The 221045-nt window shown below is 61.0% G+C and carries 188 protein-coding genes, 1 tRNA gene, 1 pseudogene and 1 riboswitch (1 of these 191 cut by a window edge); of the genes and pseudogenes, 101 read left to right on the top strand and 89 right to left on the bottom strand.

Annotation, left to right across the window (positions count from 1 at the left end):
* Positions 1–226 precede the first annotated feature (226 nt).
* Entirely contained in the window at positions 227–1426 is a 1200-nt protein-coding gene (tyrS, locus tag GQX66_RS14885) for a tyrosine--tRNA ligase (RefSeq protein WP_011336180.1), read from the bottom strand.
* 210 nt (positions 1427–1636) lie between these two features.
* Between tyrS and GQX66_RS14880 the strand changes: the two genes are divergently transcribed.
* Both GQX66_RS14880 and GQX66_RS14875 read left to right on the top strand, forming a co-directional pair.
* Positions 1637–3061, top strand: coding sequence for a peptidoglycan DD-metalloendopeptidase family protein (locus GQX66_RS14880; RefSeq protein ID WP_240869843.1), 1425 nt, complete (start codon positions 1637–1639; stop codon positions 3059–3061).
* A 3-nt stretch (positions 3062–3064) separates the two neighbouring features.
* Complete coding sequence (locus tag GQX66_RS14875) at positions 3065–4156, top strand: anhydro-N-acetylmuramic acid kinase (RefSeq protein WP_134022021.1); 1092 nt, start codon at positions 3065–3067, stop codon at positions 4154–4156.
* Positions 4157–4228: 72 nt separating this feature from the next.
* Here GQX66_RS14875 and erpA read toward each other — a convergent pair whose 3' ends face one another.
* Both erpA and argC read right to left on the bottom strand, forming a co-directional pair.
* Positions 4229–4579, bottom strand: a complete 351-nt coding sequence (erpA, locus tag GQX66_RS14870) for an iron-sulfur cluster insertion protein ErpA (RefSeq protein WP_003228776.1) — start codon at positions 4577–4579, stop codon at positions 4229–4231.
* Positions 4580–4747: 168 nt separating this feature from the next.
* Entirely contained in the window at positions 4748–5782 is a 1035-nt protein-coding gene (argC, locus tag GQX66_RS14865; RefSeq protein WP_011336183.1) for an N-acetyl-gamma-glutamyl-phosphate reductase, read from the bottom strand.
* Positions 5783–5917: 135 nt separating this feature from the next.
* On the opposite strand from argC, the gene hemJ reads away from it, so the two are divergent.
* The 6 genes from hemJ to coq7 all read left to right on the top strand — a co-directional run bounded on the left by hemJ (position 5918) and on the right by coq7 (position 10393).
* Positions 5918–6346, top strand: a complete 429-nt coding sequence (gene hemJ, locus GQX66_RS14860; protein ID WP_007956328.1) for a protoporphyrinogen oxidase HemJ — start codon at positions 5918–5920, stop codon at positions 6344–6346.
* A 33-nt stretch (positions 6347–6379) separates the two neighbouring features.
* Entirely contained in the window at positions 6380–7348 is a 969-nt protein-coding gene (locus GQX66_RS14855; protein ID WP_085646872.1) for a nitronate monooxygenase family protein, read from the top strand.
* A gap of 70 nt (positions 7349–7418) precedes the next feature.
* Entirely contained in the window at positions 7419–8369 is a 951-nt protein-coding gene (locus GQX66_RS14850) for a DUF805 domain-containing protein (protein WP_085746575.1), read from the top strand.
* Positions 8370–8430: 61 nt separating this feature from the next.
* A complete protein-coding gene (locus tag GQX66_RS14845; RefSeq protein ID WP_007956321.1) occupies positions 8431–9219 on the top strand; it encodes an SDR family oxidoreductase in 789 nt (262 codons plus the stop codon).
* An 80-nt stretch (positions 9220–9299) separates the two neighbouring features.
* A complete protein-coding gene (locus GQX66_RS14840; protein WP_007956318.1) occupies positions 9300–9638 on the top strand; it encodes a histidine triad nucleotide-binding protein in 339 nt (112 codons plus the stop codon).
* Between the two features lie 107 nt (positions 9639–9745).
* On the top strand, positions 9746–10393 hold the full coding sequence (gene coq7 / locus GQX66_RS14835; protein ID WP_007956317.1) for a 2-polyprenyl-3-methyl-6-methoxy-1,4-benzoquinone monooxygenase: 648 nt from the start codon (positions 9746–9748) through the stop codon (positions 10391–10393).
* Positions 10394–10455: 62 nt separating this feature from the next.
* Here the strand turns inward: coq7 and speD are convergent, their stop codons facing one another.
* Both speD and GQX66_RS14825 read right to left on the bottom strand, forming a co-directional pair.
* Entirely contained in the window at positions 10456–11250 is a 795-nt protein-coding gene (gene speD, locus GQX66_RS14830) for an adenosylmethionine decarboxylase (protein WP_007956315.1), read from the bottom strand.
* Between the two features lie 237 nt (positions 11251–11487).
* The gene (locus GQX66_RS14825; protein WP_003228794.1) at positions 11488–11910 is read right to left on the bottom strand and encodes an OsmC family protein; all 423 of its coding nucleotides are present in this window, start codon (positions 11908–11910) and stop codon (positions 11488–11490) included.
* A gap of 236 nt (positions 11911–12146) precedes the next feature.
* Between GQX66_RS14825 and crp the strand changes: the two genes are divergently transcribed.
* Positions 12147–12791, top strand: coding sequence for a cAMP-activated global transcriptional regulator CRP (gene crp / locus GQX66_RS14820; RefSeq protein ID WP_007956313.1), 645 nt, complete (start codon positions 12147–12149; stop codon positions 12789–12791).
* Positions 12792–12801: 10 nt separating this feature from the next.
* Here the strand turns inward: crp and GQX66_RS14815 are convergent, their stop codons facing one another.
* From GQX66_RS14815 to GQX66_RS14800, 4 genes are all read right to left on the bottom strand, one after another.
* Positions 12802–13500: a lipoate--protein ligase family protein gene (locus GQX66_RS14815; RefSeq protein WP_085746576.1), complete on the bottom strand. Its 699-nt coding sequence runs from the start codon at positions 13498–13500 to the stop codon at positions 12802–12804.
* A gap of 96 nt (positions 13501–13596) precedes the next feature.
* Complete coding sequence (trpC, locus tag GQX66_RS14810; protein WP_007956311.1) at positions 13597–14433, bottom strand: indole-3-glycerol phosphate synthase TrpC; 837 nt, start codon at positions 14431–14433, stop codon at positions 13597–13599.
* The gene (gene trpD / locus GQX66_RS14805) at positions 14430–15479 is read right to left on the bottom strand and encodes an anthranilate phosphoribosyltransferase (RefSeq protein ID WP_039768098.1); all 1050 of its coding nucleotides are present in this window, start codon (positions 15477–15479) and stop codon (positions 14430–14432) included. The genes trpC and trpD overlap by 4 nt, the downstream gene beginning before the upstream one ends.
* Positions 15480–15488: 9 nt before the next feature.
* Positions 15489–16082 carry an aminodeoxychorismate/anthranilate synthase component II gene (locus tag GQX66_RS14800; RefSeq protein ID WP_007956309.1) on the bottom strand — a complete coding sequence of 198 codons (594 nt, stop codon included), beginning with the start codon at positions 16080–16082 and terminating at the stop codon, positions 15489–15491.
* Between the two features lie 403 nt (positions 16083–16485).
* On the opposite strand from GQX66_RS14800, the gene estP reads away from it, so the two are divergent.
* Complete coding sequence (gene estP, locus GQX66_RS14795; protein ID WP_129972170.1) at positions 16486–18396, top strand: esterase EstP; 1911 nt, start codon at positions 16486–16488, stop codon at positions 18394–18396.
* A gap of 70 nt (positions 18397–18466) precedes the next feature.
* On the opposite strand, the gene trpE is transcribed toward estP, so the two are convergent.
* The 10 genes from trpE to GQX66_RS14745 form a co-directional block, all read right to left on the bottom strand.
* Positions 18467–19945, bottom strand: coding sequence for an anthranilate synthase component I (trpE, locus tag GQX66_RS14790; RefSeq protein WP_039768096.1), 1479 nt, complete (start codon positions 19943–19945; stop codon positions 18467–18469).
* A gap of 71 nt (positions 19946–20016) precedes the next feature.
* Positions 20017–20835, bottom strand: coding sequence for a phosphoglycolate phosphatase (locus tag GQX66_RS14785; protein ID WP_129972171.1), 819 nt, complete (start codon positions 20833–20835; stop codon positions 20017–20019).
* On the bottom strand, positions 20832–21506 hold the full coding sequence (gene rpe, locus GQX66_RS14780) for a ribulose-phosphate 3-epimerase (protein WP_007918813.1): 675 nt from the start codon (positions 21504–21506) through the stop codon (positions 20832–20834). Before rpe ends, GQX66_RS14785 begins: the two co-directional genes overlap by 4 nt.
* 114 nt (positions 21507–21620) lie before the next feature.
* Positions 21621–22769: an iron-containing alcohol dehydrogenase gene (locus GQX66_RS14775; protein WP_085746580.1), complete on the bottom strand. Its 1149-nt coding sequence runs from the start codon at positions 22767–22769 to the stop codon at positions 21621–21623.
* Between the two features lie 281 nt (positions 22770–23050).
* Positions 23051–23875, bottom strand: coding sequence for an ABC transporter permease (locus GQX66_RS14770; RefSeq protein ID WP_103385421.1), 825 nt, complete (start codon positions 23873–23875; stop codon positions 23051–23053).
* 12 nt (positions 23876–23887) lie between these two features.
* The gene (locus GQX66_RS14765) at positions 23888–25135 is read right to left on the bottom strand and encodes an ABC transporter permease (RefSeq protein ID WP_007959935.1); all 1248 of its coding nucleotides are present in this window, start codon (positions 25133–25135) and stop codon (positions 23888–23890) included.
* Between the two features lie 141 nt (positions 25136–25276).
* Positions 25277–26320, bottom strand: coding sequence for an ABC transporter substrate-binding protein (locus GQX66_RS14760; RefSeq protein WP_007959933.1), 1044 nt, complete (start codon positions 26318–26320; stop codon positions 25277–25279).
* A 48-nt stretch (positions 26321–26368) separates the two neighbouring features.
* The gene (locus GQX66_RS14755) at positions 26369–27493 is read right to left on the bottom strand and encodes an ABC transporter ATP-binding protein (protein ID WP_007959931.1); all 1125 of its coding nucleotides are present in this window, start codon (positions 27491–27493) and stop codon (positions 26369–26371) included.
* A 218-nt stretch (positions 27494–27711) separates the two neighbouring features.
* Positions 27712–28341, bottom strand: coding sequence for a response regulator transcription factor (locus GQX66_RS14750; protein ID WP_011336200.1), 630 nt, complete (start codon positions 28339–28341; stop codon positions 27712–27714).
* Positions 28342–30741, bottom strand: a complete 2400-nt coding sequence (locus GQX66_RS14745) for a transporter substrate-binding domain-containing protein (protein ID WP_240869842.1) — start codon at positions 30739–30741, stop codon at positions 28342–28344.
* A gap of 73 nt (positions 30742–30814) precedes the next feature.
* Here GQX66_RS14745 and GQX66_RS14740 point away from each other — a divergent pair, with 73 nt between their 5' ends.
* On the top strand, positions 30815–31804 hold the full coding sequence (locus GQX66_RS14740) for an alpha/beta hydrolase family protein (protein ID WP_085746583.1): 990 nt from the start codon (positions 30815–30817) through the stop codon (positions 31802–31804).
* A 62-nt stretch (positions 31805–31866) separates the two neighbouring features.
* Here GQX66_RS14740 and GQX66_RS14735 read toward each other — a convergent pair whose 3' ends face one another.
* From GQX66_RS14735 to GQX66_RS14725, 3 genes are read right to left on the bottom strand one after another with little or no spacing between them, the layout of a single operon-like run.
* On the bottom strand, positions 31867–32634 hold the full coding sequence (locus tag GQX66_RS14735) for a TerB family tellurite resistance protein (protein WP_134022025.1): 768 nt from the start codon (positions 32632–32634) through the stop codon (positions 31867–31869).
* A 1-nt stretch (position 32635) separates the two neighbouring features.
* Positions 32636–33307 (bottom strand): N-acetylmuramate alpha-1-phosphate uridylyltransferase MurU, encoded by a 672-nt coding sequence (gene murU / locus GQX66_RS14730; protein WP_240869841.1) that lies wholly within the window; start codon positions 33305–33307, stop codon positions 32636–32638.
* Positions 33304–34323, bottom strand: a complete 1020-nt coding sequence (locus GQX66_RS14725) for a phosphotransferase (RefSeq protein ID WP_085746586.1) — start codon at positions 34321–34323, stop codon at positions 33304–33306. Before GQX66_RS14725 ends, murU begins: the two co-directional genes overlap by 4 nt.
* A 130-nt stretch (positions 34324–34453) precedes the next feature.
* Here GQX66_RS14725 and GQX66_RS14720 point away from each other — a divergent pair, with 130 nt between their 5' ends.
* From GQX66_RS14720 to GQX66_RS14670, 11 genes are all read left to right on the top strand, one after another.
* Positions 34454–37252 carry an LPS-assembly protein LptD gene (locus tag GQX66_RS14720; protein WP_236188424.1) on the top strand — a complete coding sequence of 933 codons (2799 nt, stop codon included), beginning with the start codon at positions 34454–34456 and terminating at the stop codon, positions 37250–37252.
* Positions 37233–38549, top strand: a complete 1317-nt coding sequence (gene surA, locus GQX66_RS14715; protein ID WP_139832903.1) for a peptidylprolyl isomerase SurA — start codon at positions 37233–37235, stop codon at positions 38547–38549. Before GQX66_RS14720 ends, surA begins: the two co-directional genes overlap by 20 nt.
* Positions 38546–39535 carry a 4-hydroxythreonine-4-phosphate dehydrogenase PdxA gene (gene pdxA / locus GQX66_RS14710; protein ID WP_102718000.1) on the top strand — a complete coding sequence of 330 codons (990 nt, stop codon included), beginning with the start codon at positions 38546–38548 and terminating at the stop codon, positions 39533–39535. Before surA ends, pdxA begins: the two co-directional genes overlap by 4 nt.
* Positions 39532–40350, top strand: coding sequence for a 16S rRNA (adenine(1518)-N(6)/adenine(1519)-N(6))-dimethyltransferase RsmA (gene rsmA / locus GQX66_RS14705; RefSeq protein ID WP_085746589.1), 819 nt, complete (start codon positions 39532–39534; stop codon positions 40348–40350). The genes pdxA and rsmA overlap by 4 nt, the downstream gene beginning before the upstream one ends.
* Before the next feature lie 116 nt (positions 40351–40466).
* Positions 40467–40847, top strand: a complete 381-nt coding sequence (gene apaG, locus GQX66_RS14700; RefSeq protein WP_064380341.1) for a Co2+/Mg2+ efflux protein ApaG — start codon at positions 40467–40469, stop codon at positions 40845–40847.
* Positions 40847–41728 (top strand): symmetrical bis(5'-nucleosyl)-tetraphosphatase, encoded by an 882-nt coding sequence (locus GQX66_RS14695; RefSeq protein ID WP_102718001.1) that lies wholly within the window; start codon positions 40847–40849, stop codon positions 41726–41728. Before apaG ends, GQX66_RS14695 begins: the two co-directional genes overlap by 1 nt.
* A gap of 33 nt (positions 41729–41761) precedes the next feature.
* Positions 41762–42091: a thiosulfate sulfurtransferase GlpE gene (glpE, locus tag GQX66_RS14690; protein ID WP_240869840.1), complete on the top strand. Its 330-nt coding sequence runs from the start codon at positions 41762–41764 to the stop codon at positions 42089–42091.
* A 297-nt stretch (positions 42092–42388) separates the two neighbouring features.
* Positions 42389–44311 (top strand): PrkA family serine protein kinase, encoded by a 1923-nt coding sequence (locus GQX66_RS14685; protein ID WP_007959909.1) that lies wholly within the window; start codon positions 42389–42391, stop codon positions 44309–44311.
* Positions 44312–44516: 205 nt separating this feature from the next.
* The gene (locus GQX66_RS14680; protein WP_007959907.1) at positions 44517–45788 is read left to right on the top strand and encodes a YeaH/YhbH family protein; all 1272 of its coding nucleotides are present in this window, start codon (positions 44517–44519) and stop codon (positions 45786–45788) included.
* The gene (locus GQX66_RS14675) at positions 45785–47356 is read left to right on the top strand and encodes a SpoVR family protein (protein WP_011336213.1); all 1572 of its coding nucleotides are present in this window, start codon (positions 45785–45787) and stop codon (positions 47354–47356) included. The genes GQX66_RS14680 and GQX66_RS14675 overlap by 4 nt, the downstream gene beginning before the upstream one ends.
* A 63-nt stretch (positions 47357–47419) precedes the next feature.
* Positions 47420–48649: a multifunctional CCA addition/repair protein gene (locus tag GQX66_RS14670; protein WP_129972178.1), complete on the top strand. Its 1230-nt coding sequence runs from the start codon at positions 47420–47422 to the stop codon at positions 48647–48649.
* A gap of 38 nt (positions 48650–48687) precedes the next feature.
* Here GQX66_RS14670 and folK read toward each other — a convergent pair whose 3' ends face one another.
* Together folK and folB are read right to left on the bottom strand one after the other, a co-directional pair.
* A complete protein-coding gene (folK, locus tag GQX66_RS14665) occupies positions 48688–49206 on the bottom strand; it encodes a 2-amino-4-hydroxy-6-hydroxymethyldihydropteridine diphosphokinase (protein WP_240869839.1) in 519 nt (172 codons plus the stop codon).
* Entirely contained in the window at positions 49197–49553 is a 357-nt protein-coding gene (folB, locus tag GQX66_RS14660; RefSeq protein ID WP_011336216.1) for a dihydroneopterin aldolase, read from the bottom strand. The genes folK and folB overlap by 10 nt, the downstream gene beginning before the upstream one ends.
* A gap of 74 nt (positions 49554–49627) precedes the next feature.
* Between folB and plsY the strand changes: the two genes are divergently transcribed.
* On the top strand, positions 49628–50197 hold the full coding sequence (gene plsY / locus GQX66_RS14655; protein WP_007959895.1) for a glycerol-3-phosphate 1-O-acyltransferase PlsY: 570 nt from the start codon (positions 49628–49630) through the stop codon (positions 50195–50197).
* Between the two features lie 23 nt (positions 50198–50220).
* On the opposite strand, the gene tsaD is transcribed toward plsY, so the two are convergent.
* Positions 50221–51246, bottom strand: coding sequence for a tRNA (adenosine(37)-N6)-threonylcarbamoyltransferase complex transferase subunit TsaD (gene tsaD / locus GQX66_RS14650; RefSeq protein WP_085746594.1), 1026 nt, complete (start codon positions 51244–51246; stop codon positions 50221–50223).
* Positions 51247–51445: 199 nt separating this feature from the next.
* On the opposite strand from tsaD, the gene rpsU reads away from it, so the two are divergent.
* From rpsU to GQX66_RS14570, 16 genes are all read left to right on the top strand, one after another.
* Positions 51446–51661: a 30S ribosomal protein S21 gene (gene rpsU, locus GQX66_RS14645; protein WP_002551877.1), complete on the top strand. Its 216-nt coding sequence runs from the start codon at positions 51446–51448 to the stop codon at positions 51659–51661.
* A gap of 480 nt (positions 51662–52141) precedes the next feature.
* Positions 52142–54109: a DNA primase gene (gene dnaG / locus GQX66_RS14640; protein WP_085746595.1), complete on the top strand. Its 1968-nt coding sequence runs from the start codon at positions 52142–52144 to the stop codon at positions 54107–54109.
* 67 nt (positions 54110–54176) lie between these two features.
* The gene (rpoD, locus tag GQX66_RS14635; RefSeq protein WP_085746596.1) at positions 54177–56024 is read left to right on the top strand and encodes an RNA polymerase sigma factor RpoD; all 1848 of its coding nucleotides are present in this window, start codon (positions 54177–54179) and stop codon (positions 56022–56024) included.
* 126 nt (positions 56025–56150) lie between these two features.
* On the top strand, positions 56151–59897 hold the full coding sequence (locus GQX66_RS14630) for a bifunctional diguanylate cyclase/phosphodiesterase (protein ID WP_085746597.1): 3747 nt from the start codon (positions 56151–56153) through the stop codon (positions 59895–59897).
* Between the two features lie 15 nt (positions 59898–59912).
* Positions 59913–59989, top strand: a tRNA-Ile gene (locus GQX66_RS14625).
* 214 nt (positions 59990–60203) lie between these two features.
* Entirely contained in the window at positions 60204–61292 is a 1089-nt protein-coding gene (locus GQX66_RS14620) for a pyridoxal phosphate-dependent aminotransferase (protein WP_085746598.1), read from the top strand.
* A gap of 107 nt (positions 61293–61399) precedes the next feature.
* Positions 61400–61861 (top strand): Lrp/AsnC family transcriptional regulator, encoded by a 462-nt coding sequence (locus GQX66_RS14615; RefSeq protein ID WP_064599860.1) that lies wholly within the window; start codon positions 61400–61402, stop codon positions 61859–61861.
* Positions 61862–62007: 146 nt separating this feature from the next.
* On the top strand, positions 62008–63690 hold the full coding sequence (locus GQX66_RS14610) for an NAD(P)/FAD-dependent oxidoreductase (RefSeq protein WP_085746599.1): 1683 nt from the start codon (positions 62008–62010) through the stop codon (positions 63688–63690).
* A 12-nt stretch (positions 63691–63702) separates the two neighbouring features.
* Positions 63703–64497 (top strand): carbon-nitrogen hydrolase family protein, encoded by a 795-nt coding sequence (locus GQX66_RS14605; protein WP_240869837.1) that lies wholly within the window; start codon positions 63703–63705, stop codon positions 64495–64497.
* 38 nt (positions 64498–64535) lie between these two features.
* The gene (gene pqqF, locus GQX66_RS14600) at positions 64536–66962 is read left to right on the top strand and encodes a pyrroloquinoline quinone biosynthesis protein PqqF (RefSeq protein WP_240869835.1); all 2427 of its coding nucleotides are present in this window, start codon (positions 64536–64538) and stop codon (positions 66960–66962) included.
* A gap of 159 nt (positions 66963–67121) precedes the next feature.
* Positions 67122–67196, top strand: a complete 75-nt coding sequence (gene pqqA / locus GQX66_RS14595; protein ID WP_003444522.1) for a pyrroloquinoline quinone precursor peptide PqqA — start codon at positions 67122–67124, stop codon at positions 67194–67196.
* 84 nt (positions 67197–67280) lie between these two features.
* A complete protein-coding gene (gene pqqB / locus GQX66_RS14590; RefSeq protein ID WP_240869833.1) occupies positions 67281–68192 on the top strand; it encodes a pyrroloquinoline quinone biosynthesis protein PqqB in 912 nt (303 codons plus the stop codon).
* A 21-nt stretch (positions 68193–68213) separates the two neighbouring features.
* Positions 68214–68966: a pyrroloquinoline-quinone synthase PqqC gene (pqqC, locus tag GQX66_RS14585; protein WP_011336228.1), complete on the top strand. Its 753-nt coding sequence runs from the start codon at positions 68214–68216 to the stop codon at positions 68964–68966.
* Positions 68963–69238 carry a pyrroloquinoline quinone biosynthesis peptide chaperone PqqD gene (gene pqqD, locus GQX66_RS14580; RefSeq protein WP_064380313.1) on the top strand — a complete coding sequence of 92 codons (276 nt, stop codon included), beginning with the start codon at positions 68963–68965 and terminating at the stop codon, positions 69236–69238. The genes pqqC and pqqD overlap by 4 nt, the downstream gene beginning before the upstream one ends.
* Complete coding sequence (gene pqqE / locus GQX66_RS14575) at positions 69210–70370, top strand: pyrroloquinoline quinone biosynthesis protein PqqE (protein WP_240869831.1); 1161 nt, start codon at positions 69210–69212, stop codon at positions 70368–70370. The genes pqqD and pqqE overlap by 29 nt, the downstream gene beginning before the upstream one ends.
* A complete protein-coding gene (locus GQX66_RS14570; RefSeq protein WP_240869830.1) occupies positions 70336–72144 on the top strand; it encodes a S9 family peptidase in 1809 nt (602 codons plus the stop codon). Before pqqE ends, GQX66_RS14570 begins: the two co-directional genes overlap by 35 nt.
* Positions 72145–72147: 3 nt before the next feature.
* Here the strand turns inward: GQX66_RS14570 and GQX66_RS14565 are convergent, their stop codons facing one another.
* Positions 72148–72306 carry a YqaE/Pmp3 family membrane protein gene (locus GQX66_RS14565; RefSeq protein WP_003228885.1) on the bottom strand — a complete coding sequence of 53 codons (159 nt, stop codon included), beginning with the start codon at positions 72304–72306 and terminating at the stop codon, positions 72148–72150.
* Positions 72307–72508: 202 nt separating this feature from the next.
* A complete protein-coding gene (locus GQX66_RS14560; RefSeq protein ID WP_240869828.1) occupies positions 72509–73792 on the bottom strand; it encodes an aminotransferase class III-fold pyridoxal phosphate-dependent enzyme in 1284 nt (427 codons plus the stop codon).
* Between the two features lie 169 nt (positions 73793–73961).
* Between GQX66_RS14560 and GQX66_RS14555 the strand changes: the two genes are divergently transcribed.
* Positions 73962–74891, top strand: a complete 930-nt coding sequence (locus GQX66_RS14555; protein WP_129972185.1) for a LysR family transcriptional regulator — start codon at positions 73962–73964, stop codon at positions 74889–74891.
* Between the two features lie 227 nt (positions 74892–75118).
* Here the strand turns inward: GQX66_RS14555 and GQX66_RS14550 are convergent, their stop codons facing one another.
* The 11 genes from GQX66_RS14550 to bioB all read right to left on the bottom strand — a co-directional run bounded on the left by GQX66_RS14550 (position 75119) and on the right by bioB (position 89933).
* Positions 75119–76897 (bottom strand): acyl-CoA dehydrogenase C-terminal domain-containing protein, encoded by a 1779-nt coding sequence (locus GQX66_RS14550; RefSeq protein WP_240869826.1) that lies wholly within the window; start codon positions 76895–76897, stop codon positions 75119–75121.
* A 184-nt stretch (positions 76898–77081) separates the two neighbouring features.
* Positions 77082–78878, bottom strand: coding sequence for an acyl-CoA dehydrogenase C-terminal domain-containing protein (locus tag GQX66_RS14545; RefSeq protein ID WP_240869824.1), 1797 nt, complete (start codon positions 78876–78878; stop codon positions 77082–77084).
* 90 nt (positions 78879–78968) lie between these two features.
* The gene (locus GQX66_RS14540; protein WP_007959861.1) at positions 78969–80258 is read right to left on the bottom strand and encodes a GGDEF domain-containing protein; all 1290 of its coding nucleotides are present in this window, start codon (positions 80256–80258) and stop codon (positions 78969–78971) included.
* A gap of 210 nt (positions 80259–80468) precedes the next feature.
* Positions 80469–82583 (bottom strand): cytochrome c peroxidase, encoded by a 2115-nt coding sequence (locus GQX66_RS14535; RefSeq protein WP_240869821.1) that lies wholly within the window; start codon positions 82581–82583, stop codon positions 80469–80471.
* A gap of 260 nt (positions 82584–82843) precedes the next feature.
* Complete coding sequence (locus GQX66_RS14530; protein ID WP_102685701.1) at positions 82844–84649, bottom strand: phenylacyl-CoA dehydrogenase; 1806 nt, start codon at positions 84647–84649, stop codon at positions 82844–82846.
* 275 nt (positions 84650–84924) lie between these two features.
* Entirely contained in the window at positions 84925–85221 is a 297-nt protein-coding gene (locus GQX66_RS14525) for a hypothetical protein (RefSeq protein ID WP_007959856.1), read from the bottom strand.
* A 106-nt stretch (positions 85222–85327) separates the two neighbouring features.
* A complete protein-coding gene (gene bioD, locus GQX66_RS14520) occupies positions 85328–86008 on the bottom strand; it encodes a dethiobiotin synthase (protein ID WP_085697738.1) in 681 nt (226 codons plus the stop codon).
* A complete protein-coding gene (gene bioC / locus GQX66_RS14515) occupies positions 86005–86811 on the bottom strand; it encodes a malonyl-ACP O-methyltransferase BioC (protein ID WP_240869820.1) in 807 nt (268 codons plus the stop codon). The genes bioD and bioC overlap by 4 nt, the downstream gene beginning before the upstream one ends.
* Positions 86804–87535 carry an alpha/beta fold hydrolase gene (locus GQX66_RS14510; RefSeq protein WP_240869814.1) on the bottom strand — a complete coding sequence of 244 codons (732 nt, stop codon included), beginning with the start codon at positions 87533–87535 and terminating at the stop codon, positions 86804–86806. Before GQX66_RS14510 ends, bioC begins: the two co-directional genes overlap by 8 nt.
* On the bottom strand, positions 87528–88706 hold the full coding sequence (bioF, locus tag GQX66_RS14505; protein ID WP_240869812.1) for an 8-amino-7-oxononanoate synthase: 1179 nt from the start codon (positions 88704–88706) through the stop codon (positions 87528–87530). Before bioF ends, GQX66_RS14510 begins: the two co-directional genes overlap by 8 nt.
* Positions 88707–88877: 171 nt before the next feature.
* Positions 88878–89933, bottom strand: coding sequence for a biotin synthase BioB (gene bioB / locus GQX66_RS14500; RefSeq protein WP_011336244.1), 1056 nt, complete (start codon positions 89931–89933; stop codon positions 88878–88880).
* 91 nt (positions 89934–90024) lie between these two features.
* Here bioB and GQX66_RS14495 point away from each other — a divergent pair, with 91 nt between their 5' ends.
* From GQX66_RS14495 to rarD, 5 genes are all read left to right on the top strand, one after another.
* Positions 90025–90765 carry a ComF family protein gene (locus tag GQX66_RS14495; protein WP_240869810.1) on the top strand — a complete coding sequence of 247 codons (741 nt, stop codon included), beginning with the start codon at positions 90025–90027 and terminating at the stop codon, positions 90763–90765.
* 58 nt (positions 90766–90823) lie between these two features.
* Entirely contained in the window at positions 90824–91588 is a 765-nt protein-coding gene (locus GQX66_RS14490) for a TOBE domain-containing protein (protein ID WP_240869807.1), read from the top strand.
* Between the two features lie 69 nt (positions 91589–91657).
* Positions 91658–93559, top strand: coding sequence for a PhoX family phosphatase (locus GQX66_RS14485; RefSeq protein ID WP_240869805.1), 1902 nt, complete (start codon positions 91658–91660; stop codon positions 93557–93559).
* 116 nt (positions 93560–93675) lie between these two features.
* Complete coding sequence (locus GQX66_RS14480; protein ID WP_240869803.1) at positions 93676–94650, top strand: serine/threonine protein kinase; 975 nt, start codon at positions 93676–93678, stop codon at positions 94648–94650.
* A 66-nt stretch (positions 94651–94716) separates the two neighbouring features.
* On the top strand, positions 94717–95604 hold the full coding sequence (gene rarD, locus GQX66_RS14475) for an EamA family transporter RarD (RefSeq protein ID WP_007959831.1): 888 nt from the start codon (positions 94717–94719) through the stop codon (positions 95602–95604).
* Between the two features lie 223 nt (positions 95605–95827).
* On the opposite strand, the gene GQX66_RS14470 is transcribed toward rarD, so the two are convergent.
* Positions 95828–96346 (bottom strand): glycine cleavage system protein R, encoded by a 519-nt coding sequence (locus GQX66_RS14470; RefSeq protein ID WP_011336250.1) that lies wholly within the window; start codon positions 96344–96346, stop codon positions 95828–95830.
* A gap of 454 nt (positions 96347–96800) precedes the next feature.
* Here GQX66_RS14470 and GQX66_RS14465 point away from each other — a divergent pair, with 454 nt between their 5' ends.
* Positions 96801–98978 carry a malate synthase G gene (locus GQX66_RS14465; protein WP_240869801.1) on the top strand — a complete coding sequence of 726 codons (2178 nt, stop codon included), beginning with the start codon at positions 96801–96803 and terminating at the stop codon, positions 98976–98978.
* Between the two features lie 70 nt (positions 98979–99048).
* On the opposite strand, the gene GQX66_RS14460 is transcribed toward GQX66_RS14465, so the two are convergent.
* Positions 99049–99495 (bottom strand): response regulator, encoded by a 447-nt coding sequence (locus GQX66_RS14460; RefSeq protein ID WP_085654016.1) that lies wholly within the window; start codon positions 99493–99495, stop codon positions 99049–99051.
* A 254-nt stretch (positions 99496–99749) separates the two neighbouring features.
* On the opposite strand from GQX66_RS14460, the gene GQX66_RS14455 reads away from it, so the two are divergent.
* The 8 genes from GQX66_RS14455 to GQX66_RS14420 all read left to right on the top strand — a co-directional run bounded on the left by GQX66_RS14455 (position 99750) and on the right by GQX66_RS14420 (position 108705).
* Positions 99750–101690 carry a putative nucleotidyltransferase substrate binding domain-containing protein gene (locus GQX66_RS14455; protein WP_240869799.1) on the top strand — a complete coding sequence of 647 codons (1941 nt, stop codon included), beginning with the start codon at positions 99750–99752 and terminating at the stop codon, positions 101688–101690.
* Entirely contained in the window at positions 101687–102394 is a 708-nt protein-coding gene (locus GQX66_RS14450; protein ID WP_085746619.1) for a 3'-5' exonuclease, read from the top strand. Before GQX66_RS14455 ends, GQX66_RS14450 begins: the two co-directional genes overlap by 4 nt.
* A gap of 110 nt (positions 102395–102504) precedes the next feature.
* On the top strand, positions 102505–103023 hold the full coding sequence (locus tag GQX66_RS14445) for an RNA polymerase sigma factor (RefSeq protein WP_039768032.1): 519 nt from the start codon (positions 102505–102507) through the stop codon (positions 103021–103023).
* Complete coding sequence (locus tag GQX66_RS14440; RefSeq protein ID WP_240869796.1) at positions 103020–103991, top strand: FecR family protein; 972 nt, start codon at positions 103020–103022, stop codon at positions 103989–103991. The genes GQX66_RS14445 and GQX66_RS14440 overlap by 4 nt, the downstream gene beginning before the upstream one ends.
* 200 nt (positions 103992–104191) lie before the next feature.
* A complete protein-coding gene (locus tag GQX66_RS14435; RefSeq protein ID WP_240869795.1) occupies positions 104192–106630 on the top strand; it encodes a TonB-dependent siderophore receptor in 2439 nt (812 codons plus the stop codon).
* A 74-nt stretch (positions 106631–106704) separates the two neighbouring features.
* A complete protein-coding gene (locus tag GQX66_RS14430; RefSeq protein ID WP_129972194.1) occupies positions 106705–107835 on the top strand; it encodes a PepSY domain-containing protein in 1131 nt (376 codons plus the stop codon).
* A complete protein-coding gene (locus tag GQX66_RS14425) occupies positions 107832–108011 on the top strand; it encodes a hypothetical protein (protein ID WP_085697754.1) in 180 nt (59 codons plus the stop codon). Before GQX66_RS14430 ends, GQX66_RS14425 begins: the two co-directional genes overlap by 4 nt.
* 64 nt (positions 108012–108075) lie before the next feature.
* Positions 108076–108705, top strand: a complete 630-nt coding sequence (locus GQX66_RS14420) for a glutathione S-transferase (protein ID WP_085746824.1) — start codon at positions 108076–108078, stop codon at positions 108703–108705.
* Between the two features lie 87 nt (positions 108706–108792).
* Here the strand turns inward: GQX66_RS14420 and creD are convergent, their stop codons facing one another.
* From creD to GQX66_RS14400, 4 genes are all read right to left on the bottom strand, one after another.
* Positions 108793–110163: a cell envelope integrity protein CreD gene (gene creD, locus GQX66_RS14415; protein ID WP_240869794.1), complete on the bottom strand. Its 1371-nt coding sequence runs from the start codon at positions 110161–110163 to the stop codon at positions 108793–108795.
* 82 nt (positions 110164–110245) lie between these two features.
* On the bottom strand, positions 110246–111661 hold the full coding sequence (gene creC / locus GQX66_RS14410) for a two-component system sensor histidine kinase CreC (RefSeq protein ID WP_240869793.1): 1416 nt from the start codon (positions 111659–111661) through the stop codon (positions 110246–110248).
* Positions 111661–112341, bottom strand: a complete 681-nt coding sequence (creB, locus tag GQX66_RS14405) for a two-component system response regulator CreB (RefSeq protein WP_240869792.1) — start codon at positions 112339–112341, stop codon at positions 111661–111663. Before creB ends, creC begins: the two co-directional genes overlap by 1 nt.
* A 73-nt stretch (positions 112342–112414) precedes the next feature.
* Positions 112415–112918 carry an ATP-dependent zinc protease gene (locus tag GQX66_RS14400; RefSeq protein ID WP_064599935.1) on the bottom strand — a complete coding sequence of 168 codons (504 nt, stop codon included), beginning with the start codon at positions 112916–112918 and terminating at the stop codon, positions 112415–112417.
* 193 nt (positions 112919–113111) lie between these two features.
* Here GQX66_RS14400 and GQX66_RS14395 point away from each other — a divergent pair, with 193 nt between their 5' ends.
* Complete coding sequence (locus GQX66_RS14395) at positions 113112–113999, top strand: acyltransferase (RefSeq protein WP_102718892.1); 888 nt, start codon at positions 113112–113114, stop codon at positions 113997–113999.
* A gap of 1 nt (position 114000) precedes the next feature.
* Here GQX66_RS14395 and GQX66_RS14390 read toward each other — a convergent pair whose 3' ends face one another.
* From GQX66_RS14390 to GQX66_RS14350, 9 genes are all read right to left on the bottom strand, one after another.
* Entirely contained in the window at positions 114001–114558 is a 558-nt protein-coding gene (locus GQX66_RS14390; protein WP_007959813.1) for a DUF2780 domain-containing protein, read from the bottom strand.
* A 236-nt stretch (positions 114559–114794) separates the two neighbouring features.
* The gene (fdhA, locus tag GQX66_RS14385; RefSeq protein WP_240869790.1) at positions 114795–115994 is read right to left on the bottom strand and encodes a formaldehyde dehydrogenase, glutathione-independent; all 1200 of its coding nucleotides are present in this window, start codon (positions 115992–115994) and stop codon (positions 114795–114797) included.
* Positions 115995–116092: 98 nt separating this feature from the next.
* The gene (purU, locus tag GQX66_RS14380) at positions 116093–116950 is read right to left on the bottom strand and encodes a formyltetrahydrofolate deformylase (protein ID WP_085746629.1); all 858 of its coding nucleotides are present in this window, start codon (positions 116948–116950) and stop codon (positions 116093–116095) included.
* Between the two features lie 252 nt (positions 116951–117202).
* Positions 117203–117835 carry a sarcosine oxidase subunit gamma family protein gene (soxG, locus tag GQX66_RS14375; RefSeq protein ID WP_064599941.1) on the bottom strand — a complete coding sequence of 211 codons (633 nt, stop codon included), beginning with the start codon at positions 117833–117835 and terminating at the stop codon, positions 117203–117205.
* Between the two features lie 55 nt (positions 117836–117890).
* Positions 117891–120908, bottom strand: coding sequence for a sarcosine oxidase subunit alpha (locus GQX66_RS14370; protein ID WP_134022055.1), 3018 nt, complete (start codon positions 120906–120908; stop codon positions 117891–117893).
* Positions 120905–121234, bottom strand: coding sequence for a sarcosine oxidase subunit delta (locus GQX66_RS14365; RefSeq protein ID WP_011336273.1), 330 nt, complete (start codon positions 121232–121234; stop codon positions 120905–120907). Before GQX66_RS14365 ends, GQX66_RS14370 begins: the two co-directional genes overlap by 4 nt.
* Positions 121235–121248: 14 nt before the next feature.
* A complete protein-coding gene (locus tag GQX66_RS14360) occupies positions 121249–122499 on the bottom strand; it encodes a sarcosine oxidase subunit beta (protein WP_003206307.1) in 1251 nt (416 codons plus the stop codon).
* A gap of 20 nt (positions 122500–122519) precedes the next feature.
* On the bottom strand, positions 122520–123773 hold the full coding sequence (gene glyA, locus GQX66_RS14355) for a serine hydroxymethyltransferase (protein ID WP_102685725.1): 1254 nt from the start codon (positions 123771–123773) through the stop codon (positions 122520–122522).
* Positions 123774–123929: 156 nt separating this feature from the next.
* Positions 123930–124640, bottom strand: coding sequence for a TraX family protein (locus GQX66_RS14350; RefSeq protein WP_240869788.1), 711 nt, complete (start codon positions 124638–124640; stop codon positions 123930–123932).
* A gap of 128 nt (positions 124641–124768) precedes the next feature.
* Here GQX66_RS14350 and GQX66_RS14345 point away from each other — a divergent pair, with 128 nt between their 5' ends.
* The 6 genes from GQX66_RS14345 (at position 124769) to GQX66_RS14320 (ending at position 130140) form a co-directional block, all read left to right on the top strand.
* On the top strand, positions 124769–125809 hold the full coding sequence (locus GQX66_RS14345; protein WP_007959802.1) for a low specificity L-threonine aldolase: 1041 nt from the start codon (positions 124769–124771) through the stop codon (positions 125807–125809).
* Positions 125810–126142: 333 nt separating this feature from the next.
* Positions 126143–126676 carry a transposase gene (locus GQX66_RS14340; RefSeq protein ID WP_240869786.1) on the top strand — a complete coding sequence of 178 codons (534 nt, stop codon included), beginning with the start codon at positions 126143–126145 and terminating at the stop codon, positions 126674–126676.
* A gap of 235 nt (positions 126677–126911) precedes the next feature.
* The gene (locus tag GQX66_RS14335) at positions 126912–127736 is read left to right on the top strand and encodes an NAD(P)-dependent oxidoreductase (protein ID WP_240869784.1); all 825 of its coding nucleotides are present in this window, start codon (positions 126912–126914) and stop codon (positions 127734–127736) included.
* A gap of 90 nt (positions 127737–127826) precedes the next feature.
* Positions 127827–128312 (top strand): Hcp family type VI secretion system effector, encoded by a 486-nt coding sequence (locus tag GQX66_RS14330; RefSeq protein ID WP_011336278.1) that lies wholly within the window; start codon positions 127827–127829, stop codon positions 128310–128312.
* A gap of 47 nt (positions 128313–128359) precedes the next feature.
* Positions 128360–129757 (top strand): hypothetical protein, encoded by a 1398-nt coding sequence (locus GQX66_RS14325; protein WP_240869782.1) that lies wholly within the window; start codon positions 128360–128362, stop codon positions 129755–129757.
* Positions 129754–130140 carry a hypothetical protein gene (locus GQX66_RS14320; RefSeq protein ID WP_085746636.1) on the top strand — a complete coding sequence of 129 codons (387 nt, stop codon included), beginning with the start codon at positions 129754–129756 and terminating at the stop codon, positions 130138–130140. The genes GQX66_RS14325 and GQX66_RS14320 overlap by 4 nt, the downstream gene beginning before the upstream one ends.
* Positions 130141–130207: 67 nt before the next feature.
* On the opposite strand, the gene gbcB is transcribed toward GQX66_RS14320, so the two are convergent.
* Positions 130208–131308 (bottom strand): glycine-betaine demethylase subunit GbcB, encoded by a 1101-nt coding sequence (gene gbcB, locus GQX66_RS14315; protein ID WP_011336281.1) that lies wholly within the window; start codon positions 131306–131308, stop codon positions 130208–130210.
* A gap of 293 nt (positions 131309–131601) precedes the next feature.
* On the opposite strand from gbcB, the gene gbcA reads away from it, so the two are divergent.
* Positions 131602–132894 carry a glycine-betaine demethylase subunit GbcA gene (gene gbcA, locus GQX66_RS14310; protein ID WP_085746637.1) on the top strand — a complete coding sequence of 431 codons (1293 nt, stop codon included), beginning with the start codon at positions 131602–131604 and terminating at the stop codon, positions 132892–132894.
* Positions 132895–132960: 66 nt separating this feature from the next.
* On the opposite strand, the gene GQX66_RS14305 is transcribed toward gbcA, so the two are convergent.
* The 9 genes from GQX66_RS14305 to GQX66_RS14265 all read right to left on the bottom strand — a co-directional run bounded on the left by GQX66_RS14305 (position 132961) and on the right by GQX66_RS14265 (position 148634).
* The gene (locus GQX66_RS14305) at positions 132961–134205 is read right to left on the bottom strand and encodes a metallophosphoesterase (protein ID WP_240869781.1); all 1245 of its coding nucleotides are present in this window, start codon (positions 134203–134205) and stop codon (positions 132961–132963) included.
* A gap of 25 nt (positions 134206–134230) precedes the next feature.
* Positions 134231–136099 (bottom strand): hypothetical protein, encoded by a 1869-nt coding sequence (locus tag GQX66_RS14300; protein ID WP_240869780.1) that lies wholly within the window; start codon positions 136097–136099, stop codon positions 134231–134233.
* 147 nt (positions 136100–136246) lie between these two features.
* A complete protein-coding gene (locus tag GQX66_RS14295; protein ID WP_240869778.1) occupies positions 136247–139699 on the bottom strand; it encodes a GMC oxidoreductase in 3453 nt (1150 codons plus the stop codon).
* Positions 139700–140911: 1212 nt separating this feature from the next.
* The gene (locus tag GQX66_RS14290; RefSeq protein WP_240869777.1) at positions 140912–141682 is read right to left on the bottom strand and encodes an electron transfer flavoprotein subunit beta; all 771 of its coding nucleotides are present in this window, start codon (positions 141680–141682) and stop codon (positions 140912–140914) included.
* A 9-nt stretch (positions 141683–141691) separates the two neighbouring features.
* On the bottom strand, positions 141692–142912 hold the full coding sequence (locus GQX66_RS14285) for an electron transfer flavoprotein subunit alpha/FixB family protein (protein WP_007959785.1): 1221 nt from the start codon (positions 142910–142912) through the stop codon (positions 141692–141694).
* Positions 142912–144861 (bottom strand): dimethylglycine demethylation protein DgcB, encoded by a 1950-nt coding sequence (dgcB, locus tag GQX66_RS14280; protein WP_129972206.1) that lies wholly within the window; start codon positions 144859–144861, stop codon positions 142912–142914. The genes GQX66_RS14285 and dgcB overlap by 1 nt, the downstream gene beginning before the upstream one ends.
* Positions 144862–144972: 111 nt before the next feature.
* Positions 144973–147033: a dimethylglycine demethylation protein DgcA gene (gene dgcA / locus GQX66_RS14275; protein ID WP_011336289.1), complete on the bottom strand. Its 2061-nt coding sequence runs from the start codon at positions 147031–147033 to the stop codon at positions 144973–144975.
* A gap of 15 nt (positions 147034–147048) precedes the next feature.
* Positions 147049–147579: a DUF5943 domain-containing protein gene (locus GQX66_RS14270; RefSeq protein WP_007959778.1), complete on the bottom strand. Its 531-nt coding sequence runs from the start codon at positions 147577–147579 to the stop codon at positions 147049–147051.
* 77 nt (positions 147580–147656) lie between these two features.
* A complete protein-coding gene (locus GQX66_RS14265) occupies positions 147657–148634 on the bottom strand; it encodes a dipeptidase (RefSeq protein ID WP_039768004.1) in 978 nt (325 codons plus the stop codon).
* Positions 148635–148868: 234 nt separating this feature from the next.
* Between GQX66_RS14265 and GQX66_RS14260 the strand changes: the two genes are divergently transcribed.
* The 3 genes and pseudogenes from GQX66_RS14260 to GQX66_RS14250 all read left to right on the top strand — a co-directional run bounded on the left by GQX66_RS14260 (position 148869) and on the right by GQX66_RS14250 (position 149953).
* Entirely contained in the window at positions 148869–149270 is a 402-nt protein-coding gene (locus tag GQX66_RS14260; protein WP_039768003.1) for a lysozyme inhibitor LprI family protein, read from the top strand.
* 4 nt (positions 149271–149274) lie between these two features.
* A pseudogene (locus GQX66_RS14255) lies at positions 149275–149505 on the top strand (helix-turn-helix transcriptional regulator); the annotation flags it as partial.
* Between the two features lie 31 nt (positions 149506–149536).
* Entirely contained in the window at positions 149537–149953 is a 417-nt protein-coding gene (locus GQX66_RS14250; RefSeq protein WP_240869776.1) for a DUF3010 family protein, read from the top strand.
* Here GQX66_RS14250 and GQX66_RS14245 read toward each other — a convergent pair whose 3' ends face one another.
* Together GQX66_RS14245 and GQX66_RS14240 are read right to left on the bottom strand one after the other, a co-directional pair.
* Positions 149954–151126: a hypothetical protein gene (locus GQX66_RS14245; protein WP_011336293.1), complete on the bottom strand. Its 1173-nt coding sequence runs from the start codon at positions 151124–151126 to the stop codon at positions 149954–149956.
* Positions 151127–151194: 68 nt separating this feature from the next.
* Positions 151195–152139, bottom strand: a complete 945-nt coding sequence (locus GQX66_RS14240) for a GlxA family transcriptional regulator (RefSeq protein ID WP_011336294.1) — start codon at positions 152137–152139, stop codon at positions 151195–151197.
* Positions 152140–152331: 192 nt separating this feature from the next.
* Here GQX66_RS14240 and choX point away from each other — a divergent pair, with 192 nt between their 5' ends.
* From choX to GQX66_RS14210, 6 genes are all read left to right on the top strand, one after another.
* Positions 152332–153276: a choline ABC transporter substrate-binding protein gene (gene choX, locus GQX66_RS14235; protein WP_039768001.1), complete on the top strand. Its 945-nt coding sequence runs from the start codon at positions 152332–152334 to the stop codon at positions 153274–153276.
* A 75-nt stretch (positions 153277–153351) separates the two neighbouring features.
* Positions 153352–154239, top strand: coding sequence for a 3-keto-5-aminohexanoate cleavage protein (locus GQX66_RS14230; RefSeq protein ID WP_064380223.1), 888 nt, complete (start codon positions 153352–153354; stop codon positions 154237–154239).
* Between the two features lie 70 nt (positions 154240–154309).
* Positions 154310–155275 (top strand): L-carnitine dehydrogenase, encoded by a 966-nt coding sequence (locus GQX66_RS14225; protein WP_007959763.1) that lies wholly within the window; start codon positions 154310–154312, stop codon positions 155273–155275.
* 238 nt (positions 155276–155513) lie between these two features.
* Positions 155514–155990, top strand: a complete 477-nt coding sequence (locus GQX66_RS14220) for a thioesterase family protein (protein WP_064380221.1) — start codon at positions 155514–155516, stop codon at positions 155988–155990.
* A gap of 24 nt (positions 155991–156014) precedes the next feature.
* Positions 156015–157178 (top strand): gamma-butyrobetaine dioxygenase, encoded by a 1164-nt coding sequence (locus GQX66_RS14215; RefSeq protein WP_240869774.1) that lies wholly within the window; start codon positions 156015–156017, stop codon positions 157176–157178.
* A 273-nt stretch (positions 157179–157451) separates the two neighbouring features.
* Positions 157452–157712, top strand: a complete 261-nt coding sequence (locus GQX66_RS14210) for a hypothetical protein (protein WP_007959758.1) — start codon at positions 157452–157454, stop codon at positions 157710–157712.
* Positions 157713–157789: 77 nt separating this feature from the next.
* On the opposite strand, the gene GQX66_RS14205 is transcribed toward GQX66_RS14210, so the two are convergent.
* Complete coding sequence (locus GQX66_RS14205; RefSeq protein WP_011336300.1) at positions 157790–158893, bottom strand: GlxA family transcriptional regulator; 1104 nt, start codon at positions 158891–158893, stop codon at positions 157790–157792.
* A 445-nt stretch (positions 158894–159338) separates the two neighbouring features.
* Positions 159339–160715, bottom strand: coding sequence for an L-serine ammonia-lyase (locus tag GQX66_RS14200; RefSeq protein WP_007959754.1), 1377 nt, complete (start codon positions 160713–160715; stop codon positions 159339–159341).
* A gap of 434 nt (positions 160716–161149) precedes the next feature.
* Here GQX66_RS14200 and GQX66_RS14195 point away from each other — a divergent pair, with 434 nt between their 5' ends.
* From GQX66_RS14195 to choV, 3 genes are all read left to right on the top strand, one after another.
* Entirely contained in the window at positions 161150–162097 is a 948-nt protein-coding gene (locus GQX66_RS14195) for a choline ABC transporter substrate-binding protein (RefSeq protein ID WP_085746647.1), read from the top strand.
* 67 nt (positions 162098–162164) lie between these two features.
* Positions 162165–163010, top strand: a complete 846-nt coding sequence (choW, locus tag GQX66_RS14190; protein ID WP_240869770.1) for a choline ABC transporter permease subunit — start codon at positions 162165–162167, stop codon at positions 163008–163010.
* Positions 163007–164185 (top strand): choline ABC transporter ATP-binding protein, encoded by a 1179-nt coding sequence (choV, locus tag GQX66_RS14185; protein ID WP_085746648.1) that lies wholly within the window; start codon positions 163007–163009, stop codon positions 164183–164185. The genes choW and choV overlap by 4 nt, the downstream gene beginning before the upstream one ends.
* Before the next feature lie 248 nt (positions 164186–164433).
* Here choV and GQX66_RS14180 read toward each other — a convergent pair whose 3' ends face one another.
* Positions 164434–166374 (bottom strand): BCCT family transporter, encoded by a 1941-nt coding sequence (locus GQX66_RS14180; protein ID WP_223290698.1) that lies wholly within the window; start codon positions 166372–166374, stop codon positions 164434–164436.
* Positions 166375–166857: 483 nt separating this feature from the next.
* Between GQX66_RS14180 and betI the strand changes: the two genes are divergently transcribed.
* The 9 genes from betI to yccS all read left to right on the top strand — a co-directional run bounded on the left by betI (position 166858) and on the right by yccS (position 180661).
* Positions 166858–167451 (top strand): transcriptional regulator BetI, encoded by a 594-nt coding sequence (betI, locus tag GQX66_RS14175; protein WP_102716752.1) that lies wholly within the window; start codon positions 166858–166860, stop codon positions 167449–167451.
* Positions 167452–167559: 108 nt separating this feature from the next.
* The gene (betB, locus tag GQX66_RS14170) at positions 167560–169032 is read left to right on the top strand and encodes a betaine-aldehyde dehydrogenase (RefSeq protein ID WP_085746649.1); all 1473 of its coding nucleotides are present in this window, start codon (positions 167560–167562) and stop codon (positions 169030–169032) included.
* 107 nt (positions 169033–169139) lie between these two features.
* Complete coding sequence (betA, locus tag GQX66_RS14165) at positions 169140–170843, top strand: choline dehydrogenase (protein WP_240869768.1); 1704 nt, start codon at positions 169140–169142, stop codon at positions 170841–170843.
* A 283-nt stretch (positions 170844–171126) separates the two neighbouring features.
* Entirely contained in the window at positions 171127–172569 is a 1443-nt protein-coding gene (locus GQX66_RS14160) for a TldD/PmbA family protein (RefSeq protein WP_240869757.1), read from the top strand.
* Entirely contained in the window at positions 172569–173906 is a 1338-nt protein-coding gene (locus GQX66_RS14155) for a TldD/PmbA family protein (protein WP_240869755.1), read from the top strand. The genes GQX66_RS14160 and GQX66_RS14155 overlap by 1 nt, the downstream gene beginning before the upstream one ends.
* Before the next feature lie 108 nt (positions 173907–174014).
* Positions 174015–175442, top strand: a complete 1428-nt coding sequence (gene mdtD, locus GQX66_RS14150; RefSeq protein ID WP_240869753.1) for a multidrug transporter subunit MdtD — start codon at positions 174015–174017, stop codon at positions 175440–175442.
* Positions 175443–175499: 57 nt separating this feature from the next.
* Positions 175500–176885 (top strand): ATP-dependent RNA helicase DbpA, encoded by a 1386-nt coding sequence (gene dbpA / locus GQX66_RS14145; RefSeq protein WP_240869751.1) that lies wholly within the window; start codon positions 175500–175502, stop codon positions 176883–176885.
* Positions 176886–177033: 148 nt separating this feature from the next.
* A complete protein-coding gene (locus tag GQX66_RS14140; protein ID WP_085608896.1) occupies positions 177034–178212 on the top strand; it encodes an NAD(P)/FAD-dependent oxidoreductase in 1179 nt (392 codons plus the stop codon).
* A 265-nt stretch (positions 178213–178477) separates the two neighbouring features.
* Positions 178478–180661: a YccS family putative transporter gene (gene yccS, locus GQX66_RS14135; RefSeq protein WP_007959728.1), complete on the top strand. Its 2184-nt coding sequence runs from the start codon at positions 178478–178480 to the stop codon at positions 180659–180661.
* A gap of 6 nt (positions 180662–180667) precedes the next feature.
* Here yccS and GQX66_RS14130 read toward each other — a convergent pair whose 3' ends face one another.
* Positions 180668–181405 (bottom strand): transporter substrate-binding domain-containing protein, encoded by a 738-nt coding sequence (locus tag GQX66_RS14130; protein ID WP_085746655.1) that lies wholly within the window; start codon positions 181403–181405, stop codon positions 180668–180670.
* A 256-nt stretch (positions 181406–181661) separates the two neighbouring features.
* Between GQX66_RS14130 and GQX66_RS14125 the strand changes: the two genes are divergently transcribed.
* Complete coding sequence (locus tag GQX66_RS14125) at positions 181662–182114, top strand: GNAT family N-acetyltransferase (RefSeq protein WP_102716746.1); 453 nt, start codon at positions 181662–181664, stop codon at positions 182112–182114.
* 209 nt (positions 182115–182323) lie between these two features.
* Here GQX66_RS14125 and GQX66_RS14120 read toward each other — a convergent pair whose 3' ends face one another.
* The 3 genes from GQX66_RS14120 to GQX66_RS14110 are packed head-to-tail and all read right to left on the bottom strand — an operon-like array spanning position 182324 to position 185301.
* Positions 182324–182620, bottom strand: coding sequence for a winged helix-turn-helix domain-containing protein (locus GQX66_RS14120; RefSeq protein ID WP_007894945.1), 297 nt, complete (start codon positions 182618–182620; stop codon positions 182324–182326).
* 24 nt (positions 182621–182644) lie between these two features.
* Positions 182645–183136, bottom strand: coding sequence for a M48 family metallopeptidase (locus GQX66_RS14115; RefSeq protein ID WP_007959720.1), 492 nt, complete (start codon positions 183134–183136; stop codon positions 182645–182647).
* Between the two features lie 41 nt (positions 183137–183177).
* Positions 183178–185301, bottom strand: a complete 2124-nt coding sequence (locus tag GQX66_RS14110; RefSeq protein WP_240869749.1) for an EAL domain-containing protein — start codon at positions 185299–185301, stop codon at positions 183178–183180.
* Between the two features lie 351 nt (positions 185302–185652).
* Between GQX66_RS14110 and GQX66_RS14105 the strand changes: the two genes are divergently transcribed.
* The 3 genes from GQX66_RS14105 to GQX66_RS14095 all read left to right on the top strand — a co-directional run bounded on the left by GQX66_RS14105 (position 185653) and on the right by GQX66_RS14095 (position 188248).
* A complete protein-coding gene (locus tag GQX66_RS14105) occupies positions 185653–186321 on the top strand; it encodes a polysaccharide lyase family 7 protein (RefSeq protein WP_240869748.1) in 669 nt (222 codons plus the stop codon).
* Positions 186322–186735: 414 nt separating this feature from the next.
* Positions 186736–187098 carry a hypothetical protein gene (locus GQX66_RS14100; protein WP_240869746.1) on the top strand — a complete coding sequence of 121 codons (363 nt, stop codon included), beginning with the start codon at positions 186736–186738 and terminating at the stop codon, positions 187096–187098.
* Positions 187099–187381: 283 nt separating this feature from the next.
* Entirely contained in the window at positions 187382–188248 is an 867-nt protein-coding gene (locus tag GQX66_RS14095) for a hypothetical protein (RefSeq protein ID WP_085746660.1), read from the top strand.
* Between the two features lie 101 nt (positions 188249–188349).
* Here GQX66_RS14095 and GQX66_RS14090 read toward each other — a convergent pair whose 3' ends face one another.
* The 8 genes from GQX66_RS14090 to tkt form a co-directional block, all read right to left on the bottom strand.
* A complete protein-coding gene (locus GQX66_RS14090; RefSeq protein ID WP_240869744.1) occupies positions 188350–189621 on the bottom strand; it encodes a type II toxin-antitoxin system HipA family toxin in 1272 nt (423 codons plus the stop codon).
* Positions 189614–189865 (bottom strand): helix-turn-helix transcriptional regulator, encoded by a 252-nt coding sequence (locus GQX66_RS14085; RefSeq protein ID WP_085746662.1) that lies wholly within the window; start codon positions 189863–189865, stop codon positions 189614–189616. Before GQX66_RS14085 ends, GQX66_RS14090 begins: the two co-directional genes overlap by 8 nt.
* A 160-nt stretch (positions 189866–190025) precedes the next feature.
* Positions 190026–191090 carry a class II fructose-bisphosphate aldolase gene (gene fba, locus GQX66_RS14080; RefSeq protein WP_007959708.1) on the bottom strand — a complete coding sequence of 355 codons (1065 nt, stop codon included), beginning with the start codon at positions 191088–191090 and terminating at the stop codon, positions 190026–190028.
* Positions 191091–191215: 125 nt separating this feature from the next.
* Positions 191216–191548: an MliC family protein gene (locus GQX66_RS14075; RefSeq protein WP_039767975.1), complete on the bottom strand. Its 333-nt coding sequence runs from the start codon at positions 191546–191548 to the stop codon at positions 191216–191218.
* A gap of 56 nt (positions 191549–191604) precedes the next feature.
* Positions 191605–191826, bottom strand: a complete 222-nt coding sequence (locus GQX66_RS14070) for a hypothetical protein (protein WP_085697808.1) — start codon at positions 191824–191826, stop codon at positions 191605–191607.
* Positions 191827–191860: 34 nt separating this feature from the next.
* Positions 191861–193024 (bottom strand): phosphoglycerate kinase, encoded by a 1164-nt coding sequence (locus GQX66_RS14065; RefSeq protein ID WP_011336326.1) that lies wholly within the window; start codon positions 193022–193024, stop codon positions 191861–191863.
* A 12-nt stretch (positions 193025–193036) separates the two neighbouring features.
* Positions 193037–194089, bottom strand: coding sequence for an erythrose-4-phosphate dehydrogenase (gene epd / locus GQX66_RS14060; RefSeq protein ID WP_240869742.1), 1053 nt, complete (start codon positions 194087–194089; stop codon positions 193037–193039).
* Positions 194090–194240: 151 nt separating this feature from the next.
* Entirely contained in the window at positions 194241–196238 is a 1998-nt protein-coding gene (tkt, locus tag GQX66_RS14055) for a transketolase (RefSeq protein WP_085608891.1), read from the bottom strand.
* A gap of 271 nt (positions 196239–196509) precedes the next feature.
* Between tkt and GQX66_RS14050 the strand changes: the two genes are divergently transcribed.
* From GQX66_RS14050 to GQX66_RS14035, 4 genes are all read left to right on the top strand, one after another.
* A complete protein-coding gene (locus tag GQX66_RS14050; RefSeq protein WP_129972219.1) occupies positions 196510–197505 on the top strand; it encodes a metalloregulator ArsR/SmtB family transcription factor in 996 nt (331 codons plus the stop codon).
* Positions 197506–197523: 18 nt separating this feature from the next.
* Complete coding sequence (metK, locus tag GQX66_RS14045) at positions 197524–198714, top strand: methionine adenosyltransferase (RefSeq protein WP_027610621.1); 1191 nt, start codon at positions 197524–197526, stop codon at positions 198712–198714.
* Between the two features lie 143 nt (positions 198715–198857).
* The gene (ligB, locus tag GQX66_RS14040; protein WP_240869740.1) at positions 198858–200534 is read left to right on the top strand and encodes an NAD-dependent DNA ligase LigB; all 1677 of its coding nucleotides are present in this window, start codon (positions 198858–198860) and stop codon (positions 200532–200534) included.
* 98 nt (positions 200535–200632) lie between these two features.
* Positions 200633–201028, top strand: coding sequence for a DUF1090 domain-containing protein (locus GQX66_RS14035; RefSeq protein WP_007959697.1), 396 nt, complete (start codon positions 200633–200635; stop codon positions 201026–201028).
* Positions 201029–201070: 42 nt separating this feature from the next.
* On the opposite strand, the gene GQX66_RS14030 is transcribed toward GQX66_RS14035, so the two are convergent.
* A complete protein-coding gene (locus GQX66_RS14030; RefSeq protein ID WP_007959696.1) occupies positions 201071–201520 on the bottom strand; it encodes a cytochrome c in 450 nt (149 codons plus the stop codon).
* Positions 201521–201648: 128 nt separating this feature from the next.
* Between GQX66_RS14030 and GQX66_RS14025 the strand changes: the two genes are divergently transcribed.
* Positions 201649–202821 carry a murein transglycosylase A gene (locus GQX66_RS14025; RefSeq protein ID WP_085746664.1) on the top strand — a complete coding sequence of 391 codons (1173 nt, stop codon included), beginning with the start codon at positions 201649–201651 and terminating at the stop codon, positions 202819–202821.
* A 49-nt stretch (positions 202822–202870) separates the two neighbouring features.
* Here the strand turns inward: GQX66_RS14025 and GQX66_RS14020 are convergent, their stop codons facing one another.
* Positions 202871–203254, bottom strand: a complete 384-nt coding sequence (locus GQX66_RS14020) for an MAPEG family protein (protein ID WP_085746665.1) — start codon at positions 203252–203254, stop codon at positions 202871–202873.
* Positions 203255–203293: 39 nt separating this feature from the next.
* Positions 203294–204127, bottom strand: a complete 834-nt coding sequence (locus GQX66_RS14015) for an EamA family transporter (RefSeq protein ID WP_240869738.1) — start codon at positions 204125–204127, stop codon at positions 203294–203296.
* A 219-nt stretch (positions 204128–204346) separates the two neighbouring features.
* Here GQX66_RS14015 and GQX66_RS14010 point away from each other — a divergent pair, with 219 nt between their 5' ends.
* Together GQX66_RS14010 and GQX66_RS14005 are read left to right on the top strand one after the other, a co-directional pair.
* Positions 204347–205516: an MFS transporter gene (locus tag GQX66_RS14010; protein WP_007959692.1), complete on the top strand. Its 1170-nt coding sequence runs from the start codon at positions 204347–204349 to the stop codon at positions 205514–205516.
* Between the two features lie 106 nt (positions 205517–205622).
* Complete coding sequence (locus GQX66_RS14005) at positions 205623–206888, top strand: sodium:proton antiporter (RefSeq protein ID WP_085667394.1); 1266 nt, start codon at positions 205623–205625, stop codon at positions 206886–206888.
* Here the strand turns inward: GQX66_RS14005 and GQX66_RS14000 are convergent, their stop codons facing one another.
* Together GQX66_RS14000 and GQX66_RS13995 are read right to left on the bottom strand one after the other, a co-directional pair.
* Entirely contained in the window at positions 206889–207776 is an 888-nt protein-coding gene (locus GQX66_RS14000; RefSeq protein WP_102685756.1) for a formate/nitrite transporter family protein, read from the bottom strand.
* A 73-nt stretch (positions 207777–207849) separates the two neighbouring features.
* Positions 207850–208257, bottom strand: a complete 408-nt coding sequence (locus GQX66_RS13995; protein ID WP_011336338.1) for a hotdog domain-containing protein — start codon at positions 208255–208257, stop codon at positions 207850–207852.
* A gap of 197 nt (positions 208258–208454) precedes the next feature.
* Positions 208455–208553, top strand: a riboswitch (S-adenosyl-L-homocysteine riboswitch).
* 23 nt (positions 208554–208576) lie between these two features.
* Between GQX66_RS13995 and ahcY the strand changes: the two genes are divergently transcribed.
* The 5 genes from ahcY to GQX66_RS13970 all read left to right on the top strand — a co-directional run bounded on the left by ahcY (position 208577) and on the right by GQX66_RS13970 (position 215175).
* Complete coding sequence (ahcY, locus tag GQX66_RS13990) at positions 208577–209986, top strand: adenosylhomocysteinase (RefSeq protein ID WP_007961892.1); 1410 nt, start codon at positions 208577–208579, stop codon at positions 209984–209986.
* A 192-nt stretch (positions 209987–210178) separates the two neighbouring features.
* The gene (gene metF / locus GQX66_RS13985; RefSeq protein ID WP_065261847.1) at positions 210179–211024 is read left to right on the top strand and encodes a methylenetetrahydrofolate reductase [NAD(P)H]; all 846 of its coding nucleotides are present in this window, start codon (positions 210179–210181) and stop codon (positions 211022–211024) included.
* 77 nt (positions 211025–211101) lie between these two features.
* Positions 211102–212184: a hypothetical protein gene (locus tag GQX66_RS13980; RefSeq protein ID WP_085746669.1), complete on the top strand. Its 1083-nt coding sequence runs from the start codon at positions 211102–211104 to the stop codon at positions 212182–212184.
* Between the two features lie 87 nt (positions 212185–212271).
* Complete coding sequence (locus tag GQX66_RS13975) at positions 212272–213084, top strand: transporter substrate-binding domain-containing protein (protein WP_240869736.1); 813 nt, start codon at positions 212272–212274, stop codon at positions 213082–213084.
* Between the two features lie 222 nt (positions 213085–213306).
* Positions 213307–215175: a DEAD/DEAH box helicase gene (locus GQX66_RS13970; RefSeq protein ID WP_240869735.1), complete on the top strand. Its 1869-nt coding sequence runs from the start codon at positions 213307–213309 to the stop codon at positions 215173–215175.
* Positions 215176–215314: 139 nt separating this feature from the next.
* On the opposite strand, the gene GQX66_RS13965 is transcribed toward GQX66_RS13970, so the two are convergent.
* The 3 genes from GQX66_RS13965 to GQX66_RS13955 form a co-directional block, all read right to left on the bottom strand.
* On the bottom strand, positions 215315–215893 hold the full coding sequence (locus GQX66_RS13965) for a YceI family protein (protein WP_045121911.1): 579 nt from the start codon (positions 215891–215893) through the stop codon (positions 215315–215317).
* 32 nt (positions 215894–215925) lie between these two features.
* Positions 215926–216477: a cytochrome b gene (locus GQX66_RS13960; RefSeq protein WP_007959675.1), complete on the bottom strand. Its 552-nt coding sequence runs from the start codon at positions 216475–216477 to the stop codon at positions 215926–215928.
* Between the two features lie 215 nt (positions 216478–216692).
* A complete protein-coding gene (locus GQX66_RS13955; RefSeq protein ID WP_240869733.1) occupies positions 216693–218474 on the bottom strand; it encodes a flavin monoamine oxidase family protein in 1782 nt (593 codons plus the stop codon).
* 223 nt (positions 218475–218697) lie between these two features.
* Here GQX66_RS13955 and GQX66_RS13950 point away from each other — a divergent pair, with 223 nt between their 5' ends.
* On the top strand, positions 218698–220104 hold the full coding sequence (locus GQX66_RS13950; RefSeq protein ID WP_240869732.1) for an adenosylmethionine--8-amino-7-oxononanoate transaminase: 1407 nt from the start codon (positions 218698–218700) through the stop codon (positions 220102–220104).
* 161 nt (positions 220105–220265) lie between these two features.
* Positions 220266–220985: a 16S rRNA (uracil(1498)-N(3))-methyltransferase gene (locus GQX66_RS13945; protein ID WP_240869730.1), complete on the top strand. Its 720-nt coding sequence runs from the start codon at positions 220266–220268 to the stop codon at positions 220983–220985.
* Positions 220986–220989: 4 nt separating this feature from the next.
* On the opposite strand, the gene GQX66_RS13940 is transcribed toward GQX66_RS13945, so the two are convergent.
* Positions 220990–221045: the 3' end of a transporter substrate-binding domain-containing protein gene (locus GQX66_RS13940; RefSeq protein WP_102685762.1), read on the bottom strand. Its footprint extends 847 nt past the window's final position; 56 of the gene's 903 nt are visible here — the last part of the coding sequence; its start codon lies beyond the right edge, outside the window; its stop codon occupies positions 220990–220992.

Here is a 221045-nt window from a genome sequence, read left to right as displayed (position 1 = left end):
GCTGTCAACACCTCTTTTTCTCCGCTTTCGACCGAGAAGATCGAACCGTTGAAAGCACCAAAAGAACCGGCATTTCCAACTCCTTCCAGACTTCGATGAACTGAAGCGACCCGCTTTCGAAACCTACTTAACTCATTGAATCTCAAGGAGTTTTCCGTTTCGACTGCGCCGGAAGTGGGGCGAATTATAGACCTCTGGAATTCGCCGTCAACCCCTTATTTCAACTTTACTCAGATTTCAGCGTAATCCGTGCAAAAGCCTTCTTGCCGGCCTGGCAAACGTGAGTCGCGCCCAGTACGTATATAAAGGAGCGATCAACCACCTCACCATCTACGCGTACACCACCGGAAGCCAGCAGATCACGAGCAGCTGCCGAGTTCTTCACCAGACCTGCCTTATTAAGGACAGCAGCAATCGGCATATCCTCGGCAGCAGTCAGCTCGACCTCTGGCAGATCATCCGGCAACTCACCGTCCTTCATACGGTTACCCGCGCCACGGTGAGCATTGGCCGCAGCCTCTTCACCATGGAAGCGCGCGACAATCTCTTCGGCCAGCTTGATCTTGATATCGCGAGGATTAGCGCCCGCCTCTACATCAGCACGGAACGCATTGATCTCATCCATCGAACGGAAGCTGAGCAACTCGAAGTAGCGCCACATCAACGCATCGGGAATCGAAACCAGTTTGCTATACATGACACCTGGCGCTTCCTGAATACCGACGTAGTTGCCCAACGACTTGGACATTTTCTTCACGCCATCCAGACCTTCAAGCAGCGGCATCGTCAGGATGCACTGCGCCTCCTGACCATAACCACGCTGCAGCTCACGCCCCATCAGCAGGTTGAACTTCTGATCGGTACCACCCAGCTCCACATCAGCGCGCAAAGCAACCGAGTCATAACCCTGCACCAGCGGATAGAGGAACTCGTGAATGGCGATCGGCTGATTGGTGGTGTAGCGCTTGTCGAAGTCGTCACGCTCGAGCATACGGGCAACGGTGTATTGCGAAGTCAGACGAATAAAGTCCGCAGGCCCCATCTGATCCATCCAGGTGGAGTTGAACGCGACTTCGGTTTTCGCCGGATCAAGAATCTTGAACACCTGAGTCTTGTAGGTCTCGGCGTTTTCCAGAACCTGCTCACGGGTCAACGGAGGACGTGTGGCGCTCTTGCCGCTCGGATCACCGATCATTCCGGTGAAATCACCAATAAGGAAGATCACCTGATGCCCCAGTTCCTGGAACTGGCGCAGCTTATTAATAAGCACAGTGTGACCAAGGTGCAGATCCGGCGCAGTTGGATCGAAGCCGGCCTTGATTCGCAGCGGCTGGCCACGTTTGAGCTTTTCGATCAGCTCGGACTCGACCAACAGTTCTTCCGCACCACGTTTAATCAGCGCTAGCTGCTCTTCAACCGACTTCATAACAGACCCGCAAGGCTCAGATTCAAAGGGAACCAACCATACAAGATCGCGCACCAAATACAAGTTTTGCCCGGCGCACGGACGCCAATCCACAGACAGGGCGTCCGCAGACTTGCTTCAGGGATGATTTGGTTATATTTTATACAGTTATTTCATCTTCATCATGTCATTCATCTTTTCCAATTCATCTTTTTCAAAGTCAAATTACTTATGACCACTGAACCGTCTAAAGCGCCACCGCTTTACCCGAAGACCCACCTGCTCGCCGCGAGTGGGATCGCCGCCCTTCTCAGCCTGGCGCTCCTGGTGTTTCCATCCAGTGATGTTGAAGCCAAAAAGACAACGCTGAGCCTTGAACTGGAAAGTCCTGCTGAACAACTGACACAAGATCAAGACGCTGCCGACGCAGCTCAAGCCACAAATGAGTCCGTAGCTTCCCCTTTCGCACAGATCGAAAACAGCGCCGAAGAGACGCAGGAAACCGCTCAGGCCGCACCAGCGCCGACACCGGTAGCTGAAGAAAAGAAGGCCCCAAATCACAGGGAAGTGATCGTCTCCAAGGGCGATACGCTTTCAACACTGTTCGAGAAAGTCGGTCTCCCGGCCGCGGCCGTGCATGAAGTGCTGGCCAGCGACAAACAAGCCAAGCAGTTCAGCCAGCTCAAACATGGCCAGAAACTCGAATTCGAATTGAACCCACAAGGCCAGCTGACCAACCTGCACAGCAAGGTCAGCGACGTTGAAACCATCACTCTGACCAAGAACGATAAGGGTTATGTGTTCAACCGCGTTACCGCCAAACCGACTGTTCGCACCGCCTACGTGCACGGTGTGATCAACAGCTCGCTGTCGCAGTCCGCCGCCCGCGCAGGCCTGTCCCACAGCCTGACCATGGATATGGCCAGTGTGTTTGGCTACGACGTCGACTTCGCCCAGGATATCCGCCAAGGCGACGAGTTCGATGTGATCTATGAGCAGAAAGTGGTCAATGGCAAAGCCGTTGGCAACGGTCCGATCCTGTCCGCCCGCTTCACCAACCGCGGCAAGACTTACACCGCCGTGCGTTACACCAACAAGCAGGGCAACAGCAGCTACTACACCGCCGATGGCAACAGCATGCGCAAGGCATTCATCCGTACACCGGTGGACTTCGCCCGCATCAGCTCGAAATTCTCCATGGGCCGCAAACACCCGATCCTCAACAAGATCCGCGCCCACAAAGGCGTCGACTACGCCGCCCCACGCGGTACGCCGATCAAGGCTGCCGGCGACGGCAAAGTGCTGCTGGCCGGCCGTCGCGGCGGTTACGGCAACACCGTGATCATCCAGCACGGCAACACTTACCGTACGCTGTATGGCCACATGCAGGGCTTCGCCAAGGGCGTGAAGACCGGCGGCACCGTCAAACAGGGCCAAGTGATCGGTTACATCGGCACCACCGGCCTGTCCACCGGCCCGCACCTGCACTATGAGTTCCAGGTCAACGGTGTCCACGTCGATCCACTGGGCCAGAAGCTGCCGATGGCCGACCCGATCGCCAAATCCGAACGCGCCCGCTTCCAGGCACAGAGCCAGCCGTTGATGGCTCGCATGGACCAGGAAAAAGCCACCATGCTGGCTTCGAGCAAGCGTTAAGCCATGGCTCTTTATATCGGAGTGATGTCCGGCACCAGTCTCGACGGGCTGGACATCGCCCTGATCGAGCAATCCTCGGCGATCAACCTGATCGCCACGCACTACATCCCCATGCCTGAAACCCTGCGCGCCGAGCTGCTTGGCTTGTGCGCCAGCGGCCCTGACGAGATCGCCCGTTCGGCGATTGCCCAGCAGAACTGGGTGAAGCTCGCCGCGCAAGGGATCCATACCCTCCTCGAACGGCAACAGCTCAAGCCTGAAGCCATTCGCGCGATCGGCAGCCACGGCCAGACTATTCGCCACGAGCCGGCGCGTGGTTTCACCGTACAGATCGGCAACCCCGCCCTGCTCACTGAACTGACCGGTATCACCGTCGTCAGCGATTTCCGCAGTCGCGATGTGGCCGCTGGCGGCCAGGGCGCCCCTTTGGTTCCGGCCTTCCATGAAGCGTTATTCGAAGAGCGTACCGGCAACCGCGCGGTCTTGAATGTCGGCGGTTTCAGCAATCTCAGTCTGATTGAGCCGAACAAGCCTGTAGCCGGTTTCGACTGCGGGCCGGGGAATGTGCTGATGGACGCCTGGATTCATCAGCAACGGGGCGAGAACTTCGACCGAAACGGGCAGTGGGCAGCCAGCGGGAAGGTTGAGCCTACCCTGCTGAAAGCCCTGCTCAGCGATCCGTTTTTCGTGACCCAAGGCCCGAAGAGCACCGGCCGCGAAGTCTTCAACCTGCCCTGGCTGGAGCAGCAACTGTCGCGTCTGCCAGGTTTCGCACCCGAAAACGTACAGGCGACACTGCTCGAACTGACGGCGCTGACCATCGTCGAATCGCTGCAAGGCGCTCAATCGAATACCGAAGAGCTTCTGGTCTGCGGGGGCGGCGCCCACAACGCCACACTAATGAAACGCCTGGCCGGGCTGCTGCCGAATGCCAAAGTCGCCAGTACCGCGACCCACGGCGTCGATCCGGACTGGGTCGAGGCCATGGCCTTCGCCTGGCTGGCCCACTGCTGTCTGGAAGGCATCGCCGCCAATCGCCCGAGCGTCACCGGCGCCAAAGGCTTGCGCGTACTCGGCGCCATCTACCCCAACTGACAAATCGCAGATAACAAAACGCCGCAGAACCGTGAGGTTCTGCGGCGTTTTATTGTGTTCGGTGAAGCGCGTTCAGATCGAAAACGAGGAGCCGCAACCACAAGTGGTGGTGGCATTCGGGTTCTTGATCACGAAACGCGAACCTTCCAGACCTTCCTGATAATCCACCTCGGCACCCGCCAGATACTGGAAGCTCATCGGATCGACCACCAGACTGACGCCTTCGCGCTCGACGATGGTGTCGTCCTCGGCCACATCTTCATCGAAGGTGAAGCCGTACTGAAACCCTGAACAACCGCCGCCCGTAACGAATACGCGCAGCTTCAAGCGATCATTCCCCTCTTCATCGACCAGGCTCTTCACCTTGTGCGCGGCACCTTGAGTGAATTGCAAAGCCGTGGGGGTGAAGGATTCGACGCTCATGCTGACTATCTCCCGGCGTTACGCCGCCATAATGCGTGATGACGCGCATTATCCGCTTGTCCTAGAAAATCGGTCAACTATTGTTACGGTATATCAATAAAGCTGATCAACCGACCAGAATGCAAAAAGGCCCGTCAGACGGGCCTTTTTACCAAGCTAGATCAGTCGTTACGGCAGCATGCCCGCGTGGGACAGGCCCAAACGCTCATCCAGCCCGAACAGGATGTTCATGTTCTGCACCGCCTGACCCGACGCGCCCTTGACCAGGTTGTCGATCACCGAGAGCACTACCACCAGATCACCATCCTGCGGGCGGTGAACCGCGATGCGGCAGACGTTGGCGCCACGCACACTACGGGTTTCTGGATGGCTACCAGCCGGCATCACGTCGACGAACGGCTCATTGGCATAACGCTTCTCGAACAACGCCTGCAGATCCACCGAGCGATCCACCACGGTCGCGTAGAGCGTGGAGTGAATGCCACGGATCATCGGCGTCAGGTGCGGCACGAACGTCAGACCGACATCCTTGCCCGCCGCACGACGCAGCCCCTGACGAATTTCCGGCAGATGGCGGTGACCTTTCACCGCATAAGCCTTCATGCTTTCCGACGTCTCGGAGTACAGCGAGCCTACGGCAGCACCACGACCGGCACCGCTGACACCGGACTTGCAGTCGGCGATCAGGTGCGACGCGTCGGCAATACCCGCCTCAAGCAACGGCAGGAAACCCAGCTGCGTCGCGGTCGGGTAGCAACCCGGCACCGCGATCAGGCGTGCTTTCCTGATCTGCTCACGATTGACTTCCGGCAGACCGTAAACCGCCTCGTCCAGCAACTCCGGCGCGCCGTGCGGCTGGCCGTACCACTTGGCCCACTCATCGGCGTCCTGCAGACGGAAGTCTGCCGACAGGTCGATGACCTTGGTGCCGGCCGCCAGCAATTCGCCTGCCAGTGCGTGGGCAACGCCGTGCGGAGTGGCGAAGAACACCACGTCGCAAGCGCCCAGCGTCTTGATGTCCGGCACGCTGAATGCCAGACCGTCGTAGTGACCGCGCAGGTTCGGGTACATATCAGCCACGGCCAGACCGGCCTCGGATCGGGAAGTGATCACTACCACTTCTGCCTGCGGATGCTGTGCCAACAGACGCAGCAGTTCGACACCGGTGTAACCCGTGCCGCCGACGATACCGACCTTGACCATAAACCTGCCCTCAACGAACCCACTGGAAAGCCGTCGATAATAGGGGCCGCGCGCGCCTGCGACAACCGCCAAGGTGACGTGCGGACGCTCAAGCCTCTACTATCGGGCCTACCGTGAATCAGGGAATAACCCAAAATGCTCTATCTGTGGATCAAAGCGCTGCATATCGTCAGCATCGTGTGCTGGTTTGCCGGCCTCTTCTATCTTCCGCGACTGTTCGTTTATCACGCGCAAAGTGAAGACACGATCAGCAAGGAACGCTTCAGCATCATGGAGCGCAAGCTCTATCGCGGCATCATGGGCCCGGCGATGATCGCCGCGCTGATCTTCGGCGGCTGGCTGATCTACCTGAACCCGAGCATCTTCAGCAGCGGTGGCTGGATCCACGCCAAATTGACCCTGGTCGTGCTGTTGATCGGTTACCACCACATGTGCGGCGCGCAGGTAAAACGTTTCGCCCGTGGCGAGAACACCCGCAGCCATGTCTTTTATCGCTGGTTCAATGAAGTGCCGGTTCTGATATTGCTGGCTATCGTAATTCTGGTCGTGGTCAAGCCGTTCTAACTTCAACAAATACAACTTTCCGGGGTACTTCCGATGTCGCTGCCCGCTCTGCTCGAACAACGTCTGCGCCTGCCCGTAGTGGCGGCGCCGATGTTCCTTATCTCCAATCCTGAACTGGTGCTGGCGTGCTGTCGCAACGGCGTGGTTGGCAGCTTCCCGGCGCTGAACCAACGCGAAAGCAGCGGGTTCAAGGCCTGGCTGGAGCAGATCGAAGCGGGGCTGGCGACATTGGAGAACCCGGCGCCGTACGCGGTGAACCTGATCGTCCACCACAGCAACCCGCGCCTGCAGGCTGACCTGGACATCTGCGTCGAGCACAAAGTCCCCATCGTCATCACCAGTCTCGGTGCCGTGAAGGAACTGGTAGACGCCGTGCACAGTTACGGCGGCCTGGTCTTCCATGACGTAACGACCCGTCGCCATGCCGAGAAAGCCGCCGAGGCTGGTGTCGATGGCTTGATCGCCGTCGCAGCCGGTGCCGGTGGACACGCCGGCACCTGGAGTCCGTTTTCGCTGATCGCCGAAATCCGCGAGTTCTTCGACAAGACCCTGTTGCTTGCAGGATGTTTGAACCATGGGCATGAGATTCTCGCCGCACAACTGCTCGGCGCGGATCTGGCCTACTTCGGCACGCGATTTATCGGCACCACTGAAAGTCATGCGCCTGACGCTTACAAGGAGATGCTGCTGACTGCCAAAGCCGCCGACATCATTCATACTCCTGCCGTGTCCGGTGTACCGGCCAGTTTCATGCGCCAAAGCCTGGAGGCCGCCGGTTTCGACATGGCCGCCCTGCAAGGCAAGGGCGAAGTGAATTTCGGCGACAAGCTCAAGCCGATCAACGACGAAGCCAAGGCCTGGAAAACCGTGTGGTCGGCGGGTCAGGGCGTAGGCCAGATCGACGATCTGCCAAGCGTGGATCAACTGGTGGCGCGTCTCGATGCCGAATACCGCCAGGCCCTGGAGCACGCAGCACAATTGCCGAAACGCTGGCCACGTTGAATGAAACCCGTCCAGTCGCTGTCTGACTGGCCTTAGACTCAATTTATCTCGCGACAAGGATGCCTCGGCCATGAGCGAACCCCGTTACAAGATCGTTTTCGACGGCGCGCTCCAGCCCGGCGTCGATATCACCACGGCCAAGCTCAACCTGGCCGACCTGTTCAAAAGCGATGTCGCCGCCATCGAGCGCCTGTTCAATGGCCGCACCGTCGCGCTCAAGCGTGATCTGTCCCACAGCGATGCGCAGACCTACCTGCAAGCGCTGGGCAAGACCGGGATCGATGCCCGGATCGAAACGGAAACACCCATCGAACTGAACCTGTCGGATGTCCACGAACAAAGCGCCGCCGTTGCGGAGCCTGACTCGCCTTATGCGCCGCCTCGCGCCGTCGTCGGTGAAAACCTGCCGGCATTCGCACCTCTCAAACCGTTCAGCGTTGAAGGCCGGATCGGCCGCTTGCGTTACCTGGCATGGTCGATGGTGTTGAGCCTGGTAGCCCTGCCAATCGTCAGCGTGTTCGCGCTGATCGGTCTGGGCCTGGTGAGCGCCGACTCGACGACCGGCCTGATCATCGGCGGTCTCCTCGCCTTCTTCCTGTTTCTGGCCTTCGCGATCGTCGGGATCCTGTTCAGCATTCAGCGCCTGCACGATATCGGCTGGTCGGGTTGGCTCTGGCTGCTGACGCTGGTGCCGTTCGTGGGGAGCTTCTTCCCGCTGGTGATCATGGTCGTGCCGGGCAATACCGGCGCCAATCGCTATGGCCCACCGCCTCCGCCGAACAGCACGGCAGTCAAAGTGCTGTGCTCTTTGTGGATCGTGTTTATCGGGCTGTTTTTCATGGGCGGCATGCTGGGCGGGATTACCGCCATCCAGCAGGAATACGAAAGCAGTCTTGAAAGCAGCTACGAGAGCGGCTCGGTGACCACCGATGAAATCGATGTGGAAGTCGAGCCCACCGCGAATTCGGCAGACGATGCAGCCGAAGCCACCCTCGCCCCTGTAGACTCGGCGAAAGAATGAACAACGCTCCCCGCCGTGACACCTGCGTCCACGGCGCGGCGCTGTTGCGATGGAGATTTGCATGACCCGTTACGCTCTGATCACCGGCGCCTCCAGCGGCATTGGCCTGGCCATGGCCGAAGCCCTGGCGCGCCGTGGCCGCAGCCTGATTCTGGTGGCTCGCCAGCGTGATCAGCTGGAAAGCATTGCGATTGAACTGACCCAGCGCTTCGGCGTGGAAGTGCTGTTCCGCGCCTGTGATCTTGGCGAGCCGCTGCGCCTGTCCGGTTTTCTGCTGGAGCTTGAAGAAGGCGATCGCCAAATCGATCTGCTGGTCAATTGCGCCGGCATCGGTACTTGCGGCCCGTTCCTGGCCCAGGACTGGATGACCGAACAGGACCTGATCGAAGTGAACATCCTCGCCCTTACCCGCCTTTGCCATGCCATCGGCAACAGCATGGCGTTGCAGGGCGGCGGGCAGATTCTCAACGTCGCGTCGGTGGCAGCCTTCAACCCCGGGCCGTGGATGAGCACCTACTACGCCAGCAAGGCGTATGTACTGCATTTCTCGGAAGCACTGCGGGTGGAACTGAAGAAGTGTGCGGTCAAGGTGTCGGTGCTCTGCCCCGGCCCGACCCGCACCGCGTTCTTCAGAACCGCACAACTGAACAACGACAAACTCAACGCCAGCAAACTGCTGATGAGTCCCGAGGAGGTCGCGCTGTATACCGTGCGCGCCCTGGAGAAAAACCGCGCGATCATCATTCCCGGACGCCGAAACCGCTGGTTCGCCTTTCTGCCTCGGCTCGGTTCGCGCTGGCTCAACCGCACCATCGTCGGCATGGTCAACAAAGCTTACTGCCCTCGCTGAAGGGCCGACAGGCAAATGGCTGGGCGTGGTGATCCTCCGTGGGTACACTCAGCCCAGCTCACACAACGGAGAAAACAGCTGTGGATACTCTGTTCACCAAGATCATCAACCGGGAAATTCCGGCGAAGATCATCTACGAGGACGACCAGGTTCTGGCGTTCCACGACATCGCCCCACAGGCACCGGTGCATTTTCTGGTGATCCCGAAGAAACCGGTGCGTACCCTCAACGACCTGACCGAAGACGACAAGGCACTGGCCGGGCATATCCTGTTCACCGCCCAGCGTCTGGCGCTGGAACTGGGTTGCGAGGAAGGCTTCCGGGTGGTGATGAACTGCAATGAAATGGGCGGGCAGACGGTCTACCACATTCACATGCACGTACTCGGTCAACGCCAGATGAACTGGCCGCCGGGCTGATTGAACCCGCAGATCGGTGGGAGCGCCCTGCTCCCACATGACCCAGCGCAAACCTTCCCCGGCCGATTCGGTTAAACTGGCCGCCGAGATTCTTCCCGGAGGTCAGCATGACTACCCAACGTCACTACTCGCCCATTGATCGTCTTCTGCTGCAAGCCGATGCCGCGATGCGTACCTTGCTGCCCTTCAGCGGCCAGCCGTACCGTCCGTCGCCGGCAATCGTGCAGCCCGATGTGCAGATGAGCGATGAAGACACCCGCCACGTCGCCGGCCTGATGCGCATCAACCACACAGGTGAAGTCTGCGCCCAGGCGTTGTATCAAGGCCAGGCGCTGACCGCCAAGCTGCCGCAGGTGCGCGAGGCCATGGAGCATGCGGCCGAAGAAGAGATCGATCATCTGGTCTGGTGCGAACAGCGCATTCACCAGCTGGGCAGCCACACCAGCGTGCTCAACCCACTGTTCTACGGTATGTCGTTCGGCATCGGCGCAGTCGCCGGGCTGATCAGCGACAAGGTCAGCCTCGGATTTGTTGCCGCCACCGAGCATCAGGTGTGCAAGCATCTGAACGAGCATCTGGAGCAACTGCCGGCCGAGGACGAAAAATCCCGGGCGATTCTGGAGCAGATGCGTATCGATGAAGAACATCACGCGGAAAGCGCACTGGAGGCCGGCGGCTTCCGCTTCCCGGCGCCGGTGAAGTTCGGCATGAGCCTGTTGGCCAAAGTGATGACCAAGAGCACTTACCGGATCTGAAAAACGCCCACAAAAAAGGCGACTGCCGCAAAGCAGTCGCCTTTTTTTTGTGCCCGGATTTCTTAGCTCGGCATATTGCGCGCGTAGAAGATTTCCAGCATTTCGTGTTTCACACGCTCGGTCACCTGAGCACGTTGCTCGGAAGACAGATTGCTGGTGGCATCGCCGAACAGGTAGTTGTCCAGTTCGAAGTTCTTCAGCAGCATTTTGGTGTGGAACAGGTTTTCCTGATACACGTTCACGTCGGTCATCTGGTACGCGTCGCGGGTGTCTTCGGAGAGGTAGTTCTGGATCGAGTTGATCTCGTGATCGATGAAATGCTTGTTGCCTTCAACGTCACGGGTGAAGCCGCGCACACGGTAATCCACGGTCACGATGTCCGAATCGAACTGGTGAATGAGGAAGTTGAGCGCTTTGAGCGGTGAAATGACACCACAGGTCGACACATCGATGTCCACACGGAAAGTCGCAATACCGGCGTCCGGATGGATTTCCGGGTAGGTGTGCACCGTGATGTGGCTCTTGTCGAGGTGGGCCAGGATGATTTCGGGCAACGGGCCCGGGGATTCTTCGATCTGGCTTTCGGTCGGGGTCACCGGCTCTTCCGAGATCAGAATCGTGACGCTGGCACCCTGAGGCTCATAGTTCTGACTCGCAATGTTCAGAATGTTGGCACCAATGATTTCGACAACTTCCGTGAGGATCTGCGTCAGGCGTTCGGCGTTGTACTCTTGATTGATGTACTCGACGTAAGCCTGCTGGTCTTGCGGGGTTTCCGCGTAGCAGATGTCATAGATGTTGAAGCTCAAGGTCTTTGTCAGGTTATTGAACCCGTGGAGCTTGAGTTTGCTTTTCACCGTTAAAAACTCTCTATGTATGCGGCACGGCCGCGTGATCAAGCATGCCCGTCAAGTGCGAACAACGCACCTGCGTAGGACGGTTAACACCTCTTCGCGATGGCGATTTTGGTTATCTGTTCAGGCGGATGACCCGTCGGTTGACTGATCACGGCCCTGAAAAAAGTGGCGCATTATGCAGACGTCAGCGGGGGATCGCCAGAGTCTGCACTGCTTTTATGATAGTTGAATGTCGGCTCAGCCGAGTTCAACGATTTCGTAGTCGTGGGTGATCGCTACGCCAGCTGCGCCGAGCATGATCGAGGCCGAGCAATACTTCTCGGCAGACAGTTCGATGGCGCGTTTGACCTGGGCTTCTTTCAGACCACGACCCTTGACCACGAAGTGCATGTGGATCTTGGTGAACACTTTCGGATCTTCGGTCGCGCGCTCGGCTTCCAGAAAGGCTTCGCAGCTTTCAACGGCCTGACGGGACTTCTTCAAAATGCTGACCACGTCGAAGTTGCTGCAACCACCAACACCCAGCAGGAGCATTTCCATCGGGCGGACACCCAGGTTACGACCACCGGCGTCCGGCGGACCGTCCATGACCACGACATGACCGCTGCCGGATTCGCCGAGGAACATGGCTTCGCCAGCCCATTGGATGCGTGCCTTCATCGTCAAGACTCCACTGTAGAAAAAAGGGTCGCCAGCTTAGCACAGGGCCCTGCCCGGACAGCGAGCACGTTCCTGGGACGAATGCACCTTTGACGTAGGCGATTTCTCGAAATTTCGACGAAGTGTCTGGTAAGCTGGCGCCAATTCACTGGCGCCTTCGCCAGACTGTGTAGCGACCGCCTCAGCGCCTCATATAAAAACCAAATATAACCGTGCAGTCTTTTCGGGATACAACCATGGTTGGTATTACCCCCACACCCAAAATCAAGAACCTCGACAAGCTGCTGATGCATTGCCAGCGCCGCCGTCACGCGGCCAAGAGCAACATCATCTGCGCCGGGGATCGCTCCGACACGCTGTACTTCATCATCCGCGGCTCGGTCACGATCCTGATCGAGGACGACGACGGCCGCGAGATGATCATCGCCTACCTGAATGCCGGGGACTTCTTCGGCGAGTTGGGTCTTTTCGAAGAAGCCGGCCAGGAGCAACAGCGCAGCGCCTGGGTGCGGGCCAAGGTTGAATGCGAAGTCGCGGAAATCAGCTACACCAAGTTCCGCGAACTGTCGCAGCAGGATCCAGACATTCTTTACGTCCTCAGCGGACAAATCGCACAACGTCTGCGCAACACCACACGCAAGGTCGGCGACCTGGCGTTCTTCGACGTCACCGGCCGTGTCGCTCGCTGTTTGCTGGAGCTGTGCAAACAACCGGACGCGATGACTCACCCGGACGGCATGCAGATCAAGGTGACCCGTCAGGAAATCGGCCGGATTGTCGGTTGTTCACGAGAGATGGTCGGTCGCGTGCTCAAGGATCTTGAGGAACGCAACCTGGTGGATGTGAAAGGCAAGACCATGGTGGTCTTCGGCACCCGCTGAGTTCCAAAGCTCAACCGGCGTAGATCTGCGCCAGCATCAAACGAAAGAGTTCATCGAGACGCGCCAGTGCATGGGGCGCCGGGAATTTCTCATGCAGAGCGATGTGGCTGGCGGCACGTACCCGTTGCTCCAGGCCACACGCTTCATTAAATCGATTGACCGCCGCAACCATCGACTCACGTTCGTCTTCCACCAGCATCGCACCGTGCACCAACCCCACCGGTCGCTGACCACCCTGACTCTGGCGCCAGCGTTGGGCGGTGCCGACCATCTTGCGACCGTCGAGATTGACGTTGAAGCGACCGTCGCAGAACGCACCGTCGATTTCACCCAGCGACGAAGTGCCACCCAACTCATCCAGCAACTCACAGATCGGATCGCACAGCCGCCGGTAACCGGTTTCGATGCGGTTCAGATCGCCTTCGCTGCGAGGCGGTGCGTAGACAAGCGCAATATTGATGGTCGACGCCGATTGCGGAACAGGTTCGCCGCCGGTCTCACGCAGCAACACCGGCCAGCCGGCAGCAGCGGAGGTTTCGCAGGCGTGATCGAATCCGGGCAAGCGGTTCAAACGACGTGGCATGACCAAAGCGCGGTCGCTGGGCTGCCAGAACAGCAAGCCAAATTCGGCATCACCAGCGCAGACCGAGGCCAGCAGATGCTGTTCGGCTTGCAGGCCGGCTTCGATGGTCAGGGATGTGGGGATCATAAGGTTTCCATAGGACGTTGAGTCTGAGGTGAATCTTATGCCGCCTTCGCGGGCAAGCCCGCTCCCACAGGGGAACGGGCGCCTGCGAAGACTCGATCAGTCGAGGGTCGAACCGCTCACCGGAACGCCGCGCTCCGGGAAAAACAGACGCTGCAGTTCGATGCCCGGGCTTTCGGCGCGCATGAATGCTTCGCCGACCAGGAACGCGTAAACGTCGCTGATTTCCATCAGTTCGACATCGGCACGGTTGAGGATCCCGCTCTCGGTGATCACCAGACGATCGCGCGGAATGCGCGGCAGCAGGTCGAGGGTGGTTTCCAGGCTGACGTCAAAAGTGTGCAGATTGCGGTTGTTGACCCCGACCAGCGGCGTGTCGAGGGTTTTCAGCGCGCGCTCCAGCTCATCGCCGTCGTGCACTTCCACCAGCACATCGAGGCCGACGTCTTTGGCGACCGACGCCAGTTCGGCCATTTTCACGTCATCCAGTGCGGAGACGATCAACAACACACAATCGGCGCCCAGCGCACGGGCTTCGACGATCTGGTACGGATCGATCATGAAGTCCTTGCGGATCACCGGCAGCGAGCAGGCCGCGCGGGCCTGTTGCAGGTAGGCATCGGCGCCCTGGAAGTAGTCGATGTCGGTCAGCACCGACAGGCAGGTCGCCCCGCCCTTCTCGTAGCTTTTGGCGATGTCGGCAGGAACGAAGTTCTCGCGGATCACGCCCTTGCTCGGCGACGCTTTCTTGATTTCGGCGATCACTGCCGGTTGTTTCTTCTTGGCCTGCGCCAGCAATGCCTGGGCAAAACCACGGGGTGCATCGGCCGCCTTGGCCAGACTTTCCAGCTCGCTCAGGCTCACACGAGCGCTACGCTCGGCGACTTCCTGAACCTTGCGGGCCAGAATGTTTTCCAGAACCGTCGGTACACTCATCCCTCATTCTCCACTTTGAATACCGCGGTAAAGGCACCCAACTCCTCGAGTTTCTCCCGAGCAAGACCGGTGTGCAGAGCGTCGTGGGCCAGTGCCACGCCCTCTTTCAGACTTGTCGCCAGGTCGGCGGCGTACAGCGCCGCACCGGCATTGAGCACGATCATTTCGGCAGCCTTCTGACCGTTCTCGGTCTTGCGCTTGCCGAGTGCATCGCGGATCAGCGCCAGCGACGCTTCCGGGCCTTCGACCGACAGGCCGTGCAGGCTCTGGCTCTTCATGCCCAGATCTTCCGGCTCGACCCAATATTCGGTGATCTGATCGTCCTTCAGCTCGGCGACAAACGTCGGCGCCGCCAGACTGAATTCGTCCAGACCGTCCTTCGAATGCACCACCAGCACGTGCTTGCTGCCCAGACGCTGCAAGACTTCAGCCAACGGCCGGCACAGCGCCGGGGTGAACACGCCCACCACCTGATGTTTCACACCGGCCGGATTCGTAAGCGGGCCGAGCATGTTGAACAAGGTACGCAGGCCGAGATCGCGACGCGGGCCGGCGGCGTATTTCATGGCTTTGTGGTGAGTCTGGGCAAACATGAAGCCGATGCCGACGTTATCGATGCAGCGCGCCACCTGAACCGGGGTCAGGTTGAGGTAGATGCCGGCGGCTTCCAGCAAGTCGGCACTGCCGCTCTTGCCCGACACTGCACGGTTACCGTGTTTGGCCACGGTGCAGCCAGCTGCGGCGACCACAAAGGAAGACGCGGTCGACACGTTGAAAATGTTTGCCCCGTCACCGCCGGTGCCGACCACATCGACCACGCCGTCGAGGGTCTTGAGTTCGACCTTGTCCGCCAGCTCGCGCATCACCGACACGGCGCCGACGATCTCGTCGATGCTCTCGCTCTTCATGCGCATGGCCATCATGAACGCGCCGATCTGCGCGTCAGTGCATTGGCCGGTCATGATTTCGCGCATCACGTCGCGCATTTCATCGGTGCTGAGGTCGAGGTGATCGACGATACGGCTCAGGGCTGTCTTGATATTCATGGAAAGTCCTTAGCGCGTGCCGCCGGTTTGTTTGAGGAAGTTGGCAAACAGTTCATGGCCCTGTTCGGTGAGGATCGATTCCGGGTGGAACTGTACGCCCTCGATGTTCAGGGTCTTGTGACGCAGGCCCATGATTTCGTCGACCGAACCGTCATCGTGCTGGGTCCACGCCGTCAGCTCTAGGCAATCGGGCAACGTTTCGTGTTTGACGATCAGGGAATGATAGCGGGTGACGGTCAGCGGACGGTTCAGACCGGCAAACACGCCCTTGTCCTCGTGGAATACCGGGCTAGTCTTACCGTGCATCACTTGCCGGGCGCGGACGACATCGCCGCCAAAAGCCTGGCCGATGGACTGGTGACCGAGGCAGACGCCGAGGATCGGCAGTTTGCCGGCGAAGTGCTTGATGGCTTCGATGGAGATGCCGGCTTCGGTCGGTGTGCACGGGCCAGGGGATACGACGATCCGCTCAGGGTTGAGCGCTTCGATTTCGGCAATGGTCAGTTCGTCGTTGCGCACCACCTTGACCTCGGCACCCAGCTCGCCGAGGTATTGCACAACGTTGTAAGTAAAGGAGTCGTAGTTGTCGATCATCAGCAACATGGCGTTTCGAACCTCTTGAATTCTGACTTGAAGACAGCCTTCGGATGACTTGCCAGGGCGCTGCACACTGCCGGACGCGCAGGTCGCATCGGCACAGCGGCATTTCAAACGGGCAAGGAAGGCAAAGCGATACAGATCCGGCGGGGCCGGCAGAAAAGATTCAGGCGCGCCAACGCCAGCGGGCGTGTGCCTTGATGACTTGATCCAGAAGTTTGCTGGTGATCAACACGGGGAAGGTCTCGTTCATACGTTTCGGCACAGTAACTTAGCTGGGCGGAGCGTGCAATATGGCCGGGGCCGTGGGGGATAAAACAATGGGAGGGTTGACGACCGATGGCAAAACGCCGGAAGTTTTTGGTACTGTCGTTTCGTTCACTACAACAATAAATAAACGGACTTGCTCATGATCAAACAGACGTTGTTTGTACCGCTCGCCGGATGCCTGCTCGCGATGGCCTGCGCCCAGGCGAACGCCGCACCCAATCCTTATTCGAATTTCGTGGTTTTCGGCGACAGCCTGAGCGATGCCGGGACTTTCACTGACAGCGGCGGCCCGGCCGGCGCCACGCAGCGCTACACCAACCGCACCGGCCCGGTGTATCTGGACGGCAGCGGTGAACTCCGCTCGCTGAACTCGACGCAACTGCTCGGTGGCCGACTCGGTTTCACACCGGATCAAACCGCCTCCTCGTCCTCGGCAGTTCGTGCCGGCCAAGGCCAGCCGGACGGTAACAACTGGGCTGTCGGCGGCTACCGCACCGACCAGATTCTCGACTCGATCACCAGCCAGTCCGCCACCGGCGAACGCACCCGCGCCGGTTACCTGCCATCGAACGGCTTCCGCGCGGACCCGAATGCCCTGTATTACCTGACCGGGGGCGGTAACGATTTCCTACAGGGCCGCGTCACCAGTCTTCCGCAGGCTAATGCCGCCGCCGATCGACTGGTCGACAGCGTCCGCACGCTGCAAGGCGCCGGCGCCCGCTACATTATGGTCTGGCTGTTGCCGGACATCGGCCTGACTCCGGCCATCAACGGCTCGCCGCTACAAGCCTTCACCTCGCAACTCAGCGCCCAGTTCAACACCGAACTGGTCAGCCAGTTGCAGAGCGTCAATGCCAACGTCATCCCACTGAACGTCCCGGTTCTGCTCAAAGAGGCATTCGCCAATCCGGCGCAGTTCGGCCTGGCGACCGACCAGAATCTGGTCGGCACCTGCTTCAGCGGCAACAGCTGCACGGAAAACGCCCGGTATGGCATCAACAGCGCCACCCCGGATCCGACCAAGCTGATCTACAACGACGCCGTCCACCCGACCGAAGCCGGGCAGCGCCTGATTGCCGATTACGCCTACTCGCTGCTGGCCGCACCATGGGAAGCGACCCTGTTGCCGCAAATGGCTCAAGGCACCCTGCGCTCGCATCAGGATGAACTGCGCAACCAGTGGCTGGCGGATTGGGAAAACTGGCAGGCCGTTGGCCAATGGCGGGCGATTGTCGCCGGCGGCGGCCAGCAACAGGACTTCGACAGCCAGCGCAGCGGCGCCAGCGCCGACGGCAACGGTTACAACCTGAACATCGGCGGCAGCTATCGCCTCAACGATGCCTGGCGCGTGGGTGTGGCGGCCGGTTTCTACAATCAGAAACTCGAGGCCGGCGACAACGATTCGGACTACAAGCTGAACACTTATCTGGGCACCGCATTCGCCCAGTACCAGCAGAACCGCTGGTGGGGTGACGCCGCCGTAACCGCCGGGCATCTGGATTACGACAGCCTCAAACGCAAATTCCAGCTGGGAGTCAACGAACGCGGCGAGAAAGGCGATACCGACGGCTATGTTCTGGCCTTCAGCGGACGCGTGGGTTACGACATTGCGCCAGAAGCGAGCAGCCCATGGCACCTGTCGCCATTCGTCAGTGCTGACTTTGCCAAGGTTGAAGTCGATGGTTACTCGGAAAACGGCGCCGACTCCACCGCGCTGACGTTCGATGACCAGTCGCGCATCTCCCGCCGTCTCGGTCTCGGGATCCAGGGCAAGTACCAGATCACCTCGCAGACCCAGGTGTTCGGCGAACTGGCTCATGAGCGCGAGTACAATGACGACACCCAGAATGTGACGATGAACCTCAACAGCCTGCCGAACAACCGCTATACCCTGGCCGGCTACGCCCCTCAAACCAACCTGAACCGCCTGAACCTCGGCGTGAGCCACAACCTCACCAAGGATCTGGCATTGCGCGCGAGCTACGACATCCGCAAGGATGACGACTTCACCCAGCAAGGGATCAACGTCGGCGTAGCGCTCGACTTCTGATTCGCAGGCCATAAAAAACGCGGCGCCCTCACAGGCGCCGCGTTTTTTTTATAGCTGAAGCATCAATCACTCAGTCCGGGGTTTGCTCGGCGAGCGCAACAGCGCGGAACATCGCCCGGCGTTTGTTGATGGTTTCTTCCCATTCCAGCGCCGGCACCGAGTCGGCGACGATGCCGCCACCGGCCTGCACGTGCAGCTCGCCGTTCTTGATCACGGCGGTACGGATCGCAATCGCGGTGTCCATGTTGCCGTTCCAGGCGAAGTAACCGACCGCCCCGCCATACACGCCACGTTTGACCGGCTCCAGCTCGTCGATGATTTCCATCGCACGGATCTTCGGCGCGCCCGACAAAGTGCCCGCCGGCAGGATCGCCCGCAGTGCGTCCATCGCCGTCAGCCCGGCTTTCAACTGACCGGTGACGTTGGACACGATGTGCATCACGTTGGAATAACGCTCGATGACCATCTTCTCGGTAAGTTTCACCGAGCCGATTTCCGAAACGCGCCCGGTGTCGTTGCGACCGAGGTCGATCAGCATCAGGTGCTCGGCGATCTCCTTGTCGTCGGACAGCAGGTCCTCTTCCAGCGCCACGTCCGCCTCTTCGGTGGCCCCGCGAGGGCGGGTGCCGGCAATCGGGCGCACGGTGATCAGGTTGTCTTCGACCCGCACCAGCACTTCCGGCGAACTGCCGACAACATGGAAGTCGCCGAAGTTGAAAAAGTACATGTACGGCGTCGGGTTGAAGCAACGCAGTGCGCGGTACAGATCGATCGGCGCCGCCTTGAAGTCGATCGACATGCGCTGGGACGGCACGACCTGCATGCAGTCACCGGCGAGGATGTATTCCTTGATGGTGTCGACGGCTTTTTCGTAGTCATCCTGGGTGAAACTGGAGCGGAACACCGGCTCGGCCGCCTGCTGCTTGCTGAAATCCAGGCCACGGCGCGGGGTGATCGGCTGACGCAGTTTTTCCAGCAACTCCTGCAATTGCGCCTGGCCCTGCTCGTAGGCATCGGCCTGCGCCGGGTCGGCCAGCACGATTGCGTGCATCTTGCCGGCGAGGTTGTCGAACACCACCACCGCATCGGAAACCATCAGCAGAATGTCCGGCACGCCCAGCGGATCCGGGTTCGGGCATTTTCCGAGGCGCTTCTCTACATAGCGCACACAGTCGTAACCGAAGTAACCCACCAGACCGCCGTTGAAGCGCGGCAGACCGGCAATGGTCGGCACGTTGTAGCGGGCCTTGAAGGTTTCGACGAAGGCCAGCGGGTCTTCAACGTCATGGCTTTCAGTTTCGACACCATCGACGGTGATGCTCACGTGATGATCGTGAACTCGCAGCACGGTGCGGCACGGCAGGCCGATGATCGAGTAACGGCCCCATTTCTCGCCGCCCTGCACCGATTCGAGCAGGTAGGAGTTGGGCTGGTCGGCCAGTTTCAGGTAGATCGACAGCGGAGTGTCGAAGTCGGCCAGGGTTTCGCAGGCCAGCGGGATGCGGTTATAGCCGTCAGCGGCCAGACGCAGGAATTCTTCGCGGATCATAGGGTGCCTCGTGGTGTGAGGGGCAAATCAGTCAGGTGTGCAAACGCGCCGGCAGGCCGGCCAGGAACAAGTCAGGCGCGCCAACGCCAGCGGGCCAGGGCCTTGATGACTTTCATCCAGAGTTTGCGGGTGACCACCACGATGGCGTTTCCAGAAGGGGATTGAGAAGCGTCGGGCAACGTTATCTCAGCGGCCGTATCCAGGCAACCGGGAATTAGCTTGCGCAGATCGTCGATCACCAGCGCCGGGGATTCCTCGGCAATCGGCCGGCCATGGTTGTAGCCATAACTCAGCCCTACGCATTTGACCCCCGCCGCTTTCGCCGCCAGCACGTCGCTGCGCGAATCGCCGACGAACAGCGATTGCGAGGCCGGGATACCGGACATCTTCATGACGAAGAACAGCGCCGCCGGATCGGGCTTCTTCTGCGGCAGGGTGTCGCCGCCGATGATCCACTTGAAGTAGCGGCCGATCTTCATCTGATCCAGCAGCGGCGCAACGAAGCGCTCCGGCTTGTTGGTGATCAGCGCCATGGCCACGCCCTGCTTGTGCAGCCATTTGAGGGTGTCGCGCACGCCGGGATAGACCACGGTCAGCTCATGGCTGGCGCCGTAGGCCTCCATGAAAACTTCCAGCGCGTGCTCGGCTTCGACGTCATCCACGGAAGAATGATCGATGCCGCCGGCCAAGGCGCGGCGCACCAGCACCGGCGCACCGTTGCCGACCCACTCGCGAACCGACTCGATACCGGCAGGCTTGCGCCCGAGGGTGAGCAGCATGTTATCCACCGCCGCCGCCAGGTCGGGTACCGAATCGATCAGCGTGCCATCCAGATCGAACATCACCAACCGCGGCAGTTGCCCCGGGAACAGCTGCTCAAAACCGCTCATGGGCGAGCCAGCGCCAGTTCGGAACGCATCTTGTCGATGACTTCCTGATAGTTCGGCGCGTTGAAGATCGCCGAGCCGGCCACAAAGGTGTCGGCGCCGGCGGCAGCGATTTCACGGATGTTGTTGACGTTGACGCCGCCGTCGATTTCCAGGCGGATGTCACGGCCCGAAGCATCGATGATCGCCCGCGCTTCGCGCAGCTTGTCGAGGGTGCCGGGGATGAACTTCTGCCCGCCGAAGCCCGGGTTGACGCTCATCAGCAAGACCATGTCGACTTTGTCGATCACGTACTTGAGCACGTCCAGCGGGGTCGCCGGGTTGAACACCAGGCCGGATTTGCAGCCGCCTTCACGGATCAGTTGCAGCGAACGATCGACGTGCAGCGTGGCTTCCGGGTGGAAGGTGATGTAGGTGGCACCGGCCTCGATGAAGTCGCCGACAATGCGATCCACCGGGCTGACCATCAGGTGCGCGTCGATCGGCGCGGTCACGCCGTACTTGCGCAGTGCGGCGCAGACCATCGGGCCGATGGTCAGGTTCGGTACGTAGTGGTTGTCCATGACATCGAAGTGGACGAAGTCGGCACCGGCGGCCAGAACGTTGTCCACTTCCTCGCCCAGGCGGGCGAAGTCGGCGGAGAGAATCGACGGAGCAATAACGAAGGGCTGCATGACGCACCTTTTCTGAGCTAAATCACGATGGCGCGCATTGTATACCTCAAGTTTCCGCGCGCGCACCGTGACCGCGATGATTGGGTTGTGCCATGACCGGCGGCCGGCAGTTTCTCAGTAGGCCGCCCGGTAGATCTTCTCGATGTCGGCGGCGCTGAGCTTGCGCGGGTTGTTGCGCATCAGGCGCTCGATGCCTGCGGCCTCTACGGCCATGGCCGGGATCGCCTCTTCGGGCACCCCGAAACTGCGCAAGCCCAGCGGAATTTCCACCACTGCGCACAGTTCGGTCATCGCCGCGACGGCGCTATCGGCCGCTTCATTGAGACTCAGATGAGCGGTCTTCACCCCCATGGCTTCGGCAATATCCTGCATCCGTTCGACGCAGGCCATCTTGTTCCAGGTCATGACATACGGCAGCAGCAACGCATTACTGACGCCGTGAGCAATGTTGAAGCGCCCGCCCAGCGGATACGCCAGCGCATGCACCGCGCCGACCCCGGCATTGCCGAACGCCATGCCGGCCATCAGGCTGGCGGTGGCCATATCCTCCCGGGCTTGCAGGTTGGACGGATTGGCGTAGGCCTTGGGCAAGGATCGGGCGATCAACTTGATCGCGCCGATGGCCAGTGAATCGGTGATCGGCGAGGCATTCAGCGACAGGTAGGACTCGATGGCATGCACCAGCGCATCGACGCCACTGGCGGCGGTGACACTGCGCGGGCAGGTCAGGGTCATCTGCGGACTGACCAGCGCCACGTCCGGCAACAGGTAATCGCTGACGATGCCTTTCTTCAGTTGGGCGACCTTGTCCGAGAGGATGGCGACGTTGGTCACTTCGGAACCGGTGCCGGCCGTGGTCGGGATGGCGATCAGCGGCGGGCCTTTGCGCGGGACCTGATCGACGCCGAACAGATCCTCCAGTGCACCGTGATAACCGGCGTAAGCCGCGACGCTCTTGGCGATGTCGATGGCACTGCCGCCACCGAGGCCGATCAGCCCGTCATGCCCGCCTTCGCGGTAGACACGCATGCAATCCTCGACGATGGCGATTTCCGGATCGGGCAACACGCGGTCGAAGATTTCATATTCACGCTCGCCGATCTGCGCCAGCGCCAGCTCTACCGTGCCGGACTTGACCAGCGCGGCATCGGTAACGATCAGCGGGTTGTCGATATCCAGTCGGGTGAGCTCGGCCGCCAGTTGCTCGATGGCCCCGGCGCCGGTGATCAGTTTGTGAGCGATCTTGAACGAGGAAAGACTCATCGTGCGCAGCCTCTTATAGATGTGGGAGCTGAGCACAAGCGTAGCTGGGGAATTCGGGTTGTCTGGTATTCAGGGTGTGAATGACTGAAGCAGGAACAAGAGCGCCCTCACCCTAACCCTCTCCCGGAGGGAGAGGGGACTGACCGTGGTGAACTTTCGCCATCCATTGACCTGAATTACCGAGTTGAACTCAAATTTTGAAAAGCATAGAGATCGGCTCCCTTTCCCCCTCTCCCCTCTGGGGAGAGGGTTGGGGTGAGGGGTGGCTCTTGAGCCTGATACTAAACTTGGGCAGTACGCAGCTTCTCACTCCGCCCACGCAACCACTCCAGCGTCAGCAGCAGAATCACCGAGAAGGCAATCAGTAGCGTTGCAGCCGCCGCAATCGTCGGACTCAGGTTCTCGCGAATCCCGCTGAACATCTGCCGAGGCAACGTCGCCTGCTCGGGACCTGCAAGGAACAACGTCACCACCACTTCATCGAACGATGTCGCAAAGGCAAACAGCGCCCCGGAAATCACCCCCGGCGCAATCAACGGCAAGGTCACCCGACGGAACGTAGTCAGTGGCGAGGCGCCCAGGCTGGCCGCCGCCCGCACCAAGTTATGGTTGAATCCCTGCAACGTCGCCGACACCGTGATGATCACGAACGGTACACCCAACACCGCGTGCACCACGATCAGCGAAAAGAAACTGTTGCCCAGCCCCAGCGGCGCGAAGAACAGGTAACTGGCCACGCCGATGATCACCACCGGCACCACCATCGGTGAAATCACCAGCGCCATCACCAGCGGCTTGCCGGGGAAGTCGCCACGGGTCAGGCCGATGGCCGCCAGCGTGCCGAACACCATCGCCAGCACGGTCGCGGCCGGGGCGACGATGATGCTGTTCTTCAACGCGCGCATCCATTCCGCCGAGGCGAAGAAGTCCTGGTACCAGTGCAGCGAAAAGCCTTGCAGCGGGTACACCAGAAAACTGCCCGAGTTGAACGACAGCGGCACGATCACCAGCACCGGCAGGATCAGAAACAACAGGATCAAGCCGCAGAGGATCCGCAAGCTGTAGAACCACACCCGCTCGACGGGCGACATATAAGGACTCAGCATTTCAAATTCCCCTTAGCTCAGGCGCAGGCGACTGGCGCCCACCAGCCAGCTGTAGATCAGATAAAGCACCACGGTCGCCAGCAGCAACAAGCCGCCGAGTGCAGTGGCCATGCCCCAGTTGATGCTGGTGTTGGTGTAGAACGCGACGAAGTAGCTGACCATCTGATCGTTCGGGCTGCCCAGCAGTGCCGGGGTGATGTAGTAGCCGATGGCGAGGATGAACACCAACAGGCAACCGGCGCCGACACCGGCATAGGTCTGCGGGAAGTACACCCGCCAGAAACTGGCGAACGGATGGCAGCCGAGGGAAATCGCAGCGCGCATGTAGGTCGGCGAGATGCCTTTCATCACGCTGTAGATCGGCAGGATCATGAACGGCAGCAGGATGTGCACCATCGAGATGTAGACCCCGGTGCGGTTGAACACCAGCTCCAGCGGTTTATCGATGATGCCCATCGCCATCAGCGCGCTGTTGATCAAACCACCGGATTGCAGCAACACGATCCACGCGGCGACACGCACCAGAATCGACGTCCAGAACGGCAGCAGCACCAGAATCATCAGCAGGTTGCTCTGACGCGACGGCAGGTTGGCCAGCAGGTACGCCAGCGGATAGGCCAGCACCAGGCAGATCACGGTGATGATCAGGCCCATCCAGAAAGTCCGGGCGAAGATGTCGAGGTAGATCGCCTGATCCGGGGTGGCCGGGGCAATTTCGCCGAGGTCGTCGATGCGGTGATCCACCGCCGCCAACAGATAGAACGGGGTGATGCTGCTGGTGTTGCGCTTCACCGCTTGCCAGTAGGCCGGATCGCCCCAACGCTCGTCGAGGCCCTCCAGCGCTTCTTTATAAGAGGCCGGTTCGCTGGCGAATGGCAGCGAGCGGGCGGTTTTGGTCAGCAGGCTGCGATAGCCGGCCAACTCCATGTTCAGGCGTTTGGACAGATCGCCCAGGGTCTGGTTTTTGCGCGCTTCGGCGAGGTCTTCGCTGGCGGCTTTGTAGACCGGTTCTGCGGGCAGTCCTCGGCCGTCCCACGCAGCAATCGCGGTCACGGTGCGCGGCATGCCGCCGACCACTTCCGGGTTGCCGACACTTTTATAGAGCAGCGCCACGATCGGCACCAGGAACACCAGCAACAGAAACAGCACCAGCGGCGCGATCAGCGCCTGGGCCTTCCAGCGGTTGACCCGCTCGGCGTGCTTGAGCCGCTGCTTCAAGGTGGGGCTGTTGCCCTCGTTCAGGGGAACGGCGATGGCCATGACGTACTCCGCAAATCTTTGATCAATCGAGAATGTGGGAGCGAGCCTGCTCGCGATAGCGCCTTCGGATTCAACATTGATGCCGACTGACACACCGCAATCGCGGGCAGGCTCGCTCCCACAGGAGGGCGAGCCCTCTGGTTACTTCGCAGCCCAGGAATTGAAGCGCTGCTCCAGTTGCTCGCCGTTGTCAGCCCAGAAGCTGACGTCGATCTGCACCTGGTTGGCGATGTTTTCCGGGGTGGTCGGCATGTCTTTCAGGATTGCCTTGTCCAGCAATGGCACTGCCTGGGAGTTGGCCGGGCCGTAGGCGATGTTTTCCGAGTAGGTCTTCTGCTGTTGCGGCTGCACCGAGAACGCGATGAACTTCTTCGCCGCTTCCGCACGCTTGGCGTCCAGGCCTTTCGGAATGGCCCATGCGTCGAAGTCGTAGATGCCGCCGTTCCACACCACTTTCAGGTTGGATTCTTTCTGCACCGCAGCAATACGACCGTTGTAGGCCGAGCTCATGACCACGTCACCGGAAGCGAGGTATTGCGGCGGCTGGGCGCCGGCTTCCCACCATTGAATGTTCGGTTTCAGCTCGTCGAGTTTCTTGAACGCACGATCCTGACCGCCCTTGCTGGCCAGTTCCTTGTAGACGTCTTTCGGCGCAACGCCGTCGGCCATCAGTGCGAATTCGAGGGTGTACTTGGCGCCTTTGCGCAGGCCGCGCTTGCCCGGGAATTTCTTGGTGTCCCAGAAATCCGCCCAGCTGGTCGGTGCGGTTTTCAGCTTGTCGGCGTTGTAGGCCAGCACGGTCGACCACACGAAGAAGCCCACGCCGCACGGCTGGATCGCGCCTTTGACGTAGTCTTCGGACTTGCCGAACAGCGCAGGATCCAGTTGCTCGAACATGTCTTCGTCGCAGCCACGGGACAGCTCCGGCGATTCAACCTCTACCAGATCCCAGGACACGCTCTTGGTGTCGACCATGGCTTTGACCTTGGCCATCTCACCGTTGTACTCGCCGGCGACGATCTTGCCGTTGCCCGCCGCTTCCCACGGTGCGTAGAAGGCTTTGACTTGCGCCGCCTTGTTCGCCCCGCCAAACGACACCACGGTCAGATCCGGCCCAGCGGCCATTGCGCTTGCCGCACCCATCAGGCCCAGGGTCAGGGCTGTGAACTTCAGGGATCTCAACATTTATTGTTCTCTCCACGTGCAGGGTTGGTGTTGGTATTGCGGGGCGTTTCAGTGCGCCTCTAGAAGAGGATCGAGCGCGCGAACGTGCTCGACCTGCCAGCCAAGCGGAACCACGTCGCCGACTGCGAGCGCAGGATCGAGCTCGGCAATCGGTTGTTTCACGAAGAAGTCGGTCTTGCCGCAGACTTCCAGGCGCACCCGGACGTGGTCGCCCAGATAGATGAATTCGGCCACCCGCCCGGAGAAGCGGTTGACGCATTGGTCACTCGAACCGTTGAGGCTGACGCGCTCCGGACGGATCGACAGAGTGACCGGCTCGCCGGTCTGGCCGATGTTGACCGCCAGCGCCTCGACCTTTTCCCCACGCCCCAGCTCGACCACACAACGCTCGCCGTTCTGGCTGAGCAGGCGACCGTTGAGGCGGTTGTTTTCGCCGATGAAGTTGGCGACGAAGGTGTTTTTCGGTTCTTCGTAGAGGGTGCGTGGCGGGGCGATCTGCTGGATCTCGCCCTGGTGGAATACGGCAACGCGGTCGGACATGGTCAGGGCTTCGCCTTGGTCGTGGGTCACGTAGACCACGGTTACGCCAAGGCGCTGGTGCAGGTGTTTGATTTCCATCTGCATGTGTTCGCGCAATTGTTTGTCGAGAGCGCCGAGGGGTTCGTCCATCAGCACCAGTTGTGGTTCGAACACCAGCGCGCGAGCCAGTGCCACACGCTGTTGCTGACCGCCGGACAGTTGCGCCGGGTAACGCGATGCGAACGCGTCGAGCTGGACCATGCTCAGGACTTTCTTGACCTTGTCGCTGACATCGCTCTTGTTCAGGCCGCGCACGGTCAGCGGGAACGCGAGGTTTTCAGCGACAGTCATGTGCGGGAACAACGCGTAGTTCTGGAACACCATGCCGATGTCGCGCTTGTGCGGCGGCACGTTGTTGATCGCCCGCCCGGCCAGGAGGATTTCACCGGCGGTCGGCGTTTCGAAACCGGCGAGCATCATCAGGCTGGTGGTTTTGCCCGAGCCGGACGGCCCGAGCAAGGTGAGGAATTCGCCCTTGCGAATGTCCAGGTTGAGGTCTTTGACGATCAGGTTCTCGCCGTCGTAGCTCTTCTGCACTCCACGAAAGCTGACCAGCACATCGCTGGCCCCTGCGTTTGATTCGACCTGGCTCATACCCACACCTTTGTTATTGATGACTGCTGTGGGATTAAGCCTAGTGGCTGCTTGCAGTCACGCAAATCGGGGCGCAGGAGAGAATCGCCTCAGCCGGATGGAAGGCCGGGGGTAGGGATTGCCCTACAAGGATGGCGCGTTTTGGCAAACCCGACGCATGGGTCGGGGCTCAAGCCGTCAGAACCGGCAAAAGCGCTTGTCGCTATTGGATATGTCGCTCAGAGCAGCTTGTGTTCCATCGCGTACTTCACCAGCTCGGCGAGCGAAGTGATGTTGAGCTTCTGCATCAGCCGCGCCTTGTGGGTGCTGATGGTCTTGCTGCTCAGGGCCAGTTGCTGGGCGATATCGTTGACGTTGGCGCCCTGGGCCAGGCGTTCGAACACCGAGAACTCGCGCTCCGACAGCAGCGAGTGCAGTGGCCGCGCATCGGTCAGGCCGACTTCGAAGACCATGCGGTCGGCCAGCTCCGGATCGATGTAGCGCCCGCCGGCCGCGACCTTGCGGATCGCCGTCAGCAGCAGCGCCGGATCACTGTCCTTGGTCGCATACCCGGCGGCGCCGATCTTCAGCGCCCGGGCGGCCATCTGCGCTTCGTCGTGCATCGACAGCACCAGAATCGCCGGCGGATGGTTCAGCGCGCGGATCCTTGGAATCGCTTCGAGCCCGTTGACGCCGGGCATCGAGATATCCAGCAGCACCACTTCGCAGGGCACGTTGCGCAAGGTTTCGAGCAACTGCTCGCCATTGCTCGCCTCCCCCACCACTTGCAGATCCTTGGCCAGGCCGATCAATTGCTTGATGCCTTCGCGAACGATGGTGTGGTCTTCGGCTACCAGTACACGGATCACTTACTTCTCCTCATCCAGTGGCACCCGCACGCTCAGCGTGGTGCCCTCGCCCGGCTCGCTGTCGAGTGACAGCTGCCCGCCCATGATCAACACCCGCTCGCGCATGCCCACCAGTCCAAAGGATGTCGGCCTGCCGGCAGCGGCGACAAATCCTACGCCATCATCGCTGACCGTCAGACACAATTCGTCGCCTTCCTGCGCCAGCGTCAGTTCAACAGTATGCGCCTGGGCATGGCGCATGACGTTGGTCAGCGCCTCCTGAAGAATGCGGAACAGGCCGATGGCCTTGGCGTCGCTGAGCGGCGCAAGGTTGTCCGGCACCTGCACCAGACACGGAATTTGCGTGCGCGCCTCGAACCGCCGCGCCTGCCACTCGATCGCCGAGGCGATCCCGGCATCGAGAATCGGCGGGCGCAACGCCGTCGCCACATCGCGCACCAGCTGGAACAACTGGGCGATCAGGCGTTTCATGCTGTTGAGCCGTTCGTTCAGACCGGGGTCGAGTTGCGCGTAGGCCAGTTCGCACATCGATGTCTCCAGTTTCAGCACCGTCAGCATCTGCCCCAGCTCATCGTGAACCTCGCGGGCGATGCGCGCCTTTTCCTCTTCCCGCACGCTTTCCAGGTGCGCCGACAATTCGCGCAGTTGCTCGCGGGAGGCCGCCAGCTCCAGTTCGATGCGTTTGCTTTCGGTGATGTCCCAGACAATGCCGTCCCAGACATATGAACCGCCTTCCAGCTGACGGGTGATCGCCTTGATTTCGGCCCAGCGTTGCTCGCCCTGGCGCGTGAGGATCCGGCCCTGCCACGACCAGTCGCTGTCGGTGTCCAGCGCTTGATCCTGGGTCTGGTGATAAGCGGCCCGGTCATCCGGATGCACCAGGCTGCGCAGGCCCATGTCGCGATGGGCGATGGCGGCCGGCGCGTAGCCGACCAGACTTTCGCTGCCCTCGCTGATGTAGGCAAAGTCGATCTGCCCGGTGACCGGTGCGCGCTCGAGACGGAACACCAGCCCCGGCACATTGGCCGCGATGCCTTGCAGCCGCGCCTCGCTTTCCTGCAACGCAGCCAGGGCACGACGGCGCTCGGTGACATCGGTGAGATAAACCACCAGGTATTCGCCATCACGAAAACGCAGGAAACTCAGCGACACGTCCGCCGGCAGCACACTGCCATCGGCCCGCACACAGTTGGTTTCAAAACTAAGCGGCCCTTCTTCGCTGGCCCGGGCGCGTTTCCACAGGTTGAGCCAGCGGTCCATGTGCAGGCCCGGTTCGAAGTCGATCAACGGCCGATCAATGATGGCGCCCTGTGGATAACCGAGCATGTTTTCTGCCGCACGGTTGGCGTAGCGCACATGGCTGTCCCAGTTGACCCAGAGAATGCCGACGGTGCTCTGATCGATGGAAAACTGGGTCAGGCGCAGGGCTTCTTCGCTGGCGGCACGCAGGGCGATGTCTTCACGCGCGTCGAACAAACGTTGTTCAAGACTGCGTTGCTGGCGGCGTTGCCAGAACACGATGGCCACGCAGCTGAGCAGCAACACTGCGAACAACAGACTCAGGTTCTGCCAGAAGCCCGGCGACTCGGAAAGCCGTGGATACTTGGGTTGCAGCCATTGCGCATGCAGGCGTTCCAGATTCTTGGCCGGGATTGCGCGCAGGGCGCTTTCAACGATTCCGGCCAGTTCCGGCCAGTCGCGGCGGGTGCCGATGCGCAGCAGTTGCGGCAGACCGATATCACCGACCACCACCAGCCCGGCAAACTCCGGTTCCACCGACAACCGGCCGAGCTGCGCCTCATCGACCACCGCGTAGGACGCCTGCTGACTCAGCAACAGTTGCAGCGCCTGACGCTCCATCGGTACGCCTTGCAGATTCAGGTGGGGATAGTTGCCGCGCAGGTAATCGGCGGTGACGCCGGGCATGCGCACGGCGACGCGGGTCTGGCTGTCGAGTTTTTCCAGCTCCACGGTCGCACTGCTCTTCTGGTCGCTGACCACCAGTTGCGGCACGCGCATGTACGGGTCGGAAAACTGCCAAAGACGCAGCCCGCTCGGGGTCTGGGTCAGCCCTGGGGCGATGTCGATTTCGCCGTCCCGGGCAGCGGCCTCGAGTTGGGCCAGATCCTGAAAATTGCGCCAGCTCAGCTCGACATTCAGCGCCCTGGCCAATGCCTTCATCACTTCGACGTTGGCCCCTGACAGCCGCTGCAAGCGCCGGTCGTATTGCGCGTACGGCGCCTGCAACACCAGGCCCACGCGCAATTCATTGTGCTGCGCGAGCCACTGTTGTTCGCTCGCCGACAACCGCGCGAGGTGGCTCGGTGGCGCAGGCGCCGCCCAGCCCATCAAGGGAAACGCCAGACAGCCGATAACCCACAGGCAGCAAAAACGCATCATTGAAGTCTCATACACTGACAAATTCTGACCAACCCATTAGGCTGCCGGGATAACTTCTGGCCTGGAATAACCGATGCCCCCTGTCTATCGCCTGGCAATGCCAGCATTGTGCCTGTCGCTGATCCTGCCTTGTGCGTTTTCCGTCGAAGCCGCGGATCCGGCACCTGCCCCCGCCGCAGAAAAAGCCGCCGAAGAAAAACCGGTCGAACGCCAGCCACTGCTTGAGCGTAGTCAGGAAGAAGCCGCGGCACTCGAACGCAAGGTTCCGGCCCAGGAACAACAGCAACTGCAAGCCGGCAGCGACACCTTCCTCGCCCTGTGGAAACCGGCCAACACCGCCGAACCCAAGGGCGCGGTGATCCTCGTTCCCGGTGCCGGCGAAACCGCTGACTGGCCCCAGGCGATCGGCCCGTTGCGCCGCAAGTTGCCGGACGTCGAGTGGAGCAGCCTGAGTATCACCCTGCCCGATCTGCAAAGCGATGCCATCGCACCGCGCGTGGCTGAAGCCCCCGCCGCACCGAAAACCGCCGACCCGGGCAGCAAGGATTCGACCACCGCCGAGCCGATCGAACAAGCCGCCGGCGGCGAAGCCGATGTGGCCGACAAAGTCGTGGCTGAATCCACCGAAGAACAGTCCAAGGCCGACGCCGAGCGAATCTTCGCCCGCATCGACGCGGCACTGGCCTACGCCGAACAACAAAGCGCGCGCAGCATCGTCGTGCTCGGTCATGGTACCGGCGCCTACTGGGCGGCGCGTTACGTGAGCGAGCGACAGAGCTCGCAGGTCGAGAAGCTGCTGCTGGTGGCCGCGCAGACCCCGGCCAAGGCCAAACCGGAACTGGTGGAACTGACACCGACCCTGAAACTGCCGACAGCCGACATTTTCTACATGGATAAGGCGCCGGACCGCAACTCGGCACTGGAGCGCATGCAGGCGAGCAAGCGGCTGAAGACGTCCTCTTTCAGTCAGGTCGCACTCAAGGCCCTGCCGGACAACAAGGCCGAGCAGGAGCAATTGTTCCGCCGGGTGCGGGGCTGGTTGAATCCGCAGAGCCCGGACTAAAAATCCGGACTGTAAAAACGCAGACAAAAAAATCGCAGCCCAACGCTGCGATTTTTTTATGCCTAGCGAAAATCCCGCCGTTCGCGAATCAACGTGTAGGCATTGTGCAATTCGCGGGTCCTCTCGGTGGCCTCGCGCACCTGCGCCGGCGTGGCGCCCGTACCGGCCACCTTGTCCGGGTGATGTCGGCTGAGCAGACGCCGATAGGCACGCTTGATCTGCGCCGGTTCACTGGTGGCCGATACGCCGAGCAGGCGCATCGCCTCCTGATAGCTCACCGCCGCGCTGACGATCGGACGCTTGTGCGGCTCGTAGTCCGCCGCCAACGCCTGGATCTGGTGCGTCGTCCAGCCTAGCCACTTGCCCCACTGCGCCAGCAATTCCCGCTCGCTGACACCGGCCCGGCCATCGGCCCAGACCATTCGCCAACAGGCCCGCAACACACCTTCGGCCGCATGAGGCTGAGTACTCAACCGACGCAGATAACCGCGCAGATTGTCGTTGCCTGACTTGCCGCGATTGAACGCGGCAATCGCCCGGCGCTGCGCCGGCTCGCTCATTTCCAGCGCGCGCATCTCGTGACGCGCCTGCTGGATGTGACCGTCCGTGACCCGCCCGTCGCTCTTGGCCAGACGCCCGAGCAACACGAACAACAGCTCGTCGTTGCGCAGCATCGGCCGACCGCCGAGTTTTTCCCGCAAATGCCCCCAGCTCTGCAAATGCAGGCGCCGATCCAGCGCCTGCCCCAACAAAGCACCAAGCATGGCCCCCGGAATGCTGGCGATAGCAAAACCCGCTCCGGCTCCAATCAGAGTCCCTGGCCACAACATATCAGCGACTCGCTTCTATCAAGGCTTCAGCTTCGGCCAGACGCTCGTGCGTGCCGACATCGACCCAGTGACCTTTCAGTCGCTCGCCGGTCACCTGCCCGTCCGCCATGGCTTTACGCAGCAGCGGCGCCAGTTTGAAGGCACCGTCGCTGCAGCCATCGAACAACTGCGGGTGCAGCACGGCGATGCCGCTGTAGGTCAGGGTCGCCGCGTCGGCCTGGCCATCACGCACCTGGGCGTCGGTCAGGGTGAAGTCGCCTGTCGGGTGATGGGCCGGGTTGTCCGCCAGCACCAGATGCGCCAGCCCGGTGATCGGCTGATGCAGCACGCTGAAGTCGTAATCGGTCCAGATATCGCCGTTGACCACCAGAAACGCGTCGTCGCCCAACAGTGGCAAGGCGCGGAAAATGCCGCCGCCGGTTTCCAGTGGCTCGCCCTCCGGCGAGTACTGGATCGACACGCCGAACTGCGAACCATCGCCCAGATGATCTTCGATCTGCTGTCCGAGCCAGGCATGGTTGATCACGATCTCATTGAAACCGGCTGCGGCCAGGGCACGCAGGTGATATTCAATCAGCGGCACGCCACCGGCGCGCACCAGCGGTTTGGGGGTGGTCAGGGTCAGCGGGCGCATGCGCTCGCCTTTGCCGGCCGCCAGAATCATTGCCTTCATGCCGTCACTCCACCACGCAGGCTGGCGAGCAGTGCCTGCAGATCCGCCAGCTCGGGACGGCGAGCGATGACCGCTTCTATATAAGAGAAGAAACGCGGCACATCGCCGAGGTAACGCGGCTTGCCATCGCGATGGCAGATGCGGGCGAAGATGCCGATGACTTTCAGGTGGCGCTGCACGCCCATCAGGTCGCTGGCGCGCAGGAACTCTTCGAAGTCCGGCTGCACCGGGATGTTAAGCGCCGACGCCTGCTGCCAGTAGCTTTCCAGCCAGCCGCGCACACGCTCTTCAGGCCAGCTGAGGAAGGCGTCCTTGAACAGGCAAGTCACGTCGTAGGTCACCGGGCCGTACACGGCGTCCTGGAAATCCAGCACGCCGGGATTTGGCTCGCTGAGCATCAGGTTGCGTGGCATGTAGTCGCGGTGCACCAAGACCTTCGGTTGGGCCAGGGCACTGTCGATCAGCAGATCGCTGACCTTTTGCCACTGCTGCTGTTGGGTTGCATCGAACTCGACGCCCAGCTCGCGTTTCACGTACCACTCGGGAAACAGTTCCAGCTCGCGGCGCAACAACGCGACGTCATAGCTCGGCAGCGGCGCCACCATCGGCAGCTGCTGAAAAGCCAGCAGTGCTTGCAGGGCATCGCTGAATAACGCGTCGGCATTTTCGCTGTCGATCACGTCCAGATAGGTCTTGTTGCCCAGGTCATTGAGCAAAAGAAACCCGCGTTCGAGGTCTTCTGCATAAATTTTCGGCACGTTGATGCCGGATTTCGCGAGCAAAAAGGCGATATCCACGAACGGTTTGCAGTTTTCCTGAGGTGGCGGCGCGTCCATCACGACGAAGCTGCGACCCGCGCCTTCCCAACGGAAATACCGACGAAAACTCGCGTCGCTGCTGGCCGCGGTCAACGTGGCCGGGGGTACGGCTCCCCAGCCCTGATCTGCAAAAAGGGTTGCCAACTGTTCATCGAGCCAAACTTTCAGGTGTTGCAAGCGTACATCTTGATCAGGCATTGCAAGGGTCTCCGACGGCGCTAGCCGTCAAGCGGGTCATGCTTTATTATCCAGCATCTTTTTCAGACCATCGAGAGGCGTGCGGCCCACACCGCGGGCAGATGGCACGCAGGAAGCCCGGACTAATAAGATGGCATTGAAATCCCCCGCGTTTCGTAAAAAATTTCCGTTGTTGGTAACCGGCAGTCTGCTGGCTATGCAACCTCTGGCCAGTTCATTCGTTGTTGCCGCCGAGCAGTATGACTGCGCCGTCTCGGCAACGGGAGGCTGGGCCTGCTCGCCGAAGACGCCGGCCGCTGCCTTGCCGCCGCGTCCCGTGCACGACGGCAGTGCCGTCAGCGCCGCTGGCGAAGCCCCGGCCGAGAGCGGCTCCACTGCGGAGTCCGGGCCCAAGCCGGTACTGGTTACCGAGTCCAAGGGCCGTGGCCTGAAATCCCGTAGCGAAGACTACAGTCACCTCGACTGGGTTCCGCGCGAGAAGCTCACCGCCGCCCAGCTGGCCGAGACCGGTCCTTACTGCTCTGGTTCCTATATCGAACCGATTCGTCCTGGCATGAATGACAAGACGAATAAAAGTGACGCCCCGACCTTCATCGGTGCCAAAGCGTCGCGTTACCAGCAGGATTCGCAGGTCGCGAGTCTCGCCGGTGACGTGGTCATGCGTCAGGGCAGCATGCAGGTCGAAGCCGACGAGGCCAACCTGTATCAGGCCGAAAGCCGTGGCGAACTGGCGGGCAACGTGCGCATTCGCGACAACGGTGCACTGATCGTCGGCGACCACGCCGATGTGCAGCTGGACACCGGTGAAGCCAAGGTCGACAACGCCGAATACGTCATGCACAAGTCGCGCATCCGCGGTAACGCGCTGTACGCCAAGCGTGCCGAAAACGCGATCATCCGTCTGAAGGACGGCACATACACCACGTGCGAACCGAACAGCAACGCCTGGCAGCTCAAGGGCAACAACATCACCCTGAACCCTGCTACCGGCTTCGGTACCGCGACCAACGTGACGTTGCGGGTCAAGGACATTCCTGTCCTGTACACGCCGTACATCTACTTTCCGATCGACGACCGTCGTCAGTCGGGTTTCCTGCCGCCGACCATCGGCACCGGCAGCGACACCGGCTTCATGCTGGTGACCCCGTACTACTTCAACCTGGCACCGAACTACGATGCCACGTTGTATCCGCGCTATATGAGCAAGCGCGGCATGTTGATGGAAGGCGAATTCCGTTACCTGACCAAGTCGAGCGAAGGTCAGTTCGGCGCAGCGTATCTCAACGACGAGGACGACGAGCGCAAGGGCCAGACCGACTACGACAAGACTCGCTACATGTACAACTGGCAGCACAAGGGTGGTCTCGACTCCCGCGTGCTCACCCAGGTGGACTACACCAAGATCAGCGATCCTTATTACTTCCAGGATCTGCAGACCGACCAGATCGGCGTGAAAAGTGCCGACTACGTGAACCAGCAGGGCTCGGTCACCTATCGTGGCGACAGCTACACCGCCCGTTTGAATGCCCAGGCGTATCAGCTGGCAACCGTATCGAACATCACACCGTATGACCGCCTGCCGCAAATCACCTTCAATGGCCAGCTGCCGTATCATCCGGAAGGACTGGATTTCGATTACGAGACCGAGATCGTTCGTTTCGATCGCGATCTGAAAAATGGCGATTTCACGAACGAAGACGGCACAACCGAGCCTCGCCTCGACAACAACGTGTTCGGCCTCGCTCGCGCCAATGGCGACCGTCTGAATCTGAAACCAGGCGTCAGCCTGCCAATGAACTGGACCTATGGTTTCCTGAAACCATCGTTGAAGTACCAGTACACGCAGTATCAACTGGATCTGGACAGCAAAGGCAAGTCGGATATCGCCGCGTTGTCGCCGGAGAACCAGAAACTGTTCGGCAAGTTCGACAGCAACCAGAACCGCGGCGTACCTATCGCCAGCATTGACGGTGGCCTGTACTTCGACCGCAACACATCCTTCTTTGGCAAGAACTATCGTCAGACCCTGGAACCGCGCTTGTTCTACCTCTATGTACCCGAGGTGGACCAGGAAGACATTCCGGTATTCGACACCAGCGAGTACACCTTCAACTACGCGTCGCTGTTCCGTGACAACCGCTTCTCCGGCTCCGACCGTGTCGGCGACGAGAACAAGCTGTCGCTGGGCGTGACCAGTCGCTGGATCGAAGACGACGGCTTCGAACGTCAACGCATCAGTGTCGGCCAGGCGCTGTACTTCAAGGATCGCAAGGTTCAACTTCCGGGTATCGCGTTCAACGATCGCGACGACGCCAAGTCCAGTGTTTCGCCTTATGCACTGGAATACGAATACCGCTGGAACCGCGACTGGCGCACCACTGCCGACTACAACTGGGATCCGGACAGCCACAGCCCGCGTTCCGGCAGCGCGATGTTCCACTACCAGCCTGAAGACAACCCGAACAAGGTGGTCAACGTCGGCTATCGCTATCGCAACGACCAGGTTCGTTACGACCAGAACACCGGCAAGTGGTCGGTGGGCGGCGGTGACTACGGCACACCGGGTCAACCTGGCTACGTGAAGGACTACTACAAGATCCAGCAGCATGACTTCTCGGTCATCTGGCCAATCGTTCCACAATGGAGCGCCATCAGCCGCTGGCAGTACGACTACAACCGCAACCGTACACTGGAAGCCTTCGGTGGTTTCGAGTACGACAACTGCTGCTGGAAACTGCGCCTGATCAACCGTTACTGGGTTTCCTACGACGAATTCAGTCAGGAAGCTCCGCAAAACGAAAAAGGCGACCACGGCGTCTTCCTCCAAATTGTTCTGAAGGGACTCGGCGGCCTCACCGGCGCCAAGGTAGAGAGCTTCCTCGACAAAGGCATCCAAGGTTATCGTCAACGTGAAGACCAAGCTTTCTGATTGTCTGCGCCCGCTGATGCTGGGCGCGCTGTTCCTGGGTACCGCGGCCAACGCCGCGGTGCAGTCCATCGATAAAGTGGTGGCCATCGTCGACAACGACGTAGTCATGCAGAGCCAGCTGGATCAACGCGTCCACGAAGTTCAGCAAACCATCGCCAAGCGTGGCGGCGGTTTACCACCTCCGGGCGTGCTGGACCAACAGGTGCTCGAGCGCCTGATCGTCGAAAACCTGCAACTGCAGATCGGCGAGCGTTCCGGTATCCGCATCACCGATGAGGAACTGAACCAGGCTGTGGGCACCATTGCCCAGCGCAACAACATGACCCCGGAGCAGTTCCGCATTGCCCTGTCCCGTGACGGCCTCTCCTATGAAGACGCTCGCGAGCAGATCCGCCGCGAAATGATCATCAGCCGTGTACGCCAGCGCCGTGTGGCCGAACGCATCCAGGTCTCGGAACAGGAGGTGAAGAACTTCCTTGCCTCCGACCTGGGCAAGATGCAACTGTCCGAAGAGCTGCATCTGGCCAACATCCTGATCCCGACCCCGGAAAGCGCCAACTCCGAAGCGATTCAGAGTGCCGCTCGCAAGGCGATGGAGGTTTACCAGCAGCTCAAGCAAGGCGCCGACTTCGGCCAGATGGCCGTAGCCAACTCTGCCAGTGACAACGCGCTGGAAGGCGGCGATATGGGCTGGCGTAAAGCCGCTCAACTGCCACCGCCGTTCGACCGTGAACTGAGCCGCATGGCGACTGGCGAAATCACTCAACCGGCACGCACTCCGGGTGGTTTCATCATCCTGAAGCTGCTGGAAAAACGTGGTGGCGAAAGCCAGATGCGCGACGAAGTGCATGTGCGCCATATTCTGGTCAAGCCAAGTCCGGTTCGCGACGAAGCCAAGACCAAGGAGCTGGCCCAATCGCTCTACAACCGCATCGAAGCCGGTGAAGATTTCGCCGAACTGGCCAAGAAGTATTCGGAAGACCCGGGTTCTGCCCTCAACGGCGGCGACCTGAACTGGATCGACCCGAACGCACTGGTACCGGAATTCCGCGCCGTGATGGCCAAGTCCCCGCAGGGTCAGCTGTCCAAGCCGTTCCAGACCCAGTACGGCTGGCACGTTCTGGAAGTCCTTGGCCGTCGCGCCACCGATAGCACCGAACAGGCCCGTGAGCAGCAAGCGATGACCGTACTGCGTAACCGCAAATACGACGAAGAGCTGCAAACCTGGCTGCGTCAGATCCGTGACGAAGCGTACGTAGAGATCAAACTCCCTGGTGCAGACCAGGCAGCGCAGTGAAACCCAAGCGTTTCGCGCTGACACCCGGCGAACCGGCCGGCATCGGTCCCGACCTGTGCCTGCTGCTCGCCTCGCAAGCCCAGCCACATCCCCTGATTGCCATCACCAGCCGCGACCTGCTCCAAGAGCGGGCCGCGCAGCTGGGGCTGGCCGTCAGCTTGCTGGAAGTGGCGCCTGACCACTGGCCGGACGCACCGGCGCCCGCCAACAGCCTGTACGTCTGGGACACCCCGCTCAGCGCCCCCGTGGTCGCCGGGCAACTGGACAAGGCCAACGCCGCATTCGTCCTCGAAACCCTGACCCGCGCCGGCAACGGCTGCCTGAACGGCGACTTCGCCGGAATGATCACCGCCCCGGTGCACAAAGGCGTGATCAACGAATCGGGCATCGCGTTTTCCGGCCACACCGAATTTCTCGCCGACCTGACCCACACCGCCCAAGTGGTAATGATGCTCGCGACCCGCGGTTTGCGCGTGGCGCTGGTCACCACTCACCTGCCCTTGCGCGACATCGCCGATGCGATCACGCCCGAGCGGCTGGAGCGGGTCACGCGGATTCTGCACACCGATCTGCAACAAAAATTCGGCATCGCCCAACCGCGTATCCTGGTCTGCGGGCTCAACCCGCACGCCGGTGAAGGCGGACACCTGGGCCATGAAGAAATCGACATCATCGAACCCACATTGGAGCGCCTGCGCGGCGAGGGCATGGACCTTCGTGGCCCGCTGCCTGCCGACACTCTGTTTACCCCCAAATATCTGGAGCACTGCGATGCAGTGCTGGCGATGTACCACGACCAGGGCCTGCCCGTGCTGAAGTACAAAGGCTTCGGCGCTGCAGTCAACGTGACCCTGGGCCTGCCGATCATCCGCACGTCGGTCGACCATGGCACCGCCCTGGATCTGGCCGGCAGCGGCAAGATCGACACCGGCAGCCTGAAAGTCGCCCTGGAAACCGCCTACCAGATGGCCGAGACCCGTTTATGACCGAGCAATACCAACACAAGGCGCGCAAACGCTTTGGCCAGAACTTCCTGCACGATGCCGGCGTCATCGACCGCATCCTGCGCTCCATCAGCGCCAAGGCCGGCGACCGCATGCTGGAAATCGGCCCGGGCCAGGGCGCATTGACTGCCGGCATCCTCAACTCCGGCGCACAGCTGGACGTGGTGGAGCTGGACAAGGACCTGATCCCGATCCTCAACCAGCAGTTTGCCAACAAGAGCAATTTCAACCTGCATCAGGGCGATGCGCTGAAGTTCGACTTCAACAGCCTGAACGCTGCGCCGAACAGCCTGCGCGTGGTCGGCAACCTGCCGTACAACATCTCCACGCCGCTGATTTTCCACCTGCTGAACAACGCCGGCATCATCCGCGACATGCACTTCATGCTGCAGAAGGAAGTGGTCGAGCGTCTGGCCGCAGGTCCGGGTGGCGGTGACTGGGGCCGTCTGTCGATCATGGTTCAGTACCATTGCCGGGTCGAGCATCTGTTCAACGTCGGCCCGGGCGCATTCAATCCGCCGCCGAAAGTCGACTCGGCGATCGTCCGCCTGGTACCGCACGCCGTACTGCCGCATCCGGCCAAGGATCATCGCCTGCTCGAGCGGGTGGTGCGTGAAGCCTTCAACCAGCGTCGCAAGACCCTGCGCAACACCCTCAAGCAGTTGCTGAGCAACGCCGAAATCGAAGCCGCCGGCGTCGATGGCAGCCTGCGACCGGAGCAACTCGATCTGGCCGCGTTCGTGCGCCTGGCCGACAAGCTCGCCGAACAGCCGGCAAAGGCGCCTGAAGCCGACTGACCGGCAATGATCGCTATCGGGCGGGACGCCAACTCTGGTCTACTGCCCGATACTTGCCTAGACTGAATCCCAATCAGCTACGCCCCGCGTCCCGCTTCGTTTTTAAGGCCTTTTGCATGTCCGATCCTCGCTACCAGGTCGATGTCAGTGTCGTTACCCACTATCTGGCAGACCAATCGCAACCCGAGCACGAGCGCTTTGCCTTCGCCTACACCATCACCGTGCAGAACAATGGCGAGCAACCGGCCCGCCTGATGTCGCGCCACTGGGTGATCACCGATGGCGACGGGCATGTCGAAGAAGTGCGCGGCGCCGGCGTGGTCGGCCAGCAACCGTTGATCGGCGCCGGTAAAAGCCACACCTACAGCAGTGGCACGGTGATGACCACCAAGGTCGGTACCATGCAGGGCACTTACGAAATGGTCGCCGACGACGGCAAGCATTTCGATGCGATCATCAAGCCCTTCCGCCTCGCCGTTCCCGGAGCCCTGCACTGATGGCGACCTATGCCGTCGGCGACCTGCAAGGCTGCCTCGAACCGCTCAAATGCCTGCTCAAGCAGGTGGCGTTCGACCCGGCTCTGGATCGCCTGTGGCTGGTGGGTGATCTGGTCAACCGAGGCCCCCAATCGCTGGAAACCCTGCGCTTCCTTTATGGCATGCGCGACTCGCTGGTCTGCGTACTCGGTAATCACGACCTGCACTTGCTGGCAGCGGCGAAGAACATCGAGCGCATGAAGAAGTCCGACACGCTGCGTGAAATCCTTGAAGCGCCGGACTGCGCCGAACTGATGGAATGGTTGCGCCAGCAGAAACTCATGCACTACGACGAACAACGCGAAGTGGCCATGGTGCACGCGGGTATCCCGCCGCAATGGTCGCTGCGCAAGGCGCTCAAGTACGCTGAAGAAGTCGAGACCGCGCTGCGTGACGACAACCTGCTTCCACCCTTTCTCGACGGCATGTACGGTAACGAGCCGGCGAAATGGGACAGCGACCTCAAAGGCGTGACACGCCTGCGAGTCATCACCAATTACTTCACCCGCATGCGTTTCTGCACCGCCGAAGGCAAGCTCGACCTCAAGAGCAAGGAAGGCCTCGACACCGCGCCGCCGGGCTACAAGCCCTGGTTCCAGCACAAGGAACGCAAGACCCGTGGTCTGCGGATCATTTTCGGTCACTGGGCGGCACTGGAGGGCAACGTTCACGAGCCCGGCATCTCGGCCCTCGACACCGGTTGCGTATGGGGCGGCAGCCTGACCCTGATGAACGTCGACAGCGGCGAACGCCTGTCATGCAAATGCGACGAGCATGGGGCCGTACTGCCCAGCGTCGCGCCACTGATCACCGAATCTTCTCCCGTCAGCGCCCCGCGCTAGACTGCGTTTTCAGCCGAGCCACAGGAGCCCGCCATGAGCGAATTCAAACGTATCCCCCCGGAACAGGCCCAGGCCCTGCGCGAGCAAGGTGCTGTGGTCGTCGACGTCCGTGACCCGGCAACATTTGCCGCACTGCACATCAGCGGCTCGAAGCATCTGGATAATCATTCCCTCCATGCTTTCATCCAGGGCGCCGACCTCGATGCACCCACCGTCGTGGTCTGCTACCACGGCAACTCGAGCCAGGGTGCTGCGGCGTACCTCGTGAGCCAAGGCTTCTCCAACGTCTACAGCATGGACGGCGGCTTCGAACTGTGGAGTACGACTTTTCCTGCGGAAACCGCGCAAGGCACCTCCGAATAATTTTTTTGTAACGTGCAGGCCCCGGCTCCCGCGGGCTTGCGCGGTGGCAGACGAACGGTCTGCCACAACTAATTACGTATCTCGCCTTTACCTCCCGAATTCCCAACTATCCTTAAGCCCAGGCCATCCAAAACAGGGGAGAGCCGGTACACCGGCGCACGGGTCATCGGGAGTGACTTTCGCGATTGTCGATCGCGAAAGTGTTCTGGGGGGTAAACAACAGCTGCCATCGCAGCTGCTTGCCAGCATCGACTGAGTGATCCGGCGTCGGCTCCACGTATCGAGCGAGGTGACGTCATGAGTATCTTTAGCCACTTCCAACAACGCTTCGAGTCCACACGCCAGGAAGAATTCTCCCTGCAGGAGTACCTGGAACTGTGCAAAAAGGATCGCAGTGCCTACGTTTCCGCCGCCGAGCGTCTATTGCTGGCCATCGGCGAACCGGAACTGCTCGACACCTCGACCAACTCGAGACTGTCGCGCATCTTTTCCAACAAGGTGATCCGTCGCTATCCGGCCTTTGAAGACTTCCACGGGATGGAAGAATGCATCGACCAGATCGTGTCGTATTTCCGTCATGCCGCTCAGGGCCTGGAAGAGAAGAAACAGATCCTCTATCTGCTCGGCCCTGTCGGCGGCGGCAAGTCGTCCCTGGCCGAGAAGCTGAAACAGCTCATCGAAAAAGTGCCCTTCTATGCGATCAAGGGCTCGCCGGTATTCGAATCGCCACTGGGTCTGTTCAACGCCACCGAAGATGGCGCGATCCTCGAAGAAGACTTCGGCATTCCACGGCGCTACCTGAACACCATCATGTCGCCATGGGCCACCAAGCGCCTGGCCGAATTCGGCGGCGACATCAGCCAGTTCCGTGTGGTCAAACTGTACCCGTCGATCCTCAACCAGATCGCCGTGGCCAAGACCGAACCGGGTGACGAAAACAACCAGGACATCTCCGCGCTGGTGGGCAAGGTCGATATCCGCAAACTCGAAGAATTCCCGCAGAACGACGCCGACGCCTACAGCTACTCCGGTGCGCTGTGCCGGGCCAACCAGGGCCTGATGGAATTCGTCGAGATGTTCAAGGCACCGATCAAGGTGCTCCACCCATTGCTGACCGCCACTCAGGAAGGCAACTACAACAGTACCGAAGGCCTTGGCGCGATTCCGTTCACCGGGATCCTGCTCGCCCACTCCAACGAATCGGAGTGGCACACCTTCCGCAACAACAAGAACAACGAAGCCTTCATCGACCGGATCTACATCGTCAAGGTGCCGTACTGCCTGCGCGTCAGTGACGAGGTGAAGATCTACGACAAGCTGCTGTTCAACAGCTCCCTGGCCAAGGCGCATTGCGCGCCGGACACCCTGAAGATGCTGGCGCAGTTCACCGTGCTGTCCCGCCTGAAGGAGCCTGAAAACTCCAACATCTACTCCAAGATGCGGGTGTATGACGGCGAAAACCTCAAGGACACCGATCCGAAGGCCAAGTCGATCCAGGAATACCGCGATGCAGCGGGCGTCGACGAAGGCATGAACGGTCTGTCGACCCGGTTCGCGTTCAAGATCCTGTCCAAGGTCTTCAACTTCGATCCCCATGAAATCGCCGCCAACCCGGTACACCTGCTCTACGTGCTGGAACAGCAGATCGAACAGGAACAGTTCCAGGCCGAGACCCGGGAACGCTATCTGCGCTACCTGAAAGAGTACCTGGCACCGCGTTATATCGAATTCATCGGCAAGGAGATCCAGACCGCCTACCTCGAGTCTTACAGCGAGTACGGCCAGAACATCTTCGACCGCTACGTGCTGTATGCGGACTTCTGGATTCAGGATCAGGAATACCGCGATCCGGAAACCGGCGAGATCCTCAACCGCGTCGCCCTCAACGAGGAGCTGGAAAAAATCGAGAAACCGGCCGGCATCAGCAATCCGAAGGATTTCCGAAACGAAATCGTCAACTTCGTGCTGCGCGCCCGGGCCAACAACAACGGCAAGAACCCGACCTGGCTCAGCTACGAAAAACTGCGGGTGGTCATCGAGAAGAAAATGTTCTCGAACACCGAAGACCTGCTGCCAGTCATCAGCTTCAACGCCAAGGCCAGCAAAGAGGATCAACAGAAGCACAACGACTTCGTTACACGAATGGTCGAACGCGGCTACACCGACAAACAGGTACGACTGCTCTCCGAGTGGTACCTGCGGGTCAGAAAATCACAGTAAACCGCGGCCGGTCAGACCGGTTGTCGTCAGCCCGAGGCCTGTGCCTGCATTTTCTGCTACACAGGCCTCTGGAAGGTGTTCGAAAGGCGGTAGCGAGGTTCAGGCAGCACCCAAAGCGCTTGGGGGAGCGTGTACGTCCCTTGGCATTCGGTTCAATGCTGCATGACCGCTCGCCCCTTTGCAGGACAGCTTCTAAGGAGCAGTCATGAGCTATGTGATCGACCGACGTCTCAATGGCAAGAACAAGAGCACGGTGAACCGTCAGCGCTTCCTGCGGCGTTACCGTGACCACATCAAGAAGGCTGTCGAAGAGGCGGTCAGCCGGCGTTCCATCACCGATATGGAACACGGCGAGCAGATCAGCATTCCCGGTCGCGATATCGACGAACCGGTGCTTCACCATGGTCGCGGCGGCAAGCAGACCGTGGTTCACCCCGGCAACAAGGAATTCACCGCTGGCGAACACATCGCCCGTCCGCCGGGAGGCGGCGGAGGCCGAGGGCCGGGCAAGGCCGGCAACTCCGGCGAAGGCATGGACGAGTTCGTCTTCCAGATCACCCAGGAAGAATTCCTCGAATTCATGTTCGAGGACCTCGAACTGCCCAACCTGGTCAAGCGCAACCTGACCGGCACCGACACCTTCAAGACCGTACGTGCGGGGATCAGCAACGAGGGCAACCCGTCGCGGATCAACATCATCCGTACCCTGCGTTCGGCCCACGCCCGGCGCATTGCGCTCTCGGGCAGCAGCCGCGCCAAACTGCGCGAGGTCAAAGAGGAACTGGCGCGACTCAAACGCGAAGAACCCGACAACTTCGGCGACATTCAGGATCTCGAGGCGGAAATCGAGAAACTAAGTGCGCGTATACATCGGGTGCCGTTCCTCGATACTTTCGACCTCAAGTACAACCTGCTGATCAAGCAGCCAAACCCCAGCTCGAAGGCCGTGATGTTCTGCCTGATGGACGTCTCCGGCTCCATGACCCAGGCGACCAAGGACATCGCCAAGCGGTTTTTCATCCTGTTGTACCTGTTCCTCAAGCGGAACTACGACAAGATCGACGTGGTGTTCATCCGCCACCACACCAGCGCCCGTGAAGTGGACGAAGAGGAGTTTTTCTATTCCCGCGAAACCGGCGGCACCATCGTTTCCAGCGCCCTGAAACTGATGCAGGAGATCATGGCCGAGCGCTATCCGAGCAATGAATGGAACATCTACGCCGCGCAGGCTTCCGACGGCGACAACTGGAACGACGACTCGCCGATCTGCCGCGACATCCTGATCAACCAGATCATGCCTTTTGTGCAGTACTACACTTACGTGGAGATCACCCCGCGCGAACATCAGGCCTTGTGGTACGAGTACGAACGCATCGCCGAAGCCTTTTCCGACACTTTTGCCCAGCAGCAACTGGTCTCGGCCGGGGATATCTATCCGGTCTTCCGTGAACTCTTCCAGCGCAGGTTAGTGACATGACCGCCAAGACCGCCAAAGAGCAGAAGCGCCAACCCATTTCCACAGGCTCGGAATGGACTTTCGAGCTGATCCAGACGTACGACCGTGAAATCGCCCGTATCGCGGCCCGTTATGCTTTGGATACCTACCCCAACCAGATCGAAGTGATTACCGCCGAGCAGATGATGGACGCCTACGCTTCGGTTGGCATGCCGCTGGGCTATCACCATTGGTCCTACGGCAAGCACTTCCTCAGCACTGAGAAATCCTACAGCCGCGGGCAGATGGGGCTGGCGTACGAGATCGTGATCAACTCGGACCCGTGCATCGCGTACCTGATGGAAGAAAACACCATCTGCATGCAGGCACTGGTGGTTGCGCATGCCTGCTACGGCCACAACAGTTTCTTCAAGGGCAACTATCTGTTCCGCACCTGGACCGACGCCAGTTCGATCATCGATTACCTGGTGTTCGCCAAGCAGTACATCATGCAGTGCGAGGAGCGCCACGGGATTGATGCCGTAGAGGATCTGCTCGATTCCTGCCACGCCCTGATGAACTACGGTGTCGACCGCTACAAACGTCCGTACCCGATTTCCGCCGAGGAAGAGCGGCGTCGGCAGAAGGATCGCGAAGAACACCTGCAGAAGCAGATCAACGACCTGTGGCGCACCATTCCCAAAGGCGCAGACAAGTACAGCGACAAGGACAACGCACGCTTTCCGGCCGAGCCACAGGAAAACATCCTGTATTTCATCGAGAAGCACGCGCCATTGCTGGAGCCTTGGCAGCGCGAGATCGTGCGGATCGTGCGCAAGATCGCCCAGTATTTCTATCCACAGCGCCAGACCCAGGTGATGAACGAAGGCTGGGCGACGTTCTGGCACTACACGCTGATGAACGACCTGTACGACGAAGGCCTGGTGACCGACGGCTTCATGATGGAGTTCCTGACGTCCCACACCAGCGTGGTGTTCCAGCCGGGGTTCGACAGCCCTTATTACAACGGCATCAACCCATACGCACTGGGCTTTGCGATGTATCGCGACATCCGTCGCATGTGCGAAGAGCCTACGGAAGAAGACCGCCGCTGGTTCCCGGAAATCGCCGGCAGCGACTGGCTGTCGACCATCAAGTTCGCCATGAGCAGCTTCAAGGATGAGAGCTTCATCCTGCAGTACCTGTCACCCAAGGTGATCCGCGACCTGAAACTGTTCAGCATTCTCGATGACGACCAGAAGGACGATCTGCTGGTGCCTGCGATCCATGACGAGGGCGGCTACAGGATCATTCGCGAAACGCTCGCAGCGCAATACAACCTCGGCAATCGCGAACCGAACGTGCAGATCTACAGCATCGACCGCCGCGGCGACCGCTCGCTGACTCTTCGCCACCAGCAACACGACCGCAAACCGCTGGGCGATTCCACCGAGGAGGTCCTGAAACACCTGCACCGGTTGTGGGGCTTCGACATTCATTTGGAAACCCTGCAAGGCGACCAGATCATGAAGACCCATCACGTTCCGCCTCGTAGCGAACACAGCGAGGGGGATTACGGTCGACTCGACCTGGCCGTCATTCATCTTTGATCCCGTTCAGGCCTCCGAAAGTCCGGCACAAGAGTTATCCTGTCGGGCCAACGGAGGTTTTTTATGCAGATTTACAAGGTCGGCGGTGCGGTACGTGATCGCCTGCTGGGCAACCCGGTCACCGATATCGATTGGGTGGTGGTCGGCGCGACCACAGAAGAAATGCTCGCCAAGGGGTTTCGCCCGGTCGGCGCGGACTTCCCGGTTTTTCTTCACCCGAAAAGCGGCGAGGAGTACGCCCTCGCCCGCACCGAGCGCAAGAGCGGTCGCGGTTATGGTGGTTTCACCTTTCACGCCAGCCCCGAGGTCACACTTGAAGAAGACCTGATCCGCCGTGACCTTACGATCAACGCAATGGCTGAGGATGATCAGCAAAATCTGACCGACCCCTACCACGGCCAGCGCGATCTCGAAGAACGGATTCTGCGCCACGTTTCCCCCGCGTTTGCCGAAGATCCGCTCAGGGTTCTGCGCGTTGCGCGCTTTGCTGCCCGCTACGCGGAGCTTGGTTTCAAGGTGGCGCCCGAGACATTGGAGCTGATGCGTCAGCTCAGCGAATCGGGTGAGCTGGAAGCCCTTACGGCCGAACGCAGTTGGAAAGAGATTTCCCGCGCACTGATGGAAGATCAGCCCCAGGTTTTCATTCAGGTGCTGCGCGATTGCGGCGCCTTGAAGGTGCTGATGCCAGAGGTCGATGCCTTGTTCGGCGTGCCGCAACCGGAAGCCCATCACCCGGAAATCGACAGCGGCATCCACACCCTGAGCGTGCTTGAGCAGTCAGCCCTGCACAAGCAGCCGTTGACCGTGCGCTGGGCCTGCCTGCTGCACGACCTCGGCAAAGGCCTTACTCCAGAGGAGGAATGGCCACGACACATCGCCCATGAGCACAAAGGCCTGAAGTTGATCAAAGCGGTCAACGAGCGCTTCAAGGCACCGAAGGACTGTCAGGAACTGGCCTTGCTGGTCGGCCAATATCACACCCACGGGCATCGCGCCCTGGAGCTGAAGGCTTCGACCTTGCTCGAGTTGCTGCAAAGCTTTGACGTTTACCGTCGGCCACAGCGTTTCGAAGAGTTCATCGTCGCGTGCGAGATGGATGCCCGAGGCCGCAAAGGGCTCGAACAACGCAGTTATCCACAGGCGGATTACCTGCGCGGCGCGGCCAATGTGGCACGCGGCGTGGCGGTGCAGCCGTTGCTGGAAAAGGGATTCAAAGGCCCGGAACTGGGCGAGGCACTCAAGCGCGAACGGCTCAAGGCGTTGAAGGCTTACAAGGAATCGGCGGCGTCCTGAAACACCCGATCCGCCCTCACGAGGGCGGATCAAACCATTCAAGACAGATCTGAAGGCGTGAGCTGAATACCGCGCCATTCAAATCCGACCGGCGCCAGCACCTGATCGATCTGCGCCTCGGCCCACAATGCGGCAAAGCTTTTTCCTGCACCGGGATGCACCCGATCCGGCGCAATCAGCGACAGCGGCCACAGCACAAAAGCATTTTTCAGGATTTCCGCACGAGGCAGGATCAGCCCGTCGAAATTGCCGGCCAGATCGCCGTACAGCAACACGTCGATATCCAGCGGCAAGCCCTTGCGATCCGGCGCATAGCGACCGTTGTCCGCTTCAATGAACTTCAAACGGCGATCCAGCTCGATCAACGGCAGATCGGTGAACGCCGACACCACGAAGTTGAAGAACGGCCCGCTCTTGATTCCCACCGGCTGGCTTTCGAACACAGGCGAACAGCGCATATCCACCAGAAACGTGGACAAGGCATCCAGACCGGCCTGCAAATGGGTTTCGCGCTCGATATTGCTACCGAGCCCGAGATAGATCTGGGTCAGCGGCATCCGCGCTCGATCTCCACACCCACACCACCCTTGGCGGCCGGTACGGCACCTGGCTTGGTCAGCTTCAGGCGCACCCAGGTGATCTTGAATTCATTCATCAGCACTTCAACCAGACGTTCGGCGAAGGTCTCGACCAGTTGATACTGGGATTGCTCGGCAAAGGCCTGGATCCGTGTGGACACACTGGCGTAATCGAGCGCCAGGGTCAGGTCGTCACCGGCGGCGGCCGGGCGATTGTCCCAGGCGAAGCTCAAATCAAGACGCAGGCACTGTCGGATGCCGCGCTCCCAGTCGTAGGCACCGATCACGGTGTCGACTTCCAGGCCCTCGATAAACACTCTGTCCAAGCACTTTTCTCCGCTGCACGACAAGGGCGCAATGCGCCGTTAGAATCAGGGCGTCCTCGCCCGGAATAGTTAGCATGTTTTGGTTACTGGCGATCCTCGCCTACCTGCTCGGCTCTCTGTCCTTCGCCATTTTGCTCAGCCGCCTGACCGGGAATCCGGATCCGCGAATGAGTGGCTCGGGTAATGCCGGCGCCACCAACATGCTGCGCCTGGCCGGACGCAAACTCGCGATCCTGACCCTGCTGGGTGATCTGTGCAAAGGCCTGCTGCCGGTGCTGATCGCTTCGGCAATGGGCCTTTCGCTGCAGGATCAGGCGTGGATCGGCGTCTGCGCCGTGATCGGTCACCTGTTCCCGTTGTACTTCCGCTTTCGCGGTGGCAAGGGTGTTGCCACGGCGGCCGGCATGCTGCTGGGCCTGTATCCACCCGCCGCGCTGCTGGCCGTGTGCGCCTGGTTGCTGACGTTCTACCTGACCCGCACCAGCTCGCTGGCGGCGTTGATCGCTACACCCCTGACACTGCCGTTGCTGGCCTGGCAGGAACCGGCGGCGCTGTTGCCGATGAGCACGCTGACACTGCTGATCGTCTGGCGCCACCGGGGCAATCTACGCGACCTGTTCGCCGGGCGCGAACGGCATTTTTAAATACCGCATGTGAGCGCTGCTTATCACAGCGCTGACAATTGCTCCATCGGCCAGCGCGCCTGCACGCTGATCGCCAGGCTTTCCTGCTGGCCGGCCTGCAAACGCTGGCAGCCGGCAAACGCAATCATTGCGCCGTTATCGGTGCAAAACTCGGGACGGGCATAGAACACATCGCCCTTCATGTCGCCGAGCATCTTCTCCAGCGAAACACGCAGCGCCCTGTTGGCACTGACGCCTCCGGCGATCACCAGACGCTTCATGCCGGCCTGCTTCAGGGCACGCTTGCACTTGATGGTCAAAGTCTCCACCACGGCCTGCTGGAACGCCAGCGCGATGTCGCAACGGGCTTGCTCGCTGTCGTCCCCGGCGCTGACGCATTGCTGCCAGGTGTTGAGGGCGAAGGTCTTCAGGCCGCTGAAGCTGAAATCCAGACCCGGGCGATCACACATCGGACGCGGGAAGGTGAAACGTCCTGCGACACCCTTCTCTGCCAGCTTGGCGATTTCCGGTCCGCCCGGATAATTCAGGCCCATCATTTTTGCAGTCTTGTCGAAAGCTTCGCCCGCGGCATCGTCCAGCGTTTCACCGAGCAGGCTGTATTGGCCGATGCCATCGACCTGAACCAGCTGCGTATGACCACCAGAGACCAACAAAGCGACGAACGGGAATTCCGGCGGTTTTGGCTCCAGCATCGGCGCCAGCAAGTGGCCTTCCATGTGATGCACGCCGAGCGCCGGGATGCCCCAGGCAAACGCCAGCGCCTGGGCGCATGAGGCCCCCACCAGCAGCGCCCCGACCAGGCCGGGACCCGCGGTGTAGGCGATGGCGTCGATCTCGGTCGGCACGCAGCCGGCTTCGGCCAGCACCTGACGGATCAAAGGCAGCATGCGCTTGACGTGATCGCGCGAGGCCAGCTCCGGTACCACGCCGCCATAGACGCGGTGCAGGTCGATCTGACTGAACAACGCGTCGGCCAGCAGGCCGCGCTCACTGTCGTATAAAGCGACGCCGGTTTCGTCGCAGGAAGTTTCTAATCCCAGTACTAGCATGGGTTTGCGCCTTGTTTAGGCTGAATTCGAAGGCGCGCATAATAGTCGCCGCGTGATGCCCCGACCAGCGGTTTTCGATCAGAGGCTTTGCATTCCGAGCGATGAGGGGTTAACATCCGCAACCCTTAAAAACCGACGTCTTCAAGTGCTCTTTTGCCGCGAGGATGTTGACCCCGGTAATGAATGAAGGTAGCTCTGGATGCCAGCCGTCAAAGTTAAAGAGAACGAACCCTTCGACGTAGCTCTGCGTCGTTTCAAGCGCTCCTGCGAAAAAGCCGGTGTACTGGCTGAAGTTCGTAGCCGCGAATTTTACGAGAAGCCAACTTCTGAGCGTAAGCGCAAGGCAGCTGCTGCTGTTAAGCGTCACGCCAAGAAAGTTCAGCGCGAACAGCGCCGCGCCGTTCGTCTGTACTAATACACAGACGATCGTAGCAAGCTTCTGCCAAGCCCGGCCCTCAGCCGGGCTAATGGCATTTGCGTAAAACGCTTGATGCTTCACCGTCGAAGCCGCAGATGCGACCGAGACAAACCCGCTTCACCGCGTCAGGCCTGGCTCTTTTGCCAGCGGTGCACGTCTTTTCTGACGAGCCTTTCAAGGCTACTGACGAGCACACCCACTGATTCCTCTTACGACGATCAGCCCAAGGCACCTGCTTGCGTGCCCGCTTCATGAGCTATCCGAGGCCGATTACAGGCCGTCAGCGGATTCAGCGCAACATTTTCGAATAGTCGAAGACTGATGAGTACTAACGTCAGTGGATTTTCGGCAGATACACTTCCCGACAGCGATTACGCAAACGACACCGGTCGAGCCGCACCACGTGCGCGCATCACTCAATGACCCGCGTCCGGCGGACTTTCGCATCGGATCCATTACAGCGCAGACGAGAACGCCATGGCCGGGCTGATTCCCCAGAGCTTCATTGACGACCTTCTGAACCGCACCGACATCGTCGATGTGGTCAGCTCGCGCGTGCAACTGAAGAAGGCCGGTAAAAACTACACCGCCTGCTGCCCGTTCCATAAAGAGAAAACCCCGTCGTTCAGCGTCAGCCCCGACAAGCAGTTCTATTACTGCTTCGGCTGCGGCGCCGGCGGTAACGCCCTCGGCTTTCTCATGGATCACGACAACCTGGACTTTCCCCAGGCCGTCGAAGATCTGGCCAAGGCCGCCGGCATGGAAGTGCCGCGTGAAGAAGGCGGCCGGTCGAACAAACCGCGCCAGCCGACCGATTCACCGCTGTACCCGCTGCTCACCGCCGCTGCCGACTTTTACCGGCAGGCGCTCAAGAGCCACCCGGCACGCAAGGCAGCAGTGGATTACCTCAAGGGTCGTGGCCTGACCGGCGAAATCGCCCGGGACTTCGGTCTCGGATTCGCACCGCCGGGCTGGGACAACCTGTTCAAACACTTGAGCAGCGACACCTTGCAGCAGAAAGCCATGATCGACGCCGGCCTGCTGATCGAGAACGCCGAAACCGGTAAACGCTATGACCGCTTCCGCGATCGCGTGATGTTCCCGATCCGCGACACCCGTGGACGGATCATTGCTTTCGGCGGTCGAGTGCTCGGCGACGACAAGCCAAAGTACCTGAACTCGCCGGAAACCCCGGTCTTCCATAAAGGCCAGGAACTCTACGGCCTGTACGAAGCCCGCAAGAACAATCGCAACCTCGACGAAATCATCGTCGTCGAAGGCTATATGGATGTCATCGCTCTAGCCCAGCAAGGCCTGCGCAATGCCGTCGCGACACTCGGCACCGCCACCAGCGAAGAACACCTCAAGCGTCTGTTTCGCGTAGTGCCGAACGTACTGTTTTGCTTTGACGGCGACCAGGCTGGCCGCAATGCCGCCTGGCGCGCACTCGAAGCCACACTGCCCTGCCTGCAGGACGGGCGCCGTGCACGCTTTCTGTTTCTGCCTGAAGGCGAAGACCCGGATACGTTGATTCGCGCCGAAGGCACAGACGCCTTCCGCGCCCGGATCAATCAGCACGCACAGCCGCTGGCGGACTACTTCTTCCAGCAACTGACCGAAGAAGCCGACCCGCGTTCGCTGGAGGGCAAGGCCCACATGGCCACCCTCGCAGCACCATTGATCGACAAGGTCCCAGGCGCCAATCTGCGCATCCTGATGCGCCAGCGCCTGACCGAGATCACCGGTCTGAGCAGCGAAAGCGTCAGCCAGCTGGCCCAGAGCGCTCCTCAGGAAGCACCGCCGGCCTATGACCCGGGCATCGATTACGACGCCATGCCGGACTACAGCGACTACCATCAGCCGCAGGCACAGGACATGTATGTGCCGCAGCAGGAATGGACGCCGAAAAAAACCGGCGCCGGCGGCAAGAAATGGGACAAGAAACCGTGGGACAAAAATGGCAAGCGTGGCGGTGATCGCGATCAGCCGCGTGCCCCACGCGTGCCGGCCGCCGTCGAACCTCCGACCCTGGCCGCTCTGAGAACCTTGCTGCATCACCCGCAACTGGCGGAAAAGGTCGAGGACGCCGGGCACTTCGCGGACGAGAACCAGACCAACGCACAGCTGCTGGTGGCACTGCTCGAAGCCGTGCAGAAGAATCCCAAGCTAAACTCATTTCAGTTGATCGCGCGATGGCACGGAACCGAACAGGGTCGCCTGCTCAAGGCGCTGGCGGAAAAGGAATGGCTGATTGACGGAGACAACCTTGAACAACAGTTTTTCGACACCATTACTAGCTTGTCAGCCCGCCAACGCGAGCGAAACCTGGAACAACTGCTCAGGAAAGCGCGTCAAAGCGAACTGAGCGCCGAAGAGAAAAATCAACTGCGCGACCTTTTAAGTCGCAATGTTTCCGCATCAAACCCGACCTCAACTGGCGCGTGAGGTCATAGCTCAGGTATAATCCTCGGCTTGTTTTTTGCCCGCCAAGACCTTCAGTGGATAGGGTGTTATGTCCGGAAAAGCGCAACAGCAGTCTCGTATTATTGAGTTGATCAAACTGGGTCGTGAGCAGAAGTATCTGACTTACGCCGAGGTCAACGACCACCTGCCCGAGGATATTTCAGATCCGGAGCAGGTGGAAGACATCATCCGCATGATTAACGACATGGGGATCCCCGTACACGAGAGTGCTCCGGATGCGGACGCCCTTATGCTGGCCGACGCCGATACCGACGAGGCCGCTGCGGAAGAAGCAGCCGCTGCGTTGGCGGCGGTGGAGACCGATATCGGTCGCACCACTGACCCGGTGCGCATGTACATGCGTGAAATGGGTACGGTCGAGCTTCTGACTCGTGAAGGCGAAATCGAAATCGCCAAGCGTATCGAAGAAGGCATCCGTGAAGTGATGAGCGCCATCGCGCACTTCCCTGGCACGGTTGACCATATTCTCTCCGAGTACACTCGCGTCACCACCGAAGGTGGTCGCCTGTCCGACGTTCTGAGCGGTTACATCGACCCGGATGACGGCATTGCGCCGCCTGCCGCCGAAGTACCACCGCCGATCGACGCGAAAGCGGCGAAAGCGGATGACGACTCCGAGGACGATGACGCCGAAGCTTCCGATGACGAAGAAGAAGCCGAAAGCGGTCCGGATCCGGTCATTGCCGCACAGCGCTTCGGTGCTGTCTCCGACCAGATGGAAATCACCCGCAAGGCCCTGAAAAAGCACGGTCGTCACAACAAGGCGGCAATTGCCGAACTGTTGGCTCTGGCTGAGCTGTTCATGCCGATCAAACTGGTGCCGAAGCAATTCGAAGCACTGGTCGAGCGTGTTCGCAGTGCCCTGGATCGTCTGCGTCAGCAAGAGCGCGCGATCATGCAACTGTGCGTACGTGATGCACGTATGCCACGCGCCGATTTCCTGCGTCAGTTCCCGGGCAACGAAGTCGACGAAAGCTGGTCCGACGCCTTGGCCAAAGGCAAGAGCAAGTACGCCGAAGCCATTGCCCGCGTGCAACCGGACATCATCCGTTGCCAGCAGAAGCTGACCGCGCTGGAAACCGAGACCGGCCTGACCATCGCCGAGATCAAGGACATCAACCGTCGCATGTCGATCGGTGAGGCGAAAGCCCGCCGCGCGAAGAAAGAGATGGTTGAAGCGAACTTGCGTCTGGTGATCTCCATCGCCAAGAAGTACACCAACCGTGGCCTGCAATTCCTCGATCTGATCCAGGAAGGCAACATCGGTCTGATGAAAGCGGTGGACAAGTTCGAATACCGTCGTGGTTACAAGTTCTCGACTTATGCCACCTGGTGGATCCGTCAGGCGATCACTCGCTCGATCGCCGACCAGGCCCGCACCATCCGTATTCCGGTGCACATGATCGAGACGATCAACAAGCTCAACCGCATTTCCCGCCAGATGTTGCAGGAAATGGGTCGCGAACCGACCCCGGAAGAGCTGGGTGAACGCATGGAAATGCCTGAGGACAAGATCCGCAAGGTATTGAAGATCGCCAAAGAGCCGATCTCCATGGAAACCCCGATCGGTGATGACGAAGACTCCCATCTGGGTGACTTCATCGAAGACTCGACCATGCAGTCGCCAATCGATGTCGCCACTGTTGAGAGCCTGAAAGAAGCGACCCGCGAAGTGCTGTCCGGCCTTACTGCCCGTGAAGCCAAGGTACTGCGCATGCGTTTCGGTATCGACATGAACACCGACCATACGCTCGAAGAAGTCGGCAAACAGTTTGACGTGACCCGTGAGCGGATCCGTCAGATCGAAGCCAAGGCGCTGCGCAAGCTGCGCCACCCGACGCGAAGCGAGCATCTGCGCTCCTTCCTCGACGAGTGATACCAGAACCCCCGGCCCAGGCCGGGGGTTTTGTTTTTAGCGCAGATTAAATACCTCGCACCGCCCTCCCCCCGCGCACAGCCCGTCTACACTCGAAACATTCCCCCGAGCCATAACGAGACCGTTATGCCCAGACTGGCGTCCGTGCTTTTTTTGCTGTCACTGATGATCTGGACCGCAACGGCTGACGCGCTGACTCTGACCGATGAAGAACGTCGCTGGCTGGCGGCTCACCCGGACTTGCGCCTGGGTGTGGATGCGTCGTGGCCGCCCTTCGAGTTCCGCGACGACCAGAACCGCTATCAGGGTCTGGCAGCGGACTATATCGATGTGATTCGCCAGCGCCTGGCGATCAAACTCACCCCCATCGAGCCGGTGAGCTGGACCGTGGTGCTCGAACAGGCGAAAAACGGCACGATCGACCTGCTGCCGGGCATCATGTCCACCCCGGAACGCCAGAGTTACCTGTCATTCACCCGCCCTTATCTGGACTTTCCGATCGTCATCCTCGCCCACGTCGGCGGCCCGCAGCCGCGCAAGCTTGAGGATCTTTACGGCCTGAAAATCGCCGTGGTCGAAAACTACGCCCCCCACGAGCTGCTGCGCACCCATCACCCCGACCTGAATCTGGTGGCAATGCCCAACGTCAGCTCAGCATTGCAGGCACTGGCCACCGATGAAGTCGACGCAGTGGTCGGCGACCTGGCCTCCAGTGTCTGGAGCCTGCGGCAGCTCAAACTGGATGGTTTGTATGTCAGCGGCGAGACCCCTTATCGCTACCAGCTGGCGATGGGCGTCCCCCGGGACAACAAAATGCTGGTGGGGATTCTCGACAAGGTGCTGGCCGACATGTCCCCGGAGGAAATCAGCAGCATTCAGGAGCACTGGGTCGGCAACGTCCTCGATCACCGGACATTCTGGTCGGATCTGCTGGTTTACGGTTTACCGGGGCTATCGCTTCTGGTCATCGTCCTGGCAGTGGTGATCCGCATCAACCGGCGCCTGAGCTCGGAAATCGCCCGACGCATCGACCTTGAACAGGAACTGCGCAGCAGCGAATACCACTATCGCGGGCTGGTGGAGAGTCTCTCAGCCATCGCCTGGGAAGCGCGGATCAGCGATTTCACCTACAGCTATGTTTCGCCCCACGCCGAGGATCTGCTCGGCTATCCGCTGTCCCATTGGCTGATTCCAGGCTTTTGGCGCAACATCATTCACCCTGCCGATCTGACTCGTGCCCAGAGCTTCTGCGATCACGAAGTGCTGGCCGGGCGCGATCACAGTCTCGATTACCGCGTCATCACCGCAGACGGCCGTTGCTTGTGGGTACGCGACATCGTCAGCCTGATCGAACACGGCCACGAACCGGTGATGCGCGGCCTGATGATCGACATCAGCGAAACCAAACGCACCGAAGAGGCGTTGCGCCTGTCGGAACAGAAATTCGCTTCGGTATTCCAGCAATGCCCGGACATTCTGGTGATCGCCCGGCTATCCGACGGCTGCCTGCTGGAGGTCAACGAAGCCTTTGAAGAACAGATCGGGCTCAAGGCCGAAGAAGTGATTGGCCAGACCGCCACCGAACTCAACATCTGGGGCATTCCAGGGGTTGGCCCGGGCCTGCTTCAGCGCCTGCAAGCCGGCAGCATTCGCAACCTGGAGATGCCCTTTCGTCGCAACAATGGCCAGGTGTTTACCGGGCTGATTTCCGCCGAGCCCTTCGAGCTCGACACCACACCGGCGCTGGTCGTGGTGGTGCGCGACATTACCCAGCTCAAGGAAACCCAACAGCAACTGCAAACCTCAGAAGAAAAGTTCGCCAAGGCCTTCCACGCCTCGCCAGACGGCCTGCTGTTGTCGCGCCAGAGCGATGGCCTGCTGCTGGAGGTCAACGAAGGTTTCAGTCGTATCACCGGTTTCAACAGCGCGATGTCGGTGGATCGCTCGGCGCTGGACCTGGGAATCTGGGTCAACCTCAACGAACGCAAGCAAATGCTCGACCTGCTGCACCGCGACGGTTTTGTCCGCGATTTCAGCTGCCACATCCGCCGCAGCGACGGGCAGATCCGCCTCTGCGAAGTGTCCAGCCGTCCGCTGCCGATCGGCGACGAAGATTGCATGCTGACCATCGCCCGGGACATCACCGAACGCCACCTGATGCAGGAAAAACTGCAACAGGCTGCGACCGTGTTCGAGAGTACTGCCGAAGGCGTGCTGATCACCGACACCCAGCAACACATCAGCGCCGTGAACCGGGCGTTCACCGAAATCACCGGTTACAGCGAAAGCGAAGCACTGGGGCACACTCCGCGCCTGCTGGCGTCCGGCCTGCACGACAGCGCGTTTTACGCGGCGATGTGGCATCAATTGACTGACGAAGGCCATTGGCAGGGCGAAATCTCCAACCGGCGCAAAAATGGCGAGCTGTACCCGAGCTGGCTGACCATCAGTGCCGTGCGCAACCGCGACAAGTTCATCACTCACTTCGTAGCGGTGTTCGCCGATATCTCCAGCCTCAAGCACGCCCAGGCCAAGCTCGACTATCAGGCGCATCACGACCCGCTCACCGGCCTGCCAAACCGCACGCTGTTCGAAAGTCGCCTGCTGATGGCACTCAACAGTCAGCAGGAAAACGGCGGTCAGGGCGCAGTGCTGTTCCTCGACCTCGATCGTTTCAAGCACATCAACGACAGCCTCGGTCACCCGGTCGGCGATTTGCTGCTCAAGGGCATCGCCGTGCGCCTCAAGGAGCAACTGCGCGACATCGACACCGTCGCGCGTCTGGGTGGCGACGAATTCATCATTCTGCTGCCTGGCCTGCAGCAGCCCGGCGATGCAGACAACATCGCCACCAAACTGCTGAACTGCTTTGGCGCACCGTTCCAGGCTGGCGAGCACGAGTTTTTCATCAGCGCCAGCATCGGCACCAGCCTTTACCCGCGCGACGGCTGCGATGTCGCGACCCTGATCAAGAACGCGGACGCAGCGATGTACCGTTCCAAGGCCAAGGGCCGCAACCGGGTCGAAAGCTACACCCGCGATCTCACCGCGCAGGCCAGCGAGCGTGTGGCGCTGGAGCACGAACTTCGCCGGGCTATTGAGCGCGAGGAGCTGTACCTCTATTACCAACCGAAAATCAGCCTCGACGATCACAGCCTGGTCGGCGCCGAAGCCTTGATCCGCTGGCGCCACCCGAACTTCGGCGATGTGCCGCCGGAGCACTTCATCCCGCTGGCGGAAGAGAACGGGATGATTCTGCAAATCGGCGACTGGGTGCTGGAAACCGCCTGCCGGCAGATGTTCGAGTGGGGCCAGATCTATGAATCTCTCGGCCCGCTGTCGGTGAACCTCGCCGGCGCACAACTGCGCCAGCCGAACCTGCTGGGACGCATCGAGCAACTGCTCAAGGACAACCGCCTGCGGCCGGAATTACTGCAACTGGAAATTACCGAAAACTTCATCATGAGCCAGGCTGAAGAAGCGCTGGCGGTGCTGCATCAGCTCAAACACCTGGGTGTGCAACTGGCCATCGACGACTTCGGCACCGGTTATTCCTCGCTGAGTTACCTCAAGCGCCTGCCTCTGGACATCCTCAAGATCGACCAGTCTTTCGTTCGCGGACTGCCCGACGACCCGCACGACGCGGCGATCGTCCGCGCCATCATCGCCCTGGGCCGCAGCATGCAATTCACCGTGATCGCCGAAGGCGTGGAAACCCAGGCCCAGCAACAATTCCTCGCCGCCGAAGGCTGTGAACAGATTCAGGGCTACATCGTCAGCCTGCCGCTGCCACCAGAAGAATTTGCCGCGACGTTTCTTCGCATAGCCGTATCAGATTTTTCGGATAGCACAGCCGAGAAACCGTCGCTATAATCCGCGGCCTACTGAGGGCCTATAGCTCAGTTGGTTAGAGCAGAGGACTCATAATCCTTTGGTCCACGGTTCAAGTCCGTGTGGGCCCACCAAACATGAAAAAGCCGCGCTTATGTGCGGCTTTTTCGTTTCTGTCTTTCCCGCCACGAGGCCGTCGTCCCATCTCCCTTCAAAGCGTGCGACTTCTGAAAGCGTAAACAGGGCTTGCCCCATGCCCGTCTAAATCGACAACTAACCATTTCGTTACACCATATGTCCTGGCACCCAAAGCCGAGGCTCATCTGATGATTCGAAAAAGGAATTTTTATGGTTGATGTCACTCGCCGTTCGCTGATGGGAATCGCCGCAGCACTCCCCCTGCTCGCGCAGTCATCCTGGGGGCAGGCGCAACGTCAGGATGCACCGGCACCAGTACCCGGCGATGAGGTACTGATCAATTTCAACGAGAGCCCCTGGGGACCGGCGCTCGCCGCCCGACAGGCGATGCAGGAAGGTATTGCACTGTGCGGGCGTTATCCCTACAAGATCCAGTACCGACTCAACGCTCTGTTTGCCCGCCAACAAGGCATACCGGAGGAGTATGTTCAGACTTTCTGCGGCTCCAAACTGGCCTTGCAGCATGCGGTTCACGCCTTCACTCGACAGGGTAGCCTGGTCGTTGCGTCGCCCTCTTATGAAGACCCTGTCGAGGCGGCTCGCGGCAGACAGGTCGCGGTCCACGAAATAGCACTGAATCCTGATCATGCCCATGATCTTCCACACATGCTGGCGGCCGATCCGCAGGCGGGACTGATCTACGTCTGCAATCCGAATAATCCGACCGGTACTGTGACGCCACACGCAGATATCCTGCTCGCGTTGGCGAACAAGCCAAAAGGAACGATTCTGTTGGTGGACGAGGCCTATATCGACTTCTCGAATGCGCCGACCTGCATTCCGCTGGTCAAGGATCATCCCGAACTGATGGTGCTGCGAACTTTCTCGAAAATCTATGGCATGGCAGGCGCCCGTCTGGGTATCGCGATAGCCAACCCCGCCCTGCTGGAGCAACTGGAGGTGTTCGGCAATTACAACGTGCCGGCGGCCCCTTCGCTGTTGGGCGGCATAGCCAGTCTCGAGGACACGCAGTTGCTGCCACAGCGCAAGCACACCAACACGAGGCTGCGTGACGAGACAATCACCTGGCTGACCGCTCGCGGTTTTCGCTGCACGGTGTCGCAGGCCAACTGCTTCATGGTCGACGTGAAACGTTCTGCCAGGGAGGTGGTGCAGGCGTTGGCCGATCGCCGGGTCAAGGTGGGCCGGGTATGGAAAGAGTGGCCGACGTGGATTCGGGTCAGCGTTGGTACGGAAGACGACATGCGACGGTTTCGTGAGGCATTTGCCAGCGTCTGATATCAAGACAGTCCCTATGGAAAACCGCGCGAGTATCGCCCACAAGCTTACCGCCGGCCGAGCCTGTAACATGCGCAACCAAAGATCCGCGCCCATGGAGACGCCCCTTGTCCGACATCCGCCCACCCGTGCTTGATGAAATTGACCGACAGTTGATAGCGGCCCTGCAAATCAACGCCCGCGAGAGCGTGGCGATGCTGGCCCGGCAATTGGGGATCGCCCGCACGACCGTGACTTCGCGACTGGCGCGTCTGGAAAAGGCCAAGGTCATCACTGGCTACGGCGTGCGTCTGGGTCAGCGTGTCGTGGATGGCGGCTTGCAGGCTTACGTCGGAATCAAGGTGCAGCCACGCTCCGGCAAAGAGGTGTTGCGCCGGTTGAGCGCGATGGCTCAGGTGCAGCAATTGTGCGCTGTTAGTGGTGAATTCGATTATGTGGCGTGGCTGCGGACCGATTCGCCGGAGCAGCTCGATCAGCTTCTGGATCAGATCGGCAGCGTAGACGGTGTGGAGAAGACCACGACGTCGATCATCCTCAGCAGCAAGATCGATCGCGGGCATCCAGTTTGACCATCGCTTTCGTCATATCGCAGTACTAACGCTCAAAACGACGACATTTTGCGTCTTATTAACGTGTTCTACGCTCCCTAGAATGGCTGGCATCTTTTCCTATACTCAGACGCGCATCCAGCGTCGGGTCGCCAGCAAGGTCAGCCATGAACAAGAACAATCGCCATCCTGCAGACGGTAAGAAACCGATCACCATTTTCGGTCCGGACTTTCCTTTCGCCTTCGACGACTGGATCGAACACCCGGCCGGCCTGGGTAGCATTCCCGAGCACAACCACGGTGCCGAAGTGGCAATCGTGGGTGCTGGCATCGCCGGTCTGGTGGCGGCTTATGAGCTGATGAAACTCGGCCTGAAACCCGTAGTGTACGAGGCCTCGAAGCTTGGCGGTCGCCTGCGCTCCCAAGCGTTCAACGGCACTGACGGCATCGTCGCCGAGCTCGGCGGCATGCGCTTCCCGGTGTCGTCCACCGCGTTCTATCACTACGTCGACAAGCTCGGCCTCGAAACCAAGCCCTTCCCCAACCCGCTGACGCCGGCCTCCGGCAGCACCGTGATCGACCTGGAAGGCAAAACCCATTACGCACAGAGCCTGAAGGATCTTCCTGCACTGTTCCAGGAAGTGGCTGACGCCTGGGCCGACGCTCTGGAGGCCGGTTCGCAGTTCGCCGATATCCAGCAAGCGATTCGCGACCGTGACGTGCCACGCCTCAAGGAGCTGTGGAACACTCTGGTTCCGCTGTGGGACGACCGCACCTTCTACGACTTCGTTGCCACCTCGAAAGCCTTCGCCAAACTGTCGTTCCATCACCGCGAAGTGTTCGGCCAGGTCGGTTTCGGTACCGGTGGCTGGGACTCGGATTTCCCCAACTCGATGCTGGAAATCTTCCGCGTCGTGATGACCAACTGCGACGATCACCAGCATCTGGTGGTCGGCGGTGTGGAACAAGTGCCACAAGGTATCTGGCGTCATGCGCCGGAGCGCTGCGTGCACTGGCCGCAAGGCACCAGCCTGAAATCGCTGCACCACGGCGCACCGCGCTCCGGGGTGAAGAAAATCGCCCACGCACCTGACGGACGTTTCGCGGTCACCGACAACAACGGCGACACCCGCGAATACGCGGCCGTACTGACCACCTGCCAGAGCTGGCTGCTGACCACCCAGATCGAATGCGACGAAAGCCTGTTCTCGCAGAAGATGTGGATGGCGCTGGACCGCACTCGCTACATGCAATCGTCGAAGACCTTCGTGATGGTCGATCGCCCGTTCTGGAAGGACAAGGATCCGGAAACCGGTCGCGACCTGATGAGCATGACCCTCACCGATCGCCTGACACGCGGCACCTATCTGTTCGACAACGGCGACGACAAACCGGGCGTGATCTGCCTGTCGTACTCGTGGATGAGCGATGCGCTGAAGATGCTCCCGCACCCGGTGGAGAAACGCGTGAAACTGGCGCTGGATGCGCTGAAGAAGATCTACCCGAAAGTCGACATCGCCGCGCGGATCATCGGCGATCCGATCACCGTGTCGTGGGAAGCCGACCCGCACTTCCTCGGCGCGTTCAAAGGCGCCCTGCCCGGCCACTATCGCTACAACCAGCGCATGTATGCGCACTTCATGCAGGACGACATGCCGCCGGAGCAGCGCGGGATTTTCATCGCCGGCGACGACGTGTCGTGGACGCCGGCCTGGGTCGAAGGCGCGGTACAGACCTCGCTCAACGCGGTGTGGGGAATCATGAAGCACTTCGGCGGGTCCACACATAAAGAGAACCCCGGCCCGGGTGATGTGTTCAAAGACATCGGCCCGATCGCCCTGCCCGAGTAAGAGGAATCTTCGATGCGTGTAGCCCTTTACCAATGTCCGCCGCTGCCACTGGAACCTGCCGTTAACCTTCAGCGCCTGCATCAACTGGCGATGGAGGCCAAAGGTGCCGACCTGCTGGTGGTGCCGGAGATGTTCCTGACCGGCTACAACATCGGCAAGGAGGCGGTTGCGACATTGGCCGAGGTCTATAACGGCGAGTGGGCGCAACAGGTCGGACGAATCGCCAAGGCTGCCGGCCTGGCGATTCTCTACGGTTATCCTGAGCGCACCGCCGAAGGACAGATCTACAACGCTGTGCAGTTGATCGATTCGAACGGCGAGCGCCTGTGCAATTACCGCAAGACGCATCTGTTCGGCGATCTGGACCGTTCGATGTTCAGCCCCGGCGATGGCGAGTTTCCCATCGTCGAGCTCAACGGCTGGAAGCTCGGTTTCCTGATCTGCTACGACCTGGAGTTCCCGGAAAACGCCCGGCGCCTGGCCCTTGAAGGCGCCGAGCTGATTCTGGTGCCGACGGCGAACATGATTCCTTTTGATTTCATTGCCGATGTTTCCGTGCGCTCCCGCGCCTTCGAAAACCAGTGCTACGTGGCTTACGCCAACTACTGCAGCCACGAAGGCGACATTCATTACTGCGGGCAAAGCAGCATTGCCGCGCCGGATGGCAGCCGCATCGCCCAGGCCGGACTGGACGAAGCCTTGATCGTCGGTGAGCTGGATCGCCAGTTGATGGTCGACTCGCGCAACGCCAACCGCTACTTCAACGACCGCCGCCCCGAACTTTACGACGCGCTCAACAAGCGCTAATCCGCTAGCATTGGCACTTCACTGTTCTGGAAGTGCCCATGCCTGCGTCGACTCACCCCCGCCCCCACACCGAAACCCTGGCCAACGGCTTGCGCGTGACCCTGCGCCACATGCCCGGTCTGAAGCGCAGCGCCGCCGCGTTGCGGGTGGCTGCCGGCAGTCATGACGTGCCGTTGGCGTGGCCGGGGCTGGCGCATTTTCTTGAGCATTTGCTGTTTCTCGGCACCGAGCGTTTTCCTGCACAGCAAGGGCTGATGGCCTACGTGCAAGGTCACGGCGGTCAGATGAATGCCAGCACCCGCGAGCGCACCACCGATTTCTTCTTTGAGTTGCCGCCAACGTCCTTCAGCGGTGGACTGGAGCGTCTGTCGGACATGCTCGCTCATCCGCGTATGAATCCGGACGATCAGTTGCGGGAACGGGAAGTGCTGCAGGCGGAGTTTGTTGCGTGGTCGCAGGATGCTGCGGCTCAGCAGAAAGAGGCGCTGTTTGAGGGATTGTCGGCAGCACATCCTTTGCGCGGCTTTCATGCCGGAAACCGCGACAGCCTGCCGATAGAGCAAGCGGAGTTTCAGCAGGCGTTGAAAGACTTCCATCAGCAGTTTTACCGCACCGGGCAGATGATCCTGAGTCTGGTCGGGCCGCAGAACGTGGAAGAACTGCGAGCGCTGGCGGAGCAGTTTGCCGCCGCGCTGACGGCTGGGGATAAAACTTCACAGGCAGCCCCCGTTCGCTTGATGGACACTCCACAGAAAAGTTATCAACAGGTCGGCGAGCGGCACGGCAATCTGCTGTTTGCGTTGGAGGATTTGCCGGAGTCGTCGGCCGAGGCACTGGCGTTTTTCTGTCACTGGTTGAACAGCGCCAAACCCGGTGGGCTGCTCGCTCACTTGCAGCAGCAGGGATTCGCGGAAGACTTACAGGCCTATGTGCCTTATCAATTTGCTGGGCAGGCTTTTCTACATCTTCAGTTCACTGGGGCATCCGGGTCACTCGACGCCATCCGCGCACAGTTTCTCGACTGGTTGAGCTTCTTCGCAGCGCAGCAGGACTGGCCGGCACTACGCGAGGAATATTCGGCACAGCTTCAACGTCAGCAGCAGGTCAGCGGTGCGTTGCAACTGGCCCGACTCGACAGCGAACAACTCGAGAATGAAATCTCCGAAGAGGTTGTTGGGGCGCTCAAAGTGATTCTCGGCAAAATCGGCACTGTGGATAACTTCAGCAGTCACTGGCATCTGCCCGCTGCCAATCCGTTCCTGCGCGCAGCCGAACCGCTGGCCAACGCCGGCCTGATCCGCGGCCAAACCAGCGCCCACCGTGGGCTGCGCACGTTCGCTCAGGATCGCTCGCGCAGCCGACGCGAACGTTCGCCGATGCAATTCAGCCAGGCACTGTCGGATAACGGTGACGAAGGTGCGGTGTATGTTCGCTGGCAGACGGAAGCAGCGGCCACGGCCGAGCTGCAAGCGAAACTGCAACGCAGTCTGCGGGAGATTTCTGACGACGCGCGTCAGGCCGGGGTCGAGTTGTCCTTCAGCGCCTCAGCTGATCAGTGGCTGCTGAAACTCACTGGCCTGCAGGACACGCTGCCCGTTGTCCTGGAGCACGCACTGAAATCTCTGACACAAGTGGGCGTCGATTCCGCGAAAGGCGAGCCGCAACCTGCGCTGATACCGATCCGCCAGCTGCTCAAAGTACTGCCGGAAAAATGCCTGCCAGCGGTAGGCGAATCCGATGACGCCGCCCACCTGTGGACAACCTCCCGCTGGGACGGCCTGGCTTTGGGGCTAAACCAACAAACCCAGTCAGCCATGGGCCTGGCCCTGAGTCGCATCCCCGGCATCCCGGACAATCAAATTCCCGCACCGTCGGCAATCAACGCCGGATACCGGTGGAGTCAGATCGACAGCGCGTCCAGCGAACACGCCTTGCTGCTGTTCTGCCCGACCGCCAGCCACGAAATCGCCGACGAAGCCGCGTGGCGTCTGCTAGCGCATCTGTGCCAGACACCGTTCTACCAACGCCTGCGCGTCGAACTGCAACTGGGTTATGCGGTGTTCAGCGGGCTGCGTCAGCTCCACGGCCAGACCGGATTGCTGTTCGGTGTGCAATCGCCCACGGCCACCGCCGCGCAATTGCTCGGTCACATTCAGCAGTTTCTCGATAGCCTGCCAGCCCTTGTCGAACGACTCGATGACGCGAGCCTCGCCCGGCAACGCCAGACGCTTGTCGATCAGTTCGATGACAGCGTCCTGTCCGGCAAAGATGCGGCCGAACTCCTGTGGCAGGCCCGCCTCGCCGGCCACTCGTCGGATTATCTGGCCCATCTGCGCAGCGCCATCGCCCAACTGGATCGCCCGGCATTGCTGGCCGCCGCACAACGTCTGATCCGCGCCGAGGGCGGCTGGCACGGCCTCTCCAACGCCGCTTCGCCGGACGCGCCATGGCAAGCGGCAAAATGATCATTACCGGGGCTGCAAGGAGCTTTCTCAAAGATTCACGGGCCAACCCCCTGAAATTTTGAGTAACATAGCCACCTAACTATTTGGAACATCCCTGCGCTGCCGTGGACTATACCTATGGATAGCGCTATCTCACCCACCTGAAAAAGGAGTCACCCGATGGCTTGGACCAAACCTGCTTACACCGACCTGCGCATCGGCTTCGAAGTCACCATGTACTTCGCCAGCCGCTGAGTCCTGCCTCAAGCAGAACACTGCAGTGCAACGCCTCGGCTCGCCGGGGCGTTTTATTTTCAGCGTTGAAATGATGGAGCGTTCATGTTCGTCCAGATTCTGGGTTCGGCCGCCGGTGGCGGTTTTCCGCAGTGGAACTGCAACTGCGTCAATTGCGCCGGTTTTCGCGACGGCAGCCTGAATGCCCAGGCCCGTACCCAATCGTCCATCGCGATTTCCGATGACGGCGTGAACTGGGTGCTGTGCAACGCCTCGCCGGACATCCGCGCGCAGCTTCAGAGCTTCGCCCCGATGCAGCCGGGCCGTGCCCTGCGTGATACCGGCATCAGCGCGATCATCCTGATGGACAGCCAGATCGACCACACCACCGGTCTGCTCAGCCTGCGCGAAGGTTGCCCGCATCAGGTCTGGTGCACGGACATGGTCCACGAAGACCTGAGCACCGGTTTCCCGCTGTTCACCATGCTCAAGCACTGGAACGGCGGGCTGGACTGGAACCGCATCGAACTTGACCAGAGCTTCACCGTCGCCGCCTGCCCGAACCTGCGCTTCACCCCGCTGCCGTTGCGCAGCGCGGCACCGCCCTACTCGCCGCACCGCTTCGACCCGCACCCAGGCGACAACATCGGCCTGATCGTCGAAGACCTCAGCACGGGCGGCAAACTGTTCTACGCCCCGGGCCTGGGCAAGGTCGACGCGCCGCTGCTGGACATCATGTCCGGCAGCGACTGCGTGCTGGTAGACGGGACGATGTGGGACGACGATGAAATGCAGCGCCGTGGCGTCGGCACCCGCACCGGCCGCGAGATGGGCCACCTGGCCCAGAACGGCCCCGGCGGCATGCTCGAAGTGCTGGAACAGCTTCCCGAGCAACGCAAGGTGCTTATCCACATCAACAACACCAACCCGATTCTCGACGAAGACTCGCCGGAACGCGCGGAACTGGTTCGGCGCAATGTTGAAGTGGCGTATGACGGCATGAGCATCGTCCTGTAACGAATGGCCCGGAGAACCGCAATGACCGACACCCCGCTGTCCCCCGCCGAATTCGAAGCGGCCCTGCGCGCCAAGGGCGCCTATTACCACATTCATCACCCGTATCACGTGGCGATGTATGAAGGCCGGGCCACCCGCGAGCAGATCCAGGGCTGGGTCGCCAACCGCTTCTACTATCAGGTGAATATCCCCCTGAAAGACGCAGCGATCCTCGCCAACTGCCCGGATCGCGAGATCCGCCGCGAGTGGATTCAGCGCCTGCTCGACCACGACGGCGCGCCCGGTGAAGACGGCGGCATCGAAGCCTGGCTGCGCCTCGGCCAGGCCGTCGGTCTCGATCCGGATCAATTGCGCTCCCAGGAACTGGTGCTGCCCGGCGTGCGTTTCGCCGTCGACGCCTACGTCAACTTCGCCCGCCGCGCCAGTTGGCAGGAAGCCGCCAGCAGTTCGCTGACCGAGCTGTTCGCGCCGCAGATCCACCAGTCGCGTCTCGACAGCTGGCCACAGCATTACCCGTGGATCGACCCGGCCGGCTACGAATATTTCCGCACCCGTCTCGGCCAGGCCCGGCGCGATGTCGAGCATGGTCTGGCCATCACGCTGGAGCACTACAAGACTCGCGAAGGTCAGGAGCGCATGCTGGAAATTCTCCAGTTCAAACTGGACATTCTTTGGAGCATGCTCGATGCCATGAGCATGGCCTACGAACTGAACCGCCCGCCGTATCACAGCGTCACCGATCAACGGGTCTGGCATAAAGGAATCGCCTTATGAGTTTCGACCGCAGCAAGACCCCGACCTGGCGTCCCGGCTACCGTTTCCAGTACGAACCGGCGCAGAAAGGCCACGTGCTGCTGTACCCGGAAGGCATGATCAAACTCAATGAAAGTGCCGCGCTGATCGGCGGCCTGATCGACGGTGAACGGGATGTCGCGGCGATCATCGCCGAACTCGACAGACAGTTCCCCGGCGTGCCCGAGCTCGGTGACGACATCGAGCAATTCATGGAGGTTGCCCGTGCGCAGCACTGGATCACCCTTGACTGATCTGCCGCCCAAGCCTGAGGTCGGCCTGCCGCTGTGGCTGCTCGCCGAGCTGACTTACCGCTGCCCGCTGCAATGCCCGTACTGCTCCAATCCGCTGGATTTCGCCGAGCAGGGCAAAGAGCTGAGTACCGAGCAGTGGATCAGGGTATTCCGTGAGGCGCGGGAGATGGGCGCGGCGCAACTGGGCTTCTCCGGCGGCGAACCGCTGGTGCGCCAGGACCTCGCCGAGTTGATCCGTGAAGCGCGTCAGTTGGGTTTCTACACCAACCTGATCACCTCCGGCATCGGCCTGACCGAACAGAAGATCAGCGACTTCAAAAAGGCCGGGCTCGATCACATCCAGATCAGTTTCCAGGCCAGCGACGAGCAAGTGAACAACCTGCTGGCCGGCTCGAAAAAAGCCTTCGCGCAGAAACTGGAAATGGCCCGCGCCGTGAAGGCCCACGGCTATCCGATGGTGCTGAACTTCGTCACCCATCGGCACAACATCGACAAGATCGACCGCATCATCGAGCTGTGCATTGCGTTGGAGGCCGACTTCGTCGAACTCGCCACCTGCCAGTTCTACGGCTGGGCGCAGCTCAATCGTGTCGGCCTGTTGCCAACCAAAGAGCAACTGGTTCGCGCCGAACGCATCACCAACGAATACCGCGCCAAACTGGAAGCCGAAGGGCATCCGTGCAAGCTGATTTTCGTCACCCCGGACTATTACGAAGAGCGCCCGAAAGCCTGCATGAACGGCTGGGGCAGTCTGTTTCTGACGGTCACGCCGGACGGCACCGCCCTGCCCTGTCATGGGGCCCGACAGCTGCCGGTACAATTTCCCAATGTGCGCGACCACAGCATGCAGCACATCTGGTACGACTCGTTCGGCTTCAACCGCTTTCGCGGCTATGACTGGATGCCCGAGCCGTGCCGCTCCTGTGACGAAAAGGAACAGGACTTCGGCGGCTGCCGCTGCCAGGCCTTCATGCTCACCGGCGATGCGAGCAATGCCGACCCGGTGTGCAGCAAGTCCGAACATCACAGTGTGATTCTCAAGGCCCGCGAAGAAGCCGAGCACGCCACCCAGACCATCGAACAACTGGCCTTTCGCAATGAACGAAACTCGCGCCTCATCGCCAAAGGCTGAGCCCTTCAGCGCCACCGCTGCGGTTGCTGCCGGCGTGGATTTTGCCGAATTGCAGCTCGGTGCCCTTGGTTTGTTCTGGAATGAATATCGCCCCACAGACGCCGCCTGCCGGATCTGGCACTGGCGCGACGGTGTGGCGAAATGTCTGACGCCTACGGGTTTCAGCGTGCGTAGCCGGGTGTACGAATATGGCGGTGGGGCGTTTTGTCTGACGCCTGACGGGGTGGTTTTCGTCAACGAGGCGGACCAGCAGTTGTACCGACAGACGTTGGACGGCGAGCCCGTGGCATTGACCTCCGGAGATTGCCGATATGGTGATCTGCACTTTGCCAACGGGCAGGTGCTGGCCGTTGAAGAGAACGGTGATCGGCATCGGCTGGTGGCTATCGATCTGGCGAATGGCGACCGCCATAGGCTGATTGAAGGCGCGGATTTTTATGCATCGCCGATCATCAGCCCGGACGGCCAGCGCTTGGCGTGGATCGAGTGGAGCCGTCCGCATCAGCCGTGGACATCCACACGACTGATGCTCGCCGAGCGTTCTGATAGCGGATTTTCTACCCCACGTTGCGTGGCTGGTGAAACGCTTGAAGAGTCGATCCAGCAACCGCGTTTCGATGCCAATGGCCGACTGGGCTGTCTGACCGATCGTGGTGGGTATTGGCAACCGTGGGTCGAGTCGGCAAATGGTTTGCAACCGTTAGCCAGCGCCGAAGCCGATCACGCGCCAGCCCCATGGCAACTTGGCGGCTGCACCTGGCTGCCCGCCGGCGAAAGCTTTCTGGCGAGCTGGAGCGAAGGCGGTTTCGGTCGTCTGGCGCTCAACGGCGAAGACTTCACCGGTGATTACAGCCGCTTCCGTCATCTGGCTGTCGATGATCAATTTGTTTACTGCATTGCCGCCTCACCGGTCAGCCCTTCAGCGGTGATCGCCATTGATCGCGAATCGCGTGAAGTGAATGTCCTGGCCGGCGGTGTCGCACCGCTGCCCGCCGAGCGCATCAGCCGCCCGCAAACCCTGCGCTACCCAAGCGGTGCGGGTGAAGCACACGGCTTCTTTTACCCGGCCACGAATGGCGATGTGAAACCGCCGTTGGTGGTGTTCATCCACGGCGGCCCTACCTCCGCCTGCTACCCGATGCTTGACCCGCGCATTCAGTACTGGACGCAACGCGGCTTCGCCGTCGCCGATCTCAACTACCGAGGCAGCAGCGGTTATGGCCGGAAGTATCGACAGGCGTTGCATCTGAGTTGGGGCGCAGTGGATGTCGAGGATGCCTGTGCGGTGGTGGCCTACCTGAATGATCGCGACATGATCGACGGCGAGCGTGCGTTTATCCGTGGCGGCAGCGCCGGTGGCTACACCACGCTGTGCGCACTGGCATTCCATCAAGTGTTCCGCGCTGGCGCCAGTCTGTACGGCGTCAGTGACCCGGTAGCCCTGGCCCGCGGAACACACAAGTTCGAAGGCGATTACCTGGACTGGCTGATCGGCAATCCCGAGCAAGATGCCGAACGCTATGCCGCCCGAACGCCGTTGCTGCACGCAGGCAACATTCGCGTACCGGTGATTTTCTTTCAGGGCGAACTGGACGCCGTGGTCGTGCCGCAACAGACTCGCGACATGGTCGCGGCCCTGGAGCAAAACGGCATTGAGGTCGAAGCGCATTACTACGCCGATGAACGTCACGGCTTCCGCCGGGCCGCCAATCAGGCCCATGCGCTGGAGCAGGAATGGCGGTTCTACCGGCGAGTGATGGGTTTGACGGCCTGAGACTCAGCGCTTGGCGATGATGTACACCGCGTGCACGATCCCCGGGATATAACCGCACAACGTCAGCAGAATGTTCAGCCAGAACGCGCCGCCGAACCCGACCTGCAGAAACACACCCAGTGGCGGCAACAGAATGGCGATGATGATGCGGATAAAGTCCATGGGGCAGCTCCTGATTGGGGGTTGGCTCACCTGAGCCATACAAGCTAATCGACCTGTGCCGTTTGTCAGGGTTCAGTGCAAACCACAATCTCGCCATCTGATCACCATTACCCGGCCACAAAAAAAACGCCCCACGCCAAAAGAATCAGGCGTGGAGCGTGCGTTATACCGCGAGACGGTTCTTGAATTCGGGTGGGAAACTTCAGACGGCAATCCCTTTGCGGCATTGCAGCTGCGCGGTGCGTACCCGGGAGAAGGCGCGGGCCAGGCGCAGGAGCATTTCGTCGATGTTGGTCTTGCTGACGTTGAGCGCCGGGGTGAAGCGCAGGCAGTTGGCCTGTGGGGCGTTGAGCAGCAAGCCTTCATGCAGCGCGGCTTTGACGACGGCCTCGGCGGAGTCTTCCGACAGGGTCAGTCCCCAGAACAGTCCTTGCCCGCGCAACTCGCCGTGTTCATAACGATGGGCCAGACGGGCGAGCCCTTCGCGCAGATGCTGGCCGTTGTCCCGGATTTGTTCGAGGAATGCGCGGTCTTGCACGCTGTCGAGCACCACCAGCCCTGCGGCGGTCATCAGCGCGTTGCCGTGATGAGTGCCGCCCAACTCGCCGGAGTCGAAACAGCAGGCCTTGCCTCGCGCCAGCAGCGCCGCCAGTGGCACGCCACCACCGAGGCCCTTGCCGAGCACGACGATATCGGCGCGCACGCCGTAGGATTGTTCGGCGAGCAAAGTGCCGCAGCGACCGATGCCGGTCTGTACTTCATCGAGAATCAGCAGAATCCCCAACTCACGGCACAAGCGTTCGACACCCTTGAGATAATGCTCGGTCGTCGGGATTACTCCGGCATCGCTCTGGATCGGTTCGAGCATGATTGCCACGGTCTGCGCATCAACCGCCGCGTGCAGCGCCGGCAGATCATTGAACGGCACCAGATCGAAACCCGGCAGCAACGGCGCGAAGCGGTTGTGCAGGTTGCAACTGTCCGACGCCGAAATCGTCGCCAGACTACGTCCGTGGCAGCCTTGTCTGGCGACAATAATCCGCGAGGCGCCGCCGCGATGCAGTTGGCCCCATTTGCGCGCCAGTTTAATCGCCGCCTCACAGGCCTCACTGCCACTGTTGAGCAGATACGCCTGATCGCTGGAAGTACTGGCACACAGGCGCTCGGCGAGGCTGAGCATGCCGCGGTTGTGCAGATTGAAGCCAGGATTGATCAGAGCCTGGGCTTGATTGGCGATGGCCTTGACCAGCGTCGAAGGGCTGTGGCCGAGGCTGTTGGCGCCACCGGCCTGGGAAAAGTCCAGGTAGGCGCGATCATTGCTGTCCCACAGCCAGGAGCCCTGGCCGCGAACGAATACCTGCTGCGGGCGCTCGACGCTGGGCATGAGACGTTCGGCATTCAGGCCATCAGAAACGTCCGATTCCTGGGTTTCAAAAGCCAGGTCATCGAGGCTCGGCGTCTGGCGCCGCAAACTGAACAGATTCATTGAAAAAAACCTCGATCGAGGTTTTTTGAACTGCCTATGCAAACACTTTCAAAACAAACGCTGGTCATTGCGCTTTCCGGCCCTGTAAGCCTTGTGAATGCGGTTAGACTAGGCCTGTTCCTGTCTTCGAGCCATTTCGATTTCCCAGCATTTTCGATAAGAATTACTTATGGATTTCAAACAACTGCGTTATTTCGTCGCGGTCTACGAAGAAGGACATGTCGGGCGTGCCGCCGAGCGCCTGTCGATCTCTCAGCCCGCACTGTCACAGCAGATTCGCCAGCTGGAACAAAACCTCGACGTTACCCTGTTCGAACGCAGCAGCAAACGCCTGCTGCCGACCCTCGCCGCCCACACCTTGTACAACCACGCCTTGCCACTGCTCGACGGCCTGCAGCGGGCGCGTGAGGCGCTGGGCAACTTCAAGGGTCAGGCACTGCGCACATTGGCGATCGGCGTGCTGCAAACCGTGCACACCAGCCTGGTGCCGCAAATGCTGGAGAGAGTGCGCAAGGCCCAGCCGCATCTGGTGGTGCAGATTTATGAACTGACGGGGCTTGAGATCGAGCGGCGACTGCTCAACGGCTCGCTGGACATTGGCATCAGCTATCTGCCGCCACGCCAGCCGGGGCTGCACGGCGTGATGTTGTACGAAGATGAACTGACACTGGTCATCCCGGCGGATCATCCGCTGCGGGAATTCAAGAAAGTCTCGATGAGTCAGGCCGCTGAATTGCCGATGTTGTTGCTGGGTGAGGAATTTCAGATCCGCCAGATCTGGCAGGCGCAACTGGCCAGCCTCGGACGACGCCCGCAAGTGCAGGCCGAACTGAACAATATGGTGGGGATTCTCGACAGCCTGCCGCATACCCGTCTGGCGACGGTGCTGCCTGGTCGTTCGCAAAAGGAGTACGACGATCAGGACCTGCTGTGGAAACCGTTGAGTGAGCCGCGCGTGCCGTTGAAGGTCGGGCTGGTGTGTCGCGATGTGCAACGCCAGCAGGCGCCATTGGCCTTGCTGCGAACATTGCTGGAAGAGGTGATGCAGCGTGAGGACAAACCGCTGAAAGGTGCGCCGTCACTGGACGCGCTGAGCTGAAAAGTTTTCTGCGGGCATAAGAAAACCCCGCCGAAGCGGGGCTTTGCAGACTGTTTCCCTGACATCCATTTCACTCCGCCACCCTGGCAGAATCCTACGTGTCCGTGTTGTTGCTTTGCGCTTCCTGCGCGACGTCCATGGAAAGTAGATTAGCTCTGGATCCAATCTACGCCTATGGGAGAACAGCAGCACGTCATGTAAGAGATCGCTTACATGACGTTACATCATCAAAACTGCGCAGCGTCCAGCAGGAACAGCGACTCGCTGCCGGCCTTCACCGACGCGCTCAACGAGTGAATCCGCGGCAGCAGACGGGCGAAATAGAACCGCGCCGTGCCGAGTTTGCTCGCGTAGAAATCGTCCTGCGCTTCTTTGCCCAGCGATGCCTTGGCCATCAGTGCCCACATGTAGGCGTAAGCGGTGTAGCCGAACGCTTGCAGATACTCGACCGACGCCGCGCCGATTTCGTTCGGGTTGGTTTTCGCCCGGTCCAGCAGCCACGAGGTAAGCTCGTCGAGGGTGTCGACGGCGTCATTCAGTGGCTTGGTGAACTCGCCCAGATCGACACTGGCGGTTGCAGTGAAATGGCGGATCTCGTCGGCGAACAGCTTGTAGAACGCGCCGCCGCTGCCGACGATCTTGCGACCCACCAGGTCCAGCGCCTGAATGCCGTTGGTGCCTTCGTAGATCTGGGTGATGCGCACGTCACGCACCAGTTGCTCCTGGCCCCACTCGCGGATGTAGCCGTGGCCGCCGAAGATCTGCTGACCGTGGACGGTGGTTTCCAGACCCAGATCGGTCAGGAACGCCTTGGCCACTGGCGTCAGCAAGGCCACCAGATCTTCCGCACGTTTGCGGGTGGCGGCGTCTTCGCTGAACTTGGCGGTGTCGAGCTGCATTGCCACGTAAGTGGAGAACGCGCGGCCGCCTTCGTTCGAGGCTTTCATGGTCAGCAACATGCGACGCACGTCCGGGTGGACGATGATCGGGTCGGCAACCTTGTCCTTGTTCTGCGCGCCGGTCGGCGAACGGCTTTGCAGGCGGTCGCGGGCGTATTCGATGGCGTTCTGGTACGAGCGCTCGCCGGTGGCCAGGCCCTGAATGCCAACGCCCAGACGCTCGTAGTTCATCATGGTGAACATCGCGGCCAGGCCCTTGTTCGGCTCGCCGACCAGGTAACCCACGGCTTCGTCGAAGTTCATCACGCAAGTGGCGGACGCCTGGATGCCCATCTTGTGTTCGATAGAACCACAGTTCGCCGGGTTGCGCGCGCCCAGGCTGCCATCGGCATTGACCATGAACTTCGGCACCAGGAACAGCGAAATGCCCTTCGGCCCAGCCGGTGCGTCCGGCAGTTTGGCCAGCACCAGGTGGATGATGTTTTCGGTCAGGTCGTGCTCACCACCGGTGATGAAGATCTTGGTGCCGCTGACCTTGTAGGAGCCGTCGGCCTGAGGTTCGGCTTTGGTGCGGATGATGCCCAGGTCGGTGCCGGCATGCGGCTCGGTCAGGCACATGGAGCCGGCCCAGACACCGGCGTACATGTTCGGCAGGTAAGCGGCTTTCAGTTCTTCGCTGGCGTGGGCGTTGATCGACAGGCAGGCACCGGCGGTCAGCATCGGGTACAGACCGAAGGACAGGCTGGCGGAGTTGACCATTTCTTCAACTTGGGCGGAAACGGCTTTGGGCATACCCATGCCGCCGTAGGCCGGATCACCGCCAACACCGACCCAGCCGCCCTCGGCATAAGTCTGATAGGCCTGTGGGAAACCGGCCGGCGTGGTGACGGCACCGTCGGCCCAGTGGCAGCCTTCTTCGTCGGCCGCTCGGCTCAGGGGCGCGATGCTTTTGCTGGTGACCTTGCCGGCCTCTTCGAGAATGGCTTCAACGGTTTCCGCGTCCACGGTCTCGGCCAGGGCCGGCAGTTCGGCCCAGAGTTTGGCGACTTCGAACACTTCATTGAGGACGAAGCGCATATCGCGCAGCGGCGCTTTGTAGTCAGCCATGGCAAACCTCGCAAAGATCTAAACAGGTGATTCGTGGAAGGGTGTTTTCGTTGAGCTGGAGTGTAACCCAACAACTTTTGCGACACATAGGGTCAGTCGATGACTGATTTGTTATTTTTAGTCATCAGCAATCAACCATAAAGAAGCCCGCAATCAGCGGGCTCTTTTGTTTAACAGTGGCGTGTTACAGGGAGAACAACTGGGCCGGCAGTTTCATCAGGCAATCGCTGCCCGCCTCGATCGCCGAACGATGCGCCGCGGTGCGCGGCAACAGACGCTTGAAGTAAAACTCGCACGTCGCCAGTTTGCCCTGGCAGAAATCGCCGTCCCCCTCGCCCGACTCCAGCTGCGCCTGGGCAACCAGCGCCATGCGCAGCCACAGGTAGCCGAGAACGATGTAACCGCTGTACATCAGGTAATCCGACGACGCGGCGCCGACTTCATCCGGGTTCTTCATCGCGGCCATACCGACCTTCATGGTCAGGTCGCCCCACTGCTGGTTGAGGCCATCAAGCTGCGCGACAAATTCACCCAGTTGCGCATGCCCGGCGTTGGCGGCGCAAAACTTGTGGACGATTTTGGTGAAGTTGCGCAGCAGCTTGCCCTGACTGCCCAGCACTTTGCGCCCGAGCAGATCCAGCGCCTGAATGCCGTTTGTGCCCTCGTAGATCGGTGCGATGCGGCAATCACGAACCAGTTGTTCCATGCCCCACTCGCGGATAAATCCGTGGCCACCGAACACCTGCATGCCGTGGTTGGTCACTTCCAGCCCGGTGTCGGTCATGAACGCCTTGCAGATCGGGGTCAGGAACGCCAACAGGTCTTCGGCCTCCTGACGCGCCTCGGCGTCCGCGCTCAGGTGCGCGACATCGAGCATTTGCGCGGTGAAATAGGTCAGCGCGCGGTTGCCCTCGTTGAAAGCTTTCATCGTCAGCAGCATGCGCCGCACGTCCGGGTGGACGATGATCGGGTCAGCCGGTTTGTCCGGAGCTTTGGCACCAGTCAGGGCACGCATCTGCAGACGGTCGTTGGCGTATTTGATTGCGCCCTGGAAACTCGCCTCGCCCAGACACAGGCCCTGCATCCCGGTGCCGAGGCGCGCGTGGTTCATCATGGTGAACATGCAGTTCAGGCCCTTGTTCGGCTCGCCGATCAGGAAGCCTTTGGCGTCGTCGAAGTTCAACACACAGGTGGCCGAGGCCTTGATGCCCATCTTGTGTTCGATCGAGCCGCAGGAAACACCGTTGCGCTCGCCCGCCTCACCGGATGCGTCCGGGAGAAATTTCGGCACGATAAACAGCGAAATCCCCTTGGTCCCGGCCGGTGCGTCCGGCAGTTTGGCCAGCACCAGATGAATGATGTTGTCACTCATGTCGTGCTCGCCGGCGGAGATGAAAATCTTGCTGCCGGTCACCGCATAACTGCCGTCGGCCTGAGGCACGGCGCGGGTCTTGATGATGCCCAGGTCGGTGCCGCAATGGGCTTCGGTCAGGCACATGGTGCCGGTCCACTGGCCCGCCGTGAGTTTGCGCAGATAGGTGTTTTTCTGTTCTTCGGTGCCGTGGGCGTGGATCGCCGACATGGCGCCGTGGGTCAGGCCCGGGTACATGCCCCACGAGGTGTTGCTGGAGGCGACCATTTCGCTGATCACCAGCCCCAGCGAACTCGGCAGGCCCTGGCCGCCGTAAGCCGGATCTGCCGCCAGACCGTGCCAGCCGCCTTCCACGTATTGTGCGAAGGCTTGCTTGAAACCTGTAGGCGTTGTCACCACGCCGTTGTCGAAATGGCAGCCCTCTTCGTCGCCGCTGCGATTGAGCGGCGCCAGAACGTTCTCACAGAACTTCGCGCCTTCTTCGAGGATCGCGTTGATCATGTCCGGGCTGGCATCGTGGGCGCCGAGAGCCGCGTACTGAGTGTGGAAGTCAAAGACGTGGTCGATCAGAAAGCGCATGTCGCGCAGGGGAGCTTTGTACTCGGGCATGGTGGCTTCTCCTTCAGCAGATTGCTTCAACCTACTGCCGGCCACCCTGCCCCACAATCACTGTCCAGACGCTGAATGCGCCGTCATCACTCAACCTGCGGCGTTGTCCATGCGCACCGCGCCACGGCGGTTCTGACCGAACGCCATCACGCAGTTACGGCCTGCGCCCTTGGCGCTGTAGAGGGCCTGGTCGGCGGATTTCAGCACCTCTTCCGGGGTGCGCTGTTCCAGGCGTTCGGCCACGCCGATGCTGACGGTGACCGACACGCTGGACGCGCCCGACCCCGAGCGACGCTGACGGCCCTGCTGATCATCCTGCGGGCGGCTTTCCTGATTTCGCAGCTGAATGTTGTAGGACGCAATCGACTCACGGATGACTTCCAGGTGCGGCATGCACTCTTCAAGAGTCTTGCCCGCAAACACCAAGGCGAATTCCTCACCGCCATAGCGATAAGCCCTACCGCCGCCGCTGATTTTGGACAGCTTGCTGGCGACCAGTCGCAGGACCTGATCCCCCACGTCGTGGCCGTGGGTGTCGTTGAATTTCTTGAAGTGATCGACGTCGCTCATCGCCAGCACATAGTTGCGACCCAGACGCTGCATGCGCTCGTTGAGTGCGCGGCGGCCCGGCAAACCGGTAAGTTCGTCGCGGAAGGCCATTTGATAGGCCTCGTGCGCTACCGCTGCCGCAATCATCAGCATGACCTGGCTGCACATGATGTTCAGGGTGAACGGCAGGATGAAGGTTTTCGGCAGCATCCAGAACACCCCGAGCAACCCCACCAGTTGCGCCGCGTGCAATGGACGCGGGTTGCGCCAGTATTGCCAGGCCAGCAGCAGGAACGCCGAGATGAACACCGGATACGACAACTGGATCAGGCTCATCCATGCGCCATGCAGCGCCGGCCAGCGGATCTCGGAAAGCCACATCAGCAACGCCTGCGGATAACTTTGCTCAAGCCCCAGCGCCACGCTGCCAAATGCCAGCAGCACTGCGAAGCGCGCGACCATGTCCTGGAACAGGTGCGTGCGCTCCTGCCACGCGGCGAATAGTCCGAACAACAGCGGCAATAGCAGACAGACCAGGTGGAACACCACGGCCGCGTCTTCGCGAACCTTGCCGTTGTCGCGGTAATAGTCCGTCTGGGTGTCAAGCAGGAAGTAGGCGATGTACACCGTGACCATCAGAAACAGCTCGCGCTGGCGTCGGTAAACCGCACAGTACGAACCGCCCAACAGCAGCACCAAGGTCGGCAACACGTTAAACAGCGAGGTGAAGAACACGTTGAGGTCTTTGACGTACGCAGCCGCCAACCCCGCGAGCAACAACAGCAGTGAAGGTAGGAAATGACTGAAACGTACAGCGGAAGAACGCGGCAAGGGTAAAAGCTCCGACCCGTCATGGCAAAGAGATGGCATTGTGCCTGCAATGTGGTCAGTTAAGCACACACAATGTGATCCAGATCACAGGCTGTCTCTTTAACGGCCGAAATCTGCGGTTGCTGAGGGATTTAGTCAGGTTTTTTATGCAATGGTCGCTAGACGGCCACCATGGCCATCATCTTTGATGGCCATGGTGTGTTTTTCTGCTCAGAGATCGTTGTAGAACGGCTGCAATGGCCCCTCTGCCGCCGGCCGGCCTTCAGCACCGTAAGGCTTGAGATTGAGCGATGCGTCCATCGCCTGACGGGTCGTGACTTTCGGACTGGCCGGGCGCTGGGTCACAGCATTCTCGTCGCCGATATGGCCCTGCGGGATCACCAGCGATGGATGATCGAACGGTGCGCGTTCCCAGGCCACGCGCGGATCGGTCAGGCCGACTTCCATGAATTTCACCACGGCATCGATTTCGGCAGGCGTCAGGTTCAGCGCCGTCATGTCCGGATCGAGGTTGGAAGTGTTGTGCTGGTTCACCGCCGGATGCTCGAAGCCGCTGGTGTTGTTGGCGTCTTCGCCGCGCCGGTCACCGCCACGGTTGTAGAACTCCATCACCTGTTTAAGCGTCGAGCGGCTGCCGTTGTGGAAATACGGGCCGGTCAGGGCGATGTTGCGCAGGGTCGGCGTCTTGAACGCGCCATCGACCGAATCGCGGAAACCAGCATTTGGTTTGAGCGTGGCATCGCACGGAATCGCAGCGCTCAACGGCGCCTCGAACGTGCAGACATCGACGTCCAGCGGATCCACCGAACGGCCGCCCTGCAACACGGTGTTGTACTGACGGGTGAACGACCATGGATTGCCCCACGCATCCGCACCGCCGAGGGCCAGGTCTTCCGAAGTCGGACGCACACCGGTGTTGTAGAAGCCGTTGTCGTAAAGGGTGGTCAGGTTGTCGGCCATCACCATGCGTTCGATGCGTTCGCGCGGATGCATCAGCAGGCGGCTGGCGGCGTTGGTCAACTCCGGCCCGCCGTGGCAATTGACGCATTTGCCCTTGCCGAGAAACAGGTTCATGCCCTCGACCTGTTGCGCGTTCATCGCGGTGTGATCGCCCTGCAGGTAGGCATCGATCGGCGCCTGATCGGACACCAGCGTGGCCTCATACATCTGGATCGCCAGGCCGAAGAACAGCGGGAAGTTGGCCTCCATCTGGGTGTACGGCGCACCGCCCACCAGAACGTTTTGCGTGGCGTTCCACAGCCTAGGCTGGAAGGCGTTCTTGATCAGCTCGCGATAGGTCGGCCGCCGCGCGCCGGATACCGGAGCCAGCACCGAGTCGGTAGACGAAATTCGTTGCTGCTTGAGCATCAACGTGTCGAGCATCCTGCGACCGATGTCGGCAAAGGTACGGCCACCGCAGGACATTTCCACCGGGCTGCCGGGCGGGCCGACGGCTTGCGAGGCGGCTGACGCATCGTTGAGCGCCAGCCGCACTTTGGTGGCGACCGTGCTGCGTTCACTGGTCACGTAAATCCCGGCATCCGGGTCGCGATTGCCGAACGGCGAGAAGCCGTTGAACACGTTGTTGGCCCGACCGTCCCAGAAGTTGCGCACGTTGAACGCGGCATTGATTACCGACGGCGCGTTGCGCCCGGTGCTGCGACGCACGTTGATGCCACCGACCTGGAAAATACCGTCCGGCTGCTGAGTACATTTGTCGAAACGCGCCTGATTGGGTTTGACGAAGTTGGCGTCGAACACGCCTTGCGAGCCGACCACATCGTCCGTCGAGTACACGATGGGCGAGTTGCGCTCCAGCGGATTGCTCAGCACGTGGGTCGGGAAGTCGGTTTTCTTCAGCGTGTAGTTCGGACCGCCCTTGCCGCCGGACAACGTCGCGTAGGACGCCACATCACCGGGAATGTCCGAGGCTACAAACGGCTTGTTGAAGATCGACGCGACATTGGCGTTGGTATGGGCCTGGCCGGGGTTGAGCTGGTTGGTGATGCGGTGGTCGACGCCGGCGTGGTAGTGGCAGGAAGCGCATGCCGTGGAGCCGTCGCTGCCGATCTCCATGTCCCAGAACAGCGCTTTGCCCAGCAGGATCGCGGCCTGGCGATTGAGCACGTAGTCGGTCATCAGGTCGACCTTGCGCCCGCCTTCGGTTCCGGACGGATCAGGGGGCACCATCCCGCGCAGTGATTGCAGCGAAGGCACCTCCGGTACGGGAGGATCGACCACGGCGGGGTCGGCGGCCCATGCGCTTTGGACTGATAGCGCAACAGGTAACCAGAAGGTCAAACGAGCGAGTCGACTGATGTTCATAGGCTTCACCCTGACTGTTGTTGTTAAGTGCCGGGCGTCTTGCTTCTTTGAGCAGGCAGTTCTGGTTAGCACCGGTAAATCGGGCAGTGCAATTAATTGGCCACTCTTCTGGAAACATTTTGAATCAATAACCGCAAGGGGTCGGCTGAGCAGCCCCCTCATCAATTCTGGGGAATCAGCCCCGGGATTGGGGAAATCCGGGCACAAAAAAACCGCTGCCCCCGAAGGAGCAGCGGTTTTTTGAAGGACTGCGTTAAGGCTTAGTAGCCCAGTGCGAAGTCTTCTTCTTTCATGTCCATCAGGTTGTTGGCGCCCGACAGCATGGTGGCCACGTGCGTACGGGTACGCGGCAGGATGCGCTGGAAGTAGAAGCGCGCGGTTTGCAGCTTGGCGGTGTAGAACGCCTCGTCGGTGGTGCCGGCAGCCAGTTTTTCGGCAGCCAGACGCGCCATGTCAGCCCAGAAGTAGGCCAGGCAGGCGTAACCGGAGTACATCAGGTAGTCCACGGAGGCCGCGCCGACTTCTTCGCGATCTTTCATGGCGGCCATACCGACCTTCATGGTCAGTTCGCCCCACTCTTTGTTCAGTGCAGCCAACGGTGCGACGAATTCTTTGACGGCTTCGTTGCCTTCGTTGTTCTGGCAGAACTTGTGGACGATCTTGGTGAAGCCTTTCAGAGCCTCGCCTTGAGTCATCAGCACTTTACGGCCCAGCAGGTCGAGTGCCTGGATACCGGTGGTGCCTTCGTACAGCATCGAGATGCGGCTGTCGCGAACGTTCTGCTCCATGCCCCACTCGGCGATGAAGCCGTGGCCGCCGTAGATCTGTACGCCGTGGTTGGCGGATTCGAAACCGACTTCGGTCATGAACGCTTTGGCGATCGGAGTCATGAAGGCCAGCAGTGCGTCGGCTTTCTTCTTCTCTTCTTCGTCCACGCCGTATTTGACGATGTCGACCTGCTTGGCGGTGAAGTACACCATCGCACGGTTGCCTTCGGCGAATGCTTTCATGGTCAACAGCATGCGGCGTACGTCTGGGTGAACGATGATCGGGTCAGCGGCCTTGTCCGGCGCTTTCGGGCCAGTCAGGGAACGCATTTGCAGGCGATCGCGAGCGTACTTCAGGCCGCCCTGGAAGCCGATTTCGGCGTGGGCCAGACCTTGCAGCGCGGTACCCAGACGTGCGGTGTTCATGAAGGTGAACATGCAGTTCAGGCCTTTGTTCGCCGGGCCGATCAGGAAACCGGTCGCGCCGTCGAAGTTCATCACGCAGGTCGCGTTGCCGTGGATGCCCATCTTGTGTTCGATCGAACCGCAGGTCACGGCGTTGCGTGCACCAACAGTACCGTCAGCGTTTGGCATGAACTTCGGAACGATGAACAGGGAAATGCCTTTGGTGCCGGCCGGTGCGTCCGGCAGGCGGGCCAGCACGATGTGGACGATGTTGTCGGCCATGTCGTGTTCACCGGCCGAGATGAAGATCTTGGTGCCGGAAACTTTGTAGGAACCGTCGGCCTGAGGTTCGGCCTTGGTGCGCAGCATGCCCAGGTCGGTGCCGCAGTGCGGCTCGGTCAGGCACATGGTGCCGGTCCACTCACCGGAGACCAGTTTGGTCAGATAGGCTTCTTGTTGTTCTGGGGTGCCGTGCTCGGAGATGGTGTTCATCGCGCCGTGCGACAGGCCTGGGTACATGCCCCAGGACCAGTTGGCTTCGCCGACCATTTCGCTGACTGCCAGACCCAGCGACTCAGGCAGGCCCTGACCGCCGTGCTCGACGTCATGGGCCAGGCTTGGCCAGCCGCCTTCGACGAATTGCTTGTAGGCCTCTTTGAAGCCGGTCGGGGTTTTCACGCCGGACTCGCTCCAGGTGCAGCCTTCGGTGTCACCCACGCGGTTCAGCGGTGCCAGCACCTGCTCACAAAACTTGGCGCCCTCTTCGAGAATGGCGTCAACCATGTCCGGCGTTGCTTCTGCACACGCTGGAAGGCTCTGATAGTGCGCTTCGTAGCCGAGCAGTTCGTCACGAACGAAGCGAATATCACGCAAGGGGGCCTTGTAGTCAGGCATAGCGATAAACCTCTGCTGATGTAACCGGGAATGAACGACCGCGTTGATTTGTTGTGACGGTCAAACAGTTGTTTGAAACATACGTTTACGCCGAAATCTTGTCAAGCGTCGTTCTTTTGCCATTCGTCATCACATTTTCCGAACGCCGGACACAGCAACACGACATACGCCCGACCGAGCCATGTGCACTGAAAAAAGATTAGTTGAGGGAGAAGGACTTACAACGAAAAACGCCGCGAACAGTCGCGGCGTCTGGCAAAGCGCAGATCAAAAAATCAGGCGAAGGTATCGATGATCGTACCGAGCATTTCATCGGAAGCCTTGGCGACTTTCACGCCCAGTTCCGCCTGAAACTTGCCTTGAGCCATCTCGACCATGTTGCTTGCCAGATCCGATTGCTGGGCGCGATCCACGGAACGCAGACGATCGACCTGTACTTCCGAAGATTGGCTGGTGACCGAACGCTCGATGGTGCTGCTGGCAATCTGGCTGGCGGCCTGATCGACGCGGTTCTGCCCGGTCTGAATGGTGCTCAGACCTGCATAAAAAGCTGTGTTTCCGGAGATTTCCATGGGAGCTCTCATCCTTGGGAAGGATCAATGGGTGCCATTGAACCAGAGGCATCAGAAAAACACCCGTCAAAAACACTAATGGCACAGTGCCTTGTCATAGCCAAAATCAGTCGAGCAGATCCAGTTGCAAGTGATCGGCGACCGCTTCGGCGCTGACCGCCTTGAGTTTCGGCACCCGCCCCAGGCACGGCGCCGGAATCCGCTCGGCCAGTGTCGCGAGGTTTTCCTCCAGCCGCGACGTCTTCGGATCAATGATATTCGCCACCCATCCCGCCAGTTGCAGCCCGTCCCGGGCAATCGCCTCGGCCGTCAGCAACGCATGGCTGATGCAACCCAGACGCACGCCGACCACCAGAATCACAGGCAGCTTCAGCGCAATCGCCAGATCCGACAGATTGTCCTGATCCGCCAACGGCACCCGCCAGCCGCCCGCGCCTTCGATCAGCGTGAAGTCGGCATTCATGGCCAGAATCTCGCGCATCGGCGCCAGCAACGATTGCACGGTCAGCGCCACACCCGCCTCGCGCGCTGCCAGATGCGGCGCGATCGCCGGCTCGAACGCCACCGGGTTGACCTGTTGATACGTCAGCGGCAACGAGCATTCGGCCTGCAACGCCAGCGCATCGGAATTGCGCAAACCTTTGGGCGTCACCACACAACCGGACGCCACCGGTTTGCCCGCCGCCGTACTCAGCCCCGCCGACCGCGCAGCGTGCAGCAACCCGGCGGCGACGGTGGTCTTGCCAACGTCAGTGTCGGTTCCGGTGATGAAATAGGCTGCGCTCATAAGGTTTTCTCCAACACGGCGTAGACCACCTGATAAGTCGCCGGCAAGCCCTGCGGCTGACGGAACTGCTCATAGGCTTCGACCAGCCCCAGAATCCGCGCCCGACCGGTCAATCCGCCCGGCCGGCCGGGGTTCAGGTTATGCGCACCCAAGGCCTTGAGTTCATGGGTCAGGCTGCGCACATCCGGGTAATGCAGCACATGCGGCCGGTTCTCCAGACAAACACTGCGCAAACCACTGGCCGAGCACAATTGCTCGTAGCGGGCGAACTCGCGGAAACGGTTGACGTGCACCAGACCATCGACCTGACGCCAGCTGTCGCGCAATTCGTACAGCGTTCCTACACAAAGACTAGCAAACGCGAAAATCCCCCCCGGTTTCAGCACCCGAAACGCTTCGCCGAGCACCGCTTCGAAGTCCGCGCACCACTGCACGGCGAGGCTGGAGAAGATCAGATCACACGTCGAATCCTGCAACGGCAAACGTTCGGCATCGCCAGCAATGAAGTACGTGGCCCCGCCCAACGGCCGCGCGTGATTGAGCATGCCCTCCGCGATATCCAGCGCCAGCCCCTCACCAAATCGCTCGGCCAGTGCCCGAGTGAAATACCCGGTGCCGCAGCCCAGATCCAGCCAGCGTGCCGGCCGAAAATCCACCGGCAAGCGATTCATCAACTGCGCACCGACATCGCGCTGCAACTCGGCGACGCTGTCATAGCTCGCCGCTGCGCGAGAAAAAGAAGCCGCGACCTGGCGCTTGTCAGGCAAGCCGCCGGGCAACGCCGCAACAGACAAATCAGTCATCACCGCACTCACTTAAAAACGCCTGGATCGCACCGGCCACACCGTGGGGGTCTTCCAGAAGAAACGCATGGCTGGCCTGCTCGATCAGACCGACCTCGACATCTGCCAGCAACGCGAACAGCTCGCCCGCGGCCTCCGCCGGCACCAACCCGTCCAGCCCGCCAAACAGATGCAATTGCGGACCACGAAACGCCTGCAAGGCATCGCGCGTATCGATCTGGGCCAACAGTTCAAGTCCCGCCATCAACGCGGCCGGCGAGGTATTCGGCGCGCCGCCGAGCAACAGCCGCGACAAGCCGCGCGCGTCTTGCGCGCCCTGGGCGCACAGCAGAGAGAATCGCTTGAGGGTCGTGCGGGGATCGACGCTGCAGCCGGCCAGAAACGCATCGAAGATCTCGCCGGGCATCGCGCTCGGCCACTGTTCATGGGCGACAAACGAAGGATTGCTCGCCAGGGTCAGCAAGCCGCAGCAATGTTCGCCACGCCGCGCCGCCAGCTCGGACGCGAGCATGCCTCCCAGTGACCAGCCACCGAGCCAGGTATCTTCGGAGATGCGCTCATCGAGCTCGTCGAGCCAGTCTTGCAGATCGCTGGAGTCCAGCTCCGGCAACGGCTCGATGTCGACTTGCAGGTGTTCGTCGAGTCCGCGCAACGCAGCGGCCAGCGGCTCCAGCGGCGAAACGCCGAGGCCCCAGCCCGGTAGCAGAATCAGGCGATCACGCATGGCTTGGCTCCGACTTGAGTTGCGCAAAGCAATCGGCCAGTCCTTCTAACAATAGCTGCACCTGCGCCTCGCTGTGGGCGGCGGTCAGCGTCACCCGCAACCGCGCGCTGCCGGCAGGCACGGTCGGCGGACGGATCGCGGTGACCATCAGCCCACGCTCGCGCAGCATCTGCGACAGACGCACAGCGCGACCGGCATCGCCGATCAGGATCGGCTGGATCGGCGTGAAGCTGTCCATCAGCTCCAGACCGATCTGCTCAGCGCCGTGGCGGAACTGGCGGATCAGCGTCTGCAAATGCTCGCGACGCCAGTGCTCGCTGCGCAGCAGTTCGAGGCTCTTCAAGGTCGCACAGGCCAGCGCCGGCGGCTGGCTGGTGGTGTAGATGTACGGACGGGCGAACTGGATCAAACTTTCGATCAGCTCTTCACTGCCGGCGACGAACGCACCCGCCGTACCGAACGCTTTGCCGAGCGTGCCGACCAGCACCGGCACATCCTCCTGGCTCAAACCGAAATGTTCGACGATGCCGCCACCGTTCGCCCCCAGCGGGCCGAAACCGTGAGCGTCATCGACCATCAGCCAGGCGCCTTTGGCCTTGGCTTCCCGGGCCAGCGCCGGCAGATCGGCAAGGTCGCCGTCCATGCTGAATACGCCGTCAGTGACCACCAAAGTATTGCCGGTGGCCTTTTCCAGACGCTTGGCGAGGCTGTCGGCGTCGTTGTGCAAATAGCGATTGAATCGCGCGCCGGACAACAGGCCGGCATCCAGTAACGACGCATGATTGAGCCGGTCTTCCAGCACCGTATCGCCCTGCCCGACCAATGCGGTGACCGCGCCAAGGTTGGCCATGTAACCGGTGGTGAACAACAGCGCACGCGGCCGTCCGGTGAGATCCGCCAAAGCCTCTTCAAGCGCGTGATGCGGGCCGCTGTGGCCGATCACCAGATGCGAGGCACCGCCGCCGACGCCCCACTTCGACGCACCGGCGCGCCAGGCTTCGATCACTTGCGGATGATTGGCCAGGCCCAGGTAATCGTTGTTGCAGAACGCCAGCAACGGCTGACCGTCGACCACCACTTGCGGCCCTTGTGGGCTTTCAAGCAGCGGTCGCTGGCGATAGAGATTGTCGGCACGACGGGCAGCAAGGCGTGCGGCGAGATCGAAAGACATGCAAGCCTCGAACAGTCAAATCACATGAATCAGGATGGACACCGACCTTGTGGGAGCTGGCTTGCCAGCGATGGCGGCGCCACATTCAACATCAGTGTCGACTGTCAGTCCGCTATCGCTGGCAAGCCAGCTCCCACAGGGGAGTGTTCCTTCAGCAAATCGGGGCGAGTTTCAGACCGCCGCGTTGTAGAACTGCTCGCTGCTCTTCTGCTCCACCAGCGCCTGCTCGATGGCGGCCTGGTGGACTTCGTCGGCATGCTCTTCGCGGGCTTCCGGCTGAATGCCCAGGCGTGCGAACAGCTGCATGTCCTTGTCGGCCTGCGGGTTGGCGGTGGTCAGCAGCTTGTCGCCGTAGAAGATCGAGTTGGCACCGGCGAAGAATGCCAGGGCCTGCATCTGCTCGTTCATCGCTTCGCGACCGGCGGACAAGCGCACGTGGGATTGCGGCATCAGGATGCGCGCCACGGCGAGCATGCGGATGAAATCGAACGGATCGACGTCGTCGGCGTTTTCCAGCGGCGTGCCGGCCACTTTCACCAGCATGTTGATCGGCACCGACTCCGGATGCTCCGGCAGGTTGGCCAGCTGGATCAGCAGGTTGGCGCGGTCATCGAGGGACTCGCCCATGCCGAGAATGCCGCCGGAGCAGATTTTCATCCCCGCATCGCGCACATAGGCCAGGGTCTGCAGACGCTCGGCATAGGTGCGGGTGGTGATGATGCTGCCGTAGAACTCCGGCGAGGTGTCGAGGTTGTGGTTGTAGTAGTCGAGCCCGGCCTTGGCCAGGGCTTCGGTCTGGTCCTGATCGAGACGGCCGAGGGTCATGCAGGTTTCCAGGCCCATGGCCTTCACGCCTTCGACCATCTTCAGCACGTAAGGCATGTCCTTGGCCGACGGGTGCTTCCACGCCGCGCCCATGCAGAATCGGGTCGAACCGATGGCCTTGGCGCGGGCAGCCTCTTCGAGGACTTTCTGCACTTCCATGAGCTTTTCTTTTTCCAGCCCGGTGTTGTAGTGACCGGACTGCGGACAATATTTGCAATCTTCCGGACAGGCCCCGGTCTTGATCGACAACAGGGTGGAAACCTGAACGCGGTTGGCGTCGAAATGCGCGCGGTGCACCGTCTGCGCCTGGAACAGCAAGTCGTTGAATGGCTGAACGAAGAGTGCTTTGACTTCGGCCAAAGTCCAGTCGTGACGCAGGGTGGCAGTGGTGCTGGCGCTCATGGGCGTTTCCTTGGTTATGCTTGGCTGGCGCCTGGGGAAACGGAATACCCACAGGCACGACACGGATGTTCGGCATATTTAAGGAAGAGCCATGCGCTGTCAACCACACTACGAAAGGCCGGTTTACATCTGGTTAAAAAACAAACAGAACTGTTTATTGTGCGATGAACCGGCAGACGCGCAAATCCCGATCTGCACCGCCTGCGAAACCGATCTGCCGTGGCTGGGCGATCAATGCCTGACCTGCGCCCTGCCCTTGCCCACTGGCGGCCTGACCTGTGGGGGCTGCCTGAACGATCCACCGGCCTTTGAACAGGTGGCCGTGCCATGGACTTACAGCATTCCGGTGGACACGTTGATCACCCGTTTCAAGCACAACGCCAAATGGCCACTTGGCCACTTGCTCGCCGACGTTCTCGGCGAGTTCCTTCAACATCGCTTCGAAGAAGACCTGCCTCGTCCGGACGCATTGCTGCCAGTGCCGCTCGCACCAAAACGCCTGCGCCAGCGCGGCTTCAATCAAGCGGCGATGCTCGCGCAGTGGCTGGGCAAGTCACTCGACCTGCCTTGCGAGGAACACAGCCTTTTGCGCGTGCAGGATACCGACGCCCAGCAGGCCCTGAACGCCAAGGCGCGTAAACGCAATCTGCGTCACGCCTTCGCCTTGAGCCCCGATGCAAAGATGAAAGGCCGGCACCTGGCCCTGGTCGACGACGTGCTGACCACCGGCGCCACCGCCCAGGCGCTGGCCCGCTTGCTGATGGACGCCGGCGCCGCGCGGGTGGATGTGTATTGCCTGGCCCGCACGCCAAAACCCGGCGACGCGGCTTGACGGATACGTCCCGAGCCGCCAACGTCCTCCCTCAACCCTTCAGTACAAAGCGTCCGCCATGTCCCTGCCCACCCTGTTGTCCCAGCACATCGTCCGCCGTCCGCAGCGCATCGCCTTGCTGCAACACATCGCCGAACAGGGTTCGATCACCCGCGCCGCAAAAAGCGCCGGTCTGAGTTACAAGGCGGCGTGGGATGCCATCGATGAGCTGAACAACCTCGCGCAAAAGCCTCTGGTCGAGCGCGCGGTCGGCGGCAAGGGTGGCGGTGGCGCCAAACTGTCGAGCGAGGGCGAGCGGGTGCTGCGCCTCTATCAAAAGCTGCAAGCCTTGCAGGCCCAGGTGCTGGAAGCGGCCGAGGACGCCAGCGATCTGGACCTGCTCGGTCGGCTGATGCTCAGGACCAGCGCGCGCAATCAACTGCACGGCAAAGTCGTGCTGATCGAAGGTCAGGGCCGCAACGACCTGATCCGCCTCGAACTCGCCGAAGGTCTGTCGATCGACGCGCAGATCACCCACGACAGCACCGTGCATCTGGAGCTGCAACCGGGCACCGAAGTGGTGGCGCTGATCAAGGCCGGCTGGCTCGAATTGCTCGCGCCAGAGGCCACGCCTGCCGTCGGCCACAACCTTTTGAGCGGCCGGATCGAGGCGATTCTCGACGCCGAGGACGGCCCGAGCGAAGTGCGCATCGCCCTGCCCAATGGCCAGACCCTGTGTGCGCTGGCCGAACCGCTGGACTTGCGCACCCGTGGCCTGACGGTCGAGCAAGCGGTGCAGGTGCAGTTTTCCCCGTCCAATGTGCTGCTCGGAACACCGCTCTAAACAGCGCTGCAACGAAAGCGTCATCGACCCGCATTAAGGTGGCTGCCAAAACCATGCAGGGAGCCTGATGTGAGCCTATTAGAAGAAAACCAATCCACAGACCTGGAAAAAATGGTCGGCCTGAGCCGTCGCGGTTTCATCAGCGCCGGCGCGCTGTGCGGCGCGGCGATGTTCCTCGGCGGCAACCTGCTGAGCCGCAGCGTGCTGGCCGCCAGTGTCAGCGCCGGCAACAGCCGTTTGCTCGGCTTCGACAGCATTCCGGCCGCCACCGCCGACACCATCAGCCTGCCCAAGGGCTACAAGTCGTCGGTGCTGATCAGCTGGGGCCAGCCGCTGCAAAAGAACGGCCCGGCCTTCGACCCGAGCGGCAACGGCACAGCGGCTGCGCAGGAAGTGCAGTTTGGCGACAACAACGACGGGATGAGCCTGTTTGAATTCCCGGGCGAGAAAAACCGTGCGTTGATGGCGATCAACAACGAATACACCAACTACCGCTACCTCTATCCGCACGGCGGCATGCCGCAATCGGCCGAGGACGTGCGCAAGGCCCTGGCCTGCGAAGGCGTGTCGGTGATTGAGGTACAGCGCAAGAACGGCCAGTGGCAGTTCGTCCAGGGCTCGCGCTACAACCGGCGCATCCACGGCAACACGCCGATCCGCCTCAGCGGCCCGGCTGCCGGCCACGAGCTGATGAAAACCAGCGCCGACAAGCACGGCAAGAAAGTTCTCGGCACCTTCCAGAACTGCGCCAACGGCAAGACGCCGTGGGGCACCTATCTGACCTGCGAAGAGAACTTCACCGACTGCTTCGGCAGCAGCAACGCCCAGCAACAGTTCGACCCGGCGCAGAAACGCTACGGCGTGTCGGCCGCCAGCCGCGAGATCAACTGGCATCCGTTCGATCCGCGCTTCGACATGGCGAAGAACCCGAACGAACTCAACCGTCACGGCTGGGTCGTGGAAATCGATCCGTTCGACCCGCAATCAACCCCGGTCAAACGCACCGCGCTGGGCCGCTTCAAACATGAAAACGCCGCACTGGCCGAGACCGACGACGGTCGCGCCGTGGTGTACATGGGCGACGACGAACGCGGCGAGTTCATCTACAAATTCGTCAGCCGCGACAAGATCAACCACCGCAACGCCAAAGCCAACCGCGACATCCTCGATCACGGCACGCTGTACGTGGCCAAGTTCGATGCCGGCGACGGCAATCCGGATCATCCGAAAGGCCAGGGTCAGTGGATCGAACTGACCCACGGCAAGAACGGCATCGACGCCAGCAGCGGTTTCGCCGATCAGGCTGAAGTGCTGATTCACGCACGTCTCGCCGCCAGTGTGGTCGGCGCCACGCGCATGGACCGTCCGGAATGGATCGTGGTCAGCCCGAAAGACGGCCAGGTTTATTGCACCCTGACCAACAACGCCAAGCGCGGCGAAGACGGGCAACCGGTGGGCGGCCCGAACCCGCGCGAGAAGAACGTCTACGGGCAGATCCTGCGCTGGCGCACCGACCGCGACGATCACGCGGCGAAGACCTTCGCCTGGGATCTGTTCGTGGTCGCCGGCAACCCGGGCGTGCACGCCGGTACACCAAAAGGCGGTTCGTCGAATATCACGCCGCAGAACATGTTCAACAGCCCCGACGGCCTCGGCTTCGACAAGGCCGGACGGTTGTGGATTCTCACCGACGGCGACTCGAGCAACGCCGGTGATTTCGCCGGGATGGGTAACAACCAGATGCTCTGCGCCGATCCTGCGACCGGTGAGATTCGCCGGTTCATGGTCGGGCCGATCGGCTGTGAAGTCACCGGGATCAGTTTCTCGCCGGATCAGAAAACCCTGTTCGTCGGGATTCAGCACCCGGGCGAGAACGGCGGTTCGACCTTCCCCGAGCACCTGCCGAACGGCAAGCCGCGGTCATCGGTGATGGCGATTACCCGTGAGGATGGCGGGATCGTCGGCGCCTGATCGGGCGACGCTCTGATCGTTCCCGTGCGCTGCGCGGGAACGATCCCACTCAAGACAGCCCGTCTGCGCTACCATGCTGAGCCGGACGCGGCAGCCTGCTGCGCGCAGGAGTCAGCATGGCCCACCCGTTTGAAACCCTCACCCCAGACCTCGTGCTCGATGCCGTCGAAAGCATCGGCTTCCTGAGCGACGCGCGCATTCTGGCGCTCAACAGTTATGAAAACCGCGTTTATCAGGTCGGCATCGAAGACTCGGAACCGCTGATCGCCAAGTTCTATCGCCCGCAGCGCTGGACCAACGAAGCGATCCTGGAGGAGCACCAGTTCACCTTCGAACTGGCCGACGTCGAGATCCCGGTGGTGGCGCCATTGATCCACAACGGCGAAACCCTGCACGAACACGCCGGTTTTCGTTTCACCCTGTTTCCCCGTCGCGGTGGCCGGGCGCCGGAACCGGGCAATCTCGACCAGTTGTATCGCCTCGGCCAATTGCTCGGGCGCATGCACGCGGTCGGCGGCACCAAACCGTTCGATCACCGCGAAGCGTTGGCCGTGAAGAACTTCGGCCATGACTCGCTGACCACCCTGCTGGAAGGCAACTTCATTCCCAAGAGCCTGCTGCCGGCCTACGAGTCCGTCGCCCGCGACCTGCTCAAGCGTGTGGAAGACGTCTACGCCAACACGCCGCACCAGAACATCCGCATGCACGGCGACTGCCACCCCGGCAACATGATGTGCCGCGACGAGATGTTCCACATCGTCGACCTCGACGACTGCCGCATGGGGCCGGCGGTACAGGACATCTGGATGATGCTCGCCGGCGATCGTCAGGATTGTCTGGGACAGTTGTCGGAATTGATGGACGGCTACAACGAATTCCATGACTTCGACCCGCGTGAACTGGCGCTGATCGAACCGCTGCGCGCCCTGCGCCTGATGCATTACAGCGCGTGGCTGGCCCGACGCTGGGACGATCCGGCGTTCCCCCGCAGCTTTCCTTGGTTTGGCAGCGAGCGGTATTGGGGCGATCAGGTACTGGCGTTGCGTGAGCAACTGTCGGCGTTGAACGAAGAGCCGTTGAAGCTTTTCTGACACGACACGTCTATACAACTGCCCGTACAATCGCTGCTTTGTTAGCTGCCTAAGCAAGGATTCTGCATGCAAGCCGCCAACCCGCGTCGCGGGTACATTCTGGGCCTTAGCGCCTACATTATCTGGGGACTGTTCCCGCTCTACTTCAAAGCCATCGCCGAAGTGCCGGCGGTGGAAATCATCATCCACCGGGTGCTGTGGTCGGCGCTGTTCGGCGCGCTGCTGTTGATGGTGTGGAAGCATCCCGGCTGGTGGCAGGAACTGCGCGACAACCCGAAACGCCTGGCGATTCTTGCGCTCAGCGGCACCTTGATCGCGGCCAACTGGCTGACCTACGTCTGGTCGGTGAATAACGGCCGGATGCTGGAAGCGAGCCTCGGTTACTACATCAACCCGCTGGTGAACGTGCTGCTCGGCATGCTGATCCTCGGCGAACGCCTGCGGCGCATGCAGTGGCTGGCGGTCGGTCTGGCGGCGGTCGGCGTGGCGCAGCAGGTGTGGCAGGTCGGCAGCCTGCCGTGGGTGTCGCTGGTGCTGGCGCTGACCTTCGGTTTCTACGGGCTGATCCGCAAGCAGGCACCGGTCAAGGCGTTGCCGGGGCTGGTGGTGGAAACCTGGATGCTGGTGCCGATCGCCCTTGCGTGGCTGCTGTTCAATCCGACCGCGACCAGTGCCCAGGCCGAGTTCTGGACCACTTCCGAAGCTTGGTGGCTGGTGGCGGCCGGTCCGGTGACGCTGGTGCCGCTGGTCTGCTTCAACGCGGCGGCGCGGCATCTGCCCTACACCACCCTCGGTTTCCTGCAATACCTGGCGCCTACTTTGGTGCTGCTGCAGGCTGTGCTGCTGTTCGGCGAGCACTTGTCGTCCAGCACGCTGATCGCCTTCATGTTTATCTGGGCCGGTCTGGCGGTCTACAGCGTCGATGCGTGGCTGAGCCTGCGCCGGCGCAGCTGATCAAAAAACGCACAAACCTCCACAGGCCACGGTTCTCGTGGCCTGTATCGTTCCTTCCCAAGGTTATCCACAGCGTGATCCCCGCCGTTTGTGCGCAAGTCACTGAATGCTGGCGTTTTTTTGATCAATCTTCGCCAAGCCACGGCGGACGTGGCCTGGCGGTCAGTCTCTACAGGTTATCCACAGGCAGGTGCACGTTTAAACTGGATAACCCGATCCCTCTTCACAGGTCGGTGCGCAGCACCAATTCCACCATCAAGTCATCGGCCAGGGTTTCCAGGCGCGATTGCAGCACGTCCAGCGACAGGGTCAGCGGCACCGCCAGAATCGCCTCGGCGTGGAACAGCGGCTCGCTGCTCATCGGTGCCGGGCGCACCTCGGTCACCAGCCGCTCCAGGTTTACGCCCTGCTCGCTCAGCAACCGGGTGATGTCACGCACGATGCCCGGACGATCATTGCCCACCAGCTCCATGGCGATCGGCTTCCACGTGCAGGCCTGCTCGATACCGCTTTCGGCCACCAGCACGCGGATGCCCTGTGCCGACAAAGCTTGTAGGGCATCGACTAATTCGTCGTAAGCCTCCGCTGGCACGCCGACCCGCAGGATCCCGGCGAACTGCCCGGCCATGCGTGACATGCGGCTTTCCAGCCAGTTGCCGCCGTGTTCGGCGATACATTGGGCGATGCGCTCGACCTGCCCGGGCTTGTCCGGTGCGAAGACGGTGAGTACGAGGTGATCCATGGCGCAGCCCTCTTGTCATGACTTTTGTTATAGAAAAGCAAGTATAGGCAAGCGTTCGACAGACGCCTCAGACGCTCGCAATCACAAATCGTGTACAACTTTTTATATTTAACTGGAACAATCCATTGGTTTTTTGAGAACATCCTGTTCCGCACCGTGACCGCAATGCGTCATGGGGTCGCAGAACGACGTAATTAGTCTGATTTTCACAACCGCAACTCATCATGTAGTATGCCGCAGCGCGCACTACATAACGCTGGATCGATGTCTGCCCAAGGCACGTTCGCAACCCTGAAAGCCCCGTCAGCAAGGCCCCCAAGCCGTTGATTGGTCCCAGCCCAGCCGCCAGCGATGGCATGTACTGGTCGAGGGGTTTGTGGTTTAAATGGCCAGAGGCTTCATTGTTAAATTGAAGAGCTGAAAAGCGAAATAGCTGAGCAGAGTGAGGCAAGCAATGACTGAACACGTTCAAGTCGGTGGCCTGCAGGTCGCCAAAGTCCTGTTCGACTTCGTGAACAACGAAGCCATTCCCGGTACCGGCCTCACCGCCGACAAATTCTGGGAAGGTGCCGACAAGGTCATTCACGACCTGGCGCCAAAGAACAAAGCCCTACTCGCCAAACGCGATGACTTCCAGGCTCGTATCGATGGCTGGCACCAGAGCCGTGCCGGTCAGCCGCACGACGCCGTGGCCTATAAAGCCTTCCTGCAAGAGATCGGTTATCTGCTGCCAGAAGCGGCTGATTTCCAGGCAACGACGCAAAATGTCGATGACGAAATCGCCCGTACCGCCGGCCCGCAACTCGTGGTTCCGGTGATGAACGCCCGCTTCGCCCTCAACGCCTCGAACGCCCGCTGGGGTTCGCTGTACGACGCCCTGTACGGCACCGACGCCATCAGCGAAGCCGGCGGCGCGGAAAAAGGCAAAGGCTACAACAAGGTGCGTGGCGACAAAGTCATCGCCTTCGCCCGTGCGTTCCTCGACGAAGCCGCGCCACTGGCGACCGGCTCCCACGTCGATTCCACCGGCTACAAGATTGCTGACGGCAAACTGGTCGTCACCCTCAAGGGCGGCAGCACCAGCGGCCTGCGCAACGAAGCTCAGTTGATCGGCTTCCAGGGCGACGCCAATGCGCCGATCGCGATCCTGCTGAAAAACAACGGCCTGCATTTCGAAATCCAGATCGATGCCAGCACCCCGGTCGGCCAGACCGATGCCGCCGGCGTCAAAGACATCCTGATGGAAGCGGCGCTGACCACCATCATGGACTGCGAAGACTCCGTCGCTGCCGTCGATGCCGACGACAAGGTTGTGATCTACCGCAACTGGCTCGGCCTGATGAAGGGCGATCTGGCGGAATCCGTGTCCAAGGGCGGCCAGACCTTCACCCGCACCATGAACCCGGATCGCACCTACACCAAGGTCGACGGCAGCGAACTGACCCTGCACGGCCGTTCGCTGTTGTTCGTGCGTAACGTCGGTCACCTGATGACCATCGACGCGATCCTCGACAAGCACGGCAACGAAGTGCCGGAAGGCATCCTCGACGGCCTGGTGACTTGCCTGGCGGCGATGCACAACCTGAGCGGCAACACTTCGCGCAAGAACACCCGCACCGGTTCGGTCTACATCGTTAAACCGAAGATGCACGGCCCGGAAGAAGCGGCGTTCACCAACGAGTTGTTCGGTCGCATCGAAGACGTGCTGGGCCTCAAGCGCAACACCCTGAAAGTCGGGATCATGGACGAGGAACGCCGTACCACGGTCAACCTCAAGGCCTGCATCCAGGCGGCCAGCGAGCGCGTGGTGTTCATCAACACCGGTTTCCTCGACCGCACCGGCGACGAAATCCACACCTCCATGGAAGCCGGCCCGATGGTGCGCAAGGCGGACATGAAGGCCGAGAAATGGATCGGCGCCTACGAGAACTGGAACGTCGATATCGGTCTGAGCACCGGCCTGCAAGGTCGTGCGCAAATCGGTAAAGGCATGTGGGCGATGCCCGACCTGATGGCGGCGATGCTCGAACAGAAAATCGCTCACCCGTTGGCCGGCGCCAACACTGCCTGGGTTCCGTCGCCAACCGCCGCTGCGCTGCACGCGCTGCACTACCACAAGGTCGACGTGTTCGCCCGTCAGGCCGAGCTGGCCAAACGTGCCCGCGCTTCGGTCGATGACATCCTGACCATCCCGCTGGCGGTCAACCCGAACTGGACCCCGGAGCAGATCAAGAACGAACTGGACAACAACGCCCAGGGCATTCTCGGTTACGTGGTGCGCTGGATCGACCAGGGCGTGGGTTGCTCGAAGGTGCCGGACATCAACGACGTCGGCCTGATGGAAGACCGTGCGACGCTGCGTATCTCCAGCCAGCACATCGCCAACTGGTTGCGTCACGGCGTGGTGACCGAAGCGCAAGTGATGGAAAGCCTCAAGCGCATGGCGCCGGTGGTTGACCGTCAGAACGCCAACGACCCGCTGTACCGTCCGCTGGCCCCGAACTTCGACAGCAACATTGCCTTCCAGGCGGCGGTCGAACTGGTGATCGAGGGCACCAAACAGCCGAACGGCTACACCGAGCCGGTCCTGCACCGTCGTCGTCGCGAGTTCAAGACTGCCAACGGCCTGTAACCTGCGCTGATGCCGGACATGAAAAAGCCCTGATCTTTCGATCAGGGCTTTTTTGTTTGCGCCGGATTGGCTAGGGCTCGATGCCCAGCTCATGTCTGACGAGACCGAGCAATTTGGCGGTATCAATCGGCTTGAGCAAAAAATCCACCACGCTCAAATGCATCGCCGCAATCGCATCCTTCACGTCGGCATCGCCGGACACAATGATGATCGGCATCGCCGCCCTGACGGATTCGCGCACCTGGCGGATCAGCTCCAGGCCATCGACGTTGCCCATGCGCAGATCGGTGATCACCAACCCGATCGAAGGTTTTTCCGCGAGCATTTTCAGCGCGGTTTCGCCGCTGGCGGCGGTCATGCAACGGATACCGTCCAATCCCAGAATCTCCGACAACAGCTCCCGGGCGTCCTTGTCGTCATCGACGATCAATACACGCTGCGGTGGCAGATCGGGTTCGAGCATTACAGCGCTGAGCGCTTCCCGCTCGGCGTCGCTCAAAATATCGTGGTCGGACATGGCGTTCTCTACGTTTTCAAAATCGATCCCCTGGCACAGTGGTCAGACATCGCTGGGCAGAGCTTCAATGTGCACTTCGTCGGATTTTTTTCCAAGGGGCGAACCGAAGAATTTCCGACTGATTTTGTAGGGCATATCCGAAAACTACCCAACGGCATGCCCAACCTAGACTTACGTCCAATGGGCACCCCGCGCGATGGGGCCGACCATGGCTGCAACGATCCGACAACAACAATTCGAAAAAGACTGCGGTAATGGTTATGAGTAAAGCGGACGCCTTCACCCAGGCAGGGAAAACCGCGGTGTTGCAGAACATTCAGGGCACTTTGCAATTCCTCCAGCGCTTCCCCCCTTTCAATCAAATGGAACATGCCCACCTGGCCTATCTGGTGGAGCAATGCCAGCTGCGCTTCTATGGTCAGGGCGAAAGCATCATCAAACCCGCCGACGGGCCGGTCGAACACTTCTACATCGTCAAGCAGGGCCGGGTGGTCGGCGAGCGGCCGCACACGGCCAAGGGCGGCACCGAAACCACGTTTGAAATCACCACCGGCGAGTGTTTTCCCCTCGCCGCGCTGCTCGGCGAACGGGCGACCCGCACCGAGCATCTGGCCGGTGAAGACACCTTCTGCCTGCAACTGAACAAACTGGCGTTCATCAAGCTGTTCGCCCTCTCTAGCACCTTCCGCGATTTCGCCCTGCGCGGGGTCAGCAGCCTGCTCGATCAGGTCAATCAGCAAGTCCAGCAGAAAGCCGTGGAAACCCTCGGCACCCAGTATTCGCTGAACACCCGTCTCGGCGAATTGGCCATGCGCCATCCGGTGACCTGCAGCCCTTCCACCCCACTGCGCGAAGCGGTGAAGCTGATGCACGAACAACAGGTCGGCAGCATCGTCGCGGTGGACGAACACAAGGCGCCGCTGGGGATTTTCACCCTGCGCGACCTGCGCCATGTAGTGGCTGAAGGGGTTGGCGATTTCAGCGAGCCGATCGAACGGCACATGACGCACTCGCCGTTCCATCTGTCGCCGGATCACAGCGCCTTCGACGCCGCGATTGCCATGACCGAACGGCATATCGCCCACGTGTGTCTGGTCAAGGATCGACGCCTGTGCGGCGTGGTTTCCGAGCGCGATCTGTTCTCGCTGCAACGGGTCGATCTGGTGCACCTGGCGCGGACCATTCGCAGTGCCCAGCGGGTCGAACAACTGGTGACCCTGCGCGGCGAGATCGGCCAACTGGTGGAGCGCATGCTCGCTCACGGCGCATCGTCGACCCAGATCACCCACATCATCACCCTGCTCAACGATCACACCGTATGCCGGGTGATCGAACTGACCCTCGCCGAAAAAGGCGATCCCGGTGTGCCATTCAGCTGGCTGTGCTTCGGCAGCGAAGGCCGACGCGAGCAGACCCTGCACACCGATCAGGACAACGGCATTCTGTTCGACGCGCGGGATGCGGCCCACGCGGCGGAGATTCGCGGCAAGCTGCTGCCCATCGCCCAGCAGATCAATAACAGTCTGGCGCAATGCGGCTTCACCCTGTGCAAGGGCAACGTCATGGCCGGCAATCCGCAGCTGTGCCTGTCCCGCGCCGAATGGGCCCGACGCTTTGCCGCGTTCATTCGCGAGGCGACGCCGGAGAACCTGTTGGGCTCAAGCATTTATTTCGACCTGCGGGTGGTCTGGGGCGATGAACAGGGATGCGAGCAACTGCGCCGGGGAATTCTCGATCAGGTCGCTGATAACCGACTGTTCCAGCGAATGATGGCCGAGAACGCCTTGCGCAATCGCCCGCCAGTGGGGCGTTTCCGTGAGTTCGTGCTGACGAAAAAGAACGGCGAGAAAGCCACGCTGGACCTGAAAATTCAGGGCCTGACCCCGTTTGTCGACGGTGCCCGCCTGCTCGCGCTGGCCCATGGCGTCGATGCCAACAACACCCTCGAACGCTTCCGCCAGCTTGTGGATAAAGAAGTCATCGACCGCCTGGATGGCGCCGCGTACGAAGAGGCTTACCACTTCATTCAGCAGACGCGCATGCAGCAGCATCAACTGCAGACCCGGGAAAACCTGCCGTATTCGAACCGGGTCGATCCCGACAGCCTCAATCATCTGGACCGGCGCATCCTGCGTGAATCCCTGCGCCAGGCCCAGCGCCTGCAAAGCAGCCTGACCCTGCGGTATCAGCTATGAGCCTGTTCTCGTGGCTGCGTCCGGCCAGTCCCGTCGTGCCGGACGATCTGCAACAGCGCCTGGCGAAACTGCCGGCCATCGGTGAGCTGCGTGAATGCAGCCTCCGCGAACAGCGTTGGGTGGTACTGGATCTGGAAACCACCGGGCTGAACCTGAACAAGGATCGGGTGCTGTCGATTGGTGCGGTGGCGATTGAGGACGGTGCGATCGACTTTAGCCAGCAATTCGAACGCACCTTGCAATGCCGCGAGCTGAAACTCGGCCCGAGCGTGTTGATTCACGGTCTGGCACCGAGCGCGATTGCCGCCGGCAGCGAGCCCACCGAAGCCCTGGTCGAGCTGCTGGAGTTTATCGGCGACAGTCCGGTGCTGGCGTTTCATGCTTCGTTCGACCAGCACATGCTCGGGCGCGCCTTGAAGGAACATCTGGGGCACAAGTTGCAGACCGTGTTCCTCGACGTGGCGCAGATCGCCCCGCTGGTTTGCCCGCAGGCGCACATTCGCGAAGCGGGGCTGGACGAGTGGGTCGACTGGTTCAAGCTCGAAGTCTTTGAGCGTCACCATGCGAGCGCCGATGCTTTGGCCACGGCGGAACTGGCGCTGATCCTGTTCAGCCGGGCACGCCAGCAGCAGATCCAGAGCCCGCTGAATCTGCAGCAACGCTTGAGTCAGTGGAAACGCCGCCAGCAGACGCATTCGTTCTGAATCCGGGTTGTCGCCCGACAACCCGACCGGTGGCCAATTGCTAACCATTCCCACCTCTGCCACAATCGCGAACAATTCTCGTTAGTTAACACTTCCCAGTCGGTGTCGTCGTGTCTTCAGCCCAAAGCCCTCACAGTGAGCTCGTCGGTGCGTTGTATCGCGACCACCGCGGCTGGCTGCTGGCCTGGCTGCGCCGCAACGTGGCATGCCCGCAACGCGCCGAAGACCTGAGCCAGGACACCTTCGTCCGCCTGCTCGGCCGCGACGAACTGCTGACACCGCGCGAACCCCGGGCGTTTCTGGTGGCGATCGCCAAAGGCTTGTTGTTCGACTACTTCCGCAGGGCGGCGCTGGAACAGGCGTATCTGACCGAGCTGATGCTGATCCCCGAGGGCGAACAGCCCTCGGTCGAAGAGCAGCAACTGATCCTCGAAGACCTCAAGGCCATCGACCGCATGCTCGGCAAGCTGTCGACCAAGGCCCGCGCCGCTTTCCTCTATAACCGCCTCGACGGCCTGACCCACGCCGAGATCGCCGACAAACTCGGCGTGTCTGTCCCCCGCGTGCGCCAGTACCTGGCCCAGGGCATCCGCCAGTGCTACATCGCACTGTACGGTGAGCCCACATGAGCCCGGCCAGTTCCCGACCGGTCCCGGCCCATGTGCTGGACGCGGCGATTGCCTGGCAATTGACCCTCGATTCCAGCACGCCGCTGGAGCGCGAAGAGTTCGCCAAATGGCACGCGGCCAACGAAGAACACGCTCGCGCCTGGCGCCAGTTGGGCATGCTCGACCAGCGTTTCAGCGTGGCCAACGGCCCGGCACGCACCGCATTGCTGCAATCGCGCGAAGGCATCCGCCGCCGCGTGCGCAAGCTGGGCAGCGGGCTGGCCAGTGTCGTGGCGGTGGTCGGTCTGGCGCTGTTTGCCGGCGAACGTTATCTGCCGCTGGATTACTGGCTCGCCGATCAACGCACCGCCACCGGCGAACAGCGCACCGTGCGCCTGGCCGACGGCACCGTGCTCAACCTCAATACCCACAGCGCGGTGGATGTCCGCTTCGATGAGAAGCAGCGGCTGATCGTGTTGCAGGAAGGCGAAATCCTCGTCGAAACCGGTCACGGTGATGCGCGGCCGTTCATCGTCGAAACCGCCGAGGGCAGCATGCGCGCCCTGGGTACGCGGTTCCTGGTCAAGCGCGAAGACGCCGGCACGCGCCTTAGCGTGCTGCAATCAGCGGTGGCGGCGCATCCGCAATCCGATCCGCAGGAACAGATCCTGCGCGAAGGCCAGCAAGTGCTGATCCGCCACAACGGTCTGGATTCGGTGCTGGCGCTCACCCCCGGCGCCGATGCCTGGACCCGCGGCATGCTGGTGGTGGACAACGCGCGCCTGGAAGACCTGGTGCATGAACTCGGTCGTTATCGTCGCGGCCATCTGGGCATCGCGCCGGAAGTCGCCGACCTGCGCATCACCGGCAGCTTCCCGCTGCACGACACCGACAAGGCGCTGAACGCCCTGCTGCCGACTTTGCCGGTGCAGATCGAGCAGCACACGCCATGGTGGGTGACCGTGGCCAAGGCTGATCCGAAGCCCTGACATTCAGCGCTTCCTGAGCAATCGCTGTCGCGAGCAGGTCGCGACAGCCCCCCCATCACACCCCATGAAAACGGACTTTCTGCTGACTTGTGCAGCGTTGTCGTTCGTTAATCGAAATTATTTTCATCCAGCCCTATCACTTTTCGAATCTCGTCCGGCACACAGGCAATTGAGAAATATTTCCATTCAGGAGCCGCCGTATGTCCCGTTCGCTAGACACCTTGTTGCGCCCCAGTTTGCTGGCGGTCGCCATTGCCCTCTGCACCCCGCTGGCCAGCAGCCAACTGATCGCCGCTGAACAGGCGTCGAGCGTACGCGCCTACAACCTGCCGGCGGCTCCGTTGTCGACCACCCTGAACCAGATCGCCAGCCAGGGCGGCCTCACGCTGTCGCTGAACCCGTCGCTGGCGGCGGGCAAGACTTCGGCGCCGGTCAACGGCCAATATGACGCGGCCGGCGCCCTGCGCGCGGCCCTGCGTGGCACCGGTCTGCAACTGGAACAGAGCAGCGCCGGCACTTACACCCTGGTCGCCGTACCGGAAGGCGTGATGGCCCTGCCGGAAACTTCGGTGATCGGCGTGGAAAACTATGAAAGCGCCTGGGGCCCGGTCGAAGGCTACACCGCCACCCGCACCGCCGCCGGCACCAAGACCGACACCGCGCTGGTCGAAGCGCCGCGTTCGATTTCGGTCGCCACTCGCCAGCAAATGGAAGACCGTGGCGTGCACAGCCTCGATGATGCCGTGCGCTACATGCCGGGCATCACCGCCAGCAGCTACGGCAGCGACACCCGGATCGACTGGCTGCGCGTGCGCGGTTTCGAACCCACACAATTCCTCGACGGCCTGCCGCTGCCACGTGGCATCTACGCCAACCCGAAACCGGAAACCTGGAACCTCGATCGCCTCGCCCTGCTGCGCGGCCCGGCTTCTTCGGTGTACGGCCAGACCCCGCCCGGCGGTTTGCTGGACATGGTCAGCCGTCGTCCAAGCGATGTGCAAAGCAGCGAAATCCAGTTGCAGTACGGCAGCGACAACCACCGCCAGATCAACTTCGCCAGCACCGGCAAGATCGATGACGCCGGTCAGTTCCTGTATGGCATCAGTGGCGTGGTGCGTGACAGCGACACGCAGATCGACCACATCGAAAACAAGCGCTACAACATCGCGCCGAGCCTGACCTGGAACATCGACGAAGACACCAAGCTGACCTTGCTCTCGCAGTTCACCCGCGACGATACCGGTGTCACCAGCCAGTTCTACCCGATCCAGGGCACCAAGATCGACATGCCGTTCGGCAAGATTTCCCATCACAAGAACCTGGGCGATCCTGACTACGACTTCTACGACCGTACCTACTACGCGCTCGGCTATGCCTTCGAACATCGCATCAACGACGTATGGCAGTTCAAACAGAATCTGCGTTACACCAAGTCTGATCTGTCGTTCCAGACGGTGACCGTCAACAGCTACAACCCATCCTTCGCCGGCTTCACCGTCGATGATCAGGGTAATGTCGGCCGCGGCACCACCAACGTCGATGAGGACATCAGCCAGTTCGCCGTGGACAACAACTTTCAGGCGGACTTCGCCACCGGCGATATCCGTCACACCCTGTTGCTCGGTCTCGATCACCAGCGCAGCAACGACAACTACACCTCGATCTTCGGCTCCGCACCGGACATCAACGTCAATAACCCGGTCTACGGCCAGACGATCATTCGTCCACCGCGTTCCTCGGCGTTCTATGACTACAACCAGAAAACCTACCAGAGCGGCCTCTACGTGCAGGACCAGATGGCCCTGGACCAATGGCGTCTGACCCTGGGCGGTCGTGAAGACTGGGTGCACACCAGCACCAAGTTCTTCAACAAGGGCGACGCCACCAACACCCAGCGTGACAAGGCGTTCAGCGGTAACGCGGCGATCAGCTACGTGTTCGACTCGGGTTTCGTGCCGTACCTGTCGTACGCCGAATCCTTCCAGCCAACCAGCGGCGCCGATGCCACTGCCACCGACTCGTTCAAACCGACCGAGGGCAAGCAATGGGAACTGGGCATCAAGTACCAGCCACCGGGCAGCAAGACCCTGCTCAGCGCAGCGGTGTATGACCTGACCCAGAAGAACGTCTCGGTCAACTCCATCGTCAACAACGTGACCATCACCAGCCAGACCGGCGAAGTGAAAGTCAAAGGCCTGGAGCTGGAAGCCGTCTCCGACGTTACCGACAACCTGAAAGTCATCGCCGCCTACACCCTGGCCAAGTCCGAAGTGCAGAAAGGCGTCGACAAGGGCAACCGTCTGCAACTGATGCCGAACCAGCAAGCCTCGCTGTGGACCGATTACACCTGGCACAGCGGCGTGCTCGACGGCTTCGGCATCGGCGGCGGCGTGCGCTACACCGGCAACACCTACGGCGACAAGGCCAACACCTGGCTGGGCAAGGCGGACGCCTACACCGTGTTTGACGCCGCCGTGCATTACGACCTCGGCCGTCTGGACAACAGCCTCAAAGGGGCGTCGCTGGCACTCAACGCGACCAACCTGTTCGACAAGGACTACATTTCCACCTGCGACGGTTTCTACTGCTACTACGGCGACCAGCGCAGCGTCATCGCCAGCGCCACCTACAAGTGGTAAGCGCCTGAGCTGAAACAGGCCCTGCAACCAGGCCGTCCCTCGTGGACGGCTTTGGTGTTTTTGAAGGTCATGAAATGAAAAGTAAAACAATTCGCCGCTGGTCCTTCGTCCACACCTGGACCAGCCTGATCTGCACCGTGTTTTTGCTGCTGCTGGCCCTGACCGGCCTGCCGCTGATTTTCCATCACGAGATCGACCACCTGCTGGGCGATGCGCCCGAGTTGCGGGTGATGCCGGCGGATACGCCGCATCTGAACCTGGCGCAACTGGTCGAAGCGGCGGAGAAGCATCGGCCCGGTGAAGTCGTGCAGTACTTCGGCTTCGAAGACGACGAACCGAATGCCGTGCTGACGATCATGGCCAAGACCGCCGGCACCGAGCCCAACTCCTCGCACACCTTCATGCTCGATGCGCGCACCGGCGAAGCCCTGGAAATGCCTTCGGCCAACGGTGGGCTGATGCTGTTCATCCTGCGCCTGCACGTCGACATGTTCGCCGACCTGCCGGGCAAGTTGCTGCTGGCGTTCATGGGTTTGCTGTTCGTGGTCGCGATCGTGTCCGGCACGGTGTTGTACCTGCCGTTCATGCGCCGCTTGAAGTTCGGCACCGTGCGCCAGGACAAATCCACCCGCCTGCGCTGGCTCGACCTGCATAACCTGATCGGCGTGGTCACCCTGACCTGGGCACTGGTGGTCGGCGTTACGGGAGTGATCAGCGCCTGTGCCGACCTGATCATCGCCGCCTGGCGCAGCGATTCGCTCAACGCCATGATCGCGCCCTATCGCGATGCCCCGCCGCTGACGCAACTGGCCCCGGCCACCCGGGTGCTGGACATCGCCGGCAGCGTCACACCGGGGATGAAACCGGACTTCATCGCCTTCCCCGGCACCCGTTTCTCCAGCGAGCACCATTACTCGGTGTTCATGAAGGGCGGCACCCACCTGACCTCGCACCTGCTGACCCCGGTGCTGATCGACGCCAGCACCCTGCAGGTCACGGCGGTGGCAGAACGACCGTGGTACATGGACGCCATGGGCATGTCTCAGCCGCTGCACTTCGGTGACTACGGCGGCATGCCGATGAAAATCCTCTGGGCCACGCTGGACGTGCTGACCATCATCGTCCTCGCCAGCGGCGTGTACTTGTGGGTGGTAAGGCGCAAGGCCGCGAAACCGGTACTGGAACCGGCGGAGGCCGCAGCATGAAGCCGCGTCAGTCGAATTTCTGGAAGGTCTTCAGCACACCGCTGGTGATCGCGCTGCTGAGTGCGGCGGGCCTGTTCGCCGCGCTGCTGGGCGACGGGATCTGGGATGGCTTGAGCTGGATTGGTCTGGGCGTTCCGGCCGCCATTGCCCTGCGTGGACTGCTGCAACGTCGCTGAACGGCTTGAGCCTGACGGGCAACGCGCTATGCTGCCCGTCTTGCCCTTGACCGAGACCCTGCCAATGTCCGCTCCCAGCATGACCCTGTTTCACAACACCCTGTCCCCGTTCGTGCGCAAAGTCATGGTGCTGCTGCACGAGACCGGCCAGCAGGATCGCGTCGCGCTGCAGGACTGCGTACTCAGCCCTGTCAGCCCGGACGCCGCCCTCAACGAAGACAACCCGCTGGGCAAGATCCCGGCCCTGCGCCTGGCCGACGGCAATGTCATCCATGACAGCCGGGTGATCCTTGATTACCTCGACCACCAGCACGTCGGCAACCCGCTGATCCCTCGCGACGGCGCGGCCCGCTGGCGGCGCCTGACCCTGGCCTCGATGGCCGACGGGATCATGGACGCCTCGGTCATGGTGCGTTACGAGCAAGTGCTGCGTGCCCCGGAAAAGCACTGGGACGAATGGCTCGAGGCCCAGCGCGAGAAGATCCGCCGCGCCCTCGCCCTGCTGGAGCGCGACGCGATTGCCGAACTGACCTGCCACTTCGACGTCGCTTCGATCAGCGTGGCCTGTGCGCTGGGTTATCTGGATCTGCGCTTCCCGGATCTGGGCTGGCGTGACGCCAACCCGCAACTGGCCAACTGGTTCTTTGAAGTGAGCCAGCGGCCGTCGATGATTGCGACGATGCCGAAGGCTTGACGCACCGGGCGGGAGGCAACGACGCAAAGATCAGCGTCATCAACACTTCGGCCTCCCGCTGCTCCTCACGCAACCCCACAAACCGGCTCATTGCACCGCTCCGATATCGAACTCCAGCGGTTTGGCCGGTTTCTGCCCGATCCCGTACCAGTCCAGATTGCGGGTCAGCACCATGAACACACCCAGCAGACCGAACAGCAGCAGCGAGCCCATCAGCAGCGCGTAATCCTCGGCACTCAGCAAGCCGTAGAGCAAGCCGTACAACGCCGCCAGCCCCGCCGAAAAGCTCAAGCCGTGCCGCACGCTGCGCAGCACATGGCAGACGTAGAACCCGATCAACAGCACACAACCGCTGGCGGACAACAGATACGCCATGGCAAAACCGATGTGCTCCGACAACGACAGCAGCAACAGATAAAAGAACGCCAGCGCCACGCCCACCAACGCGTATTGCACCGGGTGCACTGCCAGGCTTTTCAGTACTTCGAACAGGAAGAAACCGGCGAACGTCAGGACGATGAACAACAACGCATATTTGATCGCCCGATCGCTCTTCAGGTACTGATCCACCGGATCGATGAAGCTCACGCCGAAACTGCGCCCGTTGACCGCCTCGCAATCATTGCCCGACACGCAACGGCTCATCGCTTCCTGCAAATTGGTGGAGAAAAACGAGGTCTGCCAGTCGGCGGTGAAACCCTGATCGGTGATCTCGCGTTTGGCCGGCAGGAAGTTACCGATGAAGCTTGGGTGCGGCCAGTTGGCAGCGAGGTTCACGCGGCTGGTCTTGCCCACCGGCAGCACCTGCAACGAGCCGGTGCCTTGCAGGCGCAGGTCGAAGCCGAAGGCCAGTTCCGTGGTCTTGCTGGTGTCCAGCGCCGGCAGCGTCACTCGCACACCCTCGCCCAGCCAGCCGACCTGAGTACCCGGAACGAAGTCCAGGCGTTGCGCGCCAAGCTCCAGCTTCAGCGCATTTTCGATACCGCGAATATCACTGATGCCGACCGCCAGGAACGGCGCATCGAAGGTGTAATCGACAAAGTCTTCCTTGATCCCCAACTGCGCCGGCACTGTGAATTGCCCGCTGATGCGGTTGTCGGCATGGAACAGCCGCGCCTCGTAAATGCCACGGGCGCGCAGTTCGGTCTGCACCTGGCCGTCGAGTTCAAAACGCTCCGGCAGAAAATACAGGCGCCCGCGCTCTTCGCCGATTTCCTGGTAGCGCTCGTCGCTCTTCTCCTTGGTTTTCCAGGTGCGCAACACTTTGCGATACGGCACAACCATCACCGGCCCGCTGAGTTGCTGGCTGTAGCTTGAGCTTCTGGCAATGTCTTCCAGCACACCGTCACGCAGTTGCTGGCGATCGTCGATGATGCCGTCGATCATCAGCAGCGGCACCAGCAATACCAAGATCAGCAGGGCAATGGCCCCGAGTTTTATCGTCAGACTTTTGTTCATGGGACTCTCCCTGTTTCGATGGGCAGAGTCTGCAAAGGGGATGTGGGGGTTTTATGGGAGGAATGTGGAGTTTGTGTGGAAACTACAACTGCAGAACGACTTCCACCCCACCTTCAACGTTGCCGATGCGCATTGATCCACCGTGCAACTTGACCACCTCCTCGACGAAGTTCAGCCCGAGTCCGGTGCTTTTACGTCCGCTGTCCGGGCGTGGCAAGGAGTAGAAACGCTCGCTCAAACGGGGCAAGGCATAGTCGGGAATCGGCGTGGTTTCGTTGAACAGGCGAAGCTCGACCTGCTCGCCGATTCTCTCGGCACCAAAGCGCAGCAGACCGTGTGACGGCGTGAAATCCAGTGCGTTCTCCAGCAGATTGCCCAGCGCCTGTCGCAGCAGAAATGGCTCGCCGATCAACGCCAGATCCGCCGCGATGGTTTGCTCGATACGCAGTTGCCGGCCTTCGATGCGTGCCATTTGAGCCTGTAACAGCTCATCCACCAGCGCCGCCAATGGCACTGCGACGCGTTCCTCAAGACCCTGCCGCTGTTCGACCTGCGCAAGGTTCAGCAGGCGCTCGATCAACTGTTGCATCCGGGCACTTTCACTGTCGATGTTGCCGACAAAGCGCAATCGCTGATCCGCCGGCATCTCGCCCTGCAACAACTCGGCGGCACCGCGAATCGCCGCCAGCGGGCTCTTCAATTCATGGGTCAGGGTGTGCACATAACGCTCGACGTAGGCCTTGCCTTCGAGCTGGGTGCGCATCTGTTCCACGGCAGTGGCCAACTGTTCCAGCTCGCCGCCGCGATAGTGCGGCACCGCCACCCGACGGCCCTCGCTCACCGCCTGGGCGTACACGGTCAAGCGGTGCAACGCGCGGCTCAGCCACCACGACAGCACGGCGCCGAGCAGCAGGCCGAGGCCGATCAATCCGGCGCCGTAACCGAGCAAACGGCGTTCGGTGCGATCGACGTAGGGTTGCAGTGAACTGTTGGGCTTGGCCACGGTGACCACGCCAATGATCGCGCCGTTGTCGCGGATCGGCGCGCCGACGTGCATCACTGAAGAATTCGGATCATTCGGGTCACTGCGGCTGGAACGTGCGCCGTATTCACCGCGCAGGGTCAGGTAGACGTCGTTCCAGCGCGAGTAGTCCTGACCGACGGCCAGACCACTGGAGTCCAGGACCACGATGCCCTTGGCGTCGGTGACGTAGATGCGGTGGTTGACCTGATTTTTCGCCAAGCCCCAGATCGTCGCCTTCGGCTGGCGTTCGCCATAAGCGCGGAGCAGTTCCGGCCAGCGATTCTGGTTGAGGGTGCCGGCCTTGAAATCGTCTCGCAGGATTTCCGCCATCAGGTTGGCGGTGTCGACCAGGGTTTCTTCGGTGGACTGGCGCACGCCGGGGCGGATTTCTTCCATCACCGTGTTGAGTACGAAGTAACCGGTGAGGCCGATGAACAGCACATACACCAGGAAAATCCGCAGCCCCAGCGACATCAGCTGTGCACCGGGCTGTAGCTGTAGCCAAGGCCGCGATGGGTCTGGATCGGCTCGGCCTCGGCGCGCACCAGACGCAATTTGGCGCGCACGCTTTTGATATGGCTGTCGATGCTGCGTTCGTAACCGGCATCCGCCGCCACGCCCAGCGCATCGAGCAGTTGCTCGCGGCTGAACACCCGCTCGGGTTGTTCGAGCAGGCATTGCAGCAGACGGAATTCGTGGCGGGTGAGGCTCAGTGGTTGGCCGCGATAGCTGATCTGCACGCGTTCGGGATCGATGCGAAACAGCGCCGAGGACGCTTCGATGACCGGGCGTGGCGCCATGCGCTTGAGGATTGCCCGGACCCGGGCTGCCACTTCCCGTGGGCTGAACGGCTTGACCACGTAATCATCGGCGCCAATCTCCAGGCCCACCACCCGGTCGATCTCGGCGTTGCGCGCGCTGAGGAACAGCACCGGCACTTCACTGAAGCGACGCAGCTGTTTGCAGGTCTCGAAGCCGCTGATGTCCGGCAGGCCGATGTCGAGGATGATCAGATCCGCCGGGTTCTGGCGCTGATGCTCCAGCGCCGCCGCGCCCAGGCTCAGCCAGGTCGTGGTGAAGCCCTCGCCCTGCAAGGCAAAAATCAGCGTGTCGGCAATCGCCGCTTCGTCTTCGACAATCAGGATATGAGGCATGGCGTCCGAGCCTGTGGGTTAAGTGCGCGAACGGTGCCCCAAGCCCGGCGTTACGTCAATGAGACCACTTGGTTTAGCAGTCCGGCTTGTCCGCCGTGAAGCGTCGCGCCGGGTTCACCGCCGCGCCGAATTCGCGCAGGGCCTTGGCCCCGATCAGCAACGGGTAGTTGAAGTTGCTGCGGTCAGTCAGGTTGACCTCCACGGTACGCTTGACGTCGCCCAGGCACAGCTCCAGATCGACCACCGGACGCTTGGCCACTTCGGTGCTTTCGCCCTCGTCTTCTTCATCCGAGCGACTCTTGATCTTGCTGATCCGCGCGACCTTGTGCTCGTACACCTTGTTGCTGGCGTCCTTGGTGGCCAGACGGAAACGCACCCAGTCTTCGCCGTCGCGGGTGAACGTCTCGATGTCCTTGGCCGACAACGAGGCGGTCAGCGCGCCGGTGTCCATCTTGGCCTTGAGCACTTCGCCGCCGATTTCCGGCAGCGCGATGTATTCGTAACGACCGTACAGCGTCGGTTCGGCGGCGAGCACCGGCAGGGCGACGAGGGAAAGCAGTGCAAGGAGGGATTTCACGTAAGGGGCTTCCTTGGGAAATGGGGACGTCAGACGCGAGATTTTAGACCGTTGTTTACTTGATCGTTCCCACGCAGAGCGTGGGAACGATCAGACTAACGCGCCACAGGTGAAACATTCGTCACCGGCGGATTTGGCCTGTCGGCCGAAGCCACTTATCATGGCGCGCCCATCCGTTTTCCAAGAGTTGCTTATGCGCCGCCTGCTCACCGGCTGTCTCGTCACCCTGCTGCTGTTGTCCAACACCCTCGTGCTGTTCGGCCCGCTGATGGTGTTCGCCCTGCTCAAGCTGATCCTGCCGGGACGCTTTCGCGACTACGCCTCGTGGGCGGTGATGTGGATCGCCGAAACCTGGGCGGAAATCGACAAGCTGATCTTCCGCCTGTGCATCCCCACGCAATGGGATATTCGCGGCGGCGAAGACCTGCGCAGCGACACCTCCTACCTGGTGATCAGCAACCATCAGTCCTGGGTCGATATCCCGGCACTGATCCAGACCCTCAACCGGCGCACGCCGTTCTTCAAGTTCTTCCTCAAGAAAGAGCTGATCTGGGTGCCGTTCCTGGGCCTGGCCTGGTGGGCGCTGGATTACCCGTTCATGAAGCGTTACACCAAGGCGTTTCTGGCGAAGAACCCGGAACTGGCCGGCAAGGATCTGGAAATCACCAAGGCCGCCTGCGAGCTGTTCAAGCGCCAGCCGGTGACGGTGGTGAACTATCTGGAAGGCACGCGTTACACCGCTGCCAAAAGCACTCAGCAGCAATCGCCGTTCAGTCACCTGCTCAAACCCAAGGCGGGCGGCGTGGCGTTTGTACTGGCGGCGATGGGCGAACAGCTGGACGCGATTCTCGACGTGACCGTGGTTTATCCACAGCAGAAGATTCCGGGGTTCTGGGACCTGATCAGCGGCAACGTGCCGCGCGTGATCATCGACATCCAGACCCGCGAGCTGGATCCGGCCCTGTGGCAGGGCGATTACGAAAACGATCCGGCGTTTCGCGAGAAGGTCCAGAACTGGGTCAACCAGCTCTGGACCCTCAAGGATCAGCGCATCGCCGAACTCAAGGGCGAGCGCCGCTGAGTCACCCGTTGGTGCCGGTGCCCCAGATGCTGCCCAGGCTTTGCAGCAACGAACCGCCGACACCCTGCTGACCGAGGTATTGCAGGAGGATCGGGGCAAACTGGCCGACCATACCGCTGTCCATGCCCAACGCACCGAAAGCGTTGTTCAGGTCATTGGTGTCCTTGACGTTGCCCAGCGCATTTTCCAGCCCGGCGGACTTGCCCGACGAGCCGAGCAAGCCGCTCAACGCCGCCAGATTACCGCTGCCGCCCGACAGCTTGTCGATGCCCGGCACTTCCTTGGCCAGCTCGGAATAGTCCGTGTTGCTCAGTTGGTTCTTCGCCAGGCCCAACATGGCACTGGTACCGCCGACCGCTTGCTGCGGCGTGACGTTCAGCGCGCTCAAGGCACTCAACAGACCGGCGGTTTCCGACGTCGGCGCCGCGGCGGCGGCCTTGTCCCCGCCCTGCATGCCCGATACCGCACCGGCCACGTCATTCAAACTGAAACCGGCAAACACCGGCCCTGCCGCCAGGGTCAGGAGCGATGCCAGGGCAAAACCGCGTGAAATCTTCATTCAGACATCCTCTTGTGGCGTGAAGACCTTCCGTCAAGGGAGGATCAAACTGCCCGGTTTGACCGGGCATCCGCCGGCATGTTCCGGCGCGGGCCAGCCATTTTCATACCGAAGGCGTGCATGAAACGTGAAAGTCCGAACGCCGGGCGATGAATGGCAGATCCGCCGTTTTGGAACGCAGCACCCCTCATAAAAAACGGCGACCCAGGGTCGCCGTTTTTTTATTGCCTCACCGCTTACGCCGCACTGAACAACTTGTGCGGATCAATCACAAACTTCTTCGGTACGCCTGCATCGAACTCGCCGTAGCCTTCCGGCGCCTGGTCGAGGCTGATGACCTGCACGCCCACCACTTCGGCGATGTTGATGCGGTCCCACATGATCGCCTGCATCAGCTGGCGGTTGTACTTCATCACTGGGGTCTGGCCGGTGTGGAAGCTGTGGGATTTGGCCCAGCCGAGGCCGAAGCGAATGCTCAGGCTGCCCATTTTCGCGGCAGCGTCCACGGCACCCGGATCTTCGGTCACGTACAGGCCCGGAATGCCGATCTTGCCAGCTACGCGCACCACGCCCATCAGCGAGTTGAGTACGGTGGCCGGAGCTTCGGATTTGACGCCGTCGTGACCATGACCACGGGCTTCGAAGCCCACGCAGTCCACCGCGCAATCCACTTCAGGTTCGCCCAGCAGCGCGGCGATCTGTTCGTGCAGCGGGGTGTCTTTCGACAGGTCGACCACTTCAAAACCCTGAGCCTTGGCGTGGGCCAGGCGGATGGTGTTGACGTCGCCGATGATCACCACCGCCGCGCCCAGCAGACGGGCCGAAGCAGCAGCGGCCAGGCCGACCGGGCCTGCGCCCGCGATGTAAACGGTGCTGCCCGGACCAACGCCCGCGGTAACGGCGCCGTGGTAACCGGTCGGCAGAATGTCGGAGAGGCAGGTCAGGTCACGGATTTTCTCCATGGCCTTGTCGCGGTCCGGCAGTTTCAGCAGGTTGAAGTCGGCGTACGGCACCAGCACGTATTCGGCTTGGCCACCGGTCCAGTCGCCCATGTCGACGTAACCGTAGGCACCGCCGGCACGGGCCGGGTTGACGGTCAGGCAGACGCCGGTGTGTTGCTCCTTGCAGGAACGGCAGCGCCCGCAAGCCACGTTGAACGGAACGGACACCAGATCGCCGATTTTCAGGTTCTCGACGTCGGAGCCTTTTTCGATCACTTCACCAGTGATCTCGTGGCCCAGCACCAGACCGACCTGAGCGGTGGTACGGCCGCGCACCATGTGCTGGTCGGAGCCGCAAATGTTGGTTGAAACCACACGCAGGATGACACCGTGCTCGATCTTCCTGCCGCGCGGATCCTGCATTTTCGGATAGTCGATTTTCTGTACTTCGACCTTGCCAGCGCCGAGATACACCACACCACGATTGCCAGACATGCTTTCACCTCGCTGTTGTTTTTATGGAACCGCGCCGCCCAGGCAGGCAGCACGTTAAGTGCTCGGGTTATTGCTTGTTGGTTTTGCGTTGTTATGACTTAAAGAACGACGGTGCGATTGGCGTTCAGGAACACCCTCCGCTCAATGTGATACCCCACGGCCCGGGCCAGGGTCAGGCCTTCGATGTCGCGGCCCTTGGCGATCAGGTCTTCGGGGTAATGACTGTGATCCACGGCCTCGACGCCCTGGGCGATGATCGGCCCCTCGTCGAGGTCGTTGTTGATGTAGTGCGCGGTGGCGCCCACCAGTTTCACGCCCTTGTTGTAGGCCTGGTGATACGGCTTGGCGCCCTTGAAGCCCGGCAGCAGCGAGTGATGAATGTTGATCGCCTTGCCATCGAGCTTGCGGCACAGCTCCGGCGACAACACCTGCATGTAGCGGGCGAGGATCACCAGTTCGGCGCCAGCCTCCTCGATCACCTGCCACACCTGCCGCTCCTGGCCCGGTTTGTCGTTCGGGTCGAGGGGGAAATGGTAGTAGGGAATCTGGTGCCAGTCGGCCAGCGGCTTGAGGTCCGGGTGGTTCGACACCACCGCCGCCACGTCCATCGACAGCTGGCCGATGCGCTGGCGGTAGAGCAAGTCGTTGAGGCAGTGATCGGCCTTGGAGACCATGATCACCACTTTTGGCCGGTAGTTCGGCGCGGTCAGCTCGAAGATCATGCCGAACGCCTGACCGCGTTCGGCGAGGCCGGCGCGGAAGGATTGCTCGTCGAAACCGTCGGGCTGACGGAATTCCACACGAATAAAGAAACGCCCCGAGAGGCGGTCATCGAACGAGTGGTGTTCGGTGACGTAACAGCCCTGCTCGAACAGAAAACGCGTCACCGCGTCCACGGTGCCGAGAACGCTGGGGCAGTCGGCGGTCAGAATCCATGTGTCTGGGGCGCGGCTCATGGTGCGGTGACTCCTGTTCTTTGTGCGGGGTGTCAGGGAGTTTTCCCCTCACCCTAGCCCTCTCCCGGAGGGAGAGGGGACTGACCGGGTTGTTCTTTCGAGCTACGCCGACGTGAAATACCGAGCCGAACTCAGGCTTTGAAACCAACCGAGATCAGCTCCCTTTCCCCCTCGCCCCCTTGGGGGAGAGGGTTGGGGTGAGGGGGCAAAAATCTCAGGCCCTACACGCAAGCAAGATCGACGCAATTCACCTCAAGCCTGAACGCTAAGGCCGTATTCTGCGGACGCATCCTGCAACCACAACCACCAGTAATCCGAGAAGCTGCGACGGATAAGCAGTTCCCAGGTGTCCTCAGCGGTGTGGCGGATCATCAGCTGCGACTTGGCGAACACCGTGCCCACAGCCTTGCCGACCGGGAAGTTGTTCGGGTGCACGTCGTAGCTGGTGGATTTCATCAGTACCTGACGTACGTTCGGGCCGCTCAATTCAAGCACTTGCTGGCCGCCGCTGACGTTGACGATGGCGATGTGCAGATCGCCCAGCGCTTCGCGCAGTTTCTGCTCGGCGGCGAACTCTTCACCGCTCGGCACAATCAGCAGCCACTCGTCCGGGCCCATCCATTGCAGGCTGGTTTCGCCTTTGACGATCACACTCAGGGCGCCCGGCAATTCAATGCCCAGCGCCTTGTGCACACCGGCGGCGAACGCGGCATCGTGGCCATCGCCACGGATAGTCAGATGGCCGAGGAGTTTCTTCTCGCGCACGGTGACACCGGCGGTCTTGCGGCCCTTGCCGACCAGGCTGGCGAGGTCGGCGTGATGCAGCGACGACTCGGCCTTGGCCCCGGTGGTCGGGCGTTGTTGGTAAACGTTGGCTGCGGTCATAAAGCACCCTTCCTGAATTCGGTGTCGCTCCCGCGCCAGGCGCGGGAGCGATCAGTTAGATGTTCTGGCGATCACCTTTCGGGTCGAAGAACACCGAAGAAACGATTTCCGCCTCGATCACGCTGCCGTCTGCCAGCGGTGCGAACACCCGCTCGCCCATGCGCTTGAGACCGCCCTTCACCACGCCCATGGCAAACGAATAGCCGAGGGAGTTGTGCGCGTAGCTGGAGGTCACGTGGCCGACCATGGTCATCGGGATCGACTGCTTGGTGTTGAACACCAGTTGCGCACCTTCCGGCAGCCAGACGTTCGGATCGATCGGCTTCAGGCCCACCAGTTGCTTACGCTGGTCACGCACGCAGTCTTCACGGTTCATGCCGCGCTGGCCGATCCACGAGAACGGTTTGGTGCGACCGACGCACCAGCCCATGTTCAGGTCGTCCGGGGTCATCGAGCCGTCGGTGTCCTGGCCGACGATGATGAAGCCCTTCTCCGCCCTCAAGACGTGCATGGTTTCAGTGCCGTACGGGGTCAGGTTGTACTGCTTGCCCGCCTCGACGATTTTTTCCAGCACGCCCATCGCGTAGTCGGCCTGGACGTTGACTTCGTACGACAGCTCACCGGTGAACGAGATGCGGAACACCCGTGCCGGTACACCGCCGACCAGACCTTCTTTCCAGGTCATGAACGGAAACGCTTCGTTGGCCAGGTCGATGTCGGTCACGGCGCTGAGCAGCTTGCGGCTGTTCGGGCCGGACAGGGTCATGGTCGCCCAGTGATCGGTGACGGAGGTGAAGTACACCTTCAGGTCCGGCCATTCGGTCTGGTGGTACAGCTCCAGCCACTGCAGGACGCGAGCCGCGCCGCCGGTGGTGGTGGTCATGACGAAATGGTTGTCGGCCAGACACGCCGTCACACCGTCGTCGAAGACCATGCCGTCTTCCTTGCACATCAGGCCATAACGGGCCTTGCCCACGTCGAGCTTGGTCCAGGCGTTGGTGTACACGCGATTGAGGAACTCGCGGGCGTCCGGGCCCTGGATGTCGATCTTGCCCAGGGTCGAAGCGTCCAGCAGACCGACGCTGTCGCGCACAGCCTTGCATTCGCGTTTGACGGCGGCATGCATGTCTTCGCCGTTTTTCGGGAAGTACCACGGACGTTTCCACTGACCGACGTCTTCGAACTCGGCGCCGTTTTTCAGGTGCCATTGATGCAGTGCCGTGTAACGCACAGGTTCGAAGATGTGCCCGCAGTGACGACCGGCTACCGCGCCGAAAGTGACCGGCGTGTAGTTCGGACGGAACATCGTGGTGCCCATCTGCGGGATGGTCACGTTCAGCGAGCGGGCGGCAATCGCCAGGCCGTTGACGTTGCCGAGCTTGCCCTGATCGGTGCCGAAGCCCAGCGCGGTGTAGCGTTTGACGTGCTCGACCGACTCGAAACCTTCGCGGGTCGCCAGCTCGATGGCCGCGGCGGTCACGTCGTTCTGCAGGTCGACGAATTGCTTCGGCGCCCGCGAAGTGCCCTTCTCGTGCGGCACCTGGAACAGCGCCAACGTCGGCTCTTCCAGACGGCTCAGGGCTTTCGGCAACACGGCTTCAACGGTCTGGAAACCGGCTTCGGACGCAGCGCGCACTCCGCCTTCAAAACCGTCAGCCAGAGAATCGCCAAGACCGTAGACGCCATTGATGCCACCGACGCACACGCGTTTCTGCGGTGCTTCGCCCGGTACGAAGCCGAGGATGTCTTCGCGCCAGATCGGCTTGCCGCCGAGGTGCGACGCCAGGTGAACCACCGGGCTGTAACCGCCGGAGCTGGCGATCAGGTCGCAGTCGAGCCATTCGCCCGGGCTGGTGACCTTGTGGCCTTTGACATCGATCGCCGCCACGCGGGCAGCGGTCACGTGCTTGCTGCCACGGGCCTCGATCACGGCGCTGCCAGTGAGGATGCGAATGCCTTTGGCGCGCGCTTCCTCGACCAATGCGCCACGCGGATTGCTGCGGGCGTCGGCGATGGCGACGACTTGCAGGCTGGCGTCGAGCCAGTCCAGCGCCACGCGGTAGGCGTGATCGTTGTTGGTCGACAGCACCAGCTTTTTGCCCGGTGCCACGCCGTAACGGCGCACGTAAGTCGACACCGCACCGGCGAGCATGTTGCCCGGAACGTCGTTGTTGCCGTAGACCAGCGGACGCTCGTGAGCGCCGGTCGCCAGCACCACACGCTTGGCGCGGACGCGGTGGATGCGCTGACGCACCTGGCCGATCGGCGCGCGGTCACCGAGGTGATCGGTGAGGCGTTCATGAATGGTCAGGAAGTTGTGGTCGTGGTAGCCGTTGACCGTGGCGCGCGGCAACAGCAGCACGTCCGGAGTGTTCTTCAATTCAGCGATGACGCCGGCCACCCATTCCATCGCCGGTTTGCCGTCGAGGCTTTCGCGGGAATCGAGCAGGCTGCCGCCGAACTCTTCCTGTTCATCGGCGATGATCACCCGCGCACCACTGCGGGCAGCAGCCAGTGCTGCGGCCAGACCGGCCGGGCCGGCGCCGACGATCAGCACGTCGCAGTGCTGGTTCATGTAGTCGTAGGTGTCCGGATCGACTTCGGTCGGCGAACGGCCCAGGCCGGCAGCCTTGCGAATGTACTTCTCGTAAGTCATCCAGAACGATTGCGGGTACATGAAGGTTTTGTAGTAGAAACCCGGCGGCATCAGCTTGCCGCCGACCTTGCCGAGAATCCCCATCATATCGTTGTTGACGCTCGGCCAGCCGTTGGTGCTGGTGGCGACCAGGCCCTGGTACAGCGCCTGTTGCGTGGCGCGCACGTTAGGGATCTGGGTGGCTTCGGTAGCACCGATCTGCAGGACAGCGTTCGGCTCTTCGGCGCCGGCGGCGAAGATGCCGCGCGGACGCGAATACTTGAAGCTGCGGCCAATGATGTCAACGCCGTTGGCCAGCAGGGCTGCGGCCAGCGAGTCGCCTTCAAAACCTTTGTAGGTCTGGCCGTTGAAGGTGAAGCTCAGCACTTTGTTGCGGTCGATCCGTCCACCGTTGGACAGGCGATTGGTCTGGCTCATACCTTCTCTCCCAGCGCCGTCGTGGCTGTTTTCGCAGTGTCAGCCTTGTCGGTGAATTGCGGCTTGGTGCCGATCTTGTAGGTTTCGAGAATCTCGTAGGTCACGGTGTCGCGGGTGACGTTGAAGTACTGGCGGCAACCGGCGACGTGATCCCACAGTTCGTGGTGCAGACCGCGCGGGTTGTCGCGGAAGAACATGTAGTCGCCCCACTCCTCGTCGGTGCAGCTGTTCGGATCCAGCGGACGCGGGATGTGCGCCTGGCCGGATGCGTGGAATTCCTCTTCGGAGCGCAGTTCGCCGCAGTGAGGACAGAAGATATGCAACATGGGGATTTCTCCTGTTAGTGGGCGACAGCCGCAGCGCCGTGTTCGTCGATCAACGCACCGTTGTGGAAACGGTCGATGGAGAAAGGTGCGGCCAGCGGGTGCATTTCACCCTTGGCCAGACTCGCGGCAAACACGTTGCCCGAGCCAGGAGTTGCCTTGAAGCCGCCGGTGCCCCAACCGCAGTTGAAGAACATGTTCGGTACCGGGGTTTTCGAAATGATCGGGCAGGCGTCCGGCGTGGTGTCGACGATGCCGCCCCACTGACGGTTCATGCGCACCCGCGACAGCACCGGGAACATCTCGACGATGGCCTGGATGGTGTGCTCGATCACCGGGTACGAACCGCGCTGGCCGTAGCCGTTGTAGCCGTCGATACCGGCGCCGATCACCAGGTCGCCCTTGTCGGACTGGCTGATGTAACCGTGCACGGCATTGGACATGATCACGCTGTCGATAATCGGTTTGATCGGCTCGGACACCAGCGCTTGCAGCGGGTGGGATTCGATCGGCAGACGGAAACCGGCGAGCTTGGCCATGTGCCCGGAGTTACCGGCGGTGACCACACCGACGCGTTTGGCGCCGATGAAGCCCTTGTTGGTTTCAACACCGATGCACACGCCGTTTTCCTTGCGGAAACCGATCACTTCGGTCTGCTGGATCAGGTCCACACCGAGGGCGTCGGCGGCACGGGCAAAGCCCCACGCCACGGCATCGTGACGGGCCACGCCACCGCGACGCTGAACGGTTGCGCCCATCACCGGGTAGCGGGTGTTTTTCGAGCAGTCGAGGTACGGAATTTCGTCCGCGACTTGCTTGGCGTTGAGCAGTTCGCCGTCGACGCCGTTGAGGCGGTTGGCGCTGACCCGACGCTCGGAATCACGGATATCCTGCAGGGTGTGGCACAGGTTGTAGACGCCGCGCTGGGAGAACATCACGTTGTAGTTCAGGTCCTGAGACAGGCCTTCCCACAGTTTCATCGCGTGTTCATAGAGGTGCGCCGACTCGTCCCACAGGTAGTTGGAGCGAACGATGGTGGTGTTGCGCGCGGTGTTACCGCCGCCCAGCCAGCCCTTTTCGACCACGGCCACGTTGGTGATGCCGTGCTCCTTGGCCAGATAGTAGGCCGTCGCCAGACCGTGCCCGCCGCCGCCGACGATGACCACGTCGTAGACCTTTTTCGGGGTCGGCGTGCGCCACATGCGCTGCCAGTTTTCGTGGTGGCTGAGGGAGTGTTTGAAGAGGCCGAAGCCCGAATAGCGTTGCATAGTCATGTACTCCAGAACGCTCAGCGATAAACCGGGAAGTCAGCGCACAGGGCCGAAACCTGCTGGGCGACGTTGGCCTCGACATCGGCATCGCCGAGGTTGTCGAGGATGTCGCAGATCCAGCCGGCCAGCGTCACGCACTGGGTCACCTTAAAGCCGCGGGTGGTCACCGCCGGGGTGCCGATGCGCAGGCCGGAGGTGACGAACGGCGACTGCGGGTCGTTCGGTACGGCGTTCTTGTTGACGGTGATGTGCGCGCGACCGAGGGCGGCGTCGGCGTCCTTACCGGTGAGGCCCTGACGGATCAGGCTGACCAGGAACAGGTGGTTGTCGGTGCCGCCGGACACTACATCGTAGCCACGTTTGATAAATACGCTCGCCATCGCCTGGGCGTTGTCGATCACTTGTTGCTGATAGGCCTTGAAGCCAGGCTCCAGTGCTTCCTTGAAGCACACGGCCTTGCCGGCGATGACGTGCATCAGCGGGCCGCCCTGGGCGCCGGGGAATACCGCCGCGTTGAGCTTCTTCTCGATTTCTTCGTTGGCCTTGGCCAGGATCAGCCCGCCACGCGGACCGCGCAGGGTCTTGTGAGTGGTGGTGGTGACCACGTCGGCGTACGGCAGCGGGTTCGGGTACAGACCGGCAGCCACCAGACCGGCGACGTGAGCCATGTCGACGAACAGCAGCGCACCGACCTTGTCGGCGATCTGACGGAAGCGCGGGAAGTCGAGGGTTTTCGAGTAGGCCGAGAAACCGGCGACGATCATTTTCGGTTTGCACTCGACGGCCAGACGCTCGACTTCGTCGTAATCGATCAGGCCGGTCTTGGTATCGATGCCGTACTGCACGGCGTTGTACAGCTTGCCCGAGGACGACACCTTGGCGCCGTGGGTCAGGTGACCGCCGTGGGCCAGGCTCATGCCGAGGATGGTGTCGCCTGCTTGCAGCAGGGCCAGGTACACGGCGCTGTTGGCCGAGGAACCGGAGTGCGGCTGGACGTTGGCGTAATCGGCGCCGAACAGCTGCTTGGCGCGTTCGATGGCCAGGGCTTCGACCTTGTCGACGTGCTCGCAGCCACCGTAGTAGCGCTTGCCCGGATAGCCTTCGGCGTATTTGTTGGTCAGGCCGCTGCCTTGCGCTTCCATCACGCGTTTGCTGGTGTAGTTCTCCGACGCGATCAGCTCGATGTGATCTTCCTGACGTTGCTCCTCGGCATTCATCGCCGCCAGCAGTGCATCGTCGTAACCCTGGATCTGGTCTTGCTTGCTGAACATCGCGTCTCTCCCAGCGGCATCTGTGCGCCATTCGTCTCGGTAAGGCACGGCGTTCAGCCAATGCCCTTTGATGCGATGGTATGGCCGGCGCAGGGAGGTCAAATGCCTACGGACGCCACGCAAAGGTGCGTTTACGACATGGCGGCGGCGACGGACTCAAACAAGCAGCTGGCGCAAGGCCAGAAGAACCACGAAATGCGCGGGATAGAGCGCATACGCCCAGCGCCGCATGGGTGGCGCGCGAAGGTAAGTGGCGTGTCGCAACAGGAACATTCCGAGCAGTGGCGCCATGAGGCAGGTCGCAATCCCGAGGATGGCGACCTGGTTGCCGAACTGCGCGGATTCGTAGAGCACCCGCCATTGATTCGCCGCCAGACACAGCAGGCCCGGCAGCAGGCTGAAAAACCAGGGTTTGCGAAACACCAGCAACATCGCCAGCGGCAGCAAGACGCCGAACAGACCGAACATCAGTCGCTCCGGAAACAACGCGGCCACCAGCAAAGCACTGACGCCGAGCAGTCGCGAAATCAGCGCTGGATCCTGCCAGCCCCGCGCCACCAGCAAGCCCAGCGCCAGCGTGGGCATCACGTTCAAGGTGTCGGGCTCGGGAATGTACAAGCGGTAGGGAATCTCGCTGAGCAGGCTGAACAGCAGCAACCAGCCCAGATAACGCCATTCGGTCTTGCGCGCGCCGTCACGGGCCAGGTTCGCCGCCATCGCCAGACAGAACCACGGGAATGCCAGCCGTCCCGGCCCATACAGCCAATCGGCGCTGATCCCGACATATCGCAAGTGATCGAGCAGCATGCTCAGCAGCGCCAGCCACTTGAGCAGATCGAGTGCGCCGTCGCGCCGGCTCAGGTGCATAATCGGCTCGCATCCTTGTAAAGTTCTGACAGCGACATCCCGTGTGCTCCCCGGATGATCTTCGGTACAGTGCGCACCATCATTGACCCCACGAAGCGCCACAAGCGCCTCGATCACGGAAGCCGGCCATGACCGACAAGAGCCAACAATTCGCCAGCGACAACTACTCCGGTATCTGCCCCGAAGCCTGGGCTGCCATGGAACAGGCCAACCACGGCCACCAGCGCGCCTATGGCGACGATGAGTGGACAGCACGCGCCTCCGATTATTTCCGCAAGCTGTTCGAGACCGACTGCGAAGTGTTCTTCGCCTTCAACGGCACCGCCGCCAACTCCCTCGCGCTGTCGTCGCTGTGCCAGAGTTACCACAGCGTGATCTGCTCGGAAACCGCCCACGTCGAAACCGACGAATGCGGCGCTCCGGAATTCTTCTCCAACGGTTCGAAACTGCTGATCGCCGGTACTGAAAACGGCAAGATCACCCCGGCCTCGATCCGCGAAGTCGCGCTCAAGCGCCAGGATATCCATTACCCGAAACCGCGCGTCGTGACCCTGACCCAGGCCACCGAAGTCGGCAGCGTCTATACCCCGGAAGAAGTCCGCGCCATCAGCGACACCTGCAAGGAACTGGGCCTGAACCTGCACATGGACGGCGCGCGTTTCTCCAACGCCTGCGCATTCCTCGGCTGCTCGCCGGCGGACCTGACCTGGAAGGCCGGCGTCGACGTGCTGTGCTTCGGCGGCACGAAGAACGGCATGGCGGTGGGTGAGGCGATCCTGTTCTTCAACCACAAACTGGCCGAAGACTTCGATTACCGCTGCAAACAGGCCGGGCAACTGGCCTCGAAAATGCGCTTCCTGTCGGCGCCGTGGGTCGGCATCCTGGAAAACGACGCCTGGCTCAAATACGCCCGCCACGCCAACCACTGCGCGCAACTGCTGGCCGAACTGGTCAGCGACATCCCGGGCGTGGAACTGATGTTCCCGGTCCAGGCCAACGGCGTGTTCCTGCAACTCTCGGAACCGGCCATCGCCGCCCTCACCGCGCGCGGCTGGCGCTTTTACACCTTCATCGGCAAGGGCGGCGCACGCTTCATGTGCTCGTGGGACACCGAAGAAGAACGCGTACGCGAACTGGCGCGCGACATCCGCGAAGTCATGTCGGCCTGATTTATCCCCTCCTCCTGATCGTTCCCACGCTCTGCGTGGGAATGCCTCCCGGGACGCTCCGCGTTCCTGCCTCACCACCGATGCAACGCCTGCCACCGTCATGACGCGGAGCGTCGAGGGCTGCATTCCCACGCAGAGCGTGGGAACGATCTCAACTAAAAGCTACAAATGACTTTTCCCACCGCCGCTACAGACTTCGCCTCTAGCGCGATCACTCCGGCCACCTCACTCTGATCGTTCCCACGTCGAGGCGTCGAACCGTCTGCGTCGGAGTGCATCCGGGGACGCTCCGCGTTCCTCTCAACAGCACCGCAAGATTCAAGGATGAATCCCATGGGCCGAAGCCGCTACACCATCACCGAACCTGAAAAGCCTCACTTCCTGACCTGCACGCTGGTGGAGTGGCTGCCACTGTTCGTCCGCCCTTACCTCGTCGACCACCTGCTCAACTGTTGGCGCTATCAACAAACCCACCAGCAACTGAAGCTCTACGGCTACGTGATCCTGGAAAACCACCTGCACTTCGTCGCCCAGGCGCCTGATCTGAGCAAATGCCTGGGCCAGTTCAAATCCTTCACTGCCCGACAGATCATTGATGACCTTCAAAGCAAGGGTGCCGAAAGGGCACTTAGGCGCCTTCGCTTCAGTAAACGGGCACACAAGGAAGATCGGGTGTATCAGATGTGGCAGGAAGGCGCTCACGCAGAGATGGTTTACAGCGAAGAAGTCATGCGCCAGAAACTCGATTACATCCATAACAACCCGGTAAAGCGTGGTTATGTGGAGTTGCCGGAGCACTGGCGGTATTCGAGTGCCCGAAACTATGCAGGGCTGGACGGGTTGATCGAGGTTCAGCGTTGGTACTGAGCCCCCGATATCCCCTATCAAATCGTTCCCACGCTCTGCGTGGGAACGCATACCGGGACGCTCCGCGTTCCTGCCGCACCGCCGATGCAACGCCAGGCACCGTCATGATGCGGAGCGTCAAGGGCTGCATTCCCACGCGGAGCGTGGGAACGATCTGAGGCTCCGCTACCTTCCCTGCTTGGTCTACATTGTCTGTCGAGCCATCGCTCACATAACAATAAGCAGGAGCTTGCGCATGTCGCTTAAAGGCAAAACCTTGTTCATCACTGGCGCCAGCCGTGGCATCGGGCGCGAGATTGCGCTGCGGGCTGCACAGGACGGGGCCAATATCGTGATCGCGGCCAAGAGCGCCGAGCCGCACGCCAAGTTGCCCGGCACCATCCACAGCGTCGCCGCGGAAGTCGAAGCGGCCGGCGGCAAGGCCCTGGCGCTGCAACTGGATGTGCGGGATGAGGAGGCGGTGCGACAGGCGCTGGCCCAGGCCAATCAACATTTTAGCGGGATCGATGCGCTGGTGAACAACGCCGGGGCGATCAAGTTGACCGGTGTGCAGCACATCGAACTCAAGCGTTTCGACCTGATGCATCAGATCAACACCCGCGCGGTGTTGCTGTGCAGCCAGGCCGCACTGCCCTATCTGAAGAAGTCCTCCGGGCACATTCTCAACCTGTCACCGCCGCTGAATCTGGCCAGCAAATGGTTCGCGCAATACAGCCCCTACACCGTGACCAAATACGGCATGAGCATGCTGACGGTCGGGATGAGCGAGGAGTTTGCCAACTACGGGATCAGCGTCAATTCGCTGTGGCCGCAGACCATGATTGCCACGGCGGCCATCGAGTTTCAGCTGGGCAATCGGGAGTCGTTCAAGCATGCGCGCACGCCAGCGATCATGGCGGATGCGGCGCATGTGATTCTGAGCAGCAGCGGGCGGCGGATTACCGGGCGGTTGTTGATTGATGAAGAGATCTTGCGCGAAAGCGGCGTGAGCGAATTCGACCACTATCGGTTTGAGCCGAAGAGTGACACGAAGTTGATGACGGATCTGTTTATCGACTGAGCATTTTCAGAATCGACCTACACCAGGACCTACATAAACCAAACAGGCTTCGCCATAGACTGCCTGCTCCTTTTTCGAGGAGTGCTGACTATGGCGAACCCTGCCTACATGACCATTACCGGCAAGACTCAAGGCCTTATTTCAGCCGGGTGTTCGACCCCGGAATCGGTCGGCAACAAATACCAGAAAGCCCATACCGATGAAATCATGGTGTTCGCCTTGAGCCATGAAATGCGCCGCGACAACAACCTCGGCAAAGCCGTCCACCAACCGGTCATCATCACTAAAGCGGTCGACAAATCCTCCCCCTTGCTGGCCCAGGCGCATTCGAACAGCGAAGAACTCGAATGCACGATCAGCCTTTACCGAACCTCGCCTCAAGGTCAGCAGGAGAAGTTTTATTCAATTTCCCTCGATGGGGCCGTTCTGGCTGAACTCTCGCAGGAAGTGCCCCACGTCATTCTGCAAAACGACGCTCAACCTCAAGAACAACTGGCCATTCGTTACCGCGGCATCAGTTGGGTACACCACATTGCGGGCACCACCGGCCATACCTCGTGGGGCAGCCAGGATTGAACCCTCGACCACATGATCCCTGCGGCGTTGAGGATGCCGCCGGCAACTTGCTCGGCAAGGCGCTGACCGCCAGTGCTCGCCATCTGGCGTTCGGCATCGCGCGGGTGCAGTTCAATCAACAAGTCGCATATTTCGCCAAGCACATCACCGATGAGGTTGCCGCCGGACGCCTGACTCCGGAGCAGGGAATCCTTGCGCTTGTGCAGGAACAACACAACCTGCTGAACCAGTCTCGGATCCTGCAGCAAAACAGGCACGGAGCGATCACCGGCACGGCCAAGGCACGACGCTTGTCGATGCTCCCACAGCCTGCAGCAACTCCCGATCCGGAACGTCTGCTGCGGGCCGCTCACCAGCAGAACCTGAAAGTGACACGCCCGAACTCAGCCCCGCCCTCCTCTCCGCGTCCGGTCAACGACTTGCGAATGGTTCCCCGCGAGCATTGGCCGCAGGAGCTGCCGGCGCCCGAAGAGCCGGGGTTCTACATCGTGCCGAAAAGCGTGTCCGCCGAGAAACTTCAGGCGCAGCTGTTTGCGTCGCCAAACCCGAGTGTCATCGCTAAATTCAAAAGCCTGAATCCACTGGAGGACGTGGTGAAGGCCGGATCGATGATTGTTCTGAGTGATCCAGACAATCAGCAATGCACTTATGAAGAATCACTGCTGATGGAAACCGCGCACATCGTCAGCATGGCGCTGGCGCCGTTGACGGTGGAAGAGGCGGACTTTTTTGCCCAGCACTATGAGGTCATCAGAAGGACGCTTTCAGATGGGTCAAAAGTTATTGGGGTTGGTACTGCCATGGCGGCTAATCATCTGGATGGCATAAAAGCCGCTTTGAAAGACATTGAGGCATTGCATATCAGCACTATCGAGACCAATGGCAGCCTGAACTCAAAAGCATTCAAAAAGCGGCGCGCCGAATTACTTCAACGGCTGGACGGACAGCTAACCGGATTGACGAAGAAAGTCATTGGCCTCCCTGATCACCCAAACCTCAAGATCGCTCTAGGAATCGAGCATCCGCACCTGGTGCACCGCTGGAGGAAGGCTGGCGGCATCGGCCAGCCGCCCGGGTACGCCACTCACATTCAAGGCGTGGTGAAAGCCTCGCAATACGTAAAATATGGCGGATGGATTGGTACGGCCGTGGCTGGCGGAGCCTCGGCAATGAAGGTTCAGGATGTCTGTACGAACGAGAACGCCGAGGAGTGCGAAAAGATTAAATTCACCGAAACCGGAAGTTTTCTGGGTGGAGCTGTCGGTTCTGCTGTAGGTGCAAGCACGGCCTCCACCATTTGCGTAGCACTCGGGGTATCCAGTGCAGGAATCGGTGGGGCACTGTGCGGGATCGTGGTTGCGGGAGCCGGATCCTTTACGGTCGGCTATATGGGCGAAAAAGGCGGCGAAATCGCCGGTGAATTGATTTACGAGAAAACCCGATGAGTTATGAAACTGCAAGAGATGCCTTTATCATTCTAAACATCATAAACGTCGCCGCACTCATAATAATCAACTGCATCGTTTTATATATCGCAAAAACAAAAATAGAACTAATAATGAACAGCCTTCAAAACAGTTCGATCGCCGGAGGCCTTATGATGCTATGGCATGGAGGCGTGCGGGGGCGGATCTACATGATGGGGGAAATTTTTAGCTTCCTGAAACGTCCAGAAATCTACCTTTACCAAGGGAAACTGAGCGCAAAAGATATTAAAAATTTTCCGCCAGACTTCAAACGCACGCTACTTACACTATATAAATATCAGAGAATTTCCGGCTTAACTTTTTTGCTCTTTGGACTTCTCGCCGCATTAGAAATTATTTAAAAACAGCAACTAATGACTTCATACGATCTCCCCTACGAGAGATCGCCCCCAAGCCTGCAAACTGAATTCAATATTCGATCCGAACATCCCCCTTCGGCACACTGCAGCAAGAAAGAATGTACCCCTCCGCCTCGTCGTCCTCGGTGATCCCGCCGTTGTGATCCATCTCCACCTCGCCGCCCAGCTTGAGTACCTTGCACGTCCCGCAGATCCCCATGCCGCAGGCTTTCGGGATCATCAGGCCGACCTTCGCAGCCGCCGCATGCACGGTCTCGCCCGGGGCCACACGGATGCTCTTGTCCGAAGAGGTGAATTCCACCAGGTGCAGATCCGCCGCCGGCACTTCCGGTGCTTCCGCCGCCTGTTCCGCCTGCTCCACCGCATCGGCGCGGGCTTCCGGTGGCGTGGCGCCGAAGGATTCCTCGTGATAGCGCTTCATGTCGTAGCCGGCGTTTTCCAGCAGGCGTTTGACCGCCGTCATGTACGGCGTCGGGCCGCAGCAGAAGACTTCGCGCTCGAGGAAGTCCGGCACCATCAGTTCCAGCATCTTGTGGTTGAGGTAGCCGCGATAGCCGGCCCACGGCTCGCCCAGCCCATGCTTTTCGCAGATCAGGTGCAGGCTGAAGTTGTCGATCCGCGACGCCATGTGTTCCAGCTCGCGGTGGTAAATGATGTCTTTCGGTGAGCGAGCGCTGTGAATGAACGTCATGTCGACGTTGCCGTTGGTGTCGTAGAACCAGCGCGCCATGGACATCACTGGTGTGATGCCGACACCACCGCTCAGGTACAGCACTTTCGGGCTCGGGAAATCGATGGCGTTGAACAGCCCGACCGGGCCGTGTACCGCCAGCTCCTGGCCTTCATGCAGCGTGTCGTGTAGCCAGTTGGACACCTTGCCCCCCGGCACGCGCTTGATGGTCACCGAAAAGCTGTACGGCACCGACGGCGAGCTGGAGATGGTGTACGAACGCATGATCGGCTGGCCTTCGATTTCCAGCTCCAGGGTCACGAACTGTCCGGGCTTGAAGAAGAACAGGATCGGCTGGTCGGCCATGAAACAGAAGGTGCGCACATCCCAGGTTTCCTGGATGACTTTGACGCAACGGACGATGTGTCGGCCATTGGCCCAGGTCTGGGTGGTGACCGGATTCAGGAAGCTGTTCGACATGCTGTTCTCCACGGCCGACTGTCGGCCTTCATGTGGCGATTCTGCGTATAGCGCGAACGCCCCGTTTACCTATCCGCGACATTCACATACTTATCGCGACCAGCCCCCAACCACCGGGGGTTGCGCGTCGGGAACAGATTGCACCATGTCGCCCATGGATAAGGTTCCGGGCAGCGGCGGCCCCACACTCGCCCCAACACAAACAGATTCTTTACACCTTGCGTAGCACCCCTTAGCCGCACACCCGATCAGCCACTTTCGCGGCCACGCAGATGGCCTTGAGGATTACATCGATGGACACCGCAAAAATCAGCCTGGGCGACCCGCTGGAACCCGCACGCAAGGCCACCGCACAAATGCTCCAGGAACGCGAGCGCACCTATTCCCTGCCGCAACCGTTCTACAGCGACGAGCGGCTGTTCGATATCGACATGCAGGAGATCTTCCAGAAAGAGTGGTTGATCGCCGGCATGACCTGCGAAATCCCGGCCAAGGGCAACTACATCACCCTGCAGATCGGCAAGAACCCGATCATCGTGATTCGCGGCGCCGAAGGCGTGGTGCACGCGTTCCACAACGTCTGCCGCCACCGAGGCTCGCGCCTGTGCACCAGCGACAAGGGCAAGGTCGCCAAACTGGTCTGCCACTATCACCAGTGGACGTATGAGCTGGACGGTCGCCTGCTGTTCGCCGGCACCGAAATGGGCGCCGACTTCGACATGAAGCAGTACGGCCTCAAACCGGTGAACGTGAAGACTGCCGGCGGCTACATCTTCATCAGCCTGGCGGAGAACCCGCCGGCCATCGATGACTTCCTGTCGACCCTGAACCACTACATGGAACCGTACGACATGGAGAACACCAAGGTGGCGATTACCACCACCTTGATGGAAAAGGCCAACTGGAAACTGGTGCTGGAAAACAACCGCGAGTGCTACCACTGCAGCGGCTCTCACCCGGAACTGTTGAAAACCCTGCTGGAATGGGACGACGTCACCGACCCGCGTGCCGATCAGGCGTTCAAGGATCACGTCGCCGCCTCCGCCGCTGCCTGGGAAGCCGAGAAGATCCCTTACGCCCACGCCAGTTTCGGCCTGCGCAACCGCATCGTGCGCATGCCGCTGCTCAAGGGCACCGTGTCGATGACCATGGACGGCAAACAGGGCTGCGCCAAACTGATGGGCCGGATCAAGAACCCGGACCTGGGCTCGATGCGCATCCTGCACTTGCCGCACTCGTGGAACCACTGCATGGGCGACCACATCATCGTATTCACCGTGTGGCCGATCAGCGCTCAGGAAACCATGGTCACTACCAAATGGCTGGTGCACAAGGATGCGGTCGAAGGCGTGGATTACGACGTCGAACGCATGCGCAAGGTGTGGGACGCGACCAACGATCAGGACCGTCGTCTGGCCGAAGAGAACCAGCGCGGGATCAACTCCACCGCGTACCAGCCGGGTCCGTACTCCAAGACTTATGAGTTCGGCGTGGTCAACTTCGTGGACTGGTACAGCGAGCGGATGCTGAGCAACCTCGGCGCCGAGCCTGCACCGTACCTCAAAGGCGTGCCGGTCCAAGGCTGATTGCATCTGACCGATCGTTCCCACGCTCTGCGTGGGAACGATCATGGCGTCCTTATAGCAACCGCATCATTGCGATGACCACCTTACCGAGCCATCCTCCCCGATAAACTCCTCGAAAATCTCCTCCCCCACCAACCTGATCTTCGCGTACCCATTCAACACCCGCAGCGGATAGTCCGGATCGTTGGCATCCTGCGTCTCCGAAAACAGCACCCGCGAATGCCCGTTCAGTTCGCTGGTGGTGCCATAGGGAATCGCTCCATGCCCGGCACAGCGCGCATGCAGCCCACCCTGCGGCGCATAGACGATGCCATTGTGCAGATGCCCCCAATACCAGTAATCCGGCTCACGCCCCAGCGCATCGCACACCGGTTGATACAGCGCGGTCTTGTTGTGCCCGGTGATGTCGAAACCCTGATGGTGGCTGAGCACCATGAGTTTCTTGCGTTTGGGCAGACCTTTCATCCACTCGATCTGCGGCTTGTTCAGGGTGCCATCCATGTACAGGTTCATGACGTCAGAGGCGTACGCCGTGTCCAGTCCGACAATCAGCCAGTCGTCGTTGATCAGGGCGAAGTAGCTGGTGCCCTGCTGCCCCGGAAAACGCGCGGCCAGTTCCTTGAAATAACCATGGGCGCCGCTGTACATCTCGTGATTGGAGTTGAGGGTGAACGAACCGTGGGTGCCCATCGGCCAGCCGGCCATGTCGGTGTCTTCCTGGGAGTGGGTGCCGGCGTAATAGACATCCCCCAGGTGAATGGTGAAATCGGCATTGGCCAGTTGCATCTGGTTGGCCACCGACACCGCCGGCGCATGGCTGTTGAAAGGCCCGGTGCCCCAGTCGCCGGCAATTGCCAGCGTCACTTCGCGATCCATTGTCACCAGCGCCGGATCGGTGCCGAAGGTCGCGTGATGGCGCAGGTTTTCGATCCACTTGAGCAGCGCCTCGCTCCACAGCAGATCCAGCAGCTCCCATTTGCGACACCCCAGCAGCGTGCCGTCCTTGAGTACCTTGGTTTGTAGTTGATCGGGCGATTGCGGCAGCGGCGTCGCGTTGCCGATACGCAGGATCGACAAACCGTGGGCCAACTCCCACGGCACGGCCGGCTCGTCGGTCGGCAACTCGCCGTGCTTGAGCACGTATTGCGCCTGATCGTGACCGCGCTGGAGCAACTTGATGATGGCTTGAAACTCCTGCGGCTCCAGCTCGCTGATGAGCTTCATCCAGGCCATTTCTATGCGCGTGAACAAACCGTGCAGGCGCAGCTTGACCTTGTCGTATTCGTGCTTCAGATGTCCGACCGCTGACATGGCGAAATCCTCTATCCGTAAGGGTTCACAGGGTTTTCATGAATTCGATCAGTGCACGCTTGTCGTCGTCCGACAGCGTCGTGCCGTACAGGTGACCGCTGTTGTGGTTGCCTTCCAGGCGCGTGTCGTAGGTGAAGTCCGCCGAGGCTTTGGCCTGGGCGCCACTGGTCACGAAGCCGACGTTGACCGGGTCGTAGACATCGGAACCGGTGATGAACACCTGCGGACGTTTTTCCGGCGGTTGCAGCAAGTCCCACAGGGTCGGCACCGAGCCGTTGTGCAGGTACGGCGCGCGCAGCCAGATGCCGTCGGTGGGCGTGTTGCTGTAGCTCTGGGTCTTGCGGTAGGCACCGAAATCGAACGGCGGTTTCTTGAAGGTGTGGAAGGCCGCCACCAGCCCGGTGGTGAACGAGTTCAGCCGGTGCGGATCGGTGCCGAGCTGGTCGATGTTGGTGGTGACCTGCCCGGTGTCGACGCGACCGAAATCGTGACAACCCGCGCAGTTAGCCTCCCACACCGGTTTGCCCTGAGCTACCTTGGCCTGATCCAGTGCCCACGGCCACGCCGGCGCCTTGTGCCCAAGCAGCCAGTTGGTCACCCGGTTGAAACTCGGCGGCAGCACCGATTCCGGCGTCGCGCCCACGGCCATCGCAGCCGCGTAGTTGCGCTCGTGGATCTTGTTGTTATTGCCGTCCCAGTGCAGGTACATCGATTCCCGGGGTTTCTGATTCCACACTTGCGGCAGGTCGACGGTGCCGATGGTCGAGTCATCCGGGAAGCCGAACACCACCATTTTCGTCGGGTTGAAGGTGTCGGTGCGCCCCGGTCCCTGTTGCGGGCGCAGTTTCTGCCAGGCGTAGGCCTGCTTCTGTTTGAGCAGCGCGGTCTTGGCCATCGGGATGATCAGGTAACGGTTGTAGATCTTCTCGAAGAAGCCCAGCTGGAATTTGCTGTTGATTGCCGCCATCACTGCGTCGGTGGTGAATTTCGGATCGCTGGCGCAATCGTAGGCGAACCACTGGAAGGCCTGCAGTTGCAGGGTGTTGGCCGGTGCACTCGGCACGTTGACTGCGACGTCGCTGGCATTCGCCCGGTAGGAGCCGGTGTGGCACAGCGCGCAGTTCGGCTCGACGGTCGGGTAGCCGATCTGCCGCTTGGCCATGCCGATCGGCAGGTCCTTGCCGTTCTCGAACAGGAAACCGAAGACTTCCCAGCCACCGGGTTTCGGCAGTTTTTCCGGGCACATCTGCGGCAGCACGGAGAACAGGTAATACGGAATTCGCGCTTCGATACCGAGACCGATGGCGGCGTATTTATAGTGATCTTCGTCGGAGGCGTAATCCTGCTCCGGCACCACGCGCAGCATCTGATACCAGGTCTGGTAACCGATGAACGCCAGCAGCGACACCACGACCAGCGTGCCGACCTTGAACGCGTGACTCTGCCACTGCCGCGCCCACGCTGCGCGCCATTCGCGCCAGCCGTCACAGAGCAGCGTCAGCGGTCGGTTTTCAGGGGTGGTGCCGAGGTACAGCAGGATGCCGAGGATCAGGAAGAAACTCAGGTCGCCCATCAGCATCGGCACGAACACCGAGCCCTGGCTGCTGGTGTTGATCAGGTAGATCCAGAACGCCACGGCGATCAGCCGCGTCAGCACGCACAGCCAGGAATGCACCACGTAGCGCGGCGCGTTGAAGCCCGAAGGCATGTAGAACACGCTGATGCCCACCAGCAGCATCCCGGCGTTTTCCAGCCACGGGTCGGAGAGTTGCGGCGGCAGGCCGACCACCGATGTCAGCAACCCCGGCGCGAACAGCGCCGGGATCGCGAACACCATGTTCATCGCAATGCCGAGCCAGATGAAGCGTTGAAACCAGCGGATGTAGCTGTCCATATCAGTTCCCCAGATCGTTCCCCCGTCGAAGCGTCGAACCGTCCGCGAGGGAATGCATCTCGTGACGCTCCGCGTCACAAAAGCGGACGCAGAGCGTCCATGGCGGCGTTCCCACGCAGAGCGTGGGAACGATCGACACGATCGGGGCTATCCGAGGGCTGTTTTCTCCAGGTGTTCAAGGATGATCGGATACACATCGACCACCGCGTTCTTGCCGAACATGCAATCGATATGGCCGTAACCCGGCACCACATGCCGGCTGTAACGCTCCGGCCCGTACTTCTCACAAACCCGCTGATAGGTCTTGAGCGTGCTCTCCGGCAAATAACACTGGTTGTCGGCGCCGCTGATGAAGCAGATCGGCATGGTCAGCCGATCAAAGTGCGGCATGTACACGTCGCGCCCTTTGAAATCCACCAAATGCCCTTTGCGCACGATCAGCGCCAGGTGCTCGAAGGTCTCGATGTTCGACTCGCCGAACAGCTCGTGCAGGTTGTCGTGCAGGGTTTCGTTGAGGGTGTCGTGGCGATACAGCGAGGCGTACATGAAGGTGATGCGGTGGCACACCGGGTTGGTGCAATAGCCCTGGGCTTCGATCCGCGCGTAGCCGTTGAGCGCCTTGTCGTAGAGCCGGTTGAACCAGTTCTCCTTGCTGTCGGCGTAGGCGGTCATGGATTTGATGCCGATCGCATCGAGCATCCCCGGCAAGTGCAGACCGGCCTTCAGCCCCGTTGCCGTTGCGACCACGGTATCGGCGGCAATCTGCGAGCAGACCACCGAACGCACGCCCTGCAAACCGGCGAGCAATGACATGAAGAACGTGGTCGCGCCGTAGCAATGCACCACGCACTGCACGTCCTTGGCCTGGGTTTCCTGCTGGATCTGTGCGATGGCGGCCTTGAAGTCGTACTGGGCGATCTGGTCGCCGTTCCATTCCTTCTTGCTTGCCGGCAGCAGGATGCTCACCCGGAAATCCAGCAGCCACACGTCGTAGTCGTGCTTGCAGAGAAACTCGAGCAGGTTGGTCTGGATCGTATCGGTGGAAAAGATGTTCGAGCCCACACCCAGACCATGCACCAGCATCACCGGGCCTTTGCTGCCCGCCTGATAACGGGTCAGGCGCAACTGCACGCCGTCTTCGGTGGAGAAGAAATGCACGGCTGGCGCCGGCGCATCCAGCGGCCGTTTCAGCCGTGGCGGCGCGTCGGGGTTGAAGTATTTGTCCCCGGCGAACACTCCGCCATAACTCTCCCAGAGAATCCCGGCGAAGAACTTGCCGAACCGCGCCAGCCCTTCGATGCGCTCACGCTCGTTGCGCGCATTGAGGACTTTCATGGTGGTCATCTGCTTGGCGAAATCGGTCGGTTTGATGTGCATCACCCCGGAGCCGATCACCTCACCCGTCTTGTCCGGCCCGCGATACAGCGTCACGTAGAGGGTGCTGGTGTCGTGCCAGATATTCAGCACGCCGTTGTCTTCCGGCACGGTCTTGAAGGCGCTGAAGAAATAGTCGTGGCCGTCCTCGGCGGTCAGCTTCATGTCGTACTTCATGTGGCGCGTGTCGACCTGCTGCTCGAACTGCTCGAACAGGTTGAACACACCGTTGCTGGCGGTCAGCGGTTCCGGCGACAGCGCCGGGGCGATCACCGTGCCGACGATGGTCGCGGCGTGTTCCGGCTCCTTGATCATGCGGTTGAGGTCGTTGGCGGTGATGGTCAGGGTGAAGTCGATCGGCGAGTTGTCCGCCTCGCCGCGTTTGGCGGCCGCCTCATAAACCTTCAGGTCGTTGCTTTGCGCGGCGGTGAAGGCGCGGGAGAAGTAGCCCTTCATGGTTTCGGTGAACTGCACGCCAAGGGTCGGCGGCGCGGTCTGTTTGCGCGGCGCCGACGGCAGCGTGTAGTCGATCGTCCAGCCACGATCGGCGGCCAGCAGGCCCATATTGCGCTCGCTCACGGCGGAGATGGTCAGCAGCGGATTGACTGCCAGTGAGGTCGGGATCACCGCGCCGTCGGTCACGTACAGGTTGGCGTAGACATCGGTGCCACTGGCGCCACTGAACACCTGGCCCTTGTGGTTGACCACGCCTTGCGCGGCGTCTTCGCCCATCACGCAACCGCCCAGCGGATGCACCGAGACGATGCTGTGCTTGAGCAGCTTGGTCCAGATCGGATTCTCGACCCAGATCCCGCCCAGGGCCTTGGTGCTCTGGTACAGCCGCTCGTTGCCGATCTTGAAGTTTTCCTGCTCGCCGACGCCCGGCCAGTCGATGCGCAGTTGATCCTTGCTGTCGAGGACCATGCGTCCCTGGCCGCTATCGTGGCTCATGATCAGGTAGGTCTGCAGGTTGTGCAGCGCGCCGTGATACGGGCCACGCAGGAAGCTTTCGGCTTCACGCTCCTTGTACTTCACTTTGCCGCTGAAGCTGTCGTCGGTGGGCTTGCCGATCATCTCGGCGAACCCGGCCATTGCCGGCACCATCGGCCGGCCAAGGGCGCCCGGGATCGAACCTTCCTCGATGACCATGCGACTGCTGCGGTCACCCTCGGTGCGCATGTCGATGATCGAGGTGATGCACGGGCCGACCGGTTGCATTTCCTTGGCCGAGTGCGCGCCGAAGCCGATGCCGTTGATGGTCTGCTCGCAGTTGTGACCGAAGCCGAGGATGTCGCCGTTGCCGCTCATGTTCTCGCCGAGCTGCCCGGACATCACCAGGCCTTTGTCCCGCGAGCGCAGCAAAATCTCGGTGGAACCGAGGGTGCCGGCAGAAACCACGACAATGTCGGCCTTCACGAACAAGGTCGGCGCGTCGAATTTCTCGCGGCCGCTGTCGAGGTACTGGAAGTGCACGATCCAGCCATTGCCGTCGCGCTCCAGATGCCGCACCTGGGCCTGGCAGAAAATCTCCGCACCGTGATTGGTGGCGTCCGGCAGGTAGTTCATCAGCGTGGTGTTCTTGGCCTTGTTGTTACAGCCCGAAACGCAGTCGCCGCAGTGGTTGCACGGCAGTTGCTCGACGCCGACGTGGTTGAGGTTGTTGGGCAGTTTGTCGAAGGTCACGTTGATCGGCGGCTTGTAGAAATGCGCGCCTTGCTTGAGGAAATCTGCGGATTTTTTGTTGGCATCAAGCTTCGGCAGGTTCGGCGAGGTGCTCGGGTAGGGATTGGGCTTGAGCATCTCCCGGGCCTTGGCGTAACCCTCCTTGAGCAAGCCGTCGTGGTCCTCACGTACCGCCAGTGGCCAGCGCGGATCCTGGAAAACATCGACGGTCGGCTCCAGGGAAACGTTGGCATTGATCAGCGACGTGCCACCGAGGCCGCAACCGACCACCACGTTCTGCTGCGCGTTGACGTGCAAGTCGAACAACCCGGTGCGCGAGCCGATGTGGCCGTCCGGATCGTGCACCTGCAATTCCTCGGTCGCGGCGATCATGGTGTTGGGGTATTCGCCGGGCTGGATCTCCCGACCGCGTTCCAGCAGACAGACCTTTTTACCGGCCCGGGACAGGCGCGACGCGGCAATGCCGCCGCCGTACCCGGAGCCGATGACGATCACGTCGTAGTGTTCCTTGATTTCGCTGATGGGCGTTGCGATCCGTGTCATGAGGTGGTTCCTCTCTCAGGCAGATGGGGCAACTCTGCGGTTGCCTGCAATCAATGGGCGAACGGGCACCTGGCCTCCGGGGAATCCCGACGGCAGTACAACGGTTTGGGCAGGAATCAGGCGCTACAGACGGGCGTGCTGATTGGCGGCACGACGCAACGTGCGCTTTCGCGGCGAAGCTGCCGGCCGAGCGCGGAGCGTGCAGGGACTGAGGGGTAAGCGGTGTGGCTGGGTATCCATCACGCGTTCTCCCTGAACCAGATGTGGATAAGTGAAGGCTGTCCTTGTGCCATTGCAGTGAAGACAGGCACCGGATCGAAGTCAAGGCAGCCTCTTAGAACTGTATGAAATCTGATCAATTGCCTTTTGGACTAAGCCCGCCGGGGGTTGCAGGGTTTGGCGAACAAGTTATCCACATAGACACCCACAGCTAATGGGGACAACTGTGGATGACCTGGAAAAATAATCGGGATTTTGTGAAGAAAATTCGTGACTTATCCAGAAGCAGGGTTTCCATTAGCGATTGGTTGTTTTTTGATCAAGTCGCTGCATGGCACGGATTACGTGGATTGCGGAGGATGGCGAACACCTTATCCACAGAAGCGCCAACAGAGTTCGGGGGTAACTTGTCGGGTGCTGTGGAAAAGCGCTGCAGGCGTTGATAAATAGGGGTTTGCGTGGGGATTGGCGGGTTAAAAGACTGAATTGAGCGTTTTTTGATCAGATCTTTGTAAGCCACGGTTTATATGGCTTGCAGCGTACAGCGAACATCTTATCCACAGAAGCGCCAACAGAGATTGGGGGCAAGTCTGAGAGTTGTTCTGGGGAAAAACTCAGAAAAAACCGCGAGTTAGGCTGGTTGTTTTTTGATCTGGGGGCTGAAGGGCTTGATTGGCGTGGGGTGTAGGGAGGGGCGAACACGTTATCCACAGATCCGCCAACAGAGATTGGGGGTAATTAGCAGATTGTGGAGGACCGCTGCCCTCACCCCAGCCCTCTCCCGAAGGGAGAGGGAGCCTACGGTGGTGATCTCGCGGGATACATCGACCTGAGCGTTTACCGCGGCCTCAGGCTTAATCAAGCTAACGCCATATCAAGTAGTTAATGCTTGGCGAACCAAGGTCACCGCTCTGGTCGCAGGTCGATGTAAATGGCCTATACACCTCGGTCAGTCCCCTCTCCCTCTGGGAGAGGGCTAGGGTGAGGGGGCTTCTAGCGGACAACCCCCTCTTCAATCAACAACTTCAAAATCGCTTCCGCCCCGGCCTCAGCAGTCACACCCTTGAGCACTTGCCCACCACCGCCGCTAGCCTTGGCCGTCGCCGCCTTCATCCGGTCCGCCCCGCTCTTGGCCTTGATCACCTTCAACCGTTTCGGTCGGGGCTTCGCCGGTTGCAGGGTCGCCACCGCCAGCAATTCGTCGTCCACCACTTCCACGTCCTCAGCCTGGAGAACGCCACGTCGCGCCGGGCCATAAGCACTTTGCCGAGGCTTGGGCGCAGAGTTATCCACAGTCGCCAGAAACGGCAGGCGCACCTTCAGCCGGCGCCGCTGCCCACGGGGCAACGCTTGCAGCACCAGTGCCGAACCGTCGTTGATCGACTCAACCTGAGCCACCCCCACCACCAGCGGCCAGCCCAGCCCTTCGGCCAGCAGGAACGGCAACATCCCCGAGCCCTCGCCGGTTTCCGCCTGGCTGCCGGTCAACACGACCTGTGCGCCAGCATCACGCAGATACTCGGTCAACGCCGGCAGCGCATCGGCGCCCGCCGGTTGTTCCAGCACATGCATCTGCGCAAGTCCCATGCCCAGATAGGCGCGCAGCGCCGGTTCCGCGATGTCGCCGGCGTGCAGCACTTGCAGGTTATCCCCCGCCAGTTGCAGGCCGAGCTCCACCGCGCGGGCGTCCTGATCGGCGCGGCGCGGACGGCCGGAAGTCGGGTGGGCGCCGATTGAAACCAGACTGATGATCTTTGTGCTCATAACCGTTCCTTAAGCCGCATCGCGCTTGGCTTCGTTGCGGTAAGCCTCTACCGCCGCGATCAAGGCCTGAAGAATTTCCGCGCTTTCGCCGATCACCGACAGGTCGGCACGCTTGATCATGTCGCAACCCGGATCGAGGTTGATCGCCACGACCTTGTCGCAGGCACCGATGCCTTGCAGGTGCTGGATCGCCCCGGAAATCCCCACGGCCACGTAAACCCGCGCCGTAACCCAGGTGCCGGACGCGCCGACCTGACGATCACGAGCCATGAAGCCATCGTCCACCGCCACCCGCGAAGCACCTTCGGTGGCGCCGAGGGCGGCGGCAGTCCTGTGGAAAAGCTCCCAGTCCTTGACTCCGTTGCCGCCGGAGAAGATGAACTCGGCTTCGGCCATCGGAATCGCTGCCGGATCCACCGCTACCGCACCCAGATCCTCAATCCGCGACAGGCTGCGCGCGACGGGTGTGGATAACTCAACCGGCAGCGCTTCGTGACGGGTTTCGCTGACCGGTTCTGCACATTCGGCGGACGCCAGAATCAAACGCGCCACCGGGCGGGCCAGATCCTGTAACCCCGCACCGGCGCGGCCGATGCACTCCTGATCCTTGACCTGCCAGACCCGTGTGGCCGGGCGCTCACCCAGTGCAGCGGCAAAGCGCCGACCGAGTTCGCCGCCACCGCTGCGACTGTCCGGCAGCAGCCAGTGACGCGGGTTGAACTGGTTATCCACAGCCCGCAGGCCCTGGATCCGTTGTTCCGGTGCATAACCGCTGAATTCTTCGCCTTCCAGCACCAGCAAGCGGTCAACGCCTGCGGTGGCGAAAGCGTTTTCCTTGTGCTCGCCGAACACCACGGCCAGTACCGCGCCGTCGCTGCCGGCCAGTTGATGGGCCAGGCCGAGCAAATCACGGTCGTGGCTGCTCAAGCGGCCGCCGACCATGTCCGGCACCACGCTGATGTAGAACGCCGGGGCCGGCACCTGATGCAGCGGCAATTGCACTTCGACCGCGGCCGAACGTTTGACCGCCCCGCCCTGTTGAGCGCCGCTGCGGTCGATGCGCTTGATGCCGTTCGGCCCGATGAAGCCGATGCCGTGCAGGTTCTTGCGGATGATCCCGTTGGGCCCCATCCAGCTGTGTTGCGCCGGTTGCATGGCCGCGTGCAGCGGGTGCAGGCGGTTGCGTGCGATCCATTCGGCGCGGGGGTCGCGGCGGATAATGTCGCTCATCAGTGGGCCTCCGCAGGTTCACGTTTGGCCGGGGTGGCGGGCTTGTTCGGCGCGGCGTCTTCGAGCAGCGCGTCGGCCACCAGTTCGGCGATGTCCTTGATCAGCGGACGCGGTTCGACCACGCCTTCGAGCATCGCCGTGCACTGTGGACAACCCACGGCCACCAGCTCGGCGCCGGTCTCGCGGATGTCTTCCATGCGCATGTCGGGGATCCGCTGCTTGCCCGGAATGTCGGTGATCGGCGCCCCGCCACCGCCGCCGCAGCAGCGCGAACGGAAGCCGGAACGTTGCATTTCCTTGATCTCGATGCCGAGAGCGCGCAGCACTTCGCGCGGCGCCTCGTACTCGCCGTTGTAGCGGCCGAGGTAGCACGGGTCGTGATAGGTCACGCTGTTGCCTTTGTGCTGACCGAGGTTCAGCGCGCCGGCCTGGATGATTTCCGCCAGATAAGTGCTGTGGTGCTGCACGAGGTAGTTGCCATCGAACGCGCCGTACTCGTTTTTCAGCACATGGAAGCTGTGCGGATCGCAGGTGACGATGCGGTTGAAGCTGTATTTGGCCAGGGTCTGGATATTGCGTTTGGCGAGCAACTGGAAGGTCGCTTCGTCACCCAGACGTCGGGCCACGTCGCCGCTGTCGCGCTCTTCCAGACCGAGCACCGCGAAGTCGACCTTGGCCGCTTTCAGCACTTTGACGAACGCACGCAAGGTGCGCTGGTTGCGCATGTCGAAGGCTCCATCGCCGACCCAGAACAGCACGTCGGTGGACTTCTTCTCGCTGAGCAGGTTGAGGTTCAGGTCCGCCGCCCAGTTCATCCGTCCGCCCGGGGCGAAACCGCCGGGGTTGTCGGTGGCAATCAGGTTTTCCAGGACTTCGGCGCCCTTGTTCGGGGTCGCGCCTTTTTCCAGAGTCAGGTGGCGGCGCATGTCGACGATGGCATCGACGTGCTCGATCATCATCGGGCATTCCTCGACGCAGGCGCGGCAGGTGGTGCACGACCACAAGGTTTCGGCGTCGACCAGACCGTTGACGATCGGTTGATGTGGATTGCCGCCGTGTTCGCCCACCGGTTTGCCCGGATACGGGCTGCCGGCGAACTTGGCATCGGTGCCGCCGGCGAGGCCGACGACCATGTCCTGAATCAGCTTTTTCGGGTTCAACGGCTGGCCGGCGGCGAACGCCGGGCACGCCGCTTCGCACTTGCCGCACTGCACGCAGGCGTCGAAACCGAGCAACTGGTTCCAGGTGAAATCCTTGGGTTTCTCCACGCCCAGTGGCGCGGTTGGATCGTTCAGGTCCAGCGGTTTCAAACCCGTGGAACGGCCGCCACCAAAACGTTCGGCGCGACGGTGCCAGGCCAGGTGCAACGCACCGGCGAAGGCGTGCTTCATCGGGCCGCCCCAGGTCATGCCGAAGAACAGTTCCGACACGCCCCACAGCACACCAACCCCGAGAATCGCCGCCAGCACCCAGCCGCCGAAGTTCTCCGGCAGGATCCCGGCCACCGGCAAGGTCACCAAGAAGAACGACGCCGAGAACGCCAGCAGGCTTTTCGGCAGGCGCATCCACGGGCCTTTCGACAGCCGCGACGGCGGGTTGAGCCGACGCCGGTAAACGAAGATCGCCCCGACGAACATCACCGCCGTCATCAGCAGCAACGCGTAGCCGAGAATGCGGTTATGCAAACCGAAACCGTGCACCAGAATCGCCAGCACGATCGACGCCACCGCACCGCCCGCCGTGGCGACGTGGGTGTTGGCGATGTATTTGTCCCGCGCCACCACGTGGTGCAGATCGACCATGTAACGCTTGGGCATGGCGAACAGGCCGCCAATCAGATCGACCTTCGAGGCCCGGCCCCGGCGCCACATGGCCACCCGCCGCAACGCACCCAGCACCGCGAGGGCCAGGGCTGCGAACAACAGGATTGGAAGAAGGGTGTTCAACATCAGAGTCACCTCTGGCGAGGTGCAAGCTACAAGCTACAAGCTGCAAGAAAGAGCAGTGGAAACTGCAGTGCTTTTACTTGCGGCTTGCAGCTTGGGCTCGCAGCTGAGCCGTCAAAAATCCTTACAGAGCCGGAGTGCGTCGTAGATGGCGGCGTGGGTATTACGCTGCGCCACGCAGTCACCGATGCGGAACAGCAAGTAACCGTCGCCGGTGCTGCTCAACGAAGGTTGTGGCTGGATCGCAAACAGTGCCTCGACATCGATCTGGCCCTTGTTGCGCGAACCGTCCTTGAGGGCGTAGTAGATTTCTTCGTCCGGGCGCACGCCGTTCTCGACGACCACCTGATCCACCACCCGCTCCTCTTTGGCGCCGGTGTATTCGTTCTCCAGCACCGCGACGAGCTTGTCGCCTTCGCGGTAGACCTTCTCCAGCATCATGTCGCCGGTCATGATCACTTCTTTCGGGTACATGCTGCGGTAGTAGGTCGGGAACGACGTACCGCCGATGGCCACGCCCGGCTTGATGTCGTCGGTGACGATCTCGACCTGGCTGCCCTTGTCGGCGAGGAAGTCGGCCACCGACATCCCGGTGAACTCGCAAATGGTGTCGTAGACCAGCACGTTCTTGCCCGGCGCGACCTTGCCGTCGAGCACGTCCCAGCTGCTGACGACCAGCCCTTCAGCGGCGCCCCAGTGTTCGTTCTGTTCCAGGTACGGGTGACCGCCGACCGCCAGCACCACGATGTCCGGACGCAGGTCCATGATGGTGTCGGCATCTGCGGCAGTGCCCAGGCGCAGGTCGACTTTCAGCCGTGCCAGTTCCAGCTGGAACCAGCGAGTGATACCGGCAATCTGGTCACGCTGCGGTGCTTTCGAAGCCGTAGTGATCTGGCCGCCGATGAATTCCTTCTTCTCGAACAGGGTCACATCGTGGCCACGCTCGGCCGCCACACGGGCAGCTTCCATCCCCGCCGGGCCGGCACCGACGATCACCACCTTGCGTTTCGGCCCGGTGGATTTCTCGATGATGTGCGGCACGCCCATGTATTCACGGGAAGTCGCAGCGTTCTGGATGCACAGCACGTCCAGACCTTGATACTGACGGTCGATGCAGTAGTTGGCGCCGACGCACTGCTTGATCTGGTCGATCTGGCCCATTTTGATCTTGGCGATCAGGTGCGGGTCGGCGATGTGGGCGCGGGTCATGCCGACCATGTCGACGTAACCGCCCTCAAGAATCCGCGTGGCTTGGTTCGGGTCCTTGATGTTCTGCGCGTGCAGCACCGGAACCTTGACCACTTCCTTGATCCCGGCCGCCAGGTGCAGGAACGGCTCCGGTGGATAACTCATGTTCGGAATCACGTTGGCCAGGGTGTTGTGGGTGTCACAACCCGAGCCGACGACGCCGATGAAATCGAGCATGCCGGTGTCGTCGTAATATTTGGCGATCTGCTTCATGTCTTCGTGGGACAGACCGTCCGGGTGGAACTCGTCACCGCAGATACGCATGCCGACGCAGAAGTCGTCACCGACCTCGGCACGCACGGCTTTCAGGACTTCCAGACCGAACTTCATCCGGCCTTCAAAGGTGCCGCCCCATTCGTCGGTCCGCTTGTTGACGCGCGGGCTCCAGAACTGGTCGATCATGTGCTGGTGCACGGCCGACAGTTCGACGCCGTCCAGGCCACCGGCCTTGGCGCGGCGCGCGGCTTGCGCGTAGTTGCCGATCACCCGCCAGATCTCTTCCGGCTCGATGGTCTTGCAGGTGGCGCGGTGCACCGGTTCGCGGATACCCGACGGCGACATCAGGGTCGGCCAGTGGAAACCGTCCCAACGGGAGCGACGGCCCATGTGGGTAATCTGGATCATGATCTTGGCGCCATGCTTGTGCATGGCGTCGGCGAGATTCTGGAAGTGCGGGATGATCCGGTCGGTGGACAGGTTCACCGAACTCCACCATTGCTGCGGGCTGTCGATCGCCACCACGGACGAACCGCCACAGATCGCCAGGCCGATGCCGCCCTTGGCTTTCTCTTCGTAATATTTGACGTACCGCTCGGTGGTCATGCCGCCGTCGGTCGCGTAGACCTCGGCGTGCGCAGTGCTGAGCACGCGGTTGCGGATGGTCAGTTTGCCGATCTGGATCGGCTGAAACATTGCTTCGAAAGCCATGGCGGGTTCCTCGACTTACAACGGCTTGACGGTGAACAGGCCGTCGTCGTGGCCTTCTTCGGAGCCACCGTAGACCTGCTCGGCCACGGTGCGGATCTTGCTGCCGCGAGCGGCGAGGATCTGGTCCATGGCACCGGCAAACCAGCCGGTGAACATGTAGTCGACCTTGCGCCCGACCTTGCCGTAGACGTAGACAAACGCCGAGTGTTCGAGCTTGACGCTGCAGGTGCCTTTGTCGAGGTCGATGTCCTGGATCTTGAACAGGCCCCAGCCGCGCTGCGACAGGCGCTTCATGTAGTGCTCGAACACCGCGACGCCTTCCAGGCCGTGGCACTCGGCTTCTTTTTCACACCAGTGCCAGGCGGATTTGTAGCCGGCCTTGTAGAGGATTTCGGCATAGGCGTCAGCGCCCAGTACTTCCTCGATGCCCATGTGGTTGTTAACGAAGAAATGCCGCGGCACGTACAGCATCGGCAGGGCGTCGGAGGTCCAGACACCGGTCTCGCTGTCGACTTCGATTGGCAATTGCGGGGCGATCTTGGCCATGGAAACTTAACTCCAGAAAAATTTTGGTGTTGCCCCCGGCGCGGACGGCCGGGGGAAAGTATTCGGGAAGCGGCGGCTTACTCGCCCCAAACGTCTTTGAGGACGTTGACCCAGTTTTCGCCCATGATCTTGCGTACCACGCGCTCGGAGTGGCCGCGCTTGAGCAGGGTTTCGGTCAGGTTCGGGAACTCGCCGACGGTGCGGATGCCCAGCGGGTTGATGATCTTGCCGAAGTTGGTCAGACGGCGGGCGTAGCCCTTGTCGTGGGTCAGGTATTCGAAGAAGTCCTGACCGTGACCCTGGGTGAAGTCGGTGCCGATGCCGATGGCGTCTTCGCCGACCAGGTTCATGGTGTACTCGATGGCTTCGGCGTAGTCGTCGATGGTCGAATCGATGCCCTTGGCCAGGAACGGCGCGAACATGGTCACGCCGACGAAACCGCCGTGGTCAGCAATAAACTTGAGCTCTTCATCGGACTTGTTGCGCGGGTGCTCTTTCAGCCCCGACGGCAGGCAGTGGGAATAGCAGACCGGTTTTTTCGATTCGAGGATGACTTCCTCGGAGGTCTTGGAGCCGACGTGAGACAGGTCGCACATGACGCCGACACGGTTCATCTCGGCGACGATTTCGCGACCGAAACCCGACAGGCCGCCGTCACGTTCGTAGCAACCGGTGCCCACCAGGTTCTGGGTGTTGTAGCACATCTGCACGATGCCGACGCCGAGCTGCTTGAACACCTCGACATAGCCGATCTGGTCTTCGAACGCATGGGCGTTCTGGAAGCCGAAGAGGATGCCGGTCTTGCCCTGCTCCTTGGCCTTGCGGATGTCGGCGGTGGTGCGGACGGGGATCACCAGGTCGCTGTTTTCGCGAATCAGTTTCTGGCTGGCAGCGATGTTGTTGACCGTGGCCTGAAAGCCCTCCCACACCGACACGGTGCAGTTGGCCGCCGTCAGACCGCCCTTGCGCATGTCTTCGAACAGCTCGCGGTTCCATTTGGCAATGATCAGACCGTCGATAACGATGCTGTCGGCGTGTAATTCGGCTGGGCTCATCAGGCGTCCCCTTATTGGCGATTCATGCGCCGAATCGTCTGCCGGCGCTTTGGGGCCAGCATATGCCTCGGTGCGCGACCAGCCGGGTGCAAAAACGACAGGGGAATTGCCGAAAGCGTCAATCCGCGACAAAGGGTCGCCAACCGGTCCGACCGGCCACCTGTTCAAGCCCGCGAGCTTGAGCCAGAATCTGCCGCATCCCGGAAACACCACTGGATTAGAGCGGCGACATCAATGAAATCGATCTTCCTGGCCCTGGCCCTGATTGCGACCGGCGTACACGCCGCCGAAGAGTCCGACAACAACCCGTGCGACGCGGTGGAAAACGACATCCAGACCCTGGAATGCTCGACCTACAGCCGCACCACCGCCGAGGACCTGCTCAAGGACAACTACGCCAGCCTGAACGAGCGCATGCAAACGGCCTACGGCAAGAACCCGGCACAACTGGCCGACATCACCGCCAAACTCAAGGCCGCCCAGCAACAATGGCTGAAAACCCGCGACGCCGACTGCGCCGTCGAAGCCTTCCCGGCGACAGACGGCAGCAAGGCATTCAAGATTGCGCAGAATGACTGCGTGGCGCGGATGAGTGACGAGCGGTCGGAGTTTTTGGAGTCGATAGGACAGGAGTGAGTCGAAGATGGAAAGCATGATTCCGCACGAAGTCGTTAGCCGCATCGTTGACGGCGCCCTCCCGGTTCGCGCCTGGCGCGAACATCTCAACCTGACCCAGGAAGAAGTGGCTCGGCGAATGGGCATTTCGCAGCCGGCTTTTGCCCAGCAGGAAACCGTTGCGAAGCCGCGCAAGGCCACTCGCGAGAAGATTGCAGCGGCATTTGGCATCACCGCCAACCAGCTTGAGCTGTAAGCTGCACCTCTTCAGCCAATCAAGGATTCACATGAACATCTGCGGTATCGAAATCAAAGGCAGTGAAGCGATCATCGCCGTGGCGTCCCTCGACGGTTCGGTGCTGAGCCATGTGGCGCTGAGCACCAAGAAAATCGCCCTGGACGATGACGACGAGGCGGCCAACGTCAAACTGTTCGCCGCGCAGTTGGCGTCGTTCGTGCGCGAGAACTCCATCGATCGCATCGCGATCAAGAAGCGCAGCAAGAAGGGCGAGTTTGCCGGTGGGCCGACCACGTTCAAGATCGAGGGCGTGTTTCAGTTGCTGAACGGTTGCGAGGTGACGCTGCTGTCGCCGCAGACGATCAATGCCCAGGCCAAGAAGCACAATTTCGAGCTGCCGGGGACGCTGAACAAGTATCAGCATGAAGCCTACAAGGCAGCGTGCTCGGCATTGGTGAAGAAGTAGCTAGCGCGCTTTACGTGCGCTCAGCCAATCACCGAAGGACTTATCCTCCAGCGCATAGCCCCCACGGCTCGACTTCCACACCAGCTCCTTGTCGCGCAGGGCATCGATGCAGGCCTGAATGGTCTGGGTGCCCGGCACCACGTCGCTGCCCATGTTTTCCAGTGCCTTGCCGACTGCCATGAGTGTGCTGTCAGTGAACGGTGCAAAAGGCTCGTTGTTCTGTGAGCGCTCCACCATCACCTCCAGCACGGCGCGCTGAGGGATGGTCAGCGCGTTCCAGGCGCTTTCGAACTCGGTCCACACGCCTGCGCGCAACAATTCGGCACGGCTTTGCAGCAACTGCCCCAGATTGCTGGCCTCGCCCAACTCCAGCGCGACTTCGCCGATGATGGTGCGCAACATTTCCGGGCGTCGCCCCACCAATTCAAAGGCGTCATCGATATCGGCCGCACTGAACTGGTTGGTCTCGGCCAGATGGGCGTTGAGGTGCAAGGTGTACGCTTGGGTGAACTCTTTTCCCAGCAGCGGAAAGGGCGTGATGCTCGAGCCGAAAAACGGTTGGCTCTTGCCCAGCACCAGATGGGCGAGTTTGTCGCGATTGGAACCGGTGAACACCAGATGCAAACCGCTGCCCTCGCCTTCACGTCCCTGGTTGAGCTGATCCCGTGCAGCCTTCAGGGCAAACATCGCGTTGATGCCGGCGGCGGTGGTAAGCGCATGCTGGGCTTCATCGATCACCAGCACTACGGATTTTTCGGCGGCGCTGTGGAGCAGTTCCAGCGCTTGAGTCAGGGTCGCGCCCGCCGGCAGCTGCGGCTTGGTGAAATCCCAGGACAAGGTGCGCAGAAAGCTGAGTTTTTCGATGCCGATATTCTTCGCCAGTTTGCGGATGCCCTTTTCAAAGGGGACCAACGCGCCTGCAATGGCACTGGCGATCAAGTCAGCAGGGTCTTTTTCCTTGTCGGCCCACAGGTCGACGTAAACCGTCAGCCAGCCTCGGGCCTGGCATTCCGGGATCAGGTCCTCGCGCAGGAAGGTGCTTTTGCCTGTGCGACGCGGCGCTGCCAAAAAAAGGCCGGAGGTGAAATCCTGCAGACCTGCACCCACCAGACCATCGGCAACGCTGCGGGCCAGAGCGGGGCGGCGGAAAACGAAGCCGTTGTTTCGGGACATGGTTTTACACTCAATTATTCAAACGACTGTAATTTATACCTGAAAGTATAATTAACTATAATCGTCCGTCAAACGGCCTCCCTTCGCCGATCCTCCCGCGGACACCGGGCAAACTTCGCCCGGTAGCTGCGGGTGAAATACGACGGTGATTCAAACCCGCAGGCGATGCTGACTTCCAGCACGCTCATGTCGGTCTGGCGCAACAGCTGTCGGGCCTTTTCCAGTCTCAAGCGCAGATAGAAATTGCTCGGCGTGTCGTTCAGGTGCAGGCGAAACAGGCGCTCCAGTTGCCGACGCGTCACCTTGATCGATTCCGCCAGTTCCAGAGTGGTCAGCGGAGGTTCGCTGTGCTGCTCCATCTCGCCGATGACATGCACCAGCTTCTTGTTGCTGATGCCGTAGCGCGTGGCGACCTCCATGCGCTGGTGGTCCTTGCGCGGACGAATCCGCCCCAATACAAACTGCTCGCTGACCTGGATCGCCAGTTGCGGGCCGTGGGCCTGGGCGATCAGGTCGAGCATCAGGTCGATGGACGCGGTACCGCCGGCAGAAGTGATGCGCCGACGGTCGATCTCGAACAGCTCCTGGGTGACGCTGAGCTGTGGATAAGATTCCTTGAAGGCGTCGATGGCTTCCCAGTGCAGGGTCAAGCGATGACCATCGAGCAGGCCCGCTTCGGCGAGGACGAAGCTGCCGGTGTCGATGGCGCCGAGGGTCACGCCTTCGTTGTCCAGCCGTCGCAGCCAGTGCTCCAGCGCCGGGGTGGCGAATTTCAACGGTTCGAAACCGGCGACCACCAGCAGCGTCGCCCCTTTCTTCAGCGGCTCCAGCGCCGCATCGGCGTTGACCGACATCCCGTTGCTCGCCAGCACCGCCCCGCCATCGGCGCTCAAGACGTGCCAGCGGTACAGCTCGCCGCGAAAGCGGTTGGCCACCCGCAGCGGTTCGATTGCCGAGATGAAACCGATGGCGGAAAAACCCGGCATCAACAGAAAGTAGAAATCCTGGGACATGGCGCGCACTCGGTTAGCGGGTAGCGTGCAACGTTGATACGCCAGTTGCGAGCGGCATTCAAGAGCACAGGTCGCTGCAGTGCAAGAGCTGGTCGCCGCAGTGCGTTTTTGCGGGGGCATTGCTGCGTAATTTGAGCATCACCGGCGCACAGACGCCGGAACCCACAATAACGACCTGCCGAGGAACCCGACATGAAACGACTGATCAGCAGCTGTGTTCTCGCACTCAGCGGTACCGCGTTTTTAAGCGCCAGTGTCATGGCGGCCGATTCCGCATCGTGTCAGAACGTGCGCATGGGCGTGGTGAACTGGACCGACGTGATCGCCACCAGCGCCATGGCCCAGGTTCTGCTCGACGGCCTCGGCTACAGCACCAAACAGACCAGCGCCTCCCAGCAGATCGTCTTCGCCGGCATCCGCGACCAGCGTCTGGATCTGTTCCTCGGCTACTGGAACCCGCTGATGACCCAGACCATCACCCCGTTCGTCGAGGCCAACCAGGTCAAGGTGCTTGAAGCGCCGAGCCTCAAGGATGCGCGCGCCACCCTCGCCGTGCCGACTTATCTGGCAGACAAGGGCCTGAAAACCTTCGCCGACATCGCCAAGTTCGAGAAAGAACTGGGCGGCAAGATCTACGGCATCGAGCCAGGCTCGGGCGCCAACACCCAGATCAAGGCAATGATCGCCAAGAACCAGTTTGGCCTCGGCAAGTTCCAGCTCGTGGAATCCAGCGAGGCCGGCATGCTCGCCGCCGTTGATCGCGCGGTGCGCCGCAAGGAAGCCGTGGTGTTCTTCGGCTGGGCGCCGCACCCTATGAACGTCAACGTGCAGATGACCTATCTGACCGGCAGCGATGACGCCCTCGGCCCGAACGAAGGCATGGCCACCGTGTGGACCGTCACCGCGCCGAAATACGCCGAACAATGCCCGAACGTCAGCCGCCTGCTGAGCAACCTGACGTTCACCGCCGAAGACGAGAGCCGGATGATGCAGCCGCTGCTCGATCACAAGGACGCTTTCGAATCGGCCAAACAATGGCTCAAGGATCACCCGCAGGACAAACAGCGCTGGCTCGAAGGCGTTACCACTTTCGATGGCAAACCGGCGGCTGAAAACCTCCAGCTCACCAGCAAATAAACCGCAACGAACGAACCACTTCGCAGCCCGCCACGGGCTGCGAACAGACCCATCACGCCTGAAGGAAAACGCACCATGAACCACGACGTCATCATCACCTGCGCACTCACCGGTGCTGGCGACACGACCGCCAAGAGCCCTCACGTGCCGGTCACCCCGAAACAGATCGCCGCAGCCGCGGTGGAAGCGGCCAAGGCCGGCGCCACGGTCGTGCACTGCCACGTCCGTGACCCGCAGACCGGAAAGTTCAGCCGCGACGTGGCGCTGTACCGCGAAGTCATGGAGCGCATCCGCGAAGCCGACGTCGACATCATCGTCAACCTCACTGCCGGTATGGGCGGCGATCTGGAAATCGGCCCGGGCGAGAACCCGATGGAGTTCGGCCCGAACACCGATCTGGTTGGCCCGCTGACCCGTCTGGCCCACGTTGAAGAACTGCTGCCGGAAATCTGCACGCTGGATTGCGGCACCCTGAACTTCGGCGACGGCGACACCATTTATGTCTCCACCCCGGCCCAGCTGCGGGCTGGCGCCAAGCGCATCACCGAGCTGGGCGTGAAGGCGGAGCTGGAGATTTTCGACACCGGCCACCTGTGGTTCGCCAAACAGATGATCAAGGAAGGCCTGCTCGATAACCCGCTGTTCCAGCTGTGCCTGGGCATCCCGTGGGGCGCGCCGGCCGACACCACCACCATGAAAGCCATGGTCGACAACCTGCCCGCCGACGCGGTGTGGGCCGGCTTCGGCATCGGCCGGATGCAGATGCCGATGGCCGCGCAAGCGGTGCTGCTTGGCGGCAACGTGCGGGTCGGCCTGGAAGACAACCTGTGGCTGGACAAAGGCGTGCTGGCGACCAACGGCCAACTGGTCGAACGCGCCACTGAAATTCTCAGCCGCCTCGGTGCCCGCGTGCTGACCCCGGCTGAAGGTCGCAAGAAGATGGGCCTGACCCAGCGCGGCTGAAATCACCCTTTCCCCCGGTGGGCGGGCCATTGACGCCCACCGTTTTTTTGCCTCATTCCAGGAAGTGACCATGAGCTTTATCACCGAAATCAAAACCTTCGCAGCACTGGGCAGCGGCGTCATCGGCAGCGGCTGGGTCGCCCGCGCCCTCGCCCACGGCCTCGACGTGGTGGCCTGGGACCCGGCGCCGGGTGCCGAAGCGGCGCTGCGCAAACGCGTGGCCAACGCCTGGGGCGCACTGGAGAAAAACGGCCTGGCGCCGGGCGCGTCGCAGGATCGCCTGCGCTTTGTCGCGACCATTGAAGAATGCGTGCGCGATGCGGACTTCATCCAGGAAAGCGCCCCGGAACGCCTCGAACTGAAACTGGAGCTGCACAGCAAAATCAGCGCGGCGGCCAAGCCGAATGCATTGATCGGTTCCAGTACTTCGGGCCTGCTGCCGAGCGAATTCTACGAGAGCTCGACCCACCCGGAACGCTGCGTGGTCGGTCACCCGTTCAACCCGGTTTACCTGCTGCCGCTGGTGGAAGTGGTCGGCGGCAAGAACACCGCGCCGGAAGCGGTTCAAGCGGCGATGAAAGTCTACGAATCCCTCGGCATGCGCCCGCTGCATGTGCGCAAGGAAGTGCCGGGCTTCATCGCCGACCGCCTGCTCGAAGCGCTGTGGCGCGAGGCGCTGCATCTGGTCAACGACGGGGTGGCGACGACTGGTGAAATCGATGATGCGATCCGCTTTGGTGCCGGTCTGCGCTGGTCGTTCATGGGCACGTTCCTGACCTACACCCTGGCCGGTGGCGATGCCGGTATGCGCCACTTCATGTCGCAGTTCGGCCCGGCGTTGCAGTTGCCGTGGACGTACCTACCGGCACCGGAACTGACCGACAAGTTGATCGACGATGTGGTGGACGGCACCAGCGATCAACTGGGCCGGCACAGTATTTCGGCGCTGGAGCGCTATCGTGATGATTGCTTGCTGGCGGTGCTTGAGGCGGTGAAGACCACCAAAGAAAAGCATGGAATGAGTTTCAGCGAGTGATGTGTCTGGCTTGAAACCGCTGCCCTCACCCTAACCCTCCCGAAACGTCGGACCGCCCAAGGGGAGAGGGGACTGACCGCGGTGAATGTACGAGCTACGCCGACCTGAAAATCCCAAGTCGAACTCAGCTCTCGAAAAGCTTGAAGATCGGCTCCCTTTCCCCCTCTCCCTGAGGGAGAGGGCTGGGGTGAGGGGGTAGCTTTTGATCTTGAACACCAACTTCCAGCGGAACCCAATCATGCCCACCCTCACCACCTACCAAACCCGCATCATCCCCGACTGGGTCGACTACAACGGCCACCTGCGCGACGCCTTCTATCTGCTGATTTTCAGCTACGCCACCGACGCCCTGATGGATCGTCTTGGCATGGACAGCAACAACCGCGAAGCCAGCGGTCACTCGCTGTTCACCCTCGAACTGCACCTCAATTACCTGCACGAAGTGAAGCTCGACGCCGAAGTCGAAGTGCGCACGCAGATCATCGGCCACGATCAGAAACGCCTGCACCTCTATCACAGCCTGCACCTGGCCGGCGGTGACAAGGAGCTGGCCGGCAACGAACAGATGCTGTTGCACGTCGACCTCGCCGGGCCGCGCTCCGCACCATTTACCCCGGACACCCTGGGCCGTCTGCAAGCCATCGTCGCCGAGCAGGCCGACCTGCCCGCCCCGGCTTACATCGGCCGGGTCATCGCCCTGCCCCCAGCCCGGTAAACTCATCCATCGCAAGGAGCCACTATGCACACCGCCGCTGCAGTTGCCGATTTCCGTACTTATCCGTTGATCAGCGCGCTGAACGGCGTGCAGAACCTGGCGGATCGCGTCCTGATCGAATGGGCCGACGGGCGCGTCAGCCCGTTCCACCACGTGTGGCTGCGGGACAACTGTCCGTGTCCGCACTGCGTCTACAGCGTCACCCGCGAGCAGGTGTTCGAGATCGTCGATGCGACGCAGGATCTGTCGCCCTCCGCCGCGCACATCGACACCGATGGCTGCCTGCGCATCGACTGGCAGGACGGCCACCTCAGCCGCTTCGATGCCGGCTGGCTGCGGGCCCACGCCTACGATGATGAATCGCGCACCGAACGCCTCGCCTCCAAGCCGAAACCCTTCCTGTGGCGCAGCGATTTGCAGTTGCCGGTGTTCGACTACTCAGCCCTGATGAACGACAACGCCGCGTTGCTGCAATGGTTGCTGGCAGTACGCGATATCGGTCTGACTCAGGTGCGTGGCGCGCCCACCGAACCCGGCTCGCTGAAGCTGATCGCCCAGCGCATTTCGTTCATCCGCGAGAGCAACTTCGGCGTGCTGTTCAACGTGCAATCCAAGGCCGATGCCGACAGCAATGCCTACACCGCTTTCAACCTGCCATTGCACACGGATCTGCCGACCCGCGAGCTGCAACCGGGGCTGCAATTTCTGCATTGTCTGGTGAACGACGCCGAGGGTGGCGAGAGCATTTTCGTCGACGGTTTTGCGATTGCCGAAGCGTTGCGTCAGGAAGACCCCGCGTCGTTTCAGGCGCTGTGCGAGATCCCGGTGGAGTTTCGCAACAAGGACCGCCACAGCGATTATCGCTGCCTGGCGCCGATCATCGCCCTGGACGCGTTGGGCCGGGTCGCAGAAATCCGCATGGCCAACTTTCTGCGCGGGGCGTTCGACACGTCTGTGGAGCAAATGCCCTTGCTGTATCGCGCTTACCGGCGCTTCATCGCCATGACCCGCGAGCCACGTTTCCGGGTCATGCAACGACTCAATCCGGGCGAGCTGTGGTGCTTCGACAACCGCCGCACCCTGCACGCGCGCAATGCGTTCGACCCGACCACCGGGGCCCGGCATTTCCAGGGCTGCTACATCGACCGAGACGAGTTGCTGTCGCGGATTCTGGTGTTGCAACGCTAGACCGCATCATCGTAATTCGCAGGCAAAAAAAGCCCCGATACAAGCCGTGACAGGATCGGGGCGAGGGTACTGTTGAGGAGCTGCCGTGGCGAGGGTGACCAAACCTTCGTGAAGCAAGCTGAGGCCAGTGTGCCCACTCCCCTTGACGGCGAGTTAGCCGAAAACGACCTGTTCATAGTTGTCGCGGCCACTGCGACAAATCGCCCTTGCCGTGCCTGGGCAGGCCTACCAGAATCGAGACACGACCTCCGTTGCCGAAGAAGGATTCGCGTCATGATGTATGCCGATTTGATCGATCAGGAAGACCTGTTGGGCCAGCTCAAGTCGTTGGGATTCGAAGTACCGTCGGGCTCCACTGCCCAGCAGGCCTGCGAGTGCGCGGTGCGGGGTCTGGACGATGTGCGGGCCAACACGCTGCGCACCATGGTCAAGCAGATGTACACCAGCAGCGCGAGCATTCAGCCGACCGTGCGCGAAGCCATCGACAAGCAGTTGCTGCCGGCCCTGGCGCAGTATCAGCAAACCCGCGCCTGACATCTGACCGAAAAAAAGATCGCAGCCTGCGACAGTGCCCTTCCTGAAGGCGCTGTCGCAGGCTGCGATCTTTCGTTTTAGAGGCGCACGCTGGCGAAGGTCGACTCGTTGCGTGCCTGGCTCAACGCCGACATCGGCCCGGACAACGGCGACATCACGATGGCCTGCGGCAGCGGCATCATCGCCACCTGCTGGGTGGTGTTGGAGCCGACGCGCTCGTCACGCGGCGGAATGCCGAAGTATTCGCGGTAGCACTTGGAGAAGTGCGGTGTCGACACGAACCCGCAGACCGACGCCACTTCGATGATCGACATCGGCGTCTGCTTCAGCAGTTGCCGCGCGCGGATCAGGCGCAGCTTGAGGTAGTAGCGCGACGGCGAGCAATGCAGGTATTTCTGGAACAGGCGCTCGAGCTGACGACGGGACACGGCGACGTACACCGCCAGTTCGTCGAGGTCGATCGGCTCTTCCAGGTTGGCTTCCATCAGCGCGACGATTTCCTGCAATTTCGGCTGGTTGGTGCCGAGCATGTGCTTGAGCGGCACACGCTGGTGATCCTGCTCGTTGCGGATACGTTCGTAGACGAACATTTCCGAGATCGCGGCGGACAGTTCACGGCCGTGATCGCGGCTGATCAGGTGCAGCATCATGTCCAGCGGCGCGGTGCCGCCGGAGCTGGTGAAACGGTTACGGTCGAGGGTAAACAGGCGGGTGCTCATCGCAACACGCGGGAAAGCTTCCTGCATCGCCGCCAGACATTCCCAGTGCACGCTGCAATCGAAGCCGTCGAGCAGGCCGGCGCAGGCCAGGGCCCAGCTGCCGGTGCACACGGCGCCGAGGCGACGGGACTGACGCGCCTGGCTTTGCAGCCACGAGACGTGTTCACGGGTAACGGTGCGCTGAATGCCGATCCCGCCGCACACGATAACGGTGTCGAGGGCCGGGGCTTTGTGCATGGAGGCGTCGGGGGTGATCTGCAGACCGTCACTGGCCCAGACCTGGCCGCCATCGACAGTGAGGGTGGTCCAGCGATACAGCTCGCGACCGGACAACTGGTTGGCCATGCGCAGGGGTTCGACTGCGGATGCCAGGGAAATCAGCGTGAAATTGTCCAGCAGCAGAAAGCCGATGGATTGAGGCGCACGGTTCTGGGGTTGAGCCCCGGAGTTGAACGACGTCATCGCGGTATCTCCTCACACAAAGCGGGTGATGGCCTCAGGCGGAGGCTCTTGTTATTGCCATCGTTCTCTTGCGTGAGACGGGCTTTGTTATGACAGAGCAATTGCCATGCCTAAAATTGAATGGCTGTTCAATAACTCCTGAAAACGACGTCGCGACGCGTCTATACAAGCGCTCCGACGGAGGGTAATTCGAAGTGCCATCAGCGGCCGCAAAAGCCCTGCCCCGGAGCGTGTGAGCAAATCGGTAGCACTTGTGGGAACTGGCCTGCGCACGATTGTCCTACAGTGTCACCGCAGGCACGGGTGACGGACGGTAGCGCCTGCAAATCAGGCGCTGGAGGTGGGAAAGACTCTTATCTGATAGCGACGCGCCAAAAGGTGGCGCGTTTTATTACCGATGCTCACTTGGTGCGCAGTTTTGACTGGTCCGAGGTTATCGAAGGAATCAGCATTCAACCGCGCTGACCGCCAACCCGCCCCGCGATGTCTCTTTATATTTGTCATGCATGTCGGCGCCGGTATCGCGCATGGTGCGGATCACCCGGTCCAGCGAAATAAAATGCTGACCGTCCCCACGCAAGGCCATCTGCGCCGCGTTGATCGCCTTCACCGCCGCAATCGCATTGCGCTCGATGCACGGCACTTGCACCAGGCCACCCACCGGATCGCAGGTCAGACCGAGGTTGTGTTCCAGGCCGATTTCCGCCGCGTTGCACAACTGCTCAGGGCTCGCACCGAGGATTTCCGCCAGCCCTGCCGCCGCCATTGCGCAAGCCGAACCGACTTCACCCTGACAGCCGACTTCAGCGCCGGAAATCGAAGCGTTCTTCTTGCACAGAATCCCCACCGCCGCCGCCCCGAGGAAGTAATCGACCACGTTGGCGTCGGTCACCGCCTCGCTGAATTTCATGAAGTAATGCAGCACCGCCGGAATGATCCCCGCCGCGCCATTGGTGGGCGCCGTTACCATGCGTCCGCCAGCAGCGTTTTCCTCGTTCACCGCCAGGGCGAACAGGTTGACCCACTCCATCGCGCTGAGGGTCGAGCCGATCACATTGGGCTTGTTCAATTCCTGAAGACTGCGGTGCAACTTCGCCGCGCGGCGGCGCACGTTGAGGCCGCCGGGCAGGATGCCTTCGTGCTTGAGGCCCTGCTCGACGCAATCCTGCATCGCCCGCCAGAGTTTCATCAGGCCGGCGCGGATTTCCTCTTCGCTGCGCCAGACCTTCTCGTTGGCCATCATCAGTTCGGCCACGCGCAGGTTGTGGGTCTTGCACAGTTCCAGCAGTTCCACCGCGCTGGAAAAGTCGTAAGGCAACTCGGTGCGATCCAGATCCACCACACCGCTGGAGGCCTGCGCCTCGTCCACCACAAAACCGCCGCCGACCGAATAGTAGGTGTCGCGATGCAGCTCGCCGTGATCGCCTTCGGCAACCAGGGTCATGGCGTTGGGGTGGAACGGCAGGTTCTCGTCGATCAGGCGCATGTCGCGGCCCCATATAAAGGGCACCGACAAACGACCGTCGAGCAACAGCGTGTGGGTTTCACGCAAGGCCTGGATCCGCGGGCCGATCTGCGACGGGTCGATCGCGTCCGGCCACTCGCCCATCAGCCCCATGATCACCGCGTTGTCGCTGCCGTGACCGACACCGGTGGCCGACAGCGAACCGAACAGCTGCACCTCGATGCGGCGCACCTGCTCCAGTAGATGTTTGTCGCGCAACGACTCGACGAACAGGGCGGCGGCGCGCATGGGCCCGACGGTGTGGGAACTGGAAGGGCCAATGCCGATTTTGAACAGGTCGAAAACGCTGATAGCCATTGCTGCAGAGCTCCTGAGAGTGCCGGTCCGGGGCGTGAAGCGCCCGCTGGCGGAGCTGCTACGCTCAAGCTGCGATCCGCCGGAATGCCCGCATCATCGGGCTTTTCCCGGGTCGTTCGGCGTCTGACACCGACGTACTCATGCCCACTAACGCCGTGCCGGTTTCAGCCCGTGTTTTCGCCGTTTTTATGCGGTTCAGATGGCCAGACAGGGCAGAAAAAAGCTGTAAACGACGTCACTGACACTGGATGCGACCATCCCTGTACTGGATACGACGCACCCTGTAGGCGTCAGATTTTCACTGGTACATGATCGTATCGACTCGATTGCAAGGCGCTGCGGTAGAGCTGTCTCCAGAACGCCATCCAACCGCAACCCATAAGTGCGGTGGTCCAATCGGAACACTGCCAAAAAAAACACCAAGGAGTCCATTCATGAAAGGTTCCCCGTCGTTGTTGTTGGCCGCCATGCTGAGTCTGCCGTTACTGGCTCAAGCCGCAGAACCGGCGCAGTGCAGTACCGTGAACTTCTCCGATGTCGGCTGGACCGACATCACCGCGACAACCGCCACCACCTCCGTCGTGCTTCAGGCCCTCGGCTACAAGACCAAGACCACCATGATTTCCGTCCCCGTGACCTACAAGTCGCTGGCCGACGGCAAGAACATGGACGTGTTCCTCGGCAACTGGATGCCGACCATGGAAAACGACATCAAGGCCTACCGCGACGCCGGCACCGTGGAAACCGTGCGCACCAACCTCAAGGGCGCCAAGTACACCCTCGCCGTTCCGCAAGCCTTGTATGACAAGGGTCTGCACGACTTCGCCGACATCGCCAAATTCAAGAAAGAACTCGACGGCAAGATCTACGGGATCGAGCCGGGCAACGACGGCAACCGTCTGATCCAGAGCATGATCGACAAGAACGCCTTCGGCCTGAAAGACGCCGGCTTCAAGGTCGTCGAATCCAGCGAGGCGGGCATGCTGTCGCAGGTCGACCGCGCGCAGAAACGCGACACCGCCGTGGTGTTCCTCGGCTGGGCGCCGCACCCGATGAACAAGCGCTTCAAGATTCAGTACCTGACCGGCGGCGATGACTTCTTCGGCCCGGATTTCGGCGCCGCCACCGTGGCGACCAACACCCGCAAGGGCTACGCCGAGGAATGCAGCAACGTTGGCCAGCTGCTGAAAAACCTGGAGTTCACCGTCGACATGGAAAGCGAACTGATGGGCAACATCCTGGACGACAAGATGAAGCCTGACGCGGCCGCCAAGGCCTGGCTCAAAAAGAATCCACAGGTGCTCGATACCTGGCTCGCTGGCGTGACCACCATTGACGGTAAACCTGGCCTGGAGGCCGTGAAAGCCAAGATTGCCCAGTAATCGCTTATGCCGGGCGGGCTAGTCCCGTCCGGGCTGTTTATTTCCTTGCATGCGGACGTTCACTACCATGCTGATTGATCAGAAAATCCCTTTAGGCCAGTACATCGCGGGCTTCGTTGAATGGTTGACGCAACACGGCGCCAACACCTTCGACGCAATCGCCGTGACACTGGAAACGATGATCCACGGCGTGACGTTTGCGCTGACCTGGTTCAACCCGCTGGTGCTGATCGGCCTCATCGCCCTGCTGGCCCACTTCATTCAACGCAAATGGGGCCTGACCGCGTTCGTGGTCGCCTCCTTTCTGCTGATCCTCAACCTGGGGTACTGGCAGGAAACCATGGAAACCCTCGCCCAGGTCATGTTCGCGACCCTGGTCTGCGTGGTCATTGGCGTGCCGCTGGGCATCGTCGCCGCGCACAAACCGATGTTCTACACTTTGATGAGGCCGGTACTCGATCTGATGCAGACCGTACCGACCTTCGTTTACCTCATTCCTACCCTGACCCTCTTCGGGCTGGGTGTGGTGCCGGGCCTGATCTCGACGGTGGTGTTCGCCATCGCCGCGCCGATCCGCCTGACCTACCTGGGCATCCGCGATGTCCCGCAAGAACTGATGGACGCCGGCAAAGCCTTCGGCTGCTCGCGTCGCCAACTGCTTTCACGGATCGAACTGCCTCACGCCATGCCGAGCATCGCGGCCGGCATCACCCAGTGCATCATGCTGTCGCTGTCGATGGTGGTGATCGCGGCACTGGTGGGCGCCGACGGACTCGGCAAACCGGTGGTCAACGCACTGAACACTGCTGATATCGCCCTGGGCTTCGAAGCGGGCCTGGCGATCGTACTGCTGGCGATCATGCTCGACCGTATCTGCAAACAACCCGACTCCAAAGTAGGGGGTGACGCATGAGCATAATTCGCTTCGATAACGTTGACGTGATCTTCACCAGGGATCCGCGCGAAGCACTGAAACTTCTCGATCAAGGCCTGACCCGCAGTGAGATCCTGAAAAAGACCGGGCAGATCGTTGGCGTTGAAAAGGCCAGCCTGGACATCAACAAAGGCGAAATCTGCGTGCTGATGGGCCTGTCCGGCTCCGGCAAGTCGAGCCTGCTGCGCTGCATCAACGGCCTCAACACCGTGAGCCGCGGCAAGCTGTTCGTCGAACACGAAGGCAAGCAGATCGACATCGCCTCCTGCACCCCGGCCGAGCTGAAAATGATGCGCACCAAACGCATCGCCATGGTGTTCCAGAAGTTCGCTCTGATGCCGTGGCTGACGGTGCGCGAGAACATCAGTTTCGGTCTGGAAATGCAGGGTCGTCCGGAGAAGGAACGGCGCAAGCTGGTCGATGAAAAACTCGAACTGGTGGGCCTGACCCAATGGCGCAACAAGAAGCCCGACGAGCTGTCCGGCGGCATGCAGCAGCGTGTCGGCCTGGCCCGCGCGCTGGCGATGGACGCCGACATTCTGCTGATGGACGAACCGTTCTCGGCCCTCGACCCGCTGATCCGTCAGGGTCTGCAGGATGAACTGCTGGAACTGCAACGCAAGCTGAGCAAGACCATCGTATTCGTGAGCCACGACCTCGACGAGGCGCTGAAACTCGGCAGCCGCATCGCGATCATGAAAGACGGCCGGATCATCCAGTACAGCGTGCCGGAAGAGATCGTGCTCAACCCGGCGGACGATTACGTGCGCACCTTCGTCGCCCACACCAACCCGCTGAACGTGCTGTGCGGTCGCAGCCTGATGCGCACCCTGGACAACTGCAAACGCATCAACGGTTCAGTGTGCCTGGATCCGGGTGGCGACTCGTGGCTGGATCTGGCCGAAGGCAACACCATCAAGGGTGCGCGGCAGAACGGTTCGGTGCTGAACCTGCAGAACTGGGCACCGGGGCAAGCCGTGGAAGGGCTGGAGCGCAAACCGACGCTGGTGGACTCGAACATCGGCATGCGCGACGCCTTGCAGATCCGTTACCAGACCGGCAACAAACTGGTGCTGCACGACAACAACCATGTGGTGGGGATCCTCGGGGACAGCGAGCTGTATCACGCACTGCTCGGCAAGAACCTGGGGTAAGGCGGGATGAAAAAAAGGGATCGCGGTGAGCGATCCCTTTTTTATTGGGTCAGGGAAAGTCCCCTCACCCTAACCCTCTCCCAGAGGGAGAGGGAACTGATTGGGGGATGCTGCAGATATACGTCGACCTGATCTTGCTTCACCGAATCCATAATCGACTCGATTTTTCAGGTCGATGTACAACGCAAGACACCTCGGTCGGCTCCCTCTCCCCCCGGGAGAGGGCGGGGGTGAGGGAGCTTTTGACTTTAGCTATACACCCGGCCAAGGAGCTGCCGATGGCTTTCAAACTGATCGAGCACATCGCGTGTGATCTGATCCTGTGTGAAGCCCATCAGGTCGTAGTCCTGGCTGCCGTTGTGCAGGTACACCTCGGCGCGGTAGAAACGCTGGCGCGCTTCATCGGACTGGACCGACTCGCTCGGGGTCGCCAGGTAGCCGTCCAGGCTCACTTCGTAGACAAAAGGGTTGCCCTCTTCCATCTCGACCCGCACGCCCATGCAGCGCTTGGATTTGCCCAGCAGCGTCTGCACTTCCAGACCCTGTGCACGCATCTGCGCAGCGGCATCTTCCAGCGCCGGGCTGACGTGTTTGTCCATGAAGCGCTGAACCACCGACTGGCTCGGTTGCAGATCCAGCTGGGTCAGGCGCTCGCTGAAACCACGACGACCGCGTTCAGCCAGTTGCGCCTGCTCCTGTTCGATCTGCATGTCCTGGCGCATCGCCTTGTGCAGGCCGAACATGAAGCACACCAGGACCACCGAGAACGGCAGACCGGCCAGCACCACCATGGTCTGCATGGCTTCGAAGTTACCGGCGAACAGCAGGCCGATGGTCACCAGAGTGATCACGACCGACCAGAAGATCCGCAGCCAGTGCGGGGCGTCTTCGTCGACGTTGCCGCCCTTGCAGGACAGGTTCGCCATCATCACCGCGCCGGAGTCGGCCGGGGTCAGGAACAGCACGAAACCAACAAAGATCGACACGCCGATGACGACTTTCGACGCCGGGTAGTGTTCAAGCAACTGATAGATCGCCATCGACGGCTGTTCCAGCGCCGTCTTGCCGAGTTCCACCGCACCCTGGTTCATCACCAGATCCAGCGCCGAGTTACCGAAGATCGACAGCCACGCCAGGGTGAAACCCAGCGGAATCAGCAGCACACCAGCCACCAGCTCACGCACGGTACGACCACGGGAAATACGCGCGATGAACATGCCGACGAATGGGGCCCAGGAAATCCACCACGCCCAGTAGAACAGAGTCCACAGGCCCAGCCAGCGGTCGGATTTCTCGCTGTCGCCTTCATAGACGTACAGGTCGAAAGTCTTCAGCACCACGCCGTTGAGGTAGTCGCCGATGTTCTGCACGAAGCCGTTGAGCAAGTGCAGGGTCGGGCCGAACAGCAGGACGAAAATCAGCAGGCCACTGAACAGGATGATGTTCAGGTTGGACAGACGACGGATGCCGTTTTCCACACCGGACACGGCAGCGATGGTCGCCACGGTGCTCATCACGATGATCACGATCAGCAGGTTGGTGTTGCTGTGTTCCATGCCGAACAGGTTTTCCAGACCAGAAGACACTTGCAGCGAGCCGATCCCCAGGTTGGTCACCAGACCCAGCAGGGTCACGAACATGCCGAAGCCGTCCACCGCATGACCGGCAGCGCCTTTGACCCAACGCTCGCCCACCAGCGGGTACAGCGCCGAACGCAGGGCCAGCGGCTGGTTATGACGATAAGCGAAATAAGCCACGGCCAGACCGACCAGCGCATAGATCGCCCAGCCGTGCAGGCCCCAGTGCAGGAAAGTCAGCTGAACGGCCTGACGTGCCGCCATGTTGGTCGCGGACGCACCTTCCGGCGGATTGAAGTAGTGATCCAGCGGCTCGGAGGCGCCGAAGTACAGCAGCGAAATACCGATACCCGACGAGAACAGCATCCCCGCCCAGGCACCGTAGCTGAAATCCGGGGTGTCGTCCTTGCTACCCAGTTTGAGTTTGCCGTAGGAGGAAAACGCCAGGCCGACCACGAAAACCAGGTAAGCGGCGATCACCACCATGTAGTACCAGCCGAAGCTGCGGGACAACCAGGCCTGAGCCACTCCCAGCATTCTGCCGGCCTCTTGCGGGGCGATGATCAGAATGGCGGTCAACAACAGAATCAGCGCGGTAGAGGTGTAGAACACCCAACCGTTGACCGTCACCTTCTCGGGCGGGGTCTTTATAAGCGAGGCAGAACTCATGGCACAAATGCTCCAGGCAGTGCGAGAGAAGAACACAAGGCAACACGGAACCCGACCAATCGGTTAGTTGGCAGCCGACCGGCGGGTGATATAAAGACACCCCGAAAAAAGCCCGAACCTGCAGAGATGGCATCGCGAATCGCCGTCGTGGCCGAGGCATGGACGTTCATCCGAAACCTGGCCTTGAGCGTCTTGCCCATTCAACACGTCCATCGAACATCGAACCGCGCCTTGCCCCGCGCAGGTTTCGAGCCTTTTCGGATGTCGGTTTTATCGCCACTTACACGTAGGAAAAATCTGTAGGCAGCGACGATTTGTCGCAGATCTTATTCTTTGTTGATTGAACGTTCAATCAAAACAAAATAGACTGGCCCTCAATCCGATAGGCGTCATTCGCCCGTCGGAAGGCCTAAGGAGATGTGCAAGATGCCCAAGGTCGGTATGCAACCCATCCGCCGCCAACAACTGATCGAAGCCACTTTGCAGGCGGTTGATCAGGTCGGAATGGGGGACGCCAGCATTGCGCTGATCGCCCGTTTGGCCGGTGTCTCGAATGGCATCATCAGTCACTATTTTCAGGACAAGAATGGCCTGATCGCCGCCACGATGCGGTATCTGATGACCGCCCTCAGCGAGAGCGTCACCGCGCGCCGTCAGGCGCTGGCAGACAACAGCCCCCGGGCGCATCTGCAGGTGATCATCGAAGGAAACTTCGACGCCAGCCAGGTCAATGGCCCGGCAATGAAAACCTGGCTGGCCTTCTGGGCCACCAGCATGCACCAGCCGTCTTTGCACAGGTTGCAGCGGATCAACGATCACCGTCTGTATTCCAACCTGTGCTGCGAGTTCCGCCGTGTGTTGCCGCTCGAAGATGCGCGCACCGCCGCCCGTGGACTGGCAGCTCTGATCGACGGTTTGTGGTTGCGCGGCGCGCTGTCGGGAGACGCTTTCGACACTGCGCAGGCGCAACAGATCGCTTACGAATACATGGATTTCCAATTGGCCAAGCAGGTGAGCTAGAGCACAGAGAAAACGCTCGGCCCCTGAACTGTCACCGACCAGTGATGCCACAGCTATATGGCTCACCCGGTGACCAACGCCAACCACTAATGCACTTGCGAGGACACTATGGCCCGTTTCGAACTGCAAAAACTCTACATCGATGGCGCGTACTCCGACGCCGGCAGCGATGCCACCTTCGAAGCCATCAACCCGGCTAACGGTGAAGTCCTCGCACAAGTGCAACGTGCGACCAAGGAAGACGTCGAGCGTGCTGTGGTCAGCGCCGAAAAGGGCCAGAAAATCTGGGCCGCGATGACCGCCATGGAGCGTTCGCGCATCCTGCGTCGTGCCGTCGACATCCTGCGCGAGCGCAACGATGAACTGGCTGCCCTGGAAACCCTGGACACCGGTAAAGCCTTCTCCGAAACCAAGTACGTCGACATCGTCACTGGCGCCGACGTGCTGGAATACTACGCAGGCCTGGTGCCCGCCATCGAAGGCGAGCAGATCCCGCTGCGTGACACTTCCTTCGTCTACACCCGTCGCGAGCCGCTGGGCGTTGTCGCCGGTATCGGCGCGTGGAACTACCCGATTCAGATCGCTCTGTGGAAATCCGCTCCAGCCCTGGCGGCCGGTAACGCGATGATCTTCAAGCCAAGCGAAGTCACCTCGCTGACCACCCTGAAACTGGCCGAAATCTACACCGAAGCCGGCGTTCCGAACGGCGTGTTCAACGTACTGACCGGCAGCGGCCGTGAAGTCGGCACCTGGCTGACCGAGCACCCGCGCATCGAGAAGATCTCTTTCACCGGCGGCACCGACACCGGCAAGAAGGTCATGGCCAGCGCTTCGGCTTCGTCGCTCAAAGACGTGACCATGGAACTGGGCGGAAAGTCTCCGCTGATCATCTGTGACGACGCCGACCTGGATCGCGCCGCCGACACCGCCATGATGGCCAACTTCTACAGCTCCGGTCAGGTCTGCACCAACGGCACTCGCGTGTTCGTGCCGAGCCACCTGAAAGCCGCTTTCGAAGCCAAGATCGTCGAGCGCGTTGCGCGCATCCGCGTTGGCAACCCGGAAGACGAAAACACCAACTTCGGCCCGCTGGTCAGCTTCCCGCACATGGAAAGCGTGCTGGGCTACATCGCCAAAGGTAAAGAAGAAGGCGCCCGCGTTCTGTGCGGTGGCGAACGTTTGACCGACGGCGAATTCGCCAAGGGCGCGTTCGTGGCTCCGACCGTGTTCACCGACTGCACCGACGACATGACCATCGTCCGTGAAGAAATCTTCGGCCCGGTAATGGCGATCCTGACCTACGAAACCGAAGAAGAAGTGATCCGTCGCGCCAACGACACCGACTTCGGCCTGGCCGCCGGTATCGTCACCCGCGACCTGAACCGCGCCCACCGCGTGATTCATCAACTGGAAGCCGGTATCTGCTGGATCAACGCCTGGGGCGAGTCCGACGCAAAAATGCCGGTTGGCGGTTACAAGCAGTCGGGCGTCGGCCGTGAGAACGGCATCAGCTCGCTGAACAACTTCACTCGCATCAAATCGGTACAGGTCGAGCTGGGCGATTACGTCTCGGTGTTCTAAGACCCGCCATCGTGTGCTGCCCGCGGAGCCGCCTTCGCGGGCAAGCCCGCTCCCACAAGGGAAGCGCTGGCTGTCTGACCTGACCAACTTCAAAGAGGGTGCATTCAATGTCCCAAGAATTCGATTACATCATCGTCGGTGCCGGCTCTGCCGGTAACACCCTGGCGACCCGTCTGACTGAAGACGAAGGCGTCACCGTCCTGCTGCTCGAAGCCGGTGGCCCGGACTACCGTCTCGACTTCCGCACGCAGATGCCGGCAGCCCTGGCATTCCCGCTGCAAGGCCGCCGCTACAACTGGGCGTACGAAACCGATCCTGAGCCACACATGGACGGTCGCCGGATGGAATGCGGTCGCGGCAAGGGCCTCGGCGGTTCCTCGCTGATCAACGGCATGTGCTACATCCGCGGCAACGCAATGGACTACGACGGCTGGGCGAAACTGCCAGGCCTGGAAGACTGGTCCTACCTCGATTGCCTGCCGTATTTCCGTAAAGCGGAAACCCGCGACATCGGCCCGAACGACTACCACGGTGGCGACGGACCGGTCAGCGTGACCACGCCGAAAGCGGGCAACAACCCGCTGTTCCACGCCATGGTTGAAGCTGGCGTGCAAGCCGGTTACCCGCGCACCGAAGACCTGAACGGCTACCAGCAGGAAGGCTTCGGCCCGATGGACCGCACCGTGACGCCGAACGGCCGTCGTGCTTCCACCGCCCGTGGTTACCTGGACGTGGCCAAGAAGCGTTCGACCCTGACCATCGTCACCCACGCCCTGACCGACAAGGTTCTGTTCGAAGGCAAGCGTGCCGTTGGCGTGCGTTACCTGGTCGGCGCCGCTGAAGAACGCGTTGAAGCCCGCGCCCGTAAAGAAGTCATCGTCTGCTCCGGCGCGATCGCTTCGCCGCAACTGCTGCAACGCTCCGGCGTCGGCCCGGCAAAACTGCTGGAAAGCCTCGACATTCCGGTGGTTCACGATCTGCCGGGCGTCGGTGAAAACCTGCAGGATCACCTCGAGCTGTACCTGCAATACGCCTGCACCCAACCGGTCTCGCTGTACCCGTCGCTGCTCTGGTACAACCAGCCGGCCATCGGTGCCGAGTGGCTGTTCAACGGCACCGGCATCGGCGCCAGCAACCAGTTCGAAGCCGGCGGTTTCATCCGTACCCGTCCGGAATTCGAGTGGCCGAACATCCAGTATCACTTCCTGCCGGTGGCGATTAACTACAACGGCAGCAACGGTGTGAAAGAGCACGGTTTCCAGGCGCACATGGGTTCCATGCGTTCGCCGAGCCGCGGTCGCGTCCAGGTCAAATCCAAGGATCCGCGCCAGCACCCGAGCATCCTGTTCAACTACATGGCCACCGAGCAGGACTGGCAGGAATTCCGCGACGGCATCCGCCTGACCCGTGAAATCATGCAACAGCCTGCACTGGACGCCTTCCGTGGCCGTGAAATCAGCCCGGGCATCGAAGTGCAAACCGATGAGCAGCTGGACAAGTTCATCCGCGAGCACGCCGAAACCGCGTTCCACCCGTCCTGCTCGTGCAAGATGGGCACCGACGACATGGCAGTAGTGGATGGCGAAGGCCGCGTGCATGGCATGCAGGGTCTGCGTGTGGTCGATGCCTCGATCATGCCGATCATCACCACTGGCAACCTGAACGCGCCGACGATCATGATCGCCGAGAAAATCGCCGACAAGATCCGTGGCCGCCAGCCATTGCCGCGCAGCAACGCACCTTACTACGTCGCTGGCGATGCGCCGGTGAAAGGCAAGGCACTGCGTGAAGTGAGTGCTGTTGCTCAGTAAACCGTAATACCGCGTCACGGCTAATCGCTGGCAAGCCAGCTCCCACAGGTTTTGCGTCGTTCACAGATTCTGTGACCACCAAAAAACCTGTGGGAGCGGGCTTGCCCGCGATGAGGCCATGCAATTCACCGCAAATTCTCCTGCTTCACAGTAAATCCTCCGACACCCCCTCTTCACTTGATCCTACCCCCTCGCAGGCCTACTCTAGTCCTCGCCCAATCGTTTCACCCCCTCCCCGCCGAATCCGCTTCGCCGTTTCTCCCATGACAAGGAGGTTTCCCTGATGTTCGATTTCCACCCCCAGCTCAAGCAGCGCTTCGCTGCCTTGCGCACGGGCGCCGAGTTTTTTTCCTTGCGGTATGTGCGCGAGTCCGGCCAGTACCTGTCGGTGCGCAAGAATGTCGCCGAGCCGCCGAGCCTGAGCCGCGACGAAGGCGCGATGCTCACCGTCCGGGTCAACGGCGTCGAAGCCTACGCCGCGACCAATGACCTGTCGCAACAAGGCCTGCAAACCGCCCTCGAGCGCGCCGAGCAGCAGGCCCGGCGGATCAAGCCCCACGCCCTGCTCGACCTGAGCCAGCAGCCGGTGTCCAGCGACCGCGCCGACTACTTTTCACCCAATCTGGAACAACCCTTTCCGTCCCTGAGCGAATGCTTCGAGCTGCTCGGCGCGGAATCCGCCTCGGTGCCAAAGGATGAGCGCCTGGTGAACTGGGAAGTGAGCATCGGCATCACCCACGTCGAACAGATCTATTTGAGCAGCGCCGGCGCCGAATTGCGCCAGGCCCAGCGTTTCGTCTATCCGGGCCTGAGCGTCACCGCCTACGACGGCAACGACAGCCAGACCCGCAGCCTCGGCCGCGAGAACTTCGGCCAGCAGGGCGGCGCCGACGTGATCAGCCGCTGCGGTTTGATCGGTGCTGGCCCGCAAGTCGCCGATCAGACGCTGCAACTGCTGCTCGCACCGAACACCCCGCAAGGCCCGCGTGATTTGCTGCTGATGCCCGACCAGATGATGTTGCAGATCCACGAATCCATCGGCCACCCGCTGGAGCTCGACCGGATCCTCGGCGACGAGCGCAATTACGCCGGCACCAGTTTCGTCAAAGCCTCGGATTTCGGCAGCCTGCAATACGGCTCGAAACTGCTCAACGTGACGTTCGATCCGGGCATTCCCGAAGAACTGGCGAGTTACGGTCACGATGACGACGGTTCCAAAGCCAGCAAACAATTCCTGATTCGCGAAGGCCTGCTGGTCCGTCCGTTGGGCGGCGCACTGTCGCAGTTCCGCGCGGGTCTGGACGGCGTCGCCAACAGCCGCGCCTGTGGCTGGAACCGCCCACCGATCGACCGCATGGCCAACCTCAACATCGAGCCGGGCGACCAGCCGCTGGAGCAACTGATCGGCGGCATCGAAAACGGCATTCTGATGAGCACCAACCGCTCATGGTCGATCGACGATGCCCGCAACAAATTCCAGTTCGGCTGCGAATGGGGCCAGTTGATCGAAAACGGCGAACTCAAGGGCGTGGTGAAAAACCCGAACTACCGGGGCATTTCCGCGCACTTCTGGAAGAGTCTGCGCGCCGTCGGCAACGCCGGCACCACTCAGGTGCTGGGCACGCCGAACTGCGGCAAGGGCGAACCGAACCAGGTGATCCGCGTCGGCCACGCTTCACCGGCCTGCGTGTTCAGCAATGTTGATGTGTTTGGGGGAGACGCCTGATGAGTATTTCCAAGAGCCAGTCCGAGGCGTTCAAGCTGCTGGTCAACTGGCTGCACGATGCCGTGCGCGAGCCGGAACAGTTCACCCTGAGTTACGACGCCGAATCGTCGGCCTTCGTCCGTTTCAACCACGCCAAGGTGCGTCAGGCCGGGCAGGTGCAGCAAGCCGGTATTGGTCTGAAACTGATCGACGACGGTCGCCATGCCGACCTGCACATCACCCTGTCCGGCGAGCAGGCCACCGACCTGCAACGTCTTGCCGAAGGCTTGCAGCAACTGCGCGAAACCCTGCCGCTGCTGCCGCAGGATCCGTACCTGTTGCTCAACCACAACGGCTGGCAGAGCCAGAGTGTGCAGGAGCATCCGCTGCCGGACACCGAGCAGGTCGTGGCGCAAATCGCCCAGGCGGCCGAAGGTCTGGATCTGGTCGGTTTCTACGCTGCCGGCCCGATCAGCCGTGGTTTCGCCAGCTCTTCCGGCGCATTCGGCTGGCATCAGGCCAACAGCTTCAACTTCGATTTCAGCCTGTTCCACGAGAACGGCGAAGCGGTGAAGGCCAGCTACGCCGGGCATGACTGGAACAGCGAAGACTTCGCCAAACGCATCCAGCAGGCCCGCGAACAACTCGAGTTTCTCGGTCGCCCACTGCGCACCCTGCCGCCCGGCCAATACCGCGCCTATCTGGCGCCGGCGGCGCTGGAGGAAATCATGGGCATGCTGTGCTGGGGCGGTTTCTCGGCGCAGTCGATTGCCAGCAAAAGCAGCCCGCTGCAGAAGCTGTATGCCGGCGATCAGGCATTCAGTCCGCTGGTGTCCCTCGACGAGAAAGTCAGCGACTCGCTGAGCCCGGCATTCTCCGGCGAAGGTTACCCGCGCAGCGATCTGCGGTTGATCATCGAAGGCAAAGCGGGTGATCAGTTGGTGGGTTCGCGCAGTGCCGCCGAGTACGGTCTGACGGCCAACGGTGCCGGCGGTGGCGAATCGCCGAGCGCGCTGAACATGGCCGCCGGCGACTTGTCCCAGGCCGAGATCCTCAAGCAGTTGGGCACCGGGTTGTACATCAGCAATCTGTGGTACCTGAACTTCTCCGATCAACCGGCGGCACGCCTTACCGGCATGACCCGGTTTGCCACGTTCTGGGTCGAGAACGGCGAGATTCAGGCACCGGTCAGCACCATGCGTTTCGACGACAGTGCCTACAGCCTGCTGGGTTCGCATCTGGAAGCGTTGACCGCCGAACGGGAATTGCTGCTGTCGGCGAGCACTTACAGCCAGCGCAATACCTCGTCGGCATTGCTGCCGGGGGCCTTGGTGAGCCGATTGACCTTGACCTTGTAAAAGCATCGCGAGCAGGCTCGCTCCCACAGGTTCGCGCAGTCCATGTGGAAACGAGCCTGCTCGCGATGAAGTCACCCCGGATTTACTGCGCCCATCACCAGAGGTTCCATGCCCAACCGCCCGCCTCTCGACGCCATCACCGCCCGCTGGTTGCCATGGGTCGTCGCCATCGCTTTCTTCATGCAGTCCCTCGACGGGACCATCCTCAACACCGCCCTGCCGGCCATGGCCCGGGATCTGGCCGAAGACCCGCTGCGCATGCAGGGCGTGATCATCGCCTACATGCTCACCGTGGCCCTGCTGATTCCCGCCTCGGGCTGGATCGCCGACCGCTTCGGCACCAAGAAAATCTTCTTCGGCGCGATCCTGCTGTTCAGCCTTGGCTCGCTGCTCTGCGCCCTGTCGAGCAGCCTGAGCATGCTGATCGGCGCGCGCGTGATCCAGGGCCTCGGCGGTGCGCTGATGCTGCCGGTCGGGCGTTTGGTGGTGCTGCGCGCCTACCCGCGCTCGGAACTGGTGCGGATCATGGGTTTCATCACCATTCCCGGCCTGCTCGGCCCGCTGATCGGCCCGACCATGGGCGGCTGGATGGTGGAATACCTGACGTGGCACTGGATCTTCCTGATCAACCTGCCGGTCGGCGTCATCGGTTGCTACGCGGTGTGGAAATTCATCCCCGACCTGCGCGGCACCGAGCGCACGCGTTTCGATAGCCTGGGTTTCCTGCTGTTCGGCTCGGCGATGGTGCTGATCACTATCGCCATGGAAGGCCTCGGCGAACTGCACCTGCCACACCTGCGGGTGATGCTGTTGCTGTTCGGCGGCATGGCGTGTCTGGCGGCGTACTGGCTGCGCGCCGGGCACATTGAAAACCCGCTGTTCGCGCCGTCACTGTTCAAGACCCGCACCTTCGCGGTCGGCATTCTCGGCAACCTGTTCGCCCGTCTGGGCAGCGGCGCCCTGCCGTTTCTGGTGCCGCTGCTGCTGCAAGTGGCGCTGGGGTATTCGCCGTCCCAGGCCGGGATGAGCATGCTGCCGCTGGCCGCAGCCGCGATGGTCGCCAAGTGGGGCGCGCGGCCACTGATCGAGCGTCTGGGCTATCGCATCGTGCTGACCGGCAACACCCTGTTTCTAGGGATCATGCTGGCGAGCATGGGCCTGGTCAGCGAGCAGACGCCATACTGGCTGCTGCTGTGCCTGCTGGCGGTTCTCGGGGCGATCAACTCGCTGCAATTCACCGCGATGAACACCGTGACCCTGATCGACCTCGACGACGCCAGCGCCAGCAGCGGCAACAGTTTGCTGTCGGTGGTGGCGCAGTTGTCGCTGAGCCTTGGCGTGGCGTGCGCCGGTGCGCTGCTCGGCGGCTTTACGGCGGAGATCGGCAATGACGGCGTTGAGACCGTGTTGGGCGCGTTTCAGCTCACGTTCGTGACCGTTGGGATCATGGCGATGCTCGCTGCGACGATCTTTTCGCAGCTCTCGAAGAATGACGGACGGCGAGTCAGACGTCCGGAAGAGCACATCGAGTCTTAGGGCTATTGGCCACCGGGCTGGTACACTGCGCGACATTTTGTTTTGCAGGCCAGTCCCGTGACCACCATCGCCACCGCTTTTAATACTTTGCCGCTGTCCGCCGCCATGCTGGCTAACCTCGACTCCCTCGGTTATGCCCAGATGACGCCGATCCAGGCGCAGAGCTTGCCGGTGATCCTCAAGGGGATGGACCTGATCGCCCAGGCCAAGACCGGCAGCGGCAAGACCGCCGCGTTCGGCATCGGCCTGCTGAACCCGATCAATCCGCGCTACTTCGGTTGCCAGGCGCTGGTGATTTGCCCGACCCGTGAGCTGGCTGACCAGGTCGCCAAGGAAATCCGTCGTCTGGCCCGTGCCGAAGACAACATCAAGGTCCTGACCCTGTGCGGCGGCGTGTCCTTCGGCCCGCAGATCGGCTCGCTGGAGCACGGCGCGCACATCATCGTCGGCACCCCGGGCCGCATCCAGCAGCACCTGCGCAAGGGTTCGTTGGTCCTCGACGGCCTGAACACGCTGATCCTCGACGAAGCCGATCGCATGCTCGACATGGGTTTCTACGACGCCATCGAAGACATCATCGAGCAGACCCCGGCCCGTCGTCAGACCCTGCTGTTCTCCGCTACTTATCCGGTGGGCATCAAGCAACTGGCGTCGAAGTTCATGCGCGACCCGCAAACGGTCAAGGCCGAAGCGTTCCACGACGACACCCAGATCGAACAGCGCTTCTACGAGATTTCCCCGGAAGAGCGCATGAGCGCGGTGACCAAGGTCCTGCACCACTTCCGTCCGGCCTCCACCGTGGCCTTCTGCTTCACTAAGCAGCAAGTGCAGGAAACCGTCGATCACCTGACGTCCAAAGGCATTTCCGCCGTCGGCCTGCACGGCGACCTGGAACAGCGTGACCGCGATCAGGTGCTGGCGATGTTTGCCAACCGCAGTACTTCGGTGCTGGTTGCCACTGACGTTGCCGCCCGTGGTCTGGACATCGATGCACTGGACATGGTGATCAACGTCGAACTGGCCCGCGACTCGGAAATCCACATTCACCGCGTCGGCCGCACCGGTCGTGCCGGCGAGAAAGGCATCGCGGTCAGCCTCGTTGCGCCGTCCGAAGCGCACCGCGCGCAAGCCATCGAGCAACTGCAGAAAACCCCGCTGAACTGGGATCAGGTGGACAACCTCAGGTCCCAGGGCGGTGCCCCGCTTCAACCGCCGATGAGCACGCTGTGCATCGCTGGCGGGCGCAAGGACAAGGTGCGTCCGGGCGACATTCTGGGCGCACTGACCGGTGAGGCCGGCATTCCGGGCGCCCAGGTCGGCAAGATCGCGATCTTCGACTTCCAGTCCTATGTGGCCGTCGAGCGCACCGTGGTCATGCAGGCGCTGCAGCGCTTGAACAACGGCAAGATCAAGGGCCGTTCGCTGCGCGTTCGCGTTTTGTAAGAACGCTTGATCGTTCCCAAGCTCTGCGTGGGAATGCATCCTGTGACGCTCCGCGTCACGATTCAAAAGCGGACGCAGAGCGTCCATGGCGGCATTCCCACGCAGAGCGTGGGAACAATCTACGTGATGATTGTGTGAGGACACCGTTTTGCGCTCTACCGAAGTCGTGATCATTGGCGCTGGCGCCGCAGGGTTGATGTGTGCACTGACCGCCGCCGGGCGCGGGCGTCAGGTGATGCTGCTCGACCACGCGAACAAGGCCGGCAAGAAAATCCTGATGTCCGGCGGTGGGCGCTGCAACTTCACCAACATGTACACCGAACCGAGCAATTTTCTCTCGCAGAATGCGCACTTCTGCAAATCCGCGCTGGCCCGCTACACCCAGTGGGATTTCATCGGCATGGTCGCCAAGCACGGCGTGCCGTACCACGAGAAGAAACTCGGCCAGCTGTTCTGCGATAACAAGTCCAGCGACATCCTCGGCATGCTGCTGGACGAGTGCGATCAGGTCGGCGTCAACCTGCACCTCGACACCTCGATCCAGACCATCGAGAAGGTCGAAGGTGGTTATCTGCTCGACACCACCCTCGGCCAGATCCAGTGCCAGTCGCTGGTGATCGCCACTGGCGGCCTGTCGATCCCGACATTGGGCGCGACCGGTTTCGGTTATCAGGTCGCCAAGCAATTCGGTCACGACCTGCTGCCGACCCGCGCCGGTCTGGTGCCGTTCACCATCACCGATCAGCTCAAGGACTTGTGCACCGAACTGTCCGGCACCTCGGTGGATTGCCTGGTCAGCTGCAACGATCAGAGCTTTCGCGAGAACATCCTGTTCACTCACCGTGGCCTGAGCGGGCCGGCGATTCTGCAGATTTCCTCGTTCTGGGAGCCGGGCGACACGGTCGAAATCAACCTGCTGCCCGATCATGACGCCGCGAGCTGGCTGCAACAGCAAACCGCCGAACGTCCGAACAGCGAACTGAAAACCCTGCTCGGTGAAATCTTCACCAAGAAGATGGCCAACCTGCTGGCGGACAACTGGTTTGTCTCCAAACCGATGAAGCAGTACACCCACGCCGAACTGGCGGACATCGCCGAGAAGCTCGGCAGCTGGAAAGTCGTCCCGGCCGGCACCGAGGGCTATCGCACCGCCGAAGTCACCCTCGGTGGCGTCGACACTCGTGAAGTGTCGTCCAAGACCATGGAATCGCTGAAAAGCCCGGGCCTCTACTTTGTCGGCGAAGTGCTCGACGTCACCGGACATCTGGGCGGATTCAACTTCCAGTGGGCGTGGGCCTCTGGTTACGCTGCCGCGCAGTACGTCTGACCCAGGTTTTTTTAGATTTGAAATGCAATCCCTGTGGGAGCTGGCTTGCCAGCGATGGCGGCCTGACAGTCAGCAATGATGTTGGGTGTACTGGCCTCATCGCTGGCAAGCCAGCTCCCACAGGTTTGTGTGCAAGATTCAAAATTTGAAGTCGGCGCAGGAACCCAAAGGAACACTTTTTGCTGTCAGATGTGATCGGCGCCATTGCGTCGGCGTCATTACTGGCTCAATTTAGCGGCATCGCCTCGGAAGGCCTTCGCACTTCATGTCCTCGACCTCGTTTCGTCAGTCTTTGCGGCGCCTGTGGGCGCTGGATAAATTCAGCTACAGCGTGCGGGTGTTCATCGCCCTGACCGGCAGCATGGCGCTGTGCTGGTATCAGGATGAAATGGGGCTGCTGATCCCGCTGTTCCTCGGGATTATCGCCAGCGCCTTGGCCGAGACCGACGACAGTTGGCAGGGTCGCCTCAACGCACTGGCGGTGACGCTGGTGTGTTTCAGCGTCGCGGCGCTGTCGGTGGAATTGTTGTTCCCCTACCCCATCGTGTTCGTCATCGCCCTGGCACTGGCCAGTTTCGGCCTGACCATGCTCGGTGCGCTGGGCGAACGGTATGGCGCGATTGCTTCGGCGACCCTGATTCTTTCCGTCTACACCATGATCGGCGTGGATCAGCGCGGCGGCGCGGTCACGGATTTCTGGCACGAGCCGATGCTGCTGGTGGCCGGTGCCGCGTGGTACGGCCTGCTGTCGGTGCTGTGGCAGGCGATGTTTTCCAATCAGCCGGTGCAGCAGAGTCTGGCGCGGCTGTTCCGCGAACTCGGCTATTACCTGAAGCTGAAATCCTCGCTGTTCGAGCCGATCCGTCAGATGGACGTCGAAGCCCGGCGACTGGAACTGGCCCAGCAGAACGGCCGGGTCGTCGCAGCCCTGAACAGCGCTAAGGAAATCATCCTGCACCGGGTCGGCAACGGTCGCCCGGGCTCGAAAGTCAGCCGTTACCTGAAGCTGTACTTCCTGGCGCAAGACATCCACGAACGCGCCAGTTCTTCCCACTACCCCTACAACGCCCTGGCCGATGCGTTTTTCCACAGCGATGTCTTGTTCCGCTGCCAGCGCCTGCTGCGCCAGCAAGGCAAGGCCTGTCGGGCGCTGGCCGAATCGATCCAGATGCGTCAGCCGTTCATCTACGACGCGAGTTTCGCCGAAGCCCTGAGCGACCTGCACGCCTCCCTCGAACACCTGCGCATCCAGAGCAACCCGGCCTGGCGCGGGCTGCTGCGTTCATTGCGCGCACTGGCGGCCAACCTCGGCACCCTCGACCGTTTGCTCAGTGACGCCAGCAACCCTGACGCCCTGGCCGATGCCACCGACAGCAGCCTGCTCGACCGCTCGCCGCGCAACTTCAAGGACGTGTGGATTCGTCTGCGCACGCAGCTGACGCCGACCTCGCTGCTGTTCCGTCACGCCCTGCGTTTGCCGCTGGCGTTGAGCATCGGCTACGGCATGGTGCACTTGATTCACCCGTCGCAGGGTTACTGGATCATCCTCACCACGCTGTTCGTCTGCCAGCCGAACTACGGCGCCACCCGGCGCAAACTCGGTCAGCGGATTTTCGGCACGGCGATCGGCCTGACGATTGCCTGGGCGCTGTTCGATCTGTTCCCGAATCCGCTGGTGCAGTCGTGCTTCGCCATCGCCGCCGGCGTGGTGTTCTTTACCAACCGCACCACCCGCTACACCGTGGCGACCGCCGCGATCACGATCATGGTGCTGTTCTGCTTCAACCAGGTCGGCGATGGTTACGGGCTGTTCGTGCCGAGATTGTTCGATACCTTGCTCGGCAGCCTGATTGCGGGGCTTGCGGTATTCCTGTTCCTGCCGGACTGGCAGGGTCGGCGCCTGAACAAAGTCCTGGCCAACACCCTCACCTGCAACAGCATTTACCTGCGTCAGATCATGCAGCAATACGCCGCCGGCAAGAGCGACGACCTCGCCTATCGCCTGGCCCGGCGCAACGCGCACAACGCTGACGCCGCACTCTCCACGACGCTGGCGAACATGCTGATGGAGCCGGGGCATTTCCGGAAGGAAGCCGACGTGGGCTTTCGCTTCCTGGTGCTGTCGCACACCTTGCTCAGCTATCTGTCAGGGCTTGGCGCGCACCGGGAAACCCAGCTGCCGGCCGAGGTGCGCGAACACCTGATCGACGGCGCCGGCGTGAGTCTGGCGGCGAGCATCGATGAAATCGCCCAGGGGCTGGCGAGCAAACAGCCGATTGCGATTCAGAGCGATGAGGAAGAAGCGCTGGCCAATGAGCTGGAGCAGATGCCGGACGAAATCGACGAAGGCCAGCGGCTGGTGCAGACGCAACTGGCGTTGATCTGCCGTCAACTCGGGCCGTTGCGCACGCTCGCGGCGCATCTGATCAAAGACACAGCCGAAGACTGAGCCGCCTCACATTCCATGCTGCCTGAGCAGCTTGTCATAGCTGCCATCGGCCTTCATCGATGCAATCGCCTTGTCGAACCCGGCCACGATCTGTTCGTGCTGCGGGTTCTTCAGACTGACCAGAATGTGAAGGCTGTTCTCGCTCAACGGTTTGGGCAAAAACTCCACCGCGTTACGCACTTTCGGTGATTCCCGGGCCAGGTAATAGCGGGCGACGTATTCGTCTTCCAGAGTCAGCTTGACCCGGTCCGCCGCGAGCATACGCACGGCCATGGCGAAGTTATGCACAGGGACTTTCTGCAACGCGGTGTCGGCATCGAACGGCGCCGAATAGGCGTAGCCGCGCACGACCGCAACCGGATAGGTGTGCAGTTCCTGCAGGTTGTTGTATTCGATGGGCGCGTCTTTGCGCTTGAGGAAGCGCACGCGATTGAGCAGGTACTCAGCGGAAAACTGCCCGATCTTCGTGCGCTCGTCGTTGTACCAGGCGTTGACCAGCACGTCGTAACGTCCTTCGCCAACCCCCATCAACGCCCGCGCCCACGGCACCTGCTCATAACCGCTGGCATAACCGGCACGGGCTAGGGCCGTGCTGACGATGTCGGTCGCCAGCCCACCGTTGACCAGTGTGTCATCGGTAAAGGGCGGCCAGACGTCGAACACCAGACGCAATTTCTCCGCTGCCGCGCTTTGACCCAGCAACAGCAATCCGATCAAAGCAAAGGCTCGATGCAATCGCGGCATGCTTGAAAATCCTTAGCGGGCGGGCCGCCCGGCGTGTTTTCAGTCAAAACCCCAAGGCCCCTTACCGGCGAATCCCAGGCCCTAACCTTAGCTCATTGAAGCCATCGCACAGCGCTTCCCAGCAGATTACACAAAGTACGGCGGGCCGCGATATTGGAATGATGGCATTTTGGCCTTTGTCACAGATTTCTCAGCCATACAGACATATTTCGGCGGGGCGCTTAGTATCGGGCGACGTTGTTCAAGGAATCGGAAGATGACAATCGAGTGGGTCTGCAAACATCACAGCGATCTGGGACTGGAGCAGCTGTACGCCATTTTGAAATTGCGCTCGGAAGTGTTCGTGGTCGAACAGCGCTGCGCGTACCTGGATCCGGACGGTCAGGATCTGGACGGTGACACCTGCCATTTGATGGGCTGGGACGATGATCAGCTGGTGGCGTACCTGCGCCTGCTGGACCCGGAATCCCAGGGTGGCGACGTGGTGATCGGCCGCGTACTGACCTCACCGGCCGGGCGTGGCAAAGGACTGGGGCATGAAATGATGGAACAGGCGCTGAAACAGGCGCAGAAGCGCTGGCCTGAGGTGCCGATCTATCTGTCGGCGCAGGCGCATTTGCAGGGGTATTACGGGCGGTATGGGTTTGTGGTGGCGGGTGAGGAATATCTGGAGGATGACATTCCGCACATCGGGATGCGGCGTTCCTGAAAAGCCCCCTCACCCTAACCCTCTCCCGGAGGGAGAGGGGACTGATTGGGGAATATTCGGGAGATACAACGACCTGAACGAGCGTTGTTGAATCCATAATCGCCACACTTGATCAGGTCGATGTATGACGCAAGACACCTCGGTCAGCTCCCTCTCCCTCCGGGAGAGGGCTGGGGTGAGGGCAACAATCTAAAGGCGAACACCCAAACTCAGGGATATTCGAGAACAGCCTTGATCTGCCGCAAATTCCGCTCGATCCACCCCCGATCAATCGCCCCCCACTCACGAATCCGATAGCGCCCCGCATGATTGCGCGCGCCCTCTTCCTGTTCAAACTCGCAGACGATATCCAGATCCGCCAGCGCCGCAATCGTGTCCTGCGCCGTACGCCGGGGCATGCCGGTGACCTCGGTCAGCGCCGGCACGCTGCTCGCCAGGCCGCTGTCGATCAGGTACGCCACGTACAAGCGCCGGTAGAAACTGCTCTTGGTCTTGCTTACGTCCATGCATGCGCTCCGTTGTTTGATGTCTTATTGCATGTCGCGCCACGTCAGGTACACCCGCAGGTCGAACTCGACCTGGTGGTAGCCCGGCAGCATGTGCTCACATAACTTATAGAACGCCTTGTTGTGATCCGACTCCTTGAAGTGCGCCAGCTCGTGCACGACGATCATCTTCAGAAACTCCGGCGCGGCGTCCTTGAACAGCGAGGCGATGCGGATCTCTTTCTTGGCCTTGAGCTTGCCGCCCTGCACCCGCGACACCGTGGTGTGCAGGCCGAGGGCGCGGTGGGTCAGATCGAGACGGTTGTCGAACAGGACCTTGTCGATGGCCGGGGCGTTGCGCAGGTATTCCTGCTTCAAGTCCAGCGCGTAGCCGTACAACGCCTTGTCGCTCTGCACATCGTGGCGGCCCGGATAGCGTTGGCTCAAGTAATCACCGAGGCGGTTGTCGGCGATCAATTGGCGCACCTGATCCTGCAGATTCGCGGGATAGGCCTGGAGGTATTTCAACGCAGTCATGGGGCGGCACGGGTCATGAAAAGGCCGCCAGTGTAGCGAATTCAACCGGCCAACGCGCTCCAGTCGAACGGCTCGGTAAAGCGTGCGGTGTCCTCGGCGACCAACGGCCGCGCCACCAGGAAACCTTGCACGTACTCGCAACCATGGGCTTGCAGCCACTGGTATTGCTCGACGGTTTCCACGCCTTCGGCAATCACCAGCAAACCGTATTCCTTGCATAAGTCGATGACCGTGCGCACCAGCGAAGCGTCGCGGGACGAGTCCGGCAATCGGGCAATCAGGTGGCGATCGAGTTTGAGGGTATCCAGTTCCAGATCGCGCAAATGCGCCAGCGAGCAGGCCCCGGAACCGAAATCGTCCAGCGCCACCCGCACCCCGAGATTGCGCAGCAGCTTCAGCTGCTTGCGGGTCTCGTCCGGGTTGATCGTCAGCGCCTCTTCGGTGACTTCCACTTCCATCTGGTGCGGCTGCAAACCATGGCGCTCCAGCACCTGGCGCAATTCGGTGACCAGATTCGGCAGGCCGAACTGAGTGTTGCTCAGGCTCACGCCGATCACCAGATCCTTGGAGAACTCGGATTCCCAGGCCTTACGCTGCCCGGCGCTGCGATGATAGATCCAGCTGCCGAGCCGGCTGATCAGCGTCGCCTCTTCCAGCAACGGCAGGAACAACCCCGGCGGCACATCGCCGACGCTCGGGTGCTGCCAGCGCAGCAACGCCTCGAAACCACGAACGCGACCATCGCCAATGGCCACCTGCGGCTGATACACCAGATTGAAATCGCGGTTCTCGATGGCATTACGCACGCTTTCTTCCAGCATCAGCCGCGACCGCGCACGGCCGTTCATTTCATGATCGTAGAAACGATATTGCTGACGCCCGGCACGCTTGGCCTCGTACATGGCGATGTCCGAGGCGCGCAGCAGACCGTCGAGGTTGTTGCCGCAGTCGGGGTAGGTGGCAATGCCGATACTCGCGCCCAGAGCAATATCGAGGCCTTCGATCTGCTGACAGATCGACACCCGCTCGATGAGTTTTTCAGCAATCTTCGCCGCTTGTTCGGGGAATTCCAGATCCAGCAGCGCGGTGAATTCATCGCCGCCCATCCGCGCCAGAATGTCGAATGGCCGCAGGCACGCTTTCAATTGTTCGGAGACCCAGCGCAACACCCGGTCCCCGGCATCATGGCCGAGGGAATCATTGACCCTCTTGAAACCGTCGAGATCGAGATACATCAGCACCCAACTGCTGTCCGTGCGCTCGCCGCGCAACAGCAGGTTTTCCACAGTCTGATAAAAACCTCGGCGATTGAGCAGCCCGGTCAGCGGGTCGGTGACCGCCTGAAATTCCAGCTGTTGATGCAGATGACGCACCACCGACATGTCCAGCACCGTCACCACCATCGCGTGTTGCTCGCTCGGCAGCGGCGCGCAGGACAAGGCCACTGGCACCTGCTGCCCCGGTGCGGTGCGCAGCGACGCATCGTGTAGACGCAGCGTCTCGCCACGTTTGTACCCGGCGTAAAACTCGGAATCGGCCCACAGCGGAATGTGCGGTTTCTGCAGGTAATCGAGAAACTCCTGCCCTTCCAGCTCCTTCACCGGCGCATTGAGCAACCGGGAAATCGCCGGGTTGGCAAAGCGGATCAAACCATCCTCGCCCAACACCAGAATGCCTTCGGCCGCGTTATCCAGCACCGAGGCATTGAAGGCCCGCGCCGATTCCAGATCCTGACTCAAACGCTGCAAGGCCCGGCGATTGCGCTGGTGCTCGAGCAACGCCTGGACTTTCGGCTTGAGAATCTGCGGATCGAACGGTTTGAACAGGTAATCCACCGCACCGCTGGCATAACCCTTGATCACGGCGTCCTGGGACTGCTCGTTGGCAGTGAGGAAAATGATCGGGGTCAGGCGCGTGCGCTGGCTGCCGCGCATCAGCCGCGCGACTTCGAAACCGTCCATGCCCGGCATCTGCACATCCAGCAGCACCAGGTCGATGTCGTGTTCGAGCAACAGGTTGAGGGCTTCGTAACCGGAAGCGGCGGTCAATACCTGCCAGTCCTGGCGCTGCAGCAACGCGCGCATGCTGATCAGGTTTTCAGGGTAATCATCAACGATCAAAAGGACTGAGCTGCCTTCACCTGGCTGGGGTTGCGCGCATTCCATGCTGCTTCTCTTGTCGGGACAACTCGTGTCGGGGCATCTCGGGTCAGTGTTCCGGGCGGCTTCTCGTGAAAACCATACAGTCACCGAGTCTTCACTCTAGTCCGGGATCTGTAAAAGCAATAGCTGTCATCCAGCCATCATTTAACCAAACCGATAGGCAGCCGACTAACGGTCACCGCTGAAGCCCCCGAAAACCGGGAAAGGTGGCATTTCGACAGGATGTTGACGCCAATCATCCGCCAGACGGCCGTTAACAAAAAATCCCTCTACGCTTATAAAGGCCGCCCCCAAGAGGCGCGGGCTAGAGCTTCTGGCACGCGCGTGCAAGAGAAATAGAGTGGAAGAACCGACATGATTGATCTCGCAACCTGGAACCTCAGCGTTCCCGTTGGCAGCCCGCCCTACACCGTCGAAACCTCCAAACTGGTGAACGGCTTCAAGGATCAGTACTTCCATTCCGACACCGGCACCCTGTTCTTCTGGTCCCCGGTGACCGGCTCGAAAACCGAAAACGCCATCTACCCGCGCACCGAACTGCGTGAGACCTACAGCAACGGAACATTGCGCAACTGGTATTACCCCGACGCCGACAACCTGCTGCGCGCGACCCTTTCGGTCAACAAGGTGCCCAGCTCCGGCAAGATCGTCATCGGCCAGATCCACGCCTATGAAAGCCAGAAGCCGATGCTCAAGCTTGAATACCAATACAAAGAAAAAACCGAGACCGGCAACCTGGTGATCAAGCTGCGCACCCATCCGGATCAGGACGAAAGCCGCGTCATCACCCTCGCCACCGGGATCAAACTCAATCGCGAATTCAACTACCTCATTCACCTGAGCCCCGGCGGTGCGCTGGGCGTGAGTGCAGCCGGGTATCAGTGGGATTCGCAGATCAGCGCGACGTGGCGCAGCAAACCGCTGTATTTCAAGGCAGGCGTGTATGTGCAGGACAACACCGGGTACACCAGTGAGGGTGGGCAGGTGACGTTCTCAAAACTGGACATTGACCACGACAAATAACCTGTGGGAGCTGCGGTGCGACAACTCGACTTGCCAGCGATGGCGCCTGCGGCAGCGCTGACGTTTAAACGGTCATGTTTAAAGCAGCCCGGCGCAACTTCCCGAAGCCTACAACGGCTTGCGTCTCTGCCTACCGGTACGCCAGAATCCGCCGGCTTGTGCGCCTGGAGGGCCATCGGTAACTTGATTCGGGTCACTGATTCGCAGTGATCGGGTTTAGTAGCCCGTGGCTTCGAGCTTGTGCACAAGTATCTATCAGTCAGGAATTTCGATTCCTGCACCTGATGGCGACTGTGCGCAGGGCACCTTCGGGTGCGCCGGCTTGCTCGAAACCCCGGTCTACTAACCTGCGTACAGTTGCCTCCACTTTGATTAGTAGCCAGAGCTGGGGCACTCCAATCAGGTTTCGAGCAAATGATTAAATCTACGCCTCATCCGCCGGTCACAGACCCGGCCTCCCCCTACGATTCCATCGACCCAAAAAAACTCAACGAAGCCGCCGAACGCGCTCTCGACCACTACCTCTGCCCCGGCGCCCGCATCATGGCCACGGTCAACGAACCCGACCGCATGTACTTCGCCAACCCCGCCTACAACACCGAATCCCTGCTGGCCAACGCCAGCGAAACCCTCGGCTCCGCCAACGAAATGCTCAACAACTTCGCCGCCACCCTCGCCCCCGCCGACCGCAAAACCGCGATAGGCATCGCGCAGTTGGTGATGCTGGGGGAACTGGCGGTGAATCAGGCGCTGGATCACGTCGAGTTAAAGGAATAGCCACCCATAACGGCTCGCTCATCGCGGAATCTCAGAAATGTCCGTAATTGGCGACGTTCTTGCCCCTTACCGATAGACCATCGCCTACAAGAAATCCGCGCCATAGCGGGTTTCTTAAATGAACGAGTTACACTCGGATCAATTGACTTTGCAGGGAAGAGGTGGAGCTAGAAAAGCCGACTACTGCAGCGCCGATGCCCGGCCTGAGACATTGAGGCGCCCCGCGCTTGGCGCAGGCCCCTCAGAAATAACACCTACCAAGTAAAAGAAGGAACGACTGAACATGACTTATAGCTTTGCAAGCGAACAAGAAGCAGCACGGGCCATGCTGCTGGAAGTAGCCGGGTTACTAAATCGTCAAACTATCGACTACGCGGTGATTGGTGGATGGATTCCTTACCTGTTTAACTCCAAGCCCATTCCCCACACGGGCACCTATGACGTCGACATCATTCTGAATGCGGCGCTGAGTAAAGAGCATGTTATTCGGGCTCTGGACTCAATGGTTAAGGACTCGGGGTACATGCGGGCGCCAAAGAATGCGTTCCAGGTGTACAGAAAGCTGGTGGTCAATGATGAACCAATGATTTTTCATGTGGATTTCCTGCACAGGAAATATGCAGATGATTCAGCCGACCTGATTATGCAGTGGGGGCGTTATGAGTCCATCGCGACCCCGGGAACGGACGTGATCTTCACTGAAAAGGAAGCCAGGCATCAGTTGATATCGGGGCAGGCCATGGACGGTACGGAGACCTCGCTGAAGATCCCCTTCGCCACCGAAGCTGGCTTCCTTTCTGCCAAGGGGCGCTCGGTTGGTTTTGGGAAACGCTTGCGGGATGCCTTCGATATATTCCTCGTCATCAATCAGTCGAACAACATCACTGAACTGACGGAACACAGTAAGCAATTGATGAAGAGCTCAATATTCGCAGCGTCAATGAGTCGTTTGGAGAACGAGTTCAATAATAAGTCTGCAGCAGATGACGCCGCTGCATTTATCGTCAAACTTGCTCCCGAACATATTCCGGGCTTTATCGAGGGCGCAGGCGAAGCGCCGTTGGCAAATACTCAAAAGGCCAAAGAGTGGGTTTTAAAAGTGATCAATGATTTTTTGACTGCGATAAAGCCAGTGCGCCGCGCAAGCTGATTCCACTCCGACATCAATCAGAGGGACAGATTTATTTATCTGCTGCTCGATTAAATCAATCTGCCCCCGCTTTCCTTTATTTTCAACTCGACCTACGTATATCAAATACGGGTCGTGCCGACTGGCTTTCGCTTCATTCCTGAGCCGACGGAGTCATTCAACGCCACTACCCGCCCCGCATCCCATTCCCGCTGCATATCAGCAAACAACTCGCCGTTCACTCGCGCCTGATGATTCGCCAACGCTTGAGTCATCGCCTCAGCAATACGCTCGATGATCAAGGCTGGCTTCTCCACTGAACAATGCTTGCGACCAAACTCGATCAGTTGCTGGCGATCCGGATAGGTTTTCACCTTGTTCATCTTGATTGCCAACGTGCGATCAACCAAGGAGCGGCCTGATTTGGGATTGTAGTTTTCGTAGACCGTTGTGGTGGTGACATCAAAAACGGGAGCCAATTGCACAGTTTCCAGAGCTTCTGGATGGGTATAAATCACGCCGAAGTTCTTCAGATGCGCATCGCCGTTTCGAACCATGACCGAAAGGCAGACCGAAGCGAAAAAACGCTCCAACTCCCGAAGCGCATCACCATGCCGACAGACCTGGCCAATCACGGCCGCGAGAGTTTCGTAGCTCTGCGAATACTTGTAGTTGTCATGGGGATCCTTGTTGAGTCCCAACAGAACCGCCATGTCTTCGAACCCGAGGCGACCGGCCTCGGTCAGGTCAAAACGCTCCATCACAAACAAATCGCCGTTTTCGGACAACCAGAACGGCGGTGTTTCAAGTCCGGCGATGCGAGCCGCTTCCAGGCAGAGAAATTCGTTCTGAGCCAGATGTGCGTACTCATCCGCGCCTGATTTGACGATCAGATCGGAGCTGAGCATGGTTTTTCGATTGCCGGTGAGCTTGTCCAGGTCGGGCACCAGCACCTTGGGCTGTACACCTGAAATGCCCGACTCGAAATAGGTGTCGACGAGAAAGTCGAAAACGCCCTGCGAAACATCGGCAGACAGAATCTCCTGCAATCCGACTTGCGCACGCACGGATACCGGAGTTTCGATTGGATTCTGGTAGGTGAGGCGTCCGATCTGGTTCCCGCCGATGACCGATAACAGGCGCATCTCATCGACTTGCATGTGCTTGGCCATCCGGCGCTTGATCTGATCCGCCAGAAACCCTTCAGGCACATTCATATCGAAGATCGGATGCAGCACGTTGCTCACCGAGGGCGTCGGGTCATAGGGCATGACCAGTGAGACTTCCCTTGTTGCATCGGCGGTTTCATAAACAAAGGAAAACTGCGATCCCTTGGACAGCTCACCAGCGAAGCCTTGCGGCGTGGTGACGTTGAGCCTTTTGACTTTACTCATCGTGCTCTACCAGATCGGCCAGGGATTTGAGGTCAATGCGGTTATCGACAATTTCCAGCGCCATGCCCAGCGCTGCCAGCACCCTGAACGCGGTGTAAAGCGCGACATTCTCCCCGGCCTCAAGGTCAATGATGGTTTTGCGGCTGCATTTGGCTCTGTGGGCCAATATCGCTTGGCTGTAGCCTTTGGCCCGACGCAATTGCCGAATTCTTTCACCGAAAACAGCGGGATTGGGGAGCAGCATAAATGTCACCCATATGGGACTTTTTAAAATATAGAATCGATTATGTCCGTTATGGGTGACATTTCAAGCGCCTTACGTCGGTCGACTGCTTGATAAAACTCCAGGCAAAAAAAAACCCGCCTCACGGCGGGTTTCTTTCAAATCAGCTAAACACCCAGTCTCAATTGACCTTGGCGTTCAACTCACCCTTCAGATAACGCTGATACATGCTTTCCAGCGAGATCGGCTTGATCTTCGAAGCGTTGCCGGCAGTACCGAAAGCCTCGTAACGAGCGATACATACATCGCGCATCGCCTTGACGGTTTCGCCGAAGAATTTACGTGGGTCGAATTCGCTCGGGTTGGTGGCCATCAGACGACGCATGGCGCCAGTGGATGCCAGGCGCAGGTCGGTGTCGATGTTGACCTTGCGCACGCCGTGCTTGATGCCTTCGACGATTTCTTCAACCGGTACGCCGTAGGTTTCTTTGATGTCGCCGCCGTACTGGTTGATGATCGCCAGCCATTCTTGCGGGACCGAGGAAGAGCCGTGCATCACCAGGTGGGTGTTCGGGATGCGCTTGTGGATTTCCTTGATGCGGTCGATCGCCAGCACGTCACCGGTAGGTGGCTTGGTGAACTTGTAGGCGCCGTGGCTGGTGCCGATGGCGATGGCCAGGGCATCAACCTGAGTCTTCTTGACGAAGTCAGCGGCTTCTTCCGGGTCGGTCAGCATCTGGCTGTGATCCAGAACGCCTTCGGCGCCGATGCCGTCTTCTTCACCGGCCATGCCGGTTTCCAGCGAACCCAGGCAGCCCAGCTCGCCTTCAACCGAAACGCCGCAGGCGTGAGCCATGGCCACGGTTTGTTGGGTCACGCGGACGTTGTATTCGTAGTCGGTCGGGGTCTTGCCGTCTTCGCCGAGGGAGCCGTCCATCATCACCGAGCTGAAGCCCAGTTGAATCGAGCGCTGGCAGACATCAGGGCTGGTGCCGTGGTCCTGGTGCATGCACACCGGGATGTGCGGGAACTCTTCGATCGCCGCCAGGATCAGGTGACGCAGGAACGGGGCGCCGGCGTATTTGCGGGCACCGGCCGAAGCCTGAACGATCACCGGGGAGTCAGTCTTGTCAGCGGCTTCCATGATGGCGCGCATCTGCTCAAGGTTGTTGACGTTGAAGGCTGGAACGCCGTAGCCGAACTCGGCTGCGTGGTCCAGCATCTGGCGCATGCTGATAAGTGCCATTGTGTGTGTCTCTCCCGGTTTGGGTCGTTAATCGTGCCAGCCTGCCGGAGCGGCGGCGGCTATTCAAGTGATTGCAGATCGGGGGTTGAGGCCCGGCCTGGTGATTCGATAAAGCAAATTCTGTTTTATTCGGCTTTGCAGCCCCGACCGATCAGATCATTGGTGGCGACCCAGTAAACCAGGCCTTCATTACCTTTGATGTGAAACGCCAGCATGTCGTCGCTGTACAACGCGCCCGAGGCGCCCGGCTCTTCTTTCAGGCGATAGACCTGATCACCGCCTCCCAGGCGCACATCGACTTCCTTGCGGGCGGCATCGGTGAAGCGCCACAGCACCTTGGCCTGGCTGTCGCAGGTCCAGGTGGTCCAGTTATCCACAGGGGCGGACGACTGGAACGGGTTCCACTGCGCGCAACCACCCAACAATCCCAGTGCCGCAACGGCGATCAAGCCTTTCATCCGTGTTCCTCGACCGGCAGCGCACGCCGCCGGACTTGAGTAAAGAGTCAGACCGGTCAAGGACAACCATGTTCCTTGGCCGGGGTTTGCGTCTCGTATTTGTCCAGACCGTCCGGGCCCGAGCGCTTGTTCAGCACCGGGTTGGTTTCGGCCTGCCAGTCGGCCTGGTAACAGCCTTTCTGTGCCTCGCCGGGTGCCGGCTCCGGCGCAGCCTTCGGGTTACTCCCGCAGGCTGCCAATGTACCGGTCAGCAACAACAGCGCTAACGACTTGACCATCTGAACACTCCTTTGCCTGGCCAATCGGGCGGCCTCAGGCCTTGGCCCGGCTTTCCAGGACTTCAACGGCCGGCAGCACCTTGCCTTCGACAAATTCGAGGAACGCGCCACCGCCGGTGGAAATGTAGGAGATCTTTTCAGCCACGCCATATTTATCGATGGCCGCCAGGGTGTCGCCACCGCCGGCAATCGAGAACGCCGCGCTTTCGGCGATGGCTTCGGCCAGCACTTTGGTGCCGTTGCCGAACTGGTCGAATTCGAACACGCCGACCGGGCCGTTCCACAGGATGGTTTTCGACGACTTCAGCAGTTCGGCGAAGTTGGCCGCGGTTTGCGGGCCGATATCGAGGATCATGTCGTCGGCAGCGACGTCTGCGATCAGTTTCACGGTCGCTTCAGCGCTTTCAGCGAATTCCTTGGCAACCACCACGTCGACCGGCAGCGGCACGCTGACCTTGGCGGCGATGGCGCGAGCGGTGTCCAGCAGGTCCGGCTCGTACAGCGACTTGCCAACCGGGTGACCGGCCGCAGCGAGGAAGGTGTTGGCGATGCCGCCGCCGACGATCAATTGATCGCAGATCTGGCTCAGGCTGTTCAGCACGTCGAGTTTGGTCGAGACCTTGGAACCGGCAACGATGGCCGCCATCGGCTTGGCCGGGGCGCCCAGGGCTTTGCCCAGTGCGTCGAGTTCAGCGGCCAGCAGCGGGCCGGCAGCGGCGACTTTGGCGAACTTGGCGACGCCGTGGGTCGAACCTTCGGCGCGGTGAGCGGTGCCGAAAGCGTCCATCACGAACACGTCGCACAGGGCAGCGTATTGCTGGGCCAGTTCGTCGGCGTTCTTTTTCTCGCCCTTGTTGAAGCGCACGTTTTCGAACAGCACGATGTCGCCGGCCTTGACGTCAACGCCGCCCAGGTAATCAGCCACCAGCGGCACTTCGCGGCCCAGAGCCTTGCTCAGGTAATCGGCGACAGGCTTGAGGCTGTTCTCGGCGGAGAATTCGCCTTCGGTCGGACGACCCAGGTGCGAGCAGACCATCACGGCCGCGCCTTTTTCCAGGGCCAGCTTGATGGTCGGCAGCGAAGCCAGGATACGCGCATCGCTGGTGACAACACCGTCCTTGACTGGGACGTTGAGGTCTTCGCGGATCAATACGCGCTTACCTTGCAGATCGAGGTCGGACATCTTCAACACGGTCATGGGTCGCACTTCCTACGGTTTTTTTGAAGTCGCTGTTTGCAGATAGTGTTCTGCAACATCCAGCATTCGGTTGGCAAAACCCCATTCGTTGTCGAACCAGGCCAGGATGTTCACCAGCCGTGGGCCGGAAACGCGGGTCTGACTGGCATCGACGATGGCCGAATGTGGGTCATGGTTGAAATCACAGCTTGCGTGAGGCAATTCGGTGTAGGCCAACAGACCTTTGAGCGGGCCGCTGGTGGCGGCGTTGCGCAGAATCCGGTTGACCTCGCCGGCGTCGGTGTCGCTCGCGGTCTGCATCGTGATGTCGAGGCAGGACACGTTGACCGTCGGCACGCGTACGGCTTTGGCCTGAATTCGCCCGGCAAGTTCCGGCAGCAGGCGCTCGATACCACGCGCCAGACCGGTGGACACCGGGATCACCGACTGGAACGCCGAACGGGTGCGGCGCAGGTCTTCGTGGTGATAGGCGTCGATCACCGGCTGATCGTTCATCGCCGAGTGAATCGTGGTGATCGACACGTAATCCAGGCCGACCGCCTGATCCAGCAGACGCAACAGCGGCACGCCGCAGTTGGTGGTGCAGGAGGCGTTGGACACCAGCAGTTCGTCGCCGGTCAGGCAATCCTGATTGACGCCGTAAACGATGGTGGCGTCGACATCCGCCTCGCTGGCCATCGGCTGCGAAAACAGCACACGCGGCGCGCCGGCGTCGAGGAAACGCTGGCCGTCTGCGCGGGTGTGCCAGGCGCCGGAGCATTCGAGCACCAGATCGACGCCCAGCGACGCCCAATCGATGCCTTCGGGAGTGGCACTGCGCAGGACCTTCACGCAGTCGCCATTAATATGCAGACAATCGCCGTCGACCTTCACCTCGCCCGGAAACCGGCCGTGAGTGGAGTCGAAGCGTGTCAGGTATTCGATGCTGGCCATGTCGGCCAGATCGTTGATCGCGACAATCTCAAACCCGGCCTTCTCGCCTCGCTCGAACAACGCACGCAAGACGCAACGACCAATCCGGCCGTAGCCGTTGAGTGCAACTTTGTAGGGACGCGGTTGAGGCATGGGGTTCTCGATTACCGTGGTGTATCAGTCAAAGCGATGTTGCCTGACCGACCGCCATCGCGGGCAAGCCCGCTCCCACAGGGATCTACATCGCCCATGTGGGAGCGGGCTTGCCCGCGATGGCGTCAGTTAAGACGACACCTGATCTGGATCAGTCTTCCAGCAGCTCTTCAGCCTGACCCAGGATGTTTTCCAGGGTGAAGCCGAACTCTTCGAACAGTGCCGAAGCCGGAGCCGATTCGCCGTAGGTGGTCATGCCGATCACGCGACCTTCCAGACCCACGTACTTGAACCAGAAGTCGGCGTGGGCCGCTTCGATCGCGATACGTGCGCCAACCTGCAACGGCAGGACCGATTGCTTGTAGCTGGCGTCCTGAGCGTCGAACGCGCTGGTGCATGGCATGGAAACCACGCGCACCTTGCGGCCCTGCTCGGTCAGTTTGTCGTAGGCCTGAACGGCCAGACCGACTTCCGAACCGGTGGCGATCAGAATCAGCTCAGGCTCGCCTGCGCAGTCCTTCAGCACGTAACCACCACGACGGATGTCGGCGATCTGGCCGGCATCACGGGTTTGGTGCTGCAGGTTCTGACGCGAGAAGATCAGCGCCGAAGGGCCGTCCTTGCGCTCCAGCGCGTTTTTCCAAGCCACGGCCGATTCAACGGCATCGGCTGGACGCCAGGTGTCGAGGTTCGGCGTGCTGCGCAGGCTGGTCAGTTGCTCGATCGGCTGGTGCGTCGGGCCGTCTTCGCCCAGACCGATGGAGTCGTGGGTGTAGACGTGGATCACACGCTGCTTCATCAGAGCGGACATGCGCACTGCGTTGCGGGCGTATTCCATGAACATCAGGAAGGTCGCGCCGTAAGGGACCAGACCGCCGTGCAGGGCAACGCCGTTCATGATGGCGGTCATGCCAAATTCGCGCACGCCGTAGTACATGTAGTTGCCGCTGGCGTCTTCGGCGCTGACGCCTTTGCAGCCTTTCCACAGGGTCAGGTTGGAACCGGCCAGGTCCGCCGAACCGCCCAGCACTTCCGGCAGCAGCGGGCCGAACGCGTTCAGGGCGTTCTGGCTGGCTTTACGGCTGGCGATGGTTTCGCCTTTGGCCGCAACGTCGGCGATGTAGGCATCGGCCTTCTCGGAGAAGTCGGCCGGCAGCTCGCCGCTCAGGCGACGGATCAGTTCGTTGGCTTCGGTCGGGAACGCGGCGGAGTAAGCAGCGAAACGCTGATCCCACTCGGCTTCGGCGGCGCGGCCTTTCTCCTTGGCATCCCACTCGGCATAGATGTCGGCCGGGATTTCGAACGGGCCGTGGTTCCAGTTCAGCGCCTGACGGGTCAGGGCGATTTCCGCGTCACCCAGCGGGGCGCCGTGGCAATCTTCCTTGCCTTGCTTGTTCGGCGAACCGAAACCGATGGTGGTCTTGCAGCAGATCAGGGTCGGCAACGGGCTCTTGCGAGCGGTCTCGATGGCGGTCTTGATCTCTTCCGGGTCGTGACCGTCGACGTTGCGGATCACTTGCCAGTTGTACGATTCGAAACGCTTCGGCGTGTCGTCGGTGAACCAGCCTTCGACTTCGCCGTCGATGGAGATGCCGTTGTCATCGTAGAAGGCGATCAGCTTGCCCAGGCCCAGAGTGCCGGCCAGGGAAGCGACTTCGTGGGAAATGCCTTCCATCATGCAGCCATCACCCAGGAACACGTAGGTGTGGTGGTCGACGATGTTGTGGCCAGGACGGTTGAACTGCGCGCCCAGTACTTTTTCTGCCAGGGCGAAGCCCACGGCGTTGGCCAGGCCCTGACCCAGCGGGCCGGTGGTGGTTTCAACGCCCGGGGTGTAACCGAATTCCGGGTGGCCCGGGGTACGGCTGTGCAGTTGACGGAATTGCTTCAGGTCGTCGATCGACAGGTCGTAGCCGGTCAGGTGCAGCAGCGAGTAGATCAACATCGAGCCGTGGCCGTTGGACAGCACGAAGCGGTCACGGTCGGCGAACGATGGATTGCTCGGGTTGTGCTTGAGGTAGTCGCGCCAAAGCACTTCGGCGATATCTGCCATACCCATAGGGGCACCGGGATGGCCGCTGTTGGCTTTTTGCACGGCATCCATGCTGAGGGCACGAATGGCGTTGGCACGCTCACGACGGCTAGGCATCGCTGATCTCCTGGGTGTGAATAGATTGAAACGGAAAAAAGGAGGGCATTTTCCCTCACCCGAGCGCCTCGGGGCAATGACAGATAGTCATCCGGAGGCGTTTTTCCAATGGATAACACCGGTTTCGGTTGGTGAAACCTTTCCGCTGTTCGTTTGTAGAGTTAACCGGGCGGTGAGAAGTGCAATCGAATGCGCCATCCATCGAGCAATATCAAAACTTTTTGATATAGACCTTGCGATGCCTTCAGGCCGTCACTAGACTGCCAGCCCTATGAACTTACGCGTGCCTTCCATTCGCCATGACGATTGCGACGAGCTGGCGGCCCTGTGCAAGGCCGGCGGCGATCCGCTGCGGCTGAATGTATTGCGCGCCCTGGCCAACGACTCGTTCGGCGTACTGGAACTGGCGCAGATTTTCGATATCGGCCAGTCCGGCATGAGCCATCACCTTAAAGTGCTGGCGCAGGCGGATCTGGTGGCGACTCGCCGCGAAGGCAATGCGGTGTTCTATCGCCGCGCCCTGCCCCACACCGAGTTGCTGGGCGGCAAGTTGCACGCGGCATTGTTAGAAGAAGTCGACAATCTGGCGCTGCCGGCTGACGTGGAAACCCGGATCGCACAGGTTCACGGGCAACGTGCGGCCAACAGCCAGGACTTTTTCGCCCGGATCGCAGAGAAATTCCGCGCCCAGCAGGATTTGATTGCCGGCCTGCCGCAGTACCGTGAAAGCGTGCTGGCCCTGCTCGACAAACTGAACTTCAATGGCGCTGCCACGGCCATTGAAGTCGGCCCCGGCGATGGAGCTTTCCTGCCGGAACTGGCGCGTCGCTTCGGCACCGTAACCGCACTGGACAACAGCGCGGCGATGCTCGAACTGGCCCGTCAGGTATGTGAACGTGAACAGCTGGCTAACGTCAGCCTGCAATTGGCCGATGCATTGAATGGCGTGAGCCTTCAGGCCGATTGCGTGGTGTTGAACATGGTGTTGCACCATTTCGCCGCGCCGGCCGAAGCGCTCAAGCACATGGCCAGCCTGCTGCAACCGGGCGGTAGCCTGCTCGTGACAGAGTTATGTAGCCACAACCAGAGTTGGGCCAGGGAGGCCTGCGGTGATCTGTGGTTGGGGTTTGAACAGGACGATCTGGCCCGTTGGGCCACCGCTGCGGGACTCGTTCCCGGGGAAAGCCTCTATGTAGGCTTACGTAATGGTTTCCAGATCCAGGTTCGCCATTTTCAGCGACCGGCTGGCGACACTCACCATCGGTAAATTCAGGAAAACATCGAGATGAGCGAATACTCCCTCTTCACCTCCGAGTCCGTGTCTGAAGGACATCCGGACAAAATCGCCGACCAGATTTCCGATGCAGTGCTGGACGCCATCATCGCCCAGGACAAGCACGCACGCGTTGCCGTGGAAACCCTGGTCAAGACTGGCGTGGCCATCGTTGCCGGTGAAGTGACCACCAGCGCCTGGGTCGACCTGGAGCAGATCGTTCGTGACGTGATCTGCGACATCGGTTACACCAGCTCCGAAGTCGGCTTCGACGGCGCTACCTGCGGCGTGATGAACATCATCGGCAAGCAGTCCCCTGACATCAACCAGGGCGTTGACCGTGCCAAGCCTGAAGATCAGGGCGCCGGCGACCAGGGCCTGATGTTCGGTTACGCCAGCAACGAAACCGACGTGCTGATGCCGGCACCGATCACCTTCTCGCACCAACTGGTTCAGCGTCAGGCCGAAGCCCGTAAATCGGGTCTGCTGCCTTGGCTGCGTCCGGACGCCAAGTCCCAAGTGACCTGCCGTTACGAAGGCGGCAAGGTTGTGGGTATCGACGCTGTTGTTCTGTCGACCCAGCACAACCCTGAAGTGTCGTACAAGGACCTGCGCGAAGGCGTGATGGAGCTGATCGTCAAGCACGTGCTGCCTGCCGAACTGCTGAGCAAGGACACCCAGTTCCACATCAACCCGACCGGCCAGTTCATCATTGGCGGCCCGGTAGGTGACTGCGGTCTGACCGGTCGCAAGATCATCGTCGACAGCTACGGCGGCATGGCCCGTCACGGCGGTGGCGCGTTCTCCGGTAAAGATCCATCCAAGGTTGACCGTTCGGCTGCCTACGCTGGCCGTTATGTTGCCAAGAACATCGTGGCTGCCGGCCTGGCCGAGCGTTGCGAGATCCAGGTTTCCTACGCGATCGGTGTGGCCCAGCCTACTTCGATCTCGCTGAACACCTTCGGCACCGGCAAGATCAGCGATGACAAGATCATCAAACTGGTCCGCGAAGTGTTCGACCTGCGTCCATACGCGATCACCACCATGCTGGACCTGCTGCACCCGATGTACCAGGAAACCGCAGCCTACGGCCACTTCGGCCGTGCTCCGCAGACCAAGACTGTTGGCGAAGACACCTTCTCCACGTTCACCTGGGAAAAAACCGACCGCGCCGACGCTCTGCGTTCCGCCGCCGGCCTGTAATTTTCCTGGCGGTACGAGAAGCCCCGCACGGTTCGCCGTGCGGGGCTTTTTCATGGCCGCGAAACAACCGGTAAAACAGCCGCCCGGCCCACTTCAAAATCCCGGCTAGCCTTCAGGTATCTCTCTGAGCAAGGACGCTCACAATGCTTGCCACACTGCGCCTGTTTCTGTTTTTCCTGCCGTTTTTCCACCTCAACACCTTCGCTGCCGACTGCCCCGACTGGACCGCCGCCCGGGCTTCGAGCGAAGTCGTCGCCCTGCAGCAACAGATCGACCGCTGGGACGACGCCTATCATCGCGAAGGCCGCTCGGTGATCGCCGATGAGCTCTACGATCAGTCCCGCTTGCGTCTGAACCAATGGCGCCGGTGCTTCAAACTTCCCTCACCGCCCGAGCCGTTGCGCACCGCATCAGGCCCGGTTGCGCACCCGGTCGCTCACACTGGCCTGGACAAACTTCATGACGCGGCGGACATCGCGACCTGGCTGCGCGACCGAAAGGATGTCTGGGTACAACCCAAGGTCGATGGCGTGGCGGTGACGTTGATCTATCGCAACGGCCGACTGCATCAGGCGATCAGTCGCGGGGACGGCGTTCGCGGGCAGGACTGGACCGCGTCGGCAAAAAAGATCGGAGCCATTCCGCAACAGCTGACGCAACCGCAGGATCTGCTGGTGCAAGGCGAACTCTACTGGCGCTTGAACGGACACATGCAGGCACGTGCCGGCAGCGCCAATGCTCGAGCCACCGTGGCCGGGCTGCTGGGGCGCAAGGATCTCGACGCGGAACACGCTGCCGGCATCGGGCTGTTTGTCTGGGACTGGCCGCAAGGGCCGAAGGACTTGCCGGAGCGGATCGTGGCCTTGAAGCAATTCGGTTTTCCCACCACGGAGCCTTATACCCAGGCCGTCGCCAGCCTGAACGAAGCGCAACACTGGCGCGATCACTGGCATCGCTCGCCATTGCCATTCGCCACGGACGGAGTGGTACTGCGTCAGAGCCTGCGGCCACCGGCGGAGCGCTGGCAGGCTCGTCCGCCCTACTGGGCCGTCGCCTGGAAGTACCCTTTCGCCCAGGCGCTGGCCGATGTGCGCAAGGTGAACTTCAAGATCGGCCGCACCGGGCGCATCACGCCGGTGCTTGAACTGTCGCCGGTTATGCTCGATGACCGGCAGATCAAACGGGTCAGCGTCAGTTCGCTCAGGCGTTGGCAGGAGCTGGACATTCGGCCCGGCGATCAGGTCGCAATCAGCCTGGCCGGGCTGACGATTCCGCGTCTCGACAGCGTGGTGCTGCGCAGTGCCGAACGCGCGGATCTGAACGTTCCGCTCGCCAGCGACTTTCACACCCTGAGCTGCTGGCAACCGACGCCAGGCTGCGAAAGCCAGTTCCTCGCACGCCTCACCTGGCTGAGCGGCAAGCAAGGTCTCGCCCTACCGCATGTCGGTCGCGGCACTTGGGAGAAACTTCTGGAAACAGGCCGCCTGAACAGCCTGCTGGATTGGTTGACCCTCGACGGCCCGGAGCTTGCTAACATTGCCGGTCTCGGCGAGCGCAGCAGTGCCCGCCTGCTGCACAGTTTTCACAGCGCCCGCCAACGGCCGTTCCTGCAGTGGCTCAAAGCCCTGGGGCTGCCGCCGACCGGTCAGGCAACACTTGCCGATTCATGGCAGGCGCTGGCACAACGCAATACCGAACAATGGCAGGCAGAAGCCGGGATCGGCCCGGGCCGTGCGGCGCAATTGAGCGCCTTTTTTCGCGACCCGCAGGTACTGGCCCTGAGTAAAACCTTGCAAGCCGCCGGTGTCGACGGCTTCTGAATGCGCAATCCCGGGCCAACCGGGAACCCAATGTCCGCCGGAGCGCTCCAACAGCGCAGTGCTTCACCGATACGATTGCATTTGCACATGGAGCTTTTATGAAATTTCTTGCACCGCTCGCCCTGCTGTCTTTCTGCGCAGTCCTCGCCGCCCCCGTGATGGCCGACGAAGATGCTCCGGGCCTGACCGGTTGTGCCGCCAAGAAGCAGGGCATCATCAATCAGATCGAACAGGCCAAGTCCCGCGGCAACGCCGACCAGCAGGCCGGTCTCGAAACCGCCCTGCGCGAAGTCACGGAACACTGCACCGACGCCGGCCTGAAGAAAGAACGCGAAAACAAGGTGCTCGACGCCAAGCACGAAGTGAGCAAGCGTCAGGCTGATCTGGACAAGGCCATGAAGAAAGGCGATCCGGAGAAGATCGACAAGCGCAAGAACAAGCTCGCCGAATCGCGCAAGGAATTGCAGGACGCGCTGGACGAACTCGACAAGTAAGAAAGCCGGGGATCACAGCCAAAAACCGTGATCCCTTGAACATCAGTGGTCGCGAAACTCTTTATGGCAGGCACTGCAGGCATCTTCGACTTTCTGCACGGCCGGCCCCAGGTTGCTGGCCTTGTAAGGTTGAACCTTGCTGGCGATCACCAGTTCACCGGTGGCCGCTTCAAGGGTGCGGGCCATTTCCTGGAAGCGGGCCTGTTTCTGCCAGACATCGTCCTTGGCGCTGGTGTGATCTTCTTCGCGCACCTGCGGGAAATGTTTCCACGGCTCATGGGACAACGCATCGAGCTTGACCGCACCTTCCGCAAATTTCGGCCCGTCGAAGGCGATGCGTCCGCGCAGCATGCCGCCCAGGTCTTCGCCGGTCTTGAGCATCTGCTTGAAGATCGCCTTGCGCTGACCCAGCGGGGAATTCGGGTCGACACCGCCACAGGCGGACAAGGTCAGACAGGCCAGCAATACAACAGAAATTCTTTTAAGAGTCATGGTGGCTTCAGGTCACGGAAATCGGCGGCCAGTATCCTCGGGTCACCGCCAAACACCAATAGCCCTATTAACAATAAGGGTTGCTTGAGCGCATGGAGCACTTCTGCAACCGGCACAGGAAATTCTCCATGAACAGCCGTTTCAAGGCCTGGCGTCATCCGCTCATCGCGACCCTCCCGCTGCTGGCGATCCTCGCCGGCTGCACCGGTGGCGACAGCGCCAAGCCGAAAACCCACGCCCTGGCCACGTACTCCAGCGCCACCTGGGAAGCATTGCCTGCGGTGTCCGATAGCGACCTGGTGGCCGGTTTCGGTTCGTGGCGCAGCGCCTGCACCCGGCTCAAGGCTGACCCGGTCTGGGGCGCGACCTGTGCGGCAGCCGCCAACGTGCCGCAAAAAGCCGGCGACATTCGCACGTTCCTCAAGCAGAACCTCGACGTCTTCGGCCTTCGCGCCGAGAACGACAACCCCAACGGTCTGATCACCGGCTATTACGAACCGGTCTATCCCGGCAGCCTGACGCAAACCGCCACCGCCAACGTGCCGGTGTATGGCGTGCCCGAGGACATGATCATAGTCTCGCTGGACAGCATTTACCCTGAACTCAAAGGCAAGCGCCTGCGCGGCCGCCTCGAAGGTCGTGTGCTGAAGCCTTACGACGACGCGGCGACCATCGAGAGCCAGGGCGTCAAGGCGCCGGTCGTGGCGTGGCTGACCGACCCGATGAACCTGCAATTCCTGCAGATTCAGGGTTCGGGGCGGATCCAAACCGATGACGGTCGCCAGCTGCGCATCGCCTACGCCGACCAGAACGGTCATCCGTACCGGCCGATCGGCCGCTGGCTGGTGGAACAGGGCGAGCTGAAAAAAGAAGAAGTGACCATGGGCGCGATCAGCAACTGGGCCAAGGCCAACCCGTCGCGCATTCCGGAACTGCTGGCGAGCAATCCGAGCTACGTGTTCTTCACCCGCAACCCGGACAGCAACGAAGGCCCGCGCGGCTCGCTGAACGTGCCGCTGACCGCCGGTTACAGCGCGGCTGTGGACCGCAAGGTGATTCCGCTGGGCAGCCTGTTGTGGCTCTCGACCACCCGCCCGGACGGCACGGCGCTGGTACGCCCGGTGGCCGCGCAGGACACCGGCGGCGCGATTGCCGGCGAAGTTCGTGCGGATCTGTTCTGGGGCACCGGCGATGCCGCCGGGCAACTGGCCGGCGACATGAAGCAGCAAGGGCAGATCTGGATGCTCTGGCCAAAAGGCGCGGCACTGCCGCAAGTACCGCAGGTGGCCGACAAGCCGTAAGTACAATGCAAAAGATCGCAGGCCTCGTCAGCCTGCGATCTTTTCAGGTTCAGACCGAAACGAAGAAGAAGCTGGCAATCAGCACCATCCCGACAAACCAGACCAACGAGCGCAAAGCCGCCCAGTCCGCCAGATAGCAAATGATGTAAAGCAGGCGACTGGTGATGAACAGCACCGCCAGCACATTGACCGTCACCAGCTCTGCCGTGCCCACCAGGTGCGCGACGATCACCGCCGCCGCAAACGCCGGGGTCACTTCAAAACTGTTCAGTTGCGCCGCATGGGCACGGCGCGCCACGCCATCCACGCTGTCCAGAAAGTCCCGGGGATCATGATTGTCCCGCAGTCTGAAACCACCCGAGGCCTTGGCCACGACGGTGCACAGATAGGGCAGAAAGATCGCGATCAACACACACCACAAAGCCACCGTCATAACACCGTCCTTCTTTCGAGTTTTAGAGTTGCCGGGCGCTCAGAACTTCATCACCAACATGCCGCTCAGCACCAGCCCACAGGCTAAGAGCCGCGGCCGGCCGAAAGGTTCTTTCAGGTAACGCATACCGAACAGCACCACCAGAATCACGCTGATTTCACGCAACGCCGCCGCTTCGGCAATCGAGCCCAACTGCATCGCCCACAGCACCAGAGCGTAGCTGAACAACACGCAGAACCCGACCGCCAGTCCCAGCTTCCATTGCTCGCGCCAGAACAGCTTGAACGCCGGACGCTTGGCCACCCACGCCAGCATCGGGAAAGGCCAGGCACTGAGCAGCGTGACCCAGACCAGGTAATCCAGCGGATGCGACCAGCGCCGCAGCGCCTGGCCATCGATGTAGGTGTAGCAACCGATGCACAAGCCGATCAGCGCCACCACCGGCAGCATCGACCACGGCAAGTGTTTCCCGCCGCCGCCCTGCCAGAGCAGGCAAGCCATGCCCAGCGGGATCAGCATGATCCCGAAGATCTGCTGGGTGGTCAGCACTTCACCGGCGAAGATCAGGGTCAGCGCCAGCACCACCAGCGGCGACAATCCGCGCATCAACGGATAGACCAGCCCCAGATCGCCGACCCGATAGGCCTGGATGAGCAGATAACGATAGAGCAGCTCGAACGCCGCCGACGCCAGAATCCAAGGCCAGATTTCCGGCGGTGGCAGGCTGATGAAAGGGAACGCCAGCGCGACGAACAACAGCGCCACGGTGTCCATGCAGGCCACCACCAGCAGCCGTTCGGCGCTGAACTTGATTAACGTATTCCACGCTGCGTGCAACAGCGCCGCCACCAACACCAGAGCTGTCGCCAGCACGTGCCACTCCTTTGTTCTTGTTGTTGAACCTGAGCCAATTAGTCAGATTATTGATTCGCGATGTGTCAGCAGCTGTTTATACTGCAAGCGACCACGCCGCACTCAGTTGCGCACAGATAAATTCCAATAATTCCTGCCTGCCCCGTTCTCGTCCGAGACCGGTCGCCGGCCTGCGTATGCCTGATCAAAGCGTCAAGACTACCGACAGAGACCTTGCGCATGCCACTCGCCTTGCTTGCACTCGCTGTTGCCGCTTTCGGCATCGGCACCACTGAATTCGTCATCATGGGCCTGCTGCCCGATGTCGCTCGCGACCTCGCGGTGAGCATTCCCCACGCTGGCCTGTTGATCACTGGCTACGCCCTGGGCGTAGTGTTCGGTGCGCCGATCCTGGCGATCGGCACCGCCAACATGCCGCGCAAGGCCACGTTGCTGGGCATGACGCTGATGTTCATCCTCGGCAACGTGCTGTGCGCACTGGCGCCGAACTACGCAACGCTGATGGCCGCGCGAGTGGTCACCGCGCTGTGCCACGGCGCGTTCTTCGGCATCGGTTCGGTGGTGGCCGCCGGGCTGGTCGCGCCGAACAAACGGGCGCAGGCGATTGCGATGATGTTCACCGGTCTGACCCTGGCCAACGTTCTCGGCGTACCGCTGGGCACTGCGCTCGGCCAGTACGCCGGCTGGCGCTCGACCTTCTGGGCGGTCTCGGTGATCGGTGTGATCGCCGCCCTCGCCCAATGGCTGTGGTTGCCGAAACATATCCCGATGGACAAGGCCAACCTCGCCAGCGAATTCAAGGTGCTGGGCAAGGTCAACGTGTTGCTGGCGCTGGGCATGAGTGTGCTGGCCTCCACCAGCCTGTTCAGCGTGTTCACCTACATCGCGCCGATTCTGCAGGACATCACCGGCGTCAGCCCCCACGGCGTGACGGTGATGCTGCTGTTGTTCGGTGTCGGCCTGACCGGCGGCAGCATGCTCGGCGGGCGCCTGGCCGACAGCCGTCTGTTGCCGTCGCTGGTGGGTGTCGCACTGGCGGTGGTAGTGATTCTGGCGGCATTCAGCCAGACCAGTCGCTCGGTGGTTCCGGCGGCGATCACGCTGGTGCTGTGGGGGATTTTCGCCTTCGCCCTGTGCCCGATCCTGCAACTGCTGATCATCGATCAGGCGCATGAAGCACCGAACCTCGGTTCGACCCTGAACCAGAGCGCGTTCAACCTCGGCAATGCCGCCGGCGCGTGGATCGGCGGATTGGTGGTGGCCAGCGGCGCGGACCTGGCGGACTTGCCGTGGACCGGCGCGCTGGTGGGCGTGCTGACCGTGCTGACGGCGCTGTTTTTCATCTACCTGCAACGTCGGGGTGTCGCTGCGGTCAATGTGTCCGGCTGATTTTCCCGGGGGACACAATTGTGTCCCCACCCGGCGTCAGCCCATCCAACCCTTGCGTCCATGAACGGGCGCGCTGTCTTTCCACCCCCCATCCAAAGGACCCCGGATGCTTGAACTCGTCGCCGCTTTCATCTGCCTCACCACCCTCCTCACCTTTGTGAATTTCCGCTTCATCGGCCTGCCTCCGACCATCGGCGTGATGGTTACCGCGCTGATGTTTTCCCTGTTGCTGCAAGGCCTGAGCCTGCTCGGCTACCCCGGCCTCGAAGAGCGCGTGCAGCAATTGATCGGCCAGATCGACTTCGGCGATCTGCTGATGAACTGGATGCTCTCGTTCCTGCTGTTCGCCGGTGCCTTGCACGTGAACCTCAACGACCTGCGCAGCTACCGTTGGCCCATCGGCCTGCTGGCAACCTTCGGCGTACTGATCGCCACCGCCGTGATCGGCAGCCTCGCCTATTACATTTTTGCCCTGTTCGGCTGGCACGTGAGCTTCCTCTACTGCCTGTTGTTCGGCGCGCTGATTTCCCCGACCGACCCGATCGCGGTACTCGGAGTGCTGCGTACGGCCAACGCCTCGAAGCCGCTGAAGACCACCATCGTTGGCGAATCACTGTTCAACGACGGCACCGCCGTGGTGGTGTTCACCGTGCTGCTTGGCATCGCGCAACTGGGCGAAACCCCGACCGTCGGCGCCACGGCCATGCTGTTTGCCCACGAAGCCATCGGCGGCGTGCTGTTCGGCGGGCTGATCGGTTATCTGGTGTACCTGATGATCAAAAGCATCGAGCAGCACCAGATCGAAGTCATGCTGACTTTGGCGCTGGTGATTGGCGGTTCAGCGATGGCCACCGAGCTGCACGTCTCGGCACCGATTGCGATGGTGGTCGCCGGTCTGATCATCGGTAACCTCGGTCGCAACCTGGCGATGAACGACATGACGCGCAAATACCTGGACGGTTTCTGGGAATTGCTCGACGACATGCTCAACGCGCTGCTGTTCGCGCTGATCGGGATGGAGCTGTTGCTGCTGCCGTTCAACTGGTTGCACGTGGCGGCAGCAAGTCTGCTGGCGCTGGCGATTCTGCTGTCGCGCCTGCTCACCGTGGCCCCGGCCATCGTCCTGTTGCGCCGCTGGCGCACCGTGCCTCGCGGCACTATCCGGATCCTGACCTGGGGTGGTTTGCGCGGCGGAGTTTCGGTGGCACTGGCACTGGCCCTGCCGCTGGGCCCGGAGCGCGATCTGCTGCTGAGCATCACTTACATCGTGGTGCTGTCATCGATCCTGTTGCAGGGCCTGACCATCGGCAAACTGGTCAAGCACGCAACGCGCGACGAGCCGGCAACCGCTGCCGAGCCCGCGCACCACTGATCATTTCTTGATCTGCTGCGGATCGGGCTTTTCGGCCTGATCTGCAGACTCTTTCGGAGCCCCGCTTTCGCTGCGGATCTGCGCATGACTGATCAGGGCGAAGATGAAACTGCCGCCGATGATGTTCCCCGCCAGCGTCGGCCCGGCAAACACCGCCCAGAAGTCACTCCACGGCAACTCGCCGGCAAACACCAGATACGACACCTCCGCCGACCCCACCACGATGTGCGTGAAGTCGCCCAGCGCCATCAGATAGGTGATGAGGATGATGATCCACATCTTCGCGCTCTCCATGGACGGAATCATCCAGACCATGGTGGCGATCATCCAGCCGGAAACGATGCCCTTGGCAAACATCTGACTCGCGTGGTTCTCCATGACCTTGCGGCCGATTTCTAGGAAGGCCTCGTCGGTCTTGCTGTCGAAGATCGGCAGTTCGAGCATCACATACGCCACCAGAATCGTCCCGCACAGGTTGCCGAACAGCACCACTGTCCAGAGCCGGATCAACCGACCGAAATTGGCCAGGGTCGGCTTGGTCATCACCGGCAGCACGGCAGTCAGGGTGTTTTCGGTAAACAGTTGCTGGCGGGCGAGGATCACCGCGAGAAAGCCTGCGCAGTAGCCGAAACTGGCGATCACCTTGAATTCGTCGCCCTCGGGCAGACGCGAGTTGAGCAGGCCCATGCCCATCAGCGAGAGGCCCATGGTCAGCCCGGCCGCCAGCGCCGACCACCACAACGCGGCGATGCTGCGCTCCAGTTCCTGGTCGCCCTGTTTGCGGATGATTTCATGCAGAACCGCCGCGCGGGGCGGCTGGTTTTTCTCGACTTCGTGCTGTTCCTTGGCCGAGAGATCGGGGGTCTTGCCGTCTGTAGGTGTGGTCATGGCGGGAAACCGGTGGCGGGGTCATAAGGCTACGACACGCGCCGCTCGGCTTCCGTTCGCCGGTGTGACGCGATTACTCGGTAACGGGCACGTCATCCTTGAACTGGTCTTTGACATACCTGATCTCGGTTCGCCCGTGCGGCGCCGGCAAGCCGTCTTCGCCGAGGTTGACGAAGACCATCTTCTCGACGGTCAGGATGCTCTTGCGGGTGATCTTGTTGCGCACTTCGCAGGTCAGGGTGATCGAGGTGCGGCCGAACTCGGTGGCGGTGATGCCCAGTTCGATGATGTCGCCCTGGCGCGAGGCGCTGACAAAGTTGATCTCGGAAATGTACTTGGTCACCACGCGCTGGTTGCCCAGTTGAACGATGGCGTAGATCGCCGCTTCTTCGTCGATCCAGCGCAGCAGGCTGCCGCCGAACAGGGTGCCGTTGGGGTTGAGGTCTTCGGGTTTTACCCACTTGCGGGTGTGGAAATTCATCTTCACTCCTGAGCGTCTTGCCGAATGATGGCGCCATCTTGGCAGACTGAGCGGTCATGCTCCATGAGGCTTCTACTATGGTCGCGATTGGCGATCTTCATCTGGCCGACAGAAACCCTTTGGAAGATCAGTCTAGACGGCTATAATCGCCCCCGTTTCAAAACGGTAACCTTCACTTGGTACCGTTTTCCCGCCACCTGTCCGAGGGGCGCTGCAGCAGGTTCAACCTGTCAGGCTCGGATGGGGCGTTGACCGGCTCAGGCCGGACACTAAACGCACAACGGCGCCCATTCGCATACATTACGAATGGAGGCTCTTCATGAGCGCTGTTATCACGCCTGCAGATTTTAACGATTACAAAGTTGCCGACATGTCCCTGGCTGCCTGGGGCCGTCGCGAAACCATCATCGCCGAGTCGGAAATGCCGGCCCTGATGGGTCTGCGCCGCAAGTACGCTTCCGAGCAGCCGCTGAAAGGCGCAAAAATCCTCGGCTGCATCCACATGACCATTCAGACCGCCGTGCTGATCGAAACCCTGGTTGCCCTGGGTGCCGAAGTGCGCTGGTCGTCCTGCAACATTTTCTCGACTCAGGATCAGGCCGCCGCTTCCATCGCCGCTGCCGGCATCCCGGTATTCGCCTGGAAAGGCGAGACTGAAGAAGAGTACGAGTGGTGCCTGGAGCAGACCATCCTGAAAGATGGCCAGCCATGGGACGCCAACATGATCCTCGACGACGGCGGCGACCTGACCGAGCTGCTGCACAAGAAATACCCACAGGTTCTGGACCGCGTTCACGGCGTGACCGAAGAAACCACCACCGGCGTGCACCGCCTGCTGGACATGCTGGCCAAAGGCGAGCTGAAAATCCCGGCCATCAACGTCAACGACTCGGTGACCAAGTCCAAGAACGACAACAAGTACGGCTGCCGACACAGCCTGAACGACGCCATCAAGCGCGGCACCGACCACCTGCTGTCCGGCAAGCAAGCGCTGGTCATCGGCTACGGTGACGTGGGCAAGGGCTCGGCCCAGTCCCTGCGTCAGGAAGGCATGATCGTCAAGGTTTCCGAAGTTGACCCGATCTGCGCCATGCAAGCCTGCATGGACGGTTTCGAACTGGTTTCGCCGTTCATCGACGGTATCAACGACGGCACCGAAGCAAGCATCGACAAAGCGCTGCTGGGCAAGATCGACCTGATCGTGACCACCACCGGTAACGTCAACGTTTGCGACGCAAACATGCTCAAAGCCCTGAAGAAGCGCGCCGTTGTCTGCAACATCGGTCACTTCGACAACGAAATCGACACCGCTTTCATGCGCAAGAACTGGGCATGGGAAGAAGTGAAGCCACAGGTACACAAGATCCACCGTACCGGCCCGGGCGCTTTCGACGCTCAGAACGACGACTACCTGATCCTGCTGGCGGAAGGCCGTCTGGTGAACCTGGGCAATGCCACCGGTCACCCAAGCCGCATCATGGACGGTTCGTTCGCCAACCAGGTTCTGGCGCAGATCTTCCTGTTCGGCCAGAAGTACGCCGACCTGTCGCCAGCCCAGAAAGCCGAGCGTCTGACCGTTGAAGTACTGCCGAAGAAACTCGACGAAGAAGTGGCCCTGGAAATGGTCCGCGGATTCGGCGGCGTGGTCACTCAACTGACCAAGCAACAGGCTGACTACATCGGCGTGACCGTCGAAGGCCCGTTCAAGCCGCACGCTTACCGCTACTAAGACAAGAGCAGCTGCGAGCTACAAGCTTCAAGCGGCAAGCAAGGTCAAAAGCCGGACTTGCCGTACGAAGCTTGAGAGCTCTGCCCCTATTTCAGAACAGTTTCAGGCAGTAGGTTTCACGCACGAGAGATCAGCGCACCTCCGCTTCTCTCGCAGCTTGTAGCTTGCCGCTCGTAACTGGAGGCTTCCTCCATGTCCCAAGAACGTCGCTACAGCTTCGAGTTCTTCCCGACCAAGACCGATGCTGGGCATGAAAAACTGCTCGCCACTGCCCGTCAGTTGGCCACCTACAACCCTGACTTCTTTTCCTGCACCTACGGCGCGGGCGGTTCGACCCGTGACCGCACGCTGAACACCGTTCTGCAGCTGGAAAGCGAAGTCAAAATCCCCGCCGCCCCGCACCTGTCGTGCGTCGGCGACAGCAAGGACGACCTGCGCGGCCTGCTGAACGAGTACAAGGCTGCCGGCATCAAGCGCATCGTCGCCCTGCGCGGTGACCTGCCATCCGGCATGGGCATGACCAGCGGCGAGCTGCGTCACGCCAATGAACTGGTTGAATTCATTCGTGAGGAAACCGGCAATCATTTCCACATCGAAGTCGCCGCCTACCCGGAGATGCATCCGCAAGCGCGCAACTACGAAGACGATCTCGCCAACTTCGTGCGCAAGGCCCGTGCCGGCGCCGACAGCGCGATCACCCAGTACTTCTTCAACGCCGACAGCTACTTCTACTTTGTCGACCGGTTGCAGGCGCTGGGCGTGGACATTCCGGTCGTTCCGGGCATCATGCCAATCACCAACTACAGCAAACTCGCACGCTTCTCCGATGCCTGCGGTGCGGAAATCCCGCGCTGGATCCGCAAGCAACTGGAAGCCTACGGCGATGACAGCCAGAGCATTCAGCGCTTTGGTGAACAGGTCGTCAGCGAGATGTGCGAACGCCTGCTGCAAGGCGGCGCGCCTGGCCTGCACTTCTATTCCATGAACCAGGCGGAACCGAGCCTGGCGATCTGGAATAATCTGAAGTTGCCGCGCTAAACGATTCAAGACAGTAAAAAGTGCCCTCTTCAGAGGGCCTTTTTACATTTAAAAGTACCAATGGAATGTTGTCGTCAATGATCTGCGATTCTTCGAACCCACGCCCTCAACTCGTCTACCTGGTTTTTGGCTCTGAAACCTATCACCAGGAAGCCGTGTTCAGCATCGCGAGTGCCCTGGCCTGGCTTCGTGAATCACCAGATGTGACGATTGATATCCAGGTGTTCAGTGACAATCCGCAGCCTTACGAAAAACTCCCGGTACGAGTGCGTCCCCTCGATGCTGCCACCCGTCAGCGCTGGAGCGAACCTCACGGCTACCACTTCCGCACCAAACACGTTGCCTTGCGAACGGTGCTCGAAGAGTCCGAGACAGCCTTGCTGATCGACACCGACACTTTTTTTCATTGCTCGCCAGTCAAACTGTTCGAACGGGTGCAACCCGGCACGCTGCTGTGCAATGACTACTACTTGCAATACGGCACCAACAAGGAAAACCTGCTCTACAGCGCTCTGTCGAAAACCCTGCTGGAGAGAGGCCTGGCTGACGATCAAATGATGCTGCTCAACTCTGGCGTCATCGGCCTGCATCGCCAGGATGCGCAAGTGCTTGATCGCTCGATTGCGCTGATCGACGAGCTGTTCCCGCTCGCCCAGGGTGCCTACACCCTGGAAGAGTTCTGCCTGTCAGTGGCAGCCTATCGCACACTGGACATCAAGAAGTGTCCGGACCTGATTCATCACTACTGGAGCCGCAAGCAGCTGTTCAGGGCCAAGGTTCAGGCCTGGGTCGCCAAGCATGGCGACAACCCGACCTGTCAGGCTGCACTGGATGACACCCGTCTCGTTTCCGCGCGACTGCCACGTCCGCCACGTATGCAGCGCATGCTTTACAAAGTCATCACCCTGATGCTGCCCGCGCACCTTCGCCAGTTCATTCGCGAAATTCTCTACGGTTGCTATAAGCACCCCAACGAATTCGACCAGGCCTGCGCACCGGTGTGGTGGGAAAAGGCACTGAAAAACCAGCAGGAAAGGATTGGCAAGAAAGTTTGTCAGCATTTGCTGGAAGAATGGTTCAGCAGAAGACTGGTCAGACTGGTTCTGGGCTCGCGCTACACGACAATTCATCAGCACCTGCTCAATTCATCCGGCAAATAGCGGCATCGCATCGAAACTCTTCGCTTGCAGCGTTAAACATGCATGCCAGAGCTTCTCATCAGGCGATTCGCGTACTAACCTCAGGCCATGCCTGTCATTGTCCAGTTGCTGAGCGTTTTGCTGTTTACTTGCCTGAGCTTCGCTGCTCGGGGCGAGAGGTTGCGCATTGTCACCGAGCCATGGGCGCCGTATGTCTATGAACAAGGCGGCAAGAATCTCGGGCTGGACTACGAAACCACTGCCATCGTATTCAAGCGCTTGGGCATCGAAGTCGAATGGCAGTTTTTGCCCTGGAAACGCTGCCTGTCGATGCTCGAAACCGGCCAGGCCGACGGCGCGCTGGACATCTTCCACAGCGACGAACGCGACGCCACCCTGCTCTACCCTAGCGAACCGCTGTCGGACGTCGAGTTCGTGATGTTCTACGCCAACGAGCGTCCGCACCCTTTTCACAGCCTTGAAGACCTCAAAGGCCTGACGGTCGGCACCTCGCCGGGCTATCTGTACAGCCCCGACTTTCGCGAATCGACCCTGTTCACCCGCGAGCCGGCCCCGACCCACGAAGCCAATTTCGGCAAACTGGTGCGCGGGCGCATCGACCTGCTGATCACTGATCGCCGCGTGGGTCAGCATTTGCTCGATGAACTGGGCATTCGCGACAAGATCACGGAAAACCCCACGGTCATCAGCCGCCAGAGCCAGTTTCTGGCCGTGCGGCGCAATGCCGGGATGGATTTGCTGGTGCAGCGCTTCGGCGCCGAACTCAAGCGTTTCAAGCGCGAACCGGCCTATGCCGAGCTCAGCGCCCGCTACGGCGCGGCCCCCGCCCTGACGGCGCCACTGGGCAGTGCAACCGCCAGCGGCAAAACCGTTGAGCAGCAGGAAAGCGGCGCGCAGTGATTGCTCTGTTATACTCCGGCGTTCCCGCCAGGCTCACGCCCGGACGCCCGGAACCGTAACAGGCCTCCCGACCCGCTACAGCGCAGCTTTTCAGCCCGCGCGAGCGCTCCGGACGTGCCTTCGGAACCGCAGCAGGACCGGACGGGATTGCGTCCTCTTAAACGCCATTCGCGCCAGGCAAGACTCCCATTGGGCCAAGCCCTAACTGAAACAGGATTACTCATGTCCTTTGCTTCCCTCGGTCTCTCCGAGGCTTTGGTCCGCGCTATCGAAGATGCGGGCTATACCGAGCCTACTCCGGTGCAACAGCGGGCCATTCCCGCCGTGTTGCAAGGTCGCGACCTGATGGTTGCGGCACAGACAGGTACCGGTAAAACCGGCGGCTTCGCCCTTCCGATCCTGGAGCGGCTGTTCCCCAACGGCCACCCGGACAAATCCCAGCGTCACGGCCCGCGCCAACCGCGCGTGCTGGTCCTGACCCCGACCCGCGAACTCGCGGCCCAGGTTCACGACAGCTTCAAGATCTACGCCCGTGACCTGAAATTCGTCAGCGCCTGCATCTTCGGCGGCGTCGGCATGAACCCGCAGGTTCAGGCCATGTCCCGTGGCGTGGACGTCCTCGTTGCGTGCCCGGGTCGTCTGCTCGACCTGTGCGGCCAGGGCAGCGTCGATCTGTCCCACGTTGAAATCCTCGTGCTCGACGAAGCCGACCGCATGCTCGACATGGGCTTCGTCCACGACGTGAAGAAAGTCCTCGCGCGTCTGCCGGCCAAGCGTCAGAACCTGCTGTTTTCGGCGACCTTCTCCAAAGACATCACGGATCTTGCCGGCAAGCTGCTGCACAACCCGGAACGCATCGAAGTGACGCCGCCGAACACCACGGTCGAGCGCATCGAACAACGCGTATTCCGCCTGCCAGCCAGCCACAAGCGTGCGCTGCTGGCCCACCTGATCACCGCCGGCGCGTGGGAACAGGTGCTGGTGTTCACCCGCACCAAGCACGGCGCCAACCGTCTGGCCGAGTACCTGGACAAGCACGGCCTGCCGGCTGTGGCGATCCACGGTAACAAGAGCCAGAACGCCCGCACCAAAGCCCTGGCCGACTTCAAGGCCGGTGAAGTGCGCATCCTGGTTGCCACCGACATCGCGGCGCGCGGTCTGGACATCGACCAGTTGCCACACGTGGTCAACTTCGAACTGCCGAACGTCGATGAAGACTACGTGCACCGTATCGGCCGCACTGGCCGTGCCGGTCGTTCGGGCGAGGCGATCTCGCTGGTCGCACCGGACGAAGAAAAACTGCTGAAAAGCATCGAACGCATGACCAAGCAGAAAATCGCCGACGGCGACCTGATGGGTTTCGATGCCAGCAACATCGAGGCCGAGAAGCCCGAAGCCCGTGAACGTCCGGACATGCGCAACCCGCGCAACGCCCGTGGCCCACGCGGCGACGGCCCGAATGGCGGCGGCGGTGGCGGCGGTCGTAAAGACAAAGGCAAAGACAAGGGCAAGGAAAAACCGGCCGGCGATCGTGGCGAGCGTCCAGCCCGTCAACAAAAGCCGCGTGAAGGCACCCCGGCCCGCGAACAGCGCCAGCCAAGCCAGCCGCCACGCGCCGCTGCTGACCGTGCTCCGGACGAATTCCTCGACGACGATATCGATAACTTCGGTAACCGCGTCGATTACGTGCCGAAGCAGGCTCCGGCCGGTGGTCGCAACCGTCGTCCAGGCGCTCCGGCGCAAGGCGCAGGTTCGGGCGCACCCCGCGGCGGTCAGTCGCAAGGTCGCCAGAACGGCCCGCGCAACAGCAACGGTTCGAGCACCGGCACTCCGCCAGGCAAGCGCAGCGGCCCACGCAACGGTGCTCCGCGTGACGGTCAGGGTCGTCGCGATGAAAACCCGCGCAACCGCCGCCCGGCCCGTGACGATCAGCAACGCGCTGAACCGGCCGTGCAGAACCCGCGCAGCAGCGGGCCGAAGATCATGCACAAGGAATCGAAAGCCGACCGCTTCCCGACGCCTGAGCAGCTGGATCAACTGCCAAGCCGCCCACGCGGTGAAAAACCGGCCTTGCTGACCCGCAATCGCTGAGTTTTCCACCGCAATGAAAAATGCCCCGGCCTGAAAACCGGGGCATTTTTTTGCGCGTTGCCGAGAAAAGAGTTACGGCAGGCCATAAAAAACGCCCCCGGTCGCAAGACCGGGGGCGTTTTTGTGTGGCCGGCGAAAATTACTTCGCTTTCACACCTTCAAACGAAACGTACAGCTCGACCGCGTCGGACTTCGGACCCAGGTCTTTCTGCTTGCCGAAATCGGAACGCTTGATGGTGGTGGTGCCTTCGAAGCCGGCACGGTAGCCACCCCATGGATCCTTGCCTTCGCCCAGGAAGGTCGCCTTCACGACCACTGGCTTGGTGACGCCCAGGATGGTCAGGTCGCCGGTCACGTCAGCGGTGTTGGCACCGGTGGACTTGACGCTGGTGGAGACGAAGGTCGCCTTGGCAAACTTGCTGGCGTTCAGGAAGTCAGCGCTGGCGATGTGCTTGTCGCGCTCGGCGTGGTTGGTGAACACGCTGGCGGTGTTCACGTTGAACTCGATCTTGCTGTCTTCAGGCTTGGCAGCGTCGAAGCTGAACTTGCCATCGATGTCCTTGAAGGTACCGGTGATGAAGCTGTAGCCCAGGTGGCTGATCTTGAAGTCGACGAAGGCGTGCTGGCCTTCTTTATCAACCACGTAGTCAGCGGCCATCACGTTGGCGGACAGGACGGCAGAGCCGATTGCCAGAGCGGCCAGAGTCTTTTTCAACATGCTTTGTTTTCCTTTGGAGTCGAGGTTGAACATCAGGCTTTGCGCCCCAGCATTCGTGTCAGGGTCGCATCACGATCGATAAAGTGGTGCTTCAATGCTGCCAACGCATGAAGGCCGGAAAAAATTACCAGCGCCCATGCCAGCCAGAGATGAATCACACCGGCGGTATCTGCCTGATCCGGTAGTCCGGAAACCAGTGCAGGAACTTCAAACAGGCCAAACACCGGGATACCGACACCGTCTGCGGTGGAAATCAGGTAACCGGCAATCATCACGGCGAACAGCGCAAGGTACAGAAACCCATGGCCGAACTTCGCACCGATGCGGGTCATGCGGCTGTAGCTTTGCAACGTTGGCGGCGGTGGACTGACAAAGCGCCACAACACCCGCAACACCATCACACCCAGCAGCACCAGACCGATGCTCTTGTGCAGATCCGGCGCGTCTTTGCGCCAGGTGCTGTAGTAATCCAGCCCCACCATCCACAGACCCAGCGCGAACAGCCCGAAGACCACCAGCGCCACGCCCCAGTGCATGAAGATGCTGACCCAACCGTAGCGCGAAGAAGAGTTACGTAGCTGCATTGCCCAAATCCTGTGAGAACTGCGAACCAAGACTAGCGAGTTATCTATCGAATTAAAGCGGAAAATTTCGCTTTGAAATATCGAGAAATACGATCAAGAGTCTTGAACAGGGGAGTTAAGGAAAGATTAAAGACAAAAGTGTGGCGGGATGTTGTGAATCACGGGCAAAAAAAAGCGCGGCCTGAAAGCCGCGCTTTTTCATTTACCGCAAAGCCTTACTGCGCTTTGGTCTCGGTGGTTGCCGCCGGTTTAGCCGCTGGCTTCTTCGCCGGTTCAGCTTTTTTCGCCGCTGGTTTGGCCGGAGCTTTTTTCGCTTCGGTCTTCGCCGCCGGTTTCTTCGCTGCTGGCTTGGCTGCCGCTTTCTTGGCTGGCTCGGCTTTTACCGGAACTGCTGGCTTCGGTGCTTCCACCGGGGCTGGCGCAGGAGCCGGGGTCGGTGCAGGCGCTGGAGCGGCTGGAGCAGGTGCCGGCTCTGGCGCTTTCACTGGCTCTGGCTTCTTATCGTCGTCCGAACCGCCGAACAGGTTGGTGAAGAAGTTGCCTTTCTTCGCCGCCACTGCCGCACCCGCTGCACCTGCCGCTGCGGCGGTGGCTGCTGCCGGGCCGACTTTGGCCGGTTCGAAGGATTTGCCCTCCGCCAGGTCTTCAACCTGACTGGCCGCGCGCTGACCGGTGCGCAGTGCGCCTTCCAGGGTGCCCGGGTACAAGGTGTCGGTGTGTTCGCCGGCAAACGCTACGCGCTGCAGCGGACGCTCCCACAGGCGCCAGAATTTGCTGATCTGGCCAGGGCCGAAGGCCAGGTAGGAACCACCGGTCGATGGATCGGTGCTGTAGCGACGGATTTCATAACCGGTGAACGAGCCACGGGCCTGTGGATAAAACGTGTGCAGACGAATCAGCACCTGGTCGACCATCTGCTTGTCGCCGAAGGCCTGCATGACGCGGGCGTTGTCGCCGGACAGGTTGATCACCACGTTGGCGCCGCCCTTCAGAGCCGGCTCGATCCACAACATGCCAAGGCCGGTGTTGCTGTAGATTTCGCCGGACATCCGCGCCTTGCTTTCCCATACCGGCGTCTTGAACTTCAGCATGATCTGGTCGCGCCAGCCATAGTTGGTGCCCTTGATCGCAGCCAGGTGCTGGGCATCCAGCGCCGGGGTCAGCTGGATCTTGTTGAGGGCGCGCAACGGCACCGCCAGCACAACGTAATCGGCCTGGTAGCCGACGCTGCCGACCTTGACGGTCACGCCGTCCTTGTCCTGGGTGATGGCAGATACTGGCGAGTTGGTCTTGATGGTTTTCAGCTGTTTGACGAAGGCCTGGGCCAGCACCGGGCTGCCACCGACCAAACGCGAAGCGCGCAGGTCACGGTCGGACACGCCGCGATACACCCGGCTCTGCTGTGCGAAGTACAGCAGCGACAGGCGCGAAGGCTCGTCGTAGTGGGTGCGGATGTCCTGGTTGATCAGCTGACGTGCGGTGGCCGGCAGGTTCTGCTTGTCGAGCCAGCTCGAGACGTTGATCTGATCCAGGGCGTGCAGAGTGTTGGTCGCCGCCGGGTTCTGCGGATCGTCGATCGAGCGCGCCAGATCGTCACGGGTTTTCTCGTAGCGCTTCAGCGCTTCGGCCGTGGCAGGCTGTTTGGCGGTCAGGTCGGCGGCGGAAAAATACTCGCCGTCGATCAGGTAACCCGGAGTCCGTACGAATTCAGGCGCCGGCGTGGTGTTCAGCTTGAAGGTCGATACGTATTTGTTCAGCACCGGTTGAGTCTTGTCGTTGCCGATCCACTCGCTGGTGGCCATGCCCGAGCGACCGCCCAGGCTCGGTTTGGCTTCGAGCAGCGTGACCTGCCAGCCCTTGTTCTGCAGTTCGTAAGCCGCCGTCAGGCCCGACAGGCCGCCGCCGATCACGATTGCCGTTTTATCCTTGGCCAGCGCCGTAACGCTAAACAGCCCCAACACCACTAGCGCACAGGCGCGCAGCCAACCGACAGACATTCAGCGAACTCCGGATAAACACGTAGGAAAATGCAGTTTTGCGGGTCAGACGACCCAAAGAACCGCGAAGAATACGTCAGCCATCAAAACGCCGCCAGCGACGTCTATCGGCCCATACAAAGTAGCTCAATCGACACAATGGGTTGTCCCGGCGCGACGCATTGCATAGGCTTGCGCGATTGTTTGCCCGCGCCTGACGCGAGCCGCCTCGAGGAGACTGAACATGGGCTTGAACAACCAGTGGATGCAACGCGATCTCGCGGTGCTGTGGCATCCCTGCACCCAGATGAAAGACCACGAACAGCTGCTGCTGATTCCGATCAAGCGCGGTGAAGGCGTCTGGCTGGAAGACTTCGAAGGCAAGCGTTATCTGGATGCGGTCAGCTCCTGGTGGGTCAACGTGTTCGGCCACGCCAACCCGCGCATCAACCAGCGCATCAAGGATCAGGTCGATCAGCTGGAACACGTGATTCTGGCCGGTTTCAGCCATCAGCCGGTGATCGAGCTGTCCGAGCGTCTGGTGAAGATGACGCCGGAAGGCCTGAACCGGGTGTTCTACGCCGATAACGGTTCGTCCTGCATCGAAGTCGCGCTGAAAATGAGCTTTCACTACTGGCTCAACCGCGGCCAGCCGAACAAGAAGCGCTTCGTCACCCTGACCAACAGCTATCACGGCGAAACCATGGCGGCGATGGCGGTCGGTGACGTGCCGTTGTTCACCGAAACCTACAAAGCCCTGCTGATGGACACCATCAAGGTGCCGAGCCCGGATTGTTACCTGCGCCCGCAGGGCATGAGCTGGGAAGAACACTCGCGCAACATGTTCGCCGCCATGGAACAGACATTGGCGGAAAATCATGACAGCGTCGCGGCCGTGATCGTCGAGCCGCTGATCCAGGGCGCCGGCGGCATGCGCATGTATCACCCGGTGTACCTCAAGTTGCTGCGTGAGGCCTGCGACCGTTACGGCGTGCACCTGATTCACGACGAAATCGCCGTCGGCTTCGGCCGCACCGGGACGATGTTCGCCTGCGAGCAGGCCGGCATCCGCCCGGACTTCCTGTGCCTGTCGAAAGCCCTGACCGGCGGTTATCTGCCGTTGGCGGCGTGCCTGACCACCGACGAGGTGTACAGCGCCTTCTACGACGATTACCCGACCCTGCGTGCCTTCCTGCATTCGCACAGCTACACCGGCAACCCGCTGGCCTGTGCGGCGGCATTGGCGACCCTGGATATTTTCGAGCAGGACAACGTGATCGAGAACAACCGGGCGCTGGCCCAGCGCATGGCGTCGGCGACAGCGCATCTGGTGGATCATCCGAATGTTTCGGAAGTGCGTCAGACCGGCATGGTGCTGGCGATCGAGATGGTCAAGGACAAAGCCACGAAAGAGGCTTATCCGTGGCAGGAACGTCGCGGTCTGAAGGTGTTCCAGCATGCGCTGGAGCGTGGCGCGTTGCTGCGTCCGCTGGGCAGCGTGGTGTATTTCCTGCCGCCGTACGTGATCACCCCGGAGCAGATCGACTTCCTCGCCGAAGTCGCCAGCGAAGGCATCGACATCGCCACCCGTGACAGCGTCAGTGTGGCGGTGCCGAAGGATTTCCATCCCGGGTTCCGTGATCCGGGCTGATCTAACTTACTTGAGTTGAAGGCTCGTTCCCACGTCGAGGCGTCGAACCGTCTGCGTGGGAATGACTCACCGGACGCTCTGCGTCCGCTCTTGGGACGCAGAGCGTCCCGAGCTGCATTCCCACGCGGAGCGTGGGAACGATCTAATCAGAGAGACCCGAAATGAGACTGTCCCGCTTCTTTATCGACGCCCCGCTCAGCACCGGCGAACACGAACTGCCGGAAGCCCAGGCGCATTACATCAGCCGCGTGCTGCGCATGGCCGAGGGCGATGCGGTGCAGATGTTCGACGGCTCCGGCCATGAATTTCGCGGATCGCTGGTGGAAGTCGGCAAGAAACGCGTGGTGGTGCAGATCGACGAGCAGTTCGCCGGCCAGGTCGAATCACCGCTGCAAATCCATCTCGGCCAGGGCCTGTCCCGGGGCGAGCGAATGGACTGGGCAATCCAGAAAGCCACCGAACTGGGCGTGACCGAAATCACCCCGATCTTCAGCGAGCGCTGCGAAGTCCGCCTCAAGGACGAACGCGCCGACAAACGCCTGCTGCACTGGCGTCAGGTGGCGATCAGCGCTTGCGAGCAATGCGGTCGTTCGCGGGTGCCGGTGATTCATCCGCCGGTGCTGCTGGCCGACTGGCTGAAACAGACCGAAGCCGAACTGAAACTGGTGCTGCACCCGGTGGCCGAGCCGCTGGTCAGCCACGCCAAACCATCGACCCTGGCGTTCCTGATCGGCCCGGAAGGCGGTTTGTCCGACGCCGAAGTCGAGCAAGCCAAGGCCGGCGGCTTCCACGCCGCCCGCCTCGGCCCGCGCGTGCTGCGCACCGAGACTGCGCCGGTTGTGGCGCTGGCGGTGGCGCAGCAACTGTGGGGTGATTTCTAACCCGTCACTGCACCGGATCACTGGTTGGTCTGGCAATGATTGCCTTGAGTTCGCTGGTCA

The sequence above is a fragment of the Pseudomonas sp. B707 genome, from assembly GCF_022496685.1.
GTDB classification, from domain to species: domain Bacteria; phylum Pseudomonadota; class Gammaproteobacteria; order Pseudomonadales; family Pseudomonadaceae; genus Aquipseudomonas; species Aquipseudomonas paraglycinae.
This window is presented reverse-complemented; position numbering and strand designations above follow the sequence as displayed.

Bases quoted from the DNA above. Each gene is read 5' to 3' on its own strand.
- trpC (WP_007956311.1), bottom strand. From the start codon at position 14,433: ATGAGTGTACCGACGGTTCTGGAAAACATTCTGGCCCGCAAGGTTCAG.
- creB (WP_240869792.1), bottom strand. From the start codon at position 112,341: ATGCCTCATATCCTGATTGTCGAAGACGAAGCGGCGATTGCCGACACG.
- GQX66_RS14265 (WP_039768004.1), bottom strand. From the start codon at position 148,634: ATGAGCCCAGCCGAATTACACGCCGACAGCATCGTTATCGACGGTCTG.
- apaG (WP_064380341.1), top strand. From the start codon at position 40,467: ATGTCCGATCCTCGCTACCAGGTCGATGTCAGTGTCGTTACCCACTAT.
- mdtD (WP_240869753.1), top strand. From the start codon at position 174,015: ATGCCCAACCGCCCGCCTCTCGACGCCATCACCGCCCGCTGGTTGCCA.
- GQX66_RS14250 (WP_240869776.1), top strand. From the start codon at position 149,537: ATGAACATCTGCGGTATCGAAATCAAAGGCAGTGAAGCGATCATCGCC.
- GQX66_RS14535 (WP_240869821.1), bottom strand. From the start codon at position 82,583: ATGAACATCAGTCGACTCGCTCGTTTGACCTTCTGGTTACCTGTTGCG.
- GQX66_RS14455 (WP_240869799.1), top strand. From the start codon at position 99,750: ATGGTTATGAGTAAAGCGGACGCCTTCACCCAGGCAGGGAAAACCGCG.
- GQX66_RS14200 (WP_007959754.1), bottom strand. From the start codon at position 160,715: ATGGCTATCAGCGTTTTCGACCTGTTCAAAATCGGCATTGGCCCTTCC.
- GQX66_RS13995 (WP_011336338.1), bottom strand. From the start codon at position 208,257: ATGAATTTCCACACCCGCAAGTGGGTAAAACCCGAAGACCTCAACCCC.
- GQX66_RS14685 (WP_007959909.1), top strand. From the start codon at position 42,389: ATGAGTATCTTTAGCCACTTCCAACAACGCTTCGAGTCCACACGCCAG.
- GQX66_RS14495 (WP_240869810.1), top strand. From the start codon at position 90,025: ATGCGCTGTCAACCACACTACGAAAGGCCGGTTTACATCTGGTTAAAA.
- ligB (WP_240869740.1), top strand. From the start codon at position 198,858: ATGCTTGCCACACTGCGCCTGTTTCTGTTTTTCCTGCCGTTTTTCCAC.
- GQX66_RS14425 (WP_085697754.1), top strand. From the start codon at position 107,832: ATGAAGCCGCGTCAGTCGAATTTCTGGAAGGTCTTCAGCACACCGCTG.
- GQX66_RS14155 (WP_240869755.1), top strand. From the start codon at position 172,569: ATGAGTATTTCCAAGAGCCAGTCCGAGGCGTTCAAGCTGCTGGTCAAC.
- purU (WP_085746629.1), bottom strand. From the start codon at position 116,950: ATGAGCCGCGCCCCAGACACATGGATTCTGACCGCCGACTGCCCCAGC.
- glyA (WP_102685725.1), bottom strand. From the start codon at position 123,773: ATGTTCAGCAAGCAAGACCAGATCCAGGGTTACGACGATGCACTGCTG.
- GQX66_RS14360 (WP_003206307.1), bottom strand. From the start codon at position 122,499: ATGCAACGCTATTCGGGCTTCGGCCTCTTCAAACACTCCCTCAGCCAC.
- GQX66_RS14490 (WP_240869807.1), top strand. From the start codon at position 90,824: ATGTCCCTGCCCACCCTGTTGTCCCAGCACATCGTCCGCCGTCCGCAG.
- GQX66_RS14370 (WP_134022055.1), bottom strand. From the start codon at position 120,908: ATGAGCCAGACCAATCGCCTGTCCAACGGTGGACGGATCGACCGCAAC.
- creC (WP_240869793.1), bottom strand. From the start codon at position 111,661: ATGTCGCTGGGGCTGCGGATTTTCCTGGTGTATGTGCTGTTCATCGGC.
- GQX66_RS14100 (WP_240869746.1), top strand. From the start codon at position 186,736: ATGATTAAATCTACGCCTCATCCGCCGGTCACAGACCCGGCCTCCCCC.
- GQX66_RS14195 (WP_085746647.1), top strand. From the start codon at position 161,150: ATGAAAGGTTCCCCGTCGTTGTTGTTGGCCGCCATGCTGAGTCTGCCG.
- fba (WP_007959708.1), bottom strand. From the start codon at position 191,090: ATGGCACTTATCAGCATGCGCCAGATGCTGGACCACGCAGCCGAGTTC.
- GQX66_RS14850 (WP_085746575.1), top strand. From the start codon at position 7,419: ATGAGCGAACCCCGTTACAAGATCGTTTTCGACGGCGCGCTCCAGCCC.
- GQX66_RS14450 (WP_085746619.1), top strand. From the start codon at position 101,687: ATGAGCCTGTTCTCGTGGCTGCGTCCGGCCAGTCCCGTCGTGCCGGAC.
- GQX66_RS14555 (WP_129972185.1), top strand. From the start codon at position 73,962: ATGGATTTCAAACAACTGCGTTATTTCGTCGCGGTCTACGAAGAAGGA.
- GQX66_RS13980 (WP_085746669.1), top strand. From the start codon at position 211,102: ATGATCTGCGATTCTTCGAACCCACGCCCTCAACTCGTCTACCTGGTT.
- GQX66_RS14630 (WP_085746597.1), top strand. From the start codon at position 56,151: ATGCCCAGACTGGCGTCCGTGCTTTTTTTGCTGTCACTGATGATCTGG.
- GQX66_RS14720 (WP_236188424.1), top strand. From the start codon at position 34,454: ATGGCATTGAAATCCCCCGCGTTTCGTAAAAAATTTCCGTTGTTGGTA.
- GQX66_RS14065 (WP_011336326.1), bottom strand. From the start codon at position 193,024: ATGACCGTGTTGAAGATGTCCGACCTCGATCTGCAAGGTAAGCGCGTA.
- GQX66_RS14570 (WP_240869830.1), top strand. From the start codon at position 70,336: ATGAACGAAACTCGCGCCTCATCGCCAAAGGCTGAGCCCTTCAGCGCC.
- yccS (WP_007959728.1), top strand. From the start codon at position 178,478: ATGTCCTCGACCTCGTTTCGTCAGTCTTTGCGGCGCCTGTGGGCGCTG.
- ahcY (WP_007961892.1), top strand. From the start codon at position 208,577: ATGAGCGCTGTTATCACGCCTGCAGATTTTAACGATTACAAAGTTGCC.
- metK (WP_027610621.1), top strand. From the start codon at position 197,524: ATGAGCGAATACTCCCTCTTCACCTCCGAGTCCGTGTCTGAAGGACAT.
- bioC (WP_240869820.1), bottom strand. From the start codon at position 86,811: ATGACTGATTTGTCTGTTGCGGCGTTGCCCGGCGGCTTGCCTGACAAG.
- soxG (WP_064599941.1), bottom strand. From the start codon at position 117,835: ATGACCGCAGCCAACGTTTACCAACAACGCCCGACCACCGGGGCCAAG.
- coq7 (WP_007956317.1), top strand. From the start codon at position 9,746: ATGACTACCCAACGTCACTACTCGCCCATTGATCGTCTTCTGCTGCAA.
- GQX66_RS13965 (WP_045121911.1), bottom strand. From the start codon at position 215,893: ATGTTGAAAAAGACTCTGGCCGCTCTGGCAATCGGCTCTGCCGTCCTG.
- trpE (WP_039768096.1), bottom strand. From the start codon at position 19,945: ATGATCCGCGAAGAATTCCTGCGTCTGGCCGCTGACGGCTATAACCGC.
- GQX66_RS14770 (WP_103385421.1), bottom strand. From the start codon at position 23,875: ATGCTGAGTCCTTATATGTCGCCCGTCGAGCGGGTGTGGTTCTACAGC.
- GQX66_RS14435 (WP_240869795.1), top strand. From the start codon at position 104,192: ATGTCCCGTTCGCTAGACACCTTGTTGCGCCCCAGTTTGCTGGCGGTC.
- GQX66_RS14030 (WP_007959696.1), bottom strand. From the start codon at position 201,520: ATGACTCTTAAAAGAATTTCTGTTGTATTGCTGGCCTGTCTGACCTTG.
- GQX66_RS13950 (WP_240869732.1), top strand. From the start codon at position 218,698: ATGGGCTTGAACAACCAGTGGATGCAACGCGATCTCGCGGTGCTGTGG.
- GQX66_RS14215 (WP_240869774.1), top strand. From the start codon at position 156,015: ATGCACACCGCCGCTGCAGTTGCCGATTTCCGTACTTATCCGTTGATC.
- GQX66_RS14755 (WP_007959931.1), bottom strand. From the start codon at position 27,493: ATGAGCCAGGTCGAATCAAACGCAGGGGCCAGCGATGTGCTGGTCAGC.
- GQX66_RS14565 (WP_003228885.1), bottom strand. From the start codon at position 72,306: ATGGACTTTATCCGCATCATCATCGCCATTCTGTTGCCGCCACTGGGT.
- GQX66_RS14025 (WP_085746664.1), top strand. From the start codon at position 201,649: ATGAACAGCCGTTTCAAGGCCTGGCGTCATCCGCTCATCGCGACCCTC.
- GQX66_RS13945 (WP_240869730.1), top strand. From the start codon at position 220,266: ATGAGACTGTCCCGCTTCTTTATCGACGCCCCGCTCAGCACCGGCGAA.
- GQX66_RS14130 (WP_085746655.1), bottom strand. From the start codon at position 181,405: ATGCCGCGATTGCATCGAGCCTTTGCTTTGATCGGATTGCTGTTGCTG.
- gbcB (WP_011336281.1), bottom strand. From the start codon at position 131,308: ATGTCGAACAGCTTCCTGAATCCGGTCACCACCCAGACCTGGGCCAAT.
- GQX66_RS13970 (WP_240869735.1), top strand. From the start codon at position 213,307: ATGTCCTTTGCTTCCCTCGGTCTCTCCGAGGCTTTGGTCCGCGCTATC.
- GQX66_RS14210 (WP_007959758.1), top strand. From the start codon at position 157,452: ATGATGTATGCCGATTTGATCGATCAGGAAGACCTGTTGGGCCAGCTC.
- GQX66_RS14335 (WP_240869784.1), top strand. From the start codon at position 126,912: ATGTCGCTTAAAGGCAAAACCTTGTTCATCACTGGCGCCAGCCGTGGC.
- pqqC (WP_011336228.1), top strand. From the start codon at position 68,214: ATGACCGACACCCCGCTGTCCCCCGCCGAATTCGAAGCGGCCCTGCGC.
- erpA (WP_003228776.1), bottom strand. From the start codon at position 4,579: ATGAGCGTCGAATCCTTCACCCCCACGGCTTTGCAATTCACTCAAGGT.
- choW (WP_240869770.1), top strand. From the start codon at position 162,165: ATGCTGATTGATCAGAAAATCCCTTTAGGCCAGTACATCGCGGGCTTC.
- rpsU (WP_002551877.1), top strand. From the start codon at position 51,446: ATGCCAGCCGTCAAAGTTAAAGAGAACGAACCCTTCGACGTAGCTCTG.
- crp (WP_007956313.1), top strand. From the start codon at position 12,147: ATGGTTGGTATTACCCCCACACCCAAAATCAAGAACCTCGACAAGCTG.
- GQX66_RS14775 (WP_085746580.1), bottom strand. From the start codon at position 22,769: ATGAGTCTTTCCTCGTTCAAGATCGCTCACAAACTGATCACCGGCGCC.
- GQX66_RS14020 (WP_085746665.1), bottom strand. From the start codon at position 203,254: ATGACGGTGGCTTTGTGGTGTGTGTTGATCGCGATCTTTCTGCCCTAT.
- GQX66_RS14550 (WP_240869826.1), bottom strand. From the start codon at position 76,897: ATGGCTGACTACAAAGCGCCGCTGCGCGATATGCGCTTCGTCCTCAAT.
- GQX66_RS14330 (WP_011336278.1), top strand. From the start codon at position 127,827: ATGGCGAACCCTGCCTACATGACCATTACCGGCAAGACTCAAGGCCTT.
- rpe (WP_007918813.1), bottom strand. From the start codon at position 21,506: ATGCAGCCCTTCGTTATTGCTCCGTCGATTCTCTCCGCCGACTTCGCC.
- GQX66_RS13960 (WP_007959675.1), bottom strand. From the start codon at position 216,477: ATGCAGCTACGTAACTCTTCTTCGCGCTACGGTTGGGTCAGCATCTTC.
- GQX66_RS14240 (WP_011336294.1), bottom strand. From the start codon at position 152,139: ATGTCCCAGGATTTCTACTTTCTGTTGATGCCGGGTTTTTCCGCCATC.
- hemJ (WP_007956328.1), top strand. From the start codon at position 5,918: ATGCTCTATCTGTGGATCAAAGCGCTGCATATCGTCAGCATCGTGTGC.
- GQX66_RS14110 (WP_240869749.1), bottom strand. From the start codon at position 185,301: ATGGAATGCGCGCAACCCCAGCCAGGTGAAGGCAGCTCAGTCCTTTTG.
- tyrS (WP_011336180.1), bottom strand. From the start codon at position 1,426: ATGAAGTCGGTTGAAGAGCAGCTAGCGCTGATTAAACGTGGTGCGGAA.
- GQX66_RS14815 (WP_085746576.1), bottom strand. From the start codon at position 13,500: ATGATCCCCACATCCCTGACCATCGAAGCCGGCCTGCAAGCCGAACAG.
- GQX66_RS14545 (WP_240869824.1), bottom strand. From the start codon at position 78,878: ATGCCCGAGTACAAAGCTCCCCTGCGCGACATGCGCTTTCTGATCGAC.
- creD (WP_240869794.1), bottom strand. From the start codon at position 110,163: ATGAACAAAAGTCTGACGATAAAACTCGGGGCCATTGCCCTGCTGATC.
- pqqF (WP_240869835.1), top strand. From the start codon at position 64,536: ATGCCTGCGTCGACTCACCCCCGCCCCCACACCGAAACCCTGGCCAAC.
- GQX66_RS14670 (WP_129972178.1), top strand. From the start codon at position 47,420: ATGCAGATTTACAAGGTCGGCGGTGCGGTACGTGATCGCCTGCTGGGC.
- dgcB (WP_129972206.1), bottom strand. From the start codon at position 144,861: ATGTTGAACACCCTTCTTCCAATCCTGTTGTTCGCAGCCCTGGCCCTC.
- GQX66_RS14530 (WP_102685701.1), bottom strand. From the start codon at position 84,649: ATGCCTGACTACAAGGCCCCCTTGCGTGATATTCGCTTCGTTCGTGAC.
- GQX66_RS14470 (WP_011336250.1), bottom strand. From the start codon at position 96,346: ATGGATCACCTCGTACTCACCGTCTTCGCACCGGACAAGCCCGGGCAG.
- dnaG (WP_085746595.1), top strand. From the start codon at position 52,142: ATGGCCGGGCTGATTCCCCAGAGCTTCATTGACGACCTTCTGAACCGC.
- GQX66_RS14765 (WP_007959935.1), bottom strand. From the start codon at position 25,135: ATGGCCATCGCCGTTCCCCTGAACGAGGGCAACAGCCCCACCTTGAAG.
- GQX66_RS14090 (WP_240869744.1), bottom strand. From the start codon at position 189,621: ATGAGTAAAGTCAAAAGGCTCAACGTCACCACGCCGCAAGGCTTCGCT.
- tsaD (WP_085746594.1), bottom strand. From the start codon at position 51,246: ATGCTAGTACTGGGATTAGAAACTTCCTGCGACGAAACCGGCGTCGCT.
- GQX66_RS14460 (WP_085654016.1), bottom strand. From the start codon at position 99,495: ATGTCCGACCACGATATTTTGAGCGACGCCGAGCGGGAAGCGCTCAGC.
- GQX66_RS14270 (WP_007959778.1), bottom strand. From the start codon at position 147,579: ATGGCCAAGATCGCCCCGCAATTGCCAATCGAAGTCGACAGCGAGACC.
- GQX66_RS14740 (WP_085746583.1), top strand. From the start codon at position 30,815: ATGCCCCCTGTCTATCGCCTGGCAATGCCAGCATTGTGCCTGTCGCTG.
- rpoD (WP_085746596.1), top strand. From the start codon at position 54,177: ATGTCCGGAAAAGCGCAACAGCAGTCTCGTATTATTGAGTTGATCAAA.
- GQX66_RS14125 (WP_102716746.1), top strand. From the start codon at position 181,662: ATGACAATCGAGTGGGTCTGCAAACATCACAGCGATCTGGGACTGGAG.
- GQX66_RS14480 (WP_240869803.1), top strand. From the start codon at position 93,676: ATGGCCCACCCGTTTGAAACCCTCACCCCAGACCTCGTGCTCGATGCC.
- GQX66_RS14785 (WP_129972171.1), bottom strand. From the start codon at position 20,835: ATGAGCGGTTTTGAGCAGCTGTTCCCGGGGCAACTGCCGCGGTTGGTG.
- trpD (WP_039768098.1), bottom strand. From the start codon at position 15,479: ATGAATATCAAGACAGCCCTGAGCCGTATCGTCGATCACCTCGACCTC.
- GQX66_RS14245 (WP_011336293.1), bottom strand. From the start codon at position 151,126: ATGTCCCGAAACAACGGCTTCGTTTTCCGCCGCCCCGCTCTGGCCCGC.
- estP (WP_129972170.1), top strand. From the start codon at position 16,486: ATGATCAAACAGACGTTGTTTGTACCGCTCGCCGGATGCCTGCTCGCG.
- GQX66_RS14105 (WP_240869748.1), top strand. From the start codon at position 185,653: ATGATTGATCTCGCAACCTGGAACCTCAGCGTTCCCGTTGGCAGCCCG.
- GQX66_RS14225 (WP_007959763.1), top strand. From the start codon at position 154,310: ATGAGCTTTATCACCGAAATCAAAACCTTCGCAGCACTGGGCAGCGGC.
- GQX66_RS14845 (WP_007956321.1), top strand. From the start codon at position 8,431: ATGACCCGTTACGCTCTGATCACCGGCGCCTCCAGCGGCATTGGCCTG.
- GQX66_RS14340 (WP_240869786.1), top strand. From the start codon at position 126,143: ATGGGCCGAAGCCGCTACACCATCACCGAACCTGAAAAGCCTCACTTC.
- GQX66_RS14605 (WP_240869837.1), top strand. From the start codon at position 63,703: ATGCGTGTAGCCCTTTACCAATGTCCGCCGCTGCCACTGGAACCTGCC.
- GQX66_RS14295 (WP_240869778.1), bottom strand. From the start codon at position 139,699: ATGACACGGATCGCAACGCCCATCAGCGAAATCAAGGAACACTACGAC.
- betA (WP_240869768.1), top strand. From the start codon at position 169,140: ATGTCCCAAGAATTCGATTACATCATCGTCGGTGCCGGCTCTGCCGGT.
- gbcA (WP_085746637.1), top strand. From the start codon at position 131,602: ATGGACACCGCAAAAATCAGCCTGGGCGACCCGCTGGAACCCGCACGC.
- rarD (WP_007959831.1), top strand. From the start codon at position 94,717: ATGCAAGCCGCCAACCCGCGTCGCGGGTACATTCTGGGCCTTAGCGCC.
- GQX66_RS14855 (WP_085646872.1), top strand. From the start codon at position 6,380: ATGTCGCTGCCCGCTCTGCTCGAACAACGTCTGCGCCTGCCCGTAGTG.
- GQX66_RS14395 (WP_102718892.1), top strand. From the start codon at position 113,112: ATGCGCCGCCTGCTCACCGGCTGTCTCGTCACCCTGCTGCTGTTGTCC.
- GQX66_RS14430 (WP_129972194.1), top strand. From the start codon at position 106,705: ATGAAAAGTAAAACAATTCGCCGCTGGTCCTTCGTCCACACCTGGACC.
- GQX66_RS14350 (WP_240869788.1), bottom strand. From the start codon at position 124,640: ATGCACCTGAGCCGGCGCGACGGCGCACTCGATCTGCTCAAGTGGCTG.
- GQX66_RS14510 (WP_240869814.1), bottom strand. From the start codon at position 87,535: ATGCGTGATCGCCTGATTCTGCTACCGGGCTGGGGCCTCGGCGTTTCG.
- GQX66_RS14345 (WP_007959802.1), top strand. From the start codon at position 124,769: ATGACCGACAAGAGCCAACAATTCGCCAGCGACAACTACTCCGGTATC.
- GQX66_RS13975 (WP_240869736.1), top strand. From the start codon at position 212,272: ATGCCTGTCATTGTCCAGTTGCTGAGCGTTTTGCTGTTTACTTGCCTG.
- GQX66_RS14010 (WP_007959692.1), top strand. From the start codon at position 204,347: ATGCCACTCGCCTTGCTTGCACTCGCTGTTGCCGCTTTCGGCATCGGC.
- GQX66_RS14560 (WP_240869828.1), bottom strand. From the start codon at position 73,792: ATGAATCTGTTCAGTTTGCGGCGCCAGACGCCGAGCCTCGATGACCTG.
- GQX66_RS14230 (WP_064380223.1), top strand. From the start codon at position 153,352: ATGAACCACGACGTCATCATCACCTGCGCACTCACCGGTGCTGGCGAC.
- GQX66_RS14205 (WP_011336300.1), bottom strand. From the start codon at position 158,893: ATGACGTCGTTCAACTCCGGGGCTCAACCCCAGAACCGTGCGCCTCAA.
- GQX66_RS14620 (WP_085746598.1), top strand. From the start codon at position 60,204: ATGGTTGATGTCACTCGCCGTTCGCTGATGGGAATCGCCGCAGCACTC.
- GQX66_RS14365 (WP_011336273.1), bottom strand. From the start codon at position 121,234: ATGTTGCATATCTTCTGTCCTCACTGCGGCGAACTGCGCTCCGAAGAG.
- dgcA (WP_011336289.1), bottom strand. From the start codon at position 147,033: ATGGCTTTCGAAGCAATGTTTCAGCCGATCCAGATCGGCAAACTGACC.
- GQX66_RS14120 (WP_007894945.1), bottom strand. From the start codon at position 182,620: ATGGACGTAAGCAAGACCAAGAGCAGTTTCTACCGGCGCTTGTACGTG.
- GQX66_RS14465 (WP_240869801.1), top strand. From the start codon at position 96,801: ATGACTGAACACGTTCAAGTCGGTGGCCTGCAGGTCGCCAAAGTCCTG.
- epd (WP_240869742.1), bottom strand. From the start codon at position 194,089: ATGCCTCAACCGCGTCCCTACAAAGTTGCACTCAACGGCTACGGCCGG.
- GQX66_RS13955 (WP_240869733.1), bottom strand. From the start codon at position 218,474: ATGTCTGTCGGTTGGCTGCGCGCCTGTGCGCTAGTGGTGTTGGGGCTG.
- GQX66_RS14075 (WP_039767975.1), bottom strand. From the start codon at position 191,548: ATGAAAGGCTTGATCGCCGTTGCGGCACTGGGATTGTTGGGTGGTTGC.
- tkt (WP_085608891.1), bottom strand. From the start codon at position 196,238: ATGCCTAGCCGTCGTGAGCGTGCCAACGCCATTCGTGCCCTCAGCATG.
- GQX66_RS14320 (WP_085746636.1), top strand. From the start codon at position 129,754: ATGAGTTATGAAACTGCAAGAGATGCCTTTATCATTCTAAACATCATA.
- GQX66_RS14875 (WP_134022021.1), top strand. From the start codon at position 3,065: ATGGCTCTTTATATCGGAGTGATGTCCGGCACCAGTCTCGACGGGCTG.
- betI (WP_102716752.1), top strand. From the start codon at position 166,858: ATGCCCAAGGTCGGTATGCAACCCATCCGCCGCCAACAACTGATCGAA.
- GQX66_RS14390 (WP_007959813.1), bottom strand. From the start codon at position 114,558: ATGAAGATTTCACGCGGTTTTGCCCTGGCATCGCTCCTGACCCTGGCG.
- GQX66_RS14005 (WP_085667394.1), top strand. From the start codon at position 205,623: ATGCTTGAACTCGTCGCCGCTTTCATCTGCCTCACCACCCTCCTCACC.
- bioF (WP_240869812.1), bottom strand. From the start codon at position 88,706: ATGTCTTTCGATCTCGCCGCACGCCTTGCTGCCCGTCGTGCCGACAAT.
- betB (WP_085746649.1), top strand. From the start codon at position 167,560: ATGGCCCGTTTCGAACTGCAAAAACTCTACATCGATGGCGCGTACTCC.
- choV (WP_085746648.1), top strand. From the start codon at position 163,007: ATGAGCATAATTCGCTTCGATAACGTTGACGTGATCTTCACCAGGGAT.
- GQX66_RS14070 (WP_085697808.1), bottom strand. From the start codon at position 191,826: ATGGTCAAGTCGTTAGCGCTGTTGTTGCTGACCGGTACATTGGCAGCC.
- GQX66_RS14440 (WP_240869796.1), top strand. From the start codon at position 103,020: ATGAGCCCGGCCAGTTCCCGACCGGTCCCGGCCCATGTGCTGGACGCG.
- GQX66_RS14000 (WP_102685756.1), bottom strand. From the start codon at position 207,776: ATGACCACACCTACAGACGGCAAGACCCCCGATCTCTCGGCCAAGGAA.
- metF (WP_065261847.1), top strand. From the start codon at position 210,179: ATGTCCCAAGAACGTCGCTACAGCTTCGAGTTCTTCCCGACCAAGACC.
- GQX66_RS14035 (WP_007959697.1), top strand. From the start codon at position 200,633: ATGAAATTTCTTGCACCGCTCGCCCTGCTGTCTTTCTGCGCAGTCCTC.
- GQX66_RS14260 (WP_039768003.1), top strand. From the start codon at position 148,869: ATGAAATCGATCTTCCTGGCCCTGGCCCTGATTGCGACCGGCGTACAC.
- GQX66_RS14305 (WP_240869781.1), bottom strand. From the start codon at position 134,205: ATGTCAGCGGTCGGACATCTGAAGCACGAATACGACAAGGTCAAGCTG.
- glpE (WP_240869840.1), top strand. From the start codon at position 41,762: ATGAGCGAATTCAAACGTATCCCCCCGGAACAGGCCCAGGCCCTGCGC.
- GQX66_RS14745 (WP_240869842.1), bottom strand. From the start codon at position 30,741: ATGATGCGTTTTTGCTGCCTGTGGGTTATCGGCTGTCTGGCGTTTCCC.
- GQX66_RS14760 (WP_007959933.1), bottom strand. From the start codon at position 26,320: ATGTTGAGATCCCTGAAGTTCACAGCCCTGACCCTGGGCCTGATGGGT.
- GQX66_RS14160 (WP_240869757.1), top strand. From the start codon at position 171,127: ATGTTCGATTTCCACCCCCAGCTCAAGCAGCGCTTCGCTGCCTTGCGC.
- murU (WP_240869841.1), bottom strand. From the start codon at position 33,307: ATGAAGGCAATGATTCTGGCGGCCGGCAAAGGCGAGCGCATGCGCCCG.
- GQX66_RS14115 (WP_007959720.1), bottom strand. From the start codon at position 183,136: ATGACTGCGTTGAAATACCTCCAGGCCTATCCCGCGAATCTGCAGGAT.
- pqqB (WP_240869833.1), top strand. From the start codon at position 67,281: ATGTTCGTCCAGATTCTGGGTTCGGCCGCCGGTGGCGGTTTTCCGCAG.
- GQX66_RS14220 (WP_064380221.1), top strand. From the start codon at position 155,514: ATGCCCACCCTCACCACCTACCAAACCCGCATCATCCCCGACTGGGTC.
- GQX66_RS14735 (WP_134022025.1), bottom strand. From the start codon at position 32,634: ATGTTGTGGCCAGGGACTCTGATTGGAGCCGGAGCGGGTTTTGCTATC.
- GQX66_RS14680 (WP_007959907.1), top strand. From the start codon at position 44,517: ATGAGCTATGTGATCGACCGACGTCTCAATGGCAAGAACAAGAGCACG.
- GQX66_RS14085 (WP_085746662.1), bottom strand. From the start codon at position 189,865: ATGCTGCTCCCCAATCCCGCTGTTTTCGGTGAAAGAATTCGGCAATTG.
- folK (WP_240869839.1), bottom strand. From the start codon at position 49,206: ATGCCGCTGACCCAGATCTATCTCGGGCTCGGTAGCAATATCGAGCGC.
- GQX66_RS14050 (WP_129972219.1), top strand. From the start codon at position 196,510: ATGAACTTACGCGTGCCTTCCATTCGCCATGACGATTGCGACGAGCTG.
- GQX66_RS14695 (WP_102718001.1), top strand. From the start codon at position 40,847: ATGGCGACCTATGCCGTCGGCGACCTGCAAGGCTGCCTCGAACCGCTC.
- bioD (WP_085697738.1), bottom strand. From the start codon at position 86,008: ATGAGCGCAGCCTATTTCATCACCGGAACCGACACTGACGTTGGCAAG.
- GQX66_RS14300 (WP_240869780.1), bottom strand. From the start codon at position 136,099: ATGGACAGCTACATCCGCTGGTTTCAACGCTTCATCTGGCTCGGCATT.
- GQX66_RS14095 (WP_085746660.1), top strand. From the start codon at position 187,382: ATGACTTATAGCTTTGCAAGCGAACAAGAAGCAGCACGGGCCATGCTG.
- GQX66_RS14825 (WP_003228794.1), bottom strand. From the start codon at position 11,910: ATGAAGGCACGCATCCAATGGGCTGGCGAAGCCATGTTCCTCGGCGAA.
- GQX66_RS14525 (WP_007959856.1), bottom strand. From the start codon at position 85,221: ATGGAAATCTCCGGAAACACAGCTTTTTATGCAGGTCTGAGCACCATT.
- plsY (WP_007959895.1), top strand. From the start codon at position 49,628: ATGTTTTGGTTACTGGCGATCCTCGCCTACCTGCTCGGCTCTCTGTCC.
- GQX66_RS14675 (WP_011336213.1), top strand. From the start codon at position 45,785: ATGACCGCCAAGACCGCCAAAGAGCAGAAGCGCCAACCCATTTCCACA.
- GQX66_RS14420 (WP_085746824.1), top strand. From the start codon at position 108,076: ATGTCCGCTCCCAGCATGACCCTGTTTCACAACACCCTGTCCCCGTTC.
- fdhA (WP_240869790.1), bottom strand. From the start codon at position 115,994: ATGTCTGGCAATCGTGGTGTGGTGTATCTCGGCGCTGGCAAGGTCGAA.
- rsmA (WP_085746589.1), top strand. From the start codon at position 39,532: ATGACCGAGCAATACCAACACAAGGCGCGCAAACGCTTTGGCCAGAAC.
- GQX66_RS14800 (WP_007956309.1), bottom strand. From the start codon at position 16,082: ATGTTGCTGATGATCGACAACTACGACTCCTTTACTTACAACGTTGTG.
- GQX66_RS14610 (WP_085746599.1), top strand. From the start codon at position 62,008: ATGAACAAGAACAATCGCCATCCTGCAGACGGTAAGAAACCGATCACC.
- GQX66_RS14880 (WP_240869843.1), top strand. From the start codon at position 1,637: ATGACCACTGAACCGTCTAAAGCGCCACCGCTTTACCCGAAGACCCAC.
- GQX66_RS14285 (WP_007959785.1), bottom strand. From the start codon at position 142,912: ATGAGCGACATTATCCGCCGCGACCCCCGCGCCGAATGGATCGCACGC.
- GQX66_RS14725 (WP_085746586.1), bottom strand. From the start codon at position 34,323: ATGCCTGATCAAGATGTACGCTTGCAACACCTGAAAGTTTGGCTCGAT.
- argC (WP_011336183.1), bottom strand. From the start codon at position 5,782: ATGGTCAAGGTCGGTATCGTCGGCGGCACGGGTTACACCGGTGTCGAA.
- bioB (WP_011336244.1), bottom strand. From the start codon at position 89,933: ATGAGCGCCAGCACCACTGCCACCCTGCGTCACGACTGGACTTTGGCC.
- pqqD (WP_064380313.1), top strand. From the start codon at position 68,963: ATGAGTTTCGACCGCAGCAAGACCCCGACCTGGCGTCCCGGCTACCGT.
- GQX66_RS14290 (WP_240869777.1), bottom strand. From the start codon at position 141,682: ATGAGCACAAAGATCATCAGTCTGGTTTCAATCGGCGCCCACCCGACT.
- choX (WP_039768001.1), top strand. From the start codon at position 152,332: ATGAAACGACTGATCAGCAGCTGTGTTCTCGCACTCAGCGGTACCGCG.